This window comes from Pseudoalteromonas sp. Ld20 (assembly GCF_045064175.1).
GTDB classification, from domain to species: domain Bacteria; phylum Pseudomonadota; class Gammaproteobacteria; order Enterobacterales; family Alteromonadaceae; genus Pseudoalteromonas; species Pseudoalteromonas neustonica.
Genome location: NZ_JBISHB010000030.1, coordinates 230,685 through 461,370, shown reverse-complemented (window position 1 = coordinate 461,370; position 230,686 = coordinate 230,685). Strand labels below are relative to the sequence as shown.

General features: G+C 39.9%; 205 protein-coding genes and 1 tRNA gene (1 of these 206 running past the window's edge). 97 read left to right on the top strand and 109 right to left on the bottom strand.

The window, feature by feature from the left end:
* The 4 genes from ACJJVX_RS07835 to ACJJVX_RS07820 form a co-directional block, all read right to left on the bottom strand.
* A protein-coding gene (locus tag ACJJVX_RS07835; RefSeq protein WP_054206169.1) for a leucyl aminopeptidase family protein crosses the window boundary here: on the bottom strand, nt 1-692 show its beginning. Its footprint begins 832 nt before the window's first position; the window shows 692 of its 1,524 coding nt (coding positions 1-692); the start codon lies at nt 690-692; its stop codon lies beyond the left edge, outside the window.
* A 123-nt stretch (nt 693-815) separates the two neighbouring features.
* Complete coding sequence (locus tag ACJJVX_RS07830) at nt 816-2,498, bottom strand: carbon starvation protein A (RefSeq protein ID WP_054455249.1); 1,683 nt, start codon at nt 2,496-2,498, stop codon at nt 816-818.
* A gap of 127 nt (nt 2,499-2,625) precedes the next feature.
* Complete coding sequence (gene dinB / locus ACJJVX_RS07825) at nt 2,626-3,678, bottom strand: DNA polymerase IV (RefSeq protein WP_054206171.1); 1,053 nt, start codon at nt 3,676-3,678, stop codon at nt 2,626-2,628.
* 64 nt (nt 3,679-3,742) lie between these two features.
* A complete protein-coding gene (locus ACJJVX_RS07820; protein WP_054206172.1) occupies nt 3,743-3,949 on the bottom strand; it encodes a hypothetical protein in 207 nt (68 codons plus the stop codon).
* 143 nt (nt 3,950-4,092) lie between these two features.
* Here ACJJVX_RS07820 and ACJJVX_RS07815 point away from each other — a divergent pair, with 143 nt between their 5' ends.
* Together ACJJVX_RS07815 and ACJJVX_RS07810 are read left to right on the top strand one after the other, a co-directional pair.
* Nucleotides 4,093-4,521: a thioesterase family protein gene (locus ACJJVX_RS07815; RefSeq protein ID WP_054206173.1), complete on the top strand. Its 429-nt coding sequence runs from the start codon at nt 4,093-4,095 to the stop codon at nt 4,519-4,521.
* 20 nt (nt 4,522-4,541) lie between these two features.
* Nucleotides 4,542-5,594 carry an aldo/keto reductase gene (locus ACJJVX_RS07810; protein WP_054206174.1) on the top strand — a complete coding sequence of 351 codons (1,053 nt, stop codon included), beginning with the start codon at nt 4,542-4,544 and terminating at the stop codon, nt 5,592-5,594.
* Nucleotides 5,595-5,671: 77 nt separating this feature from the next.
* Here ACJJVX_RS07810 and ACJJVX_RS07805 read toward each other — a convergent pair whose 3' ends face one another.
* From ACJJVX_RS07805 to ACJJVX_RS07780, 6 genes are all read right to left on the bottom strand, one after another.
* Nucleotides 5,672-6,286: a fumarylacetoacetate hydrolase family protein gene (locus tag ACJJVX_RS07805; RefSeq protein WP_054206175.1), complete on the bottom strand. Its 615-nt coding sequence runs from the start codon at nt 6,284-6,286 to the stop codon at nt 5,672-5,674.
* Between the two features lie 18 nt (nt 6,287-6,304).
* Nucleotides 6,305-8,266 carry a response regulator gene (locus ACJJVX_RS07800; RefSeq protein WP_054206176.1) on the bottom strand — a complete coding sequence of 654 codons (1,962 nt, stop codon included), beginning with the start codon at nt 8,264-8,266 and terminating at the stop codon, nt 6,305-6,307.
* Between the two features lie 128 nt (nt 8,267-8,394).
* Entirely contained in the window at nt 8,395-8,856 is a 462-nt protein-coding gene (locus ACJJVX_RS07795) for a response regulator (protein ID WP_054206177.1), read from the bottom strand.
* Nucleotides 8,857-10,335, bottom strand: coding sequence for a sensor histidine kinase (locus ACJJVX_RS07790; protein WP_082379067.1), 1,479 nt, complete (start codon nt 10,333-10,335; stop codon nt 8,857-8,859). It abuts the gene before it with no gap.
* Nucleotides 10,336-10,357: 22 nt separating this feature from the next.
* Nucleotides 10,358-10,558: a hypothetical protein gene (locus tag ACJJVX_RS07785; RefSeq protein ID WP_054206179.1), complete on the bottom strand. Its 201-nt coding sequence runs from the start codon at nt 10,556-10,558 to the stop codon at nt 10,358-10,360.
* Between the two features lie 23 nt (nt 10,559-10,581).
* Entirely contained in the window at nt 10,582-11,922 is a 1,341-nt protein-coding gene (locus ACJJVX_RS07780; protein ID WP_169326791.1) for a sigma-54 dependent transcriptional regulator, read from the bottom strand.
* Nucleotides 11,923-12,089: 167 nt separating this feature from the next.
* On the opposite strand from ACJJVX_RS07780, the gene ACJJVX_RS07775 reads away from it, so the two are divergent.
* A complete protein-coding gene (locus tag ACJJVX_RS07775) occupies nt 12,090-12,602 on the top strand; it encodes an NUDIX hydrolase (protein ID WP_054206181.1) in 513 nt (170 codons plus the stop codon).
* A gap of 24 nt (nt 12,603-12,626) precedes the next feature.
* On the opposite strand, the gene ACJJVX_RS07770 is transcribed toward ACJJVX_RS07775, so the two are convergent.
* Genes ACJJVX_RS07770 through ACJJVX_RS07760 form a run of 3 tightly spaced genes read right to left on the bottom strand, consistent with a single transcriptional unit; the run spans nt 12,627 to nt 14,790 of the window.
* Complete coding sequence (locus ACJJVX_RS07770) at nt 12,627-13,133, bottom strand: YgjV family protein (protein WP_054206182.1); 507 nt, start codon at nt 13,131-13,133, stop codon at nt 12,627-12,629.
* Nucleotides 13,134-13,182: 49 nt separating this feature from the next.
* Nucleotides 13,183-13,749 carry a Crp/Fnr family transcriptional regulator gene (locus tag ACJJVX_RS07765; protein ID WP_054206183.1) on the bottom strand — a complete coding sequence of 189 codons (567 nt, stop codon included), beginning with the start codon at nt 13,747-13,749 and terminating at the stop codon, nt 13,183-13,185.
* The gene (locus ACJJVX_RS07760) at nt 13,750-14,790 is read right to left on the bottom strand and encodes an NAD(P)H-dependent flavin oxidoreductase (RefSeq protein WP_405630905.1); all 1,041 of its coding nucleotides are present in this window, start codon (nt 14,788-14,790) and stop codon (nt 13,750-13,752) included.
* Nucleotides 14,791-14,982: 192 nt separating this feature from the next.
* On the opposite strand from ACJJVX_RS07760, the gene ACJJVX_RS07755 reads away from it, so the two are divergent.
* Nucleotides 14,983-16,356 (top strand): NAD-dependent succinate-semialdehyde dehydrogenase, encoded by a 1,374-nt coding sequence (locus tag ACJJVX_RS07755; protein WP_405630903.1) that lies wholly within the window; start codon nt 14,983-14,985, stop codon nt 16,354-16,356.
* 150 nt (nt 16,357-16,506) lie between these two features.
* Here ACJJVX_RS07755 and ACJJVX_RS07750 read toward each other — a convergent pair whose 3' ends face one another.
* The 3 genes from ACJJVX_RS07750 to ACJJVX_RS07740 form a co-directional block, all read right to left on the bottom strand.
* Nucleotides 16,507-17,580 (bottom strand): endonuclease/exonuclease/phosphatase family protein, encoded by a 1,074-nt coding sequence (locus tag ACJJVX_RS07750; protein ID WP_405630900.1) that lies wholly within the window; start codon nt 17,578-17,580, stop codon nt 16,507-16,509.
* Nucleotides 17,581-18,000: 420 nt separating this feature from the next.
* Nucleotides 18,001-18,384, bottom strand: coding sequence for a hypothetical protein (locus tag ACJJVX_RS07745; protein WP_405630898.1), 384 nt, complete (start codon nt 18,382-18,384; stop codon nt 18,001-18,003).
* 43 nt (nt 18,385-18,427) lie between these two features.
* A complete protein-coding gene (locus ACJJVX_RS07740) occupies nt 18,428-18,952 on the bottom strand; it encodes a DUF2867 domain-containing protein (RefSeq protein ID WP_405630896.1) in 525 nt (174 codons plus the stop codon).
* A gap of 383 nt (nt 18,953-19,335) precedes the next feature.
* Between ACJJVX_RS07740 and ACJJVX_RS07735 the strand changes: the two genes are divergently transcribed.
* The 3 genes from ACJJVX_RS07735 (at nt 19,336) to ACJJVX_RS07725 (ending at nt 23,999) form a co-directional block, all read left to right on the top strand.
* Nucleotides 19,336-20,931, top strand: coding sequence for an ATP-binding cassette domain-containing protein (locus ACJJVX_RS07735; RefSeq protein WP_405630893.1), 1,596 nt, complete (start codon nt 19,336-19,338; stop codon nt 20,929-20,931).
* Nucleotides 20,932-21,042: 111 nt separating this feature from the next.
* A complete protein-coding gene (gene rhlP / locus ACJJVX_RS07730; protein WP_054455267.1) occupies nt 21,043-21,879 on the top strand; it encodes a rhombotarget lipoprotein in 837 nt (278 codons plus the stop codon).
* Between the two features lie 65 nt (nt 21,880-21,944).
* Nucleotides 21,945-23,999 (top strand): TonB-dependent receptor, encoded by a 2,055-nt coding sequence (locus tag ACJJVX_RS07725; RefSeq protein ID WP_405630890.1) that lies wholly within the window; start codon nt 21,945-21,947, stop codon nt 23,997-23,999.
* Between the two features lie 123 nt (nt 24,000-24,122).
* On the opposite strand, the gene ACJJVX_RS07720 is transcribed toward ACJJVX_RS07725, so the two are convergent.
* Nucleotides 24,123-25,262 (bottom strand): Na/Pi symporter, encoded by a 1,140-nt coding sequence (locus tag ACJJVX_RS07720; RefSeq protein ID WP_054206192.1) that lies wholly within the window; start codon nt 25,260-25,262, stop codon nt 24,123-24,125.
* 397 nt (nt 25,263-25,659) lie between these two features.
* Between ACJJVX_RS07720 and ACJJVX_RS07715 the strand changes: the two genes are divergently transcribed.
* Entirely contained in the window at nt 25,660-26,328 is a 669-nt protein-coding gene (locus ACJJVX_RS07715; protein ID WP_054206193.1) for a hypothetical protein, read from the top strand.
* 10 nt (nt 26,329-26,338) lie between these two features.
* Here the strand turns inward: ACJJVX_RS07715 and ACJJVX_RS07710 are convergent, their stop codons facing one another.
* The 7 genes from ACJJVX_RS07710 to ACJJVX_RS07680 form a co-directional block, all read right to left on the bottom strand.
* A complete protein-coding gene (locus ACJJVX_RS07710) occupies nt 26,339-27,298 on the bottom strand; it encodes a helix-turn-helix domain-containing protein (RefSeq protein WP_211841998.1) in 960 nt (319 codons plus the stop codon).
* Nucleotides 27,299-27,326: 28 nt separating this feature from the next.
* Nucleotides 27,327-27,902: a hypothetical protein gene (locus ACJJVX_RS07705; protein WP_054455276.1), complete on the bottom strand. Its 576-nt coding sequence runs from the start codon at nt 27,900-27,902 to the stop codon at nt 27,327-27,329.
* 11 nt (nt 27,903-27,913) lie between these two features.
* On the bottom strand, nt 27,914-28,636 hold the full coding sequence (locus ACJJVX_RS07700) for an SDR family NAD(P)-dependent oxidoreductase (protein ID WP_054206195.1): 723 nt from the start codon (nt 28,634-28,636) through the stop codon (nt 27,914-27,916).
* Entirely contained in the window at nt 28,629-29,255 is a 627-nt protein-coding gene (locus tag ACJJVX_RS07695; RefSeq protein ID WP_235575792.1) for a hypothetical protein, read from the bottom strand. The genes ACJJVX_RS07700 and ACJJVX_RS07695 overlap by 8 nt, the downstream gene beginning before the upstream one ends.
* Before the next feature lie 268 nt (nt 29,256-29,523).
* Nucleotides 29,524-30,099, bottom strand: a complete 576-nt coding sequence (locus ACJJVX_RS07690) for a hypothetical protein (RefSeq protein ID WP_054455279.1) — start codon at nt 30,097-30,099, stop codon at nt 29,524-29,526.
* Complete coding sequence (locus ACJJVX_RS07685) at nt 30,092-30,724, bottom strand: sigma-70 family RNA polymerase sigma factor (protein WP_405630887.1); 633 nt, start codon at nt 30,722-30,724, stop codon at nt 30,092-30,094. Before ACJJVX_RS07685 ends, ACJJVX_RS07690 begins: the two co-directional genes overlap by 8 nt.
* A gap of 327 nt (nt 30,725-31,051) precedes the next feature.
* Complete coding sequence (locus ACJJVX_RS07680) at nt 31,052-32,806, bottom strand: vWA domain-containing protein (protein WP_405630885.1); 1,755 nt, start codon at nt 32,804-32,806, stop codon at nt 31,052-31,054.
* Nucleotides 32,807-32,990: 184 nt separating this feature from the next.
* On the opposite strand from ACJJVX_RS07680, the gene ACJJVX_RS07675 reads away from it, so the two are divergent.
* Complete coding sequence (locus tag ACJJVX_RS07675) at nt 32,991-34,196, top strand: MFS transporter (RefSeq protein WP_405630943.1); 1,206 nt, start codon at nt 32,991-32,993, stop codon at nt 34,194-34,196.
* Here the strand turns inward: ACJJVX_RS07675 and ACJJVX_RS07670 are convergent.
* The 8 genes from ACJJVX_RS07670 to ACJJVX_RS07635 form a co-directional block, all read right to left on the bottom strand.
* Nucleotides 34,174-34,401 (bottom strand): hypothetical protein, encoded by a 228-nt coding sequence (locus tag ACJJVX_RS07670; protein ID WP_054455286.1) that lies wholly within the window; start codon nt 34,399-34,401, stop codon nt 34,174-34,176. The genes ACJJVX_RS07675 and ACJJVX_RS07670 overlap by 23 nt on opposite strands.
* Before the next feature lie 169 nt (nt 34,402-34,570).
* Entirely contained in the window at nt 34,571-34,822 is a 252-nt protein-coding gene (locus ACJJVX_RS07665) for a TIGR03643 family protein (protein WP_054206201.1), read from the bottom strand.
* 74 nt (nt 34,823-34,896) lie between these two features.
* Nucleotides 34,897-35,898 carry a fatty acid desaturase gene (locus ACJJVX_RS07660; protein ID WP_054206202.1) on the bottom strand — a complete coding sequence of 334 codons (1,002 nt, stop codon included), beginning with the start codon at nt 35,896-35,898 and terminating at the stop codon, nt 34,897-34,899.
* Between the two features lie 251 nt (nt 35,899-36,149).
* Nucleotides 36,150-36,809: an outer membrane beta-barrel protein gene (locus ACJJVX_RS07655; RefSeq protein WP_054206203.1), complete on the bottom strand. Its 660-nt coding sequence runs from the start codon at nt 36,807-36,809 to the stop codon at nt 36,150-36,152.
* Nucleotides 36,810-37,081: 272 nt separating this feature from the next.
* Complete coding sequence (locus ACJJVX_RS07650) at nt 37,082-37,549, bottom strand: GNAT family N-acetyltransferase (protein WP_054206204.1); 468 nt, start codon at nt 37,547-37,549, stop codon at nt 37,082-37,084.
* 199 nt (nt 37,550-37,748) lie between these two features.
* Nucleotides 37,749-38,000: a hypothetical protein gene (locus ACJJVX_RS07645; protein ID WP_054206205.1), complete on the bottom strand. Its 252-nt coding sequence runs from the start codon at nt 37,998-38,000 to the stop codon at nt 37,749-37,751.
* Nucleotides 38,001-38,362: 362 nt separating this feature from the next.
* Entirely contained in the window at nt 38,363-39,664 is a 1,302-nt protein-coding gene (locus ACJJVX_RS07640; protein ID WP_405630881.1) for a sensor histidine kinase, read from the bottom strand.
* Nucleotides 39,654-41,027, bottom strand: coding sequence for a sigma-54-dependent transcriptional regulator (locus ACJJVX_RS07635; RefSeq protein WP_405630879.1), 1,374 nt, complete (start codon nt 41,025-41,027; stop codon nt 39,654-39,656). Before ACJJVX_RS07635 ends, ACJJVX_RS07640 begins: the two co-directional genes overlap by 11 nt.
* A gap of 173 nt (nt 41,028-41,200) precedes the next feature.
* On the opposite strand from ACJJVX_RS07635, the gene ACJJVX_RS07630 reads away from it, so the two are divergent.
* Genes ACJJVX_RS07630 through ACJJVX_RS07620 form a run of 3 tightly spaced genes read left to right on the top strand, consistent with a single transcriptional unit; the run spans nt 41,201 to nt 45,568 of the window.
* Nucleotides 41,201-42,448 carry an efflux RND transporter periplasmic adaptor subunit gene (locus tag ACJJVX_RS07630; RefSeq protein ID WP_405630876.1) on the top strand — a complete coding sequence of 416 codons (1,248 nt, stop codon included), beginning with the start codon at nt 41,201-41,203 and terminating at the stop codon, nt 42,446-42,448.
* 11 nt (nt 42,449-42,459) lie between these two features.
* Nucleotides 42,460-43,149 (top strand): ABC transporter ATP-binding protein, encoded by a 690-nt coding sequence (locus ACJJVX_RS07625; RefSeq protein WP_054206209.1) that lies wholly within the window; start codon nt 42,460-42,462, stop codon nt 43,147-43,149.
* Nucleotides 43,142-45,568 (top strand): ABC transporter permease, encoded by a 2,427-nt coding sequence (locus ACJJVX_RS07620; protein ID WP_405630873.1) that lies wholly within the window; start codon nt 43,142-43,144, stop codon nt 45,566-45,568. The genes ACJJVX_RS07625 and ACJJVX_RS07620 overlap by 8 nt, the downstream gene beginning before the upstream one ends.
* 184 nt (nt 45,569-45,752) lie before the next feature.
* Here ACJJVX_RS07620 and ACJJVX_RS07615 read toward each other — a convergent pair whose 3' ends face one another.
* Entirely contained in the window at nt 45,753-46,982 is a 1,230-nt protein-coding gene (locus ACJJVX_RS07615; protein ID WP_342883916.1) for a DUF3667 domain-containing protein, read from the bottom strand.
* Between the two features lie 217 nt (nt 46,983-47,199).
* Here ACJJVX_RS07615 and ACJJVX_RS07610 point away from each other — a divergent pair, with 217 nt between their 5' ends.
* Nucleotides 47,200-47,751, top strand: coding sequence for a YkvA family protein (locus ACJJVX_RS07610; protein WP_054206212.1), 552 nt, complete (start codon nt 47,200-47,202; stop codon nt 47,749-47,751).
* A gap of 263 nt (nt 47,752-48,014) precedes the next feature.
* Here ACJJVX_RS07610 and ACJJVX_RS07605 read toward each other — a convergent pair whose 3' ends face one another.
* From ACJJVX_RS07605 to ACJJVX_RS07560, 10 genes are all read right to left on the bottom strand, one after another.
* The gene (locus ACJJVX_RS07605; RefSeq protein ID WP_054206213.1) at nt 48,015-48,383 is read right to left on the bottom strand and encodes a VOC family protein; all 369 of its coding nucleotides are present in this window, start codon (nt 48,381-48,383) and stop codon (nt 48,015-48,017) included.
* 155 nt (nt 48,384-48,538) lie between these two features.
* Nucleotides 48,539-49,351, bottom strand: a complete 813-nt coding sequence (locus tag ACJJVX_RS07600; protein WP_054206214.1) for a helix-turn-helix transcriptional regulator — start codon at nt 49,349-49,351, stop codon at nt 48,539-48,541.
* A 112-nt stretch (nt 49,352-49,463) separates the two neighbouring features.
* On the bottom strand, nt 49,464-49,937 hold the full coding sequence (locus tag ACJJVX_RS07595) for a DUF4410 domain-containing protein (RefSeq protein WP_054455302.1): 474 nt from the start codon (nt 49,935-49,937) through the stop codon (nt 49,464-49,466).
* Between the two features lie 231 nt (nt 49,938-50,168).
* The gene (locus ACJJVX_RS07590) at nt 50,169-51,143 is read right to left on the bottom strand and encodes a transposase (RefSeq protein ID WP_405630870.1); all 975 of its coding nucleotides are present in this window, start codon (nt 51,141-51,143) and stop codon (nt 50,169-50,171) included.
* A 315-nt stretch (nt 51,144-51,458) separates the two neighbouring features.
* Nucleotides 51,459-51,806 carry a hypothetical protein gene (locus ACJJVX_RS07585; protein WP_405630867.1) on the bottom strand — a complete coding sequence of 116 codons (348 nt, stop codon included), beginning with the start codon at nt 51,804-51,806 and terminating at the stop codon, nt 51,459-51,461.
* A gap of 136 nt (nt 51,807-51,942) precedes the next feature.
* The gene (locus ACJJVX_RS07580) at nt 51,943-52,746 is read right to left on the bottom strand and encodes a hypothetical protein (protein WP_405630865.1); all 804 of its coding nucleotides are present in this window, start codon (nt 52,744-52,746) and stop codon (nt 51,943-51,945) included.
* A 639-nt stretch (nt 52,747-53,385) separates the two neighbouring features.
* Nucleotides 53,386-55,821 carry an ABC transporter permease gene (locus ACJJVX_RS07575; protein WP_405630862.1) on the bottom strand — a complete coding sequence of 812 codons (2,436 nt, stop codon included), beginning with the start codon at nt 55,819-55,821 and terminating at the stop codon, nt 53,386-53,388.
* Nucleotides 55,821-58,286, bottom strand: coding sequence for an ABC transporter permease (locus ACJJVX_RS07570; protein WP_405630860.1), 2,466 nt, complete (start codon nt 58,284-58,286; stop codon nt 55,821-55,823). The genes ACJJVX_RS07575 and ACJJVX_RS07570 overlap by 1 nt, the downstream gene beginning before the upstream one ends.
* A 26-nt stretch (nt 58,287-58,312) precedes the next feature.
* Nucleotides 58,313-59,050, bottom strand: coding sequence for an ABC transporter ATP-binding protein (locus ACJJVX_RS07565; protein WP_054203175.1), 738 nt, complete (start codon nt 59,048-59,050; stop codon nt 58,313-58,315).
* A gap of 17 nt (nt 59,051-59,067) precedes the next feature.
* Nucleotides 59,068-60,318, bottom strand: a complete 1,251-nt coding sequence (locus tag ACJJVX_RS07560) for an HlyD family secretion protein (protein ID WP_405630857.1) — start codon at nt 60,316-60,318, stop codon at nt 59,068-59,070.
* 549 nt (nt 60,319-60,867) lie between these two features.
* Here ACJJVX_RS07560 and ACJJVX_RS07555 point away from each other — a divergent pair.
* The 3 genes from ACJJVX_RS07555 to ACJJVX_RS07545 all read left to right on the top strand — a co-directional run bounded on the left by ACJJVX_RS07555 (nt 60,868) and on the right by ACJJVX_RS07545 (nt 64,130).
* Nucleotides 60,868-62,217 carry a sigma-54 dependent transcriptional regulator gene (locus tag ACJJVX_RS07555; RefSeq protein WP_170173773.1) on the top strand — a complete coding sequence of 450 codons (1,350 nt, stop codon included), beginning with the start codon at nt 60,868-60,870 and terminating at the stop codon, nt 62,215-62,217.
* The gene (locus ACJJVX_RS07550) at nt 62,214-63,521 is read left to right on the top strand and encodes a sensor histidine kinase (RefSeq protein ID WP_405630854.1); all 1,308 of its coding nucleotides are present in this window, start codon (nt 62,214-62,216) and stop codon (nt 63,519-63,521) included. The genes ACJJVX_RS07555 and ACJJVX_RS07550 overlap by 4 nt, the downstream gene beginning before the upstream one ends.
* A 225-nt stretch (nt 63,522-63,746) precedes the next feature.
* Entirely contained in the window at nt 63,747-64,130 is a 384-nt protein-coding gene (locus tag ACJJVX_RS07545) for a DUF1842 domain-containing protein (protein ID WP_054203172.1), read from the top strand.
* A 577-nt stretch (nt 64,131-64,707) separates the two neighbouring features.
* On the opposite strand, the gene ACJJVX_RS07540 is transcribed toward ACJJVX_RS07545, so the two are convergent.
* A tRNA-Leu gene (locus tag ACJJVX_RS07540) sits at nt 64,708-64,792 on the bottom strand.
* A 272-nt stretch (nt 64,793-65,064) separates the two neighbouring features.
* Here ACJJVX_RS07540 and ACJJVX_RS07535 point away from each other — a divergent pair.
* Nucleotides 65,065-65,559, top strand: a complete 495-nt coding sequence (locus ACJJVX_RS07535; protein WP_405630852.1) for an RDD family protein — start codon at nt 65,065-65,067, stop codon at nt 65,557-65,559.
* Nucleotides 65,560-65,599: 40 nt separating this feature from the next.
* Here ACJJVX_RS07535 and lptG read toward each other — a convergent pair whose 3' ends face one another.
* The gene (gene lptG / locus ACJJVX_RS07530; protein ID WP_054203170.1) at nt 65,600-66,667 is read right to left on the bottom strand and encodes an LPS export ABC transporter permease LptG; all 1,068 of its coding nucleotides are present in this window, start codon (nt 66,665-66,667) and stop codon (nt 65,600-65,602) included.
* Nucleotides 66,664-67,776, bottom strand: a complete 1,113-nt coding sequence (lptF, locus tag ACJJVX_RS07525; RefSeq protein WP_054203169.1) for an LPS export ABC transporter permease LptF — start codon at nt 67,774-67,776, stop codon at nt 66,664-66,666. The genes lptG and lptF overlap by 4 nt, the downstream gene beginning before the upstream one ends.
* A gap of 272 nt (nt 67,777-68,048) precedes the next feature.
* On the opposite strand from lptF, the gene pepA reads away from it, so the two are divergent.
* The 4 genes from pepA (at nt 68,049) to ACJJVX_RS07505 (ending at nt 73,651) form a co-directional block, all read left to right on the top strand.
* The gene (gene pepA / locus ACJJVX_RS07520; RefSeq protein ID WP_054203168.1) at nt 68,049-69,560 is read left to right on the top strand and encodes a leucyl aminopeptidase; all 1,512 of its coding nucleotides are present in this window, start codon (nt 68,049-68,051) and stop codon (nt 69,558-69,560) included.
* A gap of 168 nt (nt 69,561-69,728) precedes the next feature.
* Nucleotides 69,729-70,175, top strand: a complete 447-nt coding sequence (locus ACJJVX_RS07515; RefSeq protein ID WP_054203167.1) for a DNA polymerase III subunit chi — start codon at nt 69,729-69,731, stop codon at nt 70,173-70,175.
* 59 nt (nt 70,176-70,234) lie between these two features.
* Nucleotides 70,235-73,090 (top strand): valine--tRNA ligase, encoded by a 2,856-nt coding sequence (locus tag ACJJVX_RS07510; RefSeq protein ID WP_054454509.1) that lies wholly within the window; start codon nt 70,235-70,237, stop codon nt 73,088-73,090.
* A gap of 117 nt (nt 73,091-73,207) precedes the next feature.
* Entirely contained in the window at nt 73,208-73,651 is a 444-nt protein-coding gene (locus ACJJVX_RS07505) for a hypothetical protein (RefSeq protein WP_054454511.1), read from the top strand.
* A gap of 120 nt (nt 73,652-73,771) precedes the next feature.
* On the opposite strand, the gene ACJJVX_RS07500 is transcribed toward ACJJVX_RS07505, so the two are convergent.
* Complete coding sequence (locus tag ACJJVX_RS07500; RefSeq protein WP_405630847.1) at nt 73,772-75,034, bottom strand: outer membrane protein transport protein; 1,263 nt, start codon at nt 75,032-75,034, stop codon at nt 73,772-73,774.
* A 285-nt stretch (nt 75,035-75,319) separates the two neighbouring features.
* Here ACJJVX_RS07500 and ACJJVX_RS07495 point away from each other — a divergent pair, with 285 nt between their 5' ends.
* The gene (locus tag ACJJVX_RS07495; protein ID WP_054454513.1) at nt 75,320-75,661 is read left to right on the top strand and encodes a hypothetical protein; all 342 of its coding nucleotides are present in this window, start codon (nt 75,320-75,322) and stop codon (nt 75,659-75,661) included.
* On the opposite strand, the gene ACJJVX_RS07490 is transcribed toward ACJJVX_RS07495, so the two are convergent.
* From ACJJVX_RS07490 to ACJJVX_RS07440, 11 genes are all read right to left on the bottom strand, one after another.
* Complete coding sequence (locus ACJJVX_RS07490) at nt 75,621-76,844, bottom strand: HD-GYP domain-containing protein (RefSeq protein ID WP_405630846.1); 1,224 nt, start codon at nt 76,842-76,844, stop codon at nt 75,621-75,623. The two genes, ACJJVX_RS07495 and ACJJVX_RS07490, sit on opposite strands and share 41 nt — an antisense overlap.
* Nucleotides 76,845-77,027: 183 nt before the next feature.
* Nucleotides 77,028-77,363, bottom strand: coding sequence for a ribonuclease E inhibitor RraB (rraB, locus tag ACJJVX_RS07485; RefSeq protein ID WP_054203162.1), 336 nt, complete (start codon nt 77,361-77,363; stop codon nt 77,028-77,030).
* Nucleotides 77,363-78,076, bottom strand: a complete 714-nt coding sequence (locus ACJJVX_RS07480) for a 1-acylglycerol-3-phosphate O-acyltransferase (RefSeq protein WP_054203161.1) — start codon at nt 78,074-78,076, stop codon at nt 77,363-77,365. Before ACJJVX_RS07480 ends, rraB begins: the two co-directional genes overlap by 1 nt.
* 243 nt (nt 78,077-78,319) lie before the next feature.
* The gene (gene parC, locus ACJJVX_RS07475) at nt 78,320-80,611 is read right to left on the bottom strand and encodes a DNA topoisomerase IV subunit A (protein ID WP_054203160.1); all 2,292 of its coding nucleotides are present in this window, start codon (nt 80,609-80,611) and stop codon (nt 78,320-78,322) included.
* Nucleotides 80,612-80,621: 10 nt separating this feature from the next.
* The gene (locus ACJJVX_RS07470) at nt 80,622-81,716 is read right to left on the bottom strand and encodes a sorbosone dehydrogenase family protein (protein ID WP_054454521.1); all 1,095 of its coding nucleotides are present in this window, start codon (nt 81,714-81,716) and stop codon (nt 80,622-80,624) included.
* A complete protein-coding gene (locus tag ACJJVX_RS07465; RefSeq protein WP_054454524.1) occupies nt 81,709-83,634 on the bottom strand; it encodes a tetratricopeptide repeat-containing diguanylate cyclase in 1,926 nt (641 codons plus the stop codon). Before ACJJVX_RS07465 ends, ACJJVX_RS07470 begins: the two co-directional genes overlap by 8 nt.
* 15 nt (nt 83,635-83,649) lie before the next feature.
* Nucleotides 83,650-85,539, bottom strand: coding sequence for a DNA topoisomerase IV subunit B (gene parE, locus ACJJVX_RS07460; protein WP_054203157.1), 1,890 nt, complete (start codon nt 85,537-85,539; stop codon nt 83,650-83,652).
* 5 nt (nt 85,540-85,544) lie between these two features.
* Nucleotides 85,545-86,129: a YqiA/YcfP family alpha/beta fold hydrolase gene (locus ACJJVX_RS07455; RefSeq protein WP_054203156.1), complete on the bottom strand. Its 585-nt coding sequence runs from the start codon at nt 86,127-86,129 to the stop codon at nt 85,545-85,547.
* Complete coding sequence (locus tag ACJJVX_RS07450) at nt 86,114-86,905, bottom strand: metallophosphoesterase (protein WP_064435782.1); 792 nt, start codon at nt 86,903-86,905, stop codon at nt 86,114-86,116. The genes ACJJVX_RS07455 and ACJJVX_RS07450 overlap by 16 nt, the downstream gene beginning before the upstream one ends.
* Nucleotides 86,892-87,350: a DUF1249 domain-containing protein gene (locus ACJJVX_RS07445; protein ID WP_054203154.1), complete on the bottom strand. Its 459-nt coding sequence runs from the start codon at nt 87,348-87,350 to the stop codon at nt 86,892-86,894. Before ACJJVX_RS07445 ends, ACJJVX_RS07450 begins: the two co-directional genes overlap by 14 nt.
* 74 nt (nt 87,351-87,424) lie before the next feature.
* Nucleotides 87,425-88,051: an NUDIX domain-containing protein gene (locus ACJJVX_RS07440; RefSeq protein ID WP_054203153.1), complete on the bottom strand. Its 627-nt coding sequence runs from the start codon at nt 88,049-88,051 to the stop codon at nt 87,425-87,427.
* A 174-nt stretch (nt 88,052-88,225) separates the two neighbouring features.
* Here ACJJVX_RS07440 and tolC point away from each other — a divergent pair, with 174 nt between their 5' ends.
* The 3 genes from tolC to ACJJVX_RS07425 all read left to right on the top strand — a co-directional run bounded on the left by tolC (nt 88,226) and on the right by ACJJVX_RS07425 (nt 91,235).
* A complete protein-coding gene (gene tolC / locus ACJJVX_RS07435; RefSeq protein ID WP_054203152.1) occupies nt 88,226-89,566 on the top strand; it encodes an outer membrane channel protein TolC in 1,341 nt (446 codons plus the stop codon).
* Nucleotides 89,567-89,681: 115 nt separating this feature from the next.
* Nucleotides 89,682-90,608: an LpxL/LpxP family Kdo(2)-lipid IV(A) lauroyl/palmitoleoyl acyltransferase gene (lpxL, locus tag ACJJVX_RS07430; protein ID WP_405630840.1), complete on the top strand. Its 927-nt coding sequence runs from the start codon at nt 89,682-89,684 to the stop codon at nt 90,606-90,608.
* A 54-nt stretch (nt 90,609-90,662) separates the two neighbouring features.
* Nucleotides 90,663-91,235: a TcpQ domain-containing protein gene (locus ACJJVX_RS07425; RefSeq protein WP_054203150.1), complete on the top strand. Its 573-nt coding sequence runs from the start codon at nt 90,663-90,665 to the stop codon at nt 91,233-91,235.
* Here ACJJVX_RS07425 and glnE read toward each other — a convergent pair.
* Nucleotides 91,224-94,022, bottom strand: a complete 2,799-nt coding sequence (gene glnE, locus ACJJVX_RS07420) for a bifunctional [glutamate--ammonia ligase]-adenylyl-L-tyrosine phosphorylase/[glutamate--ammonia-ligase] adenylyltransferase (RefSeq protein ID WP_054203149.1) — start codon at nt 94,020-94,022, stop codon at nt 91,224-91,226. The genes ACJJVX_RS07425 and glnE overlap by 12 nt on opposite strands.
* A 73-nt stretch (nt 94,023-94,095) precedes the next feature.
* Between glnE and ACJJVX_RS07415 the strand changes: the two genes are divergently transcribed.
* From ACJJVX_RS07415 to ruvX, 6 genes are all read left to right on the top strand, one after another.
* Nucleotides 94,096-94,989 carry a hypothetical protein gene (locus ACJJVX_RS07415; RefSeq protein ID WP_054203148.1) on the top strand — a complete coding sequence of 298 codons (894 nt, stop codon included), beginning with the start codon at nt 94,096-94,098 and terminating at the stop codon, nt 94,987-94,989.
* Between the two features lie 31 nt (nt 94,990-95,020).
* Nucleotides 95,021-95,494: a hypothetical protein gene (locus ACJJVX_RS07410; RefSeq protein WP_054203194.1), complete on the top strand. Its 474-nt coding sequence runs from the start codon at nt 95,021-95,023 to the stop codon at nt 95,492-95,494.
* Between the two features lie 85 nt (nt 95,495-95,579).
* Entirely contained in the window at nt 95,580-96,314 is a 735-nt protein-coding gene (gene rsmE / locus ACJJVX_RS07405) for a 16S rRNA (uracil(1498)-N(3))-methyltransferase (protein ID WP_054203147.1), read from the top strand.
* Between the two features lie 55 nt (nt 96,315-96,369).
* The gene (gene gshB, locus ACJJVX_RS07400; RefSeq protein ID WP_054203146.1) at nt 96,370-97,323 is read left to right on the top strand and encodes a glutathione synthase; all 954 of its coding nucleotides are present in this window, start codon (nt 96,370-96,372) and stop codon (nt 97,321-97,323) included.
* Nucleotides 97,324-97,350: 27 nt separating this feature from the next.
* On the top strand, nt 97,351-97,908 hold the full coding sequence (locus ACJJVX_RS07395; protein ID WP_054203145.1) for a YqgE/AlgH family protein: 558 nt from the start codon (nt 97,351-97,353) through the stop codon (nt 97,906-97,908).
* Nucleotides 97,909-97,945: 37 nt separating this feature from the next.
* A complete protein-coding gene (gene ruvX / locus ACJJVX_RS07390) occupies nt 97,946-98,392 on the top strand; it encodes a Holliday junction resolvase RuvX (protein WP_054203144.1) in 447 nt (148 codons plus the stop codon).
* Here ruvX and ACJJVX_RS07385 read toward each other — a convergent pair.
* From ACJJVX_RS07385 to ACJJVX_RS07375, 3 genes are read right to left on the bottom strand one after another with little or no spacing between them, the layout of a single operon-like run.
* Nucleotides 98,355-99,314: a hypothetical protein gene (locus ACJJVX_RS07385; RefSeq protein WP_082378983.1), complete on the bottom strand. Its 960-nt coding sequence runs from the start codon at nt 99,312-99,314 to the stop codon at nt 98,355-98,357. The genes ruvX and ACJJVX_RS07385 overlap by 38 nt on opposite strands.
* A 1-nt stretch (nt 99,315) precedes the next feature.
* Entirely contained in the window at nt 99,316-100,446 is a 1,131-nt protein-coding gene (locus ACJJVX_RS07380; RefSeq protein WP_054203143.1) for a PilT/PilU family type 4a pilus ATPase, read from the bottom strand.
* 21 nt (nt 100,447-100,467) lie between these two features.
* Nucleotides 100,468-101,508, bottom strand: a complete 1,041-nt coding sequence (locus ACJJVX_RS07375; RefSeq protein WP_054203142.1) for a type IV pilus twitching motility protein PilT — start codon at nt 101,506-101,508, stop codon at nt 100,468-100,470.
* 2 nt (nt 101,509-101,510) lie between these two features.
* On the opposite strand from ACJJVX_RS07375, the gene ACJJVX_RS07370 reads away from it, so the two are divergent.
* The 9 genes from ACJJVX_RS07370 (at nt 101,511) to ACJJVX_RS07330 (ending at nt 109,874) form a co-directional block, all read left to right on the top strand.
* The gene (locus ACJJVX_RS07370; protein ID WP_054203141.1) at nt 101,511-102,224 is read left to right on the top strand and encodes a YggS family pyridoxal phosphate-dependent enzyme; all 714 of its coding nucleotides are present in this window, start codon (nt 101,511-101,513) and stop codon (nt 102,222-102,224) included.
* A gap of 15 nt (nt 102,225-102,239) precedes the next feature.
* Nucleotides 102,240-103,061 (top strand): pyrroline-5-carboxylate reductase, encoded by an 822-nt coding sequence (gene proC / locus ACJJVX_RS07365; protein WP_054203140.1) that lies wholly within the window; start codon nt 102,240-102,242, stop codon nt 103,059-103,061.
* A 31-nt stretch (nt 103,062-103,092) separates the two neighbouring features.
* On the top strand, nt 103,093-103,626 hold the full coding sequence (locus tag ACJJVX_RS07360) for a YggT family protein (protein ID WP_054454534.1): 534 nt from the start codon (nt 103,093-103,095) through the stop codon (nt 103,624-103,626).
* Nucleotides 103,627-103,676: 50 nt separating this feature from the next.
* Entirely contained in the window at nt 103,677-104,120 is a 444-nt protein-coding gene (locus ACJJVX_RS07355; RefSeq protein ID WP_170173763.1) for a DUF4426 domain-containing protein, read from the top strand.
* Between the two features lie 3 nt (nt 104,121-104,123).
* The gene (gene rdgB / locus ACJJVX_RS07350) at nt 104,124-104,723 is read left to right on the top strand and encodes an RdgB/HAM1 family non-canonical purine NTP pyrophosphatase (protein WP_405630831.1); all 600 of its coding nucleotides are present in this window, start codon (nt 104,124-104,126) and stop codon (nt 104,721-104,723) included.
* Nucleotides 104,720-105,856 carry a radical SAM family heme chaperone HemW gene (gene hemW / locus ACJJVX_RS07345; protein WP_170173762.1) on the top strand — a complete coding sequence of 379 codons (1,137 nt, stop codon included), beginning with the start codon at nt 104,720-104,722 and terminating at the stop codon, nt 105,854-105,856. The genes rdgB and hemW overlap by 4 nt, the downstream gene beginning before the upstream one ends.
* An 82-nt stretch (nt 105,857-105,938) precedes the next feature.
* Entirely contained in the window at nt 105,939-107,771 is a 1,833-nt protein-coding gene (locus tag ACJJVX_RS07340) for a DUF885 family protein (RefSeq protein ID WP_054454535.1), read from the top strand.
* Between the two features lie 136 nt (nt 107,772-107,907).
* Nucleotides 107,908-108,603 (top strand): hypothetical protein, encoded by a 696-nt coding sequence (locus tag ACJJVX_RS07335; RefSeq protein ID WP_405630827.1) that lies wholly within the window; start codon nt 107,908-107,910, stop codon nt 108,601-108,603.
* 14 nt (nt 108,604-108,617) lie between these two features.
* Nucleotides 108,618-109,874 carry a lipopolysaccharide biosynthesis protein gene (locus tag ACJJVX_RS07330; protein WP_405630825.1) on the top strand — a complete coding sequence of 419 codons (1,257 nt, stop codon included), beginning with the start codon at nt 108,618-108,620 and terminating at the stop codon, nt 109,872-109,874.
* Here the strand turns inward: ACJJVX_RS07330 and ACJJVX_RS07325 are convergent.
* The gene (locus ACJJVX_RS07325) at nt 109,859-110,575 is read right to left on the bottom strand and encodes an SIMPL domain-containing protein (RefSeq protein WP_064435786.1); all 717 of its coding nucleotides are present in this window, start codon (nt 110,573-110,575) and stop codon (nt 109,859-109,861) included. The genes ACJJVX_RS07330 and ACJJVX_RS07325 overlap by 16 nt on opposite strands.
* A gap of 143 nt (nt 110,576-110,718) precedes the next feature.
* Between ACJJVX_RS07325 and ACJJVX_RS07320 the strand changes: the two genes are divergently transcribed.
* The 5 genes from ACJJVX_RS07320 to ACJJVX_RS07300 all read left to right on the top strand — a co-directional run bounded on the left by ACJJVX_RS07320 (nt 110,719) and on the right by ACJJVX_RS07300 (nt 116,974).
* Nucleotides 110,719-113,385 carry a bifunctional acetate--CoA ligase family protein/GNAT family N-acetyltransferase gene (locus ACJJVX_RS07320; protein WP_064435787.1) on the top strand — a complete coding sequence of 889 codons (2,667 nt, stop codon included), beginning with the start codon at nt 110,719-110,721 and terminating at the stop codon, nt 113,383-113,385.
* Between the two features lie 10 nt (nt 113,386-113,395).
* Nucleotides 113,396-114,328: a uroporphyrinogen decarboxylase family protein gene (locus ACJJVX_RS07315; RefSeq protein WP_405630822.1), complete on the top strand. Its 933-nt coding sequence runs from the start codon at nt 113,396-113,398 to the stop codon at nt 114,326-114,328.
* A gap of 30 nt (nt 114,329-114,358) precedes the next feature.
* Nucleotides 114,359-115,399 carry a lipopolysaccharide assembly protein LapB gene (locus ACJJVX_RS07310; protein WP_197279050.1) on the top strand — a complete coding sequence of 347 codons (1,041 nt, stop codon included), beginning with the start codon at nt 114,359-114,361 and terminating at the stop codon, nt 115,397-115,399.
* The gene (locus ACJJVX_RS07305; protein WP_054203128.1) at nt 115,396-115,869 is read left to right on the top strand and encodes an adenylyltransferase/cytidyltransferase family protein; all 474 of its coding nucleotides are present in this window, start codon (nt 115,396-115,398) and stop codon (nt 115,867-115,869) included. Before ACJJVX_RS07310 ends, ACJJVX_RS07305 begins: the two co-directional genes overlap by 4 nt.
* A 157-nt stretch (nt 115,870-116,026) precedes the next feature.
* The gene (locus ACJJVX_RS07300; RefSeq protein ID WP_054203127.1) at nt 116,027-116,974 is read left to right on the top strand and encodes an ion transporter; all 948 of its coding nucleotides are present in this window, start codon (nt 116,027-116,029) and stop codon (nt 116,972-116,974) included.
* 11 nt (nt 116,975-116,985) lie between these two features.
* On the opposite strand, the gene ACJJVX_RS07295 is transcribed toward ACJJVX_RS07300, so the two are convergent.
* Genes ACJJVX_RS07295 through ACJJVX_RS07285 form a run of 3 tightly spaced genes read right to left on the bottom strand, consistent with a single transcriptional unit; the run spans nt 116,986 to nt 122,132 of the window.
* Nucleotides 116,986-121,488 carry an EAL domain-containing protein gene (locus ACJJVX_RS07295; protein WP_405630817.1) on the bottom strand — a complete coding sequence of 1,501 codons (4,503 nt, stop codon included), beginning with the start codon at nt 121,486-121,488 and terminating at the stop codon, nt 116,986-116,988.
* Between the two features lie 15 nt (nt 121,489-121,503).
* On the bottom strand, nt 121,504-121,926 hold the full coding sequence (locus ACJJVX_RS07290) for a GNAT family N-acetyltransferase (protein ID WP_405630815.1): 423 nt from the start codon (nt 121,924-121,926) through the stop codon (nt 121,504-121,506).
* 2 nt (nt 121,927-121,928) lie between these two features.
* Nucleotides 121,929-122,132, bottom strand: a complete 204-nt coding sequence (locus ACJJVX_RS07285) for a DUF3283 family protein (protein WP_054203124.1) — start codon at nt 122,130-122,132, stop codon at nt 121,929-121,931.
* Nucleotides 122,133-122,340: 208 nt separating this feature from the next.
* Here ACJJVX_RS07285 and ACJJVX_RS07280 point away from each other — a divergent pair, with 208 nt between their 5' ends.
* Nucleotides 122,341-122,976 carry a transporter substrate-binding domain-containing protein gene (locus ACJJVX_RS07280; protein ID WP_342883756.1) on the top strand — a complete coding sequence of 212 codons (636 nt, stop codon included), beginning with the start codon at nt 122,341-122,343 and terminating at the stop codon, nt 122,974-122,976.
* Here the strand turns inward: ACJJVX_RS07280 and ACJJVX_RS07275 are convergent.
* From ACJJVX_RS07275 to zntR, 4 genes are all read right to left on the bottom strand, one after another.
* On the bottom strand, nt 122,973-123,218 hold the full coding sequence (locus tag ACJJVX_RS07275; protein ID WP_054454553.1) for a DUF1289 domain-containing protein: 246 nt from the start codon (nt 123,216-123,218) through the stop codon (nt 122,973-122,975). The two genes, ACJJVX_RS07280 and ACJJVX_RS07275, sit on opposite strands and share 4 nt — an antisense overlap.
* A 114-nt stretch (nt 123,219-123,332) precedes the next feature.
* Nucleotides 123,333-124,466: a 1-acyl-sn-glycerol-3-phosphate acyltransferase gene (locus tag ACJJVX_RS07270; protein ID WP_405630812.1), complete on the bottom strand. Its 1,134-nt coding sequence runs from the start codon at nt 124,464-124,466 to the stop codon at nt 123,333-123,335.
* 158 nt (nt 124,467-124,624) lie between these two features.
* Nucleotides 124,625-125,818 carry an SO_0444 family Cu/Zn efflux transporter gene (locus ACJJVX_RS07265; protein ID WP_405630809.1) on the bottom strand — a complete coding sequence of 398 codons (1,194 nt, stop codon included), beginning with the start codon at nt 125,816-125,818 and terminating at the stop codon, nt 124,625-124,627.
* Nucleotides 125,802-126,215: a Zn(2+)-responsive transcriptional regulator gene (zntR, locus tag ACJJVX_RS07260; RefSeq protein WP_170173809.1), complete on the bottom strand. Its 414-nt coding sequence runs from the start codon at nt 126,213-126,215 to the stop codon at nt 125,802-125,804. The genes ACJJVX_RS07265 and zntR overlap by 17 nt, the downstream gene beginning before the upstream one ends.
* A 99-nt stretch (nt 126,216-126,314) precedes the next feature.
* Here zntR and ACJJVX_RS07255 point away from each other — a divergent pair, with 99 nt between their 5' ends.
* Together ACJJVX_RS07255 and ACJJVX_RS07250 are read left to right on the top strand one after the other, a co-directional pair.
* Nucleotides 126,315-127,259 (top strand): D-2-hydroxyacid dehydrogenase, encoded by a 945-nt coding sequence (locus tag ACJJVX_RS07255; RefSeq protein ID WP_064435792.1) that lies wholly within the window; start codon nt 126,315-126,317, stop codon nt 127,257-127,259.
* 163 nt (nt 127,260-127,422) lie between these two features.
* On the top strand, nt 127,423-127,800 hold the full coding sequence (locus ACJJVX_RS07250) for a DUF3192 domain-containing protein (RefSeq protein WP_064435793.1): 378 nt from the start codon (nt 127,423-127,425) through the stop codon (nt 127,798-127,800).
* A gap of 729 nt (nt 127,801-128,529) precedes the next feature.
* On the opposite strand, the gene ACJJVX_RS07245 is transcribed toward ACJJVX_RS07250, so the two are convergent.
* From ACJJVX_RS07245 to ACJJVX_RS07235, 3 genes are all read right to left on the bottom strand, one after another.
* Nucleotides 128,530-129,444, bottom strand: coding sequence for a diguanylate cyclase (locus ACJJVX_RS07245; RefSeq protein WP_405630806.1), 915 nt, complete (start codon nt 129,442-129,444; stop codon nt 128,530-128,532).
* The gene (locus tag ACJJVX_RS07240) at nt 129,428-133,207 is read right to left on the bottom strand and encodes a response regulator (RefSeq protein WP_405630804.1); all 3,780 of its coding nucleotides are present in this window, start codon (nt 133,205-133,207) and stop codon (nt 129,428-129,430) included. The genes ACJJVX_RS07245 and ACJJVX_RS07240 overlap by 17 nt, the downstream gene beginning before the upstream one ends.
* A 66-nt stretch (nt 133,208-133,273) precedes the next feature.
* Nucleotides 133,274-134,671, bottom strand: coding sequence for a PhoH family protein (locus tag ACJJVX_RS07235; RefSeq protein ID WP_405630802.1), 1,398 nt, complete (start codon nt 134,669-134,671; stop codon nt 133,274-133,276).
* Between the two features lie 295 nt (nt 134,672-134,966).
* On the opposite strand from ACJJVX_RS07235, the gene rapA reads away from it, so the two are divergent.
* The 3 genes from rapA (at nt 134,967) to ACJJVX_RS07220 (ending at nt 139,769) form a co-directional block, all read left to right on the top strand.
* A complete protein-coding gene (gene rapA / locus ACJJVX_RS07230) occupies nt 134,967-137,861 on the top strand; it encodes an RNA polymerase-associated protein RapA (protein ID WP_170173747.1) in 2,895 nt (964 codons plus the stop codon).
* 217 nt (nt 137,862-138,078) lie between these two features.
* Complete coding sequence (rluA, locus tag ACJJVX_RS07225; RefSeq protein WP_054203113.1) at nt 138,079-138,732, top strand: bifunctional tRNA pseudouridine(32) synthase/23S rRNA pseudouridine(746) synthase RluA; 654 nt, start codon at nt 138,079-138,081, stop codon at nt 138,730-138,732.
* Between the two features lie 86 nt (nt 138,733-138,818).
* A complete protein-coding gene (locus ACJJVX_RS07220) occupies nt 138,819-139,769 on the top strand; it encodes a DUF3530 family protein (RefSeq protein WP_405630799.1) in 951 nt (316 codons plus the stop codon).
* Here the strand turns inward: ACJJVX_RS07220 and djlA are convergent.
* Genes djlA through ACJJVX_RS07205 form a run of 3 tightly spaced genes read right to left on the bottom strand, consistent with a single transcriptional unit; the run spans nt 139,752 to nt 142,296 of the window.
* Nucleotides 139,752-140,624 (bottom strand): co-chaperone DjlA, encoded by an 873-nt coding sequence (djlA, locus tag ACJJVX_RS07215; protein WP_054203111.1) that lies wholly within the window; start codon nt 140,622-140,624, stop codon nt 139,752-139,754. The genes ACJJVX_RS07220 and djlA overlap by 18 nt on opposite strands.
* Nucleotides 140,614-141,285 (bottom strand): N-acetylmuramate alpha-1-phosphate uridylyltransferase MurU, encoded by a 672-nt coding sequence (gene murU / locus ACJJVX_RS07210; RefSeq protein WP_054203110.1) that lies wholly within the window; start codon nt 141,283-141,285, stop codon nt 140,614-140,616. Before murU ends, djlA begins: the two co-directional genes overlap by 11 nt.
* A 3-nt stretch (nt 141,286-141,288) precedes the next feature.
* Nucleotides 141,289-142,296, bottom strand: a complete 1,008-nt coding sequence (locus ACJJVX_RS07205) for an aminoglycoside phosphotransferase family protein (protein WP_054203109.1) — start codon at nt 142,294-142,296, stop codon at nt 141,289-141,291.
* A gap of 103 nt (nt 142,297-142,399) precedes the next feature.
* Between ACJJVX_RS07205 and lptD the strand changes: the two genes are divergently transcribed.
* The 7 genes from lptD to ACJJVX_RS07170 all read left to right on the top strand — a co-directional run bounded on the left by lptD (nt 142,400) and on the right by ACJJVX_RS07170 (nt 151,104).
* Complete coding sequence (gene lptD / locus ACJJVX_RS07200) at nt 142,400-144,646, top strand: LPS assembly protein LptD (RefSeq protein WP_405630795.1); 2,247 nt, start codon at nt 142,400-142,402, stop codon at nt 144,644-144,646.
* Between the two features lie 25 nt (nt 144,647-144,671).
* Nucleotides 144,672-145,967, top strand: coding sequence for a peptidylprolyl isomerase SurA (gene surA / locus ACJJVX_RS07195; protein WP_054203107.1), 1,296 nt, complete (start codon nt 144,672-144,674; stop codon nt 145,965-145,967).
* Complete coding sequence (gene pdxA, locus ACJJVX_RS07190; protein ID WP_054454571.1) at nt 145,968-146,960, top strand: 4-hydroxythreonine-4-phosphate dehydrogenase PdxA; 993 nt, start codon at nt 145,968-145,970, stop codon at nt 146,958-146,960.
* Nucleotides 146,957-147,763 carry a 16S rRNA (adenine(1518)-N(6)/adenine(1519)-N(6))-dimethyltransferase RsmA gene (gene rsmA / locus ACJJVX_RS07185; protein WP_405630792.1) on the top strand — a complete coding sequence of 269 codons (807 nt, stop codon included), beginning with the start codon at nt 146,957-146,959 and terminating at the stop codon, nt 147,761-147,763. Before pdxA ends, rsmA begins: the two co-directional genes overlap by 4 nt.
* On the top strand, nt 147,747-148,136 hold the full coding sequence (gene apaG / locus ACJJVX_RS07180; protein WP_054203104.1) for a Co2+/Mg2+ efflux protein ApaG: 390 nt from the start codon (nt 147,747-147,749) through the stop codon (nt 148,134-148,136). Before rsmA ends, apaG begins: the two co-directional genes overlap by 17 nt.
* A 5-nt stretch (nt 148,137-148,141) precedes the next feature.
* Nucleotides 148,142-148,966 carry a symmetrical bis(5'-nucleosyl)-tetraphosphatase gene (locus ACJJVX_RS07175; RefSeq protein ID WP_064435799.1) on the top strand — a complete coding sequence of 275 codons (825 nt, stop codon included), beginning with the start codon at nt 148,142-148,144 and terminating at the stop codon, nt 148,964-148,966.
* Between the two features lie 122 nt (nt 148,967-149,088).
* Nucleotides 149,089-151,104, top strand: a complete 2,016-nt coding sequence (locus ACJJVX_RS07170; protein ID WP_054203102.1) for a methyl-accepting chemotaxis protein — start codon at nt 149,089-149,091, stop codon at nt 151,102-151,104.
* Between the two features lie 622 nt (nt 151,105-151,726).
* On the opposite strand, the gene ACJJVX_RS07165 is transcribed toward ACJJVX_RS07170, so the two are convergent.
* From ACJJVX_RS07165 to rplU, 5 genes are all read right to left on the bottom strand, one after another.
* On the bottom strand, nt 151,727-152,104 hold the full coding sequence (locus ACJJVX_RS07165) for a DUF3718 domain-containing protein (RefSeq protein ID WP_054203101.1): 378 nt from the start codon (nt 152,102-152,104) through the stop codon (nt 151,727-151,729).
* A 79-nt stretch (nt 152,105-152,183) separates the two neighbouring features.
* Nucleotides 152,184-152,675 carry a type 3 dihydrofolate reductase gene (folA, locus tag ACJJVX_RS07160; protein WP_054454612.1) on the bottom strand — a complete coding sequence of 164 codons (492 nt, stop codon included), beginning with the start codon at nt 152,673-152,675 and terminating at the stop codon, nt 152,184-152,186.
* Nucleotides 152,676-152,747: 72 nt separating this feature from the next.
* A complete protein-coding gene (cgtA, locus tag ACJJVX_RS07155; protein WP_054203100.1) occupies nt 152,748-153,908 on the bottom strand; it encodes an Obg family GTPase CgtA in 1,161 nt (386 codons plus the stop codon).
* A gap of 154 nt (nt 153,909-154,062) precedes the next feature.
* Nucleotides 154,063-154,320, bottom strand: a complete 258-nt coding sequence (gene rpmA, locus ACJJVX_RS07150) for a 50S ribosomal protein L27 (RefSeq protein ID WP_054203099.1) — start codon at nt 154,318-154,320, stop codon at nt 154,063-154,065.
* 16 nt (nt 154,321-154,336) lie between these two features.
* Nucleotides 154,337-154,648 carry a 50S ribosomal protein L21 gene (rplU, locus tag ACJJVX_RS07145; RefSeq protein WP_004587921.1) on the bottom strand — a complete coding sequence of 104 codons (312 nt, stop codon included), beginning with the start codon at nt 154,646-154,648 and terminating at the stop codon, nt 154,337-154,339.
* 421 nt (nt 154,649-155,069) lie between these two features.
* Between rplU and ispB the strand changes: the two genes are divergently transcribed.
* A complete protein-coding gene (gene ispB / locus ACJJVX_RS07140) occupies nt 155,070-156,041 on the top strand; it encodes an octaprenyl diphosphate synthase (RefSeq protein WP_054203098.1) in 972 nt (323 codons plus the stop codon).
* Nucleotides 156,042-156,125: 84 nt separating this feature from the next.
* Here ispB and mdh read toward each other — a convergent pair whose 3' ends face one another.
* Nucleotides 156,126-157,061: a malate dehydrogenase gene (gene mdh, locus ACJJVX_RS07135; RefSeq protein ID WP_054203097.1), complete on the bottom strand. Its 936-nt coding sequence runs from the start codon at nt 157,059-157,061 to the stop codon at nt 156,126-156,128.
* A 217-nt stretch (nt 157,062-157,278) separates the two neighbouring features.
* Here mdh and argR point away from each other — a divergent pair, with 217 nt between their 5' ends.
* The gene (gene argR / locus ACJJVX_RS07130; protein ID WP_054454574.1) at nt 157,279-157,746 is read left to right on the top strand and encodes a transcriptional regulator ArgR; all 468 of its coding nucleotides are present in this window, start codon (nt 157,279-157,281) and stop codon (nt 157,744-157,746) included.
* Here argR and ACJJVX_RS07125 read toward each other — a convergent pair.
* The 11 genes from ACJJVX_RS07125 to ampD form a co-directional block, all read right to left on the bottom strand.
* Entirely contained in the window at nt 157,743-158,642 is a 900-nt protein-coding gene (locus ACJJVX_RS07125) for a Dyp-type peroxidase (RefSeq protein ID WP_054203095.1), read from the bottom strand. The two genes, argR and ACJJVX_RS07125, sit on opposite strands and share 4 nt — an antisense overlap.
* 63 nt (nt 158,643-158,705) lie before the next feature.
* Complete coding sequence (locus tag ACJJVX_RS07120; protein WP_054454577.1) at nt 158,706-159,755, bottom strand: ABC transporter ATP-binding protein; 1,050 nt, start codon at nt 159,753-159,755, stop codon at nt 158,706-158,708.
* Nucleotides 159,756-161,387: an ABC transporter permease gene (locus ACJJVX_RS07115; RefSeq protein WP_405630784.1), complete on the bottom strand. Its 1,632-nt coding sequence runs from the start codon at nt 161,385-161,387 to the stop codon at nt 159,756-159,758.
* Complete coding sequence (locus ACJJVX_RS07110; protein WP_405630782.1) at nt 161,387-162,391, bottom strand: Fe(3+) ABC transporter substrate-binding protein; 1,005 nt, start codon at nt 162,389-162,391, stop codon at nt 161,387-161,389. Before ACJJVX_RS07110 ends, ACJJVX_RS07115 begins: the two co-directional genes overlap by 1 nt.
* 1,368 nt (nt 162,392-163,759) lie before the next feature.
* Nucleotides 163,760-164,449, bottom strand: a complete 690-nt coding sequence (locus ACJJVX_RS07105) for a tRNA-uridine aminocarboxypropyltransferase (RefSeq protein ID WP_054203091.1) — start codon at nt 164,447-164,449, stop codon at nt 163,760-163,762.
* A 262-nt stretch (nt 164,450-164,711) separates the two neighbouring features.
* Complete coding sequence (gene lpdA / locus ACJJVX_RS07100; protein ID WP_054203090.1) at nt 164,712-166,139, bottom strand: dihydrolipoyl dehydrogenase; 1,428 nt, start codon at nt 166,137-166,139, stop codon at nt 164,712-164,714.
* Nucleotides 166,140-166,320: 181 nt separating this feature from the next.
* Nucleotides 166,321-168,237: a pyruvate dehydrogenase complex dihydrolipoyllysine-residue acetyltransferase gene (gene aceF / locus ACJJVX_RS07095; RefSeq protein ID WP_405630780.1), complete on the bottom strand. Its 1,917-nt coding sequence runs from the start codon at nt 168,235-168,237 to the stop codon at nt 166,321-166,323.
* Between the two features lie 10 nt (nt 168,238-168,247).
* Complete coding sequence (gene aceE / locus ACJJVX_RS07090; RefSeq protein ID WP_054203088.1) at nt 168,248-170,914, bottom strand: pyruvate dehydrogenase (acetyl-transferring), homodimeric type; 2,667 nt, start codon at nt 170,912-170,914, stop codon at nt 168,248-168,250.
* Nucleotides 170,915-171,018: 104 nt separating this feature from the next.
* Nucleotides 171,019-171,768 carry a pyruvate dehydrogenase complex transcriptional repressor PdhR gene (gene pdhR, locus ACJJVX_RS07085; RefSeq protein ID WP_054203087.1) on the bottom strand — a complete coding sequence of 250 codons (750 nt, stop codon included), beginning with the start codon at nt 171,766-171,768 and terminating at the stop codon, nt 171,019-171,021.
* Nucleotides 171,769-172,220: 452 nt separating this feature from the next.
* On the bottom strand, nt 172,221-173,072 hold the full coding sequence (gene ampE / locus ACJJVX_RS07080) for a beta-lactamase regulator AmpE (protein WP_054203086.1): 852 nt from the start codon (nt 173,070-173,072) through the stop codon (nt 172,221-172,223).
* 24 nt (nt 173,073-173,096) lie between these two features.
* Nucleotides 173,097-173,642 (bottom strand): 1,6-anhydro-N-acetylmuramyl-L-alanine amidase AmpD, encoded by a 546-nt coding sequence (ampD, locus tag ACJJVX_RS07075; protein WP_054203190.1) that lies wholly within the window; start codon nt 173,640-173,642, stop codon nt 173,097-173,099.
* 480 nt (nt 173,643-174,122) lie between these two features.
* Here ampD and nadC point away from each other — a divergent pair, with 480 nt between their 5' ends.
* The 7 genes from nadC to yacG all read left to right on the top strand — a co-directional run bounded on the left by nadC (nt 174,123) and on the right by yacG (nt 181,567).
* Nucleotides 174,123-174,968, top strand: a complete 846-nt coding sequence (gene nadC, locus ACJJVX_RS07070; protein WP_405630777.1) for a carboxylating nicotinate-nucleotide diphosphorylase — start codon at nt 174,123-174,125, stop codon at nt 174,966-174,968.
* Between the two features lie 482 nt (nt 174,969-175,450).
* On the top strand, nt 175,451-175,888 hold the full coding sequence (locus tag ACJJVX_RS07065) for a pilin (protein WP_405630775.1): 438 nt from the start codon (nt 175,451-175,453) through the stop codon (nt 175,886-175,888).
* Between the two features lie 77 nt (nt 175,889-175,965).
* Complete coding sequence (locus ACJJVX_RS07060) at nt 175,966-177,192, top strand: type II secretion system F family protein (protein ID WP_405630773.1); 1,227 nt, start codon at nt 175,966-175,968, stop codon at nt 177,190-177,192.
* 576 nt (nt 177,193-177,768) lie between these two features.
* Nucleotides 177,769-178,680 carry a prepilin peptidase gene (locus tag ACJJVX_RS07055; RefSeq protein ID WP_405630770.1) on the top strand — a complete coding sequence of 304 codons (912 nt, stop codon included), beginning with the start codon at nt 177,769-177,771 and terminating at the stop codon, nt 178,678-178,680.
* Nucleotides 178,681-178,682: 2 nt separating this feature from the next.
* The gene (coaE, locus tag ACJJVX_RS07050; RefSeq protein WP_405630767.1) at nt 178,683-179,306 is read left to right on the top strand and encodes a dephospho-CoA kinase; all 624 of its coding nucleotides are present in this window, start codon (nt 178,683-178,685) and stop codon (nt 179,304-179,306) included.
* Nucleotides 179,307-179,603: 297 nt separating this feature from the next.
* Complete coding sequence (pilB, locus tag ACJJVX_RS07045; RefSeq protein WP_054203079.1) at nt 179,604-181,283, top strand: type IV-A pilus assembly ATPase PilB; 1,680 nt, start codon at nt 179,604-179,606, stop codon at nt 181,281-181,283.
* 53 nt (nt 181,284-181,336) lie between these two features.
* Nucleotides 181,337-181,567 carry a DNA gyrase inhibitor YacG gene (gene yacG / locus ACJJVX_RS07040; RefSeq protein ID WP_054454591.1) on the top strand — a complete coding sequence of 77 codons (231 nt, stop codon included), beginning with the start codon at nt 181,337-181,339 and terminating at the stop codon, nt 181,565-181,567.
* A 105-nt stretch (nt 181,568-181,672) separates the two neighbouring features.
* On the opposite strand, the gene ACJJVX_RS07035 is transcribed toward yacG, so the two are convergent.
* The gene (locus ACJJVX_RS07035) at nt 181,673-182,203 is read right to left on the bottom strand and encodes a Spy/CpxP family protein refolding chaperone (RefSeq protein WP_054454593.1); all 531 of its coding nucleotides are present in this window, start codon (nt 182,201-182,203) and stop codon (nt 181,673-181,675) included.
* Between the two features lie 170 nt (nt 182,204-182,373).
* Between ACJJVX_RS07035 and ACJJVX_RS07030 the strand changes: the two genes are divergently transcribed.
* Genes ACJJVX_RS07030 through ACJJVX_RS07020 form a run of 3 tightly spaced genes read left to right on the top strand, consistent with a single transcriptional unit; the run spans nt 182,374 to nt 185,405 of the window.
* The gene (locus ACJJVX_RS07030) at nt 182,374-183,063 is read left to right on the top strand and encodes a response regulator transcription factor (protein ID WP_054203189.1); all 690 of its coding nucleotides are present in this window, start codon (nt 182,374-182,376) and stop codon (nt 183,061-183,063) included.
* Nucleotides 183,041-184,453: an ATP-binding protein gene (locus ACJJVX_RS07025; protein ID WP_054203076.1), complete on the top strand. Its 1,413-nt coding sequence runs from the start codon at nt 183,041-183,043 to the stop codon at nt 184,451-184,453. The genes ACJJVX_RS07030 and ACJJVX_RS07025 overlap by 23 nt, the downstream gene beginning before the upstream one ends.
* 7 nt (nt 184,454-184,460) lie before the next feature.
* Entirely contained in the window at nt 184,461-185,405 is a 945-nt protein-coding gene (locus tag ACJJVX_RS07020) for an alpha/beta fold hydrolase (RefSeq protein ID WP_405630764.1), read from the top strand.
* Here the strand turns inward: ACJJVX_RS07020 and ACJJVX_RS07015 are convergent.
* A complete protein-coding gene (locus ACJJVX_RS07015; protein WP_082355676.1) occupies nt 185,381-186,292 on the bottom strand; it encodes a cation diffusion facilitator family transporter in 912 nt (303 codons plus the stop codon). The genes ACJJVX_RS07020 and ACJJVX_RS07015 overlap by 25 nt on opposite strands.
* 107 nt (nt 186,293-186,399) lie before the next feature.
* Between ACJJVX_RS07015 and trmL the strand changes: the two genes are divergently transcribed.
* Both trmL and ACJJVX_RS07005 read left to right on the top strand, forming a co-directional pair.
* Nucleotides 186,400-186,864: a tRNA (uridine(34)/cytosine(34)/5-carboxymethylaminomethyluridine(34)-2'-O)-methyltransferase TrmL gene (gene trmL, locus ACJJVX_RS07010; protein ID WP_054203074.1), complete on the top strand. Its 465-nt coding sequence runs from the start codon at nt 186,400-186,402 to the stop codon at nt 186,862-186,864.
* A gap of 145 nt (nt 186,865-187,009) precedes the next feature.
* Entirely contained in the window at nt 187,010-190,870 is a 3,861-nt protein-coding gene (locus tag ACJJVX_RS07005; RefSeq protein ID WP_054203073.1) for a GGDEF domain-containing phosphodiesterase, read from the top strand.
* Nucleotides 190,871-190,922: 52 nt separating this feature from the next.
* Here ACJJVX_RS07005 and gpsA read toward each other — a convergent pair whose 3' ends face one another.
* The 4 genes from gpsA to ACJJVX_RS06985 are packed head-to-tail and all read right to left on the bottom strand — an operon-like array spanning nt 190,923 to nt 193,181.
* The gene (gene gpsA, locus ACJJVX_RS07000) at nt 190,923-191,930 is read right to left on the bottom strand and encodes an NAD(P)H-dependent glycerol-3-phosphate dehydrogenase (RefSeq protein WP_064436064.1); all 1,008 of its coding nucleotides are present in this window, start codon (nt 191,928-191,930) and stop codon (nt 190,923-190,925) included.
* Nucleotides 191,931-191,933: 3 nt separating this feature from the next.
* Nucleotides 191,934-192,422, bottom strand: a complete 489-nt coding sequence (gene secB / locus ACJJVX_RS06995) for a protein-export chaperone SecB (RefSeq protein ID WP_054203071.1) — start codon at nt 192,420-192,422, stop codon at nt 191,934-191,936.
* 38 nt (nt 192,423-192,460) lie between these two features.
* A complete protein-coding gene (gene grxC, locus ACJJVX_RS06990) occupies nt 192,461-192,718 on the bottom strand; it encodes a glutaredoxin 3 (protein WP_405630762.1) in 258 nt (85 codons plus the stop codon).
* Between the two features lie 31 nt (nt 192,719-192,749).
* Nucleotides 192,750-193,181, bottom strand: coding sequence for a rhodanese-like domain-containing protein (locus ACJJVX_RS06985; RefSeq protein ID WP_054203069.1), 432 nt, complete (start codon nt 193,179-193,181; stop codon nt 192,750-192,752).
* Between the two features lie 200 nt (nt 193,182-193,381).
* Between ACJJVX_RS06985 and gpmM the strand changes: the two genes are divergently transcribed.
* From gpmM to ACJJVX_RS06930, 11 genes are all read left to right on the top strand, one after another.
* Nucleotides 193,382-194,926: a 2,3-bisphosphoglycerate-independent phosphoglycerate mutase gene (gene gpmM, locus ACJJVX_RS06980; RefSeq protein WP_405630759.1), complete on the top strand. Its 1,545-nt coding sequence runs from the start codon at nt 193,382-193,384 to the stop codon at nt 194,924-194,926.
* A 3-nt stretch (nt 194,927-194,929) separates the two neighbouring features.
* Nucleotides 194,930-196,084: a murein hydrolase activator EnvC gene (locus ACJJVX_RS06975; protein ID WP_064436063.1), complete on the top strand. Its 1,155-nt coding sequence runs from the start codon at nt 194,930-194,932 to the stop codon at nt 196,082-196,084.
* 36 nt (nt 196,085-196,120) lie between these two features.
* Nucleotides 196,121-197,380 (top strand): S41 family peptidase, encoded by a 1,260-nt coding sequence (locus ACJJVX_RS06970; protein WP_054454608.1) that lies wholly within the window; start codon nt 196,121-196,123, stop codon nt 197,378-197,380.
* Nucleotides 197,381-197,420: 40 nt separating this feature from the next.
* The gene (locus ACJJVX_RS06965; protein WP_099459006.1) at nt 197,421-198,185 is read left to right on the top strand and encodes a divergent polysaccharide deacetylase family protein; all 765 of its coding nucleotides are present in this window, start codon (nt 197,421-197,423) and stop codon (nt 198,183-198,185) included.
* Between the two features lie 424 nt (nt 198,186-198,609).
* A complete protein-coding gene (locus ACJJVX_RS06960; RefSeq protein ID WP_405630756.1) occupies nt 198,610-198,921 on the top strand; it encodes a hypothetical protein in 312 nt (103 codons plus the stop codon).
* A 333-nt stretch (nt 198,922-199,254) separates the two neighbouring features.
* Nucleotides 199,255-199,587, top strand: coding sequence for a type II toxin-antitoxin system RelE/ParE family toxin (locus ACJJVX_RS06955; RefSeq protein WP_405630753.1), 333 nt, complete (start codon nt 199,255-199,257; stop codon nt 199,585-199,587).
* Nucleotides 199,574-199,888 carry a helix-turn-helix domain-containing protein gene (locus tag ACJJVX_RS06950; RefSeq protein ID WP_405630752.1) on the top strand — a complete coding sequence of 105 codons (315 nt, stop codon included), beginning with the start codon at nt 199,574-199,576 and terminating at the stop codon, nt 199,886-199,888. Before ACJJVX_RS06955 ends, ACJJVX_RS06950 begins: the two co-directional genes overlap by 14 nt.
* 555 nt (nt 199,889-200,443) lie before the next feature.
* Nucleotides 200,444-200,545 carry a transposase gene (locus ACJJVX_RS06945; RefSeq protein ID WP_405630750.1) on the top strand — a complete coding sequence of 34 codons (102 nt, stop codon included), beginning with the start codon at nt 200,444-200,446 and terminating at the stop codon, nt 200,543-200,545.
* Between the two features lie 262 nt (nt 200,546-200,807).
* A complete protein-coding gene (locus ACJJVX_RS06940; RefSeq protein WP_405630942.1) occupies nt 200,808-201,035 on the top strand; it encodes an ATP-binding protein in 228 nt (75 codons plus the stop codon).
* 228 nt (nt 201,036-201,263) lie between these two features.
* A complete protein-coding gene (locus ACJJVX_RS06935) occupies nt 201,264-201,692 on the top strand; it encodes a hypothetical protein (RefSeq protein WP_405630748.1) in 429 nt (142 codons plus the stop codon).
* Between the two features lie 513 nt (nt 201,693-202,205).
* Nucleotides 202,206-202,607, top strand: coding sequence for a hypothetical protein (locus ACJJVX_RS06930; RefSeq protein ID WP_064435825.1), 402 nt, complete (start codon nt 202,206-202,208; stop codon nt 202,605-202,607).
* 297 nt (nt 202,608-202,904) lie between these two features.
* On the opposite strand, the gene ACJJVX_RS06925 is transcribed toward ACJJVX_RS06930, so the two are convergent.
* From ACJJVX_RS06925 to ftsY, 8 genes are all read right to left on the bottom strand, one after another.
* Nucleotides 202,905-203,054, bottom strand: coding sequence for a hypothetical protein (locus ACJJVX_RS06925; RefSeq protein WP_405630746.1), 150 nt, complete (start codon nt 203,052-203,054; stop codon nt 202,905-202,907).
* A 179-nt stretch (nt 203,055-203,233) separates the two neighbouring features.
* Nucleotides 203,234-204,598 (bottom strand): serine hydrolase domain-containing protein, encoded by a 1,365-nt coding sequence (locus ACJJVX_RS06920; protein WP_405630743.1) that lies wholly within the window; start codon nt 204,596-204,598, stop codon nt 203,234-203,236.
* A 320-nt stretch (nt 204,599-204,918) separates the two neighbouring features.
* Nucleotides 204,919-205,335 (bottom strand): hypothetical protein, encoded by a 417-nt coding sequence (locus ACJJVX_RS06915; RefSeq protein WP_064435822.1) that lies wholly within the window; start codon nt 205,333-205,335, stop codon nt 204,919-204,921.
* Nucleotides 205,328-205,609 (bottom strand): hypothetical protein, encoded by a 282-nt coding sequence (locus ACJJVX_RS06910; protein WP_054203061.1) that lies wholly within the window; start codon nt 205,607-205,609, stop codon nt 205,328-205,330. The genes ACJJVX_RS06915 and ACJJVX_RS06910 overlap by 8 nt, the downstream gene beginning before the upstream one ends.
* A 216-nt stretch (nt 205,610-205,825) precedes the next feature.
* The gene (gene rpoH / locus ACJJVX_RS06905) at nt 205,826-206,689 is read right to left on the bottom strand and encodes an RNA polymerase sigma factor RpoH (protein ID WP_054203060.1); all 864 of its coding nucleotides are present in this window, start codon (nt 206,687-206,689) and stop codon (nt 205,826-205,828) included.
* Nucleotides 206,690-206,913: 224 nt separating this feature from the next.
* Nucleotides 206,914-207,900: a permease-like cell division protein FtsX gene (gene ftsX, locus ACJJVX_RS06900; RefSeq protein ID WP_054203059.1), complete on the bottom strand. Its 987-nt coding sequence runs from the start codon at nt 207,898-207,900 to the stop codon at nt 206,914-206,916.
* On the bottom strand, nt 207,897-208,574 hold the full coding sequence (gene ftsE, locus ACJJVX_RS06895; RefSeq protein ID WP_054203058.1) for a cell division ATP-binding protein FtsE: 678 nt from the start codon (nt 208,572-208,574) through the stop codon (nt 207,897-207,899). The genes ftsX and ftsE overlap by 4 nt, the downstream gene beginning before the upstream one ends.
* A 66-nt stretch (nt 208,575-208,640) precedes the next feature.
* On the bottom strand, nt 208,641-210,989 hold the full coding sequence (gene ftsY / locus ACJJVX_RS06890) for a signal recognition particle-docking protein FtsY (RefSeq protein ID WP_405630740.1): 2,349 nt from the start codon (nt 210,987-210,989) through the stop codon (nt 208,641-208,643).
* Nucleotides 210,990-211,201: 212 nt separating this feature from the next.
* Between ftsY and rsmD the strand changes: the two genes are divergently transcribed.
* The 13 genes from rsmD (at nt 211,202) to ACJJVX_RS06825 (ending at nt 226,860) form a co-directional block, all read left to right on the top strand.
* The gene (gene rsmD / locus ACJJVX_RS06885; RefSeq protein WP_054203057.1) at nt 211,202-211,801 is read left to right on the top strand and encodes a 16S rRNA (guanine(966)-N(2))-methyltransferase RsmD; all 600 of its coding nucleotides are present in this window, start codon (nt 211,202-211,204) and stop codon (nt 211,799-211,801) included.
* Between the two features lie 163 nt (nt 211,802-211,964).
* Nucleotides 211,965-212,180, top strand: coding sequence for a 30S ribosomal protein S21 (gene rpsU / locus ACJJVX_RS06880; protein WP_002957797.1), 216 nt, complete (start codon nt 211,965-211,967; stop codon nt 212,178-212,180).
* 20 nt (nt 212,181-212,200) lie between these two features.
* Nucleotides 212,201-212,647, top strand: a complete 447-nt coding sequence (locus ACJJVX_RS06875; RefSeq protein ID WP_054203056.1) for a GatB/YqeY domain-containing protein — start codon at nt 212,201-212,203, stop codon at nt 212,645-212,647.
* Between the two features lie 162 nt (nt 212,648-212,809).
* Nucleotides 212,810-214,561 (top strand): DNA primase, encoded by a 1,752-nt coding sequence (dnaG, locus tag ACJJVX_RS06870; protein WP_054203055.1) that lies wholly within the window; start codon nt 212,810-212,812, stop codon nt 214,559-214,561.
* Nucleotides 214,562-214,685: 124 nt separating this feature from the next.
* Nucleotides 214,686-216,524, top strand: a complete 1,839-nt coding sequence (gene rpoD / locus ACJJVX_RS06865) for an RNA polymerase sigma factor RpoD (RefSeq protein ID WP_054203054.1) — start codon at nt 214,686-214,688, stop codon at nt 216,522-216,524.
* Between the two features lie 74 nt (nt 216,525-216,598).
* Nucleotides 216,599-217,480, top strand: a complete 882-nt coding sequence (gene prmA, locus ACJJVX_RS06860) for a 50S ribosomal protein L11 methyltransferase (RefSeq protein ID WP_054203053.1) — start codon at nt 216,599-216,601, stop codon at nt 217,478-217,480.
* 283 nt (nt 217,481-217,763) lie between these two features.
* Nucleotides 217,764-218,735 (top strand): tRNA dihydrouridine synthase DusB, encoded by a 972-nt coding sequence (gene dusB, locus ACJJVX_RS06855; RefSeq protein ID WP_170174191.1) that lies wholly within the window; start codon nt 217,764-217,766, stop codon nt 218,733-218,735.
* Nucleotides 218,736-218,755: 20 nt separating this feature from the next.
* Nucleotides 218,756-219,046 carry a DNA-binding transcriptional regulator Fis gene (fis, locus tag ACJJVX_RS06850; RefSeq protein ID WP_002957804.1) on the top strand — a complete coding sequence of 97 codons (291 nt, stop codon included), beginning with the start codon at nt 218,756-218,758 and terminating at the stop codon, nt 219,044-219,046.
* 191 nt (nt 219,047-219,237) lie between these two features.
* Entirely contained in the window at nt 219,238-220,824 is a 1,587-nt protein-coding gene (gene purH, locus ACJJVX_RS06845; RefSeq protein WP_405630735.1) for a bifunctional phosphoribosylaminoimidazolecarboxamide formyltransferase/IMP cyclohydrolase, read from the top strand.
* A 107-nt stretch (nt 220,825-220,931) separates the two neighbouring features.
* Nucleotides 220,932-221,750 (top strand): class I SAM-dependent methyltransferase, encoded by an 819-nt coding sequence (locus tag ACJJVX_RS06840; RefSeq protein ID WP_054203050.1) that lies wholly within the window; start codon nt 220,932-220,934, stop codon nt 221,748-221,750.
* A 14-nt stretch (nt 221,751-221,764) separates the two neighbouring features.
* A complete protein-coding gene (gene purD, locus ACJJVX_RS06835) occupies nt 221,765-223,054 on the top strand; it encodes a phosphoribosylamine--glycine ligase (RefSeq protein WP_054203049.1) in 1,290 nt (429 codons plus the stop codon).
* Between the two features lie 107 nt (nt 223,055-223,161).
* A complete protein-coding gene (locus ACJJVX_RS06830; protein WP_342884242.1) occupies nt 223,162-225,672 on the top strand; it encodes an EAL domain-containing protein in 2,511 nt (836 codons plus the stop codon).
* Nucleotides 225,673-226,050: 378 nt separating this feature from the next.
* Nucleotides 226,051-226,860 carry a DUF2797 domain-containing protein gene (locus ACJJVX_RS06825; RefSeq protein WP_054203047.1) on the top strand — a complete coding sequence of 270 codons (810 nt, stop codon included), beginning with the start codon at nt 226,051-226,053 and terminating at the stop codon, nt 226,858-226,860.
* Here the strand turns inward: ACJJVX_RS06825 and ACJJVX_RS06820 are convergent.
* Nucleotides 226,839-229,361, bottom strand: coding sequence for an EAL domain-containing protein (locus ACJJVX_RS06820; RefSeq protein ID WP_405630939.1), 2,523 nt, complete (start codon nt 229,359-229,361; stop codon nt 226,839-226,841). The genes ACJJVX_RS06825 and ACJJVX_RS06820 overlap by 22 nt on opposite strands.
* Nucleotides 229,362-229,441: 80 nt before the next feature.
* Between ACJJVX_RS06820 and ACJJVX_RS06815 the strand changes: the two genes are divergently transcribed.
* The gene (locus ACJJVX_RS06815; RefSeq protein WP_054203045.1) at nt 229,442-229,732 is read left to right on the top strand and encodes a DUF4144 family protein; all 291 of its coding nucleotides are present in this window, start codon (nt 229,442-229,444) and stop codon (nt 229,730-229,732) included.
* On the opposite strand, the gene ACJJVX_RS06810 is transcribed toward ACJJVX_RS06815, so the two are convergent.
* Nucleotides 229,715-230,635 (bottom strand): histone deacetylase family protein, encoded by a 921-nt coding sequence (locus ACJJVX_RS06810; protein ID WP_405630731.1) that lies wholly within the window; start codon nt 230,633-230,635, stop codon nt 229,715-229,717. The two genes, ACJJVX_RS06815 and ACJJVX_RS06810, sit on opposite strands and share 18 nt — an antisense overlap.
* Nucleotides 230,636-230,686: the final 51 nt, after the last annotated feature.

Here is a 230,686-nt window from a genome sequence, read left to right as displayed (position 1 = left end):
TGACGCTCAACGGCATAAGATGCACGCGCAACAGTACTTAACATTGGGTAATCTTTATCAATTTTTGCGATATCAGAAATCACTTCAACACTCACATTACTGCCTTTGAATAAATCAACGCAGTAGTCAGCAAAGCGCGGTGGCGCCATACGCTCAGGCTCGGTACCACATAGATCGCGAGCCGCATATTGGCCAGCGGCCATGGCATCAACAGCTTTCGCCGTTTTTTCATTTGCACCAATTAAAGTAATTTGAGTAATTGGTTCAATGTTTTGACCATGAAACTCACGCGCTTCAAGTGGTTGCCACAAGGCTTGGCAAGCACCTAAATAAGCAACTTCAAGGGCATATTGATAACGGCTTTCTTGACTTGCTTGCGGTAAATAAATAGCAGGCTGCGTGCAGCCTGATGCCTTAGCTTCATTAATCGCAAGTTTCGCTGCATCAAAATAACGGCGTACATCGTCGTAATCACGATTAAGCGGACCCGTAGGGGCTAAAATAACGCGCTTAGAATCGATTACTAATAAGGTAACTTGTTTGCCAATGCGTGCATCTACAGCCATCTGCGCTGCAATTGACTGGCTTAATGAGCTATCAGCTAAGTGTGAGAAGTCATTACCGATAATAATTAACGCATCATGTGCTGCGTCATCAAATGTTGCTGCTGCAACTGCGTGAGGATATGCCATAAAAAAGGTCCTGTTGTCAAAAAATAGGACCTTATTATCATTTATTTAAGTACCCATTGCCAGCAAAGCGAGACAAGCTAATACGCCGCTGGCAACTTGTGGTTACAGTGTAAAATAAATCATCTATTCACTACTTGCTGATTTACTCTCTGCTCGGTGCTTAGCAATTACAGACCATGCCTCAAGCATCACTAATACACTGATAACCAATACCACAACATCAAGCGTCACGAGCAACCAATTACCTTGTTGATAGTATTCGCCCAGCTTTATTACACCTGCAAAAAAGGCCATCACTAATACAAAACTCATAGGGATCAATGTGTACTTAGCTGGACGGTTTGCTTTAATAAGCATCACAGAAATGACTAATAACGTTAAGCTTGCAAGAATCTGATTAGTTGATCCAAATAATGGCCAAATAATCATACCGCCACTTCCATCAGCGCCACCAGCACCAAATGCTAATAACAAGCAGCAAACGACAGCTAACAGCGTTGCAATAACGCCATTTTTTATAATCTTAATATTATAAATATCACCCCACTCTTGGATAATATAGCGCTGTAAGCGAACCCCAGAATCCATGGTTGTACCAGCAAAAAGTACAACCATAACGGCTAGTAAAGTAGACGCTATTTCGTGTGAGATACCCCAGCCACTTTCAATTAAGTTTGCGCCACCATTAACAAATGCACCTACACTGCCAGCTCCTAAGTGACTATATATTTCATGCCACTCTTCAGGGGATACAGCCAGTGCAACACCACTTACAGCGACTAACGTAATAAGTGCAAGCATACCTTCGCCAACAGCCCCTAAGTAACCCACAAAGCGGGCATCTTTGTCTTTATTAAGCTGTTTAGAGCTAGTACCCGATGACACAATGCCGTGAAAGCCTGATACCGCGCCACACGCGATTGTTACAAATAACAGTGGGATTATACTGGGTGTGTCCATCGCAACTTGGGTATTAAATGCCGGCGCTGTAATGTCTGGCATAGAGATAAATACGGCTCCATATAACAGCACTAAACCTACAAGCAGTTGCATACCATTAATAAAGTCACGAGGCTGTAATAGCATCCATACAGGTAACAATGACGCAATTGCAGCATAGGCAAATAAAATTATAATCCAGTTAGCATTTGCGCTTAAACCAAATAATTCATCAGGTAATGAAATTGGCATGCTGCTGCCCAGGTAAATGGTGTAATACAAAATTCCAACACCAATAAAGCAAAGCGGTATTAGCGATACTTTTTTACGCAATAACTGACCAATAACCAATGCCACTACAATTGCGGCCCAAGCAGGAAAAACAGCATTAGGACTACTGATAAATGATTTAGCAATCACCACCCCAAATACCGCGTTAACCATTAGTAGCACTAAAAAAACCACAATCATGAATAATGCACGCGTACGCTTACCAATCACGCTTTCAGACAATGCGCCCATTGATTTACCTTTGTTACGCGCACTTGCCCAAAGTGCGCCCATATCGTGCACACCCGCAAAGAATATTGTTCCAAAAACAACCCATAAAACCGCAGGCACCCAGCCCCAGTAAACAGCAATAGCAGGACCAACAATAGGTGCAGCACCTGCAACAGAGGTAAAGTGATGTCCCCAAAGGACGACTTTATTAGTGGGCACATAGTCCACACCATCTTCAAGTTCATGGGCTGGCGTGACAAAGCTGTCATCCATTTTGAAAATCTTCTCGGCGATAAATTTAGAATAAACAAACCAGCCAAAAAGCATCCCAACCATACCCAGCAGTACAATAACAACCGATTGCATAGCCTTCTCTCTTATAGTTAAAATTATTATTAATTAGGAAGCAACCAAACTATTGCGTATTTAAAAACAATGTTTTATCTCCCATCATCTACACTAACAATATTTAAACAACGCTGACTGTAAACCTTTAGTCTAATATGCTCAATTGCACATGCTGTTGAGGCTCACTTTTCACTCCAACACCAATGCCTAGTAACCTAACGGGTTGTTGTACACCACGTTGATAAGCTTTACTCAATAGCTCGGTAAAAATGCTGCTATCTAATTGATGGTAGGCTTGATCGGCAGAAGTTACGACAAAATTGGCAAACTTTACTTTAACACTCAGTTTACTAATTCGCTGATCTAAACCTTGCTTAGTTAAGCGCCGCGTTAACTCTTCTAACAATAACGGTAACTGCTCAAGACATTCTTGTAGATTAGTTTTGTTATATTCATATGTATGTTCCACACTTAATGATTTACGCACACGATTTGTAGATACACAGCCAATGTGAAGCCCTGCGCATTTTTGATAAAGTGAAACGCCAAAGTTCCCCACATGTTGCTGCATCCAATTAACGCCTTTAGCGCATACATCGGCGCCTGTATATAGCCCTTTTAAATTAAGCTTTTCCAGCGTAACTTTTCCCACGCCCGGTATTTTACCCAGTGGTAACTGAGCTAAAAACGCATCAACTTGATCTGGTAATACAACAAATTGGCCGTTTGGTTTATTTTCATCACTGGCAATTTTAGCAATAAATTTAATAGGAGCGATCCCAGCCGATGCAGTTAAACCCGTGGCGGCATAAATATCAGCGCGTATTTGTTGCGCCATTAAAGTCGCACTGCCATGACATGGCGTGCTGTCGGTAACATCAAGGTAAGCTTCATCTAAAGAGAGAGGTTCTATAAGGTTTGTATAACGCTGAAACACGGCACGTATTTGCTCTGAAGCATGTTTATAAACGTGCATTCGTCCTGGTACAATCACTAAATCTGGACATAATTGTTTGGCTCGGTAGTTTGACATAGCTGAACGTACACCATACTCACGCGCTATATAGTTTGCTGTAGAAAGCACGCCACGGCGGCTATTACCACCAATCGCTAATGGCACGTTAGCAAGCGCAGGATTGTCTCGCATTTCAACGGCAGCATAAAAGCAATCCATGTCGATATGAATAAACTTTTTCATTTCCCCAACCAAACAACTGTATAAATAAACAGTCATTATTGATTAACTTTGATCTATTAGCAAGTCATGAGGGAGATGATTCTTCTTGTGACGATTTCTTACGATTAAATAAACGGCTGCCAAACAACCAAAACGCACCTTCAAGTACAAAACCAAGGATCACCAATGCAATTGCGCCTGAGGCATTCCCCATTGCATAACACACGAAGGCTAAACAAATTACCGCCAATAGCGCTAACCATTTTATAGCTTTGTTGGTAGGTATATTCATTATTATCTCCTTTAAATTCAGCTAGACTCTTTATGTCAACGTTAGTCATTAAACTTAGCACATTTCCCTCATTATTCTAATTATCTTGAGCTACCGCCACGCAATTGCTAACCTAGGTTTTTAGTTTTTACGGGTCATAGTCAATGCAATCATTTATAAAACAATACCCTATTCATACTCAAATTAATGTCGCCTGGGGTGAAATGGATGCCTTACAACATGTTAATAACGTCGTTTATTTTCGGTACTTCGAAACTGCCCGCATTGATTTTTTTAATCAAATAAATTTATTAGAAGATTTGCAAACCACAGGGATTGGACCTGTAATAAGTGAAAACAATGCACGGTATAAACGCCCAGTAACATTTCCTGATACAGTACTGGTTGGCGTAACCATTAGTGACATACAGGCTGATCGTTTTATGATGCATTACAGCGTATTTAGCCAACAGCAAAATGCAGTCACCACGTTAGGTTCTTCACAAGTTGTCATGTTTAACTTTAAAACGGGTAAAAAAGCGCTATTGAGTGAACCATTATTGGCCGCACTTCATACTTATTCACGAGATTAAATTAAAAATAAGGATTTATTATGCGTTATAGCCCACTAGGTCGCAGTGGTATCAATGTGTCACGGGTATGCTTAGGAAGCATGACCTGGGGCGTACAAAACACCCAAGCGGATGCGGATGAGCAGATTGCTTATGCTCTAGAGCAAGGCGTTAACTTTATCGATACGGCTGAAATGTATGCCGTACCGCCGACTCCTGATACATACGGTAAAACAGAGCAAATAATTGGCGACTGGTTATCACGTAATAAAAGTAAACGTGATGACATTGTACTGGCAACTAAAATTGCAGGTAACGGTCTTTCTTGGGTCCGTGATGGCGGCGACATTACGCGCCAAGCAATCATTAATGCGGTTGATAATTCGTTACAACGCTTACAAACCGACGTAATTGACTTATACCAACTACATTGGCCAAACAGACAATCCCCCCATTTTAGTAAACAATGGCCCGGTATGATCCGCTTTAGTGACGCCAATACAGAGCAGCACACTGCCGGTATGCTCGATATTTTAGAAGGGCTCAATGACTGTGTAAAAGCAGGTAAAATCAAGCATTGTGGGCTTTCTGACGACACACCGTGGGGCATTAGTCAGTTTTTACGTTTAAGCGAAGAGCATAACCTACCGCGCATGGCCTCTATTCAAAATGAATTTAGCCTACTCCACGCAAAAGATTGGCCCTATCTAATAGAGCAATGTATTCATGAAGATATTGCATACCTACCATGGTCACCGCTGGCTGGCGGCATGCTTAGCGGTAAATACCTTAATGGCGCACGCCCAGAGGGAAGCCGCTGGACGCTAATGCAACGCAATGGCTTATTTCGTGATACCCCACAATCACAACAGGCAATAAGCCAATATGTTGAAATCGCTAAAACATATAAAATGTCAGCGGCACAATTGGCGCTAGCATGGTGCGACCAAGTGGATGGTGTATCGTCATCAATTATTGGCGCAACAACTATGGCCCAGCTAAAAGATAACATTGCTGCATTTAATATCGAACTAAGCGAACAAGCGCTTACCGATATAGGCACTGTTTTTAGACAATACCCAATGCCATTTTAAACAGCCACTAAAAAGCCCAATAAATCATTGGGCTTTTGTTATGCTAAAACCATCTCAGTCCTATACTCAAGGTAAATTTAAACGGCTAACCAGCGCTGCTCTAATAATAACTGCTGCGATAAATACAGTTGAGCTACAAACTCAGATCCCGCATTTACCACTGCGACACCTGCAGGCGTACCAGTCATTATAATATCGCCATCTTGCAAAGTCATAAACTCACTAATTTGCGCAAAAATAGCATCTGGTTTTGTGATCATCAGCTCACAATCACCTTGTTGTTGTACCTGACCATTGATGTTCAAGCTAAAACTAAATGCGGCTTTACTGTCATCTATTAGCACAAACTCACTAAATACAGCAGAACCATCAAATGCTTTAGCTCTCTCCCATGGCAGCCCTTTACTCTTTAAATGTGTTTGCACATCGCGCTTTGTTAAATCAAGTCCAATTCCAACTGCCGCAAGGCGATTATTTTGTACTAAAAAACACAGTTCGGTCTCAAAATGCAATTCATCATCGTTATGGTGGCTTTTTAAATTAGTACTAATTGCGCTATTTGGTTTTATAAAAAGTAACAGTTCAGTGGGCGTTTCATTGCCAAGCTCTGCGATATGAGCTGCAAAGTTACGTCCTACACAAACAACTTTATTCGGACTAATTGACTCAGTAGCACACAATATTGTATTCATTAAAGATATTCCTTTATGTCAAACATTAATCAGGTCTGTTAACAACGATAAATTAATCGGCTTTAACAGTACTTGTTCTATTTCCAACTGCTTAATTTTCACAGGATCTGGCTCCATACCACTGACAATTACCCGCTGTATTTTTGGATAATGTTGTTTTATATAGCTGGCCAGCTCCAAACCGCTGCCATCTGGTAAATGCATATCAAGCAGTACTTTATCAAACTGGCTATCACTTTTTAAAACCGCAAGACAATGAGCATAGCTTGATGCGATCAGCGTTTCGACTCCTAAGCTTTCCAGTAATAGTTGAGTTATTTGCGCAGCATCAGCATCATCTTCAACTAATAAAAAGCGTGCACTACTTTCACTTACTTTATGCTTTATCGCTGTTTCTTCGGGTTGATTATTATTTATAAGCTTATCTTGCAAACACTGATACAATAAAGTTGAATCTACTGGCTTACCGATCACATCATTAAAGCCTAATGCGGATAACTCACTGTGTATTCCTTTCATTGTAGCGGCAGTCAGAGCAATAATAGCTCCCTTAAAACCCATTTTCCTGAGCTCTATTGTTGCCTCTTTTCCACCCATAACTGGCATATGAATATCTAAAAATATAATGTCGAAAGGGGTGCCATTTTGTTGCGCCTTACTAACCTTATCAAGCGCTTGTTTTCCATGTTCCGCATAGTCTACTTTAGCCCCTGCGGAGGAGATCATATGGCCAACTAAAACCCGTAAATCTCTTAAATCATCAACCACTAATACTCGACCAGTAACCTGACATGGCGCGGTTTTATGCTGCATATTTGGCGTTAAATCAAGTTTAAGAAGCTCACGTTCAACTCCCTCAATATTGCCAGGATAGAGAGAAATAGTGAATTTAGAGCCATTACCAATAGCGGACTCCAAAGATATGCTTCCTTGCATTCTACTTAATAACTCAGAGCATATCGCCAAGCCCAAGCCTGCACCACCAACAGATCTAGACTCTACATCCGCAATTTGTTCAAATGGTTTAAATATTAAGGCTTGTTTTTCAGATGCTATACCAACTCCTGAATCTTTTATACTAAAAAATAGCATTTCCCGATTATTAACCACCTCGGTCCAGGCTCTAACAACAATTTCACCCTCATCAGTGAATTTAATAGCATTATTGACAATATTAATCAGAATTTGTCTAAACCGTGTCGCATCAATATTAATAATCAACGGCAGAGGTTGCAGTGACTCAAATCGAAGAGACAACCCTTTATCCAACGCCGATACGCGCATCAAGGTAAATACATCAGCCATTAAGCTATCTAAGTTTACATTACTGCAGCTGAGTTCAAGTTTATCTGCAGCTATTTTTGATAAATCAAGCACATCATTTAACAAACTAAGTAAGTGCTTACCGTTACGATAAATCACCCCCAATTCGTTATTCGCATGCTCACTAAAGTCACTTTGCATAAGTAACTCAGTGTACCCCAAAATAGACGATAATGGCGTACGTAATTCATGGCTTAAGTGCGCTAAAAAGCGATCTTTCGAGCGGTTTTCTGCCTCTGCTTTTAATCGTTCTAAACGTTCATCTTCAACATCACGTCGAGCTAACGCGTAACGAATTGAACGTGCAAACCGGCTACTACTCATCTCATTTTTTACAAGGTAGTCAACGGCTCCGGCATCAAGTGCAGCTGAATCTAGCGCATCATCTGATTGCCCCGTTAACATGATTATTGGGCCAGCAAACCCATTTTCTACCGCTTGTTTTAATACTGTTAACCCATCTGATGCACCTAACCGGTAGTCAAGGAGGCAAATATCATGTTCGTTTTTGCTTAGTACTTCAACAGCACTCAGAGGATCACTGATCCACTCTATGTCAAACGTATGCGCACTTAACTGCTCTAGATAATCACAAGTGAGTATATAATCATCTTCATCATCTTCAACAAGCAGCAATTTGGTTGCTTTAGTTAACATAATATCTCCCTATGCTAAAAAGCCCACTTAAACATATCTAAGTAGGCTCAAACCTAAACACCTCAAAACAACATTTACGACTCTTAATCAAAGCGGTTATTTTTTAAGGCGTTTGGGTGTGTCTATTATTAATCGTTAAAAGTACTCGGCAGCTCAACAAACTCTACCCAATATTTTCCTAACGTTTTCATTAATTCAACCAACCCCTCAAATGTGACAGGCTTAGTAATGTATGAAGCAGCACCTAGATCATAACCTTTTACCATATCCTCTTCTTGCTTAGATGTGGTCAAAATAACAACTGGGATCCCTTTTAAATTAGGGTTAGCCTTAATTGCTTGTAAAGCTTCTCTACCATCCATACGAGGCATATTCAGGTCTAATAAAATTAAGCCCGGTCGTGGTGACGACTCTTTGCTTTCAAACTTTCCTCTGCGCTCAAGGTACTCTAAAAGCTCAACGCCATCTTCAACAAAGTATAGCTCGTTAAGTACGCGGCTTTCGGCTAATGCATCCTGTGCTAGTAAACGATCATCTTCATCGTCATCAGCCATTAATATCGTAATTGGTTTTACTTTAGTGAATGGCATTTACGCCTCTCCTTGCAGTGTGAAAAGCTCACTTTCCACAGGTAATTTTATGACGAAGGTTGCACCCTCGCCGCTTTCGCTTTTTGCAGTTATTGTGCCACCATGGCGCTCAACTATACGTCGACACACAGATAAACCAATACCAGTGCCTTTGTATTGCGATCGCCCGTGAAGACGCTGAAACGGCACAAAAATCTTATCTGTATATTCGGGTTCAAAGCCAATGCCGTTATCTGAAACCCTAATAATTTGCCACGATAACTCAGTATTATGGTCATCGCTAAATTCACTATAATGCTCATGTTCAATAGTGATTACAGGCGCTTCATTTGGCCGCCTAAATTTAACTGCATTAGATATTAAATTTAAAAACAACTGCTGCATTTGACTTGGATCAGCCTTAATAATGGGCATTTCAGCTACGCTAACTTGTGCATCACTTTCTTTTATCGCAATTTCTAAATCACTTAATATCTCAGTCATCACAATGTTTAAGTCAGTGTCTGTAAAGTCCTTACCACGTGTTGTTACACGTGAAAACTCTAGCAAATCGTTGATTAGATTTGACATACGCTGCGCCGCATTTTTCATTCTGCCAATGTAATCAATGCCTTTTTCACCTAACTCGTCTTTATACATTGTTTCCAAGCGGTCGCTGAATGCCTGAATTTTTCGCAGGGGTTCTTGCAAATCATGACTTGCCACAAATGCAAAGTCTTCAAGCTCTCGATTACTGCGACTCAACTCATCTGAGTACAACGTAAGCTCTTGCGTGCGCTCGTTAACTTTGTTTGCGAGCGTTTCATTTTGATGTTCAAGTTTTAAGCGATACCTAGCTTCATTTCGCAAATTTAACCGCGTCAAAATAAACATGCCGATAATTAACAAAGCACTCGTAATCGCTGTAATCGCAAACGTTATTTTTGCTTCATTTTTAATTTGCCTTAACTTTGCAAATAAATGCGCTTTAAAAATAATTTCACGATCTTGAATTTTTGTTACAAGCGCTCTAATTTCTTTATAAAGTTCTCGGCCCCTATCAGTATTAAGTATACCTAATGCACGGCGCTCCTTATCATCTTGAGCCAAGTTAACAGTAAGCTTTAGCTCCTTAATTTTAGCGTCAACCAATAAAAATAATTCAGCTATATGCTGAGCTTGCTCATCAATTTCTGATCGCAATGACTTCAAATGCTCAGTTTGTGACTCTAACTGAGTGATCGCATCAAAATAAGGAAGCAAGTAATCTTCTTTCTCTGTCAGTAAGTAACCCCTCTGACCGGATTCAGCTTGCACAACGGATAAATGAAGCTGTTCTATTGCAGCTGTCAATGAGTTTGTGTTATCTAAACTGCCTTGTGTTTTAGTTAAACTTTGAATTGTGTTCAATGCTAAAAAAGCATTACCTACAATAATACAAAGCACAACAGCGATAAAACTTGCCCATACTATGTTTGTTTTTCCTTGCTGTTTCTTCACGCGTATTTATTTCCTATATGCTTTATTGCGTATCACTAATTTTTTGCAAGCTATCACTGCATTGCTGACAATTACTGATGATTTTATCTAGTGCAGCAATTGCCTTATCTTTAGGCATGTCATTTTCTAGCACAAGCTTTATCAGTTCTGCATTCATTGATATACGATTAAGTGGTGCACGCGCATCATGAACTAATTTATTTAAAGGTTCTTTATCACTCATATTGCCCTCTATGATTACCTTGTTTACTTGTATTCACCTATGCCGCCGTAAGCATTTAGCCGGTTATAAAGTGTTTTAGTACTGATCCCTAGCATTTGAGCCGCCAAAGTCTTATTGCCTTGTACTTTATCTAAAGTCGCGTGGATCAGTTCTTTCTCAACTTCCTCAATAGTTTGACCGGCACTAACCTGATTAGCTTGGGTTTGCTTATTTGCACGTGAAAAAGGCGATTCTAAATTACCTGGTAACGTAATTACTTTCCCTTTTGGATCGCTCATTATAAAGGCACGATGGATTGCATGGCGTAATTCTCGTACATTACCCGGCCAATCATAGCTTTCAAGCTCTTTTAACTGGCTTGCTTGCCAGTTGAAATCAGTACCATTTTCATCATTTAACTGATCTAAAAAAGCTTTAGCAAGTAGCTCTATATCTTCCTTGCGCTCGCGCAATGCAGGAATATCGATAGGGAACACAGCCAACCTGAAGTAAATATCCTCACGAATAACATTGTTTTGCGCCAAATCAGTTAACGAACGGTTGGTAGCTGATATAACACGACAATCAACAGGTAGCTCACGGTTTCCACCTACTCGTGTAACCTTTCTACTTTCTAGAACACGCAGTAAATTTGGCTGCATATCAATAGGCATTTCAGTTACTTCATCTAAAAATAAGGTTCCTGTTGCTGCTTGCTCAAACACCCCCTCTTTACGGGCGATAGCCCCTGTAAATGCCCCTTTTTCATGGCCAAACAGTTCGCTGCCTATTAGTTCTTTTGATAAAGCACCACAGTTGGTTGCCACAAGCGGCCCCTCACATTGGCTGGCATTATGGATAGCCTGAGCGACTACCTCTTTACCTGCACCACTTTCTCCCATTAACATCACATTTGCACTTGTATTCGCAACGCGTTCAATCATGGTATACAAACTCTTCATCACTTCAGATTCGCCGATTAGCGTACCAAAGTGCTTTTCAATGCTCGGCTTTGCTTTTTTCTTATTTGCTTTCTTTTTAGGGTTAAGTACTCGCTCAATATCTTCGCGCTGCAAAGGCTTAACCAAATGCCCTACGTTAGGTTCACACATCTCAGCTAATTTACCTTTAACTGAAGGATGACCAGAAATTAACGTGATCTTTGGAGTTTGCCCAATACTTTTTAAGTGCTCAACCAAATGCAAACCGCTGCCATCTGGCAGCATAAAATCTAAAAAAACATGGTCAAAGGTATTATTAACAAACCATTGTTCTGCTTCTGCCAAATTGGCTGCGGTATCAATGTTATGACCTAAAAATTCAACTATATGGCATACAACATCACTAAACTCGGCGTCATCATCGACTAAAAGTATGTTTAACATTTTAAATCCCTATGATTTTTTTCCTATTCTACGCACCCTAATAAATAAATAAAAGGTTCTGACTTTCTCTTATGACATAGAATACGCACTTAACTATATATGTACGCTTAACTGATACAATTGGTTTACTTAATAAGGTATTTTTTTAAATTTAAACAAGGAACTCTATGCGCTTATTAAAAACAGCAATCCACCCGAGTATAAGTAATGCAACTTCAACGCAGTTTACTCGCTTAACGGGTCGCGCAATTGTCCTACGTGATAATACTATTTTGCTTATGTTTACTAAACGCTATGAAGATTACAGCCTACCCGGCGGCGGCATTGACGAAGGTGAAACTATTGAGCAAGGGCTTATCCGCGAGCTACAAGAAGAAACCGGCGCCCAAAATATTAAAGTACTTGGTGAGTTTGGTTTATACGAAGAATTTAGGCCTTGGTACAAAGATGACTTTGACGTTATAAACATTAAATCTTACTGTTATTTTTGCAGTATTGATGCGCAGTTAGGACAATCGCAGCTTGAGCATTACGAGCAGCAAAATGGCATGGTTGCTAAGTGGGTTGATATTCATGAGGCCATAGCCCACAACGAGCGCACACTGGCCAACAGCGATAAACAAGGGCTATCAATTATCCGCGAAACTTACTTACTAAAAGAAATTGTAAAAAAACTTTAATGCTCTGAATAAAAATTAAACCTGCTAACTTGCAGGTTTAATATCCTTAGGCAGCACATAAAAACGAAACAACCCAATCAGGTTACTCATTAAAAATAAACACTCCATTAATACCGCAACAGGTGAACCCACCAATATGTTGTGACTTATCCAAAAAGCAGTACCGAGCACCATAAATAGTCGCAACAATACATCCCGCTGTCGAAATGAAGCAAATGTTTGTATCAAGGTTGCGATTAACGCCAAACCGCTCAGCCAATCTTGCCAACTTAGAGCCACGGCAACACAGCTTAATAACATAAACCCTAACATCGCCCATTGGCTACGGTTAAAAATACAGTAAAAGTATCGTGTAGCGGCAATCAGCATCAATAAAGCGGCACTCATTTTATTCAATAAGAAAAAATGAGTGGCAGTTAAAAGCACCGAACTAAACAAGCACAGTAATATAAGTTTTCGGGACTTAAATTGAAACGATGCTAAATCTAAAAGTGTGGCAACTGCAACCAAACATTGTGAAAGTATGAACATAGCGACTCCTGTAAAAACAGCAGTCTAACTAGCTTTATGTCGTTTCCCCTTAACTTAAGTTAAGGCGCTTACGAATTCTTGATAATGATATAGCCGATATCCCAATATACAGTGCGACTTCAGTTAAATTCAGTTGAGCAAGCCAATGAGGTTTTTCGTTCACTAAATAACAATACCGCTGCTCAGGTGTATTGAGCAGTAAAAATGCTTCTTTTGCTTCTTTAAAAATAAGCTGTTGAGTAATTAATTGCTGCTTTAAACATTGCCATGCAGGCTGAGTAAAAAGGCTAAGTGGCACAACAATTACTTTTGCAGATTTAATAACTTTCAATTGATAAAAAGCATCTGTATCCGTTAGCCAATTAGTAAATAGCAATGCAAACTCGTCTTTAAAATAAAACTCTTTACACTTCTGGCCGCCATCAGCAGTTGCATGTAATGCCCCAAGCACACCATCAAGTAACAAATACCCATAATATTGTTTTTGCCCTTGCTGCACTAACACGTCATCACGCTCAAATTGCTTTGTCGGATAACGCCCCGCTAATTTATCAGCCAAAGCATGCGCTAATTCACGGTTACTATCGCCCAGTGGTAATATGTGTGATTGTGGCATCTATACAGACCACTTACTCATTAATACCAACGACACTTCAGCTGCGCTCACATTCACTCGAGGAATATACTTTTGCCCACACCAAAGCGGTGAAAAACCACTTTCCTTACGCTCCTCGGCTTTAGATCTAAGCGCCGTGATTGCAATACTTGCATAAGGAAATGGCGGAACATGCTCAGGTATTGAGCCGAGTTCATTCATTACACGATTACAAATGCCTCTGGCTACACGCCCTGAAAACAACGTTGTTAATGATGTAGAACCATCGCCTTGCTTTAATATTGCATCACGATGAAGTGCAGATGTTGTTGCCTCATTACACAGTAAATAAGCACTACCAACCTGCACACCACTGGCGCCTAGTAGCTTCATATTCAGTACGTCATCCGCATCAGCAATACCGCCAGCAGCAATAATAGGAACACTCACGTTAGCCACACATTCTTTAACAAGCTCTGTGGTTGTTTTATGTAAATTAAAATCCATTGATAAAAAATGCCCACGATGCCCTCCGGCTTCTAAACCTTGCGCAATAATTGCATCCACACCATTGTTATTAAGCCAAATAGCCTCGTCGAGAGTCGTCGCGGTTGAGATTACTTTGCCCCCCCAACTCTTGATTTGTTGCACTATATTATTTGCAGGTAAACCAAAATGAAAACTCACTACTGGCGGCTTAAATGGGGCTATAACATCGACTATTTTTTGAGTTATGGGCTGTCGGGATGCCTCACTACTTAGTGCTCTTTCATCAACACCATACTCTGCAAAATAGGGAGCTAAAAGACAATGCCACTGCTGTGTTTGGATTGGCGTATAATCTGATTGCGCATGACAGAAAAAGTTAAGGTTATAAGGTTTATTAGTAATTTGTGTAAGTTGAGTTAATTGAGCTATAAGTTGCTGCTCACTTAACATCGCACATGGTAATGAGCCAAGCCCACCGGCTTCACACACGCTTGCTGCAAGCTTTGCATCTTGCACGCCGGCCATAGGCGCTTGAATAAGCGCAAGGGGAATATTAAAAAGTGACCTTATCATTAGACTCTCCTTGTAACATTTTCTGTTACGTGCATTTTTTACAGAATACAGCTACTTAATAATTTATATAAATAAAACCAAACAAAACACAAACCCCATTATTAACAAGTGGTTAAAAAGCTTATTTAGCTAAAAAACAAAGTGGCGTTAGCTTTGCAATATCTTCTGCACATGATTTGTAAGGAGATAAGTATGACTAACACAGTAACCACTATCAATCCGGCAACTGAAGAAACCATTGCTCAGTATACATTACTAACATTGGAGCAAGCACAGCAAGCAGTGGATAAAACCCACGATACCTTTTTAAAATGGCGCCAAACATCATTTTCTGAACGCGCTGATTTACTCAATAATCTTGCCAGTATATTTGAAAAAAATAAACAACAACTGGCCGAGTTAATGACTTTAGAAATGGGTAAACTCTATTCACAAGGCTTACAAGAAGTCGAGCTATGCGCTGCAATTTGTCGTTATACCGCTGAAAATGGCGCGTCGCAGTTAGCGGATGAAACACGTCAAATGCAAAATGGTAAAGCAATTATTACTTACCAACCGACCGGGGTTTTATTGGGCATTCAACCGTGGAACTTCCCACTATATCAAGTGATCCGCTACGCTGTAACTAACATAATGGCAGGTAATACTACCGTACTTAAACATGCCGGTAATGTATTTGGCATGGCTGAAAAAATCGAATCTCTCTTTATTGAAGCGGGCTTTGAAAAATACTGCTTCACTAATTTATTAATTGACGGTAAAACTGCCAGCGAGTTGATTAGCCACCCAGCGATTCGTGGCGTGACCTTTACTGGCAGTGACGGTACAGGTAAAAAAGTAGCTGAACGTGCAGGTAAATACGTTAAAAAAACGGTATTAGAACTGGGAAGTAACGATGCCTACTTAGTCCTTAATGATGCAGACTTAGCGCTTGCTGTAAAAACCTGCTTACAAGGGCGAATGGTAAATAATGGCCAAACATGTGTGGCGGCTAAGCGCTTTGTCGTTGTTGATGCCCTTTATGATGACTTTAAAAATGCCCTCAGCGAGCAACTTAAAAGCATGAAAATGGGCGACCCGATGGATAAGGAGACTAACCTTGGGCCAATGGCGCGCGAGGATTTACGCGATCAAATTCATCAGCAAGTGCAAGAATCAGTTGCAAAAGGGGCTACTGTCGTCGCAGGTGGCAACATTCCAGAGCAAACGGGTTTTTACTATCCGCCCACGCTACTTGAAAACTTATCGCCAGGTATGCCCGCATACGATGATGAACTTTTTGGCCCTGTAGCATCGTTAATTAAAGCTAAAGATAACCAAGACGCTATGCGTATCGCTAACGACTCACGTTATGGTTTAGGTGGTGGTATCTTCTCAAAAGATGAAAACAAAGCTATTGAGCTTGCCAAAAATCATTTTGAAACCGGTATGATCAATATAAACGGCTATGGTTTAGCGCAACCAAATTTACCATTTGGCGGAGTAAAAGACAGTGGTCACGGCCGTGAACACGGCGGTTTTGGCATACGAGAATTTGTAAATATTAAAACAATTATGATTAGCTAATTGATTACATCATTGCAAAGGGCCTTTATTGGCCCTTTTTTTATGCATCCATCACCTTAATGTATATACCCAAGCCACCTCACAATGCAAAATGCAGCGTTCCACAGGTGTTTAATATCAAGGCATTACTTTGCTACAATGACACACCCTTTAAAATGTAGGCACTTGGCCTTTATCTAAATGCTCCATCATTAATGCATCAACATCCTCTTCTAACTCGGTATTCTCATCAAGATTTGAATGCTGCTCAATATCTTCATAAACCAACTCAGTTAGTAACGCAAAGTGATCAGAGCCATACTTGGCCAAACGCTTAATGCGCTTGACGGTAAACCCTGTACTATGAAAAAGATGGTCCAGCGGCCAGCGCATAAAAAAGTAACTCGCATGAAATGTATTAAAAAAGCCACGCCCTTTACGTGGATCTAATAGGCCACTTACTTGCATAAATAAACGAGTACTGCGAGACCAAGCCACATCGTTTAAATCTCCAGCGACAATCACAGGGCGCGTAGCATCTTTAAGCGCTTTGGCCACCATTATCAACTCACTATCTCGCGGGCGAGAGGAATCTTCTTCTGTTGGGCTCGGCGGTGCTGGATGAATGAAGTGACCTTGTATCTCTAAACCATCATCATTAACAAACAAAATGTGAATTGAAGGCACATCACTTTCAACAAGCTCACAAATTTGCGCCTGTTTAATTTTGTATTTACTAAATAGATGCATGCCATAGCGATTATCTTTTGGACAATCAATTGTATAAGGGTAGTCTTTTTTGAGCACACTGAGCTTTTGCTGCCACCAATCATCTGACTCAAGCGTGATCAGTAAATCGGGCTGATGCTTATCAACTAACTTTAGCAATGCATCACTATTATGGTTCGACATTAATACATTGGCTGACATAATACGAATACTATGCTGCGCGTTACTTTGGGCACTTTTAACCTCATGCGCAGCGCACCATGTGTAAGGAAATATCCACCAACCTTGAACACTAACAATAATACTGTTAGCCACCGCTACTGCTGCCCACCACAAATAATCTCCACCAAAAATAAGGAGCATCGACATGACTATAACAAGGTTAAACAACGCCAAATAAAAAACCTGCAGGCGAACAAAATCACAACTTCTCACTAAGTAATGCTGGCTATAAGACATAGGTAATACAGTAAAAATAAATAAAATAGTGGTTATTATTATCTCTGCTATTAACACGTTAGTTCCTTAATTAGGTTAAATATATACCCAAGCTACCTCAAGATGTGAGCGTCGTTGGAATTAAAAGCGATTTAGGTAAGGCATTGATTGCAAGTAATAGTGGTTCTATTTTTAAAATCAATCCCTTATAAAAATAACGCAGTATAAATCGTTTTTAAACCAACCCATTGGGCGTTTCACAGTCACTTACTCTCATCGTTGTTCCTTCTTAAAAGGGATTGCCATTGTTGCAAAGCAACGCCTTGATATTAAGCCCCTGTGAAACGCTGAATTCTGCATTTTGAGGTGGCTTGGGTATAAAGCCATTTTAACTAATAATATACAGTACAGGCTGTTCATTAAATTTATTAGCCTAGCAAGATCATCTGAATTAAAGATGAAGAAATATAAGAGTTTCTCTATCTATTAACATTATTTTTATCGTTTTATTTGCTGTTTTTCATCATCGGTTAACGGCTGATACCAGCGTGGATAGGACCAGCCATATCCCCACCTAAATGATGTTGGTAAATAAGGACTCCCTCCCACTCGAACACCCGCTAACATAAGCTGTGCTATTGCAGGTTCGCCAACTTGAGCCACACATTGTTGTAACTGCTGATCAGCTGTTAAACGCTGCTCATACGTGCCCCCCTGCCAATAAGCATAATCATGCTCTGTACAACAATTTAGCCATAGCTCTTTTTGCTCAAACGTACCATCAGGAAAAGCGCTGCACCCATCTGACGTAAAAGGCTTAATCTCTTCACTATGCGCGCTGTATGAGATTATAAAAAATAATAAAGTAAAAATATAACGCATAAATATTCCGTATCTTGAAAATATAAACCACCTGTTTACAAACCTAACTATCCGACGTGGGCTCGGCTCTTTTAATCGATGCCGGTACTATCATTTTATGCATTGGTTTTACAAACAACATATAAAGCTTACCTAAAAAATTATGCACATGAACCACTGTCGAAATTGAAATGAAATTACCTTGTATCTCATCCCTAAAAATAGAAACTTGCACGTCTAAATGTTTATCTGAATCACCTAAAACAACTTCTTCATCACTTAAATAAAGTAAGGTAAATATACCAACCCTATCACCAACTTTATAATCACTCTTTGGTTTACTTGAATCGAAACCACCTAAAGTACCCAGGTTTTTCAGACCAAAAAGGCCAACAACTCTATTGCGAGTTGCCATTAAAAAATTAACCCAAGCAGGTGTGGTAGCTGCATGATCTAACCACACTTGCAGTGAGCTTCTATTTTTAATATGTGAGTGAAATGAATACACATCAAAAAAATAAGCGTCATGCAATACTTTTGATATTTGACTATTATCTGGCACCTGCGTTTTCACAATATCTACGGACACGACTTAACACTCCTTTACTATTAAACCTTAATCGCCAAGTAATCAAAACAATTGAATATACCTCACGAATCCCTGCATCTCTAGCTGCCACTTTCAATAATCATACCCTATAGTCTCAATATAAACAGTTGATTATCTAAACTATTAATATGCTAAAACCACCTCTAAAAAATAAAAGCGTGACAACCTTATCCTTTATTGTTTAAGATAATCGCACTTTCCTAATGGAGTTTGCGCATTAATGAATAACTAACACCTGTTGAAATTCGTTTTATTTATTTGAATTTACAGGGTTAGTGGGCGCAAAATTCGTCATATTTCGACCTATCACAGTATAAAAATACTATTTTTGCGCGCCATGCCCTGCACTATCCAGAGGCATTATGCATACATTACACGTTCACAATTTGGGTTTTCAATACCCTGATGGTCACAACCAATTCAAGCAGCTTAATTTTTCAGTCACTGAAAAGCTCACTGCAATCATCGGCGCTAATGGCAGCGGTAAATCATTATTGGCAAACATACTAGCTAATAAGATCCAACCAACAGCTGGGAGTGTTGAATTTAGCGCCAATGTGTTACTCATTTCACAGCAACAGGTAAATGAGCAGCCCAAAAGCGCAGCTTCGCAAACAATTGCACAATTACTCGCTATAGATACAAAACTGGCTGCACTTACGCGTATTGCACAAGGCAGCAGCTGTGAAGCTGACTTTAACGCTGTTAATGATGATTGGTTGTGCGAGCAACGCTACCAACAAGAACTTTTAACCCTCGGTATTGATGCACCACTAAAGCACAAGCTGACTGAATTAAGCGGCGGCCAACAAAGGCGCTTACTGCTATATTGCGCATTACAAGCTGCGCCAGATTTACTTATTTTAGATGAACCAAGTAATCACCTCGATATCCCAGCAAAGCGCTGGCTAATAGCACAATTACACACATTTAAAGGGCTGGTAATTATAGTAAGCCATGATCGGCAACTGCTTAATGAATGTGATGCAATTATTGAGCTAAATTCACAAGGTGCTCATTATATGACGGGTAATTACCAACATTTTAGCGAGCAAAAAGCGCTGCAACAAACCGCGTTAATAAAACAGATTAATCACCTTGAAAAAGATCAAAAAAAGCACCAACAGCAAACACAGCTAAATCACGAAAAAGCCCAACAGCGCGCAGCACAAGGTAATAAAATCCGTAACAATGCTAGTCAGCCAAAAATGATGTTGGATTTTAAAAAAAATAATGCACAAGCCAGTAAAGGTAATAGCGAACGTTTAGCAACAGCAAAACACCAAGCCATAATAGATAAACGCCAAGCGTTGAAAGAGCAACTGCCCACAAGTAGCACCATGAAGCTGCAATTTAACCTACAAACAACACATAAACGGCTGCTATTTGTTGAACAGTTAGTGCTTCCTTTTAAATCTGCATCGCCGATAACATTTAGCGTATTTAACAATGATAAGCTGCATATTAAAGGCCCAAATGGCTGTGGAAAATCAACCTTATTACATCTTATAAGTAACTCAGCTAACCCCCCGTCACGTTCGTTTTCAGGCGCAGTACAATTAAATAGCAAGATACTTTATATTGATCAACACTGCGCATTTTTAACATCATCACAAAATTTAGTTAATGCATTAGAGGTATATTGTAGTAACCTCGACATGCAGCACATGCGTCATTTACTGGCAAATATTGGTTTTAAGGGCGATGATATTTACCGCCCTATAAGTCAATTAAGCGGCGGTGAAAAAATGCAACTAGCAATGTTAATAGCAGCCCACAACGCACAAGCGTATTTACTGTTACTTGATGAGCCCGACAACCATTTAGACCTTGATAATAAGCAGTTACTCGCCAACTGCTTATCCGAGTTTAAAGGCAGCTTTATGCTGGTAAGCCACGATGAGGAGTTTATTTTGCAATGTAATGTCACGGCTGAAATCGACTTAAGCCTAGACTAACAGAACTTTTTAGGTATTTTACGTTCAAACTTATCGGATCGCTTATCACACCAATGTGGGGTTAAATTACCTCGCATTAGTTCATTATAATAATGAATAATAAGGAATAATATGAAAGTTCAGCAATTAATATTGGTGATTATCATCACCTCTTTAGCAGGCTGTAGCACTTTTTTCAGCCAAAATACGAATCAAAAAACTCGCTCTAGCAGTTTAGTCGATTTTTTATACCCAGATGAGCAAAGCCGTCAGGCACATCTACCCAGTATGCCAACGCTGAATCTTCCTGCAACAGTAGGTATTGCGTTTATTCCAAACAAATATGATTCTGGTATACGCAGCAATGATGAAATAGCCTTACTTGAAAAAGTTAAAAACCAATTTATGCAGTATGACTATATTGACCGGATTGAAATTATTCCAAGTAGCTATTTAAAGGGAGGTCAAGGATTCACAACCCTTGAGCAAGTATCTCGCTTGTATGATGTCGACATTATGGCGCTTGTGTCGTACGACCAGGTGGCTCAAACGCTGGAAAATAATGCCGCTTTTTTATATCTCACCATCGTCGGTTTATACGTCATTCCGGGTAATGAAAATACGGTACAAACCTTTGTTGATACAGCCGTGTTTGATGTAAAAAGTAAAAAAATGCTATTTCGCGCCCCTGGTATTAATAAAGTTGACAAGCGAAGCACTGCCGTTGGTATTGATGATACTTTAAATACGCAATCTCAGCACAGTTTTAACTTAGCGGTTGATGATATGGCAGCTAATTTAGACGCAGAGCTTGGCCGTTTTAAAACACGCGTTAAAGAAGAAAAAATTGCCAAAGTAACCCACAAAAATGGCAGTAGTGGCGGAAGCATTTTTTGGCTACTCGCTTTGCTCAGTGGCGTATTTCTAATCAAGCAACGCAAATGGTTTATTTCAAATATTAAAGACTAAAGCTTTGTAACAACTAAAAAGTTATATACCCTTTAGCTTTAGAATTAATTAGGTAAAGGGTTTTCATGTTATATCGCTTACTGAGCATGGTAATAATTACACCACTGGCTTTTAATTCATTTGCCACACAAAGCCCAATTGAACGCATAACAACCACCGCATCGCGCACAGAAACATTAGCTGATCCGCTGCCTGTCGTAGTAAGCACTATCAGTGAGCAACAACTGGCCCTCATTGCCCCGACCCATATTGAGCAAGTATTAAAGCAAATAGCAGGTGCGAATATTCAGCACGGCAATGGCCAAGAATATTTACCCGCGTTACGCTCTGCGGTTTTAACTGGTGCTGGTGCCTGCGCCAGCTTACTTAGTGCTGAGGATGGCATTCCTTTACGCGCTGCTGGGTTTTGTAATATCAACGAGCTATTTGAAGCGCACACCGAAATGGCAGAGCGTATTGAGGTTTTAAAAGGCCCAGGCTCTGCGCTATATGGCTCAAACGCTGTGCATGGTGTCATTAATGTCATCACCCCTGATACCACTTACGGCGATAGTTTACTGGGTATTGATACCGGTTCGTACGGCTATAAACGCCTAAAATTACGCAGCGGTAAAGACTTTGGCACACAAGGAATAGGCTTTAATGCCAGCATCACTCGCGATAGTGGTTACCGAGATGATGAAAGTGTATATCAAGAAAAAATCAACCTTCGTTATCGCTTTGAGAGTAACGATCTGCTACTCACCTCTGGGCTTACTTACACTCATTTAGACCAGCAAACTGCTGGGTTTATTACTGGCTTTGAAAGCTACAAAGATCAAAACCTTGCACAAGCTAACCTCAACCCAGACGCATTTCGTAAAGCGCGTTCATTTCGTGCTTGGTCAAAAGCACAGTGGCAATCAAGTAATAATATCGTCACTATTACGCCCTATTTTCGTAATCAAAGTATGGACTTTTTAAAACATTTTTTACCCGGCACACCGCTTGAAAAAAATGCACAAACAGGCTTTGGTATTCAGTCTTTATGGCAGCATAACTACAATAACGACATTCGTATTCACCTTGGTTTTGATACTGAATACACCGCGGCTGATTTTTTACAAAACCAGAACGAGCCAACACAAGGATCTGCGTTCTTAGTCGCAACAGTCCCCCAAGGCAAGCATTATGATTACGATGTAAATAGCACGCTTTACGCGCCTTTTATTAGTGTTAATTGGCACGTTAAGGCGCTTACCATAAGCGCAGGCGCTCGCTTTGAACATATACGTTATGATTACGACAATAACATGCTAGCTGGCCGCACTCGTGATGATGGCACAGTATGCGAAAAAGGTGGCTGTCGTTACTCCCGTCCTGCGAGCAGCAAAAATAGCTTTAGCAATTTATCGCCTAAACTGGGGCTAAGTTATCAATTAAATAACAATCACTATATCTACGCGAACGTGTCACAAGGTTACCGCGCACCGCAAGCCGCAGAGTTATATCAATTACAACGAGATCAAGAAATAGCTGAACTAAAATCAGAAACCGCTGATAACTTAGAGCTTGGGCTAAAAGGCCACTATCAACAGTTGCATTATGTGCTTTCAGCATATGCGATGAACAAACAACACAGTATATTTCGTGACAGTGATTTTTTTACTGTGAATGACGGCAAGTCACACCATAGGGGAGTCGAGGTCGAACTTAATTACGCACTCAGTAAATCGATACAATTGGCTCTTGCTGCCACACATGCTAAACACAGTTACAGCTATAACCAAATTTTAAACGACATTAATATTAACGGGAATGATATAGACACCGCACCGCGTACCCTCGCTAACATGCAAATAAACTACCAGCCAACGGATACAACACAACTCGCTTTAGAATGGCATCATGTCAGCCGTTATTTTACTGATCCTGAAAATCGTCATGAATATACGGGTCATCATCTATTCAATTTGCGAAGTGCTTGGCAGCTAACACCACAACTAACTCTCGCAGCACGCATTACTAACCTTACCAACAAAGCTTACGCAGAACGAGCTGACTACACGAGCTTTAGTGGTGAGCGTTATTTTCCAGGAAAACCTCGCAGCTTTATGCTCTCAGCTAGTTATACGTGGTAATAACGCCATTGATGCTGCTTTTAATTCCAACGACGCTCGCATATTGTTTGGGTATTAAAAAGCGCTATTTTGAAAATTCAAAATAGCGCTTTTTAATTATTATATTCGCTCAAATGATATTGACTAACGTACCGCTAACATGATTAATCCTGGTACTATAAAGAAAGATCCTAATACATAACCCAGCGCCGCAGACTTATTATTTGCACCCACTTTAGCTAATTTTTCAGCAAGCGTAATTGGAATTTCTCTTAATACGGGTGTGCCGTAAATTAATGCCACTGCAAATACGTTAAACATGACATGCACCAAAGCAATTGTTAGCGCCACTTCAGCCATTGGACCTGTAATTGAGGTTGCAGCAAGTAATGCTGTTATTGTTGTACCAATGTTAGCACCTAGCGTAAATGGATAAATTTGACGTGTCGTGAATACACCGCTGCCGGCCAGTGGAATCATTAAACTGGTTGTTGTTGACGATGATTGCACCATGACTGTCACTGCCGCACCAGAGGTAATACCCGCGATAGGACCGCGACCAATAGCGCCATGTAATATGTTTTTAGCTTTACCAACAAGTGCTTTTTTCAGTAACTTACCCAATGCTGTTACTGCAAATAAAATCAAACCGATACCAGCCAGTACCATGGCTACACCAAGCATTTTAGTGTCTAAAAAACTAAACGCATCTTTAATCAAGCCCACTGCAGGCTTTACAAGTGGCTTGATAAAGTTATAGCTCTTTAATGACAAATCAGCATCGCCAACAAATAAGTGCGATAGACTCGCCGACATCTTTTGTAATAAACCAAACATGATTTCTAACGGTAAAAATATAGCAACCGCGAGTAAGTTAAAAAAATCATGTACTGTAGACGCTGCAAATGCACGCTGAAACTCTTCTTTAGAGCGAATATGACCAATCGATACGAGAGTGTTGGTAATCGTGGTACCAATATTTGCACCCATTACCATTGGAATTGCAATACTAAGCGGTAAACCACCTGCGACCAAACCCACAATAACCGACGTAACCGTTGAAGATGATTGCACTAATGCGGTTGCTAGTGCGCCAAGTAACAGCGCCACAAATGGGTTAGTTGCAAAAGCAAAAATTTCTTGTGCGCCCTGTGTACCGCCCGACGCTAGTTTAAAACCACCACTTACACTACCCACTGCAACAAGTACTAAATAAACTAAAAAGGCAATGGCAGCCCAATTAAGCGTTTTCATTAATAGCGTGTTCTGGTTCGATTCACTCATGTTTAAATCTCGGTTTTTGTCTTACCAATTATGGCATTTTGATGACGTTTTTGTTTCACGACGCATTAGAACACTCAAATATTACAGAAATATTTCAGTCAGATTAACACGCAGATTAATCACGTTTAATAAACAATGAAAATACTGGATGAAAATTTTACATCATCAAAAAAGCAATCAAATTCAATGAATTAAAAAACACTAAAGATAAATAGATCATACAGAGTGTTTTACATTCGTTTACAGTCAAAATAGACGCTATAACGATTATCTCAACCTCATTACAGCAATATGATTTAGCTAATCAAAATAAATATTAAATGGCGTGAATCTACAATTTTTGTTCATTACAAAACATTATGCTTATATCCAAATCCAATACACGAAAAGCAGCACTATGAATCCACAATTAAAATCGCTCAGTTTGTTTGCACTATTCAGTATTAGCTTTGTTACAACAGCAAGTAATAGCGTGACCATAAATACATTAGTTAAACCTAATAGCCACCAGCTTAAAATTATAAAAAACGACCATTTACTTTATCATGCTAATACACAGTGGAGTGCATCCGATGTTGTACTTAACGTTAGCGTTGGACATCAAACTCAGCGCGGTAAAATAGTTATAAATCGCAATTCGGTCAGTGCTTTTAATGAGTTAGGTGAGCCGCTTTGGCAAGATGATAGGTTAGATAATAAAGTGTGTTTACCTGAGCTTTTTGCTGAGTTTATTCGCGCTAATTTAACCGAACTTAAAAAAGAGCAATCCATTACCTGTGTAGGTCCTGTTTTAAAAGCTAAAAAACTAGCGCCTTTCAAAGTAACTTTGTTATCACAAACCCCAGAACAACTAATTGTTAATATTGGTCCAGGGTCTTTTGGTATGTGGTTTTTTATGGATAATATTGAATTGATTTTAAATAACGATGCTACTTATGTATTAGCTCACAAAGGCATTACACCAGCCCCCTCATCCCTATCGGGTAAAATGAGCTACTTAAATATGACAGCCTCTTCTAAAGTAAATTACCCGATAGCAAAAATTGAAAACACTATTTTATGGTAAAGGCTTAATGTTATTTTTGCATAGAAAGTTGGGCATACTGCTTTGGTGTCATGCCCGTCCATAACTTAAATATTCTCGAAAAATGCGCCTGATCAGCAAAACCACAAATAAAGCCAATTTCAGCTGCGCACGATGACTGTTCTAGTAAATAGTGGCTAGCGCTATTTACCCTAACTTCTTGCAATAACTTAGCAAAGCTATGGCCTTGAGCACTTAAATGTCGCTGTAACGAGCGCTGTGAGAGTGCTAAATAACGTGCCACTTTATCTAACTCAATATCTAACAGACCCAGTGCGATGATTGCCTGTTTAGTGTTATCAACAATAGCCTGAGATGATGCCTGCTTTCCCTGTGCAACATGGCTCGTAACACTCGTATTTATTGATGTACTCCAGTGAATATACCAAGGCTCATCTGAATTTAATTCAGCTTGGTCACATGCTAATGCAGGATAGCTAAACATTCCTGTATTTACTGACTCGCTGCGACTTAAGTAAACAGTGTGCGCCGAGGTTTCATGCAACAATGCACATAACACACCTAAAACAACTAAGTCTTCCTCAAGGCTAGGTTGCTCTATTGCTGTGGATTTGTGCTTTACCTGTACACAGTTTTCAAAAAATTCGAATTCAACAAAATGCTGGCTATGAACATAACGCTCCAGCCGCTGCCACTTCTTTAAAAGCAGCAACGGGTCCTTATCATGCAGTAGCGCTTGCCCTATGGGCGAATCTACAAATTTAGTCACCCCTGCGCCTATCTTTAATAACGCAGCAAGCCCATATTGCTCACTCACTGCATTTATAAACGCCCGCTTAGTCGCTAAGGGGATATGTGCATTGGATTGTAGTGGTGGGTGCTCATTCACTTTTTCCAATAATATATCCAACCCAGCACATAAAATATTAAGCATGGCTTTGCTAGCAAACGCGTTTGAATTACTTTTTTCATTAATGAGCATCGCCACCATACTTAATCGTTCCCTATTTTATATAAACTTAATCGCTCTGTAATTTGGGGCTAATCAGCTTTTCTATTTTCTTTCCTATTATAGGAAGTTTCATTAACCAATTTGGTGCTATTTTTATGACGCTTACAACACTGAAAAACCAAACCAACTTACCAATAAAAACAGTGCTTATAATGGTAGGTACACCTAAACCACTTAAAAAACTCAGTACCACCATCAATCGTGGCGGAGTGGGCAATAACGACATAGCTGCCAATGCAATAAAGCCATACTCTTTTATATAACCTTGCAATTCCACCCACCGTGAATACATTTTGCTATCTTGCGTTGGAACAATTAATTGTAAGTAACTATCTAAAACCGTTACTAAAAACAGTAAAATGCACGCCCCAACTGCAGCAGCACTGGCAAACGCCAGTGCTGTCAACGCCGCCTTTTTAGGTTGTAGCCATGCCAGTAATATAACGGATGTTTGCGTCGGTAATGCAGGTATAAAAAAATCACCTACGGAGACAAATGCCAATGTAGGGATCGCATTAGGCTTAGCACCATTTTTACCTATCCATGCTATAACTCGTCTTGAAACGGACTGCTGCTTTTTCATGTTCGTCCCTTTTATAGCTTAATCATAACGTTTTCGATCAAATTAGGAAATAAAGCCCGTACTTTCATTAATATACGCACCTTACCAACATGAATCTCTTTTTGGCCCTTTGCTGCACCTTTTATGATTTCGCGCGCTGCTTGTGCAGGACTTATTTTTCCTCGGCCATAGCCATTTGTCATGTCAGTTTCAACCATAGGCAATATTGCTTCACACACGGTTATACCGCTTTTATGGCGTGTAACCTGACCATTAAATGATTTACAAAACGCTCGAATACCGGCTTTGTTCGCACAATATATTGGCGAACTTTGCTTAGGCGATACAGCCAAGCCAGTTGTAATAAATACCCACGTACCCGCCACTTTCTGCACGTTTGAAAATAATAAACGAGTTAATAAAATGGGCGCGGTAAAATTAATCATGGTTTCGTTTTCAATACTAATAAGTTCGTTATTAGCCGTAAATAAATCTCTTTTTTGCTGCACTGCGGCATTATGGATCACAACATCAAACGACCTATTAATAATAGAAGACGCTAAGTTTTCTATGCTTTTAACACTCATTAGATTACATACTAGCCACTGCACATCAGGAAGTTCTAGGTTACTTTTAGCCACACTGTTTTCATTACTACCCGTTGCATAAACGCTGTAACCCGCCGCTAAATACTGCTTAACTAAAGCTCGACCAATGCCTCTCGTTCCGCCGGTGATCAATACGGTTTTATTCATTGCCGTACTCCTTAAAAATAGAAAGGTCGACGGGATTATCAAAAATTGATCGGCCTAAATACTCCACATATTTACCGCGCAAATTACGATCCCTAGGCTCAAGCAAGCCCTCTATTTTAACAAGTGCAGGGACATCGCCTTGAAAATAATAGTTGGTTGAGCCAAATAACATACGCCAAAACCAGTTATTGGGAGTCACACTCACTACACGGTAAGCTCCTTGTTTTTGCATACGAAGGCTAACCCCCGTATGTGCTTGAACTTTTAGTACAGCATAATCAAATGACACAACCTCCCCCGCTAAAAGCGGCGTCCAATGATGTGTAATTTCAAATAATATACTCAGTAAAGTGCATGGTCGGCGTGTAAAAGTTAGTTGCTTGATGTTTTGTTGATAGTTCGTTTTTTTGCTGTTTAGCACACTGGTGCTGCTATCGTGATTAATGTCTAAACTAGCCGATTCATCAAGGTGTGGTTGATGCATTGTAGCCTGTAGCAGTCCTGCTTCAGGGCTCCAAAGTGCTGTTTCCATGGCAATATAAGGTGACTTTTCACATGGTAACGTATTCCCCTGCCACACTCGTTTAGCTTCAAATAAGCCATCTTTGCGCAACTGCATTGAGATCTCATATTCAAATGTAACTCGTGTACTTTGGTGTTTAAGATTAAACACCTTTGCCGTGGTAGAAAGAGCTTGGGGCTGATTTGCTAAATTCAAAATAACGTCTCACTTTATCAATAGGTAAATACATAAAATATATGCAGTCACATTACCTGTTGAGCTAACGTTATTATTGAATATTTACGCCACATTTATCACAATTGTGAAGCTATACCCAAACTGAGGTGGTTTGGGTATAAGTAGCCTTTAAGTTATCTGCTATTTATTATTTTAAACCCATATTATTGCCAAGCAGTTCTTTATATTTAGGCGCTAACTGTACTTTTTGTTCGGGGTATTTTTCCAATAACTCAATTAGCAATAACTTGGCCTCTTCAGGCTGGCCTTTAGCAAGAAACATATCAACCTGCTTTAACGTAACAGCAAAGTCATTCGCAGGTGCTTGCTTTTTCATGCTACGACTACGCAGTAACTCTGTTTGCACTTCAAGCTTTAGCTCATCAGCCATTGGTTCTGCGAGTAACGAGGCTGGGGCTGCACGCTCACTTCGCTTAATGAATGGCGTTGAATTAATGTTCGCGTCAGGTTCGAGAGCTGGCAAGTCATTTACAGAGGTAAATTGATCTGTATTTTGCCAATACAGCAAACTAACTAACATTAACGATGCTGCTGTTGATAGCCGCCCATACCACGTTTGATAAAAACGTTTTGATTTTACTTTGGGCTGCACTGCATTCACTGCGTTTTGCAATATTTGTTGATCCAGCGCTGAACTTGGTTGCTCTGTTGCACCATCACGATAAAGCGAAGCAATCTTATTACTAGTGAATTTATCAGTCATCTATTCCCACCATTTTATGCATGATGCACTGTTTTAGTTTGGCCAATCCATAACGTATCCTACTTTTAATATTATGAGCGGACTCCCCTACCAACTCAGCAATTTCATCTAATGTAAAACTTGCTTCATGCTTTAATAAAAAGGCCTCTTTTTGCTGGCGTGGTAATTGAGCTAAGCATGCTTTTAAGTAATGTGCTTGTTGCGATAAATAAAGCGCTTCATCATGCTCACGCTGAATACTTGCATGCTCACTCGACACACATTCACTTGGGGTATACTCCAAACTACTCCCTGATTTATCATCAATATTGTGGTCATCATTCGCAGCTATTACTTTATTGTAGGTGGCACTACGGCGGTAATAATCGACAAGCTCATTATGGGCGATCCGATACAACCAAGTCGTAAACTTTGCGCTGACTTGATAATTTGAACGCGCTTTAATCAGTTTATTCCACACCTCTTGAAAGAGCTCTTCGGCTAGCGCTACCGATGAGCACTGACGAACAAAATAGCGATAAAGGCTGCTTTTGTGCCGTGTGTACAAAAGTGTAAATGCTTGCACATCACCTTGGCCATATTTAAGCATTAGCGTTTCATCTGCTACGTTTTTCTCGTCTTTCATGGCGCCCCTTTATGAATGGCTGATTTTTATATATTAGCCTCTTACATTAGGGCGTGTTGACCTTTCGTGATTAATTTTGCAGCAGTATGTTTGGTATTTAGACAAGGCAGCGCCTATGCTGTGTGGTTGTTCCCCAGAAATAGGCGATAACGCAGTATAAATGCCAAACATGCGCTGCCCAAAGGGTTCTTCCTAGGGGCGATTGACTCTTTGTTGCTCGGTTTTTACTTAGCCCGCTAGGTTACAAACCTCGCGCCGCGATTAAATCACCCCTAGGTTGAACAAATTTCAATCCACAAAGGTCAACACGCCCTAGTACTTTATATTTTAGTGAAGGACATCAGCAGTTTTTACCAGCTGAATAAACTCACTACGATAGCCAAACGGGTCATTCCCCTTATTTTTTATCGCTAATTTAGTGCAATCTTCATAGTGCCAGTCGCTGGTGTATTTTGCACCTTTAAGTAACTGAGCAAACCCAGCAACCGCAGTCGCAAATTTAAAATCTGTACTTGTATCTAACCAGTCACTATCGTTTTTTGGCATAAATACTGGAGTGCTGATTAATTCACTGCGCTCACTATTTGGTTGTTTATAACGCACTTTAACAAACGCAAGCTCTTGGCTATCGTTGCTTTTGTGCTGTGTGGTTTTATAACGTAAGTCATCAATACGTTTATTAGGCGAGTTTGCTAGTGTAATTTCATAAAGGGCTGTTACCGTGTGCCCCGCGCCAAGCTCTGCTGCATCAACTTTATCGTTATTAAAGTCTTGCGTAGCAAGCAGTCTATTTTGGTAGCCAATCAAGCGATATTCAGCCACCTGCTGCGGGTTAAATTCCACCTGAATTTTTACGTCTTTGGCAATAATTTGCATCGTACTACTTAGCTCATCAACCAGTACTTTACGTGCCTCGTTGATGTTATCAATGTAAGCATGTTGTCCATTGCCAATGTTGGCTAATTGTTCCATCAAACCATCGTTATAGTTGCCTTGACCAAAACCCAGCGTAGTTAACGCAATCCCTGTTTTACGTTTGTCGGCCACCAGCGTTTTAAGCGCCTCGGTCGATTGTAAGCCGACGTTAAAATCGCCATCGGTGGCTAAAATCACTCGGTTCACACCTTCTTTTTTAAAGTTTTGCTGTGCTATTTGATACGCAAGCTCAATGCCTTGCTCACCATTGGTTGAGCCTCCCGCAGCTAATTGTTTTAGCGCGGTGGTTATTGCCTGATGATCATTACCTTTAGTGGCAGGCAACACAACACCAGCTGCGCCGGCATATACAACGATTGCCACGGAGTCATTTTCATCGAGTTGTTTAGTCAACATGGCTAAACTGGTTTTTAATAAAGGCAGTTTGTCTGGCGTATTCATTGAACCCGATACATCCAATAAAAAAACCAAATTTGCAGCTTTTAAATCTGCTTTTTCAATTTCAAATCCTTTAATACCAATTTTTACAAGCTGCCTACGTTCATCCCACGGTGCAATACCCAGTTCAGTATGCACGTTAAAGGGCGTGTCTATACTTGTAGGCGCGCTGTAATCGTAGCTAAAATAATTAATAAACGCTTCTTCTCGCACTGCATCAACTGGTGGTAACTTACCTGCATTTAGTATACGACGAACGTTACTGTAACTGCCTGTATCCACATCCACCGAAAAAGTAGAAACAGGCTCAATAGCAGCCTGTTTAACGGGGTTTTGTTGTGACTTTATGTATTTTTCACGATCTTGCTCTGTCGAAAATACAATATGATTACTTGGATCAGGGCGTTTTTCTATCATAACGTTTGAAAGCATTAACCCTTGTGGCTGCGCGGCATAACTAACAGGAGCCAGACGTCGTCTTGTTTGCACATCTGTTTGTATTGCATCATTGACTCGTGCATTAGTTTCTTGTTTGCTTTGAATTATTACAATTGCCTCAGACTGCTGTTTTTTCTCATCATTTGCCTTTTCGCTCATTTTATTTGAGCTTTGGTTACAGGCCGTTAGCCCTAACAAAACACTAAAGCTAATTGTTGCTAAACGATAGTTACATTTTATACCATTAATTTTTTTTGAAGAGTTGTTCATAGAGTCACCTTGTTTAATACACTGCTACTAATGCTATTAACGGATGACCTTTAGAAGTGGGGTTAAATTTTTAACTAATAAATTAAATAATATTTTATTCCTCCAAATTTATTACTTTCACCTCATTTATTACCAAGTTCTCTGACGATTAGTTACCATAGGGCTACGTTTTTCATAATTGATGATGTTAGTTTTGTATTCCACTCCAGCTAATCGCACTTTATTTTCTTCTGCTATTTTAATTCTCGGTATTTTTTTTATTGCCGCCAATTTACGCGCACCTGTCACAGGAATTGCACCGGTACTTGATCAAATCATTTTGGCGTTTAGCTTAACGCCAACACAAGCCGGTATGCTCACCACGTTACCTTTAATTGCATTCGCTTTAGCCAGCCCAATGGCAGCAAGCTTAGCCAAAAAGCAAGGGCTTGAAACCTCTCTTTTTATTGCGCTTTTACTTATTGGTGCAGGCCTTAGCTCTCGATTAATTGACTCTGCTTCCGCTCTTTACTTCGGCACAGCGATTATTGGAGTGGGTATAGCCATTGGCAATGTACTCTTACCAAGCTTAATTAAACGTGATTTTCCTCATAAAGTCGCTGTGATGACCTCTTCTTACGTGCTTGCCATGGGTATTTTTGGTGGCAGTTATTCAGCATTAATTATCCCTTTGGCCGACTACAAAAATATGGGCTGGCAACTGGCGCTAGCCTGCTATGGCTTACTCACGATTGTAAGTCTTGTCATTTGGTTGCCGCAATTAAAGCTACATACAAAACCTGATAAAGCACTACTCAATAATACCAACAGCATAAAAGTATGGCGTCAGCCGCTGGCGTGGCAAATTACTTTACTACTCGGGTTAAATTCGTTTTTTACTTACATAATGATTGGTTGGTTACCCAGTATTTTAATTGAAGGTGGCCACTGTGCACAGCAAGCTGGGGCACTGCAAGGGAGCTTTCAGGTAGCATCAGCGATACCAGGTATCATACTAATTCCTTTATTGGCAAAATTAAAAGATCAACGTTTACTTACTTGTATATTGGCATTATTAGCAGCTTGCTGCTCACTGGGGCTACTATACTTGCCTGAGTTTGCATCTATTTGGTCAATTACATTAGGGTTTTGCTCTGGGGCATGCTTTATTTTGGGGCTGTCGTTTATAAGTTTACGCACGCATGATTCTTGCCAAGCGACTTCGCTCTCAGGTATGGCGCAATGTTTTGGTTACTTACTTGCCGCATCAGGGCCTATTTTAGCTGGCTCGTTACATAGCCACTTTGGTAGCTGGTCAACCACGTTGTGGTTATGCGCGCTCGCCAGCGGCTTATGTGCCATATTTGGCTACCTCGGTGGACGTAATGTCACCATGCCAAATAACGTTTAAACCATTGTAGTACACTAAAATGAGTGGGCGATTTTACAGCATGCTTTTGCGCCCACTTTTTATTAATAGCCTCACGCTGCTCACGGCGCACTTGCGCCAAGTTAGCTTTAGCGGCAAAGCTTAGTCGCTGCTGATCACTTAATTCGTTATCAAAGTTTATCTGCGATTTTTTTACTGCTCGGCTACTTTTCACTGATGAACACATATTATTATCTCCAAATAACTCGCATTACTTATATAGAAGACATGGCGTGATGTGTTTTTATTTCAAGCATCATTAAAATAACGATTTGATAATGAGCAAAACAGTCTCAGCTCTTTTAGCGCTGTGTGATTTAGTGTTACTTAATACTTGAATTCAAGCAACAAAAGCTTTAACGATTTTTATATTGTGTTTTGCAATGGCTTCGCATAATGGCGGGATCGCGTAACTTAAGATGCTTTGTTGTTCGCCCTGCATGGCGTTTACGCCATACTTTAAACGAACCCGCAGATACATTGCTGCGCATAAAGCCAACTAACTGGGAGTGATTTAAACTATATAGGTTTTCTATCGCTTCAAATGGCGTGCGATCTTCCCACGCCATTTCAATAATTCGAGATTTTTGACTATCACTGAACTGCATATTGCACCTAAATTGATTTTATACGCAGTAGCATCAATTTCGGTGCAATAAAGTGCTAAAGAAATACGAACGCCTTACGTATTATTTGCTTGGTACAGATTAGCTTGTTTTATACTAGCAAAATCATTGAATCGCACACCGTGATGCTTCATTACTTCAAGGATTTTTTTGCTGATCATTTGGCGTAAATAAAACGGCTGATTAGGCACAAAGTGATGAATAGTATGGGTATGACCAAAGTTAAAACAAAACAGGTTAAATGGCATAAACACACGACTAGTTAACACATGTGTTTGTTCAAGCATGTTATTCACTCCCCCGTAGTAATGCATTGATGAGGTAACAAAGTTAAGTGAGCTTGAGCGAATAATGTTAGGCACGATTAATACCACCATTAAAAACTCAAACACAGCCATAATATCCAAAAGCCACGCCGGTGAACTTTGTTCAAGCGGCATAAATACGTTAACCCCATGAAACACAATCACACTGTATAAAATAGCAAAATACACCGTTGTGACAGGAAAACCTGCATTAAATACGTTTAAGAAACTAAAGCCTTTGATTTCTTTACTAAAGCGCTTAGCGTTAATTAATAATCCAAGTAACCCATCAACAATTACTAATACGCGTAAGAATGGGTTTTTAATACCATTACCGACTAACCGCTCTTCGAGGTCTTGCTCTGTGCCGGACACCTTATGATGATGTAAGTGCATTTTACGGCGATACCACGGGTTAACCGTATTAGGTCGCATAAGCCATACTGTCAGCATCATAAAATTATGCATAAATGGCTGATTACTAAAATATTGCTTATGAATAAGGTCGTGTTCTAGCTCATGCGAAATCGACGCGGCAATAGCAGCTAAAATAATACACAACCACGCAGGGATGATTGCAAAGTAATATAAAGTCCCCACACCAATAAATGCACTAAGCGATAAGAGCAAAATAATTAACCCTAAGGTATTTTGGTGGGTTAACAGTGGGTGTTTTTGACGAAGCCGTGCTTCTTCACTTTTAATAGCCTTAACAATGGCTTGAATGTTTTCCTTGGCACTTAACGTGGTCATAAATAGCAACTGAGAATCAAAGTTGCACAGATGATACCCGAATCAAGATAAACCTTCCATAGTGATCAGCGGATACGTCCCCCCGCCCCTGATGAAATAAGCACTGCACTTAAAAGTATTAATAGCTCAGCAAAATATGAAGAGCAGCTATTTAATCCGATGTATTAATGCCTAAAAGCAAAAAGTAAGAAACAACCCATTTTGCGCTTCAAATGGGTTGTTTTTGAAATCAAGTTATCTTGCTTTAGTAATTAAAACTTCCAACCAACAACTAATAACAAGTCTTTTACTTTATGTTCATATGAATGAGTGGCAACACCAAGATCAGTTACCTCTGCTTTGTCTTTCGCTTTAAATAGTGAATACTCTAAACCTACATACAAATTTTTTGTTAATTTGTAATCAAACCCAAGTGAAGCATATGGAGCGTTACCACTTTTGCCAATATCATAATGCGATGAAGGATGAGAAAGTTTTAAAGGGGTGCTCCCAGTATAATTCCAATGAGCAAGGCCAAACCGCCCGTTAACTGAAAAATCATCAAATAATTCAAGCTCGCCTTTGACACCAAATCGTATCGATTCTATATCTATTGGAATCTCAGCCTCGAAACGGTGCTCTAAAAAACCATGTTGCTCAGGCATAATTACTGTAGCGATATTATCACTACTACCATGTTTATGTTTCGATAATTCAACGGTTAAGTAATCTGTAAAATTTAAACCTACCCTAAAGCCGGTAGAATTCGTATTTTGCTTGGATGAGTAATGCTTTTTAGCGCTTTCTGATTCCGTTAAAGAGTAAATATCGTTACTCGATTTACCAATTAAAACTTCTGTTATTATTTTTGTTTCTGCGTGAGAGAATAAAGGAAGTACACAAAGAGCTCCTCCTATTATAATTTTTTTCATTTAAGTCTCAAAGTTAATGTAATTGTTAAATATAATAAACACTTAACATAAAATAAACCAGACTACCGGACAATTTAGTTCCGATTAATAAAACAGCATTACTTTACTTGTGACATAATTCAATTACCTAGTACAGCCCCGCGTCAAGATTGAATTCTGGTTTTTGTAACTAAAAAAACGTTACACTTTAAATAAAAAGTAATATTTAAATTCAAGTACTTGAATAATGAAATAACTATTTTTAGTAAACTTATTATTGAGGTTTCAGGTTATTAATTCAGGTTTTCTGCCAGCATTGCTAACTTTTCTATACCGTGATCTGGCATCCACCTTTTAAACTCAACAAAGCCATGTTTTTTATACAGCTTAATAGCAGGCCCATTCAGCACGGCAGTTTCAACGACTGCGGTTGTTATGTTGGTTGGGGCTACAAAGCTGTTTAACACATAGTCTATTAATTTATCTGCGATACCCTTTCTAAAATGATCGGGGCCTACCGTTAAACTATTTATTTCTAACTGCTTACTCGTTATCGCTAGTTCAATTACACCTGCAAGGCACTCTTCTGCAAAATAACCATAAAAAACTGTTGTCGAATTTTTTATATTATTAACGGTGCGAGATAATGGAGGAAAGTTAAGCGACCCGATTAGCTGCGCTTCAATTGTATAAGAACGTTGAAAAATAGTATAAATTTGCTTTGCCACTGCATCATTGGCGCTATCTAACTTTGCAATCATTTACTTAAATCCCTATTGCCACTTACTTTAGTTAAATACAACAATCCATTCAGGTGTTTTAAATTCTTAACTGTGGTTGTGCCTATGTACAATCCATTCAAACTTGAATTCTAGCGCTTAGATGACTGTTTATCATAAATAAAGCAACATTTATAACATTAGGTTCAAGACGCTTCAATACTAGATACACCACCTATAACTATTTACTACATGACTCTTCGGTTTTTAATTTTGCAATAATACCGAAATAAACACATACCAAAACCATAACGAAACACCAAACTATACCAAAGTAAAATTTGACGGGGTTGCTACTTGCTGTGATTGTAATTTCACGCCCCATAGAGTTGTAAGAAAGCGCACCAACAACTAATAAATTATATAAAAGAAAACTAAAAGCTAAACCAAAAATGCGCGCTATAAGACGTGACTTTTTATCGACCGTTTTCATTTAATGTACCAATAACGAGCCAATGAAGTTGCTCGTTTTTAAATTTATTTTTATTGATGCATCAACCATAGCCAAGTTCCTATTTTGGTTCAATCGTTTAGTCGTTTTCTACTTTTATAGTCATTATCGCCGTTGAGAATTGCCTTATTGCCTTATTGCCTTATTGCACTATAAGCGTTAGTTTTTGAGGTTAAAAAAGCTGTCGCTTGAATGTTTTAGGTAAGCTTTTTATTTGAAGAGTGCAGATTCAATACTTATCACTATTACAGCATCTGAGATGGTTACTATCTCAATGATCGTCATCTAAATGATCGACCTATATACCAAGCCACCTCAAGATGCGTTTTGGGTATAATCCCCCATTATAAAACCAACGTAAAACTAGCCCCCAAACCAACTTCAGACTCGACCTTTATCCGTCCTTTATGACGATGGATTATTTGTTGGCTCAACGCCAACCCAATTCCTGAGCCTTTTGTTTTGGTGGTGAAAAAGGGGATAAAAATTTTCTCTAATGCACTTGATTCTATGCCATCGCCATTATCGTTAATTTTAATCTCACTTTTGCCATAGCGATTAATTTTTGCCGAAATCGATATTGTTTTTTCAGGCTTACAACTCAGCTTTAGGGCCTCTACTGCGTTACTTAGCAGGTTAATAAGCACTTGCTCTAACATTTTTTTATCAACCGAAATACTAAGCTGCTTAGGTTCAATTTCAAAGTTGCATGTAATATCACAGTCGAATAACTGAGCATTAATCAAAGGCTGCAAATCGTCAAAAAGGTCCTGAACCAATATTGGCTGTAAATCTAAATGCGGTACATGAGTCAACTTCCGGTAGTCTTCCACAAAACCCAACAAAGATTGGCTACGAATACCAATCGCATTAAGGCTTTGTAGATAGTCATCTACTAAATCTTTATCTGCCAATTCATGGACGAGCTGCTGCTCAGTGATAGTGACAAGCGTGTTTGCTAATGAATGTATTGGTGCAACTGAATTACCTATTTCATGAATAAGAACGCGAATCAGCTTTTGCCAAGCGTCTATTTGGGTGCTTTCTATTTGTTGAGAAATGGCCGTAAACAGCCATAATTCATATTGGTTATTATGATAGGTAAAGGCAAGGTATTTAAACAACATATCATTTGCAACACTCTCTCCCTGCTTTGCCAGCTCGAGGACAGGCAGTGATGCCATAAGTTCGTTGACCGTGTTGGTATTACGAATGTCCAATGCTTGCTTTGCACTATTATTACACACCACTATATCGCGCTGATTTTTAGTGAGGATAACACCTGCATCAACGTGTTGCAGCATGGTCTCAAAAAGCGCGACTTGTTCGGCTTGTTGGAATTTATCGGCTTGAACACGCTGAATGAGATCGTTGCAAATTGCTTGCTCTTTGGCGCCCAGTGTATGCTCTGCACTCAGTCTAAAACTGCTATCTTGATACTTAAGCGCATTGATAACTTCATTAAATTGCGCCTGTTGTTTATAAAATATTTTTAAGGTCAAGCCCACACAAATTAACGCAGCCATAAAGGAGATGGTACTGAGTAATATTGCATGACTAAAAAACACACCATACAAACCTAAGCAACTGAATATTAATGCAACAATAAATAGTGTTAATACATGATAGCTGGTTTTATTCAACACCGTACTTCTCCATTTTTCGATATAAAGAAGGACGGGTGATCCCCAGTGCTTTAGCTGTATGACTGATGTTGCCTTTAAAATCAGCAAGCGCCTGCTCGATAGTTATTTGTTCAATCTCCGCTAAATTATAAGTAATCGGTTTAAGTGCTATTGCTTCGCAGTGTTGTGCATTTGCAAGCTGAAAATGTAATTGCTTACCATCTGATAAAATAACCGCCCGCTCAACTAAATGTTGCAACTCTCGAATGTTACCAGGCCATGCATAGGTAAATAATTCATCTAAGGTGTTATCACTAATACTCTTTACAGGAAGCTTATATTTTTCACTGTATAAGTGAGTATAAAACTCAACCAGCAATGGAATGTCTTGTGGCCTATCTCTGAGTGGCGGAAGTGTGATCTCAACGGTATTGATTCGATAGAGCAAATCTTGTCGAAAGCTACCTTCGCGCACCCTATCGTAAAGGTTCACGTTAGTGGCAGTAATAAGCCTAATATCTATCTCTATTTGTTTACTGCCACCAACGGGAGTGATCACTCTATTTTGAATGGCTGTTAACAGTTTGCCTTGTAATTCTAAGGGAGTGTTAGCTATTTCATCTAAAAACAAAGTCCCCATATCAGCCAATTCAAATCGCCCTTGTTTGTTCTCTTTGGCGTCAGTGAAAGCCCCCTTGGTATGCCCAAACAACTCACTCTCAAAAAGCGAGCTTGCGATAGTCCCCATATCAACTGATAAAAATGTGTCTTTTGCTCTCAATGAATGTTTATGAAACTCCCGTGCAATCACCTCTTTACCTGTGCCGCTTTCGCCTAAAATCAATACGTTAGCATCTGTTTTTGCTGCTTTTTCGATGGTTGTAAAAACCAGCTCCATAGCGGGACTTGCTGCAATCAGGTTTTCAAATGGGCGATTCTGTGCTGCAAGCGACAATTGGGCTATTTGATTAAGCTTTTTAGTTTTTTGTCGTTGTGTACTTAAGTCAATACAATTGGCCACCGTCGCCAGTAACTTTTCATTTTGCCAAGGCTTAAGTACAAAGTCACTAGCGCCTAGCTTAATAGCCTCAACTGCCATCGACATATCTCCAAAGGCGGTAAACAGCACAACCACGGCATCTTCATCAAGCGCTTTAATTTGTTTCAACCAGTAAAAGCCTTCTGCGCCTGAGGTTGAGTCACGGGTGAAGTTCATATCAAGCAGAACCAAAGAAAAAGACTGTTTGGCAAAAGCTTGCGCAATATCGTGAGGGTTATCCAGCGTCATTACTTTTTTATAGTGCTGTTTTAATAGCATTTTAGTGGCTATTAAAATTTCGGCATTATCGTCTACCACTAAAATTGCTTTATCTGAGAGGCTCATGGGTTATTCCTTCAATCGAACTGTACGATATCGTACATCAAGTGTTTAATTTTTTTACACCTTTATTTTTTAAATTAGTAAAATAAATAGTAACAACATGTTTTATAAGAGTTATATTTTTTGGCACACAACTTGTTATATCTATACCAACGTTGAGTTTTAGATGGATAGTTATGGATAAGTTGATTACAAAAAAGCGCACTTTTAAACTCTGGTGGTTAGCCTTACCAGCAGTGGCAATTAGCTACTTCCTGTTAAGCAATACAGTCAGTGGCAGTGGTAGTCGGTATAACATTGCAAGCGACAAGGTAAAAGTTAGCACTGTGATAAAAGGCGAATTTAGCGATATGATCCCATTACGGGGTAATATCACCCCCAGTAAATCAGTTTTTCTTGATGCCATTGAAGGCGGCCGTGTAGAGCAACGCTTTGTTGAAGAAGGAGCAATCGTTAAAAAAGGCGATAAGCTCCTCGCTTTGAGTAACACAGGTTTACAGCTAGATGTAATTTCCCGTGAAGCACAAATCTCAGAGCAGCTAAACAACTTGCACAATACCCGATTAGCCATTGACCAAAATAGGCTAAACCTAAAGCGTAATTTGTTAGAACTAGACTTTGAAATTAAGCAAAGCGAGCGAAAAATGGCGCAACACAAAAAACTGGTAGCAAACAACCTTGTTTCACAAGATGAGCTAAAAACAGTCATTGATAGAACACTGTATTTAAAAGATCGCCGTACGCTTGTGGTAGAACAACAAGATCAGGATGAAATAATAAGAACGACGCAAATAGCACAACTTGAAGACAGTGTGAGCCAGCTAAATAAAAATCTACGCTTTGCACGTAAAAACCTTGAAAACTTGATAATCAAAGCCCCAATTGATGGCCAACTGACCTCGTTTAATGCCGAATTAGGAGAATCTAAAGCACGCGGCTCACGCCTTGGCCAAGTCGACATTATGAATGAATATAAAGTCACCGCTTTTATTGATGAATTCTACCTTGGCCGAGTTTTTGCGGGGCAAACAGCCACGCTTACTCATCTTGGACAAGCCTATACCTTAACCCTGAGCAAGGTTTACGCTGAAGTATCAAATGGTCGCTTTGAAGTTGATTTAACTTTTAATGACTTATTACCACAGCGTATTCGTCGAGGGCAAAGCTTGCAAATGGAGTTATTACTCGCTGATGCAAAGCCTGCCACAATGCTTTCAAATGGTAGTTTTTACCAAGATACCGCGGGCAAGTGGGTATTTGTCATTGAAGAAGGTGGCCAAGTGGCTGTTAAAAAACAGGTAAAATTTGGCCAAATAAATAATAAATTCATTGAAGTGCTGTCGGGCTTAAATGTAGGAGATCGCGTGATCACCTCAAGCTACAGCAATTATAAAAACATAGAATCAATCAAATTAATAAATTAAGGGCAATTGCCATGATCAACCTTAACAACATCAGCAAAATATTTAGAACTGAATCGGTCGAAACCTACGCTCTTGACAGTGTATCTTTAACCGTTGAACGCGGTGAGTTTGTAGCTATTATGGGCCAGTCTGGTTCGGGTAAATCAACCTTACTGAACATTGTCGGTATGTTAGACCACATAGACCAAGGTGAGTATATTTTTGACGACAAGGACATCAGTGGGTTTACCGAAAACAAATTAGCTGATATTCGCAAAGACAACATTGGCTTTATCTTCCAAAGTTTTAACTTAATTGACGAACTTACCGTATTTGAAAATGTTGAACTCCCTTTGGTCTACCAAAGAATTAGCAAAAAAGAACGCGAACAACGCGTATTAGCTATTTTAGAAAAAGTAAACATTGCCCATCGTAAAGATCATTACCCGCAGCAGTTATCAGGGGGACAACAACAAAGAGTTGCAGTAGGACGAGCGATAGTTGCTGAGCAAAAAATGCTGCTTGCCGATGAGCCAACTGGCAATTTAGACTCTAAAAACGGCGAAGAAGTGATGCAACTTTTAGCGCAATTAAACCGTGAAGGAGTCACCATCGTCATGGTCACTCACTCTGATCATCATGCTAATTATGCACACCGCGTGATCAACGTATTAGACGGCCATATTGTATCTCAGAATATGCAGGAGGCGCGTAGTGCTTAGTAATTACTTAACCATCGCTTATCGAAGCCTTTTAAAACAAAAGCTATATTCAAGTATTAATATTTTAGGTTTAGCAATCGGCCTTGCTATTTGTATTAGCATGGCTATTTTTGTGGAGTCGGAGCTTGGCTACGACACCTTTATTGAAGATCATAACAACATTTACCGTACTTCGTTAAAATTAACTGTACCGGGCTCCCCAGAGCAAAATTTTGCTCCGGGCTCTGTGTATAACGCTGAGCGTTTTAGCGCTTATTTTGATGAGATAGTTGAAGCTGCTCGCCTTCGTGAAATAGGTGCAACCTTAGGTTACGGCACCCAGCACTTTAGCGATGACGGCATACTACTGGCTGATAGTAATACCCTTGATTTTTTCTCATTAGAATTACTCCAAGGGGACAGTGCTACAGCATTAAGCGCACCTAATTCAATTGTTCTAACTGAATCTGCCGCCCAGAAACATTTTTCAAATCAAAATGCGGTAGGTGAGACATTAATATTAGCAAACCGTATTTCACTTAAAGTAACGGGTGTTATCAAGGATTTACCTAAACGTACCCACTTAGATGTATTTGCACTCATTAGTATGAGCACAGCGCCTGCATTTTTGAATAATCCAAACTGGGATCAAAACCCAAGCTTTAACTATTCGACCTATTTTAAGTTAGCGCCACTTACTGATGTAGCAGCACTTGAAGCAAAAATCCCTGATTTTTTAGACAATCACATTCGGGCTAACACCAGTGACTCTTTGCATTACACCTTAATACCTGTGACTGATATTTACCTAAAATCAAATTTGTATTCTGAACTTAAAAACAATGGTGATATAAATATCGTCTATTCGTTCAGTATTATCGCGGCGCTGATCCTATTAATTGCCTGCGTTAATTTTATGAACCTATCTACTGCAACCGCAACCAAACGAGCCAAAGAAGTCGGGGTTCGTAAAACCTTAGGCGCTAAAAAATATAGCCTGGTTGCGCAGTTTATGATTGAAGCAATCATGCTTTGTTATATTGCGCTATTTATTGCAATGGCGTTAGTTGAAGCAAGCTTACCCATGTTTGCGAGCTTTATTGGCAAAACACTGAGCTTTAATTATTTAGATGGCACACTCCTACTCACTTTATTATTATTGGGTCTTGTGATTGGAGTTATTTCTGGCGCCTACCCCGCATTTTATTTAAGTGCGTTTAAACCTGCAAAGGTACTCAAAGGCGAAGTAACTCAAGGTAAAGCTGGGGCACTCCTTCGCCAAGGGCTAGTAGTATTTCAGTTTAGTGTGGCAATTATTTTAATTGTTGCGACCACAGTTGCCAGTTCACAGCTAAACTACGCACGTAACATCGAGCTTGGCTATGATAAGTCGAACACCTTTGTAATAAGAGGTTTATATACTAACGAAGCGAGCAGTAAACGTGATGCATTAAAAACTCAGCTGCAATCACACCCCAACATTATTAATGTAACTGCCAGCTCACGTTTTCCTACAGGCACATTAACCGACTCTTTTGGTCTTATAAACCCAATCACAAATGTATTTCAGATGATGCCAGTATTATCGGTAGATGAAGATTACTTTACTGGTTACAACATCAATATTATAAGCGGTCGCAGCTTTAGTCTTGATTTTCCTGCAGATAAATACCAGCAACCAAGTGACGAAAATCCAACCCCCGCCTTTTCTGTAGTAGTAAACCAAATGGCGGCAAAAAGTTTAGGATTTAGTGCGCAAGAAGCGGTAGGTAAGCAATTTAAAGTACTCGCCGGACGCCACGGCAAAGAAAGCATTGCAACGATTGTGGGTGTATCAACTGATTATTACTTCTCATCGCTAAAAACTGAGATTAGCCCCACTTATCATTTATTAAATAGCGACGCGGGCTATTCAATGTCAATTAAGTACGACACAAATGCAACTCAAGTTCGCGACTTTATTGAGCAAACGTGGGCAACTTTAATCCCTGAGCAACCTATATCACTTGCTTATTTAGAAGAGACATTCGAACAAATGTACCAACAAGAAGACAAAGAATTTATTGTATTTAACCTGTTCTCATTACTCGCCATATTTATTGCGTGTTTAGGGTTGTTTGGTCTGGCGTCTTTTACAACCCAGCGTAGGACTAAAGAAATTGGCATTCGTAAAGTATTAGGCGCCTCGGTATTTGATATTGTAATGCTGATTAATAAAGAGTTTTCAAAGCAGGTATTAATCGCCAACGTTATAGCTTGGCCTATCGCTTACCTCATCATGCAGCAATGGTTAAATAATTTTGTATACCGTGTTGATTTGTCGATATTCCCGTTTGTGTTAGCAGCATTATTAGCATTCGTGATTGCATGGGTAACAGTTGGCTCGCTATCAGCCATTGCAGCTAAGGAAAGACCAATTAACGCACTGCGATATGAGTAATATAAGGTTATAAAAATTAGCCATATTTCGAGGCTACAAGTTACTTTCTAAGATAGCTAAAGCTTGTGTATTTACCTCTACCACTGATTGCTCGTCTAAAACACGCGCAATTAAGTGGTATTAGGGTTAATAATACTAAGTGCACAAAGATTACACCGGTTCTTTTTATTATTTATTTTAAAGTCTAAATTTCGGTTAAACCCCAAACAATTGCCACAACCGTCGTTAATGCCATTAATATAAAGTAGATAATACCGACAAAACCATAAGTGAAAAAAGCGAATATATAACCTTGTTTGTAAATACGTTTTTGCATTATGAACAAGTAAATAGGTATCCATATCAGCAAAGCAAATCCAATGAATCCTAAAATACTCGCCGCAACAGTAGCAAACCCACCACCCAGCGCTTCAAGATGATCATGTGCGACATCTAACAGATCAATTGATAATGAACTGACAAAAATAAAGCTATGACTATGCAGTGCCACAGTTAAGTGCTCCATATAAAGACGCTTTGAGAAGATAAAAATCACCTTAAGTAACAGCGCAAATATAGGCAAAAGTACAAACATTAATTGTGGTAGTTTTCCTAATACTTCATTGATTAAACGATTAGTATCCGTGGTAAACGTTTTCTTCGCTTTTTCTGCTAGTTTTTTAGCAGAATCATCAAGCTTCTTATTACTTTCATCTGATAAAAAATCAAATGACAAACTACCATCAGCACTATTTGAAATAGTAATACTATTGCTTTTGTCATCTGTGCCTAACTTAACGCGCTCAAGTTCTATGGTAGCAAGCTGTCGAGTCGTACTCACCAGTTTGGCATTTTCAGCAATAGAAATATCAAGCTTTAAATCATCAAGGTAGCGATTAAACCTCGCTAAATCGGCATCAATGCTCGCTATATTTTTATTATCTGGTGTCGGCTGAGCTTGTAATTTTTTTTCATTAAGCGTTTTAATATGCTCTGTAACTTGAGTAATAGCAGCTTTATTATTATTCATTTCAATCGTTTGTTGGTCTTCTCCAGAAACAGTTAATTTTAGAGTTAAAAAAAACACAATACTAATGAATAAATATAAGCGCAGTGGCGGCACGTAATGCACTCGCCTACCTGCAAAATACTCATTAGTTAAAAAACCGGGGCGAAATATTAACGGCCATAAAGTACGACTGGCACGGGAGTCAAAGCTAAAAATATCATCGAGTAAATGTAAAATAACCACCCAAAAATACTTTAACGTGGAGTCGAGCGACTGCCCGCAGTTAGAGCAAAATGCCCCTTCAACTGATTGGTGGCAATTATCACAAAGCGTTTGAGCCACCGCCTCACTATCATTAATAACGGAGACTTCTTCTTGTGAAGAAAGTGAACTATTTATATTCACTACCTGATTTTCTTGAGACATAAGCTCACTATGACTATTTAAACTATCAATTAAGTAATACATAAAACAATAGCACGATGTAACATGTAAATTACAAATATTTTATAAAAAACCAACTATTAAACGTGCTGCCTGCCAAAGGATCTGCTAAATTCAACAATGACAATAAGCTAATGTTAATGTTGTCTGTCATAGCGATTATTTACTGTGACCATATAGCCAATACAGGAGAATTATAATGGCGTTTGAAGTTAAGTTTGAATTATCAGATACCGATTTAGAGCACTTTCGCGATGTAATGCGTAAAGCACAACAGGGCGCTAAATTACTAAGTGAGCAGGTAATAATTAATAATGCTAAAAAAATCAGCTCAAATATAATAGACAATGTGCCTGAGTTTGTTCGCCTTCGCATCCAAAAATTAGAAACATTTGTCGCAATGATTGAAGATACTGAATGGCAAATCCCTGAAGAAGAACGCGTAGAAATATTAAGTGCCTTGGCTTACTTTAGTGATCCTGAAGATTTAGTGCCTGATCATATTCCCGTACTAGGCTTTTTAGATGACGCGATTATGATTGAACTGGTTGCTGGCGAGTTTAGTGACGATGTTGAAGCATTTGAAGAGTTTTGCGCCTATCGTAGCCGTGAAGAAAGCCGCAATGGTAACGCAACCGTTACTCGTGATGAATGGCTAGACGCAAAACGTCGCGAACTACACAGCCGCATGCGTAGTCGTCGCAATGAGCGTCGCTCATCTGGACGCTCTTCATTTCGCTCAGTGTTTTAAGCACGACCAACTACAAGGCAATAAAAGCTGATTTAAGCTCTTTTATTGCCTTTAATTCCAATTATAGATTCCAATTATAGTAACGCATCCAGCCCTAATATTTATTGATAATAGATACGCTTTGTACACACAACATAAAGCCATTCCCCGAATTAAATATCTAAATTTACAGTATTAAAAGTGGGTGGCTTTTTAGCTCCACTTTCTTAACGTCATCTTCTTAATACCCTTATCAAATTTAAACAGTCTAAAATATGAGCTACTTAGTTAGGTGAATGTAAACCAAGTCTATTTCCTTCGGTATCTATAAACAATGCGAAAAAGCCACTTTCGTCCGCATGGGATGTTTTGGATACAAGTACTTTCCCGCCATACACTTCAACCTTAGATAGAACGACTTGTAGGTCTTCACCTGCATTTAAATACAATGTAAGGCCAGCAGTAGAGGGTAAATAACCTTCTCCTTGAATAATGATACCAACCGTAGATTGATCCTTATATGGAAATAACCCCATCTTCATTCCTGGAATATCCATAGTTTCGATGGTTAAAGTAAAAATGTTGCTATAAAATTTTACAGCGCGATCTAAATCGGTCGCAGGGATCTCAAAAATCGATGCCAAACTTTGCATTTCACTCTCCTTATTATTTACGTTTTACAGTCAGTAAACCGAGTCACTAACACTATTATTGATGGGAACGTTCTCACTCGTATTTCTTCGAACGACCACATTTTCAATATAGGCATAGGAAAGCATAATAAATTGTAAAAAAACGACAGGGCCGTTTATTTATAGAAAAGCAAAGAAAGAGCCATACTTTTGTCACCAAGAAAGTTACGCGGCTTTACCCCTGTAAACTCTTTAAAGTCTTTAATAAAATGAGATTGATCATAGTAATTGCATTTGTACGCTATATTAGTAAGGCTTTCGTCATGATTAATTAATAACTTCAAAGCAGTTTGTAAGCGAATAAGCTTACTCAACTTCTTAGGGCTAACTCCAACTATATCTAAAAATTTTCTTTCTAATTGTCGTTTTTGATTGGGATCTGAATTTATAATTTTGTTAATGGGTATATTGCCATTGTTCGAAAAGAGAATCTCAACGGTTGCTTTTACAACATTTTCAATAGTTCGCGGATTACTAAGTTTTGAAAAAAGAAATGCTTCAAGTATTTCAATTCTTTCACTTGTGTTTAGAGCTTTAATAATACTTTTTTCTAGCTCCTCTGATTCATTGCTTTCAAACAATTCATAAATTGATGTTTCTTTATTTTTTAGATTATTGATGGGTTCAGAAACGAAATTAGAAAAAGCATAAGGTAAAAAGCTGGCAGCAAAGGTATGAACATAACCTGTCGGTTGAATATAAAAAGGGGAAACGGTTTGCCCAAGTACCATTGCACGTGGTTGAATTATATAATGATTACCTGAAGTGTACCTTTTAATGTCATCACCTAAAATGAAAGCCAATTCAATACTTCCATCAGGTACAATTCTCTGCTTTTCTGAATTTTCTTCTGGAGAGACCTCGAGTGTCCAGAAAAAATTAACAAAAGAGGCTATATCTTTACTTGGTAAAAATGTTTTGTAATCCATAAGCCATCCAAATCAGTACGAAATTCACACTGAGTATACTAACATGCCATATGTATCAGATCTTTCTGGTGACTTTTAATGTTTCTACACAACATATAAAAAGACCTCCGACTTAATACTTCCCTGTTTTAATATATGTTACGATTTTATCTGCATGATCCTCAATAAGTCCCTTTGATGTCCCTACTGCAGCTTTATTTCTTGACGTAACCTTTAACCTAGCGATAGTTTCATCGCTTTTTACATCCTTAATAACAACTATCGTTGAAATATTATCTGTGCCAGCCATGAAACCGCCTAACGCTCTGGCTGCGCCATGCCTCATTTTATAATCAATGAAGGTAATTTCAATTTTCTTATTAGCATCATTACTAGTGCTTAGTCCAAATTGACTCATTTGTGCTTCTAGCCTTGCTTTGAATAGAGACATCCCTTTTTCTGGAACGCTCGCTTCATCAATAACCTCTTGAGTAAATACATCTGACAATTGGTAGGTGTAACTACGTTCAACTATTAATTTTGTACTTGAACAACCTGTTAATACAACAAAGCTTAATATAGTCACTAAAAATCTAACGTTTTTCATAATTTCTCATGGTAAACAGAACTTAAGTTGACACCCATCTTAATTATTTATTGGAAGCAAAACAATAAACACATCGCTTGAAGTCATTAGTAAGTGAACATTTTCGACATAATCACGATTTAAACACAGTTTCAATGAATTTGACTAAATTCAAAAATGCAGGAGTCTACATTGCGGGCACATACGCTTTTCCCTTGAAGAGCAATTTTAAGTTTTAAATGAGTGTGAACACTACGCCAGAAGTTTTTCGCAGTTGCTGAGGTTGCTGCGTCGTTTTCTGTTTAAATTTTCACAGTAACTTGTGTGTGATGACGGTCTACCAACTGCACCATGAAATACGCGGGTAAAGTGTGTAGTGAGTTTTAACCAGTTTTCTGGGGAGATATTGATGCGATCTAAAAGTGGTAAGTTTGCCTCTTCAATGTGGCCGCGCTTATCTTCACGCAAGCATCGCCCTGTGAGCTCTACTAATTCAAGATAAGATTTTAACTCAAACGGTAATCCTTTTGCCATTTGTTGTCTGGGCATGCCTGCAAAGCGCAGTAGTTGTTTGGATTGTTTGCCTTCCTTTGCACTTTCAATGCGTTTTTGTACGCTGGTGCGGGCTGACTCTTCAGGGATATTCGCCATTTTGGCTCTGATGGGGTTTAGATCGACATAAGCCATGCAAGCAGCTATGGCGGCTTCATCTAATAATGCGTGTGATTTGAATCTTCCCTCCCAGAATCGGCCTGTACAACCATCTTCTTTATTAGCTTTACGCGCAATGTCTTCATTTAATAGTCGCATAAACCAACTGATGCTTGCTAAGCGCTCTCGATATTGCTCAACCGTTTGGTTAAAAAACATGCGCTCTGTTTTACTTAGCTTTTCACCTTGCATGTATTTTTGAGTAAGCAAAGTGCCCTTACAGAGTTTATGCCAGCGGATAATAATGGCTTTATCATTCAGCCTCTTTGCTTTTTTATCATCAACATAGAGCACTAAGTGCGTGTGGTTACTCATTACTGCATAAGCACACACATCAATACAAAATACCTTGGCTAGACTCAGTAGCTTCTCTTCAACCCACCCTCTGCGGTGCTCATAAGACTTCCCTGTAAAACAGTCTTCACCGCATAAAAATGCTTGGCGTACACAGCGAGAAATACAATGATAGTATTTTGTATCAACCAAACTTATTTGACGCTTTCTTGCGATTGCCATAGGACACCCTGTTTGTTTTTTGCACTAATTAAAAGTTAGTGCAAAATATAGAAAATACAAACTTTAGGATGGGTGTCATCTTTGTTGGATCTTTGTTGCCAGCAAAGGCCCTTGTAGAAGCTCAAAAACAAAAGGAATTAACATTGCGCTAGGCAATGACTACTTAGCGTCACAAGGTTTAGTATCATTGAAAGATATTTGGATCAATATTCATTACGGGAGATGAACCGCCCATTGCGCTTCCTGTTAATAAAAAGCGCATGATGGGTGGTGTGGGGGCTGGAGGTTAGAGACCTCCGGCTACCCGATTAGCATTTAGCCCGCATACTTTTCATATAACGATTTAGCTTGTAAATTGAATTCTTCTTTTGAAATGGCTTCTTCATCAAGCATGCGTTTCAATTTATTCATTTCCTCATCAAAACTAGACTTGTTTTCTTTTGTCATATTGTTATAGCTTTCCCACATTCGCTTGGCAGTATCATATGTAACAGTCCCACCAAAAACCCAATACACAAGAGTCCATCCAGCTGCGCCAACAACGCCAATAGGAGCAAACGCTGTTGTTAAAGCAATTAATCCTGCAGTTCCTCCTGCAGCCATTAAACCTTTCGTAATTGGGTTATCTACTCCTTTCAATAAATCGACAAAATTATACATCATTATTCCTATAGTTATTATTGATTAAAATGCTAACGCCCGGCTCAACTGCCGGAGGCTACTGACGCCTTTTGAGCGGGTTTTATGCACAAAAGGTGACAGTGGCCGGAGGTCAGATTGCAGCCGCTTGTTAGGCGACTCACTTGCTAGCCTCATAAATTACTGTTGCTAAATATGAACCGATAGCCCCTAACACAATTGCAGAAACTGCCGAAATTGCAATTGACCATAATGGATGAGACTTCACAAACGCAGCCATTCGATAAAATAAGGGTTTCTTGATTCGTTTAATTTCTTCTTGAGCTAATGACAGCATACTATTTGATACTTGCTCTTTTCTCATGCGTTCACAACAATCAGAGCAAATGATTGGATCAGCACAAGAATGAATGATATCAGTTTTAATACCATTCATATCAAATAAGCAGCCCCTTGTTTCATCATGCGTATAATTTGTAAATTCGGAATTTAGGGGAATGCGTTGTCCACTTCTTGTAAATAGAAGTGATCCTGAATAAAGAAGCCTTAGAATTAAGTTTTCAAGTGGAATATTATCCCACATCAAAATATTCTTCATTTCATGGAATGTGATCGCGACTCGGTTATCACTTAATCTTCTAGCATAATAATTATGCTGAATTGGGACATTTAAAATTACCACAAGAAAGTCACCATCATGTTTTTTAGGTAAAACTATCTCTAAGCTCGAGTCTGTAAACTCCCAGTTTTCACCGTCTGAGTCTTCAGTTAATGAGAAATTTTCAACATCTCCTACAACAGTGAATAACTTTGATTTCCATGAAGTTAATTTCTTAGAATCAAACTCTGCTGGCATGTGACCAACTGTAACAATTTTTATTTTAATTGAACTATCCTCGATTCCATTTGCGCCTAACAGCGTTTTACCAAGAATACCGATAAACACTTTGCTAAAAGTGGCCATACTCACGTAAATACGCATTAAAATTTATAATAATATTATTAACTTACTAATTTATGATGACGATGACAACAAAAATTAGCACTACCATACCGAGAATTTACTTAATCAAGAACTGACATTTTTGTTAACCGAGAATAAATAGCGTACATTAAAATAAAATCAATAAGTTACGACCAGCGCAAAATACAAAGCGAGAATTAAAACTAATTACATACCGAGAATTTTAGTATCGAAATCGCCCCCCCTATTAAGGGTACGATTTACCCTTGTTTTAGTGATACAAAAAATGCACAGTACTCTTCACATTCAAAATGTCTGTTAAGCTTTATTTAATTCGAAAAGCGGTAAAACATTCTGGGAGAGTATGGTTTGAGGTATGAAGTTAAGTCGCTCATTTCAAGAAAAAAGAGGGGCAGATCACTTGCCCCTTTGTTTAGTTACTTTGATAGTTTGTTGTGAATTTCGTTGGGTTTAGTGGTACTCAACTCAACCTATGCGGATGCTTTGAATAGTAATATTTTAGGGTGCTACGTATTTTAAAAAACAAAAAAGGCAGGTTCACTTTACCTGCCTTTTTATGACTACCCTTTTATTTGTTACTCTTTTATTTGTTACTCTTTTATTTGTTGAGCAGCTACATTACTCAGCTCGCCCTTGCACACCGTAAATTGCAGGGCGTTTTAGCTGGGCATTTAAAGGTAAGTAACACGCTAGTGCACCGAGGCTAATTACAAACAATAACGTCATAAATAACATACCAAACTGTATAATTTGTGGTATGCCACCAGCAATGAATTGCAATGGTTGCTGTAAGGTCAGCAGTAACGTAATACTCAGTATTATGCCCGCTATTATTGCGCTGCCATTTTGCTTAAATACCAACAAAAACAATGCCAGTGGCTTTGCGCCAATACAAAAATGAATGCCTATTTCAGCGCGGCGTAACAATACCGAGTAACGCATAATGCCTATCAAACCAATGCTGGTTAGGGCAATGGTTGCTGCGATAATCATCAACGTTGTCGCCGATACCACATAATGGCGAAACAGTGCCGTGTCGCGCTGTGCATTTAACGGCTCTAACTGATGCACCGACAACCCTGAGTTGCTATTTTGCAATAACGTATTAAGCGTATTTTTTGTTAATTGCTGGCCCTGCTTAAGCGCTACAATAAATGAACGATAGCCTTTACGTGCTAAAAACGCTTTTGGTTGTGCCTTACTTTGCCCTGGAATGGGCATTGCTTTGACTATGCCTATAATTGTCAGGTCATTCTCGCGCCCTGAGGTCATATCAAAACTTAGCCGCTTGCCTAACGCATTGCCATCTGGCGATAACTGCTTTGCAAACACATCGTTAATAATAATGACCTTTGTATTGCTTTTAGTATCCTCGTTTGTAAAACCTCGCCCCTGTAACACGGGTTGTTTAAGTAATGAAAAATACTGTGCATCAACTGATTTACCATAGGGTAGTACGCTTTGATTGCTTGCCACCTCAACCAATGACCAAGTAATTAAATTATCGTTAATCGGTGATGATGAACGACTTACTTGCCTAACCTCGGGCAATAAAGCAATCTCGTTAGCTACTTGATTTAATAATTGATTTGCTTGTTCTCTATCTGCCGCTACATGGCTTGCTAAATTAACCTCTAGACTGATTAGTTGATCAAGTGGCACTGTAAAAGCATTGTCAATATTGGTTTTATTCACGTTAAAGACTAAAAAATTAATAAATAATAATGTACACGCTACCGCTACTTGAAAGGCGACCAAGCCTTGCCATACGCGCTTACCTACCTGTACTGCTGTACCTTTACCTGCTGATTTTAAACCGCCAATTAATTGTTGATAATTTATAATTCGCGTACATAAAAAGGCGAACAACGTGGTTAATATTAAGCCGCTAAACAATGTGATAAGAAATGATACTGCGTTGATAGAAAGCTCATTAGCGCGCGGTAATATTGCCATGGCAAAATCGCTTAAGGTTGCTAAAAAAGCCGCCGCGAGTGCAAGCCCAATGCTACTTGCCAAAGCAATGAGTAAGGCAACCTCTAGCCAAAATTGCTTAAACAAAGTAAGCCGTGTTGCACCCAGTGCCGCACTCAGTGCTAATGTATGTTTGCGCGCTGCTGTTCGTACTATAAACACGTTACTAATATTTACGCAGGCAATAATAACCAAACCCGCAACGGCTAAAATAAGCCAATAAATATTTTGTGGCGTTTCTTTTAAAATCACTGTTTGCAAGGTGTTTAGCTCAAGCTCGATATGCCAACCTGCAAAAAATGCTTCTGTATCAATATGCTGCTGCCATACGTTATCCACATACTGCGATAACGTTTTACTTGCCTGCTCAAGGCTTATATTACTTGGTAATTTGGCTACAAAATGACTGCGCGAATAACGGTTCCACCAAAACGGCTTAGCTTCTGCTGAGGTTAAATTGTAATCCCACGGGAGCCACACAGCGGTCGTTTGCCCCGTTTTGATAAGTGCAGGCGATTTAAAATCAGCCGCTGCCACACCTATAATTTTAAACTGCTGAGCACCTACGCTCAGTTTTTGGCCTATTATATTATCTTTGCCGGCAAAGTCATTTTGCCAAGTTTGATAACTTATAACTGCAACGGGGTTAAAGCTATCAAGGGCTTCAGTTTGCGTAAAACCACGCCCTAAATGCAGCTTAATGGCGAACATATCAAACCACTGCGGGGTAACAAATGAGGTGTTTACTATGGGTAAGCCCGCTACATCATCTAAGCGTTGTTCACCGTAATACACCAATGCCACTTGCTCAAATAAATTATGGTTTTTATATAAATCAATTAGTGCTGGGTAATTAAAAGCGCGGGTATTGAGCGTGCCTGTTTGGTCAATTTGAGCGTACTCAGCTTTAACTAAACGCGCTTGGTCAGGATACGGTAGCGGTTTTAACAGCATAATATACGCCAGTGTGAGTACGGTAATTAGTGCAGCTAACACTACACTTAATGTTGTAATGACACTTAGGCTATAAACCCGATGATTTATTAAATTAGCAACGGCACTTTTAAGGTTGTAGCTCATTATTGTGCCCCCGTTAGTAATTGATTAACCGGCTTAGTGACGTATTTTTGCATTACCAACACAATAGTCATAAAAGTTAGTAAGGTAATAACCAGTAAAGTAAACCCGCCTAAAGCAGCGCTTAATGGGTTTGCTAACGAGACTGTGGTTAAGTTAAAAATTCCTATTTTTGTAAACACAATAGCTAACACAATGGTAAAGGCACTCACAAAGCCAAACAGCAGGTACTTGGCATGATCAAACAGCATTAATAGCACAACCTGATAAGGCTTAGCACCTATAGCCATTCGTGTGGCAATTTCAGTAAGCCGTATTTGTAAGCTAATACTTAGCACACCATACAAACCAATTGCGGCAATAAACAGTGCGCTTACGGCGGTGCTAATTGCACCATAGAGCGCAAGTTTGCTATGACTAAGCTGCTGCGCATGTTGCTGTTCAAGGCTTATAAATTCACTAATTGCTAAGCGGCTATCAATGTTATTAAGCACACTTAATAGCTGTTGCCTTGTTATTGTTTGTTCGGTGTTTGTTTGTTCGGTATTAGTTTGTCCTGCTTTCGTTTTAATTAAAAAATTAAGTGCCCCAGGGTTTGAGGCTTGATACATTACAAATCGCTCGCCATCAATGTTAGGTAAGTGTTTGTCTGCAACCACGCCAATCACTGTAAACTCACGCTGTGTTGGTGTAATGCGCGTGCCTACGGCGTTGCCTTCTGGACTTAGATAATGAGCAAACGATTGGTTTATAACAATGCCTGAATCGCCGTCTACTAGCTCTTGGTAATTAAAGTTACGCCCAGAAAGCAGTGGTAAATCAAGTAATGAAAAGCTGTGTTCGTCGGCTAGATTTATAAAGCTGGTGTATCGCTCCTGGCGTTTTACATCGTTTATTGGCCAGCCCCAATGATTTGCAAATGGCGAGCGCGCCCGCGATACGGCCTCTACACCCGCTAGGCTATTGAGTGCTTTAACTGTTGCTTGTACAAACTCTTTACTTTGCTCGCGGCTTATTGGCTGCGCGCCTACGGCTTCTACCGATAAGCTATAACGATCAGCCACAGCAAAACCCAGTGGTTGATTTACTTTTTTAAGCGCGTCGTTTATTACCAGTGTTGATGCAAACATCAGCACGCTGGCAAAAGTGATCTGTAAAACAATAAATACTTGGCGTTTGACGTTGTTAATTTGACTACTTTGCCCTTTTCCTGAGCCACTCAATTGTGATTGTAGCTGCCCATAATTTAAATGTGGCGTACTCACCCTTGCTAAAATAACACAGGTAAACACCACAAATAATACAACTGTAAAATAAGAAACCCAGCCGAGCGCAAGCTCATTCACTCTTGGTAAAAACTCGCCAAACTGTGCTTTTATCAGCATTAACGCTAATTGTGCAAGTACTAACGCCAAGCAACTAGCAATGATCAACAAAGTCACAATATCCACTAAGTTACGCATATAAATGTGCTGTGTTTTTGCCCCAACAACATGATGAATAGCAATAGTGTGACTTTGCAGCTGATATTTAGCTAACAATAAATTAGCTACGTTTGTTAAGGCAATCAGTAGTAAACCCACAGATGCTGCAATAAGCACCTGTAAAATAGTTTTACTGTCGCCTAAAATAACTGTGTGTAATGGCGTTACTTGCATATTAAGCTGCCAACCTTTTAAAAAGGCACGCTCGGTCACTTGTGGCAGCCATAGTTGATTAGCGCGCTGTGCAAGCTTTAAAGCAAGTTGTGCAGGGTCAATATTAGTGTTTAATTTAGCTAACATAGCTATCATTGGGCTGATACCAGCCCAGCTCTGCGTTTGATCTTTACGTGGGTTATAACTAAACGGCAGCCATACCTCTCGTGTTTGTGAAGGTCTGTGCATTTGCGGTTCATGAGCAAACTCGTCAAGTACACCGCTGACACTAAAATGGCTCCCTCCAACGCTTAAGGTTTTGCCTATCACGTCGGTATTTGCAGCAAAATGTTGCTGCCAAAACTGATAACTAATCACCGCTTGAGGCCGTTGTTGATCTAAAGCGGTCGTGTCATTTATTACGCTTAAAGGGCTCCCTAGGTGCATTTTCCAATCGAGTAAGTCAAACCACTGCGGGGTAACATAACTCACAAAAACTTTAGGCTGGTTTGGCAACGAGCTAATAATAGCCTCGTCATAATAATTAAGGGCTGCCACACCAAACTCACTTTGATTATTATAAACATCAAGTACACCTGGGTAAGTGAATGCACTATTATCAATTGCGCCATTTTGCTTTATTTGTTGTTGTTCTATTTTATAAAGTGACGACTGATCTGGGTACGGCAATGGCTTTAAAATAACGTTATACGCCAAAGTAATAACACAAATAAGTACCGCAAGTGTTAAACCTACCGTTAATACAAAACTGGTATTTAACAGTGGTTTTTGTTTTAGGTTTTGCCACGCTGTTTGCAAAAAGTATTGCATAATGTTCTCACTAAATTAGCTGTTTATTATGCGCTTAACGCCTCATTGGTATTTACTGCACCGAGCATTTCGCCATCTAATAACTTTAATTGCCTAGTGGCCATATCGCCGTAACGCGGGTCATGTGTGACCATACAAATAGTGGTACCTGCAGCGTTTAGCTCACTGAGAACTTGCATTACTTGGTCGCCCGATTTTGAATCTAAATTACCCGTTGGCTCATCCACTAACAGGATTGCGGGTTGAGCCACCAACGCCCGCGCAATCGCCACGCGTTGTTGCTGACCGCCCGATAACTGGTTCGGTTTATGGCTCATACGATGCCCCAGCCCTACTTTTTCAAGGCACGCTTTTACTTTTTCAGCAATTACTTGCTTGTTTGGTTTAGAGTGATGATAACGCAGTGGTAACGCCACATTGTCAAACACGCTTAGCTCGTCAATTAAATTAAATGATTGAAAAATAAACCCTATTTTTGCATTACGAATTTCAGCCGCTTGATTAAGCGAAAGCGCCGACACGTTTTTCCCTTCAATTAAATACTCGCCGCTGGTTGGCATATCAAGTAGGCCCAATAGTGAAAGTAATGTTGATTTACCACAGCCAGATGGTCCCGATATCGACAAATATTCACCACGATAAATACACAAATCAATACTGCGCAGTGCGTAGGTTTGTAGCTCTTGGGTTTCAAATACCTTACTAATGCCCTTCATTGCTAATACGACATCGGCTTGGGGGTGCGTTATTTTTTGCTCTGTCATTATTTTCATCCTGTTCATTAGTTAATTAAGATTTCGCTATTGCTGCGAGTAAGGTTGGTTAAATCTGAAATAATTAGTTGTTGTTCTAACTTTGCGCCATTAAGTATCTCGATAAAGCGCCCAGCTTCGCGGCCAAATTTTATATTAACCAAGCGTGCGCTTTGCTGCTGTGTGTTTACCTGATACAGCGCTGTTTCAGTGTGCGGTTTTACATTTGCTGGGCGCTCAATATAAGTCACGTTTTTTAGCTGCGCGACATTAATATTGGCATCAACTGTTAATTGCGGCCTGACATTTTCAGGAAGTTCTTTAGGCAGAGATAATTCTACCTCTACTGTATTGTTGATCACCACAGGGCTTATACGTGCTACCTTTGCCGTTACTATACCGCGGCGTGTATCTACTTCTGCTAGCTGCCCTAATCGAATATCATCCACTTGATTTTGTGGTACTTGAATAATCGCAATGAGTGAATCAACCGAGCCGATAAGCGCAATTTCTTGCCCTGCGTTTACACTTTGCCCAAGCTCTACTGGTAAGCGCTGTAATACGCCATTCATCCCAGCCACCACAGATAAGTTAGCCAATTGTGTTTGTGCCATACCCACTAAACCTTGTTGCTGCTTTATTTGCTCAAGCTGAATTTTTTCAGACTCTATATGCACGGCTTTTAGTTGCTCAGCACGCTGCTTGGCGATCGCTAATTGCTGACTCAGTTGTTGCTCGTCTAGCACGCTACGTTGATAATTAAGCGTTGAAACAATACCCTGCTCAACTAAACTTGTTTCAGCTTTTAATTGTAATTTAGCATTTTCGTAAGCGGCATGGCTTTGTGCTACATGAGAGCGTTCATTTAAAAGTTCGCGGGTATTATTTAACCTTAACTGGCGTAAATTAGCGTTGAGTTTATTAAGCTCTTGTTGGGCGCTTTCAAGTTGCTGCTCAAGTGTTGGATTGGCTAATTGCACTATTACCGAGTCACTGGTCACAATTGCACCGGGCTTTAATAAAATAGCCTGTACTGTGGCGGGTGTTTTTGCCGTTAGCAATTGCTGCTGCGCTGATTTAAGCTCGCCATAACCTGTAACTGTAACCGCAAGCGCGCCTTGACGTACATTAGCGACAATTATATTACTGCGCGCCACAGACACCCCTACTTGGCTACTGCGCTGATAAATCACTCCTGCAATTAAAATAATAGCCAGTAGTAAAATTAACTTATGCCAAAGCGATAACTGCTTTACTACTTTTGTTTTTGCTATGTCCATATTTCACCGCGTTATGCTTTGTATGTTTAAGCTATTGCGAAACACATGCCAACATTAAAATCTAATAAATACATAGCATTATAAATTTACATTATTTAAAAACCCTTATAGAGCTGCGATACCGGACTACCCAGTACCAGTTTGAAACTGGCTATGATCTAGCGCTTTCAATATGCTCAAAACAGCAACCCCAAAACCGGACTCAAATAGTCCATAACCGGACTAAAACACCTTATATACCCAAGCCACCTCAAGATACAGTTTCAGTTGGAGTTAAAAGCGATTCAGGCAAGGCATTGATTGCAAATAATGGTTGTTCCCTTGTTAAAATCATTCCCTTATAAAAGTAACGCAGTATAAATCGCTTTTAAACCAACCCGCAGGGCGTTTCACAGGCGCTTACTCTCATCGTTGTTACTTCTTAAAAGGGACTGATCATCTTTAAATAACTAACAAGCTGAAATACAAAAATAAAATCACTGGCATAGAAATCGCTATACGCTACAATCATCCTGCGCTTATTCACCTATTTCACCTATTTGGAAGTTTATGTCTGCCACTATTTTGATCATCGAAGATAGCCCTGAAATCCGCCTAAGCGCGCGCTTTATATTAGAAGATAACGGCTATCAGGTGCTCGAATGCGATTCGCCTTTTACAGCACACACACTAATTGAAGACAGCCAAGCGATTGACCTTATTTTGCTTGATATGAATTTTACCCGCGACACCACCTCAGGTGACGAAGGCATGGCGTTTTTACAGCACTTACATAAACAGCAATTAGACATTCCCGTCATTGCAATGACTGCGTGGTCGAGCGTCGATCTGGCGGTGCGCGCTATGCAACTAGGTGCATGTGACTTTATTGAAAAACCATGGCAAAACCAGCGTTTATTAAAATTGCTCGATCAGCAACTCACGCTTAAAAAGTTAAATAAACAAAACCAAAAATTGCAGCAACAGCTTAACGATCATACCTCGCCTACATTTGTGTATCAGTCACACGCGATGCAACAGCTGATAAGTCAGTTAGCTAAAGTATCTAAAACCGATGCCAACATTTTACTAACCGGTGAAAATGGCACGGGTAAAAGCCAATTAGCACAATGGCTTCATCAGCAATCTACGCGCCATACACAACCGTTTATTGCGGTGAATATGGGGGCTATAGTTGAATCGTTATTTGAAAGCGAAATGTTTGGTCATAAAAAAGGTGCGTTTACTGATGCTAAAAATGAACGCATTGGCCGCTTTGAACTGGCCGATAACGGCAGTTTATTTTTAGACGAAATAGCCAATATACCGCTACCACAGCAAGCGAAATTACTGCGGGTACTCGAAAGCCAAGAGTTTGAGATGGTTGGCGCGAGTCAAACTAAAAAAACCAATGTACGTTTAATAAGCGCCACCAATGGCGATATTGCCACACTGATAAAACAAGGTCAGTTTAGAGAAGATTTATACTACCGGGTAAACACGTTGGAGTTTGTTATACCGCCACTGCGTGAACGAATGGAAGATATAGTGCCTTTGTGCGAGCACTTTATAAATTTACATGCTAAAAAATACTCAAGCGCTATGCTTACCCTAAGCGAATGCGCTAAACAGGCATTAAACCACTATCCTTGGCCAGGTAATGTACGCGAGTTAAGCCATGTAATTGAACGGGCAATATTACTAGCAGCAACCGATACATTGACCGCCAATGACTTAAATTTACAAAGCAATCAAAGCAGTAACACATTACCATTAATGACACTAGAGCACGCTGAGCGCCAACTAATTAATTTAGCGCTAAAACAAACTCAGGGGCATATTCCTAACGCCGCAAAATTATTAGGTTTAGGCAAATCATCTATGTATCGTCGCCTTGAGAAATACGGTATCACTGTATGAAAAACTGGATAACAAACGGTATAAAAATAAATAGCCTTTATCACTCATCGCTTGAACGCAGCTTAATTGGCTTTGCACTGTTAAGTGGCACTTTAGCGGCGTTGGGTTGCTATTTTATTGGCCAATATTTTGCTTTATCAGTTGTTACTTCTACCGTTATTTCAAGTCTATTTTTAGCTATTTACCTTAAACTGTTTACTCGTACCTACAAAAAAGTGATCAACAGCTTTAACCGCAATCACGCCCACTTAGATGCCATTTTAAACGAAGATTACAACCAACTCGTTAAGCCCAGCTATCAGGCAGGGAGTATTCACCAATTACAACAAAGCTTGATCGAGTTAAGTGAAGAGTTATTTAAAAAGAAGTCGCGCTACGATCAGCATGTGTTTTTGGTGTATCAATTAATTGAGCATTTTAATGTGCCGATCATGGTGCTCGATCAACACAATAAACTCAGCTATGCCAATAATGCGTTTAGTGAATTTAAACAGACACAATGGCAAACCTTACGCTACACCAGCGCAGAACAATTAGGGCTTACAAAACAAGGCGCACATTGGCAATTTAGCGATGTTATTACAGCCCAGCAATGGCAAATACGTCACAGTGAATTTATAGAGCAAGGCAGCTGTCATCAGCTTATTGTTATGATTGACATCACCTCAGCCCTTCGCGAAAACCAACTGCAAGCATGGCAGCAAATTATTCGCGTACTTGGTCACGAAATTCGCAACTCACTCACCCCTGTTACTGCTATGGCTGAAAATCTCGCCGTGAAGCTCACCGAGCCACGCCAGGTACAAGCGCTTAATGTAATAAGTGAGCGCTGTAATTATCTTAATGAGTTTGTCACCCGCTATGGCGATATAAATAAACCACTGACGCTCAATATAGTTGAAATAGACACGGCTGCATTTTTAAAACAAGTATGTGCTATTTATCCTGATGTTAAATTTAGCTGCGTGACTAACGCCACAACCTTTAAGGCCGACCGCACGTTTATTCACCAAGTGATGATCAACCTAGTAAAAAATGCCATCGAAGCAAGCATCCCGCCCATAAAAATAGCACTGAGCGTGCATAATCAAGGCAAAGTAAACTGCATCACCATTGATGATAACGGCCATGGGCTCGCCAACCCCGACAACATATTCGTGCCATTTTACACTACTAAACAACAGGGCCAAGGCATCGGCCTCAGCTTTTGCCGTAACGTAATAGAGCAACATCACGGTAGCTTGAGTTTAATAAACAAGAACAAAACCCAAGGCGTGATCGCAACCGTCTTGCTGCCTAATTAGTTAATATCGAAAATAAATAATAAAAGATATTTAGCGCAATCTGTGAATACTTTTTTGCACAAACGTTTCGTTTTTTAAATATAACAGCGAAAATGCCCAGCCTCACTCACATTTAACTTAGTGTAATGTGCTGTAATATACTTTTTTTTGAGCCCCTCCTACACTTTTCCTCGATAAATGAATGACCGCACAATAATGTGCAGCACATATAAAAGGAAGAAGAAAATGTCTAATGAAAGCTTATACCTAGTTAAACTACAATTTAAATCTTCTGTAGTTGGTGGGGGTTCTATGGAGATCCAACTTGCCGTAGATCCAGTAACAGGCTCATTAAATGGTCGAGCGAATGGGAGCATTCAAGAAGGGACGCAGCATTCACCTCATTTCACATCCAGTGCATCAGGACATATGCATGCAACTGGCTTTAATGGTGTCACTAAAGTGGGTGCTGTAACAGGCCAAGCCGTTGTATCTTTCCCACCACCGGCAATTGGTAGTTACCAGTCTCCATTTACCGCAAGCTTTGGCGTTGACAATGAATACAATGGTAAAGGTAGTTTCTCTGTTGGTGATAACACCTATCAATGTGAAGTAAGCCTAATAGACTAATCGATTGAAGTTAGTTTTTATATTAAATGGCATTCAATTTTGTTGAATGCCAAATACCAATCGGGATAGATATGGGGTCTATTTAATGATAAAAAAATTGCGCTATAACTAGGGCGTGTTGACCTTTCGTGATTGATTTTGCAGCAGTATGTTTGGTATTTAGGCAAGGCAGAGCCTATGTCGTGTGGTTGTTCCCCATAAATAGGCGATAACGCAGTATAAATGCCAAACATGCGCTGCCCAAAGGGTTCTTCCTAGGGGCGATTGACTCTTTGTTGCTCGGTTTTTACTTAGCCCGCTAGGTTACAAACCTCGCGCCGCGATTAAATCGCCCCTAGATTGAACAAATTTCAATCCACAAAGGTCAACACGCCCTAGGCAAAAACTTTTATATCTAGTTGTTCTAAATAAAAAATTTTTAACGACATTATAGCGTGATTTAATTCGTTAAATTGTTCAAATATTTATGCAGATTGGTATAAGTCCCCACCAAAACCAAATACTCTAAACCTTATACCAATCGACTTTATTTCAGACATAAAAAAACCCCGACCAATTTGGTCAGGGCTATTAAAAGTGGTACCAGCGGCCGGACTTGAACCGGCACGCCTTTCGGCAGGGGATTTTGAATCCCCCATGTATACCAATTTCATCACGCTGGCATCATTTTTCTTTAACCTTCTAACATGAGAAGATAAAGAAAAACCACTTTAGAGCTAGGACTTATCGAGCCGTCTTCGTCTCTATGCCAAGCATTATACAAACAATAAACACTGCGGCAAGCGTTTTTTACAAAACAACGATCAACCGCTTAACAATTAAGCAACCATTAACATTCAATAAGGCTTGTAACTGTGTTGAGTGTTTGTGTGAGCCTAGTATTTATCAGCCTATTTGCTAAACTAGCGCGCATATTAACTTTGTGAGTGTATTTATGTCTGGTGAGTTTCCTCGTGCGGGGTTTTGGCGCCGCTTTGCTTCATTGATTTACGACTCTTTAGTCGTCATTTCATTATCAATGCTTACAGCGATACTCTATTTTGCGGCTATTCAGGCTTTAATTGCATTGGGTGTTATTGCAAAAACTGACGATCCTGCTGCGTTTATACAAGAGTCACCGCTTTTGTATGGTATTAGAAGTGCGTTATTTATTGGCGTTAACGTGGTGTTCTTTGCTTATTTTTGGACTAAAAGTGGTCAAACAATTGGGATGCGTGCATGGCGTTTAAAAGTTCAAACACGTGATGGCGCGTTAATAAGTTGGCCACAAGCCGTTATTCGTAGTTTAAGTGCATTACTTGGGCTTGGCACGTTAGTGGTATTAATTGATTTTAAAAATAAACGTGCTCTGCAAGATTACATATCAAAAACAGACATGGTATCGCTAACTAAAGAAGAGAATAAGCGTATTTATCAATCTTTAGATTAAAACTAAGTTACTCAGGAGCTAGGGTTCTAGCTCCTAGCTATCAGTTTCGCTTGTTAAGTAAATACGTCGCAAAGCCAATAAAAATAACGCTTGGTAAGGTGGCGCCAACCACCGCAGGAATTTGATACACCATTACCACGGGGCCAAATATTTCATTTGTTAAGTGAAATACAATACCCGTGACAACGCCCATAACAATTCGTGCGCCCATTGTTACTGTTCTAAGCGGGCCAAATATAAATGACAGTGCAACTAATAACATCACCGCAATAGAAACCGGCTGCATGATTTTACGCCATAACGCTAATTCATATGTGCTGGTGTCTTGCTCATTTTGCTCTAAATAACTCAAATAAGACCACAAACCAGTAAACGATAACGACTCAGGTTTTACTGATACTACACCGAGTTTTTCAGCGGTTAATTGTGATTCGTAAAACTCTTCTTTTAGCTGTAGTGTCGTTATTTGCTGCTCGCCAAGCTGCACTTTATTTACATCACGCAGTAGCCAACCATCTTTGCGCCCTACGGCCTGATTAGCTTTTGTTATTTGGGTTAATTGCAATGATTTATCAAAGTGATACATGTTCACGCCATGTAATACGCCATTTTGATCAACATCTTCTATATTAATAAAATTATTGCCATCTTTGGCCCAGACGCCTTGCTGCGCATTAAATACATCTCCACCATAAATCGCTTGGTTACGCATTTCTTTAGCTTTAAGTTGTGCAGCCGGTGCGCCCCACTCACCCAATGCCATCATGCACAGTGCCATAAATATTGCCGTTTTCATCACCGAGACAATAATCTGCAAGCGTGACATACCAGCTGCTTGCATAACCACCAGCTCACTATTCGATGCCAGTGCACCTAAGCCAGTTAAACCACCTATTAATGCGGCCATAGGGAAAAATACCACTAAGTCACCAGGCATGCTGTATAAGGTATATAACAACGCATTGGAAATATCGTAACTACCGCGCCCTACAGACTTAAGCTGCTCAATGAATTTGATGAGCGTGCTAATACCAACCAGTACCATTAAAGCAAAGCCCGTGGTTTGCAAAATGCTACGGCCTAAGTACCAATCAAGCATTTTCATCATGCGCCTAACTCCCGCTTAGTAACAATTGCTTTGAGCCAAGCACCTAAAGGCCGCCCTTTTATAATCAAAAAGCCACCGATAAATAATGCGGTAAAGTGGATCCACCACAGGCCAATTGATGGCGGTATTTTGCCATCCTCTACTGCAAATTTAGCCGCATTAAGTAAAATAAAATACCCTAAATACAAACTGATTGCTGGCACTAACTTAGCAAACTTTCCTTGGCGAGGGTTTACTACACTTAAAGGAACTGCAAGTAAGGTTAATAACGGAATAGAAAGCGGGATAGCCATGCGCCATTGCCATTGTGCTATTGCTTCTGTGGTATTCATAGCCATCAAATCAATAGTTGGTATGGCTTCTAGTTTGCGGCGTTGGTGTTCGATCTCTTGCCCGCGTATTTGTACGCTATAGCCATCGAATTCAGTTAGGTTGAGAGCCGGCGTTTTTCCATCGGTTTCGTAACGTTTACCATCACTGAGCACCAATTGTTGCTCCCCATTTTCTTGTTCAACCACCACACCGCGCTCTGCATACACTAAACGCGCTAAATTATCTTTTTTACTGTCTGGTAGTTGCGCTACAAATACTTTATTTAATTCTTTGCCACCGTTATCAATGTTGTGAATGAATACAACCGCTTTTTCATTACCCGTTTGCTGAAAACGCCCAGCCCGCAGTGCCGATAAACCCGCATCTGCTTTAGCTTGCTCTTTTAGTTGATATTCTTGCTCACTCGCCCATGGCGCGACATACAATGTGAGTACCCCCGCTAATAACGCTAAGACAAAGCTTGAAATTAGCGTAACGCGCACCACATACCATTCGCTTACACCGCACGCTTTAAGTACAGTCATTTCGCTGTCGGCATAAATACGGCTATACGCGAGAATGATCCCTAAAAAGATACTCAAAGGTAAGATTAAAGATGCAAGTTGCGGTAGTTTTAATGCAATCATCGACAACACTAACTTGGCAGGAATTCCACCTTCAGAGGCGTCACTTAAAATACCTACAAACTTTTGCGATAAAAAGATAGTCATTAAGGTTAGGAATACGGCGACCTGTGACTTTAAAACTTCAGTGGTCAAATAACGGAAAATTAGCAATGCTCGCCCCTGTTAAACATCGTGTTTCACTTCAATAGTAAGAAAATGTGAGTAAACTTAGCGTTTTACTTCGTTATTATATGTCATCAACATTAAATATCATACCTAGCAGCTCGATATATTGTTGCTTTAGTGGTATTGATAGCGACAAAAGTATAAAGTTCAAATACACATAATGAGTCAGGCTTTATAAGCTAGTATTAAACCAATAACTAGATTTTTATTTTATTGCCCTTATTAAAGGGAGCTATGACTCAAAATTAGGAGTGACAATGGAATTTAGCGTAAAAAGTGGTAGTCCTGAGAAGCAACGTAGCGCATGTATTGTAGTTGGCGTTTATGAGCCACGTCGCTTATCCCCCATTGGTGAGCAACTCGATAAAATCAGCGATGGTTATATCTCTAATTTATTACGTCGTGGTGACCTTGAAGGTAAACCGGGACAAGTATTGTTATTACATCATGTACCTAACGTATTAAGTGAGCGCATACTACTAGTAGGCTGTGGTAAAGAGCGTGAACTTGATGATAAACAATATAAACAAATTATTTCTAAAACCATTAATACCCTTAACGAAACAGGGTCGATGGAAGCAGTTTGCTTTTTAACAGAGCAACACGTTAAAAGTCGTGATACTTATTGGAAAGTACGCCAAGCCGTAGAAACAACGCAAGATTGCCTGTATACGTTTAATCAATTAAAAAGTAAAAAAAGCGACCCTCGTCGCCCACTGCGTAAAATTGTATTTAATGTACCAACCCGTCGTGAGCTCACAATTGGCGAAAGCGCAATTGAACATGGTTTAGCGATTGCAGCAGGTAGTAAGCTTTGTAAAGATGTAGCAAACATGCCACCAAATATCTGTAACCCAGCTTATTTAGGTGAACAAGCACAAGAGCTTGCGACTAACTTTGACAATATCACTGTTGATATTATCGGTGAAGAAAAAATGGCTGAGCTAGGTATGAACTCTTACTTAGCCGTTGGCCGTGGTAGCGATAACGAATCGGTCATGTCGATTATTAATTACCAAGGCGGCGCAAAAGAACAAGCCCCTATTGTACTGGTAGGTAAAGGCTTAACCTTTGACTCTGGTGGTATTTCGCTTAAACCAGGCGAAGGCATGGATGAAATGAAATACGACATGGGTGGCGCTGCTGGTGTTATTGGTGCAATGCGCGCATTAGCACAAATGCAGTTACCGATTAACGTTATTGGTGTTTTAGCTGGCTGTGAAAATATGCCAAGTTCAAATGCTTATCGCCCGGGTGATATTTTAACAACTATGTCAGGGCAAACGGTTGAAGTACTTAATACCGATGCTGAAGGGCGTTTAGTGTTATGTGACGCACTGACGTATGTTGAACGCTTTGAACCTGAAACGGTAATTGATGTTGCGACCTTAACCGGTGCCTGTATTGTTGCACTTGGGGCACATGCAACGGGTTTGCTATCAAACCATAACCCGCTTGCTCATGACTTACTTAAAGCATCTGAGCAAAGTGGCGACCGTGCTTGGCAACTACCGCTGTGGGATGACTATCAAGATCAACTTGAAAGCCCATTTGCTGACTTTACCAATTTGGGCGGACGCGCAGCCGGCACAATTACTGCGGCGTGTTTCTTATCTAAATTTACTAAAAAGTATAACTGGGCGCATTTAGATGTAGCCGGTACAGCATGGCGCAGCGGTAAAAATAAAGGGGCGACAGGCCGTCCGGTCCCTATGCTAACGCAATACTTATTAAATCGTGCTGGTGTAAGCGAAGCCGCACAAGATTAATGAGTTAGTTTAATACCAACATTAAAAAAGGCGCTTTTTAGCGCCTTTTTTATTAAGACCTAACGCAGTGTATTAATTGAAGCAAACCCCGTTCTATGGCAAAATCCCTGCTCTGATTTATGTGTACTAACTCGTATAACATGCAATGCAATGGGAAGTCCCGATACTATGAACATGAACGCCCAGTTTTTCGTTCTAAAGCAACAAGATGAATCGCAAGCGAAGGCTGATGATCACTTTAGCTTAGCTGCTGATATTGCAGCTGAACAGTATCGTCTTGGCCAGCGTGTTTTTATTTTTGTAGATAACGCCGATACTGCCCACGCCATTGATGAAACGATTTGGTCATTTGACCCCGACAGTTTTGTGCCACATAACCTTCAAGGTGAAGGCCCAAAAGGTGGTGCGCCAGTTGAAATAGGCACAACCCCACCGGTTGGAAATCGTAAAGTTTTAATAAACTTGGCTGCACACCTTCCGGATTTTATTCGGCGGTTTAACCAAGTTTTTGATTTTGTACCCGTAGAATCTGTAGCTAAACAAGCCGCCCGTGAGCGCTTTAAAAAGCTACGCCAACTCGGTGCAAACATCACCACGCAAGATATAAATCGCTAAGATGCCCAAGGTAAAATAGCAAACCAACTCATTTAAGTACTTATTTAAGGTTCTGTGTAATGGATAAAACCTACAATCCGCAAGATATTGAACAGTCACTCTATCAAGACTGGGAAGAAAAAGGCTACTTTAAGCCATCAGGCAAAGGTGACGCATATTCAATTATGATCCCACCGCCAAATGTCACCGGTAGCTTACACATGGGCCACGCATTCCAAGACACTATAATGGACACCTTAACACGCTATAAGCGCATGCAAGGTAACAACACATTATGGCAAGTAGGTACTGACCACGCCGGTATTGCTACACAAATGCTGGTTGAGCGAAAGCTTGCTGCCGAAGAAGGTAAAACACGCCACGATTTAGGTCGCGAAGCCTTCATCGATAAAATTTGGCAATGGAAAGAGCAATCTGGCGGTACGATCACTAAACAGCTTCGTCGTCTTGGCGCATCGGTTGATTGGGATCGCGAGCGCTTTACAATGGACGATGGTTTATCAGACGCGGTTAAAGAAGTTTTCGTACGTCTTCACAAAGAAAATTTAATCTATCGTGGTAAGCGCCTAGTAAACTGGGATCCAAAGCTTCATACGGCAATTTCTGATCTTGAAGTTGAAAACAAAGACAAAAAAGGCCACATGTGGAACTTACGTTACCCATTGGCTGATGGCGTAAAAACACCAGACGGTAAAGACTACATTGTTGTAGCAACAACACGTCCAGAAACCATGCTAGGTGACTCAGGTGTTGCGGTAAACCCTGATGACGAACGCTACCAAGATTTGATCGGCAAAGATATTTTATTACCGATTGTAAATCGCCGTATTAAAATTGTGGCTGACGAACATGCCGATAAAGACAAAGGCACGGGTTGTGTAAAAATCACACCAGCTCATGACTTTAACGATAATGAAGTAGGTAAGCGTCATCAAATGCCGATGATTAATATCTTCGACAAAGATGCAGCAATTTTAAGCCAAGGTGAAACTTACACCTTTGACGGTAAAGAGCTTGAATTTGATGCACCAATTCCTGAGCGCTTACATGGGCTTGATCGTTTCGATGCGCGTAAAGCGATTGTGGCTGAATTTGAAGAACTTGGTCTTCTTGAAAAAATTGAAGATCACGCTTTAACTGTACCTTATGGCGACCGCTCTGGCGTGGTGATTGAGCCATTGCTTACCGATCAATGGTATGTACGTGTTGCACCACTGGCAGAACCTGCAAAAGACGCGGTTAAAAATGGCGACATTAAATTTGTACCACAGCAATATGAGAACATGTATTTCTCATGGATGAACGACGTACAAGATTGGTGTATTTCACGTCAACTTTGGTGGGGCCACCGTATTCCAGCTTGGTATGATAACGAAGGCAATGTATTTGTTGGCCGTGATGAAGCAGAAGTTCGCCGTGAAAATAACATCGCGGATGGCGTTGCACTTCGCCAAGACGACGACGTACTTGATACCTGGTTCTCATCTGCACTGTGGACATTCTCAACCCAAGGCTGGCCTGAAAATACCGATGACTTAAAAACCTTCCATCCGTCTGACGTGTTGGTTACTGGTTTTGACATCATCTTTTTCTGGGTTGCTCGCATGATCATGATGACGATGCACTTTGTTAAAGATGAAAATGGCAAACCACAAGTCCCCTTTAAGACGGTGTATGTAACTGGCCTTATTCGCGATGAAAATGGCGATAAAATGTCAAAATCAAAAGGTAACGTACTAGATCCAATCGATATGATTGACGGCATCGACCTTGAGAGTTTAGTGACTAAACGTACCAGTAACTTGATGCAAGAAAAGGTCGCTGCAAAAATAGAAAAAAACACCCGTAAAACGTTCGATAATGGCATTGAAGCACATGGTACTGATGCCCTGCGCTTTACATTAGCGGCAATGGCTTCAACTGGTCGTGATATCAACTGGGATATGAACCGCCTTGAAGGTTACCGCAACTTCTGTAATAAGTTATGGAACGCCAGCCGTTATGTACTTATGAATACAGAAGAGCAAGACTGTGGTTTTGCAAACGACGCAGCGAAAGAATACTCACTCGCTGATCGTTGGATCTTAGGTCAATTTGAGTCAACGATTAAAACGTATACTGAGCACTTAGATAACTACCGTTTTGACTTAGCGGCTAATACGCTTTATGAGTTCACTTGGAACCAATTCTGCGATTGGTATTTAGAACTGACTAAACCGGTATTGTTTAAAGGTAACGAGGCGCAACAACGTGGCACGCGCCATACGCTTATTACCGTGCTTGAAAGCTTGCTACGTTTGATGCACCCAATGATGCCATACATCACTGAAACTATCTGGCAACGTGTTGCACCATTAGCGGGTCTTGAAACAGCTAATACCAGCATAATGGTACAAGCCTTCCCATTATTTAATGACGCAAACGTTGACGCTAAAGCAATGGATGATTTGGAGTGGGTTAAACAATTCATTCTAGCCATTCGTAACATTCGTGGTGAAATGGATATCAGCCCAAGTAAGCCGTTATCAATATTACTAGCTAATGCATCGAATGATGATGTACGTCGTATTGAAGACAATAAATCATTTTTAGCATCACTTGCTAAAATTGAAGAGTTTACTTTGCTTGATAACAAAGACACAGCCCCTGCGTGTGCAACTTCATATGTTGGCAACCTTGAGATCATGATCCCAATGGCCGGCCTAATCGATGTTGAAGCCGAACTTGCACGTATTGCTAAGCAACTTGAAAAAGCTGAAAAAGGCCTAGCCCAAGTGCAAAATAAACTAGCTAACGAAAAGTTTGTTAACAACGCACCAGAAGCTGTTTTAGCTAAAGAAAACGAGAAGCTTGCTGAGTTCTCTGATGCAAAAGCAAAACTGTTGGAGCAAAAAGCTAAAATTGAAAGTTTATAAAACTTCAATTAGCTACTTGAAAACGCGAGCTTTTTAGCTCGCGTTTTTGTTTCTGTTTTAAGTCCAGCCATCTATACTGCCTGATAAATAATTATAAATCACAGGAACCATCCCAAAATGAAAAAAATCTCTCTCGCTTTAGCCCTACTAGCTATAACCTCAATGTCACAATCAGCACTTGCACAAGGTAAGTTTTCCACTGGAGTCGGGCTCTATGAGTTTGGTGGTCATACCGGTGTTAAATATAGATACTCAATTGATGACACACATAAGTTATCTGCTTCAGCAGGTCTTATAGGTTACTCGTTAGGCTATGAATACACGCTCTCTGAGCATGTTACTGCCGGGCTTGCATTAGGCCAGCAAGTTGTTGTTGCTGAAGATGGTTATCTAGTTGCCAAGTTTAATTATTACTTTCAAGGTGTTGATAGTGCTAGCTGGGTAATAGGTTTAAGCGCAGGCGTAAAAGAAGATGACGGTGATTGCTTTGTTTTTTGTGAAAAAAAAGACACAGATAAAATAGAAGGAACAATGGGCATACACTTAGGTTATCAATTTTAAAAAGGCAGCTAAAACTGCCCTTTCATTTATTTTAACTAAATAGTTAACCGAGCTTCGGATAATACATCCACCTCCAGCTGGAGCTTGGTAAGTACCTTAACCTAAGTTCGGTTATTTAAGTTAAAACGTGTAGTTATACTGCGCACCAAATAAATATGCGTGGCCATTTGATTCAAATGACCATTGCTGAGCAATATTGTCATTCTCAGTAAATTTTTGTGTTTTACCACGTAAGATACTCATACCAATATCTAAGTTTGATTGCTCACTCATCGTGTAATTCACACCAAACGAGTACCAAAAACGATCCGTATCTGGGATTGAAATAGACATATGATTTTTATCGGCTGGTGATTCATCGTAGGCTATACCTGCGCGTAATAATACTGACTTGTTAAACTGGTAATCACCACCAATTGAGTAACGCATCGCATTTGAGAAGTTTTCATCTTTAGAAAAACCTGGCTGATCACGACCTTCAACATCTGCTTCTAATTTGTCAAAGCTACTCCAACCTGTCCACATAACGCTATAATGTAAACCTGTTTTATCATCTAATTGATGAGAACCTGAAAACTCTGCAATCGCAGGAAGCGTTATTGCTACGCTGCCTGGAAGACTAGCCCCACTCGTGCCACCCATTGTTGGCGGCAACTCACTTGAAAACTCACCATCAAAGGTGATATCGGTTTCACTGCGATAGTTAAAACCAAAACGGCTATTTTCATCTAACTGATACATAGCACCAACATTCCAACCAAAGCCAGCATCATCACCTTCTAAGTGAGTTGCCTCAGTCTCTGCAGGTAAACCAAATGGGTTAGCACCAAAGTTTCGGACAATTTTCGCATCAGCATAAATGTAGTTTAAGCCAAGACCAACACTAAATTGATCATTGATCTTATATGAACCACTTACATTCATGTTTACAGTCACGATCTCAGTTTCACCCGCAAGCTGACCCGCAGGGTAATTCTCATCAAACTCAGTCGCTAAACCAAAGTTTGAGAATGCGCCAAAACCAACCGCGAACTTATCATTAATTGGCATTAAAAAATAACCAGCAGGCACAAACGCACTAGGAGCAATACTACTATCATTCAGTGCATTTGGATTTACAGCAGCATTACTTGCCCCTGTACCCTCTAGGCTTACATCTGGAACGACTGCAATACCAGCTATACTCAGCTGCTTTTCTTTAAATACTGACATTAAGGCAGGGTTACGTGCAATTACAGACGCATCTTCAGCTATAGCCGCTTCACCTGCATATGCCCGACCAAGGCCTGACGCACTATGTTCTGCAAGTTGAAAAGCTGCCGCAAAGCTATCAGCCGACATTACAGCAAGTGATGCCGCGATAAGTGTTTTTGTAAGTTTCATTATGTGTCCTTAACCAAGCACGACGCTTGGGTTCTCATGTATGTTGTTATTATGAGTAATTACTCTATTCAAAACTTTTATACACTACATCAATTTTTTACGAAAAACTGTAACAAAGCGTTAAAAACACACATTTAAGCGAATATTTAACAGCTAAGTAACAACTTTTTAAAACACATCGGATGAGAGCAAGGCAAAACCATTTGCAATTAATTATCATTTAGATTGACTTGATAATTAAGCGCATTTAGACTGGCAAACATATCAAGTGAGGGGATGATCGCTATGGAGATTGGATTAATTATTGCTGCATTAGCATTTTGTGGTGCTAGCGTTTACTGTTTTTGCAAAGCTAACTTCTGCGCCTGCACTAAAGCGGGTGAATGTGATAATCCAGTAAACCACTATTGGCTAGGAGCAATATTAACGGCGATGGTCGCATTACTTTGCTGCTGTGCTGCACTGCATTCAGAAAACGGTACATTATTATGGTTATTGCTGATGTGTAGTTGCTTTAGCGGTGCATTACTATCAGCCAAGCAATCAGCCAAAAGACGTTGTGATAAATCCATCACTAAAAAAGGTGTTAAACCACCAGATGCTCTTTTAACAAACGAGCCAAGTTAAGTTGATAATCTAGCGGTTTGATACTCGCGAGTATCTTTAGCCCTTGCTCTGACGTATTTAAATCAATGTCTTTTGATGTGACATGGTGGTTATGCTTAGCGTTATAAAATACTTTTACTTTAGGTTGAATTGGATTCTTATGGTTTCCTTCTGTGACCAAAGCAAGGCGTTCATTGGTTAATTTAACAATAGTACCGACTGGATAGACACCTAAACACTTGATGAATCGCTGCACTAACTCATTATCAAACAACAAATTATTACTTAACAAATGACGTAATGCATTTATTGGCTCATCACCAATTTGGTGCGGCCGATCGGATGTCATTGCATCGTATACATCCACAATTGCCATGATCCTAGCAGGTCGACTAAGTTTCTCTCCTTCTATACCACGCGGATAGCCGCTACCATCCAAACGCTCATGATGATTTACTATCATATCTAGCATCAATGGAGTAATACCCTTCTCCCCCTTAACAAGCCCTAAGCTTTGTGCTACATGCTTTTTAATTGCCTGCATTTCAAGCTTATTAACATCTTCGGACTTTGAGAATATCCCTTGTGGTAGCTTTGCTTGACCTAAGTCATGCAGTAAAGCCCCCATAGCCAGCTCATGTACTACTGATTCTTTGTACCCTAGGTATTTTGCAAACACAGTGACAAAAATGGCGCAATTAATCATGTGCTGCCAGTTATACATATGCTTATCTTTAATGCGCGTTAAAATTGTCATCGCATTGTAATTACGAAATACTGACGCAACAATGTCTTTTGCTATGTCATCAAGCAGCGAAATATTCATTTTTAAACCCGACGTTATATCGCCATATAACCCTTGTAGTTTACGATTATGCTGCTCATAACTCGTGCTAGCTTTTGCAAACTCTTGCTCTAGTGTAATTATCTTTTTTATTTTGCCTGTTTGAGTTTTGGAGGTGGGCTTTATAACGGGTGTTGCTTTTGGCTTTTCTTGATATTTACTCGGAACCCCGACATTACTTTGCGTAAAATCAATGAGTAACTCCTGTACTCCTTCCGATACTAAACGTTTAATAATCGATTTATCGCGAACTAAACCCCGGGTTTTAATTTTAATGCTATCAATACCCTCAAATTGCTTGCTAACACTGTCAACAAACATACCAGGAATAAGTTCTGAAATAGGAAGGGTAATGAGCATATAAGAATTAATTTATTTCGCTAAATGATGATTTTAATTATCAACTATTCAATACAAATGTCTATAACAAAGATAAAGAATACGAAATAGGTATTAATAAGCTGGTGAGGTCAAGAATCGTTATTAACTAAACAATAGGAAATTGTTCTAGGCCCTAGTGGCTAGGACCTAGCGATTAACACATTACTCTTGAAAGTAAGTGCCCCAACCATCGTACTCAACGTCGGTATCTACAGCTAATTTAGCTAGTTTATCAACGTCTTCCATAATAACTTCAACATCTAGCTCTGCTTCCACAACAATATCAAAGCTCCAAATTTTGCTGCCGTCTTCAAGCTCAAGTTCCGCAGGCTCTTCAACGTCATAGCCAAGTTTAAATGCGGCTAATGCTGCTTGCTCAAGCTTTACAAAATCTTCGCATACAAAGTGATGCTCAACTTCATAAAGGATCTCTGGATCTGATCCGTCTTCTAGTAACGAAGTTACAATGTCTTCACTAATTTCACGCCAATTTTCCATTACTTTTCTCTCACTTGAGCATCTAATTCAGTTATTCTAGCAGCCATTATAGAGTGAATACGTGTTGCGTGTTCACGTGCCCCAATAGTTTTATCGAGGTGCACCGGCGCTAGCATGTCTATATAGATTGTACCATTGTCCCAACGATTTAGCTTAATGGTTTTATCAGTTGTACTCATACAGACAGGCACAATCGGCACTTCGGCGTTTAATGCAGTATGAAATGCACCTGTTTTAAATGGTAATAAGCCACGCCCATAGCTACGCGTTCCTTCAGGAAACATCCATACAGATAGACGTTGCTGCTTTATTTTGTCAGCTGATTTAGAGATAGTACCGGCAGCCTTTGAGCGATTACTTCTATCGATTAAAATATTGCCAGAAAGCCAATAAAGCTGCCCAAAAAACGGGATCCACTTCAGGCTTTTTTTACCTAAACTTACACAGCTTTTTGGTACCGCCGCGGGTAACGTAAAGATATCATAGTTATTTTGGTGATTAGCCACATACACCGCCGGTCCGCTATTTAATAGGTCTGGGTGGCGAGTGATCACTAAATTCACCCCAAGCATTCTGGCCATCGAACCAAACCAACCAGAAATAATGTGTACATTATTACTATGAAATGGCTTTACAAGGCACAATAACAAACCTAAAACACAGCTAAAAACAATAAATAAAGCCATGATTATTATACGAAAAAAAGCTAACAAAGAGACTCTCCTCAAAAATTCAGAGCACATTATATCGTTATTTTAGTCGCTAAACGAGAGTTAAGCGCACACTTGTAAGCTTAAATTAATTTTCATATTTCATTTCAACGAACTAGCGAGCCAATCGGTTTCAATTTTAATGCCCTCACTTAATAAAACTTTAGCCTGTATCCTAAATTATTCCAATCACCTCAAGCAAAAACGGCCTGCAAATGCAGGCCGTTTTATTAAGTAGTTACGCGATTATTCATCGCTCGTATCTACATCTATCTCTTCAACAGGGTTAAGCTCAACAACGGCTTCATCAACACGCTGTAATCCACGAGGTAATTTATTACCCCTGCGTCCACGTTCGCCATGATAATGCTCTAAATCGCTCGGCTTAAGCGTCAATTTACGCTTACCAGCATGTAAAGTAACACTTGTGCCATTTGGCACCACCGCAAGCACTTTTACAAACTCTTCACGTGCTTGAACCTTGGCACTTGGGATGGAGATAATCTTGTTACCTTTACCTTTACCTAGTTTTGGTAAGTCACGTAATGGGAATAACAACATACGCCCTTCATTTGATATCGCCATGCAGTAATCGCTGGCTACATCATTAACGCGAATCGGCTCAAGCAACTGCCCGCCTTTTGGTACACTCACTAACGCTTTACCATTTTTGTTCTTACTGACTAAGTCAGCAAAATCGGTGATAAATCCATAGCCAGCATCAGAGGCCATAAGCAGTACTTGCTTATCCTCCCCCATAACCACATGTTCAAACGTTGCGCCGGCTGATAAATTAAAGCGCCCTGTCATAGGCTCACCTTGGCTTCGTGCTGATGGTAAGCTATGTGCGTCAGTTGCAAAGGCTCGTCCGGCAGAATCTAAAAAGACTGATGGTTGGTTACTCTTACCCCGTGCTGAGGCTTTGTATTCATCACCTGCACGATAACTGAGCCCTGCTACATCCAGATCATGACCTTTACCAACACGTGCCCAGCCTTTTTCAGACAATACAACGGTTACCGACTCTGATGGTATTAAATCTTTTTCACTTAATGCTTTCGCTTCTAAACGCTCGACTACTGGTGAACGACGATCATCACCATACAACTCAGCCGCTTCTTGAATTTCTTTTTTCAGCAATGTCGACATACGACGATCAGAACCAAGCGTTAGCTCTAGCTTATCACGTTCTTTAGCGAGCTCATCTTGCTCACCGCGAATTTTAAACTCTTCTAATTTAGCTAAATGGCGAAGTTTTAATTCTAATATTGCCTCAGCCTGTATATCTGAAATACCAAAGCGTTCCATTAATACTGGCTTTGGTTTATCTTCAGCACGTATGATTTCAATTACTTCATCAATATTTAAAAAGGCAGCTAATAAACCTTCTAAAATATGTAGTCGCGCTAACACTTTATCCAAACGATACTGTAAACGTCTACGCACTGTTTCGCGGCGAAACACTAACCACTCAGTCAAAATGGTACGCAAGTCTTTGACTTGCGGACGACCATCAAGGCCAAGCATATTTAAGTTTACGCGGTAGTTTTTTTCCAGATCGGTTGTGGCGAATAAGTGAGCCATTAATGGTTCTGCTTTAATGCGATTTGAGCGAGGAATAATCACAATACGCGTTGGATTTTCGTGATCAGATTCGTCACGTAAATCAGCTACCATAGGCAGTTTTTTAGCATTCATTTGCGCTGCGATTTGCTCTAAAACTTTACCGCCTGAGCATTGATGCGGAAGCGCGGTGATAACAATATCGCCATGCTCTTCGGTATACACCGCACGCATTTTAATCGAGCCGCGACCTGTTTGATAAATTTTTTGAATATCAGCTTTGGGGGTGATTATTTCCGCTTCAGTTGGGTAATCCGGTGCGTGAACTAACTCTAGTATTTCGTTAAGTTCTGCTTTTGGTTTATCTAGTAATAAACAACATGCACTGGCGACTTCACGCACATTGTGCGGCGGGATATCCGTCGCCATACCAACTGCAATACCTGTAATGCCATTGAGTAAAATATGCGGTAAACGCGCTGGCAATACTTGTGGCTCATCCATGGTGCCATCAAAGTTTGGCGTCCAATCGACGGTGCCTTGACCAAGCTCTTTAAGTAATACTTCTGCAAATTTAGATAATCGTGCTTCTGTGTAACGCATCGCGGCAAAAGACTTAGGGTCATCTGCTGCACCCCAGTTGCCTTGCCCATCCACTAGTGGATAACGATAAGAGAACGGCTGCGCCATTAACACCATGGCTTCGTAACAAGCACTATCACCATGTGGATGGTATTTACCTAGCACATCACCGACTGTACGCGCTGATTTTTTATACTTAGCCGCAGACGAAAGACCAAGTTCGCTCATCGCATAAATAATACGACGCTGTACTGGTTTTAAGCCATCACCAATATGTGGCAACGCTCTATCCATGATCACATACATGGAATAATTCAAATAGGCGTCTTCGGTAAAACGTCCCATTGTTTGTTGTTCAATTCCTTGCATTAGCAAGGTATCTGTATCACTCATCAAAGCCTACCTAATTTTTTTTATAGCTTACACGGTAGATCACATTGGCATAATCATCGGAGATCAATAAGCTGCCATCGGCAAGTTCTGCAAAAGCAACCGGACGACCCAATGTTTCTTCGTTTTTCATAAAGCCCGTAATAAACGGCGTGTATTTTACCACACGTCCTTGCTCAATGGTGGCAAGCGCCACTTTATATCCAGATTTTTTACTTCGGTTCCACGATCCATGCTCAGCCACGAAAAGCTGTTGCTTATAATCAGCAGGAAATTGCTTGCCTTTATAAAAGTGAATCCCTAAAGGAGCTACATGCGCCCCCAATGCTAATGCTGGCGGGCTATAGTCAGTAATACTCTTATCTCTGCCAAATTCAGGATCTAAGATGGCACCAGCATGTACGTAAGGAAAACCAAAATGCTCCCCTTCGTTTGTTAACCGATTTAGCTCATCAGGTGGTATGTCATCGCCCATCATATCTCGGCCATTATCACTAAACCACAATGCTTGTGTACTGGGATGAAAATCAAACCCCACAGAATTACGAACACCTTGCGCTAATGTTGTCATTTGTTTGGTGTTGATATCTAAAGAAAATATACGCCCATAACGTTCATCTTCAGCACACACATTACAAGGGACTCCCACAGGTATTATTAACTCACCCGATGGCGAAAACCGTAAAAACTTCCAGCCATGATGGCGCTCAGTTGGTAATGCGTCGTACACTACATCGTATTTAGGTGCTTTAAGTTGTGTGTCAACATTCTTAAAGCGAATAATACGGTGCACTTCTGCTACATATAAATCATTATCTTTAATTGCTAAACCTGATGGCATTGTTAAGCCACTGGCCACCAGTATTTGTTTATCAGCAACACCATCGCTATTGTGATCAATCAGCGCATACACATTGCCAGCTTTACGTGAGCCAACATACACGATGCCTTTTTTGGAGACTGCTAGCTGACGTGCATTTTCGACGTCGCGGGCAAAAATATTAATTTTAAAGCCGTCAGCAACACTTAGCTCTTTTAGCATATTTTTTGCTGCTAATGGTGTACTTAACATACTCAATGCGAGTAATGATGTTAGTAATTTATTCATTGATTTCTACCCTGTTTCGGCCATGCTCTTTTGCAGTATATAAGGCTTTGTCTGCTTTTTTCAGTAAATCTTTAAATGAAGTTAATTCAGAACTTTTTTGTGCAACGCCAAAACTTGCCGTTATTTTAATGATCTGACCATCACTAATTATATGCTCTTTCTCTATATCACTTTTAATGCGGAAAGCTATTTCAGTGGCTTCAACTGATGTTGTATTATTCAATACAACTAGAAATTCTTCACCGCCTATACGCCCTAAAAAATCACTTTCTCGAATAGCTCGCTGCGATATTTGAGTTACAGCCTTTAAAACTAGGTCGCCTGCCGGGTGACCATAGTTATCATTAATTTTCTTAAAGTGATCTAAATCAAAACAGATAAGTGTAAATTTTTGATTATCTAATTTAAGCTGTAACCACTGTAATTCAGCTAAATCCATAATCTTACGTCTATTAGCTACACCGGTTAAAAAATCAGTGTTTGCAAGCAAGCTAAATTTTCGTCGTAAACGATACTGTCGCCACGTAAATATTAATAACACCAAAAAGAGTAATAGCACACTTAACATTGCTGTTTTTTGAAGTGTTTGTTGTTGCTTTATTTCTTGTAAAGCAAACTCATTTAATTCTTTGTTTTTTTCAAGAAGTTGCTTTTCAAGCTCGACCTTTTTTATATCAAATTGCACTTTATGACGTGATCGAGATAATTCTCGTACTTGATTATAGTATTGTGCACTGAGCTCTATATGAGCTTGCTGATAAGAAACTGCTTGTTGGTAATTACCTTGCTGTATCGCTAATTGCGCTTGCAGTGCAACTAATTTCAACTCTAATGTCACACTATTTTCAACAGGGATATTTGCAAGTAGCTGTCGCGCCTTTTCAAGTGTACTACTTGCGTTAGTTAAGTTATTTTTTTTGAGTTCAATCTCGGCTTGAATATACAGATGCTTAATAATATTGTGCACATCTTCAAGTTCATGAAAATATACATTGCTCAAATTTAGGTAATCGATTGCTTTGTCTAAATTATCAAGTTGTAAGTTAGCTTCTGCAATAATGATGTAAGCGTAATAGTCAAAGCTAGGATTTGCCACTTCATAGTTTATTTTTAGCATTTTATTTGCATTATCAATGGCATCTTGACTACGTGATAACTTTAAATAAATTTTTGCTAAATGAAAATATGACACCATGATATCAAACGATAGGTCATTTTTTAAAAAGTAAGCGAGCGCTTTATTTTGCAGCTCAATGGCTTTTTCAAAATCAAACAAGAACTCATATGATTTTGCCATAGTTGACTCTATATAAGCTAACTTCAGTTGATTGCCACCACGACTGATTAGTTCATACGCTTTATAAAAATAGTCAATCGCGCGAATTTCGTCATGATTGTAAACATAATAACTTGCTAACGAGCTGTACACATTACCTTTCAAATCATCATCGCCAAATAGCTCAGCTTTATTCTTTGCCTCTAATAATGCGGTTAACGCATTTTTAGGATCGCCTATAGAATTATAAATATTCGCTTGTACAAGTAAGTAATCTATGTGGGTAAAATTATCTAATAAGTCTAAATGAACGGAAACTTGCTTTTCGAGCTCAATTGCGGGTGTCATTTCACCATTTAACAGATAGTTTTCTGCTAGATATATTTGTAATTTTGAACGTTGTAACGCCGTTACATTATTTTCATGTTTAGATAATAGTTGCGTAAGATAGGTAATTGCTTGAGTTGGGTCTTGAATACTTTTTTTCTCTGCAGTGGCTAATTGCGTGGTTAACCACTGTTCATCAAAGGTAGTTTTTGCACTTACGGTATTTAAAAACAAATACCCACATACAACAAAGCTCACTATTAAACTTTGCAAAACAGCTAATATAGCGTTTTTCCTTTGCTGTATGTGCATCATAAATCTTCCTGATTTTTATACTTGGGCACGATTACCGTGATCTTCTAACCATTGGCGACGATCTGATGAGCGCTTTTTAGCCAGTAGCATGTCCATCATTTCTAAGGTCGCTTGCTCATCTTCAAGCGTTAATTGCACTAATCGGCGGGTATTCGGATCCATGGTCGTTTCACGTAATTGCAAAGGGTTCATTTCACCCAATCCTTTGAAGCGTTGTACGTTAACTTTACCACGTTTTTTCTCGGCTTCTATGCGCGCTAAAATACCTGATTTTTCATCTTCATCAAGCGCGTAGTAAACGTCTTTGCCTATATCAATTCTAAACAAGGGTGGCATAGCAACGTACACATGGCCTTCTTTTACCAATGTCGTAAAATGACGTACGAATAGCGCACATAATAAAGTTGCGATGTGCAAACCATCCGAATCGGCATCCGCTAGAATACAAATTTTATTATAGCGTAAAGTTGATAAATCACTTGAGTCTGGATCAATGCCCAGTGCGACAGAAATATCATGCACTTCTTGTGATGCTAAAATTTGTCCTGACTCAACTTCCCACGTATTTAAAATCTTACCTCGTAGCGGCATAATAGCCTGAAACTCACGATCACGTGCTTGTTTAGCCGAGCCGCCAGCAGAGTCACCTTCCACTAAAAACAATTCAGTTCGGTCATTATCTGCAGCGCTACAATCAGTTAATTTCCCTGGTAATGCGGGGCCTGCGGTAACACGTTTACGTACTACTTTTTTAGCTGCTCGTAGGCGTTTTTGGGCATTAGAAATACACAGCTCTGACAACAGCTCTGCTGTATCCGTGTGTTCATTCAGCCATAAACTAAACGAGTCTTTAACTACGCCAGATACAAACGCTGAACATGAACGCGATGAGAGCTTCTCTTTAGTTTGACCTGCAAATTGTGGATCTTGCATCTTTACTGATAAAACGTAACTACAGCGTTCCCAAATGTCATCAGGTGTCAGCTTTACTCCGCGCGGTAGTAAGTTTCTGAATTCGCAGAACTCACGCATGGCTTCAAGTAAACCTTGGCGCAGACCATTAACATGCGTACCACCTTGAGCTGTTGGTATTAGGTTTACGTAACTTTCAGCAATTGATTCGCCACCATCCGGCAGCCAAACTACAGCCCAGTCTGCTCCTTCGGTTGAACTTGAAAATACACCTGTGAATGGGTCTTTAGGTAAAACGTCATAGCCTTTTACTGCTTCATTTAAGTAATCTTTTAAGCCAGTTTCGTAATACCACTCTTGGGTTTCTTTAGTTTGTTTATTAACAAATTTAATACGCAAACCTGGGCAAAGTACGGCTTTGGCTTTTAATAGGTGATGCAATTTAGTCAGTGAAAAGTTAGCCGAGTCAAAATAGCTAGCATCTGGCCAAAATCGGACTGTGGTTCCCGTATTACGTTTACCAACAGTACCAATAATATTTAAGTCTTCAACTTTATCGCCATGTTCAAATGCCATCATGTACTGCTGCGCATCACGTCGAACAACAACTTCTACGCGAGTAGAGAGTGCATTTACTACCGAAATACCTACACCATGTAAACCACCCGAAAACTGGTAATTTTTATTTGAAAACTTACCACCCGCATGCAGTTTAGTGAAAATCAACTCAACCCCAGGAATACCTTCTTCTGGGTGAATATCAATTGGCATACCACGACCATCATCACTGACTTCTAAAGAATTATCTTCATGCAGAATGACGTCAATTTTTGTGGCGTGTCCGGCCATTGCTTCATCGACACTGTTATCAATTACTTCCTGCCCTAAATGGTTAGGACGAGTAGTATCGGTATACATGCCCGGACGGCGTTTTACTGGTTCTAAGCCATTTAAAACTTCAATGGCTTCGGCGTTATAATTTTGCTGACTCATAGTTTTTATCTTTTATATGCTTGGCTATTTTTCGTGATTTTAAGAAAATCGACAATGCTCGCAAAGGTGCTCTCAAAGTTAACAAAACTGTGATCGCCTCCAAACTCTATATGCTGCTTACATTGTGAATAATATTTAACTGCCTGTTGAAACGCCAATACTTCATCGCCTGTCTGCTGTAATAAGTACAGTAGCGATGGCTGTTGTAAATCTGAAATAGACAGTGACTTTAGCGCACTAATATGACTTTTATTTAGTTCGTAGTGGGTATCCTGATATGGATTATAATTTGACCCTAAGAATGAACTCAACAATAAAAAAGGCGTAACTGCAGGATTGATCACTACAGCTGGCAGCTGATATTTTTGCGATAAATAAGTGGCATAAAAACCACCTAAAGAGCTACCTAACAACACTGTATTTGGCGTGAGTAGTTGCTCGATTTGAATAATTGCGTGAAACGGTTCATGACTCAACCGCGGTACGCAGTATTCAACACCATAGTGTGCCATATACTCACCAAAGCGCACAGCTTTAAATGACTTTTCACTGCTATTAAAACCGTGAATATAAATTACTCGTTGAGCCATATCAACTCCGATTTCACACACAGTGGTTCAGCTGTATTTAGCCTTTCAAGTGTTATTAAACGGTAGCTAGCACCCATATTTTGCTGCTGCCAATCAATACTATGCTTAGTAAATTGCACCGAGCTGGCTGGTGTAGATAAAATATCAACACTTCTAAATTTAAACTGATAATCGTTATGTACATGACCATGAAACAAATGGTTAACTAGGCCACTGTTATGCAATACATTGAGTAATTGAGGGCCATTTTCTAGCATGTGTTTATCTAAATAACCATTTATAGGCAATGGATTATGATGACAAAAAACCACTGCAGGCTGTTGCGATGTTGCCAATACCTCTGAGAGTTCATTGATATGTTGCTCACTCACCCAACCTGCAGGCGTTGGCCCTTTAGAGTTAACCAACAAAATATCGAAGCCACTAGCAATAAGGCGTTTAGCACTTTTTATTTGGCCACCAGAAATACGCTGCATTAAACTTATTTCATCATGATTACCTGGCACCCAAAATACGGGGCATGTTAAAGGGGAATCAGCGATTAACTGGGCAAATAATAAATAGGATTCAAAGCTGTGGTCTTGCGTTAAGTCGCCACCAAAAATTACAGCATCTAGAGGCTGCTGCGCCATATGTGTCAGCGCGCTAGAAAAATGCTTTGCGGTATTCACGGCAAAATACTCACCGTCAATATCACAAAATAAATGGCAGTCGGTGATATGGGCTAAACGTAACTGGGGAGTATTAAACTTTGCAACCTCATCAAACCAAGCCATTATCTACATCCCAGTTGAGAACTGCGCGGCCACTTTCAACACACGCAACTAACCAATCATACAAAAATGCATTAAGTTGGTACTTTTCATCTTTTTGGTGCATTTGTGGATTAGGGTAACCATAAGATGGCTTTATTCTTTGATGGTAATCATGGTGAACTATTTCTGCGACCTTAGCATCATGATACAAGCGCACAGTTAAAAAGAGTGGATTAAACCCCTTTAGCATTCCTGTTAATTGCCTGATTGAAATATCCATTGTGTACTTTGCGCAACCATCCACTTTAATCGTAAATTGGTTATTGCCCAACTGAACGTCCCGAGCACTCCCGACTTCCCTATCACTAGGTAATAGTTTTAAAGCGCGTAAGTAATTGTGCTCACATAACGTAAGGTATTTAGGTAGATTTTGAATATATCGTTGTTTCACTGCAAATGCTGTCAAGTTGCCGCCATTAAATTAGAAATTAAACGTAATCAATTTTAAATGTACTTTAGATTATTCAACACTATGAACTGTTATTTTACGCATTCAGCTATTATACGCTCGCGATTTAGTGCAAGCCATTGTAATGAAATAACCGTAGCAGCATTATCTATCTCACCGCTTTTTAAACGCGCCATCGCATCTGTAAAACTCACTATGTGGGTTTTAATGTCCTCACCTTCGGTCTCAAGTCCATAAATCCCACTGTTAAGCTGGCTCAAATCGGTTTTAGCTAAATATAGATACAAACGTTCAGTGGAACCTCCGGGACTTGAAAGGTAGGACAACATAAACTCTAATTCAGTAAGCTCTAACCCTGCCTCTTCAAACGCTTCACGCTTAGCGACATTCTCGTAATCAGTGCTGCCATCCGTCATTCCTGCTATACACTCTAACAACCAAGGCGATGGCTTACTTTTAATTGCACCGATTCGAATTTGTTCTATTAATAAAATACTATCTAAAGCAATATCATAAGGTAGCACAGCCACGGCGTCGCCACGCTCTAGTATTTCACGACGAATCGTGTCCGATTGACCACCGGCAAAGAGAGCATGTTCAAACTGATACAAGTTAATATTAAAAAAACCTTTATACAGTGACTCTATTGGTGCGACTTTAACATCGTGTTTGCTAAATTTTGCAAGTTGCTTGCCCATATTCTACTTTCCTTAAATTAGTAAGCACAACAAAATAAATCATTATACTGTGCATACAAATAATTATATTCTGTTACATTTGATCACGGTGTTTTATGCAATTTTTTTTTTGTTATTTGCTAAAACAGGTTACCATGCTTTTAGTATGCAAATTGTCTAAGGACTGAACGAATAATGAAAAAGAACATTCTTGCTGCGCTGATCGGTTTATCATGCGCATTAACTGCTACAGCGTCAAATGCTGAAAATTTAATTCAAGTTTACGAGATTGCCACGGTTAACGATCCAACTGTATTAAAGGCAAAAGCCCAAGCGGACGCGCAATCTTATAACAGTGACCGTGCTATGAGCGCTTTATTACCTCAAATCGGCTTTAGCATGGGTTATAGCAAAAGCGATAGTACTTCTTATGATGGTTCTGACTTGACTGGCTATGAAAAATTAAAAGGTGATTCAGACTCATTCACCCGCGGCTTAAGCTTAAACCAAACGCTGTTCGATTTAGGTGCTTGGAACTCTTTAGGCATTGCAGATAAGCAAGCATTACAAGCAAATGCACAATACGATTTTGCTCAGCAAGACCTGATTGTCCGTGTTGCTGATGGCTACTTTAATGTATTAAGTGCTATTGATAACCTAGAGTTCGTAAAATCTGAAAAGCGTGCAATTGAACGTCAACTTGAGCAAACAAAACAACGCTACGCTGTTGGTTTAACAGCTATTACTGAAGTTCATGAAGCCCAAGCACAATTTGATAATTCAGTTGCTCGTGAAATTGTTGCTCAAAACGGTGTTGAAACAGCCCGAGAATTACTACGTGAAATCACAGGTAAATACCACGCTAAACTTGATACTTTGAACACTGAAACTTTTTCGACGGTTACCCCAAGCAAGAAATCGGTTGATTTTATTGAAGTCGCAAAAGAAAACAACTTGAACCTTCAAGTTGCAAAAGTAACCGTTGATATTGCAAAGGATCAAATTGATTTAGCGCAAGCTGGTCATTATCCAACGCTGACTTTAAAAGCCAGCTATGGTGATACGCTTAGTGATTCAAACCGTAACCATATGAAACCACGTGGCGATAGCACAACTGTTGGTTTGAACTTTAACGTTCCGATTTACTCAGGCGGTGCTACATTGGCGGCAACTGAGCAAGCCCGTGCTTTTTATGTATCAGCGAGCCAAGATTTAGAATCTAGCTTACGCGGCGTAACTCGTTCAGTAATCACATCCTATAACCAAGTGGTTTCTGATATTGCGACGTTTAAAGCCCTTGAACAAGCCGTTGTATCAGCAGAAAGTGCATTAAAAGCCACTGAAGCTGGTTTTGAAGTAGGCACGCGTACCATTGTTGATGTATTAAACAGTACGCAAAACCTGTTCAACGCTAAACGTAATCTTGCTGATGTACGCTATCGTTATGTCGTATCAACACTGCGCTTAAAACAAGCCGCTGGTACGTTAACAAGCAACGATTTACAAGCGATCAACAAAGGTTTAAAAGCAATCTAATCCCTTCGTTTAGGTAATGATTGATAAATACTTCAAAAGCCAGCAACTTGCTGGCTTTTTTGTATTTTTACATTCATACAGTTAAACTAGCTTCTTTTCGATTTGAGATACTTTCGTGGTCAACACATCTGCATTTAAATTATCTTTTTTAAGCCCGCGTTATTGGCTGACTTGGATTGGCGTGTTTTTTTTATACGCTATATCTTGGTTACCTTTTAAATTTCAGCTTTGGTTAGGGAAACAACTTGGCCGTTTAGTATATCGGACGATGAAAAGACGCCGCCATATTGCAGAGGTCAATATTAAGCTATGTTTTCCTGACATGCCCGATACAGAGCAACAAGCTCTGGTTAAAAAGAATATGGAAAACACTGGCATTGCAACACTTGAAACAGGCATGGCGTGGTGGTGGCCAAATTGGCGTATTAAGCGTGTTTATGGCTCAGTAAAAGGCCTTGAACATTTTGACCAAATTCAACAATCCGGGAAAGGTGTATTATTACTGGTACCACACATTTTGCATCTTGAAATGGCGAGTCGTGTAATGGGAATTCATCATCAAGGCGTTGGCTTTTATCGCCCTCACAATAATCCGTTGATGGAATTTTTTATGACCCGTGGCCGATTACGTTCAAACGAATATTTAATCGGCAAACGTGATGTGAAAGGTCTTTTAAAAGCACTCAAAAACAAAAAGGTTTGTTACTATTTACCCGATCAAGACTATGGTCGAAATCGCTGTGAGTTCGCTCCTTTTTTTGCAGTCTCAAAAGCCGCCACTACCACGGGTACACTCCTATTTGCTGCAAGCAAAAATTGTGAAACAGTCAGTTTAATCAGTCGTCGTGATAAACATGGTAAATATCACTTAGAAGTACTTCCTGCTTTAGATAATTTTCCCAGTAGTGATGATAAAACAGATGTAACGCGTGTTAACCAACGCATTGAACAAGCTGTAAATGCCGCTCCAGAACAATATATGTGGTTACACCGACGATTTAAAACACGCCCAGATATTAACGCGCCCTCTTATTACAAGTGACAATTTCTCGTTAATATGCTTTTATAAACAAATATCAATACAAGGGTATTAGCCATGTGGTTTTGGGTTAAGCATTTATCATTAGCTGTTATTTTAATAGCTGCAGCTATCTATTTTTTATTTGGTCATGGTCCAGTTGTCGATATAAAAGAGACACAAAATGCTGCAGCTCAAGGTTTATCACGCTTTTATGCATCTTTACGTAATCAGGTAAATAAAAGTAATGAACGTGACAAATACGTACTTACTTTGCCAACGCCTGAAATGGGGATTGATGAAGTATTAACTGATCGTGCAAAAGTGGTTGATCCCTCTTCACCTAGCTGGTCAGGAGCTGTAACTGCACGTCGCTTTGAAAACGGCTCAACATTAAGAAAAGTGCTTTCTGACTATGCTCGCAGCGAAGATATCGTGCTGTATTGGTATTTAAGCAAAGATTATGTTGTTAAAGATCATTTTCGTGTTGATAGTAATTTCAACTCGACGTTATATCAGGTTGGTCGCGCCATTAACGATGATTTTGAAAACGAAGTGTATACTTTTTTTTGTTATAGACAGCGAGCAGCGGTGATCACCGAACTGCCCTCTGAATATGTACGTCAAAACTGTAGGCGCCTAAAGAGCTAGTTGAAATATCTGCTGCCACGTACGAGTAACAAACGAAATATGTGTGGCAAACTCATCTCTTGTGACACATCGGCCTCGTTGATCTAAGCTTAATACGTGGTAGCACGAACGATAGTCAATATAGGCTGCAATAAGCCCTTCTTTTGTGTCATTGCTAATACACCCAAGGCGTGCGGCATCCGTTAAAATTCTTACATTGTCCGAATAAGTAGTCAGTTGTTCAAATGTATGGGCATTACTGAGCACCAAATATTGAGTGATAAACTCAATATCAGCCATCCCCCCAGCATCTTGCTTTAAATCAAACAGCTCACTATCACCTTTAGCCAAATGCGTGCGCATCTTTTCTCGCATGTTGATTACATCATCTTTTAGCTTTTGTGGTTCTCTTTGATCGCATAAAATACCTAATCTAATCTGTGCAAAACGTTGTTGTAACTCACTTTGCCCTAAAATCATGCGAGAACGCACCAAGGCCTGATGCTCCCACGTCCACGCTTGAGTTTGCTGGTAATGATTAAAACTCTCTAGATTGATTGCCATTAACCCTGAAGCACCCTCAGGGCGCAATCGGGTATCTAGTTCATATAAAATCCCCGATGCTGTACGTGTATTAAATAAGTGTAATAAGCGCTGTGCTAGTTTTAAATAAAATTGACGAGAATCGATAGCTTTGGTTCCGCTTGTTTGATCTGTCCCGTCATGATTATGCACAAAGACTAAATCCAAGTCTGAATCATAGCCCACTTCAAAACCACCCGTTTTACCATACGCGATTACCGCAAAGCCTTTATTTTCGTCATCTGTATTTGGTGGTATACCAAAGCGCTGTGCCATTTGATGCCATGCAATATTTACTGCTTGCTCAACAATCGCTTCTGCAAGTGCTGTTAAATGATCGCTGACTTTCATCACATCTAAGACACCCGTTGCATCAGCTGCAGCAATTCGTAATTGGTGAGTTTGTTTGAATTGTCGCAATGCTTCCATCTGTAATTCTAAATCAGCACTGTCTATACGTAAAAAGTACTGTCGAATTTCATCCTTGTAAGCAGATAAAGGCGTTGGCTTATACAACACTGCTGGGTCAATTAACTCATCAAGCAAAATTGGATAACGTGAAATATGCTCGCCAATCCATTTACTATGACAACATAGTAAAACGAGTTGTTTTAGTGCACCTGGATTTTCATACAACAGCTCTAAATAAGCGGTTCGAGAAATCACCTTATTTAATACTTGGCAAATCATACCAAATACAGCGCCACTGGCTTTTTCGTTAGTAAGCTGCTTAAGTAAAAGTGGCATTAATTTATCTAAAATATCACGCCCACGCGTACCTATCTTTGTTTTGGTTAATCGTGATTTAAAATCATCAAGCGCACTTTGCCAATCTTCATTAGGTTCGCTAAGCACACTAATATCTGTATGCTCCCACGCGCTAACAAATGCCCCTTCACAAGGATCAACAGGCTCACTCTCATAACCAATGACATATTCAAATTCACTGTGAATGCCCGCCATTATTTTTTCAATAAAGACTAAGCAATGGCTAAAATCAACTTGATTAAGTAGATAATTTAAACGCGATTGATTAAGCTCGTCATCGGGCAGTGTTTGCGTTTGTTGATCACTGAATATCTGCAAGTACTGCTCAATACGCCTAAGTATTAAATAGTTACGCTCTAATAATTTAGCCTCAGCTTCGCCGATAACTTTTATTTGATTCAGTTGCTTTAGTGCTTTTAACAATGATTGGGTTTGTAAATTTGCATCACGACCACCACGCACCATTTGTAGTGCCTGCACTACAAATTCAACCTCGCGTATACCACCCGCTCCTAATTTAATATTATTAGTTAATCGTTTGCGGCGTACCTCTTGCGCTATCATTTGCTTCATTTTTCTTAGTGATTCAATCACTGAAAAATCAATATAGCGACGATACACGAACGGCTTGAGTAGTTGATAAAACTCATCGCTATAACGAGTTTGAGGGCCAATCAAGCGACCTTTTAGCATCGCATAGCGCTCCCATTCACGCCCTTGTTCTTGGTAGTAGTCTTCTATGGCATTAAAACTCATTACCAAAGGACCACTTTCACCAAACGGGCGTAAGCGCATATCCACTCTAAATACTTGCCCATCTAACGTTGTTTGATTAAGTGCTGCAATCAGTTTTTGTGCAACTTTATTATAAAAAACCTGCGCCTCTAAAGAACGTCGCCCACCTTGGGTTTTAACACTGCGTGGATAAGAGAATATTAAGTCAATATCTGATGAATAATTAAGCTCTTGTCCACCTAGTTTGCCCATTCCCAAGACCATCATGGCCAGCGGCTGCTGCTGTTCATCTAAGGGTTTACCATTGACTTGAGATACTTGCGTAAACGCCCAATTATTAGCACTGTTGATGAGTTCATCGGCTAACTTAGAAATATAACCTATACTATCGGCAATCTCATTTTTATAACATAAATCTAAGCAGGCTACTTTTAACCAATAGCGCTCACGGTAATGGCGTAATATTCGATGACACTGCGCCTCATCAACGTCGCTTAGTATTAAATCTTGAAATGGATTTGGTGCATCACGCAAAGCCATTTCTGCGTCGTTAATTAACATATCACTTAACGCTGGTTGTGACTGTAGAGCACGCCAGGCAAAGTCACTCAATCCCAGTAAGTTAATAATTAACTCATTCGGTGCCTGTTCTGGATATAGCTCAAAAAAGCGCTCGCTACCGAGGGTGTAAAGTGGTGTTGGGAGTTGCTTGCCAAGTGTCATCAAATACTCTCTTTTATCTAAGCCATAACCGTACTAAAATGAATCACATAATAATAACCAACTAAGGTTTTACATGTCATATTTGTCTTTATCTAACACTAGTTTACTCGCGATTGCTATTAGTTTTATCGTTATTTGTTTAACCGTTATTTTCCTGCGCATCGTAAGTCAGCTCAAAGCGAAACAAGCGCTCAAAGAAGAGCTTGCCCAACATGACAACTTTGCAATGGGGATCAGCTTTGCATCTGAAATTACGGTCGTAATTACAACCATTGCTTTTTTATTCGATGAAATTAGCCTCAGTGCAGCACAATCCAACCCATTAAAAGTTGTCTTTTTAGTAGTATTATTATTTGCGTTTATTAAATTAGGGCACTTAATTCACCGAAAATGGATTCTCCATAGATTTAATGAAGAAGCAGCCATATTAAAACAAAACGTCTGCGCTGCTTTGGTTGATTCAGGTATGTTATTGGCTAATTGTATTATCACATTAGGCTTATACAGTTGGTCACATACTCAAGGGTATAGCAGTTTACTTATTGTGTTTGTTAGCTTCTTTTTATTACAGGGCATTTTTGCGTTAGATAGCAAAATACGTGAATATCGTTTTGCTCACGCAAATCAAGGCGCATCGCTGCAAAGTAACTTTAATTTAGAAAACACATCAATTGGGATTCGTTATGCGGGTAAATCTATTGGTCTTGCTTTAGCCGTCTATGCAGGTTTAGCAAGTGCAACGTTTCATAGCGGTAAAATGGTAGAGAATTTATTCACATTAGCTTTACATTGCGGCACTATGTGGTTATTACTGTATCTACTAACTAGTATCATTAAATTTATTTCATTGCCAAATATTGATACGGCACTTGAAATTGATCATCAAGATAACATTGGAATTGCTTGTATTGAATTTGCTGTTTTCAGCGCTATAGGCTATTTACTAATAAGTATGTTTTCAATTTAGCCATGAAAAGTTCCAAAATATGTGGGGCCCTATGCCGTTTGAAGTAAAGAATTATCTACTGATAGATAACGATAGTGAATTCAGTCGGCAATTTACTGAGTCTTATTTTGCCAAACCAAACGCAAAGGTCCCAAGCACATTAGTTATCGCAGGTGCTAATACTCGTCACTTAGTAAAGCTGATGTTTGATGAACTAATCAAAGACTATTGCTATTGCGATTTTAATAATGAAATTAGCGTATCAGAACTTGCCAGTTATCTGCATGAGCATCACGATATTGCAGGGGTATTATTTAACCAAACTGACTATTTGCTCGCCGATGAAAAGCAACGCTTTATATTTAACTCGTTACACTCAATTCGTTTTTTAGTCTCAGAAAAAGAAGGAGGTTACCACTTTGAGCCCGTCACTGACGAAGCACAAAACAACCACCTTTCTTGCCAAACTGAAATAGCGGAAACCCCTCAAGATTTAGCCAAATTATACGAAAAGCTAAATAACTAATTACAGTCACGCCGCAATAAATATTTGCACCTAAGAGGTGACTTACATACCATAACGCCATTAACCCATTCTGTTAAAGGTCATCATGCGAGTTCCTCATATTTATCAAGCAAGCGACATAGTTATTTCAACTCCTCTTACTTTAGACGACGATGCCGCAGGCCACATTGGTCGAGTATTACGCATGAAAGTAGGTGAGCGTATATCGCTGTTTAATGGCTTAGGTGGTGAATACCTTTGTGAGCTTATTGAAGTGGGTAAAAAAACAGTGGTTGCAATGCCGCTAGAGTTTCATGACAAAGATGTAGAGTCACCATTGAGCATCCATTTAGGCCAAGGAATTTCTCGAGGCGATAAAATGGACTTTACCATTCAAAAATCTGTAGAGTTAGGGATCACTGAAATCACCCCTATTTTTAGCCAGCGCTGTGGTGTTAAATTAAGCCCTGAACGACTAGCAAAAAAACACTTACAATGGCAAAAAATAGCCATTGCTGCTGCAGAGCAATCTGGCCGTAACCGTATTACCACTATCCACCCACCTATTGATATTAGCGATTGGCTTGTGCAAAGTAGCAACGAAATAAAACTTACTTTACACCCTCGCGCAGAGCACAGCATTAAAACAATTACAGTGCCTAGTAGCGGCGTACGCTTTTTAGTAGGCCCTGAAGGTGGCTTTACTGATGATGAAATAGCCCAAACCAAACAACAAGAATTTGTTGATATTCGGATTGGTCCTCGCGTATTACGAACAGAAACTGCCGCTTTAACGGTCTTAAGTGCATTACAGCTACAATTTGGCGATTTAGCTAATTGAAATTAGTAGAACTACCCTCATATCAATAGCAACATATTCAGTAAGGCAAGCGAACATGGCAATTAAGTTAGGTATAATTTCAGATCCGATCAGCGGATTTAACATCAAAAAAGACACCGGATTTGCAATGATGATGCAAGCCCAAAGCCGTGGTTATGACATTTATTACATGGAAATGAACGATCTTTCATTACGTAAAGGCAAAGCCTATGCAACCGCAGCTAAAGCAACCGTATTTGATGATGAAAACCATTGGTATGAGCTTGAAGAAAAGGCCACTATTGCCCTAGCTGATTTAGATGTTATTTTAATGCGTAAAGATCCACCATTTGATACTGAATACATTTACGCAACTTATATCTTAGAACGTGCTGAACTTGAAGGTACACTTATTATTAATAAGCCACAAAGCCTACGTGATGCAAACGAAAAGTTATTCACCGCCTGGTTTAGTGAGCATACCCCTGACACTTTAGTTACACGTTGCAAGCACCAAATTCGTGCATTTTTGACTGAGCATAAAGACATTATTCTAAAGCCTTTAGATGGTATGGGTGGCGCATCTATTTTCCGCGTGACTGAAAATGATGCCAACATTGGCGTAATTTGCGAAACACTTACAGAACACGGTAGCCGCTTTGCAATGGCGCAAAATTATATCCCTGAAATTAAGCAAGGTGATAAACGTGTACTTGTAGTCGATGGTGAAGTTATTCCATATTGCCTTGCTCGTATCCCACAAAATGGTGAAACACGTGGTAACTTAGCTGTTGGTGGCCGCGGTGAAGCTCGCCCAATTAGTGACTCAGATCGCAAAATTGCCGAAGCAGTTGCGCCAACATTAAAAGCGAAAGGACTTATTTTTGTTGGTTTAGATATTATTGGCGATAAGTTAACTGAAATAAACGTTACTGCTCCTACGTGCGTAAAAGAAATTGAAGCAGCCTATGATATTTCAATCACAGGGCGCTTATTTGATGCGATAGAGAGAAAACTGAGCCATACTTAATTTTCAACATACTAAAGGGGTATCGTTATGCAATCATTAGAAAATCATTTTTTAATCGCTATGCCATCAATGCAAGACCCTTTTTTTAAACGTGCTGTTGCGTACATTTGTGAGCACAATGAAGACGGGGCGATGGGGCTGGTGATCAACCAGCCTATTAATATAACGGTTGGGGACTTACTCGATAAAATTGAAATTGATAACGATAAGTCTACACACGCTGCAAGCGTTGCTGTTTTTGCTGGCGGACCTGTAAAAACCGATCGTGGTTTTGTATTGCACTCACCCACACCTGGGTATGCTGCAAGCCAAGAGCTTAGCAGCGATATAATGATCACAACATCAAAAGACGTGCTCGCAAGCCTGACAACTCCTGACGCACCAGAGCAGTTTATTATTACGTTAGGTTACTCCGGCTGGGAACAAGGACAACTTGAAAAAGAATTGCTTGAGAACTCATGGCTAATTATAAAAGCTGACCCTGATATTATTTTTAATACTCCCATAGAACAACGCTGGGAAAAAGCTGTTGCAACGCTCGGCTTTGATATTAGCCAACTAAGCTCTGAAGCAGGCCACGCATAACAAGCCCTTATTTGGGCTTTAATTTCATAGAGACAACATGAGTAAAAAACAACTCAAACCCAAAGGCGAACGTACCGTTATGGGTTTTGATTTTGGCACCACCAGCATTGGTGTTGCTATCGGCCAAGAACTAACCGGTACTGCAACGAGCCTGACAGCAATTAAAGCCAAAGATGGTATTCCAAATTGGGACTTTATTAAAAAGCATGTAGATGAGTGGCAACCTGATTTACTTGTCGTTGGTTTACCGTTAAATATGGACGGAACCAATCAAGAAGTCACTTTTAAAGCCAAAAAGTTCGCTAACCGTTTGCATAACCATTATGGACTACCTGTAGAGACTCAGGATGAGCGTTTAACGACCGCTGATGCAAAAGCACGCCTATTTGAACAAGGCGGCTACCGCAGCTTAGGTAAAGGTAACGTGGATAATATGTCTGCGGTTATTATTTTAGAGAGCTACTTTGAGCAGGCTTATGGCTAACGGGTAAATTTATAATAAGCTTATCAGTCAAATCTGGAATAAAACCAGCTTGACGATAAGCTTTTTCAATTAGCCCTTGTTTACGTAATAATTGCAAGCCTTGTTGAAGTGATTTATAAGCCCGCTTGCCATCAGGATGAAGTTTTGAAACTACATAATGGCGACTATCATCTAGTAACATCAGCACCTTGGGGACGGCTTTTAAATTAATATTTTCAAGTATGTAGTGATTATTTATTTCAGGCATTAGTGGCATTAGCATAAAATCAATCCATTGCATTGACACCATTCTAACTTGGCTTAACCATTCATCCTCACGCGTTAAACTTTTTAAAGGCAAAGCGGATAAAGTATCCCAATCAGTACGCCAACGCGGTGTTGATACACTTGTTAATTGACTAAAATCAGATAGGTGTTTTATTTCAAATACTTTACGATTACTTGGTGATGTAAACACCCCCGAAAAATACTCTCCTTTACGTATCACTGGATCGCTAATAAACACTTTATCACTCAGTGCATTAGCATCCTGACTCCAGTAACTATCAAAACTAAGTAATAATTCACCTTGCTCCAATAATTTAGTGTTTCTAAAGTTGACTTTGCCAATTTGATAACTAAATTGTTTATTAAATCCACCAAGTAACAGAGCTTGTTGAGCAAGAATCATATCAACAACGTCTCGACGAATAAATTGCCCACTAAAATCATTGATATCTTGGACTTTTCGACCATTTAAAAAGCGCATGTAATCATGATAGACATCATCGCGAATATAAATTACAACGTTATTATCCGTAGTTTTAAAGTTCTTTATTGCCTCAGAAATCGCTACATCATCGCGCAATGCACTAACACTAAATGGCATACTCAATAAAAATATAAGTACCGTAAAGAATAACCATTTAATGTTATTGATCATACTATGAACCTTTTTGATCTAACCCGTCGATTGTCACACCTTGTAGAAAACCAGCTCCTTGCTGTTCGTTATTTCTAAGTTTAATCATCAAGCGTAAATCATTTGGTGAATCGGCGTGATGCAAGGCATCAGCGTAATTGATACGCTGTTGCTTATAAAGTTCAAACAAGGCTTGGTCAAAGGTTTGCATGCCCATATCCTTGGCTTTTGCCATCGCCTCTTTAATACCGCCTATATCACCTTTTTTAATTAACTCGCCGATGATTGGCGTATTTAATAAGATTTCAATTGCAGCTACACGCGAGTTACCATCAGCTGTTGGCACTAGCTGCTGAGCAATAATGGCGCGTAAATTTAACGACAGATCATATTTTAACTTATCGTGTTTTTCTTTAGGCACTAAGTGCATAATACGGTCAATTGCTTGGTTAGCATTGTTTGCGTGCAATGTAGCAACACACAAATGACCTGTTTCAGCAAAGCTTAATGCGTATTCCATTGTTTCTTGCGAACGTATTTCACCAATTAAAATAACGTCAGGTGCTTGGCGTAAAGAGCTTTTTAAAGCTGATTCAAAGCTTTCTGTATCAAGACCCACTTCTCGCTGAGTGATAATGCTTTTACGATGCTCATGCACAAATTCAATCGGATCTTCTATTGTAAGAATGTGCCCACGTTGATTACGATTACGATAACCAAGTAATGCAGCGAGTGAGGTAGACTTACCCGTGCCTGTGCCACCTACAAACAACACTAAGCCACGTTTAGCCATTATCACATCAGTAAGTGTTGAAGGTAGCCCTAAATCAGCTACGTCAGGGATTTGAGTAACGATTCGGCGAATAACCATACCAGCGCGATCCCGCTGCCAAAAAGCAGATACCCTGAAGCGACCTTCTTCTGTCGCGATTGCAAAATTACATTCTTTCGAGCTATGAAATTCTGCTTTTTGCTTGTCACTCATCGCTGATTCAACGAACGCAAGCGATTCTTCGTCAGATATTTTTTCATCGCCTAACGCAATGAGTTCACCATTAATTTTAGCACTGACAGGAAGCTGGCTTGAAACAAATAAATCGGATCCTTGTTTATCGATCATCAGCTGCAAAAAGTAATTAAGAGAATGTGTCATTATAGTTCCTTATCGCTTTGCCTAACTGCCAAAGTTTGTTTTATCTTGTGCTTTAACACGCGCTTCAGCATTAGTAACAACACCATGATTAACTAAATTAATTAAACACTGATCCATGGTTTGCATTCCGTGCGATGCACCTGTTTGAATTGATGAATACATCTGCGCAATCTTGTCTTCTCTAATTAAATTACGAATGGCTGGAACACCTATCATAATCTCGTGCGCAGCAACACGCCCCCCTCCTACTTTTTTAAGCAGTGTTTGCGAGATTACCGCACGCAATGATTCCGAGAGCATCGAACGTACCATGTCTTTTTCATCACCAGGAAATACATCGATAATACGGTCAATGGTTTTTGGCGCTGATGTGGTATGCAACGTACCAAACACTAAATGGCCAGTTTCTGCTGCGGTCATTGCCAAGCGAATTGTTTCCAAGTCTCGAAGCTCACCAACCAAAATTACATCAGGGTCTTCACGCAGCGCACTACGTAGAGCTGCCGAAAAGCTATGCGTATCGCGGTGAACTTCACGCTGATTTATTAAGCATAACTTATTATCATGCACAAATTCGATCGGATCTTCGATCGTAAGAATATGGTGATGCTTATTACGATTAATATAATCAACCATCGCCGCTAATGTGGTTGATTTACCCGACCCCGTAGGACCAGTTACCAACACTAAGCCACGTGGGTTATCCGAAATAGTTTTAAAAATATCTGGCGCGCCTAAGTCATCAAGCGTTAATACTTCACTTGGAATAGTACGAAACACAGCAGCAGGGCCACGATTAGAATTAAATGCGTTAACACGAAAACGAGCAAGATTGGGGACTTCAAAAGAAAAATCCACTTCGAGGTTTTGCTCATAGTCCTTGCGTTGATTATCGTTCATAATGTCGTAAACTAGGCTGTTTACATCTTTGTCTTCCAGTGCTGGTATATTAATACGTCGCACATCACCATCGACACGGATCATTGGCGCAACCCCTGATGATAAGTGTAAATCCGATGCTTTATGCTGCACACTAAAGGCCAACAATTCGGTAATATCCATTTATGACTCCACAACTAACTGATAATTATATGGTTACAATAGCAGAACGACTTAAATCCGCCTATGCTAGAATTGCCATAGCGACAAAAAAATATCATCGTAATGAGCATGATGTCTGCTTACTAGCAGTATCCAAAACAAAACCTGCTGATTTCATTCTAGCGGCTTATCAACAAGGTCACCGAGAGTTTGGTGAGTCCTATGTTCAAGAAGCTGTCGATAAAATAACCCAATTAGCAAATTATAGCGATATTGTTTGGCACTTCATCGGTCCTATTCAATCAAATAAAACGGCCGCTGTTGCCGAAAACTTTGACTGGGTGCAAAGTGTTGATCGTGAAAAAATAGCCAAACGTTTAAATGATCAAAGGCCGATAAATAAGGCCCCTCTTAAAGTATTAATTCAAGTAAATATAAGCTTGGAAGACTCCAAATCAGGTTGCCACCCAGATGATCTAGCCGCATTAGCGCAGTTCGTTAACGACAGCCCCAATTTAGTTCTGCGTGGGCTAATGGCAATCCCAGCAAAAACTGACGACCCACAGCAACAAATACAATATTTTGAGCAATTACGTGCTTGCTTTGATAGACTTAAGGCCCAATATCCCCATATAGACACCTTGTCGATGGGGATGAGTGGCGATGTAGAAGCTGCAATAGCTGCAGGCTCAACCATGGTACGCATCGGCACGGATATTTTTGGCCAACGAAGCTAAGGTGATAACTAAGATATGTCAGATAAAACAATCGCATTCATAGGCACAGGTAACATGAGCTATGCCATCATTGGTGGCATGGTAAAAAAAGGATTTGCTGCCTCCAATATTATTGCAACAAATCGTAACCAAGAAAAACTCGCTAAGGTAGCAGCGGATTTCGGGGTGAACACCACCTCAGATAATAACGCAGCGCTTCGTGATGCCGACGTGATTGTCCTATCTGTTAAACCACAAATGATGGGGGATTTATGCAAATCATTCCAAGATTCAGGTGTAGACTTAAGCGATAAGCTATTTATTTCTGTTGCCGCAGGCTTAACAGTTAAACGCTTACGTGAAATGTTAGGTCAGGACGTTAAAATGATCCGCTGTATGCCTAACACACCATCATTGCTTGGTCGTGGTGTGTCTGGCTTATTTGGCGACGGTGAAACGGCCGATGAGCATGCTTTTGTACAACAAGTATTTGAATGTACAGGTATTGCGGTTTGGGTTGAAAAAGAGTCTCAAATTAACGATATCATTGCGGTTACCGGTTCATCACCAGCGTACTTTTTCTTATTTATGGAAGCCATAGAAGAAAAAGCCAAAGCACTTGGCTTTAGCGATGAAGATGCACGCCGCTTAGTGCAGCAAACCGCGCTAGGGGCTGCTGAAATGGCAGTATCACAACCTGATATCAGTATTTCTCAGCTGCGCGCTAACGTCACATCTAAAGGTGGTACCACACATGCTGCTGTTGAACATTTAAAAGCACAAGGTTTAACAGGTACCGTCGCTGATGCCATGGATGCTTGTATTGCCCGCGCAGAGCAAATGGAACAAGAACTTTAAAATTTCTCAGTTTTATATTTAAGGTAATATTATGAATGCCATGCAATTTTTAATCGGAATTGTTTTTGATCTATTTTTAATGGTCGTGTTGCTGCGCTTTTGGCTGCAAACGGCTAAAGCTGATTTTTATAACCCTTTGAGCCAATTCGTTGTCAAAGCAACCTCTTTTGCTGTTAATCCTCTACGTAAGATTATTCCTGGTTTTGGAGGGTTAGATTTAGCCTCTCTATTATTGGCATTCATCGTTGCAGTCGCAAAGGTTTCAACATTGCTATTGATCATTTATGGCGGTTGGTCTGCACAGACGGTATTTATTACTGCATTAGTAACGGTTGTCAAAGAAGGCTTAAACTTAATGTTTTGGGTGTTAATTATTCGCGCTCTATTAAGCTGGGTAAGCCAAGGTTATAACCCTATTGAAGCGGTATTCCATCAACTAACAGAACCTATGCTTAAGCCAATCCGTAGGGTACTGCCGCCTTTAGGTGGTTTTGACCTATCAATTGTAGTGCTTATTATCAGCCTACAATTCATACAAATTCTATTTATGGATTTCATTGGCTAATAACCTCATTTCCCAGAGGCCATTGTGGCCTCTTTTTTTAAGAGTCATTTATGAAAAAACTAGCCAGTATTTTATTCTTCGCACTTGCGGGGATTACCTTTAGTGCTCACAGCGAACAAATACAAGGTGCTCAATATAAAGAACTTGGCCCTTGGCAAGTACACTACATTGCATTCCCATCCACGTTTATTCAACCACAAATTGCAAAAGCGTATGATCTCGAACGCAGTAACTACAAAGGCATTGTTAATATCTCAATTTTAAAAAACAATGCAGATAAAACAGCGCAAATTGCGACTCTTAGTGGCACAGCTAAAAATTTACTTGGCAATAAACAAACCCTCACATTTAAAGAAGTGATTGAAGGTGAGTCTGTTTACTACCTTGCACAAGTGAAATTTACCAACGAAGAAATTTTGCGTTTTGATATTGAAATTAAACAAAGCAATCAATTTCAAAAGCTGCAGTTTCAACAAAAATTCTATGTAGATTAAATCATGACAAAAACCTTAGTTTTAGCCACAGGTAACCATGGAAAGGTTAAAGAATTAGCACAAATGCTAAGCCCACTAGAAATAAACGTTGTGCCGCAAAGTGACTTTCACGTCAGTGATGTTGCAGAGACTGGCACTACCTTCGTTGAAAACGCGATAATTAAAGCGCGTCATGCGGCTAAAGAAACTGGCCTGCCCGCGATTGCTGATGATTCAGGGCTGGAAGTTGATGGCCTAAACGGCGCACCTGGCGTGTATTCCGCTCGCTTCGCGGGTGTCGGTGCCAGCGATCAAGATAATATCAACAAACTTTTAAAAGAGCTTGGCGATAACCCTATTCGTACTGCACGTTTTTGGTGTGTTTTAGTATTAATGCGCCACGCTGATGACCCAACGCCACTCATTTGCAGTGCAAGCTGGGAAGGTCAAATTACATTAACGCAAGATGGCCAAGGTGGCTTTGGCTACGACCCTGTGTTTTATGTACCAGCGCTTCATTGCACCAGCGCTCAATTGACTAAAGAGCAAAAAAACGCGGTAAGTCATCGTGGTCAAGCGCTCCAAAATTTACTTATCGAGCTTAAGCTCAAAGGCGGCCTGTGAATTTGCCACCACTAAGCTTATATGTGCACGTGCCTTGGTGCGTCCAAAAGTGCCCATACTGTGATTTTAATAGCCATGGTCAAAAAGGCGAAATCCCCGAAAAAGAGTATGTACAGCATTTAATCGATGATTTAAAAGCTGATTTACACTTGGTACAAGGGCGTAAAATTCACTCCATATTTATTGGCGGCGGCACACCTAGCTTATTAACAGGTGAGGCATACGTTAACTTATTGCAGGCCGTTGATTCTTTAATAGGCTTGAGTGATAACTGCGAAATAACCCTCGAAGCCAATCCGGGTACAGTTGAAACTGGTCGCTTTAAAGAATATGTAGCCGCTGGCATTAATCGTATTTCGATTGGCGTGCAAAGCATGCAAGATGATAAGTTAAAAGCACTGGGTCGTATTCACGGTGCTGACGAAGCTATCTATGCAGCAACACAAGCACACGAAGCGGGATTAAACAGTTTTAACCTTGATTTAATGCATGGCTTACCGGGGCAATCACTTGACGATGCACTCGATGATTTGAAAAAAATCATTGCGCTTAACCCGCCGCATATCTCTTGGTATCAGTTAACCATTGAAGCAAATACAGCATTTGCATCAAAGCCGCCAACTTTACCGCCTGATGACACTTTATGGGATATTCAAGAGCAAGGCCAAGCGCTACTCAGTGCGGCAGGTTATCAACAATATGAAATATCAGGCTATGCCAAAGCCGGCTTTCAATGCCAACATAACTTGAATTATTGGCGTTTTGGCGACTATTTAGGAATTGGCTGCGGCGCACATGGTAAAATTACTGATGCAACCTCCGGCCTTATTACACGAACCATGAAGGTAAAACATCCGCGTGGTTATATGGATTTATCTAAACCTTATTTATTTAAGCAATGGCCGGTTGAACAAGACGACTTACCATTTGAGTTTTTTATGAATCGTTTTAGGCTTTTTGAAGCCTGCCCAAAAAATGATTTACATGCGCTTACAAAGTTATCACTACAAAGCCAGTCAGATGCCTTGAATCAAGCAATAAATAAAGGCCTACTGGTGGATATGGACACACATTGGCAGGTAAGCCAAAAAGGTCATCGTTTTTTAAATGACCTGCTAGAATTGTTTGTGTAATTACTTGTTCAAATTTAATGAACAATTACACACTAATAATAACGAACAACCTTTAATGGTTTCTAACAACAAAAGGGAAAACATGCGTAAACTTACCTTTATCGCCGCTGCAGTGAGTATTGCACTGCTAGGTGGTTGCCAGCAAACACCTGAGCAACAAAGTACACCAAGCGTACAAGCACAGCCTGTACAAAGCGAAATAGAAAAAGCCAATGCGTTTTTCGAAGATACCTTTAACCGCGATGTAATGAGCAGCCCGGTTTACCAAACTTATATGGGTATCAAACAAGATTACGACAAATGGGATGATGGCAGCGAAGAACGTGCCCTAAAAGACCTACAACAAACCAAAGACGATCTTGTCGCGTTAAACGCAATTAATCGTGATTTGTTAGATGACAGCACCAAAGTTAGCTATGATCTTAAAAAACAAGATCTTGAAAATAACATTGCTGATTTTAAATGGCGCTATCATAACTACCCAGTAAACCAAATGTTTGGTGTTCACTCGATGATCCCAGCATTTATGATCAACCAACACCAAATTGGTGATGTGTCTGATGCAAAAGCGTATATATCTCGCTTAAATGGCGTAACAACGGTTATCGATCAGTTAATTAAAGATTTAGAAACACGTGCTAGCAAAGGCATTATTGCACCTAAGTTTGTGTTTCCACACGTGATTGATTCAAGCAAAAACATCATTCTCGGTGCGCCATTTGAAAAAGGCGAAGATTCAACATTACTTGCTGACTTTAAACGTAAAGTAACGGCATTGGAAATTGATCAAGCACAGAAAGACAGCCTAATCAATGACGCTGAAAAAGCGCTTAAGTCAGCTATAAAACCGTCTTACTCTAAGCTAATTAATTATTTAGCGCAGCTTGAAAAGCGTGCTGACGATCGCGATGGTGCGTGGAAATTTCCTGATGGTGAAGCGTTCTACAACAACGCATTAGCACGTACAACAACGACCGACTTAACAGCAAAAGAAATCCACACTATTGGTCTTGCTGAAGTGTCTCGCATTCATGATGAAATGCGCGAAATTAAAGATAAAGTGGGCTTCAAAGGTGATTTAAAAGCGTTTATGCAGTTTATGAAAACTGACAAGCAATTTTATTATCCAAATACAGCTGAAGGTAAGCAGCGTTATCTTGATGAAGCAACAGCAATGATCGATAACATGAAGACGCGTTTAGACGAGCTTTTCATTGTTAAGCCAAAAGCTGATTTAAAAGTAAAAGCAGTAGAAGCATTCCGTGAAAAAGCAGCTGGTAAAGCGTTTTACCAACAACCAGCACCAGATGGCTCACGCCCTGGTATTTACTACGCAAACCTTTATGACATGGAAGCGATGCCAACTTACCAAATGGAAGCATTAGCCTACCATGAGGGTATTCCAGGTCATCACATGCAAATAGCAATTTCGCAAGAACTTGAAGGTGTCCCTAAATTCCGTAAATTCGGTGGCTACACAGCGTACATTGAAGGCTGGGGTTTATACTCTGAATTAGTACCAAAAGAAATGGGCCTGTATGAAGACCCATATTCAGATTTCGGCCGTCTTGCTATGGAACTATGGCGTGCATGTCGATTAGTTGTAGATACCGGTATCCACGAAATGAAGTGGACTCGCCAACAAGGTATCGACTATTACGTGAATAACACACCAAACGCGACCTCAGATGGCGTAAAAATGGTTGAACGTCACGTTGTAATGCCTTCACAAGCAACAGCCTACAAAGTAGGTATGCTTAAGATTTTAGAGCTACGTGAAGCTGCGAAAGTGAAACTTGGTGACAAGTTTGATATTCGTGAATTCCATGACGTTGTACTAAAAAATGGTGCAGTACCATTAAACGTACTAGAAACATTTGTTGACCAATGGGTTGCAAGTAAATCAGCTGCTTAACAACACCTATATAAGTATATTAAAGGCCGCAATTGCGGCCTTTTTGTTGTTCATAAACCTAAATTTTAGCTCGTTAACAGCTTGACCAGTAAGTGATTTCAGCTAGGATAGAATAAACGATAATGAGGGACTACCAATGGACAAATGCATAAAGCAGCTCACCCAACAGTTACAGCACCACCAACTCCAAGCCGTTGTCGATGACTTCCCAACACTATCGTCACAGCAACAAAGCATGCAACTGGTACATTTATACCAAAGTGCACAACGGATGGATGTTAAATACAGCTATTTGCAAAATGTAGCGACTCGCATACTCACAGAACACCCATTTCCTAAAGATTTAATTAGTGAATTTAAAAGCACTGATTTATTAAGTTTTTTCACCCCGGGGCTTAAATTTAACAATGGCTTTGCACTGCAAAATGAGCAAAAAAACAATGTGATTCACACATTATTTAGCCACTGCGCAGCTAATAAACTTCCCTTTAATTATGTTCGATCATTAATGCTATTTGAAAGTAACGAAAGCCTCTTACAAGCTCTTACCCAGGCAAATAGTGCCGGACTAACACCTGTTGCATGTTACATTACGTGTAATATTGAGCAAACTAGTTTGCCAAAACACGAATTCTCCGCACTGCTCGCGCTGATGGAAGCGCAGTTTAAGCAACATGAAAATATCAATACGGCTGCATTTTTAAATGCGCTGATCAACCTAAAAAACACTCTTTCGAGCCACACACTTAATGAATACACGGTATTGTTAGCAAGCGCTTACCTGCGTTGTAAGACAGAAAAAATTGAAAGCTACTTACAACAACACGCTTAATGGCTAACTGTGTAATGTATAAACATTTCTTCTCGTTGAGTGCCTTTACTGCTCTGAATCATTTTAGCCGCATTATACTCACTTTATTTTTAGCGCGATTAATATCAACAGAACAATTTGGTACTTTTGCGGCATTGCTGGCCTTATGTGAAATTTTACTATTACCAGCAAGTATGGGGTTTTCATCATCTTTAATGCGTTTGAGCCACCCTCTTTTTAAAAATCAGCAACATGATTTACTTCAAGGTTTAAAGCATACTTACCTAGCTGCATCGTGCTTATTCGGCGTATTATTTGTTGCCTGCGTAGTGACTATTTTTACGCATATATCACCCCATCAAAGTGCCAAAGAGCATGTATTCTATTTGTTATTAATTGTTCCAATTGGTGCTGTAATGCAAAGCCAAGCAGCATTTTTAATTGCCTTAAATAAAACTAAACTTGGGTTGTTAACTCAGCAATGCCTTTTTGAATTGCTCACTACGGCTTTTTGTTTACTTGTTGTATTGTTTTTTAAAGAACTGTCACTTGAAGTGATATGCCAACTACTTTTTGCCGCTTTACTCTGTGTTGTTGTTTATCAATACTGGTTAATAAAACCGCTTCTTTTAGCTACACCTGCAAGCTATAAAGCTAAAAGCTGGTGTAAATATTCGCTAATTATGCTTGCAAGTGGGGCCGGCACTGTAATAGCAGCAAAATTAGACGTGCTTTTAGTGCATCATTGGTTTGGTGCCACTGGAGTGAGCGTATTTTTTCCTGCAATTGTGATCGTAGGCTTATTAACCATTCTTGCCAATGCTGCAAGCCAATACTTAAAACCTATTTTACTTAGTGAACAAGCTAACGATCAGCAGATAGTTGAACTTATGAGGTTATTATGGCGAGTAAATACTATTGCAATAATTTTCTTATTACTGCTGGCTCACCCTCTACTTTATTTGTACGGTGAAAAGCAGCTTGAAGAAGGCCATCATTTATTAATTATTTTACTCATTGGTCAATTGCTATTACCCGCCAGAGTATTGGCAAGTAATATTATAAAGCTCAGGGGCAACCCTCTACATAACCTATATATTTTATTAGCAGCAACCAGTATCACACTGCTCTTGGCGAGCTGGCTTAAAAACGATTACGGTATTACCGGTGTTGCTGTTGCATTTAGTATCGGTTTTGCATTAGGCGCACTAAGTAGAATCAGCTTAGTGCTGTTTAAAATGAATACGCCTGTTGCCCTTTTACTCGGTAACAATATTCAATCTGACAAGTAGTACTCTACACTCGTCACGACACGCACTTTTTTAAGTTGTGGCGTATTTGAATCTCTGTTCGAAATACTAAACTGACCTTGGCGTGCTGTTTTAATTTTACCTAACTTTGATTGCGAATCTTTGGCAAATTTAATCGCAACTTCACGCGCTTTTTCAGTCGCCTCTTGCACCATGGCAGGTTTAACATCGTTTAACCCCGTAAATAAATATTCAATACGTGTGTCATAACTATCTTGCACAATGGCAATCCCTTGCTTAGCCAATTGCCCTACTTTCGCTAAAGCATTTTTAACTTTATCTGGCTGTGATGAATAAACGGTTACACTCGCGCGTGCTATATATCTAAATTGCTGGTTTTCAGCGCCATATTCTCTTGCTTGTTTATCTACAATTGATTGCGCGCCTCGACTAATTTCGTCATCATCAAAGCCATGTAGCTTTAAAAAAGCAATAACGGCATCATTTTTTTGCTCAATGCGCGCTACTAACTTTTCAAGGTCGTTGTCAGCATCACTAAATTGCAATGGCCAAATTACCGTATCCGCTGCCACTTCTATTTCTGCAAGCCCTTTCACTGTGACAGTACGCTCCATATTTTTTACATCAATTGCAGCACTTTTTAAGATCAAGCCCAAACCTAATAACCCAACGGCTAATACTGCAGCAGCCACAGTCAAACTGTTGCTTTGTGATTTATTCATTTATAACTCCTTGATATAGATCTAGCTAAGACTCATTGCCACTCGAAACTTCGTGATAAACAGGTTACATTAATGAGTATAGATTGGGATATTAGAGTGTAAGTATCTAAACTTAACTCGTCCTGTACAGCAAAGGAAAAGCAATGAGTGTAAAGCGCATTAGTCAGTTTTTTAATCCAACCTCCGTAGCCGTTATTGGTGCTTCAAACAATCAAACCCGTGCTGGGTTTGTTGTAATGCGAAATTTATTACAAGGTGGCTTTAAAGGGCCGATAATGCCCGTTAGCCCGTCACACTCTGCAGTGCATGGTGTGCTTGCTTATCCATCCATAACTGACTTACCAAAAATACCTGACCTTGCGGTTATTTGTACCAACAAGAACACTTTAATAAATATTATTAATGAGTTAGGTGAGCTAGGATGTAAAAATGCCATTGTTATTGCTGCGGGCTTAAATAAAGAACAAAAAGAGTCTCTGCAACAAGCGGCACTTACCGCTGGCGTTTCTTTACTTGGCCCTAATTGCCTCGGTTTGCTTATTCCTCACTTGGGGCTTAACGCGAGTTTCTCACACACAGTAGCAAGCCCAGGTAAACTGGCGTTTATTTCTCAATCAGCCGCTGTATGCTCAACTATTTTAGATTGGGCTAAGCATAAAGAAATTGGATTTTCATATTTTGTATCCGTAGGTGACTGCCTTGATATTGATTTTGCAGAGCTGCTGGATTTTTTAGGACGGGACGCCAAAACCAAAGCTATTTTACTTTATATTGATAACATTGAGAATATCCGCAGCTTTATTTCCGCTGCGCGGGCTGCGGCATTTAGCAAACCCGTTATAGCGATTAAAACGGGAAAAACAGCCGCAGGTGCACTCGCGGCTGAAATACACACCGGCGGACAACAAAGTTCTGATGCCGTGTATGATGCACTATTTCAACGTGCCGGCATGTTAAGAGTTAATGATTTAACCGAGTTATTTGCAGCAACACAAACTCTCGCCATGCACCCTAAATTATTAAAAGTTGAACAGCTGACCATTTTAACTAATGGCGGCGGCCCTGGTGTAATGGCTGTTGATAGCCTATTACAAAGCTCAGGAAAGCTCACACAACTGAGCGAGGAGACACGCGCCGCGCTTAATAAAGTCATTCCACAATCAGATATGACTTCAAATCCAGTTGATATTTTTGGTGACTCAGCCCCCGCACGCTATCAACAAGCATTAGAAATATTACTACACGCTAAAGAAGTGAAAAACCTATTAATCATTCATACACCATCGGCACTGGCACCCAGTGAAGACTATGCGCATATCATTGCGCAGACTCTTAACAAACTCCCGCCAATGGCTCGCCCTTATGTGATCACCAACTTTATGGGTGAAGATGCTGCTTATGCTGCTAGGCGTTTATGTAGTAACAATAGCATTCCAACCTATCGTACCCCAGAGGGCGCTGTCAGAGCCTTTATGCATTTAGTGAGCTATCGTCGTAACCAAAAGCATTTAACGCAAACGCCTGAGTCAAATACGGACGATGCGAAAATAAATAAGCAAGCAGCTAAAGAAACCGTCAATGAGTTTTTAGAAGAGCAGCAAAGCTATTTATCAACTCATCAGGCAAGTCAAATATTGACTCATTATGGCGTTGAATGTATTCAAACTGAAGTGGCTTACACCCCCACAGAAGCCAAAGAGCAAGCAATTGAATTAGGTTTTCCTGTCGCCCTTAAATTAATTAGTCCAAGCATTCCCTCTAAATCAGAAGTCGGTGGTGTGGTGCTGAATTTAAATGATGCTCAAGAGGTAGAGCAAACCGCATTTGCGATGTTATTAAGAATACGAAACACCTACCCCGATGCAATTATTGAAGGTTTCTCGTTACAAAAAATGGCACCGAGAGCTGGCGCGAATGAACTGCGAATTGCCGTAAAAACTGAACCTAACTTTGGTCCTGTTATACTTCTTGGTGAAGCAGGCACAGGCTTAGAATTTGCTCAAGCAGCGGTCGCCCTGCCACCATTAAATATGAACTTAGCAAAATATTTAATTGCTGCGGCACATGATAAAGGTGTGCTTAAAGATCGCATTCTGCCAGAGAAGGTTGACAAATATCGCTTATGCGCACTTTTAACGCGTATTTCTCAGTTAGTTATTGATCAACCTGACATCACTTCTGTTGAGTTAAACCCTATTTTAGCCAGTAACGGGCAATTTTTAGTCCTTGATGCAACCATGACCTTGAATCGTTATAAAATACAGTCGCACCGTAAACGACTCTCTATCCGCCCTTACCCTATTGAACTAGTTGAACATGTCACATTAAAAAATGGTAGCACCGCCATATTACGACCTATCAAACCTGAAGATGAGCAAGCCCATCAGGCATTTGATCAATCATTGAGTAAAGAAGATCGTTATAAACGCTTTTTTGGAGAACTGCCACAATTTAATCATGACCAACTCGCTAAAATGACGCAGATTGATTATGACCGTGAAATGGCCTTTATCGTCACTCAAGAGCAATCGGGCGAACACCTTACTTTAGGTGTATCTCGTGTTTTAATGGATCCTGATAAAGTTCATGCTGAGTTTGCTATTGTAGTGCGATCTAATTGCCAAGGACTCGGATTAGGAGGAATGCTTATGCGTGCTGCGATTGGTTATTGCCAAAGCCAAGGGGTGCAATTTATTGAAGGGATCACGCTGCCTGAAAATACCGGCATGATCGAGCTTGCTCGTAAACTTGGTTTTAAGATAACCCGTGATTTTGAAGAAGGCAGTATAAACATGGTACTGACACTATAAGGCGCTTTAGTTGAAAGTAACGACTTGGAGACACTGGCCAAATATCGACTTAGATGCTGACTTACTCGCTGAGTCAGTTATTGCCTATCAAGATATTCATGATCATTGCTTTATTAAACTAAGCTGTAATAGTAATAGTGTATGCAGTGCATTTGGCATTAAACGACACTTTCAACACAACCCTTTGGGGTCAGTTGAAAAAAACAGCTATGTTTATAATTTATCAGCTTTATTAAATGATGAAAAAAGCCCTAAAAAATTAAACGATTGCCCGCAGTTACTCATAAATATTGAAGCACACAAACGTGTTAGCGAACACCCTAGCAGTATCAATAAAGCATGTTTTGCAACGGTTTACTCTCCGCTTTATCACTTAAATTCAATGTTGGGGGGAGCATTAACAGCAGCCCAATTAGAGCACACATCTTATAAAAAAATGTTATCTTTATTAACTGATATTACAGCGCAATATATTGACGCTTTACTGTTAATCAAAAATGTTAGAATTTACTACTGCAGCTTTCATGCGAGCGCTGCATTTTGCAATTATGAGCAATTTAAAACTCTCGTAGCCCCATATGATGAACAATGTATAACGCAATTAACCCACCAGCACCACCTTATTCATTATCATTGCAGTGCACCTATTTATTTTGATTTCCTTGATAGTAAGAAGTTCTCATTACTATCAATTGATGATTGTGATGATGTTATAGCTATAAAGGCTTTACTGACTCGCTTTCCTGATATTACATTTGTAGGGCTATTGGATAAATTATTATTACCTCGCCCACTTAAAGCAAAAGAAATTGAACGAATTTTTTCATCTTGCAGCCGCCATTTGGATTTTAATAGAGTCATTATCGCCCCAAGCTGCACTCTACCTTTAAGCATTAAAAACAATACATTATTAAAAACATGTTCTATTGTAAAAGGACTGTGAATTAAGTTTATGCCTACGGAAGATAAACAATTGAGTACTATACATGCCGAGTTAATAAAGGCCGTTGAGTTATACCAACAAAACCAATATCAATTAGCGCGGGGGCAGTTTGAGTATGTACTGAGCCAAGATAACTCATGTTTGATTGCACATCGTTATTTGGCCGAAATCGCACTGATAGAAGGCACAGCAAAAAATCACATAGAATCATTGATAGCTTCCTTAGCGGCACACCCAACATCAAGCGAGATTAGCCATACGCTAGGCATGTGCTACCAACAAGCACGCGAGCTGCCCCAAGCAGTTGAGCAATATCGCCATGCACTAGAGGTGCTGTTAAACACGCCACCTAATCATAGTTATAAACCAAAACCAAACGTTGAATTCGATACCGAAATACATGAAAGCTTACTATGGCAAACCCTTGCTCTTTTTCGTCAAGCAAATATTAAATCCTTTGCCACCGCCGGTAGCCTACTAGGCATAATACGCGAAGGCGCAATCCTGCCTTTTGATAAAGACATTGATATTGGGGTTGATTGGGGGCAAATGGAGCAAGCCATTACACTTTTAAAAAGCCAAGGTTGGCATGAGCATATGCGATCCTATGATTTAATTAACCCTCGCTGCTTTGCCCACCCCGATGGGGTGACCATGGATCTTTGTGGCTTTGGCGTTGATACCGTCAGTCAGCGTACTATTTGCGGGCTTTGGATGAGTGATATTCCCTTTGAGTGGAATAGAATTACAGAGTATCCAACTATAAATTTAGTCGAAAAAATAACTCCCCATGGCAATGTATGGCATCTAGCCCAACCTGAACTAACGCTAAATGCACTTTATGGAGATTGGCAAACACCCGACCCACTTTTTGATACAATTTTATGTGCAAAAAACATTCGATCATTTTCGTTATTAACCCAGTGCTTTGTGTATTCAAGACTTTATAAATTATGCCTAATGAGCGAATGGGGAAAATTAGAGCACACATTAAACCAACTTTCTTTTTTTGATAAACACGACATATTAATAAATAAACTCACCGATAAAGCCAAAAGTATGCAGACATGACCCTAAACTCAGAAAATAAAAGTAACTATAATACACGCTGCTTAGCCCTGGGTGTGTTTGACTTATTTCATATTGGTCATTTAAATTACTTAAAGTTTGCTAAAGCTCAAGGCAGTGAACTATTTGTTGCTGTTGCGCCAGATGACTTGTGCTTTGAAAATAAAAAAACATTTCCCATCATCAGCCAGCATGAAAGAATGTCCATAGTAAGCGCATTGGCGATCGTGGATCATGTGGCCTTAGTACCAAGTCCAATTATAAAGACCCAGAGCGCTTGTAGGTGGATAAAAGCATGGGGAATTAATAAAGTAGTTGTTGGTGGGCAATGGCAAAACAGTGAGCGCTGGAATGAAGCTGCGAATGCATTACAAGCGCATAATATTGACGTTATGTTTGCACCACAAACCCCTGATATTTCGAGTACTGATATTAAGCAAAAAATAATCACATACTGCTCAGAGGTTTTATAATGTGTATACCCAAACCACCTCAAGATGCGAGGTTCTGTTGGAATTAAAAGGGGCTGCCATTATTACAACGTATCATTATTACAACGTATAGTCGTATATTTTTTGCATATAATAACTAAAACTGAAACAACAATATTTTTGAACACACGGATTTAATTTGAATAATTTACGTAAACGCACAGCTCTATTTTTCGAAGGCAACGGTGAATACCGTAAAGTGGGTCATTACATTGATGTATTTCTAATATCATTGATCATGATAAATGTGGTTGCGATTGTGCTTGAGTCTGTAATCAGTCTAGCGCAGCAATATAAACATGAGTTTTTATTACTAGAACTGATCTCTGTGAGTATTTTTAGCATTGAGTATTTATTAAGAGTGTGGTCGTGTGTTGAGCGTATCGAATACACGAGTATGAAATGCAGTAATTTAAAGCGCCGTATTAAATATGTATTTTCACCATTGGCATTAATTGATCTTATAGCGATTCTACCCACCTTATTAATGTTTTTTATTACTTTCGATTTACGCTTCTTGCGGGTATTTAGACTATTACGTGTTTTTAAGCTCACTCGTTACTCAAGAGCAATGCAGCTGCTTTTACAATCATTTCGTGATGAAAGCAGCTCACTTATGGCTGCATTTTTTATTATGGCGGTGGTGCTTATTTTAGCTTCATGTGGGATTTACTTAATTGAACATGATATTCAACCTGATAAATTTGGCTCTATTCCCGCTGCTATGTGGTGGGCAATGGCTACTCTGACAACCGTTGGCTATGGCGATGTGGTGCCCGTTACTCCACTAGGGCGTTTTTTTGGTGGTCTAATCACATTGCTAAGCATGGGCATGGTAGCAATACCTACTGGCTTATTAGCGTCAAGCTTTTCTGAACAACTACGAAAACGTAGGATCATGTTTAGCGATGCAGTACATGAGCGCCTACATGACGGTCAAATTGATGACGACCAAGCAGAGTACCTAGAAAATCTACGCTGTAAATTAGGTTTAAGTAAACAAGAAGCAAATAAAGCAATTAAAGTTCAACTTAGCTCTCGCTCAAAACACTTATACTGTCGCCATTGTGGTGAGCGCCAAGATTAAAGTACGTTATTTTAACCCAGTAGCGCTCGCCAATCATGCTCTAATAACATCGCAACTTCATCGCCAGGGACTGGCTTGCTAAATAAATAACCTTGGAATAAATTACATCCCAGCTGTCGTAAAAAAGCTAATTGCTCTGGTGTTTCAACCCCTTCAGCAACACATTCTTTTCCTAAACTTTTAGCCAGTGCAAGCGTTGACTCTATGATTGCTTCGTCATCACTATCCACCCCTATATCATTAACAAAGCTACGATCGATTTTTAGTACATCAATTGGAAAGCGCTTTAAATAAGTTAATGAGGCATAGCCAGTACCAAAGTCATCCATATATAACTTACAGCCTAACTGCTTAAGCTTAAGCATGCTTTCTTGTGCATACGATGAATCATGCATTAACACAGATTCAGTGATCTCAAATACAACGGATTGAGGTTGTACACCTGCGGTGATCAAGGCTTGACGAATTTCGCTCACCAAGTTTTTATACTCAAAATCCAACGCAGATAAATTAATAGATATATATAGCTGCGGTGAAATTCGTCGCCATTGCTTTAGTTCAATTAAAGCCCGCGCAAGAGTTTGTAACATAATTTTAGTGATTAACCCTATCCCTTCAGCGGCTAAAGCAAACTCTTGAGTCTTATATTCATCATTCTCAGGCCAACGAAGCAATACTTCAAATCCCTCAACCTGCTGGGTATGTGCATTTACAATAGCTTGGTAGTGATTACAAAATTCATGTTCTTGATATGCTTTGGTCAACTGAGACTCTAAATGTAAGGCTTTTTGAACATGAACATTCATTTCTTGCTTGTAGAATTGGTAACATCCTTCTACGCTTTTTTTAGCGTGGTAAAGAGCGATGTCAGCCGCTTTAATTAAGCTTTTATCACTGCTGGCATCATCTGGGTAAATAGCAACTCCAATACTAAGGCTAACATTAAGTGCTTGTTCGTTGGCGACAATATTTTCACTCACGCACTGCATCAGTTTAGCGCAAACTAACAATACCTCTTCTACTTGATTGATATCTTCAACTAGCAGCATAAATTCATCACCACTAAAGCGTGCAATACTGTCTTGAGGACGTATTGTGGCTTTTAATCGTAAGGCTACTGATTTTATAATTTCATCGGCTACGCCATGCCCTAATGAGTCATTAAAGTACTTAAAACGTTTAATATTTATATTTAGTAATGCAACTTTGCAATCATGAGATTTAGCCTGTTCAAGCGCATGCTCAACACGGTCGTTAAATAATGTGCGATTAGGCAAACCTGTTAAAGCATCATAATTAGCCAACAAAAACAATTCATTTTCAGCTAATTTCTGCGCATTAATATCTGTCAAAATAATTACATAGCTTTCTAAACGCTGATCACTTCCTGCAACAGCGCTTATTTTTATGAGTACTTGGCGTGCTTCACCACTTGCTAAATATACTGTTTCTTCTGCAGAATAATGCTCACCAACCAATTGTTTTTTCATGATACGTAAGTAATTCACGCGCACAGTTCGTGCTAGCCCTAAGTTAAGCGAACGACTAGAACGGTACTCTGACGGAAAGTTAAATGCATTTTGCAGTGCTTTATTCGTTGCTAAAATTCGTAAGTTTTTATCTAAAATAAACACCCAATCTCGTGTTTGCTCAAATGCAGCACCAAATAGTCGCGCGTGCTCCTCAAAAACTAATTCGCGTGTCATATTTGTATAAGTGCCCGCAACCTTTATTGGTGTACTGCCTTGCCAAGCAACGACTTTGCCAAAATCTTTATACCAACGCCAATCGCCATTTTTGTGGCGTAAACGGTAAGTGCAATTAAAATAGCCTTTATCCGTAGAAAGAAATTCTAGCCACTCTAACCGAAATGTTTGTTTATCCTGCGGATGTATTTTTGCTAAATAATCGTCTAAATTAACAGCGTCCATATCATAATCGAGTTCATTTTTAAGCCGTGGTTGATAGATAATAGGGCTCGTAGACTGCCAATCCCAAACACCAGAATGACTTCCCTCCAACGCTAGTTTTAAGCGCGCTTCACTCTCTTGGCTTTCTCTATGTGCAGCAAGTAATAATTGTTGTATACGATTACGGCGCATATTCCAAGCACCGGCTAAAGCAAACAAAATTATCGCGTAAAAAACCATAAAGTGAGGCGCTCGCCACAGTGGATACTTCACAATAATATCTAATACTGCGGGCGTAGTATAATCTCCAGTTAAAGGGTCTTTAGCCCAGATTTTTAGTTGATACTCACCAGGATTAAGTTTTGGAAAAAGTACACGATTATTATTTCGTGTATATGATTTTTGACCATCAGAAAGCTGATACTCATAAACAATACGCTCTTGGTAATTAAACGCCATGGCTGAAAAAGCGACTTCAAGACCGATATCATCATGATTTAAAATAACCTGATTAATTGGCTGTTTTAGATCTTCAGATAGCTCTCGCGACATTAGATCGATATTAGTAATATTGACCTTATCAATTAGCCCATGCTGTGGATAATTTTCATTCGGGTAGAAGTAAGTAAAGCCTTTTAATGTTCCATAAACAATTTCACCGCTTTTTAGACGTGTAAATGCACCACTGTTAAATTCAGTTGAAACGAGTCCTTCTGATGTTGTGAACTGCTGAAAATGTTGATTCTGTGGATTCAATCGCCAAATACCTTTGTGGCTACTCATCCAAATCATTCCCGCCTCATCCAACACCATGTCATAGAGCAAGGTACCTAATTTATTTTTATCAAGATCTATCGTATAAAGCAGCTTATAGTTACTGGCATCTAATCCAATAAGGCCGTAATTTGAAAATGAAATCCACAATATATTATTGTTATCAACAATATATGACATCACATTGATAGCAACATTTTCATGCTGTTTTGGCACTGAGTAAATTTTTGATAACGCAAAGGTTTGCGGGTCAACGTGGTATAAAATACCTGCATTATAAAATAAAGGCGCGTCTGGCTTTGTTGGTAATGGTGGTAAAAATCCATAAACTAAGAAAGGTTCAAAACTATTAAAATCACCTTCTAATGGCGTAATAATCTGACTATCTAAATTGAAGGTAAACATACCATGATCTGAGTGCACGTAAAAAAGATCACCATTGGGCATTAGTGTTGTTCCGTGAACCCAACCATCAATTAAATGTTGTTTACTAGGTTGCGCACTTTTTGCTGGTGTTACTTCATATGTTTTTGGGTCAAAGCTAAATACCCCTCGATTACTGTGTAGCCACAACTTACCTTTATAAGGCATAACCTTGTAGATGCTAAACTCTGTTGTAAACAAATCAACCTGATAGTCCTTCAAAAACACCTGCCCTTGCAAGGTTTCTAAATCGACCGCAGTTAAACCATTATTAGTTGCTAACCATACTTTATTTTCAAACTCAGCAACTCCCCAAATAGAGGGGTGTGATAAGCCATCTCCTTTCAAAATATTGCTGTTAACATTCTTAAAATGGTAATGATCTGATGGCAAATAAAATGCACCATCACTTTTTGTTGCCACCCACATAGCACCATTACTATCTTTAACTATATCGATAATACTTGCGTCAGAAAGTGAGTAATCGCTATCATTTATTCTCTTGCTTTTAAATAACTCACCGCTCGCTAAGTCATACTTAAATAAGCCTTTGTCTGTACCTAGCTCTACTGATGAATTCTCATTAATAATTTTCCATATATTTAAATCAGCCAGTAGTGTTTTATTTTTAAAAGGGATATCCGGACGTTCAAACATGGTTGGTAAATCACTAATATCTACTTCATATAGACCGCGAACAGCCCCAACCAATAAACGGCCACTCTCGCCTAACGCAAAGGACTTAACATAGTTTTGATATACATGATCGGGGTCACCGCTTAGGTGCTCTAGTGGGCGGTATTCACCACTTGGAATATGATACACATACGCACCAATACTCGTGGCGATAAAAATATAATCTTGGTAATGGAGTAACTCTCGGATGACAGTGCTACGAGTGCGCTCTGGTAGTTCAAAAATCGTTTCTATTTGTCCACTCGCAATATCTAACCTAGCAAAATCCCACCCTCGCCCCATCCACAGTGATTTATCATCAACCGCAATCATGCTAAAAACAGATTGACTAAGTATCTCTTGTGCAGTGATGGGTTTTGATAAAAACTGTTGATAACTGTCGGTACTCGGATCATAGCGAAACAAACCAGCTAGAATGGATGAAATCCAAATATAACCATTTGAATCTTGATAAATACTATCAATGACAGCTTCATCCAATTCCCCATTAGGACCTGCAATGTGCAGTACTTGATAACCATCATAACGATTGAGCCCACCTTCGGTTGCCAGCCAAAGGTATCCATTGTTATCAATCAACATGTTACTGACGTAACTTTGTGATAGCCCTTCACTTGGTGATAATCGTTTTACTTGTGCAACAGCTAAGTGACTAATAGCGATATTGATGGCTAAGAAAAAAAAAGTCATAACCTTAAACCATTTGCTCATTCATAACCCCAAGTTTTATTTTAAATAATTACTCGACCTAATGCTCATTGCTACTATTTTTCGTTGCTGGTAAAAACAAAATAGTGTCGCTAAAGGCTCTGGTAATGTTAACACAAAGTTAAACCCAATTGACCGATAAAAATCAATTAAACTTTGGTATGCAAATGTATAAACTTCTTGCTGTTGACTTTTTATGACCTGGCTAAGTAACTGTCTTGCAATCCCTTTACCACGCCAAGATGGTGTAACTAATAAGGTAGATAAAAATAAGTGATCACCGCGATTTTGAATTCTACATGCTGCGATTATGTCAAAGTCTGCATAGGCAACCCACACAGCATCTTGTTTGTTTGCTCGTCCTCGCGCGCCATTTGAATCATAAAATTTATTTACTAAAGGCGTTTTTACAGGATCTAAACATTCAAACCTAAATGCCATGGTTAACTCAGCATAACTGCTAAATATTGCTCAAATTGTTGCTTAAGAAACACTTGGTCAGCAACAGGGCGGCTATGTATGGTGTTATATATTTGTTCGCGAGTGCTTTTTCCACGTTTTATTTGATACGCCCAAAACGATGCTTCATAGTCTAATTGAATTTGATATTTTTGCTCTCTAGGGAGTAAACATAAGTTAAATGACATCAATTACCCGTTATTATTACAAACCATATAAGTGAGCTTAGTATATCAAATAATAATTTAAAACGAGCAAAAAGTAGTAGCTAACCTTGCTCTTTGAGGGATTTAAACGTAAATTAGTGGCGTTTTTTCGTCCTCACCTGGAGACATGTTGATTAAATATATCTTGCAGATTTTCATATTCATTCTATTACTTTCCCCTTGCCGTAGTATGGCTGAAACTAAATATATGACTTTCAATCGACCCGCCGATACACAGCAAGCACGCTATGTTATTGAGTTAATGACGATGGCATATAAAGAGCTTGGCTACGAACTGCATATTATAGACTTCAACCATCAGAGCTCGCTTGCAGCTGCAAATAACGGTACGCTCGATGGCCAACTAGGTCGAGTTGCAAGTATCAATAAAAAATATAAAAACTTACGATTAGTCAATGTCCCATTATTTGAATTTGATTTGATTTTATTGAAAAATTGTCAACAATGTAACTTTGAGCAAATAGCTAATATCGCGATTCAATCTGGTTACCCTGCAGCGCAAAACTACCTTGACCAACACCCATATATTGGCGATGTTATACGTGTAAAAAGTGTCACTGCGCAGCTTAACTTACTTACCCAAAAGAAAGTTCAAGGGGCTATTTTACTCGATTTCCTATTAGATACTGCCCACCCAAGTTTTGATGCAAATCAGTTCCACAAAGAAGTATTAATCCCAATTAAAAGCTTTCATTTTTTACATTCACGTCATCAAGCATTAATTCCAAAATTAGAAACCCAATTAAATAAACTAAATAAAAATGGCACAGTGCACTTGCTAAAAAATAAGTACAACCTTAATTAAAAATCAAAATCAGTTTGCTGATTAGGTATTATCGAATCATTCGTCATTGGCACTTTTTGCTGATAACGTTTATATCGCTGCTGGCAGAGGCTTATCACTTTTCTCTTCTGCGCATTCGTGAATGTATTCCATGTAAACCGTTCATCCCGGCTACGATAACACCCTTTGCAATAGCCTCGGTTATTCACCTCGCATATACCTTTACAAGGACTTGGAATATCAAATATTTCAATTTGTTGCATGGTTAACAGTTAATAAAAAACACTAAATTAAGTATAGCCCGTTTTTTAAACGAAAAAAAAGCCGTCTACTAAAAACGGCTTTAATCTATCTAAACGACTTGATAGAGACTTAATTTATTTATAACTTTCGCTACTGTTTAACTCAGCTTTACGTTCAAAAGGCTTTGCGTACATTGCCAACACTAATGACTTTAATTCTTCAGGAACTAACGCCATACGCTGCTCAAACTCTGCGGCATCTTTTTTATCTATAACGGCTTGTTTACACCCACCAGCAATATAATTTCCTGGGTGTAAAAAGAATGAATCAATGATTTGCTCATCGATTGTCTTTGCTAGCTGCTCAGGTGAGTCGCAACCATCTTCAACCGGCTGTCCAAATGCTAGATGCACATGCCCTTTGGCCGCACTAAACCCTTCAACGATACTCGCTATGTCTTCACCTGCTGATTTGGTGTATTTACCATGATGTAGCTTATGATAAAGCTCTTTAGCCTTGGCTATTGCGCACGGCTCATATTGGTAAGAGATAGACACAGGTACAATTTTTAATTCGCGAATATATTCAGAGAATTCTTTTTTCTGCTTCCGCCCCTGTAATTGCAACATTTTCAGCAATGCAGGGTCTGTTTGATCAAATCCATCTTTTGCACGCCCTTCTTTTTGTGCAATCCAAATTGAATTACCACCGATTAATGAATCATAAATATAAGCAGAAAGGTGTGACAAAGCACGAAACATCTCTTTTGGAGCTTTAATAGAACGCTTTACAATAAAACTCTTATTTAAGCGCATTAGCTCTGTAATATAAGGGATTTGCAGTAGGTTATCGCCAATAGCAATACGCACTGTTTTCATCTTATAGCTAAATAACCCCCAATTAACTAACGCTGGGTCCAATACAATATCGCGATGATTTGAAATAAATAAATAAGCTTGTTTTGGATCTAGTTTATCAAGTCCAGAAAATGTTACCTCTGACGTTGTCCGCTTAACTAACATTGCTAAATATCTAGATACTTCTTGTTGAACTTCCTCAACAGTGGATATAGCGCCCCACTTTTTACGTAATTGACGCCTAACAAGCGCACGAGAAACAATCGAGAATGTAGATAAAAATCGCGGCAGATTATATTTAGCTAACACATCAACAAACGCATTATCATCAATTAAGCGTGCCACTGATGCGGCCACTTCATCATCATTGTAGGGTCTTATATCGGCGTACTTATCCACGAACTCACTCATTTGTGCATCTTTAAAGTTAAAAAAACGGCACGCAATCGCGTACCGTTTATATTCTGTTGACGATTATAACTCAGGCAATTGAAAATGCGAACTAAGTCATTAATTTAGTCATCTATTGATGTTAAACAAAATCATCAAAACCCTTTAATAACAATTAGCTATGTAATGCTCTTACCAGTAGTTCCATATTTATCAATAGCAAGTTTGACTACTAAACGTACCATTAATGTCAGTAAAATGACCCCACTGAGCAAAGTTAACCAATGCGGCAATACCTGGTGCTCCTCACCTAGCAATGGCGTAACTACAAAACCAAATTCAGCAACAAGGTAATCAGTTAAAAAGCCAAACAGTAATGCAACGCCTATTACCCCTGTTAAATAGGCTGCAACCGCTCGCCTACCAAGTTCGTTTGCTACAACGCCAAGAGTAGCTATGTTTGTTGCAGGGCCCGCCAACATAAAGACCAAAACAGCCCCTGGTGCAACACCACTTAATAATAATCCAGCCGCAATAGGGGTTGAGGCAGTGGCACAAATATACATTGGAATACTAATCAATATCACCACTAGCATTGCCAAAATACCACTCCCCCACTGAGTTAAAAATGACTCAGGTACGAAAGTTTGAACCAATGCCGCAAAAAATAAACCAATCATGAGCCATTTCATTGTATCTGATAGCAACTTATTACAACTAAAGCTTACTGCTTGTTTAAACTTCTCCCATTGCGTATCAGTCACCGTGTCTGTCGTATCACAACAACTTGGTTCATTAATTTGTTTGGCTGTCTCTGTGCTTGGTGCGCAACATGTCTCACTTTCTACCTTTATTGAACCTGTACTTGATGAACAACAGCTAGGTTTTACTGTCGGTTCAGGTTGTTTCTTTGAGCAGCAACTTGGTTTCCCCGCTAAGCCCTCATCACTTTTTAGATCAATTGGTTGCTCATCCTTTGTATCTCGCCCAACTAAAACACCTGCAACGATTGCGCTACAAATTGCTGCGATTGGACGAATAACGGCCATAAATGGACCCAATAAAACGTATGATACAGATACCGAGTCAACCCCAGTTTCTGGCGTTGAGACTAAAAATGCAGTTGTTGCGCTTTTTGACGCGCCCGCACGTCTTAACCCTATGGCAGCAGGGATAACACCACATGAACATAAAGGCATTGGCGCACCAATCAGTGCGGCTTTAACCGTGGTCCAGAAACCTTCTTTCCCCAAATGCTTGTTAAGAAAGTTAACGGGTAAATAAACATTAAGCATGCCAGCGATCAGCAAACCAAGCATTAACCAAGGCGCAGATAATAAAAATAGCTGCCAAAAATTATTGAGTAAGTCCATCGATATCCTCCAAAGTAGTTAATATAGAGCAGTTATCTGCGGGCTCTTCACCGCCACAGCATTTGTCAGCTAAAACAGATAATGACTGATGAAAGCGCGTTAATTCAGCAATGCGCTCTGCAACAAGATCTCGCTTTTGTAAGGTTAAATTTTTAACTTCGTGGCATGAATGCTGCTGTTTATGAAATTTAATTTGCAGTAACTCTTTAATTTCTGACAAACTAAAACCGACATTCTTTGCGCGTAAAATAAACTTCATTTGTTTTAAGTCTGACTGGCTATAATCACGATACCCAGATTGTGTCCGCGATGTAGCCGTTAACAAAGCATGCTTTTCGTAGTACCTTAATGTATCTGTTGAGACACCTAACTGGCTTGCAAATTCGCCTATTTTCATCATCGTCTCCAATGAATTTTTATCAACTTTTACTTACTATAAACCTTAGAGCACACACTAAGGTCAAGTATTTATAATTTTTATTTTAAAGGAAAGAGTATGAATATCACTCTACTCGATAGCGATACTTTAGCAGGCACTTCACTTAAGCCTTTTCAAGAGCTTGGTAAGTTTAAAAGCTACCCTCTAACGAGCACTGAGCAAGTTATTACTCATAGCCTAGGTGCCGATGTGTTGATCACTAATAAAGTTGTACTTAATCGCGAGACGCTCGCACAACTCCCCGCAGTTAAACTTATTTGCGTTGCAGCAACTGGCACAAATAATGTCGACTTAATCGCAGCGAAAGAGCTTGGCATTGCAGTCGCCAATGTAGCTGGATATTCTACACCTAGCGTTGTTCAACACACTTTTGCATTAATTACTAACTTGCTCGGTAATACACATCGCTATATTAATGATTGCCAACAGGGGCAGTGGCAGCAAAGCCAAATGTTTTGCCGTCTTGATTATAGTTTTAACGAAATTGCGGGTAAAACATTAGCGATTATTGGTTATGGTTCATTAGGTAAAGCCGTTGCAACTGTAGCCAATGCATTTGGCGCACACGTCATTCTTGCTGAGCGTAAAAACCATCCCGTTAGGCAAGGCCGCACTGAATTTTATCAAGCAATAAAAAGCGCTGATATTATTAGCGTACATTGCCCTTTAACTGATGAAAGCCGAGATCTAATTAGCGCAGAAGAGCTAAGTATGATGAAGCCCTGTGCTATTTTAATTAATACAGCCAGAGGCGGTATTGTAAATGAAGCTGACTTAGCCCATGCACTCGCTGAGAATCAAATTGCTGCAGCTGGGGTTGATGTGTTAACGAAGGAGCCTGCCACTGACACTAACCCGCTAGCAGGTTATCAAGGCCACAACTTAATTTTAACCCCTCACATTGCATGGGCCAGTGAAGAGTCAATCATTCGCCTAGTTAAACAGATAAGCTTGAATATCAGTGCATTTAGCCAAGGTGAGAGCCGTAATAGACTGGTCTAATAGACTAATTATTAGTTATAAATACCATATACGATATGCTATTCACACATGGTATATGGTTTCAAAAAACCTAACTCACTGATTTTAAACAAGCTAAAAACTTGGCCAGCTATTTGCTAAATATTCAATAATAAATACCGTACTTAGCATCAGGGCAAATATAATGAAAAAAACACTTTTAATCGCAGCACTTACAATACCATTTTTAACTGGATGCGTTATTGCAGTATCAGATGGTGAAGCAGAAACACATTGGGCAGGCGGTGATACATCTAGCTGGGAAAAGCACCACAAATATAATCGAGAGGCTATTGCAAATATTGATTTAGATAGCAGTTATCAATCTGTTTTAAGTAAACTTAAAACGCCTAACTTCTCTGAGCTGTTAAAAAAGAATGATGATGTGTATCAGGTGTTATTTTACGCCACTCACAGCATTCACTCTGACGGTAAAATGACCAAAGATGAGTGCACTGCGCTTGTATTTAAAAATGAGAAACTCATTGGGGTGGGCGATACCATCTATAAATCACTTAACTAACATTTATACCAATCTGCGTAGATATGGGGTCTATTTAACGACAAGAAAATTGCGCTATACCTAGGCAGAAATTTTTATATCTAGGGCGTGTTGACCTTTCGTGATTAATTTTGCAGCAGTATGTTTGGTATTTAGGCAAGACAGCGCCTATGCAGTGTGGTTGTTCCCCATAAATAGGCGATAACGCAGTATAAATGCCAAACATGCGCTGCCCAAAGGGTTCTTCCTAGGGGCGATTGACTCTTTGTTGCTCGGTTTTGACTTAGCCCGCTAGGTTACAAACCTCGCGCCGCGATTAAATCGCCCCTAGATTGAACAAATTTCAATCCACAAAGGTCAACACGCCCTAGTTGTTCTAAATAAAAAATTTTTAACGACGTTATAGCGTGATTTAATTCGTTAAATTGTTCAAATATTTATGCAGATTGGTATTATCTGCCTAAACCACCTCAAGATGCGAGGGTCGTTGGAATTAAAAGCGATTTAGACAAGACATTAGTTGCAAGTAATAGTGGTTCTATTTTTAAAATCAACCCCTTATAAAAGTAACGCAGTATAAATCGCTTTTAAACTAACCCATTGGGCGGTTCACAGGCACCTGTGAAACGCTGAACTCTGCATCTTGAGGTGCCTTGGGTATATTGCGCTGGGTAGATAACAATCTACCCATGATTTTATTTTAACTAACTACAACATTGAAAGCTTTTAAAAACCTAACTCGCTCTTTTATTATTGCGTTCGAATGACACGCGCAACAATGATATCTCGACCAGCATCTTTCGCTTGATATAACCCTAAATCAGCCTCTTCTAACAGTGTATGTTCGCCATATACTTGGCCGCACTCTGTTGTCGCAACACCAATACTTATTGTTATATGATCAGCATTTAATGATGCCTTATGCGGAATATTCAATCCGTTGACTGCATCTCTTAACTTATTTGCAAACTGCAACGCTTCATTTTTTCCCATATCGGGTAAAACTGCAGCAAACTCTTCTCCCCCATAACGCGCAACAAAATCACTTACACGCTCACATTCGCCCACTAATGCATGCGCAATACGTTTCAAGCAGTCATCTCCAGCACGGTGGCCATAACAATCGTTGTAACGTTTAAAGTGATCTATATCCATAAGTAAAACTGATAATGGGGTTCCAGCTCGGCGGCTTCGTCGCCACTCCCGAGATAAGCTTTCATCCAAATAACGTCTATTGGGGATTTCCGTCAAACCATCAATGGATGCTAGCATTTCAAGTAAGTCATTTTTCTGTTTTATAAGTAATTGGTTTCTGATACGAGCTTTTACAATTGTAGGGCTAAAAGGTTTTGCAATATAATCCATAGCACCTAGTTCAAACCCTTTAGCTTCATCATCATGACTTGTATTGGCCGAAATAAAAATAACGGGGAGAGCTTGAGTTGATGGATTTTCTTTTAACTGAATTAATACCTCATAGCCACTAATACCAGGCATCACTATATCAAGTATAATTAAATCAACCGCTGTCGATTTTAAAAAAGTGAGTGCTTTTTCACCATTTTCAACCAAGAAAGTATCATGCTCACTTGCAAGTGTTTTCTCCAATACCAATCGATTTAGAGGATCATCATCAACAATAAGTATTTTAGCTCTTTTTAACATCTGCTAGTCCTTGTATCTGGATATAAGCCATGGCTTGTTTTAACTCCTGTATAAGTTGATCCTGTAATAATGGATCGGCTTCTTTCAAGGCGCGTAACTTATGCTCTAGTTGCTTAGCCAACTCTGAGAGCCTGCAAAATCCTAGGTTTCCTGATACGCCTTTAATGCTATGCACTAACCGTTCCAGTTCTCTTGGTTGATTATATGTTATTAATTTATTTAGGTGATCATTACATAATTTAGCAAACTTCCCCAGCATAACCAGTAATAAATCACTATCACCGGAGAATTGTTCCAATGCAAAAGATTCATCATAAAAATTGGGGATTTCAATTTCAAGATCATTAATTGCTTGCAATAAAGTAGGGGCTATTACGGGCTTTGTTAGGTGTTTATTCATTCCTGCAGCTAATGAACGATCTTCGTCTGCTTGTTCACAATGGGCCGTTAGCGCAAAAATCGGCAACTGCTGTTGATCATATTGCTTACGCAGCAATTGCGCTGCCTGTAAGCCATCCATTTCTGGCATTTGTATATCCATTAGAATGAGATCTGGCATTATTTTCTTGACTAACTCCAAGCCTAACAAAGCACTTGTCGCCGTAAGTACATTAATATTAGCTTGAGTTAAAACATTACTAATAATATCGATATTAAGCTGATTATCATCAATCACAAGCACTAACATCCCTTTAATATTTAGGGGGGGAGCTTGTATCGGCGCTTTTATTCCGGCATTACTAAATAATGCCACTGGTTGCATAAGACGCTGTACTAATGCACTACTTTTAATAATGTAAATAGGAATATTAGCAATAGAGGACAGTGTTATCGTTTGGCTAGTTTGAATAACGTAAAGGGATATATTATGTGTGATTATTGCAGTTTTTTGGTATTCGCAGCTCAGTAACGTTGATACGTCAACATCGCTGATTATAACTTTCTGGTAATCAGTGAGCATTACATTTTTACCTACGTCCGCGATACGGCTAAAATGTAAGTCTGTCATTGGTGCAAGCGCATTCGATAAATTCGTTTCAGCCAGATCGTAAACAACTAAGGTGTTACGCCACAGAGTTGGCACCTCTGTATCAGGAGCATTGAATGCAATGCTGAAATAAAACTCGCTCCCCACTCCTTTTGCACTTTTTAGCGCAATTTCAGAACCCATTAATGCAATTTCGTGCTTTACGATGGCTAACCCTAAGCCTACACCTTGGTGGGTACGTGTCAGAGATTCATCACCTTGGGTAAATGCGTCAAATAACCGACTTTGGTCAGCTTTACCAATACCTATTCCGGTGTCAATCACCCTAAAGCAAATACGCTGTAGTGCAGAGCCAGTCTCTCTACTTTGCAACTTGAGAGTGACGCATCCTTGCTCTGTAAATTTAACTGCATTTGTCAGCAGATTACCCAGAACTTGCTCTAAACGAATATAATCACCAATCAATTGCGCTGATATATCTGGGTCAACCTCGATCTTAAATGTCAATCCTTTTTGCTGGCATAGCCCGGTCAATAAGCTTTCGCAGCTATCAATTAATGTTACGAGATCAAACGTGACCATTTCTAGGCGGACTGAGCTATTTTCTACACGAGCAAAATCGAGCATTCGATTTAACATCGTTAATAAGCTTTGTGCTGAATTTTTTGCTTGCACTGCATATTGCTGTTGTTGGTTTGTGATCCCCTGCTGAGTGATCATGTCAATCAACCCAGTAACTGCGTTTAGAGGCGTACGTATTTCATGGCTCAAATTAGCGATAAAGCGACTTTTAGCTTCGGTTGCCCGCTCAGCATCCTGTTTGGCTTGTGTCAAAGCGCTAATATCTTGAATATGAATAACATAATAATAAGGAGCTTGCTGAGCATCCCACACTAACGACACACTGAGTTGCCACCAGCTTTGCAGCTCTTGTTGCGCAAGAGTAAGATGGTAAACCTTCTTTTTTTCACTCAATAATAATGCAAGCAGTGACTCAATTTCCTGCCATTGGCCTGCCCCAAATAAATCAGCTAAAGGCATTGCCTCCTCAGCTTGCTCAATCTTAAAAAGCTTACGGGCAGTTTTATTCAATTGTAATACGGTATGCTCAAGTGAAAGCAAAATAACACCGTTTGCAGCATATTCAATAGCGCTTCTAAACTTTGATTCAGAAGCCCTTAATGCTAATAAAGCCTGTTGCTGCGCTGTAATATCACGGCCAATACCCATGGTCCCCAATAAATGGTTTTGATCATTATAAAAAGGCGCGATTGTTAATTGAAACGTTTGCTGCGGTGTTTTTATTCGTTGTTCTGCTTTACTTCTCGTTTTTAAAACATGCTGCTCTAACTCATTAATATGATGGCTATCATCGCTGATATCACAAAGCTGCTGGCCCACCAGCTGACCTTGCTCAATGCCTATGTATTTTTCATATGCACGATTACACCCTAAAAATGAACCGTCGATATTTTTAAAGTAAATTAAGTCAGGTACGCTATTTAGCATAGTATTAAGTAATGCTAAATGGCGTTCTTTTGCTTCATAACTACGTGCCAACTCTCTCGTTTTTATTTTTACTTGAGCATCTAGTTCAGTATTTGCTAGCTGTAAGGATTCTACTAATTGCTGATTTTCATTAAGCACTCGTTTTATTCTGCTAAACCAAGGCTGCCAATTTATGGGTATACGATAATCTAAATTGTCACTATAGCGCTCATCATTTTGCTCAAGGAAAGCCATTAAATACGTCATTGGCTTAACAAAAATACGACGACTTAGCCAAAACACCACACTGAACATCATCACTAAAAAAACACTTAAAAAAACAAACTCTATAATGACCTCATAGCGAATAGGCGGCACCAACTGGTAATGAGATTCAAAATATGCGGCATAAACGGGTTGCCGTTTTTTATCTTGAAAAACAACTAAATTATCACGACTGTCCCACTCTCCTTGCATTGGTTTTACCGGTCTTGAAGATGACCAATACTGATCAAGCTCAGAGACATTTCCAATCTCATTCACAGAGCTGGCAATAACCGTATTCGCCTCAGTTAAAAATATATACTCACCGTTTTTTGATGATATTTTTCTTAACCAATCAGAAACAGCCCCCAGATCATAGATTAAAATTATATAGTCTTGACTACCTTGCTCTCGCTGCTTACCTATCGCAAAATACTTTTTATCATCAAGCTTAATAATGCGGCTTGAGGAAAGCATGTTTTCTCTAAAATCAGGACGCAAACCACCATCAAGTATCTGTGTTAATAAGATACTGCTATCGTCATCCCGACGCTTAACATACGCAAAACCTTGCTCATTTACATAAGCAACAGCCGCCAATGACTGAATTAATGACAGTGCTGTATTAAAAGCAGGCCCTAGCGCAATTACATGCTGCCATTTTGCGAGCGCATTAGGTGTTGAGGAAAATTGTTCTTGGCCTACAATCTCCCCTCCACCAGAGGGAATTTTGCGATAATAATAGTTTTCTAATTGATTAACGTCTTCTAACCACTGGCCGTCAAATTGATAAGATAAGGGTTGTTCATATTGTAAAAATAAAGTGCTGACTAAGTCTTCCGCAGCTTCCATGCGATATTCAAGTTGTGCTGCCAGTGTAATAAAGTCTGCTTCACGTTTAGCAACCGTTCGATCTAATTTAATAGAATATAAATGTAAGCAGAGTAAAAAAGCCACTAGCAGTGGCACTATAAGCGCAACGGCTAATGAGCGGTAATAGTGTTTTAATGGTAAAAAGTCCAACAGACTGCCTATTTCTTGACCCAATAATCAGAGTTTAGATTATCGAGCCAAGTACATTCGCGCAAGTTATAAATTTTCTTCCGCAAATGAAGCTAAGCGACTTCGAACAACACCATTGAGGTTCACGGTAGCACTGCCTTCAAAGTCTTTAAAGCGTTCAACAATGTACGTTAAACCAGATGTGACAGGGGTTAAGTAGTTACTATCTATTTGTGCCAGATTGCCTGAACAAATTAACTTTGTCCCTTCACCACAACGGGTGATAATCGTCTTTAGCTGTGACGCAGTCAGGTTTTGACTTTCATCTAAAATAACCACTGCATTTTGAATGCTACGACCACGCATAAAGTTAACTGATTTAAACTGTACATTCGCTTTTTCCATAATGTAATTACGACTTGATATTGGGTTTTCATCCCCTTTATGGAGCACTTCTAACGTATCTGTAATTGCAGCTAACCATGGCGCCATTTTCTCCTCTTCTGTACCTGGTAAAAAGCCAATTGATTCTGCGATTTCAGGGGTGTTGCGAGTAACGATTACTTTATCGTAAATACCTTTTTCAATAATCATTTCAAGAGCGCTGGCCAGTGCTAATAAGGTTTTACCGCATCCTGCTGGGCCAGTTAAAATGACTAACTCAATATTAGGGTCTAGCAACGCATCAAGGGCCATACCTTGGTAAATGTTTTTTGGTTTAACACCCCACGCAGATTGATGCATCAAACGTTCAACACCAATATCTTTGAGCATTATGTGTTGATCATCATACGATTTAACTCGCGCTGCAAAATGGCCGTTGTCATCAAATAAATACTCATTACAAAACACACCTGGAATGAGGCTTTTTGCTACTTTATGAAAAGTATCTCTACCATGTTGCTGCGTTTCACACTCACCAACATGTTGCCAAAAATCACCGGTGATTTTTTGATAGCCACTGCTTAAGAGTGCAATATCATCAATGAGTTGGTCGGTGCGGTAATCTTCAACGTATTTAAGCCCTGCCCCCTTGGCTTTCAAGCGCATATTGATATCTTTAGTGACCAATACAACTTTGACATGTGGGTGCTGCTTTTGTAAATGCACGGCACAATTAATAATACGATGATCATTTTCATTTCCCGGTAAACCAGAGATCGAATCAACAAATAAATGGTCGTTCACAATAATCAACGTGCCATTAGAACTTACTTTGGCCTTTTTATTGCTGGGTAACGCAACGCCTTTGAGCATTTGTTCTGGCGTGGCGTCTTTGAGTACTTCATCTAAACCGCGAATGGCCACACGTGCATCGCGGCTAACATCATGCTTACGGTCTTTAATATGATCCAGTTCTTCTAGAACGGTCATTGGAATAACGACGTCGTGTTCTTGGAATGATAAATACGCGAGGGGTTCGTGAAGCAATACATTGGTATCTAGCACATACATTTTACTATCAAGGTTCGAAGCTTTTTCCATAGCACTTTCCTTACGTTTTATGATTTTTATGCTATACCCAACTAACTAAGTAAAACGAGTTAACGCTAAGCTCATAACACTTAATTGCTAAGGTATATTGTAAGTTTAGCTTAGTTGTCATAAAAGACCCTTTTATGACAAAGCTTTTTTAGTTTGAAATTAGTCAATTAAACATGTGCGTTAATAGGAATAATGCGCAGTTACTAAATTAATTAAAAGTGAGCTAGTTAGCGCCTTGCAGTGGTGTTAGGTTACAGGTAACATAGCCGCCTTTTTCTTCATAGACGAGACATACATGAATTTTTCCTTAGGTCAGCGTTGGATCAGTGATACAGAGTCAGATTTAGGATTAGGCACGGTCGTTGCCCTTGAAGGCCGACAGGTCAGCATTTTATTCCCAGCCAGTGGCGAAAACCGTGTTTATTCAATGCAAGAAGCACCGGTTACTCGCGTGGCATTTAATCCTGGTGATGTGATCAAAAGCGTTGAAGAATGGGAACTTGAAGTCGAGTCAATTGAACCTATCGGTGATCTACTTTGTTATCATGGCACTCGTGTCGATAACGGTGAAAAAGCACAATTAAAAGAAACTTTTTTAGATCACTTTATAAAATTTAATAAACCACAAGACCGCCTATTTGCCGGCCAAGTTGACCGTTTTGATCGTTACACATTGCGCTACCAAACCTGGCAACATCAATTTGAACGCCAACAATCCCCCATTAAAGGACTGATTGGCCAAAGAGCAAGCTTAATACCGCATCAGCTTTACATTGCTCAAGAAGTCGGTAAACGATTTGCACCACGCGTATTATTGTCTGACGAAGTGGGCCTTGGTAAAACTATTGAAGCAGGTATGATTTTACATCAACAAATCATCAGTGGCCGTGCCAGCCGTGTATTAATCATAGTACCTGAAAATTTACAGCATCAATGGTTAGTCGAAATGTTGCGCCGCTTTAACTTACACTTCTCTATTTTTGATGAAGAACGTTGCGACGAAGCATTTGCTGATTCACCCAATGTATTTGATACCGAACAATTAGTGCTTACCAGCCTTGAATTTATAACCAAGAAAAAACGCTGGTTTGAACAAGCAACCATGGCAGATTGGGATTTACTTATTGTTGATGAAGCGCATCATTTAAGTATTGCCAATGGCAAGCAAAGTACTGAATATCAACGTATCGCTGAATTAAGCCAAGACATTCCTGGGTTAATATTATTAACCGCAACTCCTGATCAATTAGGTCACCGTAGCCATTTTGCGCGTTTACAGTTACTCGACCCTGATCGTTTTTATGATTACGATGCCTTTGTAGAAGAAGAAAGTAATTACAAGCACATTGCAGAGGCAGCCAATCAATTACTTCAAGACAAAGCGCTTGATGATAGCGCCAAAGCCACATTGATTGAGCTGTTAAAAGAAACCGATATCACAGGTATCCTTGAACAAGCACAAAGTGGTGATGAAGCGGCTCGTAAAGAAATTTTAGCCATGCTATTAGATCGCCACGGCACAGGCCGTATCTTATTTAGAAATAGTCGCAGTGGCATTGATGGTTACCCTAGTCGTAAGCTCCATGCTTACCCAATGGAAATACCAAAACAATATAAAACAGCAATGTCTGTACTTGGCAATATGAGCGGCATTCAAAATGCTCAGTTAAGTGCACAACGCGCACTCTTTCCTGAAAAAATATTTCAAGAGTTTGAAGGCGAAAGCGCAAGCTGGGGGATGTTTGATCCTCGCGTAGATTGGCTGATCAACACCCTTAAAACTCTCAAACACGAAAAAGTATTACTGATTTGTGCTAAAGCAGAAACGGCGATTAGCTTAGAGCAAATATTGCGTGAACGTGAAGCGATTAAAGCCTCAGTATTCCATGAAGGTATGTCGATTATTGAACGCGACCGCGCTGCTGCATTTTTTGCTGACGAGTACGACAACGCACAAATATTGTTATGCTCTGAAATTGGCTCTGAAGGCCGTAACTTCCAATTTTCACATCATTTAGTCTTATTTGATTTACCGCTAAACCCTGATTTATTAGAACAACGCATTGGCCGTTTAGACCGTATTGGTCAAACGCAAGACGTCAATATCCATGTGCCGTATTTTGAAAACACTGCACAAGAAGTGCTACTGCGCTGGTATAACGAAGGCCTAGATGCCTTTGAGACCACGTCAACCACAGGCCAAATGCTCTATAAAGAATTTAGTGAAGATCTGCTTGAATTTATTTCAGCGCACAACTGCGATGAAGATGAACTTGACCCATTACTTGAGCAAGTTGCCAGCCAAAATGCTAAATTGCGTAAGCAAATGGAAAGCGGCCGTGACCGTTTACTTGAGCTACATTCATCAGGTCAAGGTGCCGCTGATTCATTAGTAGCTGATATTGAAAAGCTTGATAACCAGTTTGAATTGCCAAGTTATATGATCAATGTATTTGATACCTTTGGCGTCAGCCAAGAAGATAAAGGTGAGAATACCATAATCCTAAAGCCAACAGAACACATGCTAAATCCATCGTTCCCAAGCTTAAAAGATGACGGTATAACCGTAACATTCGACCGTGATACCGCGTTATCACAAGAAGATGTTCACTTTATCAGTTGGGATCACCCTATGGTGCAAGGCACCTTAGACATGATTTGTGATGATGACTTTGGCACCGCCTCTGTTGCGCTTCTTAAAAACAAAAAGTTACCACCGGGAACTTTCTTTGTTGAGCTAATTTTCTTAGGCGAAGCGATGGCACCAAAAGCTCTACAAGTAGGTCGTTTTTTACCACCAACACCGATTCGTATTTTGCTTGATAAAGCGAGTAATAATTTAGGTGAAAATGTTGGGTTTGATGGATTTAATCAGCAGCTCTCTGCTGTTGGCCGTCAAACAGCAAGTAAATTAGCCGGAGCATTACAAAGCGCAATTCATCCAATGATCAAAACCGCGCAAGCAATGGCGCAAACAAAACTTGAAGTGATCCGTGCAGCTGCCCTTGAGAAAATGCAACATTCACTCGCTGAAGAGCAAGCTCGCTTAGCGGCGCTGAAACAAATTAATCCAAACATTCGTGAAGAAGAGCTGACTTTTTACGACAAGCAACGCACTGAACTAACCACGCATATTGAAAAAGCGCAGTTAAAACTTGATGCTATTCGCTTAATCGTGGTTTCTCACTGATCATAGCTTTAGCTCAAAGTTATAAGCTATAAGCTATAAGCTATAAGCTATAAGCTTTAGAAAAGCGCGGTGTATTAATTTATACCACGCTTTTTTAACCTTCAAACAAATATTGTAGCCAACATAAACGCTTACTTGAAAAGGAATCAAGCCTAGTGATTGTGAAATAAGGACGACTACACTAAAATGCAACGCTTGTGAATCGCTGAGGTCTATCGTGTTACTTAATTACAACCCCCCGCTCGATCCGTATTTAACCATTGTTTATCAGGATGATGATTTACTGATTGTAAATAAGCCCAGTGAGCTATTAACAGTACCCGGCAAAGATCCTAAACACGCAGACTGTTTAATTGCCCGTGTTAATCGTGTATTCCCCACCGCTAAAATTGTTCATCGTTTGGATATGGCAACCTCTGGGATTATTTGTTTAGCGATGAATAAAGCCGCTCATCGCCATGTAAGTATGCAATTTCAAGAACGTCAAACAGCTAAGCGCTATATTGCTCGTGTGTACGGCAAGCTTAAACCTGAAACTGGATCTGTAGATTTACCCCTTATTTGTGACTGGCCTAACCGCCCAAAACAAATGGTTGATCATGATAATGGTAAGCCTTCCTTGACGCATTACAACGTACTGGAATATGAAGCACACGCAACGCGCGTAGAGTTAACGCCAATTACAGGCCGCTCTCATCAATTACGCGTCCATATGCTATCGTTGGGTCACCCTATTTTAGGTGATAGGTTGTACGCTCATCCTGATGCCTTAAGTGCAGCACCACGCTTGCAGTTACATGCGCAAATGTTGCAACTCACCCACCCTATCACTGAACAAACTATGATCTTTGAAGCTGAACCTGATTTTTAATTACATCGTTTGATTGATAGAAATTACGCTAAACTTTTTACAATTAAAGCCGATAACCATATATTGATTCATTGCACGTGGTTACTATGATTATTGGCAAAAAATTAAAAAACCATCAATTAATCAGCTTTGTCGGCTGTTTAATGTTGGCAGCGCCCCTCCTTGCGGCTGATTTCATTGCGCCAACACCATGGTCAACTATTGCTAGCAGTGATTTAGCACGCTTAATGCCTGATGATGAAGTAAAACCCCTACTCGCTGGCGAAACAGAGTTTACAACGTTATACCGTCAACATATGAGTGCTCAACAACGTGGTGTGGTTTTAATTATTCCTGATTGGCAGCATTTACCAACGAATAATGACGGTGTTAATTTTTTGCGTACTGAGCTAAATGATTTAGGCTACGCAACTATTGCAATGACAGTCCCTGATATAGATTGGTACGCCAACGATAGCACCGTCAACGAAACAGAAGCCACAACACCCGATCCCCAAGAAAATACCGAAGCACCAACTAATACTCCTGCAAATGATGCGCTAGAACAAGCCCCTGCACCAATGGCTTCACCCAAGCATGTAGATGCAATTCCTATGATCAGCAACGCGATTATTGATAACTATAAGCTTAACCTTATTTCGCGATTTAACGCCTTGTATGAAAGTGCTTTAAATGAAGATGGGAAAATAGTCGTAGTGGCTCAAGGTGCCAGTGCTGGGGTTTTATTAGAGCATTATGCAAGCTTTCCAAGCACAAATATTGATGCATTTATTAGCCTTAGCAGCTACTTGCCAAACACTGAGCGAAATAAAAAGCTCAATGCAACAATATCAACGATTAGCCCACCACTGCTGGATGTTTATTACAGCGTTGATAATTCCAACTTGCTGTTAAGCATTGCCCAAAGAAAGCGTTGGGTAAAACGTCATAGTAAATATGATTACCGCCAACGTGAGTTATTTGGTTTACGCTCAGCGCCGGAGCAACATGAGCGATTAACCAAAGAGGTGGACGGTTTTTTACGCCGCCTTTTTTAAGTACTCATAAGCCGATTGAATATCTTGGCTTTTTTTCACAGCCAGTTCCATCATATGCTTAGGTAAGCCTTGAGATACTAATTTATCAGGATGATGTTGCGCCATTAATTTACGATACGCTACTTTTACATCACGCTCACTCGCTTCATTATTTAAACCCAACAACGCCAAGGCTTGAGTGCGGCTCATGCCATTATTGGGTGGAACATGATGACCTGAGCCTTCTCGATAGCTACTGCTTTGACCTTGCTGACGATTTTGCTGTTGTTGATAGCGCTGTTGCTGCTGGCGGAATGAAAACTCAGCCTGATACCGCTTAAGTACAAACGCAAAATGTGTTTTTGAAATACCCAAATGCTTGCTGACTTCTTGTAATAGCTCTTTTTCTTGAGCGGCAAGCACACCGTCAGAAAATGCCATTTGGATTTGAATTTCTAAAAAAAGCTGCAGTAAATCATGACGACGAGCAAAGCGCTCTTTAAAATCATAAACCGTTTCTTTTAATGAAAAGTCAGCTTCTTTACCTGCTTTAAATGCACCTTGTGCTTCTTTGCGATCATCGCCTTTTAAACCCATCTCATCCATAAATAGGCTGGCAGCACGAATATGAGTTTCACTGACTCTCCCATTTGATTTCGCTATATGCCCCATAACAGCAAAACAGCTTGAAAAGAACAATGCTTGGCGTTGATTTATATCATCATCACCTTTAAATAAGTTTGAAAAGCCACCCGCTTTATCAAAATTTTTCTTGAGGCTTTTATCAAACATATGCCCTAAATATAGGCCTATAAACAAACCAACAATACGCCCAAACATAAAACCAAAACAGGCACCTAAAATTTTACCCCACATGAGGTGCTCCTCTTACATGTTCATTTAATTGTGCTAACCGTTGCGGGGTACCGACATCATTCCACATACCAATGTACAACTGTGTCGATACATCACATTCGTTCAAACGCATGCGTAATAATGGCCCTAAAGGCAATACGCCGCCTTGTAAACCATCAAAAAAATGACGCTGAAACCGACTAATACCCGAAAAAGTATACTTTTGACTTTCAGGGCCCAAGTGACGCAAAGTAAAATCCCCATCAGGGTTATGCGCAGGGTTTTCAACAAGTACGATATGCCCTTCACCAATATCTAAATGTAATTGCGCTAATGAGCTTATATCGTAATCGGTAAATATATCCCCGTTAATAACGATAAAGTCATCACCAAGCAAAGGTAATGCATGGATGATCCCGCCGGCAGTTTCAAGCCCCCCTTCAGGCTCGTGGCTGTAAATAATTTTTACATCAAATGCGCTGCCGTCACCAAAGTAATCACTAATTTTATCACCTTGCCATGCAAGATTAATTACAATTTCTGTAATTCCCGCGCTTTTCAGACGCTCGATATGGTGTTCTATAAGCGGCATACCTGCGACCTGTAACATCGGCTTGGGCAATTTCGCTGTCAGTGGCATCATTCTTTGACCACGCCCCGCGGCTAAAATCATCGCTTTCATTTATTAATTACCTAATTTTTCTTTTATCGCGACACGCGTAGCAGGAATGATGGTATTGGCAATCCATAACCCTAATGGTTGCAGCGTTTTATGTTCTTGTGCCACATCCGCAATATAGCGTAATGTCGGAAGTACGTTTTCCATATAGCCCAGCTTGCCATCACGTAAATTTAAACGACAAAAGATACCTGCGGCTTTTAAATGCCGTTGAATACCGGTCAAATCAAACCACTGCTTAAATTGTGCAAAACTTACGTTAGCACTGATCAGACCTTGCTCCTTAAACTCTTTATAGGCGTGCTCAAGTAAATATTCGAGTTCATCATGGGGCAGTTTAAAATAGCAATCGCGCAATAATGAAACAAGGTCATAACACACAGGGCCTTGAACCGCGTCTTGGTAATCAATAATCGCCCATTGCTGGTTACTCCGCATAATGTTACGACTATGAAAATCTCGATGTACTGTAACACTTGGCTGGGCAAGTACATTTTCAATAAGCAATTCCGCGCTGCGTTTCCACAGGGCATCAATTGCGGGTGTCACTGTCAGCCCTAAAAATCCTTCCACTAGCCACTGTAAGAAAATACCGAGTTCAAGCTCTAAAAATTCACGGTCAAAATCTTTCATGTATGCTACAGGCGGCATTTTAGCCCATTGTGCACTGAGTTTTATGAGGTGCTTATAGTGGCTGGTCCGTTCTTTGTCCTCTAGCATATCAGCGAGGTGTATATTGCCTAGATCACTTAATAAGAAAAATCCTTGTTTTTCATCGGCATGTAATATTTTTGGTAGTTTGAAGCCATGCTCGGAAAAAACTTTATTAAGTTCAATATAGGGGGTGTTATCGAGTTTAGTTGGATCAGAGTCCATAACAATGTAACTATCTTGACCGCGATTTAAACGGAAATAACGGCGAAAACTCGCATCCCCCGTGATAGCAGCTAACTGGTATTCTTCATCACTAAAGTGGGGATTTAAAAACTGCTGTAAACTTTTATAACGGTTCATTTTACAAGATATCTATTTTTCACTAAGTCAATTACTGTATTTGCCATTGTTTTCCTTTATTATGTGAGGTCTATATTCAACGACACCATATTAAGGTTAATAAATGAGCAAAACCTGGGGCATAATGATGCTAAGTGTGATCAGCGCACCATCGCTTGCCGAAACTGAACTGGCACACAATCTTTGTGGCAATTCAATGCAAACCAGAGCTTGGCAACCGCTTGCTGGCCTTGACTTTGGCATGGTCGATATCAAATCAGATGATATTGAATTGCTTGGTACTCAAAGCGCAGAATTTACCGGTAACGTTGATATTAACACCCTTACTATGAGTTTGTCCGCACAAAGTGCACTTATTGATAAACAGCGCGGGCTCCTTAATGCTACAGGCCCAATTACTTATCGCGATCCAATTAGTGAAGTAAAAAGCTCAGGTTTAAATGCTGATTTAAATAACTCTCAAATTAGTTTATTGGGTGCTGATTACAAGCTTACTGACCAACAAGGCCATGGCGGTGCTGAAAAACTCACTGTTAACAAGTCTGGCTTAAACCTGCTGAACGCAAGCTTTACTACCTGCCCAGGCGAAACGCCATTGTGGGCAATTCAAGCTGAGGAAATTGCTCTTTCTCGTGAAGAAGGCTGGGGAGAAACACATGACATGGTATTGCGTATTATGGATACCCCTGTGTTGTACTTGCCCTATTTTACCTTCCCTATTGATGAGCGCAGAAAGTCAGGGTTATTAACACCAAACATTTCGAGTTCTGATCGTTATGGTGTTGAAACAGTCACGCCATACTACTGGAATATTGCCCCAAACTACGATGCCACCATCACACCTCGCTATATGTCTAATAAAGGCTTACAACTGCAGGCTGAATTTAGATATTTAAGCGAAACAAGCCAAGGATTACTTGGTCTAGAGTATTTAAATAAAGATGAGTCTGAACCTGAACTAAACGATCGCTTCCTATTTCACTGGCAACAACAAAGCTATTTCGGTGAAAATTGGCGCGCAAATATCGACATTACAAATGTCAGCGATGATAACTACTTAACTGATTTAAATTCAGGCTATGCTGCAAGTACCGACACACAACTATATCGCACCGGTTCTTTATCTTATTTAGGAGAACTGTGGCGAACAGATATTCAAGTACAAAACTTTGAAGTGCTTGGTGATCACGTAGAATCTTACGCAGCACTGCCGCAAATTACGTTTACACAAACAACACCATTTCAATTTAAAGCCGTTGATTTAACCTTAGATGGTGAATTAAGCCACTTTACTAACGACACTGAGGTAATTGAAAAGGCTACTCGCTTACACATTGAACCTAAAGCCAGCTTTGGTTATCAAGAACATGCATGGTCATTTTTGTCTGAACTTAGCCTTCTACATACTAACTATAGGCAAGAAGGTGACTTAAACGGTACTGACTACGCTAAGTCAGTCTCTCGTACGCTTCCTAAAGTTCGTTTACACAGCCAATTAAATTTTGAACGTGACACAACAACGTTTACTGATAACGGCATTCAAACCTTAGAACCACAAATACAATATTTATACACACCAAATAAAGATCAATCAGATATTGGCTTATACGATACAACTAAGCTACAAGATGACTTTTTTGGTCTGTTTCGCGATAGCCGCTTTTCAAGCGTTGACCGTATTGCTGCAGCGAACCAATTTACACTCGGTGCAACAACCCGGTTATTTAATAATAAAAGCGAGGAATTGTTTAATTTCAGTGCAGGACAAATCTTCTACCTGAGCGATTCAGCTAAGCCAACATCGCAAGGGTTAAACTCCGATACAAACTATAATGCCTTGTTTGCCGCGCAAACCATGTTACATTGGCACCGTCGTTGGTATTTATCCGGTGGCATACAATATGACACTGATGGCAAGCAGATTATCCAATCAAATGTTACTTTAGACTATAAAGGTGACGATAATCAGCTGATACAATTGAACCATCGCTATGCAAACGATGTCTCAGGCAATACAATCGAGCAAGTTGGCTTGTTTACTAGCATACCGCTAAGTGATCAATGGCAGTTTGTAAGTAGCTACCACCGTGATTTAGAAAGCGGTCGTAGTATTGAGGCATTCAGTGGATTGCAGTATGAATCCTGCTGTTGGGCCTTTCAAATTACCGGTCGTCGTCAAATCGAAACTGATTTAAATCAGGCGATAGGCCTAGAACAAGCCACCTTTGACTCAAGCATTGGTTTTAACATTGTCTTGAAAGGATTAGGTAGTAAAAGCCGTTATGATGCACAAAAATTATTACAACAAGGTATTTTTGGCTATCGTAGACCGTATTTTCTTAATAACTAGTATTAGCAAGAGTATTAGAAAAAGTATGAATTTAAATAAATTATTAGCATCAGCATTATTAGGCTTAAGCCTATCTCACAGCGTTTTCGCAGCCCCTGTTGAAATCGATAAAGTTGTCGGTATTGTCAATCAAGGCGTTATTTTAAAAAGCGAAGTTGACACCATCGTTAACCGCGTAAAACTGCAAGCAAAAGAACAAAAACAAGAGCTTCCTTCTGACGAAACTTTACGTATCCAAGCGATGGAGCGTTTAGTTAACCAAGCACTTATGATGCAGCTTGCTGGGCGTATGGGTTTAGAGATTTCAGATAGTCAACTTGATCAAACATTGGTTGGTATGGCAAAAGAGCAAGGCGGGTCGATTGCAGATTTACGCCGAACTATCGAGGCATCAGGTGAAAGCTTTCAAGTGTATCGTGAAGAAATTCGTAAAGAAATCACAACGCAACAAGTTATGCGCGCCAATGTTGATCGCCGTATTTATATAAGCCCACAGGAAGTGGACAACTTATTAAAAATAATGGAAAGCCAAGGTCAAAATACTGAAGAGTATGATATTGGTCATATTCTTGTTGATATTCCAAACAACGCTACAGCAGATGAAATAGCCAGTGCAAAAACTCGTGCAGATAAAGTCATTGAGTTTTTACAAGAGGGTAAAGAATTTAAGCGTATTGCTATTTCATCTTCAAGCGGCTCTAAAGCACTTGAAGGTGGCCAGCTTGGATGGATGAGCATCAATGAAATGCCATCGCTATTTGCTGAAGCAGTTAAAGGCGCGAAGAAAGAAGCCATTGTTGGCCCACTTCGCTCAGGCGCAGGTTTCCATATTATTAAAGTTCAAGATATTCGTGGTCGTCAAGTAGTGGAAACCACCGAAGTACGCTCTCGCCATATTTTGATCAACCCATCTATAATTTTAAGTGAAGAAAAAGCCCGTAACATGCTTAATGGTTTTGCCAAAGACTTACGTGCTGGTAAAGCAGACTTTGGCGAACTTGCGAAAGAATATTCAGAAGATCCAGGCTCTGCGCTAAAAGGCGGCGAGTATGATTGGACAGATCCAACAACGTATGTACCTGCATTTAGAGATACACTTTTATCATTGGATAAAAATGAAATTAGTGACCCTTTTAGAACAAAATTTGGTTGGCACATTATACAGTTGCTAGATACGCGAGTGGCTGATAAAACTGAGCTAGCTAAACGTAATCGTGCTCATGGCATGCTGTTTAATCGTAAATTTAAAGAAGAAAGTTTTAACTGGCAGCAAGAAATGCGTGAACAAGCCCATGTTGAAATCTTTCCATTGGATCAGTAAATGACCCTACGTATAGCAATAACTCCCGGTGAACCTGCCGGGATTGGCCCTGATTTACTTTTAAAGCTAATCCAGCATGACTGGCCGGCTCAATTAATCGCAATTGCTGACGCTAAATTATTACAGCAGCGTGCAGAACAGTTAGGTTTAAATATCAACTTAATTCCATTTGATGAATCAGCAGCGCCTGCTATTGCACCTGCTGGCAGTATTTATATTCATCAAGTCGATTTAGGGGCTGATGTTGAGCTTGGTGTTTTAAATGATGCAAATGGCCAATATGTGTTAGATACCCTGCGTATTGCTTCTGAAAAAAATATGGATGGTACATTTGATGCTGTCGTTACAGGTCCTGTTCATAAAGGGATCATTAACCAAGCAGGTATTTCATTCAGTGGTCACACAGAGTATTTCGCTCAACAATCAAATACTGCCGATGTAGTCATGATGCTTGCAACCGAGGGACTACGTGTTGCACTGGTAACCACACATATTCCGCTTGCTTATGTATCACGCGCAATTACTGCCGAACGTTTGACAAAAGTTGCGGGGATACTAAACCATGACTTACAAACTAAGTTTGGTATTGAAAAACCACGAATTTTAGTGTGTGGGCTCAACCCGCATGCAGGTGAAGATGGCCATTTAGGCCGTGAAGAAATCGACACGATAACCCCAACAATTGAACAGTTAAATACCGATGGTATGAACCTAATTGGCCCATTACCTGCTGATACATTATTTCAGGATAAATACCTATCACAAGCGGATGCGGTACTGGCAATGTATCACGATCAAGGCTTACCTGTGCTAAAATACAAAGGGTTTGGCAAATCAGTGAATATAACTCTTGGTTTGCCGTTTATACGCACTTCAGTAGATCACGGTACGGCACTCGATTTAGCCGGTACAGGTGATGCTGAGGTTGGCAGTTTTGAATTAGCGATCCGCGAAGCAATTAAGCTCGCCCATGAAAAAGCACAAAATCAATGACAGATAAAGTACATTTAGGACACCGCGCCCGTAAACGTTTTGGGCAAAACTTTTTATTTGATGAAATGATCATCGATAAAATCGTCACCGCGATTGATCCTAAACCTGAAGATAATTTAGTTGAAATCGGTCCTGGTCTTGGTGCAATCACTGAGCCTGTAAGCGAGTTAAGTGGTCACTTAACCGTTGTTGAGCTAGATAAAGACTTGGCTTTACGCCTAACCGAACATCCATTTTTAGGTCCAAAGCTCACCGTACACCAAAGTGATGCGATGAAGTTTGATTTTTCTACTCTCATTAATGATGAGCGAAAATTAAAAGTTTTTGGTAATTTGCCATACAACATTTCAACACCTTTATTGTTTCACTTATTTGAATTTGCTGACAACATTGAGCACATGCACTTCATGCTTCAAAAAGAAGTTGTAAAGCGTATGGTTGCAGGTCCAGGTAGTAAAACATTTGGCCGTTTAAGTGTCATGACGCAATATTATTGCCACGCAATGCCAGTGGTAGAAGTACCACCTGAGTGCTTTAAACCTGCACCAAAAGTAGATTCTGCGGTTATTCGGTTAATTCCAAAAAAACCAGAACAACGTACAGCTAAAAGTACTAAAATTCTTAACACAGTGTGTTTAGAAGCTTTTAATCAACGCCGTAAAACGCTGCGTAATAGCCTAGCTAATTTACTCACGGCTGATGAATTAACAAGTATTGGTATTGATATTAAGCTGCGTGCAGAATGTCTTTCGTTACAACAATTTATTGATATAGCTAATTGGATTTATGACAACAAGCAGTAATTTGGGCTCACCCATCAAGGTTTCAGTAGAGACATTTTATGTTGAAGGGCAATCACAGCCAGAACAAGATAAATATGTATTCGCGTACTCTGTAACAATTAAAAACCATAGTTTATGCAGCGCTAAATTGGTAAGTCGATATTGGTTAATTACCGATGCCAATGGCAAAGAAATCGAAGTGCAAGGAGAAGGTGTCGTTGGTGAAAAGCCAACAATTGGTCCTGGTGAAAGCTATAAGTACACAAGCGGCGCAGTACTAGACACCCCTGTTGGCACCATGCAAGGATACTATACCTTGAAGAATGAATTTGGCACTGAATTTGACGCGCCAATTAATGTTTTTCGTTTAGCACAGCCAAATATTTTACATTAACAACTATGGCTAACTATGCAATTGGTGATCTACAAGGCTGCTTTAATGAATTTCACGCCTTACTGCAACAGGTTGACTTTAACCCTAGCAAAGATCACCTTTACTTAGTTGGCGATATTGTTGCTCGTGGACCTGACTCGCTCGCTTGTTTAGATTATCTATATACATACCAAGATAGTATTACCGTTACGTTAGGTAATCACGATCTACACCTCATTGCTAACTACTTTTTAAATAAAGCGGCCAACCCTAAAGATAAGTTAGGCCCCTTACTGCGCAGTGAAAAATTCCCAGCTTACATAAAGATGTTACAACAGCAACCCCTTGCATTATGGCTTGAAGAACAGCAAGTATTTATAAGCCATGCTGGTCTTAACCCCGCATGGACGATTAAAGAAGCTCTCAAACATGCTCAATTTGCCACAGACTGCTATCAAAGTGCTCACGCTCATGATTTCTTCAATCATATGTACTTGGCTCACCCTGGTACCTGGAGCAAACAACTTACTAAATTTGAAAAATTTCGCTATATCGTTAATTACTTTACTCGAATGCGCTTTCTAACCCCCGATGAACAACTAGATCTTAGTTATAAAGGTGCTATTACTGACTCTAATGCAATGATCCCTTGGTTCAATCACCCTCGATTTAAAACATTGAAAAAAGATATTGTCTTTGGGCATTGGGCTGCACTTGAAGGGAAAACGTCGCACTCACATATACATGCTTTAGACACTGGCTGTGTTTGGGGAGGAAAAATGACCCTCTTAGAGCTAAGTAATAAGCAACGCTTTAGTGTTAATTCTACTAATTTTGTCTCATTTAACTGAAAAATTATTCATCTTCTGTTAAATTTATAGTAATCAATGTTAAAAGTAATTAGATTTAATTACTTAACTTATTTGCAATAAAGCCGATAAGCACTTGTCGCTACTCTTTTATGGAAATTCATATGAACTTAACTGTTAGTCAACGTATATGGGGTGGATTTATTTGTATCACCTTATTGCTTCTATTAATTGGGGTGAATTCACTGCTAAGAATAGCCAATATCAATAATTCAGCGCAGCAAGTAAATCAACTATCGCTTCCAGCATTACAAAAAAGCTCTGATTTACAAGTTGAATTTATATTAATGAGCAAAGCAGCTCAAGGTAGTTTTTATACATCATCTGCTGCAGAGTTAGCTCCAATTAAAAAAGCAGTTTTTGCTCAAAAACAACGCTTTGATAAATATTATTTACAATTACAAGATGTTGTAAGAAACAACCCAGAGCTGAATCAAAGTAGCCTCGATGTAGAACAAACATACAAGGGGTTTATCAAATCGGTTGAAGATTTGTTAAAAGACAAAAGCAGCCAACTAGAATTAAACAAAAAACTTCACGCTCAATTAGAAAATATTGAACTGGCAGCAGAAGATGCTAACTCTGTGGTATTAGATATTATTGACATAGATGGGTTAGAAGAAAAAGATGCTCGTGCTTTTCAAGCCGCAAATATGTTAGAAAATAATTTCTTGTCATTAGTTACTACAAGTACGGATATGCTAACAGTAAAAACACAAAATACGTTAGATATCGTCAAAAACGAACAAGTCTATTATTTAGAAGAAATTGAACGCAGCTTAAAACTTTTAAAACCTGCGGTAGAAGCAGATAACCCTGATTTATTTAACGATCTAAATACCTATTTTGTTTCGTTGAATGACAACGTTATGGGCAGAAATAGCATTTCAATTAACAAGAAAAAGCTAATTGATGTGATCGCAATGACCCAAGCTGAGCTTGCACAAGCTGAGGTTGCCACTTCCACAGCATTAAAGCAGCTTAACAAATTGGTTAATCAAGCAAGTAATCTCGCTTTTGAGTTGCAAAAAGATGTAAGCACCGACGTTAAATCTGCTAACCTTTGGACTTGGATTGGTATGATCAGTGCAACACTGATAGCAATTATAGTTGCCTACATTACTGTTAGCCGCATTACTAAACCTTTAGCTGAAGTAAACCGCATCCTTGACATTGTTGCCAGTGGCGATATGACACAACGCTTAGATGATACTGCCAAAGATGAATTTGGCGAGTTATCTCGTAGCTGTAATACATTAATTGAAAGCTTAAGAAACTTGATCCAAGGTATTATTTCTCGTTCGACACAGCTTGCTGCTGCATCTGAAGAAACGTCGGCGATTACAGGTGAATCTAGTCAAGCTATTCGTAACCAACAAGCACAAGTTGAACAAGCTGCTACTGCGACTACTGAAATGAGCAGCACCTCGCAAACCGTTAGCAACAGTGCACAACAAGCATTAAAAGAAATTAAAAATGCAGACAAAGAAGCTGACCGTGTTAAGGGTATTTCAAGCCATAATAAAGCGACCATTGAGCAACTAGCGCGTGAAGTTGACGCTGCTTCACAAGTGATCAATAAGCTTCACCAAGATAGTGCTTCTATTGGCAGTATCCTTGATGTTATCCGTGGTATTGCTGACCAAACAAACTTACTCGCGCTTAATGCCGCAATTGAAGCAGCTCGCGCTGGAGAACAAGGCCGAGGCTTTGCTGTTGTTGCTGATGAAGTTCGCTCGCTCGCAAGTAAGACACAAGAGTCAACGCAAGAGATTCAAGCAATGATCGAATCACTACAAAGCGGTGCTGAAGCTGCGGTTGCTGCTATGTCAAAAGGAAAACAGCAAGCTGAATCATGCGTTGAGCAATCTGACTTAGCAAACACAGCCTTAGATTCAATCACAGCAGCCGTAGCACAAGCACACGATGTAAGTGAAGAGATTTCAACCGCAGCACAAGAGCAGCAACAAGTATCTCAAGAGATCAGCGAACGCCTAGAGTCAATAGTCGCAATCGCTGAACAAACTGCTGAGGGAGCTAACCAGACCAATATATCAAGCTCGGAAGTAGCTAAACTTGCCGAAGAATTACGCTTATCGGTAGATGCATTTAAAGTATAATATAAAGAGTAAAAAAGATAAAAAGCCGCGCTTGAAATCACAGGCGCGGCTTTTTTAATCTAAGTTCAAGAGTAAAGTTATTCGATTAAGAATCACACCAACCACATTAGATTTTCACCTAAATTTGGTATGAATGAAGCTCAACCCAATCCTAAATATCTTTTTACTTAACGCTAGGGCGTGTTGACCTTTCGTGATTGATTTTGCAGCAGTATGTTTGGTATCTAGGCAAGGCAGAGCCTATGGTGTGTGGTTGTTCCCCATGAATAGGCGATAACGCAGTATAAATGCCAAACATGCGCTGCCCAAAGGGTTCTGCCTCGGGGTGATTTACTCTTTGTTTGTTGCTTGGTTTTTACTCAGCCCACTCGACTCCAAACCTCGCGGAGCGATTAAACCTCCCCGCGTTTGAGCAAATTTCAATCCACAAAGGTCAACACGCCCTAGGCAAAAATTTTTATATCTAGTTGTTCTAAATAAAAAATTTTTAACGACGTTATAGCGTGATTTAATTCGTTAAATTGTTCAAATATTTATGCAGATTGGTATAAGGTAACGCCATATTCGAATCGCCATAAAAAAACCGCGGCAGCCGCGGTTTTTTTAATAATTAAATCAGCGGTTATAAACCCGCACGATCTTTAATTACTGCAATTAGTGCAGAGCCGCCATGGCCGTTTGCCTCAGCCCATGCTATGTCTGCACCGTCAGATAATGAACTTTTAGATAGGTTTTTCACAACATACTCACCTGCATCTGCCGCATTGCTGGCAATCGCATGACGAAGAAGGTTATTACCATTACATTGTACAGCATCGTAAATATTACGAATCTTTACACGCGAGCTCTTAAGCTTACTACGCAAGCGGTTTTTATCATCCGCAGCAATGTATTCGCAGATTGAAACTGCTAATTGATCATCTGCTTTAGCTGGTGCACTGAAAACCATAGAACCAGAAACTACTGTTGCAGCAATAAGTAACGTCGATAATTTAATCATTTTGTACCCTTGTGTAATACTTTTAACCTACCCTAATTGTCTAATATTGTACCAACGTATAAGAATAAGCGCAATAATGTTACGTAATTTTATCTAATGTAACGAATTTATAGGCATGTAAATTCTTTTCATCAGCTTGGTTAAATTGTTCTTCAACAACGTGCCAATTAGCCATTTTTTCATAATCAGGAAATTGCGTATCCCCGTCAACATCAAGCTCAATAAAAGTAAGATAGAGTGAATCTGCGCGTTCTAAAAATTGCTGATAAATATTTCCACCACCAATAATCATTACTTCATCACTCTCATAAGCCAATGAAAGCGCGGCTTCTGGCGATGCTACAACCTCAATACCTGGTGCACTATATTCAGTGTTACGACTAATGATTATATTTTTTCGTCCAGGTAAAGGACGACCGATTGACTCAAATGTTTTACGTCCCATGATCACAGGTTTACTCATTGTTACCGCTTTAAAATGCTGTAAATCAGCAGGTAAATGCCATGGCATTTTATTATCTTGGCCTATAACTCGGTTGTTAGCCATCGCGGCAATCATTGAAATTTTCACATTAACATCCAATACTTTTTCATTAAACAAGAAAAAAGGAGCACAGGCTCCTTTTATATAATCTATCTCTGATTAACGTTCGTAGACAACTTCAACGTCATAATCATCGTCATCCCAGTTGTCCCAATCATCGTCGTCATCATTCTTCTTCTTAGTCGCATCTTTATGGTAAGTATCCCATTTAAACTCAACATCTTCATCTTCGATTGGCACAAACTTCTCTTTCGGCATACTATCAAGCAGTGTCATGATGTTATGAATAAGAGGCTGTGTATGTAATTTATTAATTGCTGAAATACTATAAATATTTTCAGTCTCGCCAAGCTCTTCAGCAATTTGCTCACACAACGCCTTAGCTTCATCCTCTGGCAATAAATCAATCTTATTGAACACTAACCAACGCGGTTTTTCAGCAAGCTTAGGGCTGTACTGATGTAGCTCATTAATAATCGCGAATGCATTATCAACTGGGTTTGAACCATCCACAGGCATTACATCAATAATATGCAGCAATACACGGCAACGCTCAAGGTGCTTCAAAAAGCGAATACCAAGACCTGCACCATCAGATGCGCCTTCTATTAAGCCTGGGATATCGGCAATAACAAATGATTTATTTGCTTCTGGACGCACAACACCCAAATTAGGAACAAGCGTGGTGAACGGGTAGTCTGCCACTTTAGGTCTAGCTGCTGATACACTGCGTATGAAGGTAGATTTCCCTGCATTAGGTAAACCTAATAAACCTACATCAGCTAATAATAATAGCTCTAATTTAAGGTTACGAACTTCACCTGGTGTGCCCAGTGTTTTTTGACGAGGCGCTCGGTTAGTACTTGATTTAAAACGCGCATTCCCCAAGCCGTGGAAACCGCCTTTTGCAACCAAAATTCTTTGACCATTTTGCGTTAAATCGCCAAGACCTTCTTGAGTATCAACATCCATTATACGAGTACCCACTGGCACCATCACATATAAGTCGTCAGCCTTTTTACCCGTACAGTTACGGCTGCGACCATTTGTACCACGCTCAGCTCGATGAAAACGCTCAAACTGATAATCGATCAGGGTATTTAAGTTTTCATCAGCTTGTAGATAAACACTACCACCATCTCCACCGTCACCGCCGTCTGGTCCACCATCTGGGACATATTTTTCACGACGGAAAGACACGATACCACTGCCACCGTCGCCAGCTTCTGCGCGAATTTCTACTTCATCTACAAACTTCATGATTACTCACTTTAGGATTGGCTTGTTAATAACTCTATTATATACCCAAGTGGCCTATAGAGCACACTATGTGATAAAAACACTTGGGGATATATTCTTAAGACTTAAAACAAAAAACCCCGCAAAGGCGGGGTTTTTTAAGAACCGATTCTGATTACTCAGATACGATGCTTATGTATTTACGGTTTAAAGGACCTTTTTGTTCAAACTGAACTTTACCATCTGCTTTTGCGAAGATAGTGTGGTCTTTACCGATACCTGCGTTTGTGCCAGCATGGAATTTAGTTCCACGTTGACGAACAATGATGCTACCCGCTAGAACTGATTCGCCACCAAAACGCTTAACGCCAAGGCGTTTGCTTTCTGAATCGCGACCGTTACGAGTACTACCAGCTGCTTTTTTATGTGCCATTTCTAAGTACCTCTAATTAAGCGCTAATGCCAGTGATTTTAACTTCTGTGAACCATTGACGATGGCCCATTTGCTTACGAGAATGCTTACGGCGTCTAAATTTAACAACCTTAATCTTCTCACCGCGACCATGTGAAACAACCTCAGCTGTTACTTTACCACCGTTTACGAACGGTACACCGATCTCGATTTTCTCACCATCAGCAACTAAAAGTACTGAATCAAATTCAACTGCTGCACCAGTCTCAACGTCTAATTTCTCAAGACGAATTGTTTGACCTTCAGTCACACGGTGCTGTTTACCACCACTTTGGAAAACCGCGTACATAATTAACTCCGTCTGTGCGCCCTCAAATCGACGCAACTAAAATATTCTTCAATAGGGCGCGAAGTTTACGCTAATGTGCAAAAACTAGCAAGCCCGTTTATTAATTAAATGAATAAAAAATAGCTGCATTGAGAGCAATTCAATATTTTCCCCTATTTTATATTAAATTGACGTTATGCCAAGCGCTTTTTAACACCGAATGACAAATAAGTTACAGAGTAGGCAAACAGACGTCATGAATAAAAAACATCCACGATGAATTAAGCCAACTTAAAAAAAATAAAAAGTTAAGTTGGCTAATTAAGGCTAAATTAAGCTGCTTAAACGTGTTTTTTCAGGGAATTGTCACAAAATATCGAGCAAGCGCGTTTTTTGTTGTACAATCGGCTGCGTATACCCATTAAATTTGGCTCGGAGATCAATGGATATAAAAGCTATCCAGGCGTTAATCGAAAACGATATGAATAACGTCAATCAACTTATATATGCGCAAATGCGCTCAGATGTGGCACTTGTCAATCAGCTTGGCTTATATATTGTTAACAGTGGCGGCAAACGCGTTCGTCCTATGTTAGCTATTTTAGCGGCCAAAGCACTTGGCTATGAAGGCAAAGACCATATCACCTTAGCAACCATTGTTGAATTTATTCACACTGCAACACTGCTTCATGACGATGTTGTTGATGAGTCAAACCTACGTCGCGGCACACCAACAGCAAATGCTGAATTTGGTAATGCTGCAAGCGTATTGGTCGGCGACTTTATCTACACTCGCTCATTTCAGCTTATGGTCGGGATTGGTAAAATGCAGGTAATGCAAATACTTGCCGATGCAACGAACGTGATTGCTGAAGGTGAAGTGCTGCAATTAATGAACTGCAATGACCCTGACACCACTGAAGACAGTTATATGCAGGTTATTTACTCTAAGACAGCTAAGTTATTCGAAGCTGCTACAGGGCTTGCTGCAGTCATTACTGAACAAAATGAAAAAACACTTAAAGCACTCAATTTATACGGGATGCATTTAGGTACTGCTTTTCAATTGGTTGATGATGTACTTGATTACAATGCAGATGCAGATCAGTTAGGTAAAAACATTGGTGATGATTTAGCTGAAGGTAAACCAACCCTGCCACTTATCTATGCTATGCAACAAGGTAATGCTGAACAGGTTCAGCTAATTCGTGATGCAATTGAGCACAGTAATGGTATGGAGCACTTAGACGCAATACTCAATACGCTAAATGAAACAAATGCACTCGAGTTCACCATGAATAAAGCAAACGAAGAAGCAGATAAAGCCATTGCTTGTTTATCTGTGTTAGCTGATTCGCCTTATAAAGAAGCCTTAGTTAGCCTAGCCCGTATTGCTGTTGATCGTAGTCACTAAAATTAACGATTTGATTTCGAGCACAAAAAAGCCTGCAATTGCAGGCTTTTTTATTACCGCCAACAGCTGGCGATATAAGCAAGGTTAAGCGTTGATGAAATCAACACCTTCTTGGATGTCTTTTTTCAGCGTATCAAGCATATCGTTTTTAGCTTGTAGCTCAAACGCGCTTAGTTCGCCGTAAGAAAGAATCTCTTCTACGCCATTTTTACCTAAACGTACTGGATGAGCGAAGTATTCTGCATCGCCATTTTCAACTGCAACGTATGCATAATCTACAACGTCTTCACCTTGTAGGCCTTTAACTAAAGACATACAAAAACGTGCTGCAGCAGCACCCATTGATAATGTAGCAGAACCACCGCCAGCTTTAGCATTTACTACTTCAGTACCTGCATTTTGGATACGTGGAGTAAGTGCTGCAACTTCTTCATCAGTAAAGCTAACACCTTCAACTTGAGATAAAAGAGGAAGAATAGTTGTGCCTGAGTGACCACCAATTACTGGTACTTTCACAGTTGCAACATCAACACCTTTAAGCTCAGCTACGAACGCTTCAGAACGGATCACATCTAAAGTAGTGATACCGAAAACACGCTTAGCATCGTAAGTACCTGCTTTTTTGAAAACTTCAGCAACAATTGGCACAGTGCCATTTACTGGGTTTGTAATAATACCCACAAGTGCGGTAGGACAATTAGCAACAATGCCTTCTGCTAATGTTTTGATGATACCCGCATTTACGTTGAATAAATCAGCACGGTCCATACCAGGCTTACGTGGCATACCCGCAGGGATAAGCACGATATCACAACCCGTTAACGCTTGGTCAAGTGCGTCAGCACCAAAACCAGCAACTTTAACATCTGTTGGGATGTGAGAAAGGTCAACAGCAACACCAGGAACAACTGGAGCAACATCATAAAGTGATAATTCAGAACCAGCTGGTAAACCTGTTTTTAATAATAAAGACAACGCTTGGCCGATACCGCCTGCAGCACCTAATACAGCAACTTTCATTGGAATTCTCCGTAATTTGAGATAGGGAAATATTTGTGGCTCTAAAGATAATGAAATTAATGCCTAAAGACAAATTTATCCTGCTTATTTTGCATATAATTTCGACCATAGTTGTAAACTTTCTTGTTTACAAAGCGCATACGACAAACAACTACTGCATAAATATTCATTTTTGTGTAGAATTTAGCTCATCAAATAACAAGAGCAGAACAGCAACATGCAACCACATGATAAACAAGAAGCACTGGTGAAAGCCTTTAAATCACTTTTAAAAGAAGAGAATTTTGGTTCTCAAGGCGAAATCGTAGACGCTCTAAAAGAGCAAGGTTTTGATAATATCAGCCAGAGTAAAGTATCGCGCATGTTGAGTAAATTTGGCGCCGTACGCACACGCAATGCAAAACAAGAGATGGTATATTGCCTACCAGCTGAAATGGGTGTACCTACAGCAAAAAGCCCATTGCGCCAATTAGTGATTGATATTATGCATAATGAGATGATGATCATTATTCGCACCAGCCCAGGTGCTGCACAATTAATTGCTCGCTTACTCGATTCATTAGGTAAAGCAGATGGTGTTTTGGGTACAATTGCCGGAGACGACACTATTTTTATTGCCCCAGCTAAAATTTCAGAAATTGATGTAACCCTTGAGCGTGTTCGTCTTTTATTTGATACGGTTTAAAGCTGCTTTAAAAAGTTAATTGACGGGGCAAAGAATGCCGACCCCATATCAGCTTGTGTAAAATCAAGCCAATGGTCATAGCATTCGCCCTGCCCTAAACGGCTACGTAACACCTGCTCGAACACCGAGCCAAATGCGCCGCAGCTTATTGCTAATACACCTTGCTCATTTACATCACCGTAAGGCATGCTTTGATTGAGAAGCAACGCTTGACCTTGCTCATCTTTAAGTTCAGTTCGTACTGCATGACTGGTTTCTAACGGTGGTATGATCAGCGTGTTATCTAATCGCGTACGCCCCATTATTTGCTCTTGTTCATGTAATGATAGATGCTGCCATACACTCAAATCATGCTTATAACGCTGCACATGGATATAACTACCTTGATCTTCAAAGTGCCCCGGCCTGCTAACTAAAGCCGTGATTCGCTTTTGACGACCATGGGGGGTATCCCCCCCGAGTATAAAACCATTAAAGTCGCGCCCATCTAAAAAGCGAAAATTACGTACTTGCTCAACAAGCTCAACATCAGGGGCAAACAATTTAAGTATTTGTAATGCGAACAAATGGTTTACGTCTTCTCTATCTGAACGAATTTGTACAAATAAATCGAACGGCTGTGCCCCCATAACATGATCATTATGCGTAATATTAGGAAAGCTTTGTAGTTGGCTTGGAATGAACTCAGGTAAAACATGTGGCCAATACTGCGCGCCTACAGCCACAAGGCTTGAGAGCATAGATTCTGAAAATTGATCAGCGAACTCGTCTTGAATCACACTGACTCGCTTTAATTTTTTACGCAATGACTCGTCATGACCATCAAATACATTAAAAAATAAATGCAAACCGTGTAGGTTTGCCTCAGCACAAATCCCCGATTGCGCTTGCGCCATGGTATTTCCTTAACTCAAAGTCTCATACACGGCGCTTTTGCTTTAAAATAAAAAGTCACTACTCTAACTAGCGAAAAAGTTTACCGTGTGCGGTTTTATTTTTATTGTAACCTGATCATTCTCTTTAAATGACTGGTCTAATTGAGCTGCAACTTCTATTTCTTGCTGTGCAATCATTACTTTATAAACATAATGGGAGCCAATAAAGCGACTATTGATAATAGTTACTGTATTAATACCCTCCTCACCTATTGAAACCGCGGTTAATAAAAGGTGATGTGGGCGAATATATATCTGACCTAGTTGAGCCTGAGAACCTCGTGCAGCAAATGATTCAACACGCCCGTATGCAGTATTATATTCAGTTGCCGTTAATGCTTCTGCGTCCAAGTATATGCCTTGACCTAGAAACTCTGCAACCACCTTTGAACTCGGAGAGCTAAAAAGTTGCTCAGCGGTGCCCTGTTGAGCAATTTTTCCGCGATGCATCACCGCCAAAGTGTCAGAGAATGCAAATGCTTCCTCTTTTGAGTGTGTAACAAATACTGCAGACACGCGCTGCGCTTTAATAATACGACGGATATCAGCAATTAATTCAAATCGTACTTGGGTATCAATATTTGAAAATGGTTCATCTAATAATAATAAACTAGGTTTATAAGCGAGTGCCCTCGCAATCGCGACTCGCTGCTGCTGGCCGCCAGACAATTGGTGTGGAAAACGTTTAGCACAACCAATTAAATGCACCAATTCAAGCATTTCATCAACACGTTGCTGCTTTTGTGCTTTTGGCATTTTAGCTAACCCAAATGCAATATTATCAGCCACTGTTAAATGTGGGAACAATGCATAATCTTGAAACATCATACCGATATTACGATACTCTGGCGCCAAAAATAACTGCTCATCACTTACCAACTTACCATCAATAAAGACTTTACCTTGCTTGGCTTCTATTAACCCTGCTATTGCTTTTAATGTCGTGGTCTTTCCACAACCACTTGCACCAAGCAAACAAACGATCTCATCTTTGGCGACAGTTAAATCTAGATTTTCAATCACTGCGGTGCCGTTATACTGATACGATAAATTATCTAAGACTAAACTGCTCATTTAACTACGTTGCTCCATTGAGCGATTAACAAAATACAAAGGAATTAACCCTACTACGACTATCGATAACGCTGAAATAGAAGCCAACTCTAATTGCTCATCACTAACGTATTGGAATACATGTGTTGCTAATGTTTCAAAATTAAAAGGCCTTAATAATAAAGCGGCTGGTAACTCTTTCATGCATTCAATAAATACTAGTAACCCTGCGGTTAAAATACCACGACGTAACAACGGTATATGTACCTTGCGCAGAGTTTTACCTTGGCTTTGCCCCATGGATTGACTCGCCATATCAAGCGATGGGCTAATGCGCATAAAACTGGATTCTATTGCACCATGGGCAATGGCATAAAAGCGTACAACGTATGCAAATATAATTGCAAACAAAGTGCCACTTAATAACAGTCCTGGCACAACCCCAAGCGGCTCTAACCACGCATTTAATTTATCATCTAATAAAGTTAGGGGTAATAGTACTGCAATTGCAAGTACGGTACCTGGTAAAGCATACCCGGTACTCGCTAAGCGCCCAGGTATTAACGGGTACTGTTGCTTCGCTATTCGCTGATAAAAAACCACTAACAAACTCAAGCCGATGGTAATGATGCTAACAATAGCTGCCACCTTAAAGCTCTGCCATGCATAAAGGAAAAACTGATCACTCCATGCTTGTTCAGCATACGAAATGGCATAACCTACCAACACTGCCACAGGCAGTAAAAACGCAAAAAACAAAACCACACAACAAAATGTAGTTGCACACCAGGCATGCTTCCCTTTAAGGCTATATAGTGCATCACTATTAACCCCTGATTGGCGCTCAAATACGGCTTGATTGCGACGGCTAAAGCGCTCCATCATCAGAGCAATAAATAAAATAAGCAGCATAATGCCTGAAATTTTTGCAGCCGCAGTTAGTGAGTAATACCCTAGCCATGTGTCATACACAGCCGTTGTTAAAGTGCTCACAGCAAAGTAGTTAACAGTAGCAAAATCAGCCATTGTCTCCATACTTATAAGTGCAAGAGCGGCGACAATAGCACCACGAGCAAGCGGCAAGCTCACTTTAAAAAAACTTTGCCTAGGTGATAGACCCATCAATTGACTTGCTTGCACTAATTTAAATGACTGCTCACGCAACGCTGTTTTAAAAATCAAATAAAGGTAAGGATAAAGCACTAAAGCAATCATCATAATCGCGCCGGGTAAGGTACGAATATCAAAAAACCAGTAGTCGTCTGGGGACTGCCAATTAAACCAATCACGCAGCGCTATTTGCACAGGTCCGGCATAATCAAACAAATCAGTATATACATAAGCAATAATGTACGTTGGCATCGCAAGAGGGAGCATTAGTGCCCATTCAAACTGCTTTCGTCCGGGGAAATCACAATAAGCCGTTAACCAACCAAGCGGGAGTGCAATCGCACAGCTGACAACAGCCACTCCAAAAATAAGCACCAAAGTATTGCGGATGTAATCCCATAACACGGTTTCCCAGAGGTGACTAAACACCTCTGAATCCCCCTGTAGAGATTCAAAAAGAAGAAAACACAGCGGGGTTACTAGCACGGTGCCAATAACCCACGCGAAAGATTGCCATCGCGACAACGAAAATTTAAAACTCATTAAAGATCGAACTTCACCTCATCTATTAGCTTAAGCGCTAACGGACGATATTTGCTAATTTCATCAAGTGGCAAGCTATCTTCCTTAAAGCTTCCCCAAGACGCAACTAAACTTGATAATTCAACGCCAGGTTTAACCGGATATTCCATATTAACCGACGCATATGTATTCTGTGCCTTATTGTCGGTCATAAACTCTATAAGTTTCAAGGCATTTTCAGAGTTTTTAGCGTACTTAGTCATAACTACACCAGAAACATTGATATGTGAGCCTCTATTATCTTGATTTGGGAAGTTTATATGTACAGCATCTGCCCATGGTTTTTGTGCTGGGTCTTCAATCATCTTACCAAAGTAGTAACTGTTACCTAACGCGATATCACACAATCCCTCTTTAACGGCCTTAACTTGCCCACGATCATTACCTTGTGGCTTACGCGCTAAGTTTGCTTTAACACCTTCAAGCCATGTTTTTGCTTGTGCTTCACCATGATGCGCAATCATTGATGCAACTAAACCTAGGTTATAAGGGTGTTTACCAGAGCGTGTGCATAACTTACCTTTGTATTTAGGTAAAGCCAACTCTTCGTAACTTAAATGCGGTAGTGCACCAACACGCTCTTTTGATGAATATACATTACGTACGCGTTTGGTTAATGCAACCCATTGGCCTTCAACATCACGAAATTTAGCAGGCACGTTGCGGTTGACTGTTTCGCTATTGATTGTTTGAGTTAAATTTAGCTCATCTAATTGTACTAAATCACTAAAATTAGAAGTTAGAACTAAATCAGCTTGGCTATGCTTCCCTTCGCGTTTAACACGTTCAATTAAGCCTTTTTTAGCAAATACCACATTGGTTTTAATACCGGTTTGCTTAGTAAAATCATCTAAGATTGATTGAATTAAGAATGGTTGACGAAAAGAATAAATATTTACCGCATCATCTGCAAATGCAGGTGCTGCCACGGTTAACCCAACCAAAATTGCTAACGTCTTTTTCATATATCGCTTCCACTTAAATAATAACTATTATCATGAAATAATACCTTTTCTCCATTTAAAGTGCACTCATTAAATGTGCCTGACAACCATAATGGAAATTGCGTGTGAGATATCTCTTACGATCGTGCCAGTCATTGAGTATAAAACCTCAGAAAAGTCATCAAAAAACAAACTAAAGCATTGAAATTTAAGGGTTATATTTATTTGTTGTTTCAATAGCCATATTTTACATCCGATTTGACCACTATTTTGTTTGCTAAAAGGCTCTATACTTACTTCATCGGTTAAGCAGTTAGGCTTAAATGAGTAAACGGACAAGGAATGATTACTCATAAACCTCGGATTTTAGGTTACGTTAGGAAAAAATGGAATTATGGACAGGCTCAGGATGAGCAACACTATGGATAGTAAATATATGGACAGCATCAAGATGATGCGAAAAGGATTAACAACAGGGCTCGTAAGAGGGTTGTTATACAGGATGTTATAAAAGCGGACGAATGGACAGGCCTTAAGGGTAACGCAATGGAACTGTTAATAAATGGATAGCATCAGGATGATGTGTAATGGATTAACAACAGGGTTCGTAAAAAGGTTGTTTACAGGATGTTGTAAAACGGATAGACGGACAGGCCTTAAAGGCAACGCAATGGAACTGTTTAATAAATGGATAGCATTAAGATTGATGCATAAAGGACGGGTAATAGATTTTACCGATATGGATGAATGGATACTACTTGGATATAGGCCCGGATAGCCTAAATCACGCAGAACGAATAAGTAACAGCGTGATCACATGGAATTGTAAAGTTTAGGAGTTGATTAAGTTCAATTGCAGGATGCAGAAAATTAGAAGATTCCGCAAGCGCGACTAGAGATAGTTCGCGCTTTTCTTTTGCCTGAATAAAGCTATCAGCTATCAGCTATCAGCTATCAGCTATCAGCTATCAGCTATCAGCTATCAGCTATCAGCTATCAGCTATCAGCTATCAGCTATCAGCTATCAGCTATCAAAAAATACTAAACTATTTTGCTATTGTTATGCATAGCATTTTAATACGGGTTTACTTCTTATTACCCAAGCCACCTCAAAATGCAGTTTCAGTTGGAATTAAAAGCGATTAAGGCAGGCATTGATTGCAAGTCATAATGGTTCTATTATTAAAATCAATCCCTTATAAAAGTAACGCAGTATAAATCGCTTTTAAACCAACTCGTTGGGCATTTCACAGACGCTTACTCTCATCGTTGTTACTTCTTAAAAGGGACTACCATTGTTACAAAATAACGCCTTGATATTAAACACCTGTGAAACGCTGAAGTCTGCATCTCGAGGTGGTTTGGGTATACAGCGTTTAAATTTACTCGTTATTGTGGTCGGCCTTTGTTGCGCTTACCTAATAAGTACGCGTCGCGAAACTTCATAAAATGCTGCTCGAGTTTATTAGATGCATCTAATTCACCTGCCAATGCTAATACCATAATAGCCACTTCAGCGGTACCAAGTTGATGAGCGTGAGGGGCAACACGCAGGCGATAATCAGATAGCTTGTCAGCAGTGATCGACAGCACAGGTAAATTATCTAAGTAAGGGCTTTTACGAATCATTTTTTTTGCTTCGCGCCATGTGCCATCTAAAAAGATAAACAAAGGACGTTTATTTGGTTGATGCTCCACCTCGGTAACAACTCGTGCAGGGTTTTCAATATCTGAAGCTGGAAATATCACCATAGGTTGATATTGTGGATCATTTAACAGCGCTAAAAGTTTAAGATCGGGCTCGGTTCTATCCCAACGAAAAGCATAATTGTCAGGAACTATTTCAGCAATCAAACGACCGGTATTAGAAGGTTTAAAACTTTCATTGTGGTACATCAGCATACATACAGCGGCCTCACAGTTTGCCTGCTCTACACCGTCACAAATGCAATAATGCTTTGCAATTAAACATTGCTCACAGCGATCCATTTTGCCGCCACGGGCATTAAACTCCCGACGAGATTCGCTAATTTGCTGCGCGCGCAAGGCAAGTACTGAATTAGAAGAGCGGTTAATCACAAGCTTTATACCTAAAAATTGATCGGCGCGTATTATAGCTAAAGTCAGTGGGAATTGATATCAGCTATCAGCTATCAGCTATCAGCTATCAGCTATCAGCTATCAGCTATCAGCTATCAGCTATCAAAGTTTTGCCCAGTTCAGCTTACGTGTCAAGAAGGCCTATCTTTAGCTGACGGCTGACGGCTGACGGCTGACGGGTATAATCAAAACAAAAAACCCAAGCCGAGGCTTGGGTTTTTAAACAATTAACTAAAAGAACTTACTTCTTCTTTTTAACTGCTTTTTTGTTTGGTAAATCAGTGATTGAACCTTCAAAAATCTCAGCTGCTAGGCCGATTGATTCGTTCAATGTTGGGTGAGCGTGAATAGTAAGCGCTAAGTCTTCGCCATCTGCGCCCATTTCAACTGCTAAGCCGATTTCGCCAAGCATTTCGCCTGCGTTAATACCAATCATAGCACCACCGATAACACGGCCACTTTCTTTATCAAAGATCAGCTTAGTTGAACCTTCAGTACGAGCAGATGCAATTGCACGACCTGATGCAGCCCACGGGAATACCGCAGTTTCAATGCTTAGGCCTTGCTCTTTTGCTTCTTTCTCAGTTACACCAACCCACGCGATTTCTGGATCAGTATAGGCAATTGAAGGTATGCATTTAGGATCAAAGAAGTGTTTTTGACCTGAGATAACTTCAGCAGCAACATGACCTTCATGAACCGCTTTATGTGCAAGCATTGGTTGACCAACAATGTCACCAATTGCAAATATGTTGCTAACGTTTGTTTTAAGCTGCTTATCAACATTAATAAAGCCACGCTCATCAACATTAACGCCCGCTTTGTCAGCATCAAGTAATTTACCGTTTGGTGTACGACCAACTGCTACAAGCACTTTGTCATAACGTACTGGCTCTGCTGGTGCATTTTTACCTTCAAACGTTACATAAAGACCATCGTCTTTCGCTTCAACGCCAACAACTTTAGTTGATAACATTACGTTGAACTTTTTGCTCACGTATTTTTGGTAAATCTTAATGATGTCTTTGTCGGCAGCAGGCACTAATTGATCAGCAAACTCTACAACATCGATTGCAGAACCTAATGCACGATACACAGTACCCATTTCAAGACCAATAATACCACCACCTAATACAAGTAGTTTCTCTGGTACATCTTTAAGTTCTAATGCGCCAGTTGAATCAATTACACGGTCATCTTGTGGAATGAAAGGCAAGTTAACAGGCTGAGAACCCGCTGCAATAATAGCATTATCGAACGTGATAGTTGTTGCGCCATCAGCACCTTCAACAGCGATAGTGTTGCTACCAGTGAATTTACCGTAACCGTAAACCACTTTTACTTTACGCATTTTAGCCATGCCGTCTAGGCCACCAGTCAACTGACCGATTACAGAATCTTTCCAAGAACGTACTTGGTCTAAGTCAATTTTTGGTGCGCCAAAAGTAACACCATGAGATTCCATTGCTGCTGCATCATCAATTACTTTAGCTACGTGTAAAAGTGCTTTTGAAGGGATACAACCAACATTAAGACATACGCCGCCTAATGTATCGCGAGATTCTACTAATGTAACTTCTAAGCCCAAGTCAGCAGCACGGAAAGCTGCAGAGTAACCACCAGGACCACCGCCTAGTACAACAACTTGAGTTTTTAATTCGTTGCTCATGCTATTACCTTAATTGTTTGAACGGGACACTGCCCTAAAGTTTAACTGCCAAGTTTCTGCAAGGCAGAAAATCAGAGCAGATCTTTGTGCAAAGATTGTATCATTGCAAATGGTAAAAATCCCAGCAAAAAACAACTGGCTGGGATTTGATTCTATTTATTTAGCTACATGCACCAATTGCTTACATTACTAATTGGCGAATATCGCTCATGTAACTTGCAAGAGTGACAGTAAAGCGTGCAGCTAATGCTCCGTCAATCACCCTATGGTCGTATGACATTGAAAGTGGAACCATTAATTTTGGTTCAAACTCTTTGCCATTCCATTTCGGTTTCATTTCAGACTTAGATACACCTAAAATAGCAACTTCTGGCGCGTTTACGATTGGCGTAAAGGCTGTACCACCAATCCCGCCTAAGCTTGAAATTGTAAAACAACCACCTTGCATATCAGACGAAGTTAGTTTGCCGTCACGTGCTTTAACCGATACTTCCATCAGCTCACGCGATAATTCAATGATGCCTTTTTTATCAACATCTTTAAATACTGGCACAACTAAACCGTTAGGTGTATCAACCGCAACACCGATGTTGATGTACTTTTTAAGGATTAAGCTTTCGCCATCATTAGAAAGTGAAGAGTTAAATGTAGGGAACTCAGCAAGTGCTTTTGCTGCTGCTTTCATTACAAATACCAGCGGGGTGATTTTAACACCTAGCTTTTTCTTCTCTGCAAGCGCATTTTGTTCTTTACGGAAGACTTCAAGACTGGTGATATCAGCTTCATCAAACTGAGTAACATGAGGAATTTGCACCCAGTTACGGTGTAAGTTTTTACCCGATAGCTTTTGAATACGAGAAAGTTTCTTCTCTTCAATCTCACCAAATTTAGCAAAATCAACTTTTGGCCATGGAATTAAACCAAGCTCACCGCCGTCAGCATTACCTTTACTTGCAGATAATTGACCTGACTCAACTTGCTTAACTAGATTTTTCACATAGTTTTGCACGTCTTCTTTAACAACACGACCTTTACGGCCAGAGCCTTTCACGTTTGCAAGGTTGATACCAAACTCACGCGCTAAACGACGTACAACTGGCGATGCATGTGCATACGCACTGTTGTTTTCAAAGCTTTCATTGCTGGCTTTTGCCGGTGCTGCTTGTGGCGCGGGTGCTGACTCTGCTTTTGCAGGTGCTGGAGCGGCTTTTTCTGCTGGTGCAGATGCAGCAGGTGCAGCAGGTGCACTACCGGCAACTTCAAATACAAAGATAAGTGAACCGGTCGATACTTTATCGCCTGCGGCTACTTTAATCTCTTTAACAGTACCTGCAAACGGGGCTGGTACTTCCATTGCCGCTTTGTCGCCTTCAACGTTTAAGATTGATTGATCTTCAGTAACGCTGTCGCCAACAGCAACCAAAATTTCAGTTACTTCAACTTCATCACCACCAATATCAGGTACGTTTACTTCTTTGCTGCTTGGTGCTGAGCTTTGTACAGGCGCAGACTCTTGTGCTGGCGCTGCTTTTTCTGCTTGCGTAGGTGCAGGTTCACTACCGACTACTTCAAAAACAAACACAAGTGAGCCTGTTTTTACTTTGTCGCCAGCAGCCACTTTAATTTCTTTAACTGTCCCAGCAAACGGCGCTGGAACTTCCATCGCTGCTTTGTCGCCTTCAACATTTAAGATTGATTGCTCTTCAGTAACAGTGTCACCAACGGCAACCAGGATCTCAGTCACTTCAACTTCATCATCGCCGATATCTGGTACGGTAACTTCTTTAGTCGTTGAGCCTGAAGATGCAGCAGGTGCTGCGTCTTCAGTTTTTGCTTGTTCAGCGGGAGCAGCACTTGATGCTTTCTCTTCGCCTTCAAACAAGAATACCAAAGTCCCCGTAGTGACCGTATCACCAACATTTACTTTAATTTCTTTTACAGTACCGGCTTGTGCAGCGGGTACTTCCATTGAGGCTTTATCACCCTCAACCGTTAGTAATGATTGGTCAACTTCAACTTTGTCACCAACGCTCACTAGAATTTCGGTTACTTCGACTTCATCGCCACCGATATCTGGTACATTAATTTCAATACTCATTGCAAACCTCTTATGCGTACAGTGGATTAAGTTTGTTAGTGTCGATGTTGAACTTTTTAAGTGCCTCAACAACAACTGACTTTTCAACTTCACCACGTTTAGCAAGTTCAGATAACGTAGCAACCACTACGTAGCTGGCGTTAACTTCAAAGTGACGACGTAAATTCTCACGGCTATCAGAACGACCGTAACCATCCGTACCTAACACTTTATAGTTGCTGCTTGGAATAAACGAACGCGCTTGCTCTGCGTAGTTTTTCATGTAATCCGTTGCGGCAACAGTCACTGAATCATTTAAGACGCTCGTGATGTACGCAGTTTTTTGTTCGCCTTCAGGGTTAAGCATGTTGAAACGTTCAACATCTTGACCTTCGCGCGTTAATTCATTGAATGACGTTACAGAGAATACATCAGATGCAATACCGTAATCTTCACTTAAGATAGCTGCGGCTTTACGTACTTCGGTCATGATAGTACCTGAGCTTAATAACTGTACGTTGGCTTTTTTACCCGCGTAGCTTTCAAGCTTGTAGATACCTTTACGAATACCATCTTCAGCACCTTCTGGCATAGCAGGTTGTGCATAGTTTTCGTTCATTAGCGTTAAGTAGTAGTAAATATTTTCTTGATCTTCACCGTACATACGACGAATACCATCTTGGATGATAACCGCAACTTCATACGCATAGGTTGGATCGTAAGAGATACAGTTAGGCACAGTGTTAGCAAGAATATGGCTGTGACCATCTTCGTGCTGTAAACCTTCGCCATTTAGCGTTGTTCGACCGGCTGTAGCACCTAATAAGAAACCACGTGCTTGTTGGTCACCTGCCATCCATGCCATGTCGCCAACACGTTGGAAACCAAACATTGAATAGTAGATGTAGAATGGGATCATTGGTAAATCGTTAGTGCTGTATGATGTTGCAGCAGCAACCCATGACGACATTGCACCTAACTCATTGATACCTTCTTGCAGTACTTGACCTGATGTAGCTTCTTTATAGTAAGAAACGATATCACGATCTTGTGGTGTATAGTTTTGGCCATGCGGGTTATAAATACCGATTTGACGGAATAAACCTTCCATACCAAACGTACGCGCTTCGTCAGCAATAATTGGTACGATATTTTTACCAATGCCCTTATCTTTTAATAAGATATTAAGTGCACGCACAAAGCCCATCGTGGTAGAAATATCACGTTTTTGCTCATCAAGTAATGGCTTAAATGCTTCTACTTCTGGTAGCTGTAACTTTTCAGTAAAGTTAGGAATACGTTTTGGCGTGTAACCTTTCAATGCATCACGGCGAGCATGTAGGTATTTGTACTCTGGCGAACCTTCTTCAAGTTCTAAATAAGGTAGCTCTGCAAGTTGCTCTTCAGACACTAAATCATCTAAACCTAAGCGTGAACGTAAATGTGCCACATGTGACATGTCCATTTTTTTCACTTGGTGCGCAATATTCTTACCTTCAGCCGCTTCACCCATGCCGTAACCTTTTACAGTTTTAGCAAGGATAACCGTTGGACGATCATTTGTTTGCTCTGCTTTTTTAAATGCAGCGTATAATTTTGATGGTTCATGACCACCACGCTTAAGAGCAAAAATCTCGTCGTCTGTCATGTCAGCAACAAGTGCCGCTGTTTCAGGGTAACGACCAAAGAAATGTTCACGTACGTACGCGCCATTTTTAGCTTTGTATGTTTGATAATCACCATCGATGGTTTCGTTCATCAATTGTAGTAACTTACCGGTAGTATCTTTAGCAAGTAAGATATCCCAACCGCTGCCCCATACTACTTTAATGACGTTCCAGCCAGCGCCTTTAAATAAGCCTTCAAGCTCTTGGATGATTTTACCGTTACCCATTACTGGGCCATCTAAACGCTGTAAATTACAGTTAATTAGGTAACACAGATTATCTAGCTTTTCACGCGCAGCGAAAGAAATAGCACCACGTGATTCTGGCTCGTCCATTTCGCCATCACCTAAAAACGCATATACACGTTGATTTTTAGTGTCTTTCAAGCCACGACCATCTAAGTACTTTAAGAATCGCGCTTGATAAATAGACGCGATTGGACCTAGGCCCATTGATACTGTAGGGAATTGCCAAAATTCAGGCATTAATTTAGGGTGTGGGTAAGACGGTATGCCTTCACCATCAACTTCTTGACGGAAGTTATCAAGCTGTGCAGCTGATAAACGCCCTTCAACAAATGCACGCGCATAAATACCTGGAGAAATGTGACCTTGATAATAAACTAAGTCACCGCCATCAACATCATTAGGGGCTTTAAAGAAGTGGTTAAAACACACTTCATAAAACGCAGCCGATGACTGATAAGACGCCATATGGCCGCCTAAGTCGAGGTCTTTTTTCGAAGCACGCAATACAATCATGATTGCGTTCCAACGAATAATAGAACGAATACGGCGCTCAAGGTTTACATCCCCTGGGTAAGCAGGTTCTTGATCAACCGGGATCGTATTAACGTAGTTTGTGTTAATGCCTGTTGGCATATCAACACCGTCTAAACGGGCTTGCTCTAATACTTGCTCAAGTAAAAACTGAGCACGTTCAACACCTTCTTCGCGCACAACTGATTCAAGAGCTTGTAACCACTCTTGTGTTTCTAGCGCGTCTACGTCAATTTTATTGACTTCAGACATATGGAGGTTTCCTTATGTTTAAAATACGAATGTTCTTAATAAGCACTGTGGTATAAAGCGTTGCTATATTACAGTCAGTGCTTGCTTAAATTATTAATCTTTACTTAATTTTGTTTGGTGCGTCTTAAACTACGTTCAATCCGCGAATGCTCTTTGCCCGCTTCCAATAATGCTTCTTCAATGAAAGCTAAGTGAGCATTACTGGCAAGGCGTGCTTGCTCAGGATTCCCTTCAATCACTGCATCCATTAATAAACGACGATGCTGAGCCAACTGCTTACTAATATGCGGTTTTTCTAACAACACCGTTAAATTTTGTAATACATTTTGCTCTAATAGCGCTTGCATGCCACGTACTAAGTGCAATAGCACAACATTATGTGACGCTTCAGCAACACTAAAATGAAACGCATTAATTGCTTTGGCTTTTTGCTGTAAATCAACATCAGCTAAAGCGATATAATCAAAGCTTTGCTTCACTTTCTCAAAGTCGGTGCCAGTACCACGAAGTGCGGCATAATATGCGGCAATTCCTTCTAAGGCATGGCGAAACTCAAGTAAATCAAACTGCGATTCCGGGTGCTTGCTGATCAAATCAAATAATGGATCCGTCAACCCTTCTTCTAGCTGATTTTTTACAAACGTCCCGCCACCTTGGCGACGTGTTACTAAGCCTTTAGCCTCTAGCTTTTGAATTGCTTCACGTAATGAAGGTCGAGATACTTCAAATTGCTTTGCTAATTCACGCTCTGGCGGCAGTTTTTCACCTGGTGCTAATGAGCCCTCAAGAATCATGTTCTCAAGCTGCTCTAAAATAACATCCGATAGTTTTGCTGCTTTAATCTTTAAAGACATTAATGGACGTCCGTAATAGTGATAGGAATGACTTAAAAAATAGTTTTCTACCTGCAACTGGAGCAAAAGGTAAATTGGTCATACCAAATTTGTGCCATACGTTATCAAAAAGCGTGTTTGCTGTCAATTTCACTACGACAGAGCCCTGTAAAGCAGACTAACGCATTTAGCATAAAGATTAAACAGTATGAGGTAAAGCGAGTGTTTGGAAAGGTTTTTTATATCAAATCGAAATGGTCTGACCAGACAATTAAACACTGAGAAGCCGATTATTTACTATCAATAAATACCTAAAAAACTTTTATACATAGAGAATAAATGAGAAGAAGCTGCCAGCTATATACCATCGTAGGAGAGCGCTTTAGCGCCGATTGGCTTTAACACAAAACCTAGAACAATCACGGCTAAAGCCTGTTCCCACAAAACAAATACAACACCTAGCAGCTGTTTCTTTACGCTAAGCCACCAAACAAAGTAAGCAATGCAATTAGCACCAAATAAAACAATACATTTCGTTTTACTAATTTCACCATACACGTAGCTTCATAGGTACAACCAAAGTGCTGCTGCTCAATTTGCTCAGCCGCTAATGCCGTATTGGTTACAACTTTACGATTACTCACAGAAAAGTCGAGTACATAGCGTAACCAACAACTCGTTCCTTTATTGAAGTTACCTATTACTAAATAACCAAAGCTTGCAATTCTCGCAGGTAGCCAATCAAGCCAAAATAATAAAGTATGAATAAGCTTAAACCGTTTTGCATACGCCACGCTATGATCTTCGCGTACTATATCGCCGTAAGTACGCACTAATGCATAGAGTACTGCACCGGGGACACCTAACACTACAAACCAAAAAATCACAGCGCAATAGAAGCGAAAATTGATCCACGCAAGTGTTTGCCCAAAGCTCTCTCCCCCAACTTCATCTTCAGTGCGCTTTTGTCCCATTTGATACGCATACAAAGTAGCAGCCTCACTATCACCACGAGTAAGAGCATTCAAATAAGATTTATATAAAACTCGATGCTTAGCACAGCCAAAACACACAAGCAGTACCACAACATTAACGACTAACTGCCATAATACAAAATCAGAAAAGGTATACACCAACGCACTCGCAATAACTGGCAGTACAAGCCAAATTAAAAACCCATGAGCAGAATTAAACATTCCTTTATCACTGAGTTGCTTTTTAGAACGAGATAAATACCCCTGTGCATAATGACTAATTTGCCAATAATTTGATCGCGCACCAAGGCGCTCTAAAATTAATGCGATAATAATAGAAATTAAAATCATAACGGTCTCTTAGCTTGTCGCTTTTTAAAATAGTCCGGCAAAATAAAACTGCCAATCAAAACTCTCACCAGGATCACTTTTTCGTCCAGGCGCAATATCACAATGTCCAACAATTCGCTCCTGAGTAATCGCTGAATATTTATTAGTCAATGCGTTAGTTAAGGATTGTAATGCATTATATTGGTTTTGGGTATATGGCGTTGTATCAGTCCCTTCAAGCTCAATACCAATACTAAAATCATTACACTGGCTGCGCCCTAAAAATTCAGACCGCCCAGCGTGCCAAGCGCGCTTACTAAAAGGTACGTATTGTACTATCTCACCGCAGCGCTTAATAAAGCAATGTGCAGAGACTCTCAAACCTTGTAAATCACTAAAGCTAGGGTGAGCTTGATGATCAATACACCCCATAAATAAATCATCTACATATGGCGTAGCAAACTGCCCTGCCGGTAAAGAAATATTATGGATGACCAATAAAGAAATACCTTCATCATTCGGGCGCTCATCAAAATATGTGCATGGTCGCTGAATCGCCGTATCAACGACGCCAAAAGAGTTTATTTTCATAATGTATCTGTAAATAAGTACATAGTAAGATGCTAATAGATTTTTAAGCACAATGACAGCAAAGTAATAAAACGTAGCTGCAGGTTTATACCGCGACTGCCCTAACATTTAAGCAGAGTAAACCCACGCCTACATATTGCTAGCACCGCGATCCTGTAGGTCGTCATTTATGGCGACAATGGCTATTTTACCACCGAGAAAACCCAAGTAAAACATCACTTATTTCTTCCCTGTGAACTCAGTGTCCTCTGTGGTGAATTAGGCACTTAAAGAACTTTAATTGCGCAAGATAAACCCACGCCTACATATTACTAGAAAACGATCCTGTAGGTCGCGTTTTAGCGCGCCAACATTAAAATAACAAACACTGTCGCCATAAATGACGACCTACAATATATGCTGGGCGGCTGATAGCTCTTCTATTCACTCATCAAACCATGTAAAATTTGTGCAATTTCCTAATTATAATGAGCTTTTATAATGTCTATCCCACACAGCCTATTAAGCCAACTCGTTAAACTTGCCCTTGATGAAGATTTAAATTATCAAACTGCTGAGCAAGGCGATATCACTGCGCAATTAATTCCAGCATCACAACAAGCCAATGCAAAAGTGATCACCCGTGAAGACTGCGTTTTTTGTGGTAAAGACATTATTATAGAAGTATTCAGCCAAGTTGACCCTAGCATCACAGTCAATGTACTGGTAAACGATGGTGATACGGTAAAAGCTAACGACACCCTATTTACAGCATCAGGTTCAGCACGCGCGATTTTAACCGCCGAGCGTACATCACTTAATTTTGTGCAAACACTCTCTGGCACTGCTACAACAACCGCGCATTACGTAAAAGAGCTCTATGGCACCAATACCCAATTACTTGATACTCGTAAAACAATTCCAGGTATGCGTGCCCTACAAAAATACGCAGTTAAATGTGGTGGCGGGGAAAATCACCGTATAGGCTTATTTGATGCGTTTTTAATTAAAGAAAACCATATAGCCGCCTGTGGTGGTATTGATAAAGCCGTAGCTCAAGCAAAACTAAATCACCCAACTAAACCTGTAGAGGTAGAAGTTGAATCACTTCATGAGCTAGATCAAGCCATTAATGCCGGTGCTGATATTATAATGCTTGATAACTTTAGCGTTGAGCAGATTCAACAAGCGGTTGTACTTACCAATAAACGCGCCAAATTAGAAGTCTCTGGTAATATGACCTTAGAAACACTACGAACCTACTCACAAGCAGGGGTTGATTTTATCTCCAGTGGCGCACTTACAAAAAACTTACAATCTATCGACTTATCTATGCGTTTCGAGTAAAAATTCTACAAATAAATTATTTAATTTTTACCTAATCCGTTGACAAATTGACCAAAAAAGCATTAAATACGACGAAAGGATTATTTTGTAACAAACTGTTAATTTCAGTATCACTTTTACATTAAAATAGTGATAAAGTAAGCCGCAAGGATGAGCGAAACTCTCCCTAAGCAATACAAAAGCTTTATACGGATGTGTTTTTTATATTCAAAAATCATCTGATAAAAATAATCACTTGTTTTTTGAATTTAGTCGCGCATTAAACTCTCAGAAAGTTCCTAAAATTCTATGAGTTCAGTGCAAAACAGCTTTCAAAAAGCTATTTTAGTGCTAAAGTAATTCTAAACGCCTATTTCCAATCAATTTTGGGTAGGTATAAGAATTAAAATAATCTTTTTTAAAAAACCGTAAGATAAACATGTTTTATTTACTCATAAAACTACTTAGCTTACAAAAAAATCACTATCCTTTAGGAGAGGAACATGGAAAAAATGACACAACAGAAACAAAAGGGTTTTACCCTAATTGAATTAATGATTGTAGTAGCAATCATCGGTATTCTTGCTGCAGTAGCACTTCCTGCATATCAGGATTACACCAAAAGAGCACATGTTAGCGAAGGCATGAACTTAGGTGCCTCAGCTAAATCAGCTGTAACAGAATTCTATACATCTCAAGCAACTTTACCTGGAACTAATGCTGCGGCAGGTTTACCAGCTAACACTGAAATTGTTGGTAACGCTGTTAAATCAGTTGCAATTGGCGCTGGTGGTTCAATCACTGTAACTTTCAATGCAAAAGTTGTTGATGATGCAACTCTAATCTTGGTGCCAGACGTAGCTACAAACCCTGGCAGCATTGTTTGGTCATGTAATACAGGTACTGTTGCAGATAAGTACTTACCTGCAAACTGTCGTTAATAAACCTTTTATGTCTAAGCTGAGCAAACATTTTGTTTGCTCAGCTTTTTTATGTAAATAAAAATAACTGAGTTAATATGGCAAATAAAAATGAAAATGCTGGATTAGATACTTTTCAATGGATCGGTGTAAGTGCTCGTGGCAAACGCCTTGAAGGTGAAATAACTGGAGCGAGTATTTCATTAGTAAAAGCTCAGTTACGTAAGCAAGGTATAACTCCCTCTAAAGTAAAACGCAAGGCCAAACCTTTGTTTGGTACGCGTATGCAAAAAATAACCCCCAAAGACATTGCCTTGGTTACACGGCAAATCGCTACCATGCTAATGGCTGGGGTGCCCTTAATTCAATCAATCGAAATGATAGGTTCCGGTTCTACCAATAAAAGTGTGGGTAAGTTAATGGAAACCATTGGTGGCGAGGTAAAAGCTGGTGGTACATTATCTGATGCTCTTCGCAGGCATCCGCGTTATTTTGATGATTTATACTGTGACTTAGTCGCCTCTGGCGAACAATCAGGTGCTCTTGATAAAATATTTGATCGTGTCGCTCTTTATAAAGAAAAGTCCGAAGCACTAAAATCAAAAATTAAAAAAGCCATGTTTTATCCTATTGCCGTACTCGTTGTGGCACTTATTGTTACCTCTATCTTGCTTATTTTTGTGGTACCGCAATTTCAGGATATTTTTGCCGGCTTTGGCGCAGAGCTTCCAGCATTCACTTTAATGGTTATTGGCATATCTGAATTTATGCAAGAGTATTGGTGGGTCATTCTTATAATTATGGTGGTGGCTGGTTACGCTTACAAAGAGGCTTTATTAAAAAGTAAAAAACTGCGTGATGCCAACGACCGTGCAATATTAAAGCTCCCTGTAATTGGTATGATATTAAATAAAGCCGCCGTTGCCCGCTATGCGCGTACTCTTTCGACCACTTTTGCGGCGGGTGTACCGCTAGTTGATGCGCTTGATTCTGCTGCAGGTGCTTCGGGTAATGCTGTTTACCGTTATGCTATTTTAGATATTAAGGCCGAGGTAAGCTCAGGCAATCAAATGAACTGGGCAATGCGCAACTCAAAAATATTCCCTGATATGGTTATTCAAATGGTCGCTATTGGTGAAGAATCCGGCTCTTTAGATGGCATGCTTGCAAAAGTTGCCACTATTTATGAGCAAGAAGTTGATGATGCAGTTGATGGCTTATCTAGCCTGCTAGAACCACTCATTATGGCGGTGCTTGGTGTATTAGTCGGTGGTTTAATTATTGCGATGTACTTACCGATTTTCCAACTAGGTTCGGTTATATAAAAGCTGTAAGCTGTAAGCTGTAAGCTGTAAGCTGTAAGCTGTAAGCTGTAAGCTGTAAGCTGTAAGCTGTAAGAAAAAATATTCCGAATTTATATTCAGCAATGCAAGCTCTTTTTATTTATTGTAGGGACATTGCTGTGAGTTTGGGTAAAGCTATGCCTGTAGCCGTTTTCTATGGAAATACATTCACGTAGGAGCCAGCTTTAGCTGCGAATTATTTATATTTTTATCACCCGGACTTTCTCGATGTAGCGCGCTGCGCTTCTGTGCACTCGGTGGTGAAATAATCATTGTCGCCATGAATGACGACCTACATGGGTTTTCTAGATGTAGCGCGCTGCGCTTATGTGCGATCGGTGGTGAAAATAATCATTGTCGCCATGAATGACGGCCTACATGGGTTTTCTAGATGTAGCGCGCTGCGCTTCTGTGCAATCGGTGGTAAAAATAGTCATTGTCGTCATAAATGACGACCTACATTGGCGCGGTGTTTGAATGTGCGTAGACTCGGGATTTTTCATTTAATTTTCAGGACTGTTTTAGGTTGATTTATTAAATCATTTTTTAGGTAATATAATGCAAAATTTTTTTCTCGATATAATTACAGTGATGCAAGACCAGCTGTGGTTTTATTTACTTACAGTAGGCCTTGTTAGCCTTTGTATTGGCAGTTTTTTAAACGTCGTTATTTATCGCTTACCCGTTATGATGCAACGAGAGTGGCAAACTGAGTGTCGCTTGCTGCTCGATGATGAACTCACTCACGCTAAAAACAAACGCACTGATGACGTAATTACTGAGCCTTTTAATTTAGTAAAACCAAACTCGACTTGTCCAAAATGTAAAACTGCAATTAAAGCATGGCAAAATATTCCTGTAATTAGCTGGCTATTTTTAAAAGGCCGTTGCGGTAGTTGCAGTAACCCTATTTCGATACGTTACCCTATCATTGAAATGCTCACAGCCGTGATGAGTTTAATCGTCGCTTACACCTTTGGTGTTACTGAACAAGCTGCGCTATATATTTTTATCACTTGGGTATTAGTGGCACTCACCTTTATTGATATTGATCATATGCTCCTGCCAGATCAACTAACCCTGCCTTTGGTGTGGTTGGCACTTATTGCAGCTGTAATGGGAATTACTATTTCTCCTGCCGATGCAATTATCGGGGCGGCCTGTGGCTATTTAAGCTTATGGAGCGTTTTTTGGCTATTTAAGCTGATCACAGGTAAAGAAGGAATGGGTTATGGTGATTTTAAATTACTAGCCGTATTTGGCGCACTTTTAGGATGGCAAGCACTGCTCACTATCATTTTGCTTTCAAGTGTTGTGGGGGCTGTGATTGGTATTACACTTTTAAGTATACAAGGTAAAGATAAAGCCACTCCTATTCCATTTGGCCCCTATTTAGCCATTGCCGGCTGGGTTGCATTATTGTGGGGTACGCAAATTCAACAGATGTACTATAACTGGCTTGGCTACTAGTTATGGCACGCTCTAAAAACAATTGGATTCTAGGTTTAACGGGGGGCATAGGCTGTGGAAAAAGTGCTGTCAGTGAGCTATTTGAACAGCATGGCATCACAGTAGTTGATGCTGATATCATTGCTCGTCAAGTAGTCGCCCTTGATAGCATTGGCTTACATGAAATAGGTAAGCATTTTGGCGCTGATATTCTCAATCATGATGGTACGTTAAACCGTACAAAGCTTAGAGAAATTATTTTCGCTGATAGTGAACAGAAATATTGGCTTAATGCCCTTTTACACCCGTTAATTCGTGAAAAAACCATCTCGGATCTAAATGCTGCATCTAGCCCTTATGTAATACTAACTGCGCCTTTATTATTTGAAAACCAGCTAGATAAATACTGTAATCGTACTTTGGTGATTGATGTGCCAATCGAAGTACAAGTTGCACGAACAATAGCAAGAGACAATATAAGCCTAGCACAAGCCAACAGTATAATTGCAGCGCAAATGAGCCGAGAAGATAAACAGGCTAAAGCAACTGATATCCTAGATAATAATCGCGCATTAAGCTTAGTAGCCCAAGACGTAACGCTATTACATCAACGTTACATGGCATTGGCCAATGAATCTAAAATTTAAGCTACATATTCCTAATAAATTATAAATTTTTAATATTTTAGTTGGCAAATCATACTAAATTAGAAAGACTAATGTTATACCAATTGCATTAAATTAGTGATCTATTATTGCGACAAGAAAATGGCTCAATAACAAGGCAAAAATTATGATATATAGTTGTTCTATATAAGTAATTTTCAACGCAGTTAGTGAGTTATTTAATTCGCTAGAATGATCACGTTTTTAATAAAATTGGTATTATACCCTGCTCTTTTCTGATAAATTGCTGACTATGAGAGGTGTTTACAAAGGTGCGCAATGAATATTAACTCACCATTACTTAGAAAGTTTATCACGCTTGGCCGAATTGACGCCGAAACTGTTAAGTTAAAACAGCGTGAATTTAGCTCAACTGCAGAACTAATAGCGAAATGCGGTGGCATTGACGGCCATGAACTTGCAGAACAATGCATTGATCTATTCCGCGTTCCTTATTTTGATATTAAAGACTTTAATGTAGAGCTAATACCTAAAGAGCTGGTTAAAGATAAACTCATTCGTGAGCATCATATTCTACCTCTAGTTAAAAAAGGCCGTAAACTTTATATTGCAGCCTCTGATCCTACTGATTATGGTGCCTTTGAAAACTTTGAGTTTAGTACGGGGTTATCTTGTGAAGTACTCGTTGTTGATTACCGCCAACTAGAAGCTAAAATAGAACAACTTCTTGATGCAGCAGGCAGTTTACACCTTAGCGATGAAGAATTTAAAGAGTTTAGTGACTTAGATACTGACTCACCAAAAGAGCCTCAAAATCAAGGTGATGATGAAAAAGACGACGCACCCATTATCGTCTATATCAATAAAATATTGATGGATGCCATTAAAAAAGGCGCCTCCGATTTACACTTTGAACCCTACGAACATAAGTACCGTGTGCGTTTTCGTATTGATGGTATTTTGCATGAAATGGCCAGTCCGCCGAATAGTCTAGCAACGCGTTTATCAGCACGTATAAAAGTAATGGCACGATTAGATATTGCCGAGAAACGTAAACCGCAAGATGGTCGTATTAAATTAAAAATCACTGAGCGTAAGAGTATCGATTTCCGGGTAAGTACCCTACCCACCCTTTGGGGTGAAAAAATCGTAATGCGTATCCTTGATTCGTCCAGCGCTATGCTTGGTATTGATGTGCTCGGTTACGAAGTAGAGCAGAAAAAACTTTACATGGATGCACTGCAGCAACCTCAAGGTATGATTTTAGTTACAGGTCCTACGGGTTCTGGTAAAACGGTGTCTTTATATACGGGTTTAAATATTTTAAATCAACCTGAGCGTAATATCAGCACCGCCGAAGATCCTGTCGAAATCAACCTCGAAGGTATTAACCAAGTACAGATCAACCCGAGAGCTGATATGACCTTTGCCAATGCCCTTAAAGCATTCTTGCGTCAAGATCCTGATGTCGTCATGGTGGGTGAGATCCGTGACCTTGAAACCGCTGAAATATCAATAAAAGCGGCACAAACAGGTCACTTGGTAATGTCCACGTTGCATACTAACTCAGCGCCTGAAACACTAACTCGTTTGTTAAATATGGGCGTACCAGCGTATAACGTTGCAAGTTCAATTAGCTTGATCATTGCGCAGCGTTTAGCACGTCGCTTATGTCCAAAATGTAAAACACCTGAAACATTGCCAAGTGAAGAATTACAGCGCCAAGGTTTTAGCCCTGAACAAATAAGCGAGCTTACCCTATTTGCACCTAAAGGATGTGATAGTTGTACTGATGGCTATAAAGGCCGTGTCGGTATTTATGAGGTTATGCAAATTACCCCTGAGATCGCACAAATTATTATGCGCGGTGGTAACTCTTTAGAAATTGCTGAAGTATCATTACGATCAGGGTTTAATAACCTGCGTTTGTCGGGCCTAAGAAAAGCTGCAGCAGGCATGACATCATTAGCTGAAATAAACCGTGTAACGAGTTTTTAAAAGCCTAAAACCTAGGCTTTTAAAATCATAAACAATATGTATGAGAATATGCTATGCCAACCGTTGTAAACTGCCCAACTTGTAAAGCACAAGTTGAATGGTCAGATGAAAGCCCTTACCGCCCATTTTGTTCAAAGCGCTGTCAATTAATTGATTTAGGTGAGTGGTCGCTTGAAAACAATAAAATATCAGCCCCCATTACCAGCGCCAATGACCTTAGCCAAGATATGATTGAGGACATAGAGGAAATGCTAGCTAAAAATGATGACGATTTTTTTAAATAGCCGTTATTAATTACAGGGCTGTATATTAACGCGGGGTAAACCCGCTGCTACACAAAAAAGCGTGGATTATTAAACCCACGCTTTTACTTTTAATACCGCTAATTATTAACCTTCTTTTTTCTCACCACGGTCGCCTTTTTTACCGCCTTTACCTTTTTTACCCATGCGTTTTTTCATTGCAGAGTACTTTTCACGTTGCTCGGCATTTAATACTTGCCATACTTGGTGCTGAGTTCTTAAGTTAATTAAAGCAAACTGTTCGCCCTTAGTTTGACGTTCAGTAAGTAATTCTTTGGCTGCTGCTTCATCAAACGTTGGCATTTCAAGTAATGTTTTCATTTTTTCTTTGTGAGCCATACGCGCTTTTTTCATCGCTTCTTTGTCATCACCGCGTAACACTTTAAACTGCGCTTTTTGCGCATCAAAAATAGTTTGTAGCTGAGTTTGCTGTGCTTGCGTTAAGCTAAGTTTATCAGCGCCACGTTCAGACAATAAAAAACGTGCTTGATGCTTTTGCTGCGAGTGACCTTGTTTATGGTGTCCACCCTCTTTAGCCATTACGGCTGTAGTGCCTAGAGAGGCGGTTGCCAAACCACAAATTAATACTAGTTTAGAAATTTTAGCTGACATAGTCATAATAATTACCTTTGGGTTGGTTGCGAACTTATTGTGTGTTTCGTTGATGGATTAACTATAACAACTGCAATGCAAAGCAACGCAAAGCAATGTAAAGGTTGTGTAAAGGTTCACTTTTAAGCACTTTAAAGCGTAAAATGAAGTTATTCCCGCACGGTAAAGGCAAGCAAATGAAACTGCTAATGATTGATGATGACACTGGCTTATGCGAACTACTTAGTGAATATTTAACAGCACAAGGCTATCAAGTCGAATGTGTTCACGATGGTGAGCAAGGTTTAAAACAAGCACTCAGCCAAGAATACGCTTTGATTTTGCTGGATGTAATGCTGCCTAAACTAGATGGCTTTGAAGTTTTAAAACAGTTACGCCAAACAAAATTAACGCCTGTTATTATGCTAACAGCCAAAGGCGAGGACTTTGATCGTATTTTTGGCCTTGAGCTTGGCGCAGACGACTACATTCCAAAACCATTTAATCATCGTGAGTTACTAGCTCGCGTAAAAGCAATAACACGCCGTATAGAACACATAACCAGCTTAGGTAACAGCACGGCAAACAAGTTATCAGTGAACAACATAGTTATTAATCTCGCTGCTCGTGAAGCTTATGTAGATGAGCACCCATTAAGCCTAACAGGCACTGAATATGAAGTACTTGCGTTATTAGTTAAAAGCGCAGGCGAAGTTGTTAGTAAAGAGCAAATAAGTGAACAAGTACTTGGCCGACGCCTCGCTTCATTTGACCGCTCTATTGATATGCATGTAAGCAATATCCGTAAAAAAATAGCTGAGTTCAATATTACTGAACGGATAAAAACGATGCGGGGAACGGGTTATGTCTTTATCCAAGGCGAGTAATAAAGCGAATTTAAAGTGGTTAATTCATCCTAAAAAGTTTTTATTTTTTAAAATTTTTGTGTGGTTTTGGTTAACTGTTATAGGCACAATTGCCTCATTAGTGTTTTTAAGCAACATTGCAACCAATCAAGTTAGTAACGAAAAACTACGCGGGCCGATGCAAAAAAACCTTGAGTACACAGCTAAAAGCATTGAGCGCAGCGTCACTAGGCACAAAAAATCAGTTCGTGACATACTCTCTCACCCGCGTTTAGCTAAGCGTAAGTTATTATATTTAAACTCAGATCAACCTGAGCTATCGCTCAGTAGCCAAGTACCACCAAATGAAGTTGACTTAAGCCTTCTTAACTTTACCAAGAGCATGGAACCCCAAGTTATTTTCACTGAGCACTATCAAGCCTTTGGCCCTATTAAAGTCAATGTGCCTGAAGGGTTATTTTACTTATACGAAATTAATGTAAATCACCAAACTCCATTCTTTATACGCTTAAAGTTAATGCCAATTTGGTTAAAAATATTGATCGCACTCCTCGCTTCGCTTGCGCTTAGTTTTGTGTTCAGCCGTAGTTTAATTGCACCTATAAATAGCTTAAAACAAGCGGCTATCGCGCTTGCTAATGGTGACTTGTCTGCAAGAGCAAAAATCGATCCTCAAAGAGAAGATGAACTTGGCGTACTTGGCCGCGACTTTAATAGCATGGCAATTCAATTAGAGCGATTACTTTCAGCACAAAAACGTTTACTTGCTGATATATCCCATGAATTACGCTCACCACTAACTCGGCTAAAGATGGCAACTGGCCTTGCTCAAATGCAAACTCCAGAAGAAAACCAAACCTACTTACTACGTATAGAAAAAGAAGCTAATCAACTAGACAAAATGATTGCTGATGTATTACAAGTATCGCGCTTAGAGGCAAAAAGCCAAGCGCTATCATTGCATAAACAGTCCATCGAAGTCATTGTTGAACATGTACTCAATGACGCTCAATTTGAAGCAAACCAAAGCGCTAAACAGCTCATCGTAAATGGGCAACTAAACGCCGAACTTAACTGTGATGAAGCGCTTATAGCCAGTGCGCTAGAGAATGTACTGCGTAACGCAATTAAATATGCTGAGCATACTATTCACTTAACTCTACAGCAAAGCGATGCTATTTATATTGAAATCAGTGATGATGGCCCCGGCGTAGCACCTGAAAACTTAACAAAGCTATGCGAGCCATTTTTTCGCCAATCAGATGCACGTGATAGGACTTCCGGTGGGACGGGCTTAGGTTTAGCTATCGCAAAAAATGCAATCATCGCTCATAATGGCAGCTTAACATTACATAATCACCAGCAAGGCGGTTTATGCGTGCAAATTGTATTACCTTTGGATAAACATTAAGAGCCCTATGTTTTATAGCACAGAGTCAGAACTATTAGCACAACAGTGCACTATCAAACGCTTTTTTGCACAGCAGTTCACTACACAGTATTTAAGCACACCACATGGTAATTTATACTATGGTTTTGCCATACCCAAACACGCTAAAACAGCCATTGTTATTAGCACAGGAAGAATTGAAGGACTTGATAAATACCAAGAGTTAATATGGGAGCTTTATAATAATGGGTATGCCGTTTTTATTATTGATCATCAAGGCCAAGGGCGCTCATATCGCACATTAGCAAACCCACATAAAGGATACGTTAATAAATTTAATGACTATGCGGATGATTTAGCCTTATTTGATAAAACTGTCATCGCACAACATTGGCAAGGTAAAAAAATATTATTGGGTCACTCTATGGGTGGCGCAATAGCTTATAATTTTTTAGCTCGGCATAAACATAACTATCAAGGTGTATTTTTGTCGGCCCCAATGTTTGATATTTACACTAAAGGTACACCTAGACCAATTGCAAAATTAGCCGCATCTATTGCCTGCTTATTAGGGTGTCAACAATATTACGCACTTGGCCAAAAAGATTATCACCCTGATGAGTTTTCAGTTAACACACTCACTAGCAGCCCATTACGTTATCAATTTTTTAGACAAACTTATGAAAGTGAAAAAAGCTTACAGCTTGGTGGCGTTACTTATGGGTGGCTCAATGCTGTTTTTAAATTTATTGACCAATTAGCACAGCAAAATGTCACTATTCCACTGTTTGTTGCCAGTGCTCAGTGCGATGTTATCGTCGACAACCAAGCACAACAACAATTAGTAAAACGCCTACCAAACGCAAAAATACACACTTTTCCAAGCGCAAAACACGAATTACTATTTGAACAAGATCACATTCGCCAAGCCGTACTCACCCGCTTTTATCAATTTTGTAACTCATTAACTTGAGCTGCCTTATAGCACACAGAAATAGGGTCTTGGTGAATCAAAATATCCATTTCACAATTAAACTCTTGTTGAATCATCGCGACAACTTCATCTGCAACATGGTGCGCACGAATAAGCGGTAATGTATCTTCAAGCTCTAAATGCATTTGAATAAATTTAATTTTACCACCTTGGCGAGTGCGTACATCATGTACTCCAAAAACATCTTCGTGGCTATTTGCAATTAAAACGATCTCGGCTTTTTCTTCATCAGGAAGCTCTTTATCCATTAAATGATCGGCACTTTGCCTTGCAATATCCCAACTGTTATAAAGTAAGTAACCCGCAACCCCTATCGCAAAAATCGGATCAGCATATAGCATACCGTTTTGCGCAAGTAATATTGCCACCAGCACAGCAGCATTTAAAATCAAATCACCCTTGTAATGAACTGAATCAGCTTTAATAGCAATAGACTCGGTATGCTTAATAACTTTAGTTTGCACATAAACCACGACCAAAGTGCATGCAATAGCGAATATGCTTACCCAAACCCCCAGCATAGAGTGGTTGAGCTCCACAGGGTTAAACAGTCTTTCAATGCCATGAAATGCCAGCAAACACCCTGAGCCCGCAATAAATGCAGCTTGCCCTAGTCCCGCCAACGCTTCAGCCTTACCATGACCAAAACGATGGTCATCGTCAGCGGGGCGTAGCGCATAACCAAGCACTAAAAAGCTCATAGCAGAGGCGGTTATATCCATTAATGAATCAGTTAATGATCCAAGCATTGAAGCAGAGCCAGATGCCAACCAGGCCCAGCATTTAGCTGCAATCATTAAGCTCACCATTACCATGGTTACTATACTTGCGGTTTTAACCCAAAACTCATAACTACGCTGATGCACGTCTTACCTTCGTATTAAACGACTTAGTTATAATCAGTATATCATTTTTTTTATTTAGTTCGTGTATACTCAGCGCCGATCAATACTGTTTTTAATAAGGCACACACATGCTCGATATCGTTTTATACCAACCAGAAATCCCACCTAACACAGGAAATATTATTCGCCTTTGTGCAAACACTGGCTTTGCACTGCATTTAATTGAACCACTTGGATTTGAATGGGATGATAAACGCGTAAAACGAGCGGGCCTTGATTATCATGAATTTAGCCACGTACAACGCCACGCATCATTTGAAGCATACTTAGAAAAGTGTAAACCTAAAAAAGTATATGCGTGTACAACCAAAGGCAGTCAATTTCACCACCAAGCTAGTTACGAAGCAGGTGATTGTTTAGTGTTTGGCCCTGAAACACGCGGCCTACCAGACGAACTAATTCAATCATTACCAAATGAACAACGTGTACGCATTCCAATGCAAGCGAACAGTCGCAGCATGAACTTATCTAATGCCGTAGCTGTTTTCGTATATGAATCATGGCGTCAATTAGGATTTCCTAACGCGCAATAAATTTATATTTAGCGCCATAAATTACTGGCGCGCTCCCTCCGCCACAATTTAAGCTACCCATCAAAAATATTTCACGCCCACAAACTCGCAATAAAACTTTTCCTAAACTAATATTTATTAGTTATTCAAATTAAGAGTTGGTGGGATGCAATTGCACTATTTATTAAAGGTATGCTGCTTTATAAGCTTATTTATTTCCCCGCCTGCTATTTCTTATGTTACCGATTTGGATTCTAATCAACTTGCCATACCAACTATTAATGATTTTACTCATGACATAAACAATACAATGTGGCTTGCCACAGAAAATGGTGTATTCAATTATGACGGTCATTCACTTTTCAGTAATCAAACAGCGCCTTTTTCTAACCTGCCATCGCAGTCTATTTTGCAAATATCAGCTTATAAATCGTGGTTATTAATTAATACCACACAGGGCTTAAGTTTAATCAACTTGATAAACAATCAATTGGTTCAACTCACTAATACGCCTATTACACATCCAATATTAAATTCAGAACAGGGTTTTTTATTCCTGTTAAAAGGCCAGCTTTACACAATCAAAGAAGAAAAATTACATCAATTACTCTCACTACAAAACCCTATTTCGAACATTGCGTTAGGGTATAAAAATCACATATGGATCCACAGTCAAAATAACCGTATTAGTCACTTTGATTTAGCAACAAATCGAACCACTACTGAATTCACTGCACCACAGAAAATAAACCAGCTAGCACCGAGTACAGCGTCACCAAAACTAATTTATAAAACAGAGCAAGGAAATCTATATTTAATCGATAACAACGGCTCCACACAAAAACTGCCAAATGTTCACAAAAACCCTCAGCAACTGCAATTATTAAATGGGCAACTTTATTACCTGCACAAGCAGCAAGCTTTTGTCTTTAACTTAAAAACAAACAAAGCTAAACCTCTGTTTTACAATTCATCCAATCGATTCATAGCAACAAAACAAAGCAATGATCAGTTATGGTTGCAATTACTTAATAAAAATTGGCTAACCCCACCTCAGTTACGCCTAGTTAGTACACCTATAACCAATAGCCCAGTCCCACGTATTCAGCAATACTATAAAACATTTACACAAATACACTCTTTTTCACTCAATAAAACAATAACTAAAATACATTATTTACGTGACGAAAAGTGGGCAATAGCAACAAACCAAGAGCTCTATCTATACGATGCTTCATTACAAACATTTGATTTAATTTTAAATAATGAAGTGTCGGCCTTAAACTTTACCTTACCAGCGAGTTTACTGGTGGCAACAAAAGGCCAACTACTTGAGTATAACCTTGCACAAAAGCGTACCATTGAACGCTACCCAGTTAACGAAATCATTGCCTTAACTTCACTTTCGAAAACTCATCACATAGCAGCCACTAATCAACACTTATTTTATGTAGCAAATGGGCAAATAACCCCATTAACCTTATTAACTAAGCCAGAAGGTCAAATTAATAACCTGCACTACCAAGCAAGTTCTTCAACATTTTTACTGGCTACAACACACGGTTTATGGAAAGGAGAATTACAGCTACAAAATGAAAACATACTTAAAGATATTACTCTTAACTTAAATAAGATAAGCGCAATTCCAACATTCGCAACTTATGAAGCCCCTAAAAATGCTTTATGGATAAGCGACACTCAAGGCATAAAGCTCTATCACCCTGTAGATAACCAAGAGAATGAAATTGCCAATAACAACATCAGCGCCAACATAGTTGGCATTGCGAGTAATGATCACATTGCCAACTCACCCTTAACTATCAGTTACCGAGACAAAATAATTTTATACAGCAACACAAACAGTGTTTTACTTGAAGCGCAATCAAATAAAACGCCGCCACTGACTGATTCATTATCTATCAGTAAACTTACATTGCACTACCAACACACTAACCAAAGCTTTTATCATTTAGCGACAAATGCTGTACAGGCGGATCAACCACTCAAAGGGGCTACAATTTGGTTTGGTAACTTAAACAATATGCCCGCAAAGCTCAGTTATAGATTAACCTCTTATGGTGAATGGCAAACGCTGCCTATTTCACAAAATATGCTGAGCCTATCCAACCTATTACACGATACCTATTTAGAAGTAAAAAACCTCAATCAAGAAAATAGTCCCCCGCTCGTTTTACACATTAAGCAAACAGCCTTTTTAATACCTAACTGGTTCACTTATGCAGCTATTATATTTGGTATCAGCTTAATCTTAATATTGTTTTTTATTATTCTTAAGCAAAAAAATAGCGCTAAGCATAACCTTTCAAATGCACTGATGGCGCAATCAAAAGATGCCATTTGGATTGCCGATGAACATTTGCAAATCACTCAAATTAATCCGGCGTTTACTCATATTTGTGGCTATAAACCTGAAGATGTAATAGGCAAAAAACCTAAATTACTCACCATAAATGGCCGCGATCATAAGTTAGAAAACCTTATTAATAATGAGCTAGAAGCTGATGGCTATTGGTCTGGTGAAATTTGGAATTTACGAAAAGATGGTCAACCGTATGCGCTCGATCTCTCTATTACCAAAGTGCAAACTCCAAACTTGCGAACTAGCCATGCACATTACATTGGTCTATTTTCCGATGTTACGGCGCGTAAGAACAATGAACGAGCAATGTTACGCTTAACCATTAGAGACACTGTAACAGGCCTTTCAAATAGAGTTATTTTTATTGAATCCGTTAACAAAGCAATCGCCAGTTGCAATAATAATTTTCCAAATTTATTGATCATCTTTATCGATTTAGACAATTTTAAAAAAATTAACGACTCATTAGGTCACTCTCTTGGCGATGAGTTATTAAAAGAAGTCGCAGGTCGATTAACCCAAATGCTTGATTCCGGTTTTACATTAGCGCGATTAGGTGGTGATGAATTTGCCGTACTGGTACCCCCTTACTTATATTCAGGCATGACCATTTTCTTTGCAAAAAAATTGGCCGACAATATCCTCAAACAATTTCAAGCACCTTTTTTACTCAATGGTATAGAAAGCTCAATATCAGCCTGCTGCGGCATTGCCACTTACCCTGACAATGGCTACACCAGTGATGCATTAATGCGCAGTGCCAATAGCGCGCTTAACCACGCAAAAAAAATGGGACACAATAATTACCAATTTTTTGATAAATCAAAACACACCATCGACCCAAATACACTCAGTAAAGAAAGTGCGCTATTTAGAGCAATTGAAAATGATGATTTTCAATTATTTTACCAACCTAAATATGATGTAAATAAAGATCAAATTCACGGTTTTGAAGCGCTTGTTCGCTGGCCCCAAGAAGGGAGTAATATTATTAGTCCTGCAGAGTTTATTCCTATTGCAGAACAAAATGGTGCCATCATTCCACTTACTTTATTACTAATGAAACAGTTGTTTAAACAACTCGAGATTTGGCGTAGTCAAGACGTTAACTTTGGAAAGGTTGCCATTAATATTTCAGCCCTGCATTTTCAACAATCCAGCTTAGTTGAAACCCTCACCGAATGCCTAACCAATTATGATGTACCTGCACGATGTGTAGAGCTTGAAATAACCGAAAGTGCGATGATGGATAATCCTGAATTCGCACAACAACAAATGAACCGCTTGAAAGCACTGGGCTTTACAATTGCATTAGACGACTTTGGTACAGGGCACTCATCCCTTGGGTACTTAAAACGCTTTCCGATTGATACACTAAAAATAGATCGCTCATTTATTAAAGACATCGTCGACAATGAACAAGATCGTAATATCACGGCCACAATTATTCGTCTGGCTAAATACTTAAATATTGATGTTATCGCTGAGGGCGTTGAAACAAAAGCACAAGCCTATATGCTGCATGTAATGGGATGTAGTTATATGCAAGGCTACTATTACAGTCGGCCATTACATGTAGATAAGGTAGCGGAGTTCGTAAACAAAAGTAACGCCCCAAAAGACACAGACTTTACTGATGAGTTATAAACGAAGATAAAAAACGCGATAATATCGCGCTTTTTATCTTATTTATCAGTCATTACTCAGATTTTTGCTCTCGACCCAATAAGGCCATTGCAGCTTCTTTCACGTCTTTATTTTGATAAAGAACCTGATAAATTTGCTCAGTGATAGGCATTTCAATACCTGTTCGCTGGGCGAGTAAATAAACCTCTTTGGTGTTGCGATAGCCTTCAACAACTTGGCCAATTGATTCCATGGCCGAGTCGACCGTTTCACCTTTTCCAAGCGCAATACCAAATCGACGATTACGAGACTGGTTATCTGTACAAGTTAGTATAAGGTCACCAAGACCAGCCATTCCCATAAAGGTCTCGGGCTTTGCACCCAGCGCGCAGCCTAAGCGACATAGCTCGGCTAAACCGCGAGTGATCAAAGCAGTACGTGCATTTGCACCAAAGCCAAAACCATCCGACATACCGGCACCAATTGCAATCACGTTTTTAACCGCGCCACCGAGCTGAATTCCAATAAAGTCATCATTGTTATACACCCTAAACGAGCGGCCACAATGCAATAAATCAGCGAGTTGTTTAGCAAAGCTTGGAGACGTTGATGAAACAGATACAGCAGTAACCAAACCCATTGCCATTTCTTTTGCAAAGGTAGGACCCGATATAACCGCTAACGGTATTTCATCACCTAACTCTTGCTGAGCAACTTCTTGTAATAATCGCCCAGTATCAGGCTCAAGCCCTTTGGTCGCCCACGCAACTTCAGCACCATCAAGCAACGAAGGTTTTATTTGCTGCAGCGTATCGCCAAATGCATGGCTCGGCACAACAACTAGTACAATTTTGCTAGCAGTAACGGCTGTGTGTAAATCGGCTTCGAGTAATAGGGTGTCCGGAAATGCGACATCAGGAAGGTAACGTTGATTTTTCCGCTCAGCTGCAAGCGTGGCAACGTCGTCGCTATTGCGTCCCCAAAGAGTCACTTGGTGACCATTTCGGGCTAAGCAAATAGCAAGGGCGGTGCCATAAGACCCCGCCCCTAATACAGTAACAGCTGAATTGGCTGTACTCATAAATTATGCGTCTGCAGTTGCCTGATCAGCTTGTGCTGCACGTTGCTGCATGTATTGCGCGAACAACGCGTCAAAGTTTACAGGTGCAAGATTAAGCTGTGGGAACGTACCACGGTTTACTAGGTTAGATACCGCTTCACGTGCATATGGGAACAACACGTTAGGGCAAAATGCACCAAGCATGTGCGCAAGTTGCACTTCTTCAACTTCAGCAATGGTAAAAATACCCGCTTGTTGAATTTCACATAAAAACGCAGTTTCTTCACCGATAGAAGCCGTTACAGTTAGCGCTAATACAACTTCAAAAACACCTTCGTCTAATTTGTTTGAACGTGTATCAAGATCAAGTTTAACTTCCGGTGTCCACTCTTTTTGAAAGATAGCAGGCGAATTTGGCGTTTCAAAAGACACATCTTTTGTGTAAATACGTTGAATAGTAAATTGTGCGCCAGTTTCTTCTTGTGCTGCTACGTTTTGGTTTTCTTCGTTCATGATAAATCCTAACTTTTAATCGTTTTTATAATAAGTGCTTAAGCGTTTAACTTAGCGTCAAGTTTGCCTTGGGCTTCTATAGCCATCATGTCGTCACAACCGCCGATATGCTCATCATTAATAAAAATTTGCGGTACTGTGCTTCCGCCACCAGCTTTGGCAATCATTTCATCGCGTAATTGCGGTTGTACACCAATATCTATATTTGTAAATTGCACACCTTTGCTTGTTAGCAATGCCAATGCACGCTGGCAAAAAGGACAATACGCTTTGGTGTAAAGAACAACATTACTCATAACAATTCCTCTATCGGCCTAACTAAATAAATTAGCGACCCGTTGTCGTTGGAAGGCCCGCATTTTGCCACGCACCCATACCACCAGATAATACATAAACCGATTCAAAACCCGCTTTATGCATAGCGGTTGCGATACCTGAGGCTGTCATGCCTGTGGTACATACCAATATAATGGGTTTACTCTTAGACTTTTCAAGGCTTGAGAAGTCAGATTGTTTCGCTTTTTCAGGGCTTAAGTGTTCAGCACCTGCAATCCGGCCATTATTAAATTCTTTTTGAGCGCGAATATCGACAACAAGACCGTCTTCACGGTTAATTAATAACGTTAATTGCTGTGGATTTATTTGGCGAATTGCTGAAAATTTACTTTTAAACCAGCCGCCCACAATCAGCGCAACCAAACCTACCCAAGCAGCACTTAATATTGGGTGATTACTAACAAACTCTATATATTGATCCATGCGTCTTCCACTATGAAAATTGTCCCGCGCCTTTAGCGCTGGGGTTAAACGTAAGGGCACTGCCCTAGCCACGCAAGTATACGTGCTTGATTAAAAATTACCAGAGAGTGAAATATTTTAATATCACCCATTGATTGCTGATCATAAATACAAAACACGGTATGCTAAGGCTAGGCAGGAGCTAATTTTCAGGAGCAAAAATGACACAACATAAAAAACCTTTGGTATTAATGATTTTAGATGGTTGGGGATACCGTGAAGATGAACAAAGTAATGCAATCTTAGCGGCAAATACGCCCGTTTTAGACGAACTTTGGGCAACTCGCCCGCACACTCTAATTTCAGGTTCTGGTTTAGATGTTGGTCTTCCTGATGGTCAAATGGGCAACTCAGAAGTTGGCCATGTAAACCTTGGCGCAGGGCGCGTGGTTTATCAAGACTTCACCCGTATTACTAAATCGATAGATGATGGTGAATTTGAACACAACCCAACGCTAGTTGAGAATATCGACAAAGCGGTAAATGCAGGTAAAGCAGTGCACTTAATGGGTTTATTAAGCCCAGGTGGTGTTCATAGTCATGAAGACCACATTGTTGCCGCAATCAAGATGGCCGCTGCACGTGGTGCTAAAGAAGTATACTTTCATGCGTTTTTAGATGGCCGAGACACCCCGCCGCGCAGCGCAAAAACATCGATTGAGCGTATAGAGGCTCTATTTAGTGAATTAAACTGTGGGCGCTTAGCATCAGTTATCGGTCGTTATTACGCGATGGACCGCGATAATCGCTGGAACCGCGTAGAGCAAGCCTACGACCTAATGGTAAGTGGTATTGCACAATACAGCTACGAAAACGCTATTGATGCATTAGCCGCAGCTTACGAACGTGATGAAAACGATGAGTTTGTTGCTGCAACGACCATTGCACCACAAAACCAAGACGCCGTACAAATTAATGATGGCGACACCGTTATATTCTTAAACTTTAGAGCCGATCGCGCCCGTGAAATGACCCGCGCATTTGTCGATAAAGATTTCGCCGGTTTTACCAAGAAAAAAGCACCACAGTTAAGTGCCTTTGTGATGTTAACCGAATACGCAGCTGACATCGACGCACCAGCAGCATTCGCGCCCGTGCCTTTAACAAATGTACTGGGTGAATGGTTTGAAAAACACGGTAAAACCCAACTGCGTATCTCTGAAACAGAAAAATACGCACACGTTACGTTTTTCTTTAGTGGCGGACGTGAAAATGAATTTGAAGGCGAAACACGCGAGCTGATCCCGTCACCGCAAGTTGCAACTTACGACCTACAACCTGAAATGAACTCAGAAATGCTCACCGATAAGCTAGTAGACGCAATTAAAAGCGGCAAATACGACGCAATTATTTGTAACTATCCAAACGGTGATATGGTCGGTCATTCAGGTGTATTTGAAGCTGCTGTTAAAGCCTGTGAAGCGGTTGATCACTGTATTGGCCGTGTTGTTGCAGCGCTCAACGAGTTTGGCGGAGAAGCACTTATTACAGCCGATCATGGTAATGCAGAGCAAATGGCTAACCTTGAAACTGGCCAAGCTCATACCGCACACACCAGCGAACCGGTGCCGTTTATTTATGTAGGTCGCGATGCCACGCCAAGTGAAGGTAAAGCATTAAGTGATGTAGCACCAACCATGTTGCACTTAATGGGCATGGAACAGCCAGTTGAAATGACTGGCACACCAATCATGACACTGAAATAAACCATGATAAAAAGTATTAGCCCGTTAACGTTTAGTGCACTCGCTTTTACTGCGTTAATATTCACTTCATTAGTGGTGGCTCCTGCCACTGCTAATGAAGATCGTACTAAAAAAGATTTATCTGAAATTCAAACGGCAATCAAACAAACCGAAGCGCAACTACAAGCGCAGCGCAGCGACATTGCAAAACTACAAAAAAACCTACAACAGCACGAACTCGATATAGCTAAAAGTGCCAAAGCACTCAACATTGCCGAACAATCCATTAGTGAAACCAAAAAACAACAAAAACAGCAACAGCAGCAAGCTAATACCTTAGAAAAAAAGCGTAAATTACAGCAACAAGCTCTCGCCGCACAAATTAAAAGCGCCTATATGTCTGGCGGTCATGACTATTCTAAAATGCTTTTAAATCAAGAAAACACCGCACAAATGGAGCGAACATTAAGTTATTACAATTACTTAAATAAAGCCCGCATTAAACAAATCGATGAGTTAAAAGAACTCCTCATTGAAATTGAAAAAGTACAAACCGAGCTTGAAAAAACCACCCAGCACTTAGTTACCTTACACAAAGAGCAAGCAAGCCGGCAACAAGCGCTTATTACCGCGCAACAACAACGTAAAAAAAATATTCGTGATTTAAAAAATAAACTTAGCTCCACTAAAAGTTCGATCAATTATTTAAAAGAAAACGAAAAAACGCTACTCAGTACCCTACAAACACTCGAACAAGAAAAAACTCAAAAAGTAGAGCTGCTTGGCTTAAGCACTAGCAAAGGTAAATTAAATTGGCCAACAAAGGGCAAGCTTAAGCATAGTTTTGGGCAAAAGAAACATGGCGGTATTGACTGGAAAGGCGTACTTATTGGCGCTAACGAAGGCAACAATGTACACAGTGTACATAACGGCCAAGTAGTATTTGCTGATTGGTTGAAAGGTTATGGCTGGGTTATTGTAATCGACCACGGCGAAGGCTTTATGAGTTTATATGGCCATACCCAAACCTTATTAAAAGACGTAGGCGATATGGTTCGCCAAGGCGATACCATTGCATTAGTAGGACAAAGCGGCGGACAAGCCAGTTCTGGTCTATACTTTGAAATACGCCACAAAGGACGCGCAGTAAATCCTGTAAAATGGTGCAGACGCATTTAATTGATTAAACAGCTGCACCCTCTCTGGAGGCAGCTGATGCTTAATACAAAAATACACTCTATCTCACAACAGTTACAACATTATGCTATTAACTGTTCAATAAGTTACTTTTTACTTATCTGTATACTGTGCATCAGCTTTAGTAGTGCTGCCGTCACCTCTGTTAATGATTTAAAAAGCCAGCAAAAAAACGAAATCCTTTTTAATATTCACGCATACTACGTTGAAGATCTCGCTTTGCAGCAAAGCTTTGAAACAACGCAACCGTTTGAAGCCCTGTTAGCCAAATTAGATCCTTACTCAAAGTACCTTGACGAAAAAGAACTCGAAGCCCTTTTTAGCAGTACCAATGGTCGTTACACAGGGCTCGGTATTGAAGTAAAAGAGCAAGAAAAGCAAATAATCATTTTAAATGCCATAAAAAACTCCCCTGCGGCCATTGCTGGCGTTCAAAAAAACGATATTGTTCTGGCTGTTAATCAGCAGTCAGTCGTGAATAAAGATATTAATCAAGTCACTAGCATGATTAGAAATAGCGACACAGCCACAGTAATATTAACCATTAAACGCAACGATGCTATACAACCCATTGACTTTGCACTCACTCGTACAGAGATCAGTTTAGAGAGCGTCACCAGCTCACTGTCTGAATTTGGCATCGGTTACTTAGCAATTAATAACTTTAGCAACAACACTTTACATGAGGTAGCACGTCAAATTACCAAACTACAAAGTAATTACGGCAACTCACTTACAGGCTTAGTACTTGATTTACGCGATAACCCAGGCGGGACATTACAAAGTGCAGTAGCCGTTTCAGATCTATTTTTGCAAAGTGGCACAATAGTCACTACGCGTGGTCGATTTTACGATGCTAACCAAAGCTTTAGCGCAAAAAAAGGTGATATCTTAAATGGCGCACCAATCGTTGTGCTGATTAATGAAAACTCCGCGTCAGCGGCAGAGATTTTGGCCGCCGCATTAAAAGATAATCATAGAGCGACCCTGATCGGGAGCCAATCATTCGGCAAAGGCTCAGTGCAGTCATTAATCCCGCTGGGTAACGGCAATACCGCCCTCAAATTAACAACGGCAAAGTACTTCACCCCTTCAGGACAATCTATTGACGGGATAGGTATCACTCCAGATTGGGCGATAAATCAAACAGCACTTTCACAAATAGATAAAGTCGTTATAATAAAAAACGAACAAGGAAACGGCAATCGCATGTGGCCTGATCTCAGCCCAGGCGATCCTTTACTATTAAAAGCGCAGCAGCTACTCACGATGAAATAAGTGTTTTAGCTCACATAAAAAGATAATAAAAATTATAAACGTGAAAAAACTGACTTGGTTATTACTGGTTATTTGTACCTTACCCTCGCTTGCCTTAGGTAAGCAAATAGCCATAGTGATTGATGATATTGGTAATCATCAGCGCGACTTAAATACCCTAAATTTACCCGGTAAAATATCGTACTCGATTTTGCCTCATACCCCTTATTCACAAATTTTTGCTCGCCTAGCAAGCAAAGCAAATAAAGAATTATTACTGCACATTCCAATGCAAGCGCTCGATACTAGTAAAGCTCTCGGCCCAGGTGCACTCACCAGCGATATGAGCAAAGAACAACTGCAATATACTTTAGGGAATGCACTTGCCAGCTTACCGCAAGTGAAAGGGGTTAATAACCATATGGGCTCCGCACTTACGCAAGAGAGCTTACCCATGAAGTGGACCATGGAAGTGCTTAAAAAACGTAACCTCTATTTTTTAGACAGCCGCACCACCGGCTTAAGCCAAGCGCAAAACGTGGCTAATTTATATGGCGTAGAAAATGTTGGCCGCCATGTATTTTTAGACAACATCCTCAACGAACAGCAGTTACAATTTCGCTTTAACGAACTTAAGTATAAGGCAGATCGTTATAACTTCGCCATTGCCATCGCCCACCCTCACCCTGAAACCATAGAATTTTTACAGCGCATGCTACCCGAGCTTGAACAACAAGGCTTTGAGCTTGTACCGCTATCACAACTAGTAGAGCGTAAGTATATACAGCTCGCACAGGCGGAGCATAAAGAGGTTAGTGCAAGATAAAGCGGTCAGCGGTCAGCGGTCAGCGGTCAAATTGCAAGTTAAAAGCCACAAGTTGCAAGAGAAAAGGAGCTAGGAAAACAGCATAGGCCGTCGTTAAATTTATCACGTAGGTTGTGGTTGAGAGCAACGAAACCCAACGATGTAAGAATAAAACCCAGTGGCGGTTTAGAGCGTTCACCGGATATTGACTCAATAAAATAGCTAATTGAGTGGTCGAACTGTAGTTCGCACACAGATTCAGGAAAATCAGCGACGCGCGCATCTTTATCTACTTTATTTTGTATTAAAACTATAAAAAATTAACAGATAGTAATATCTTAGGTAATTTGTTAAAACTATATAAAGCATACACATGAGTGTGGCCAGAGCAGAAATATCCGCGATGCGCGCACTATAGAATTGTTAGGTTAACAAGGAGAGTTCAGTGGGTAATTTACTATTTAAAGAAAAATTAGTTGTAGCTTTTTGTTGGGGGGCTAGTTTTTTGTTTCTTGTGGCTGGTTGTTATGACTTTTTCAATTCTCAAACCAACATAAGTAATCTAGCTATTTCAACAGGCGTAGCAATAACTTTATTTGCTACAGGTTTAATTCCCCAAATGTTTTTTATGCCTTTCAAATCTGCTTTAAAAGAGATTCAATCGCCTATATTAGTCAAAGCCGAAATACAGCAATATTTAACATTAAGCGGTATAGTGGTTAGTTCTATTGGCTTGGGAGTGCAACTGTTAACCTAATCGGGTTTTCAAGACGGACAAATTACAGTTGGCTTTTTATTCGTGCCTAACTTATTTTAGCCAATTGCAATTTACCGCTTAAAACGGCGTTGAGGTTGTAGAATTACTCTTTTTTAAGAAAAACAGCCAGTTTTGTGGGTCCTAAATGCATTGCCTAGTGCTTTAAAAACGCTTAGAGTTAATTATAGGAGCTCGTTTTTTAATTGAATTTGGCTGTTAGAGTTATTCTACAGCCTCGTTATAGCTCAGGTCAGCCTCGTCTTCTTAAAAATCAAAACTACGTTGATCACGTATAGTTTTGCTGCCTGTACGTTACTTGCGTATACTTTGTATATGAAAAGTATATTTGTCGAATCGACCATATTTGAAAAGTACCGCAATGAGTGTCTCAGCGATGAAGATTTTAGATTTTTCCAAGCTGAGTTAATGTCTAACCCAAAACAGGGTGATGTGATTCAAGGTACAGGTGATTTGCGAAAAATTCGAGTTACAAGTAAAGGTAAGGGTAAGCGTGGTGGCTCTCGTGTTATCTATTACTTCCTCGATGAAAAGCGTCGTTTCTACTTGCTGACAATTTATGGCAAGAATGAAATGTCCGACTTAACCGCAGACCAAAAGAAACAATTAAAGGCTTTTATGGAGGCGTGGCGTAATGAGCAATCGTGATCTATTTACAGAGTTAAGTTCATCTCTTATTGAGGCTAAAGAACATTTAAACGGCAAGTTAACCCTTAAAAATCAAAAGCTTAATGATGTAAGTGAGTTGGATATTTCACCTAATGAAATCGTGAGTATTCGTGAACAATTTAATATGTCTCGTGGTGTGTTTGCGCGTTTACTGCATACATCATCTCGTACATTAGAAAATTGGGAACAAGGGCGTAGCGCACCAAATGGACAAGCGGTAACCCTTCTAAAATTGGTTCAGCGTCATCCTGAAACCTTGTCGCACATCGCTGAGCTATAATCGGGTAGCCGGAGGTCTCTAACCTCCAGCCCCCACACTACCCATCATACGCTTTTTATTAGCAGGAAGTGCGATGGGCGACTCATCTCCCGTAATGAATATTGATCCAAATATCTCTCAATGACACTAACCCTTGTGACGCTAAGTAATCATTGCCTAATACAATGTTAATTCCTTTTGTTTTTGAGCTTCTACAAGGGCCTTCGCTTCCAAGCGCCTACTTTTGGTACTGGTGATACCACAGGCTATGGCCAGTCGTTCGTTAACACCCAATTTCATTAAACTGCGTACTTTAGTGCGTGCTATTCCTTTTATAAAGAGCGCCATTGCCGCCAGTAGCGCATTCTTATCCTATGTTGAATCTAATGTTCTAAATCCACCGTTAGTAGATAAGTATTGGTAGGTTGAAAATGAACTACATTGACAAAATGAAGGTCCAAATAGACAGCCCACAGGGGCGACGACAACTTTTTATTGAAGGAATGGTAAAAGGTTAGGCTGTATAGAGCGTGCTTTCCTTATGGTAAAAAGCGATATATTACAGTCAATAAAGGAATGAACAAATTGACCTTACGGGGTCAAACGAAAGTGAATACCCAATGGCAACTGTATTGTTTAGTTCATAATCTAGAAAAGCTGCAAAACACGATACATTAATAATGGGTAACCCCTTACCACCTCAAATAAGCCACTTAAACACCTGTCATACTTTCCAAAACACCAATTAAAGCAACAGCAAATCCTCTTTTTATATTTTTACGTGAAAGTCAGTTGTCGATTGAATCGAAATAGGAACTCGGCTATGGTTAATACATCAATAAAAATAAATTAAAAACGAGTTATTCTACAGGCTCGTTAAATTTTCCATCAAGTATATGAGTTTATTCATAAAGGATTAAAATGAGCAAAGCAGAAGTTAATACTAAAGGGATTAAGAATAGGCTTAAAAGCATCAGCAATTGCAGAGTATATTTGGAACGGTTTCGATGCTGGTGCTAATACAATAGAAATTGATTATCTTGCTACAGAGGTTGGAGATATTTATGATTTTTCAATTTCTGATAATGACAAAGGTATGCCACTCAAAGAAGTTTACAATAAATTGAAACCAGTTTTATCTTCAGAAAAACGAGATAGTGAGGTTTAGCACACTTTAGTTCATGGAAAGAATGGCTTAGGAAAACTTACATTTTATCACTTTTCTCAAACTGCTCTCTGGAGAACTTGCTACAAAAAAGACGGTAAGTTTTTCGAATATACAATTACAGCTGATGAGTCACAAACGGTCTGATCAATGTCTGTTTAAGATGGATGTTTTCTGTTCTGATAATTGTGTAAATATTCACATTGATAATAAAACTCCTAGGAGAATTACATGTTAAAAATAATATCATTCTTTTTCTTCTTGCCGGTATTTGCTACTCAAGCTGAAGAGTTAATTGCTTTCAAAAATAAGAGTAGTATATATTTTGTTTTTGATAATGGTGAATATATGCCGGAAAAATATTATCCATATGTATTTATTGTTGGTTCATGTAAACAAAAATCCAATATATGCCCAATTGTGATAGATAAGAATGGTAATGTAGTCGATACACTCCTATCTTTGGCGAATTTCGATATGTCACATAGTAAAATTGTAAAAACCCCTAGATTCAATGTATATGGTTCTAAGGTAGATTTGGATTGGATTAAGGAATGGCATAAACTTAAAAAAGGTGAATATAAAATAAAATTTAGGTATATGGATTGGAAAAAGAATAAATATTTAGATAGTAATTTTGTTAGTTTTAAAATTGATTAATAGTAAGCGCTCAATTCTCCGCGTATATTGACACGCACAAGCTGGTTAATTTCTGTTGATATTCCATGGTGCAGTGCTTCGATCTGCTCGACTGTTTCAGCATAGAGTAATCGGATCAGATCTTGTCTTCAGACATCAAAATCACTAACTCGCGCTAACGGGCACAAAGCAATCTAATTTTTACCTCTATTATTTATATATTTTATGCTTTATTAATCACTTAGTCTCTTTGTGAATAATTCACCTAATTTTTTTCACCAAGGTTATTTCTTAAAAAATGTACCAACCGAAGCGCGAGATAAACTCCCGCCTACAACATAACACGCGTCTTAGCTTCTGTTACCAAGCTCTTAGCATTAAAACAACACCAAGTCCTCTTTTTATATTTTACGTAAAATCAAAGTAACCGATTGAACCAAAATAGGAACCCAGCTATGGTTGAACCATCAATATAAAATAGCTTAAAAACGAGTTATCGTACAAGCTCGTTAGGCTTTTAGAGGGTTGCTAGTTATGGATCACACTAAGTTGTTAGCTCTGGGGTCAATCATTGCTGTATTTCACATTTTGGTCAACGCCCATATATCGAAAGAAATTCATCAATGGGTACCTTCATTGCAAAAGCGTTTAGTCTTGTTTCTTTGTGTTTGGTTTATACCTGTTATTGGAATTGCTGTTGCGTACAAAACTCTTAATTTGGATTGGTTCAAAAAGAAAAATAAAAGCACTGTTTCAGGCCAGAGTTCCGTCAGCGGAGCTTTCTTAGAAGTAGATGCTATTTTCAACCCAGGAAAAAAACACGTGGTAGAAGCGCAACAAAAAGAAGTCATCGAAAAGAAAGAAGACGGTGAAATGTTTAATAACAAACCCGATATAAGTGAATTAAAATCAACTAAGAAAACAGCCGTCCTATGACTTGTTTTATTAAGAGGAAGTGCAATGGGCAGCCCATCTTCCGTAATAAATATCTCTCAATGACGCTAAACCTTGTGAAGCTTAATAGTCATTACGCACTGTAAGCTGTAAGTTTCAATCAAGCTCGTGACGTGTTTAGTTTTGTGTGCCAACAAAGAGCTAGGGCGTGTTGACCTTTCGTGATTGGTTTTGCAGCAGACTGTGTGGTATTTAGGCAAGGCAGAGCCTATGTCGTGTGGTTGCTCCCCATAAATATTAGAGTTCCTCCACAAGCCAGTGCATAACATTGATCAAAAATTATTCATTGTGTTGCGCACCAGCTGATGTTAATCCATACTTTTTACCTGTTGTGCTGTCTACCTGTGATGAGAACATCATACCTTCAGAAAATACGACTATTCGGCCCTTCCCTAGCTCCAAAACAGCCCCTTGGCTCCACCCATCCATAGAAACTCTTGGTGTATTCGAATTAACCTGAAATGGTACTTCAGGTTCCGTTGAGATTACACCTGCAGCTAAATTTAAAAGGGAAATTGCACTTTTTGGAGGCTTTAATGCCTATTCATATTTTAAATTCAACAAGAAAATAAAATTACTTATAAAAATTAAAGGTTAAAATAAAGTATTTATAGTTTTATTAAAGGGGATTGTTCGCCATGATATAATGACACTGGCACTATTTCGTTTGTGCCATTATTATCTCTAAGCTGAAAATAGTTTTCAGTGCATTCGTAAGAGTAGGCATTATTCTCTCGTGGAATAATCTTTCGTTTTTCTTCTCCCTCATAATGAGAATAAAGAACATTATTTTCATATGATATAGTCAACATTTTCATGTCAGCTGATTGATAGCGTCCAATTAAAGATCTAGCTGTACGGGCTGCTTTTTCCCCTTTTACAGGCTGAGGCGATAAATTCAATTGCAAAGCGATCATATCTAATAAAGCTGGACCAGGGTGCTTACTATCAATATTGGCAAATGCTGTAGCTGTTAAATCTACAGTTGGAAAATAAACATGCCATGTAAAAAAACCAGGCACCATTCCTTGATGACTAAAGCTATTTAATCCACTTATGGGATATACATCTACACCATACCCGTAGTTTATTCTGTCTTTATTTATCAATGCTGCTTGGGTCGTCATTAATTGGAAGTTGTGCGCTGAAATAACTTGCCCCGATTTTAATGCGTTTTGCCATAAGCTCATATCTGCAAGCGTAGAGGCAATTGCTCCAGCTGAAGCAATCCAACTACGGTCTACATTCCATTTTCTCTGTATGGATTGCTCAGGTGATAGGTATTGATCGGGTTTATTTGGTTCGCTTGTATAACCCTTGACCTCACCTGTCGTTGTTCCTTTAGTAATAACAAACGTGTTATTCATTTTTAGTGGTGTAAAAAAGGTTTGAGATAAAAACTGCTCATAAGAAACACCCGAAGAGGCTTCAATCACTTTACCTAAAAGCACATAGCCCAAATTTGAATAGCTATATTCCATTCCCGGTTTCGAAAGCACTGATTGCTTGCTGATACTCTTTATAACTTGATCTAATGGTGCATATTGATCATAAAGTGCAGTAACGTGAGGGTCACCTAAGTAATCGGGTAGGCCTGATGTATGACTTAAAATTCGTTCAATACTTAAATATTTATATTCTGGATTAATATCGGGAATATACTTTACCAATGAATCCTGTAGTGACAATTTCTTTTGCTCAGAAAGCTTTAAAATAGCCGCTGCGGTGAATGTTTTTGTCACTGAGCCGATTTGAAATACGTCATCTACATGAAGCTCTCTCAATGTAGTCATATTTGCCAAACCAATAGCACCACTATAAGCAAGTGAACCCGATTGCTCTAGTCTAATCGCCATACCCGGCGCGTCAGCTGAATTATGACACGCGAGTACAGCCTCGAACTTTGACTCTTGTGCTTGTGCACTTAAGGTATATATGGCCAAAAAGAAACCTAGGATAATATGCTTTTTCACAAGCTTTGCCCTCTCATTATTAGCCTGTAAATTGTTAAATACAGACTTGATTACAGATGTAATCAAAAGTATTACACTTGTAATCAATTTGGGCAAGTGTTTGTTTTTTATAACGCGCCTGTTGTAAAAAAATAATGAGATTGCGTTTTACTTTTTGCTTATCACATTTTAAATATTCATTTATGACGCGTTCAGAACAGTCGACAACTCAACGATCAGATATCATGCTTGGAGATTTTTCATTGGGTTTCGCTTCACGCTAAATAACCAACCTGCATTAGTTATTTAGCGTGAAGCGTTAGTGCGAATGTAGAGGGGCGTTATTTTTTGGCGTTATGGTTCGCTTGAGATTGGTAGTATTTTATAACACTTTCACCATCAGCTTCTGATAGCGCATTTAACGGGATCTTTCTGGTGAGTTGCTTATCCTCATCGTTAATTTTTAGCAGCAAGTTTTTACCGTCCACTTCAGCGCTTTCTACACTGGCATCTAAAATAAGCCAACGAGGGCGAATAATTGCCAATTTTATTTCTGAGTATTTTGGGTAAATTCTTACCACCTCGATACTACTATTTACGAAATAAAAAATAATCAGCATGAAACCTAGGCCAATTATATTAGGGATCAGCACAAAACCTGCAATAACGATAAGAATACCGATGATTAATTGTGGTGTTAATTTTTCAGTGGCTACTTTAATTATTGTGGTTGGTTTTTCGATTACCATATCAGTCATTATTTAACTTCCTTATAAATTCAAGTTTCATTTTTTTATCCATTGCCTCTCTGATAGACAAAATGCCTAAAGCGCCAATGGGTAAAAAAACGGCAAATCCTGCCATTGCGATATAACCAAAAATATTTTTTTGCGTGTACTGGTAAATTAACCCAAATAAACATAATACCGATGCAGGTATGGTGACATAGTTAATAACGTAATAGGTGGGATCAAGCTGGATAAACAAAATTATCACAGCAATAATTACAAGTGAAAAATGGTAGAGTCGCACATTAATTCCTTTTAACAGTGGCTGACAATCAGAATATATAAATTAGGCTGTTTTTTCAACTAAAGGACCATATGTTCCCAAATCTTCTAAATATGCCCTGCTTTACTGACTGAATGGCTGGCAGTAATAACACCGCTAAAGAATTGATGCTTACTCTTAAAACCAAAAAGCCCCGCATTTTCATGCGGGGCTTTTAATATTCTTACTAAGCTGTGATTAACTCATTGCAGCTTGTAGCTTTTTCATCGCTGTTTTTTCAAGCTGACGAACACGCTCTGCAGATACGCTGTACTTTTGCGCAAGCTCTTGCAGTGTTGCTTTGTCGTCTGATAGCCAACGTGCGCTAACAATGTCTTGTGAACGCTCATCAAGCGTTTTTAAAGCACTGAACAAACGTGTGTGCGATTGCTCTTGCCATTGCTGCTGTTCAACCTCGTCAGCTAAATCGTTGCTGCCGTCTGTTAAGTACTGCACTGGTGAGTATGTGCTTGTTGGCGCGTCATCACTGTCGTCACCGGTTAAATCAAAGCCCATGTCTTGGCCGCTCATGCGCGATTCCATTTCACGAACTTCTTTTTCACTTACACCTAGCTCGCTCGCGACGGTTGCTACTTCAGCTTGGTTAAACCAACCTAAACGCTTTTTGTTCTTACGAAGGTTAAAGAACAATTTACGCTGTGCTTTTGTTGTCGCAACTTTTACGATGCGCCAATTTTTAAGTACAAATTCGTGTATTTCAGCTTTAATCCAATGCACTGCAAATGAAACCAAACGTACACCCACGGTAGGGTCAAAACGTTTTACTGCTTTCATTAGGCCTATGTTGCCTTCTTGGATTAAATCGGCTTGTGGTAAACCATAACCTGAATAACCTTTAGCAATGTGTGCAACAAAGCGAAGATGAGACATGATGAGTTGCTTTGCAGCACTAAGATCGCCATCTTCCTGGAGACGAGTCGCCAACTCTTTTTCTTGCTCAGCACCTAGCATTGGTATTGTACTTACCGCTTGAAGGTAACCATCAATACTTGCGCTTTGCTGTCCAACTGTGAGTGCCATTGCGTATATATCTTTACTCATTTTTCACCTCAGTGATAAACATTTGAAACTATCTTAGCACTCTTTAACTTAGAGTGCTAACTTCAATGTAAAACTTTTTTTCGATTGAAGCAAGTGGTTTTTTTGATGTTTTTTATTGTACTTTAAACGCCTGAATAAGCGATGAATTCTAGCTTTGCGGTACGTTGGTAGCATTAGCTGTATTACCTACCACCAACGTAACTGGTGATTATAAACAACAATTGTTACACTTTATCGGGCTCTATTTCTTTAATGTAGCGATTAACTGATAAATATGAGCCAACAAAGCCTAAACTAGTTGCAAGCATTACCAGTGCGGCAAATTCGCCAACACTTAGCCCAACTAAATTAAAACTTGTTTGGTAAACGCCTGCGACCTGCGTAACCGCGGCCCCAAGCCACCACATCATTAAAGCTACGCATATAAAGGCAAACAAACCACCTATAATGCCATACCAAATACCTGTCCATAGGAAAGGTGCGTGGATAAACGTATTTGTTGCACCCACGAGCTTCATTACTTGGATCTCTTCTTTCTTATCCATAATAGATAATCGAATAGTATTGCCAATAATCAAGGTTACTGAGGTAAGTAAAAGCAGTGTAATGGTGAGCACACTTTCCTTTAATAAGCTAAGTAATGCATTTAAGCGCTCTAACCATGCGATATCTAGCTTACCAAAATCCACTTCTCGTTCAGCTTCTAGTTTTTTTAATAGTGCTTGTGCTGCGTTTGGTTGGCGATGTTTTGATGTTGGTGTAACTATTACAACATCTGGCAATGGGTTCGAATCTAAGTATTCAAGTGCTTGGCCAAACCCTGATACCTCTTTAAATTCAGTTAATGCGTGTTGCTTTGAAATAAAAGTGACCGTATCTATTTCTGAATACAAGGCTAAACGTTTTACTAAGGTCTGCGTTTCCTGCTCACTCATGGATTCTTTTACAAATAATGAGATCTCTGCAGCTTCTTCAAATCCACTGCTAACTTGCTGGACGTTTTTAACAACCAAATAAAGAGTTGCTGGTAGGGTTAAGCTTAAACCCAATACGGCAATTGTCATCATTGAAGCCATTGGCGTGCGCCACATTTCACCTAAGCTATGAATTCCTTGGCGAAAAATATTTAAAACAAAAAAGTAACTATTCGAAAAAATAGATTTTTTCACTCGTTCATTTTGGCTTTTTCTGCCTTTAAATAACAAACTCATAATGATGCCTCAGCCAATGGGTCTTGACTCATTCGGCCATCTTTTAACGTTAAGCTGCGATATTTCATTCTCGAGATGAGACCAAGATCATGAGTGGCAATTAAGACCGTAGTCCCATGGTTATTAAACTCTTCAAACAAACGTAAAATATCCATTGAAAGTTCAGGATCTAAATTACCGGTTGGCTCATCAGCAAGTAACAATGGAGGTGAATTGACAATGGCGCGTGCAATGCCGACTCGCTGTTGTTCGCCACCAGAAAGCGTTGATGGGTGGCACTTTACTTTATCAAGCAAGCCTACTTTATCAAGTGCACCATGAACTCGTTTTTCAATTTGCTTATGGTGTGTGCCTTCTATTATTAAGGGTAAAGCAACATTATCAAAAATTGTATGACGCTCTAATAGACGATGATTTTGAAAGATAATCCCGATATCTCGGCGTACATAAGGGATTTGTCTTGGTTTCACTGTATTTAAATCAACACCATTTATAAATACGTGACCCGCTGATGGACGTTCCATTAAACTAATTAGTTTAAGTAAGGTACTTTTACCTGCACCACTATGACCAGTTAAAAAAGCCAGTTCTCCGGGCTTAATATGAAAGCTCACTTTTTCCAGTGCACGATGGCCGCCGGGATATGTTTTACTCACTTGCTGAAAATTTATCATTTTAATTATCAATCATCTGCAGCTGAAAAGGGAGCTTGCTCCCTTTTATTAATACCAATGGGTATATTAAGCGTTGTCCTCATCTTGGCTAAATAGCGCATCAATGAAGTCATTGCTATTAAATGCACGTAAATCTTCAATGCCTTCGCCAACACCAATATAACGGATCGGAATATTAAACTTATCAGCCACGGCGAAGATAACCCCACCTTTAGCCGTACCATCTAACTTAGATAAAGTTATCCCTGTAAGACCAACACACTGATTAAATAAGTTTACTTGGCTAATTGCATTTTGCCCTGTGCCCGCATCAATTGTTAGCATGACTTCATGTGGCGCATCTGGGTCAATCTTTTTCATCACACGCGCAATCTTTTCAAGCTCTTGCATTAGATTATCTTTATTTTGCAAGCGTCCTGCTGTATCGGCAATTAACACATCAACATTACGCGCTTTTGCTGCTTGAAATGCATCAAATACCACTGAGGCACTATCGGCACCGGTGTGCTGTGCTATTACTGGGATTTTATTACGCTCACCCCATACTTGTAGTTGCTCAACGGCTGCTGCACGGAACGTATCCCCTGCCGCTAACATGACTGATTTGCCTTCATCTTGAAACTGCTTAGCTAATTTACCAATGGTGGTTGTTTTACCAACACCATTTACGCCCACCATTAAAATAACAAATGGTTTTTTATCTGCAGGTATAACTAAAGGTTGCTCTGCGGTTTTAAGCATAGCAGCCATTTCTTGCTTCATTAATTCATACAGTGCATCGCCATCTTTTAACTGTTTACGGTTAGCCGCATCAGTAAGGCTGTCGATCAGTTTCATGGTGGTATCAACACCCAAATCCGCTGTTAATAACTGCGTTTCAAGATCTTCAAACAGCTCATCATCAATCTTTTTACCTGTAAAAATTGACGCAAAACCTGAGCCTATATTTACACGCGTTTTTAATAAACCTTTTTTAAGACGAGCAAAGAAACCTTCTTTTTTCGGCTTTTCTGCTGCTTTAGCTTCTTCTGCTGCAATACGTTCTTGCTCTAAATGCTCAGCTTCAGCCTGCTCTGCTGCAATACGTTGTTGCTCTAAACGCTCAGCTTCGGCCTGCTCTGCTGCAATACGTTGTTGCTCTAAACGCTCAGCTTCAGCCTGCTCTGCTGAAATTCGCTGTTGCTCTACACGCTCAGCTTCAGCCTGCTCTGCTGCAATACGTTCTTGCTCTAAACGCTCAGCCTCGAGACGCTCTGCTGCAATACGCTTTTGTTCTAAACGCTCAGCTTCAGCCTGCTCTGCTGCAATACGTTGTTGTTCTAAACGCTCAGCTTCAGCATGTTCTGCTGCAATACGTTGTTGTTCTAAACGCTCAGCTTCAGCCTGCTCTGCTGCAATACGTTGTTGCTCTAAACGCTCAGCCTCGAGACGCTCTGCTGCAATACGCTCTTGTTCTAAACGCTCAGCCTCGAGACGCTCTGCTGCAATACGTTCTTGCTCTAAACGCTCAGCCTTAAGACGTTCTGCTGCAATACGTTGTTGTTCTACATGCTCAGCTTCTGCCTTTTCCGCTGCAATACGCTCCGCTTCACGTTGCGCTTGCTCGGTAGCCTGTTGTTCTTGTTGTAACAACATAGCTTCTTGTTGTTCAGCTAAACGAGCGGCTTCGTCGCGACGTTGCTGCTCGGCTTTTTCAGCTGCGGCTTTTTCAGCTGCGGCTTTTTCAGCTGCGGCTTTTTCAGCTGCGGCTTTTTCAGCTGCGGCTTTTTCAGCTGCGGCTTTTTCAGCTGCGGCTTTTTCAGCTGCGGCTTTTTCAGCTGCGGCTAATTCAGCATCTGCAATAGCTAAACGCTCAGCATCGCGAGCTTCTGCTGCGATACGCTCTTGTTCTACATGCTCAGCTTCTGCCTTTTCCGCTGCAATACGCTCCGCTTCACGTTGCGCTTGCTCGGTAGCCTGTTGTTCTTGTTGTAACAACATAGCTTCTTGTTGTTCAGCTAAACGAGCGGCTGCGTCGCGACGTTGCTGCTCTGCTTTTTCAGCTGCGGCTAATTCAGCATCTGCAATCGCTAAACGCTCAGCATCGCGAGCTTCTGCTGCAATACGCTCTTGCTCTACACGTTCAGCCTCGAGACGCTCTGCTGCAATACGTTCTTGATCTACACGTTCAGCCTCAAGACGCTCTACTTCAATACGTTCTTGCTCTACACGTTCGGCTTCTGCCTGCTGCTCTGCTGCAATACGCTCTTGTTCTACACGCTCAGCCTCTAGGCGCTCTGCTGTAATACGTTCTTGCTCTAAACGCTCAGCTTCTGCTTGTTGGTTATTAGCCTCTTCGGCTGCTTGTTCTACTTGCTGGTTTTTATCTGACTTACCAAAACCTAACCAAGACAGGAATTTATTTTTTTTTGCCATACTTGCTAATAACCACTTATAAAAATCTGATAAACTAACGGAAATAATTTGCGTACTGACGGTATTGTATTAATACCAAACTGCCAATAACCACAATATATTGTCTAAGATGCTCATAGTAACACTTTTAGCGCAGTTGAAAAATGACACGCTACTATATGATTACAATATTATCTGAGCTAAGTTCTAGATACCATTTTTTAGTGAGCTAAATGAGAAATAAATCATCACAAAAACAGATAAATAACAAAGTAAATGATGGTGTCATCAGAATCATCAGTGGGCAATTTCGTGGCCGTAAGCTACCAGTAAAAGATGTACAAGGGCTTCGTCCAACCACAGATCGCATAAAAGAAACTGTATTTAACTGGTTAATGCAAGATATTCACGGTGCAAATGTGCTTGATTGTTTTGCCGGTTCTGGTGGGTTAGGGTTCGAAGCATTGTCGCGTTTTGCCAACTCAGCTGTATTTTTAGAGAGGGATAAACTTGCTTCAGCACAATTAAAAGCCAATACTGAGACATTAAAGCTCACAAATGCGCAGATAAATTGTACTGATAGTTTAGTGTATTTGAGCCAAAATACGTTACAACAGCAGTTCGATTTAGTCTTTGTTGACCCGCCGTTTCGTCAGAATCTGGCAAAAAAATGCTGTGATTTACTGAGTGAAAATGAGTGGCTAAGTAAAAATGCACTCATTTATGTTGAAGTCGAAAACGAACTTAGCCCTTTACAAACACCAAGCAATTGGCTGTTATTAAAAGAGAAAGTTGCTGGGCAAGTATTATGTAGGCTCTATCAATTACAGTAAAATTAATAACATAGAAATATTTTCAGTTTCCTGTCGGGACAGTCAATATTTATCCTTTACATGTGGTGTGGCTTCGGATTACAATACCGCACCATTTTTGAACCACTTGATCATTGTCTGATCAACTTGAGCAACGCTCATTATTTAGGTAGGTGAATTTTTAATGCCAGTAATTAAAGTAAGAGAGAACGAACCGTTTGACGTAGCACTTCGTCGCTTCAAGCGTTCATGTGAAAAAGCAGGTATCCTTTCAGAAGTTCGTCGTCGCGAGCACTATGAAAAGCCAACAGCTGAGCGTAAGCGTAAAAAAGCTGCTGCAGTTAAGCGTCACATGAAGAAGCTTTCTCGCGATAACGCACGTCGCGTTAAATTATATTGATCCGTATTGGTCTTGTATAAATGAGCCTTTTAATAAAGCTAAAAGATGCACAAAAAGATGCGATGCGAGCGAAAGACAAACAACGTCTTAACCCAATTCGTATGGTACTTGCTGCTATCAAACAGCGTGAAATTGACGAGCAAATAACACTTGATGATGACGGTATTACCGCAGTCTTAGTGAAGCTTGTTAAACAGCGCCGTGATTCTTATACCCAGTACACTGATGCTGGTCGAGAAGATTTAGCCGAAATTGAAGCCAATGAGATTACGGCACTTGAAGAATTCTTACCTCAACAATTGAGTGAAGATGAAATCATTGCCCTCATTGATGCGGCTATTGCTGATACTAACGCAGCAGGTATGCAAGATATGGGTAAAGTAATGGGTATAATCAAAAGCAAAGCTGAAGGTCGCGCCGATTTAGGTAAGATTTCTGGTTTAATTAAGCAACGATTAACTGCCTAATACACCCACATACAGACGTATGATTTAAGCAAACCGAGCCATGTGCTCGGTTTCTTCGTTTTTAGCTTTTATAAAAATAGCGTTTGTGTTCAAATCTAAATTTGTCGAACGAAAGTTAATTCGTTCACCTTTTTCTATTTATTTCAGGACTACACTTTACTAATGGCCGGAAAGATCCCACGAAATTTTATTGACGATTTACTCGCTAGAACCGATATCGTTGAGCTAATTGACTCTAAAGTAGGTCTTAAAAAAGCCGGTAAAGATTACCAAGCCTGTTGCCCTTTCCATAATGAAAAGTCACCTTCATTTACAGTGTCGCAAGATAAACAGTTTTATCATTGCTTTGGCTGTGGCGCAAATGGCAACGCTATTTCATTTGTAATGGAATACGACAAACTTGAATTTGTTGATGCTATTGAAGAGCTCGCTAGCCTGATGAATCTTGATGTTCCTCGCGAACAAGGCACAAGCAGTGGTCCTGAACGTACGGCGGAACAAAAACGCTCAGACTATGATTTAATGCTTCATGCCGCACGTTTTTATCAACATCAATTAAAACACCATAGTAACTCAGCAACAGTCATTGATTACGTAAAAGGCCGAGGCTTAACTGGCGAAACAGTTAAAAAGTTTATGATTGGCTATGCCCCCAGTGAATGGGAAGGCTTGTGCCAACAACTTGGTCGTAATAAAGAACAAAAAGAGCAACTCGTTGAGCTAAAGCTGGCCTCTGAGAAAACACCAGGTCGTCAATTTGATTTTTTCCGTGACCGCTTAATGTTTCCTATCCGCGATAAACGTGGTCGGGTTATCGCGTTTGGTGGACGTGTCATGCAAGCAGATCAAGGGCCAAAATATTTAAATTCACCAGAGACTCGTATTTTCCATAAAGGCTTTGAACTATATGGTTTATATGAGGCAAAACAAGCCCATAAAAAACTCGACCATGTACTCATTGTTGAAGGTTATATGGATGTAGTGGCATTGAGTGAGCAAGGTATTGAGTATGCAGTCGCAGCCCTAGGTACTGCGACTACAGCTGAGCACATGCATACTTTATTTAGAACCACAGACAAAGTAATTTGTTGTTACGATGGTGACCGTGCAGGACGTGACGCGGCGTGGCGTGCGTTAGAAAATGCTCTCCCCTACCTAAGTGATGGTAAAGCATTACAGTTTGTATTTTTACCCGATGGCGAAGATCCTGATTCCTTAGTCCAACAAGAGGGCAAAGAAGCCTTTGAAGTTCGATTAGCTCAAGCTGATGATTTTACTAAAGTACTGTTTAATAAGCTAAGCCTAGAAATTGACTTAACCACTGACGCTGGTAAAGCAAAACTACTCAGTGCAGTGCTGCCATTGGTCGAAAAAATACCCAGTGAGTTTTATCAAGAGAACCTATTAGAGCACTTAGGCCGATTAATTGGCCGCACCAAAGAGCAATTAAATAACCGTTTAAAAACACCAAAGCAACAGCATTCAATTGAACGTAAGTTTAAAATTACGCCTATGCGCCGCGCTATTGGCTTATTAGTCCAGCACCCGCAACTTGCATCTACAGTGCCTTATTTACCTGATTTGGCACAGATGAATATTGCCGGAATTGCGCTACTAATTCGTTTGCAGCATGACGCATTACAAAAGGCCCCCCTTACTACGGCACAATTGCTTGAATCATTTCGTGAAGCTCCAGAGTATGAAGCATTAATCAAGCTCGCAACGTGGCAACATGAGATAAATGAAGATCGTTTAGAAGATGAATTTAAAAATACTTTCAAATTTATTGAAGATCAGTGTTTAAATTATCGTCTCGAAACCCTATTAATAAAGGACAAGACTCAAGGCTTAAATAGCGATGAGCGGCTTGAATGTCACTTATTGACTCAAGCATTAAAAGGGACTAACAACTAGTCAAAAACGATTTTTGCTGTTATACTGTGCTATTCACTGCGTCAAATTATACTTAGCTTGGCTTATTAAATAAGCAAGCTGGCGCCTGTTGTATCAACTTATCAGAGTGGAAGAAAAAATCTCTATGGATCCAACTCCTCAGTCACAATTAAAACTTCTGATTCAAAAAGGTAAAGAGCAAGGTTATTTAACTTTTGCAGAAGTTAATGATCACCTTCCACAAGATATTATCGATTCAGATCAAGTAGAAGATATCATTAGTATGATCAATGATATGGGTATTAAGGTTAGTGAAAACGCACCTGATGCCGATGAATTGATGATGCAAGAAACGACAACAGATGAAGACGCTGCTGAAGCGGCTGCTGCTGCGCTTGCCACTGTAGATAAAGAGATCGGCCGTACAACGGATCCGGTACGTATGTACATGCGTGAAATGGGAACAGTTGAACTGTTAACCCGTGAAGGCGAAATCGTTATTGCCAAGCGTATTGAAGAAGGGATCAACCAGGTTCAAATCTCGGTTGCAGAATACCCTGAAGCAATTACTTATCTTCTTGAACAGTGGGACAAGTTTGAAGCCGAAGAAATGCGCCTAAGCGACATTATCTCTGGTTTCTTTGACCCAAATGAAGATGAAGCGCCTATATCTGCGACTCATATCGGTTCTGAATTAAGCGAAAAAGAGCTTGATGATGAAGACGATGATGATAAAGACGATGATGAAGACGAAGAAGAAGTCGATACCGGCCCAGATCCTGAAGAGGCCCGCGTTCACTTTGAAAATCTTCGCGATCTTTACAATAAAGCACGTGAAACCTTCGATAAGAAAGGCCGTTCACATCCTGATTCTCAGGCTGCTATTTTTGAAATCGGCGAATTATTCCGAACGTTCAAATTAATACCTAAACAGTTTGATCGCATGGTAAATAACATGCGTGAAATGATGGATCGCGTTCGTATTCAAGAACGTATCGTCATGAAGCAAGCTGTACAAATTGCCAAATTACCAAAGAAAACATTCGTTAAGCATTTTGCTAATAACGAAACAGATGCATCGTGGATTGATTTAGAAATCGCTGCCAACGAAAAGCACTCTGCAAAACTTGAAGAAGTGAAGCCTGAGATAATTCGCTGTATCAATAAACTACGTGTGATCGAAGAAAGCACGGGGTTAAATATCGAGCGAATTAAAGACATCAACCGTCGTATGAGTATTGGTGAAGCGAAAGCCCGCCGTGCGAAAAAAGAAATGGTTGAAGCGAATTTACGTCTTGTAATCTCAATTGCAAAAAAATACACCAACCGTGGTTTACAATTCTTGGATTTAATCCAAGAAGGTAACATTGGTTTGATGAAGGCTGTTGATAAGTTTGAATATCGCCGTGGTTATAAGTTCTCAACTTATGCTACGTGGTGGATCCGTCAAGCAATCACCCGCTCTATTGCTGACCAAGCACGTACAATCCGTATTCCTGTGCATATGATCGAAACGATTAATAAACTTAATCGTATTTCACGTCAAATGTTACAAGAAATGGGTCGTGAGCCAAATCCAGAAGAATTAGCTGAACGCATGATGATGCCTGAGGATAAAATCCGTAAGGTACTTAAAATTGCAAAAGAGCCAATTTCAATGGAAACGCCAATTGGTGATGATGAAGATTCGCACTTAGGTGACTTTATCGAAGATACTACTATTGATTCGCCTATCGACTCAGCGACAATGGAAAGCCTTCGTGGCGCAACGAACGATGTACTAGCCGGCCTTACCGCCCGCGAAGCAAAAGTATTACGTATGCGTTTTGGTATTGATATGAACACCGACCATACTCTAGAAGAAGTAGGCAAGCAATTTGACGTTACCCGTGAGCGTATTCGTCAAATCGAAGCGAAGGCACTGCGTAAATTACGCCATCCTTCTCGCTCTGACTTACTGAAAAGCTTCTTAGATGCTAAATAATTAGTAGCTAAAAATACAGATTAAAATTTAAAAGGCCGCTGTAGCGGCCTTTTTTCTATTTACAGGAAAGAATCATGGCTTGGATCCAAATCCGTATCAATGCCAATGCTGCAACAGCTGATGCAGTAAGTGACTTATTAATGGAAGCAGGCAGTGCGTCTGTTACCTTTATTGATGCTAAAGACACCCCTATTTACGAACCAAAAATCGGCACTGTTGTATTCTGGGCCGATACCACTGTAATTGGTTTATTCGAAGCGACTCACGATATGAATGCGGTGATTGCATTATTAAAACGCCATGACGAAATAAACGACTCGTTAGTTTATAAAATTGAGCAGCTTGAAGACAAAGACTGGGAACGTGAATGGATGGATAACTTCCACCCAATCCAATTTGGTGAAAAGTTATGGATCTGCCCAAGCTGGCGTGATATTCCTGATCCAGACGCTGTAAACGTTCTATTAGACCCAGGTCTTGCATTTGGTACTGGCACCCATGCTACAACCGCTTTATGCTTAAAATGGCTTGAAAGCCAAGACTTAACAGGTAAAACCGTCGTCGACTTTGGTTGTGGCTCAGGCATTTTAGGTATTGCAGCGATAAAGCTGGGTGCAGAGCGCATGATTGGTATTGATATCGACCCACAAGCGCTCGAAGCAAGCCTTGATAATGCACAGCGCAATGGCGTTGCTGACAAACTCGAAGTTTACCTACCAGAAAATCAGCCTGAATTTACAGCAGATATAGTAGTAGCAAATATTTTAGCCGCACCACTGCGTGAACTACACAGTGTGATTTTAGGCTTGTTAAAACCAGGCGGTAAAATTGCGATGTCAGGTATCTTAGAAGAACAGGCACAGTCAGTTGCTGATGTTTATGCACCTTTTTTAGCGCTTGATGAAATAGCCGTTGAAGGTGAGTGGACTCGTGTAAGTGGTATTAAAAAAGCTTAATTTGAAGCAATCACTCCATTTAGAGCATTAACCCAAAACCACCATCTAAAGCCTGTAATTAACAGGCTTTACCTATTATTTACACAACCCTGAACAGAATGATTTTCTTGCAGTAAATTAGTTTTGTATGAAATTCAGACAAATAAAGCCGTTCGTCAAACTGTTATCAAATGTCAATACACAAAAGTCAAAAAAAAGTCACTTTTGTTCAATTTATAGCCTTTGATTTTTGCTAAAAAAACCGTAAACTTAGCGCCCCTTGAAAAGAGGCCTATTGAATACAGTGCGTATCGGATCATATCAGTTAGAGAACAATGTAATTGTAGCGCCAATGGCGGGAATTACAGACAGACCATTTAGACAACTTTGTCGCCGCTTAGGTGCGGGACTAGCTGTGTCTGAAATGCTATCGTCAAATCCTTTGGTATGGAAAACCGAAAAATCGATGAACCGTATGGATCATAGCGGTGAATCGGGAATACGTGCAGTGCAAATCGCAGGAGCTGATCCTGAGCTAATGGCTCAGGCTGCACAATTCAATGTAAGTAATGGTGCACAGATCATAGATATTAATATGGGGTGCCCAGCTAAGAAAGTGAACAAGAAACTCGCAGGCTCAGCGCTATTACAGTTTCCTGATTTAGTGGAAGAGATTATTGATGCGGTGGTTAGCGCTGTTGATGTACCTGTAACACTGAAAATCCGTACAGGATGGGATCAGAGCAACCGTAACGGTGTAGAGATTGCGAGAATAGCTGAACGTTATGGCATAGCTTCATTGGCCGTACATGGGCGTACACGCGCATGTATGTACAAAGGTGAAGCTGAATACGCTACTATTAGGGATATAAAACGTTCAGTGTCGATACCTGTGGTTGCTAATGGTGATATTACATCACCTGAAAAGGCAAAGCAGGTTTTAGACTATACGGGTGCAGATGCCATTATGATTGGTCGAGCCGCCCAAGGTCGCCCTTGGATATTTAGGGAGATAGACCACTATTTGCGAACTGGTAAACACTTACCAGTACCTCCAATTGAGGAAGTACGCGGTATTTTGATGGAACACTTAGTGAACCTTCATGCGTTTTACGGGGAACCAATGGGAGCGCGTATCGCTCGAAAACATGTATCTTGGTATTTGCAAACCCATGACAGTGATGGTCAGTTTAGGCGAGTATTTAATGTCCTCGAGAATCCACAGGCACAAATCGAGGCTTTAGAGCAATACTTTATAACACTAGCAGCTAACTAAGAAAGAAAGAGATATAAACAATGTTCGAACAAAACGTGACTTCTCCATTTATCACTAACCCTCATGTTCAGTCACACGAGAAACCGCAGCCATTGCGTGATGCAGTGAAAAAAGCTGTTCATCATTATTTAAAACAGCTTAACGGTCAAGATGTGCAAGACGTTTACGACCTTGTTCTTTCAGAGCTAGAAGCGCCATTACTTGAAGAAGTAATGACTTACACACGTGGTAACCAAACACGTGCGGCAATCTTATTAGGTATCAACCGCGGTACTTTACGTAAGAAACTAAAGAAATACGGCATGAACTAATACATATGCTGTGATATATCACAGCATATGTTCAAAAAAGCACCTTAGGGTGCTTTTTTTATATCTTTAAAAATCCTCAAAAAAGCACCTAATTGCATAATCCTCATTCTTTAAACATCGTTTTTTAAGCGGTATTCAGTTAAAATAGTGCCTTTCTAAGCTAGCTCAAACACTGAGGTAATCAAACTACAATGGATACACATCGTCCAATTCGTCGCGCACTACTAAGTGTGTCAGATAAAACCGGTATTGTTGAATTTGCTCGCGCTCTTGAATCACAAGGCGTAGACATCTTATCAACTGGCGGTACTTGTAAATTACTTGCTGATAATGGCATTAAAGTCACTGAAGTATCTGACCACACAGGTCACCCTGAGATCATGGATGGTCGCGTTAAAACTCTTCATCCAAAAATTCATGGCGGCATCTTAGCGCGTCGTGGTCAAGATGAAAGCGTAATGACTGAGAACAATATCTCAGCTATCGATATCGTTGTAGTTAACTTATACCCCTTTGCGAATACTGTCGCTCAAGAAAACTGCAGCCTTGAAGATGCCATTGAGAACATTGATATCGGTGGACCAACAATGGTTCGTGCCGCGGCTAAAAACCATAAAGACGTGACTATCGTAGTAAACGCGAAAGATTACGACCGTGTGATCAATGAAATGCAAAGCAATAATGGTTCAACAACGTATAAAACACGCTTTGATCTTGCCATTGCCGCTTACGAGCACACTGCACAGTACGATGGTATGATCGCTAACTACTTTGGTAAAATGGTTGCTGATTATACTGAGGAAGCAGCAGAGGAAACTAAATTCCCACGCACTATCAATATGCAGTTCACTAAAAAACAAGATATGCGCTACGGTGAAAACTCACACCAAGACGCCGCTTTTTATGTTGAAAACGATGTGCAAGAAGCATCAGTAGCAACGGCGATTCAACTACAAGGTAAAGCGCTTTCGTTCAACAACATCGCCGATACAGACTCTGCGCTTGAATGTGTGAAAGAATTTGATGTGCCAGCCTGTGTTATCGTAAAACATGCAAACCCGTGTGGCGTATCAATCGGTGAAAACATCCTTGAAGCTTACGATCGTGCGTTTAAAACAGATCCTACTTCAGCATTTGGTGGCATTATTGCCTTTAACCAAGAGCTTGATGCAGACACCGCAGAAGCGATTGTTTCACGTCAGTTTGTTGAAGTAATTATTGCACCTAAAGTGTCTGAAGCCGCAGCGCAAATTATTTCAGCTAAACAAAATGTACGCTTACTTGAGTGCGGTCAATGGTCGGGTAAAGCAACCGGTCACGATATTAAACGTGTTAACGGCGGCGTACTAATTCAAGACCGTGATTTAGGTATGGTTACGCAAGGCGACTTAAAAGTTGTGTCAAAGCGCCAGCCTACTGAGCAAGAGCTCAAAGACTTATTATTTTGCTGGAAAGTGGCTAAGTTTGTTAAATCAAACGCGATTGTTTATGCCCGCGACGGCATGACTATTGGTGTAGGTGCAGGTCAAATGAGCCGCGTTTACTCAGCTAAAATTGCCGGCATTAAAGCCGCTGATGAAAACCTTGAAGTAAAAGGTTCTGTTATGGCATCAGATGCATTCTTCCCATTTCGTGATGGTATTGATGCTGCAGCAGAGGCTGGTATTACAGCTGTTATCCAACCAGGTGGTTCAATGCGCGATGAAGAAGTTATCGCTGCAGCTGACGAAGCTGGTATGGCAATGGTGTTTACTGGCATGCGTCACTTCCGCCATTAATCACACAAAGAGCTAACTGCATAAGTTAGCTCTTTTTGTTTGCACCAAATTCACGTATTCTGCCTATTCTATAACCTCTATAAAATTATAATATGAAGGAACAGACGATGAAACTTGCACTAAAAACGCTACTTGTTGCCACCCTTACGATCAGCTCAACAATGGCCTTGGCTCATAACCATGCCAGTGAATCAGCATTAAGTCATGCTGTTAAATCAAGTGAGCGCAGCTCTGAGCGTGATCAATATCGCCATCCTGTAGAAACACTGGAGTTTTTTGGTTTCAAACCAACAATGACAGTCGTTGAGATTGCACCTGGCGGCGGCTGGTACAGTGAAATTTTAGCGCCAGCACTGAAAGAGCAAGGTACCTATTACGCTGCACATTTCCCTGCTGATTCATCGGTTGGTTACTACCAACGTTCACTCGCGGGCTTTAAAAAGAAAGTAGCCGAAGATGAGCGATTCAGTAAAGTAAAAATCACTGAGTTTGCCCCTACTACTCACTTAGACATTGCCCCGGCAGATAGTGCCGATATGGTATTAACTTTTCGTAATGTTCATAACTGGTATATGGGTAAAGATAAAGACGGCGCAGTAAGTGCATTTCAATCTTTCTATAAAGCTCTAAAACCAGGTGGTACATTAGGCGTAGTTGAACACCGCTTACCTGAAGACCGCGCTGATGAAATGCAAAAATCATCAGGTTATATGAAGCAAAGTTATGTTATTGAAATCGCTAAAAAAGCCGGTTTTGAACTGGTAGCAGACAGTGATATTAATGCAAACCCTCTTGATACAGCTGATCACCCTAAAGGTGTATGGACACTACCACCAAGCTTACGTCTAGGCGAGCAAGATGCCGCCAAGTATAAAGCCATTGGTGAAAGTGACCGCATGACGCTGAAATTTAAAAAACCGCTTTAAATAGGATATTCGCCATGAATGTATTAGTCATTGGCAGCGGCGGCCGCGAACACGCACTTGCGTTTAAGGCTGCTCAAAACACCAAAGTAAACACTGTATTTGTTGCCCCTGGTAACGCTGGTACTGCTCTTGAGCCAAAGCTTGAGAATGTAGCTATTAAAGTAGAAGATTTAGATGGCCTACTCGCCTTTGCACAACAAAATAACGTTGAGCTTACGATTGTTGGCCCTGAAATTCCTCTAGTACTGGGTGTTGTTGATAAATTTAGAGAGCACGGCTTAGCTATTTTTGGCCCAACGGCAGGCGCTGCACAGCTTGAAGGCTCTAAATCATTCACAAAAGACTTTTTAGCACGTCACAAGATCCCAACGGGTGATTATCAAACCTTCGAACAAATAGACCCTGCTCTTGCATACTTAAGAGAAAAAGGCGCGCCAATTGTAATTAAAGCTGACGGCCTTGCTGCAGGTAAGGGCGTAATTGTTGCCATGACTGAAGTTGAAGCTGAAGATGCAATCCGCGACATGCTTGCGGGGAATGCTTTTGGCGAGGCTGGCAGTCGCGTAGTGATTGAAGAGTTCTTAGACGGCGAAGAAGCGTCATTTATTGTTATGGTTGATGGCAAAAACGTATTACCGTTTGCTACCAGCCAAGATCATAAACGTGCTTACAATGGCGATGCTGGTCCTAATACCGGCGGTATGGGTGCATATTCACCTGCACCTGTCGTTACTGACGAAATCCACCAGCGCATTATGAACGAAGTGATCACCCCAACGGTAGAAGGAATGGCAAGCGAAGGCCATCCGTACACTGGCTTTTTATATGCAGGATTGATGATCGACAGCTCTGGTACGCCTAAAGTTATCGAGTATAACTGCCGCTTTGGTGACCCTGAAACACAACCAATGATGTTACGTTTACAATCAGATCTCGTTGAGTTGATTGAAGCTGCGAACCGTGTTGAGCTTGATAAAACCACCATTGAGTTTGACCCTCGCGCTGCTGTAGGTGTTGTTCTTGCTGCCAAAGGTTACCCTGATAACTACCCGAAAGGTGATGTAATCAATGGTCTTAAAGTTAGCTACCCTGCTGATGAAAAAGTATTTCATGCTGGGACTAAACAAGACGGTGACAACGTAGTGACTGCCGGTGGCCGTGTGCTGTGTGCAACGGCACTTGGAAATACAGTTACACAAGCACAACAACGTGCATATCAACTGATTGATGAAATCAGCTGGGAAGGCATGGAATATCGTACTGACATTGCTTATCGTGCAATTGCCCGCGAAACTCAAAGCTAGGGAGATCTAAAATAGGTCTAACCAGTTTGTTTAAAAAAAAAGCGCGGTTTACTGCGCTTTTTTTAATGCTACACTAAAAATACAAAAACCTTCTAAGAACCGAACAATTGAAACATCATTCTCTTAGCTATCACTTTATTGCCATTTTTATATTGTTCGTGCTACTTTTTGTTATAGGTAATTACGCATCCCATCTAGCAACTCCCACTAAATACACAATAGATAAAACCACTGCCATTTATTTAAAATATGCTTACTTCATTGATCCCACTAAAAAACATTCTTTAGAGCAAGTAATAACTCAGCCTGATGCGATGATTTATAAACCTTTTAATGAGATCGATTGGAACTTCGAAAGCCGTAATTACTGGTTAATTATCGAGTTAGATAATCGTAGTACCAGCAAAGAGAAAATTGTTGCTCACTTTGATAACCCCATGGTTGATCAGCTAAACGTTTACCATTTAGATAAACACAATAATATTATTCACCAAACTACATTAGGTGATACCGAGCTTGGACTGAGTTTACTTCAATACAGCGTACCCCATATTCGCCTATCACTACCGGCGCAAAGCAAGCAAAAGCTAGTTTTAAAAATTGATACGACGGGAATAAGTAAAACCCCCGTAAATTTATATGGTGAAGCAGAGTTTCAGGAGTTAACTCGCTCACAAACCGCGATATGGGGAATTTTTGTTGGTGTTTTGATTATGGCAGCACTGTACAACCTTGTTTTATTTTTTGGTATTCGTGATCGCGTTTACCTTGTCTATATTGGTTACATTATTAGCGCAATAATCTTAATGGGTGCCGTACTAGGTTTTGGCTTTTATTTATGGCCACTTTCTTGGCAGTTGTTTTTTCACAAATATATTGTTGTTAGCAACTACGCCATTGCTTTTTTCACACTTTCATTTTGTACCATGTTTTTACGCTACCACAAAGAGCAATGCTGGCGTTATAAGCTAAGTTTACTCCTGCTGGGCTTGATGGCTATTTTAGCTGTAAGCTGCTTTTTTATTATTGAAAGCATTGCAGCCCCTGTGTTCTTTGGTATTTTAGTCTTACTGTATATCGTATGTATTATTTTGATTTATAAAAAGCTACGCAGTGGTTTTCGTTGGGCTAAATTTTATGTTATTTCTTGGATCCCACTAATTATTGGTGCAGCAATCCAACCATTAGAGTTAACAGGTGTATTGCCCTATAGCTTTGCAACGCGCCATGCTTTTTTAGCGGCTATTTTATGTGAAGTAATACTCATGGCAATGGCGTTAGCAGATCGTGTCCGCTATCAACGTGAGCGAGCGCTGTATCATGCAACCCATACTCAACAAACAAAACTACTTAATAGTGCAATGTTAAAGCAAGCTTATATGAACCTTGAGCAAGAACAACGACCAAACACGATCTGTTTAATTAAACTGCGCTATTTTAATTCTCTTAATACTATTTTAAGCCCATCTCAAGCGAACGGGCTAATTATCCACGTTGCAAAAGCACTCGAGCTTCAGTTAAGTAATGAGCGTCAGTTTATTAACCTAGATTTTAATTTAGATAGCAGCTCTAAAATTGTCGATCTTGGCACGGGTATATTTGCGTGTATCTCAACAAAAACACAAAGTGGAGAAAGCCTCTCTCTTTGTTTAAATAAAACCGTAAAAAGCTTACCAAAGCAATATGAGGTTCAAGGATTAAATTTACAACTTAAATACGCTGTAGGGATCAGTTTTTCAAAAACGAACGGCAATTTTGAAGCTAGTTTACAACGCGGCTACCTGACTTTAAAACAAGCTAAAAATAGCACCAGCAATATCAGCAACTCACAACAAAATACACACATCACGATGGATATAGGGCTTGCTGCAAAGCTACAACAAGCAATTAAAAGCAATCAATTAGCAATGTACCATCAACCACAAATAAACGTGCGTACCAATCAAGTTATTGGTAGTGAAGTACTGCTGCGCTGGCCAACGCCTGAGCATCAACATATTAATATAGAAGAACTCATTTTATTAGCTGAACGAACCGGACTTATTAATGAGCTTACTTTATGGGTGATAGAACAAGCGTGTCAGGATATTGTAGAACTAAATAAGCATGGCTTTAATGAGCACACTGTTAGTGTAAACTTAAGCGCTAAAAACTTAAGTATTAACAAACTCGCCGAAAAAATTGAAAACGCTTTATTAACGTATAACATACCTGCTAAACAGCTTAAATTTGAGTTGACCGAAACGGCACTCGTTGAGAATCAACAACAAATGAAAAGTTTTATGGAGCAGCTACAAAAGCTCGGTGTTCACGTCATCCTTGATGATTTTGGTACTGGATACTCTTCACTAAATTATTTAGTTAATTACACCTTTTCAAACTTAAAAATTGATAAATCATTTGTATTGGATCTCACAACGAATCAATCCCATCAAGTGATTGTCAAAACCGCAATTGATATGGCGCACAATCTAGGGCTAAGTGTTACGGTAGAAGGCGTTGAAGATAAAGGAACCCATCAATTACTAATTGAAATGGGTGCTAATAATACCCAAGGTTACTATTATTCCAAAGCCATACCCATCACAGATTATTTACAGTGGCTTAGGGCATGTTGACCTTTCGTGATTAATTTTGCAGCAGTCTATTTGGTATTTAGGCAAGGCTGCGCCTATGCAGTGTGGTTGTTCCCCATAAATAGGCGATAACGCAGTATAAATGCCAAACATGCGCTGCCCAAAGGGTTCTTCCTAGGGGCGATTAACTCTTTGTTACTCGGTTTTTACTTATTCTCACATGGATGTGAGCCAGTAGAATAACGCAGGAGCAGTTATCGAGCCCACTCTATTCCAAACCTCGCGCCGCGATTAAATCGGCCCTGAATTGAACAAATTTCAATCCACAAAGATCAACACGCCCTTGTCATTCACATTAAATAATCAGTCAGTGCAATTACATGTTAAAATCCCCTTTTTCACATCTTTAGGGGCGTAAAGATGCAAGGCACAATTAAAAAATTAAAATCATCGCTAACTCAGCCGATCCAATATCATCTGCCAATTGGTGATGAGTTAGTTGATCTCAATGCTTATATTGGCAAACAATTAACACTGACTTTTAACGGTTCAATTTTATGTTCGAGTTGTGGTAAAAAAACTAAAAAAAGTTACTCTCAAGGACACTGTTTCGTGTGTATGCGCAAGCTTGCTAGCTGCGATATGTGCATTATGAAACCTGAAACCTGTCATTTTGATCAAGGCACCTGTCGTGAGCCACAGTGGGGTGAAGAAAATTGCATGATCCCCCACTATGTTTACCTCGCGAATACATCGGGTTTAAAAGTCGGCATAACCCGCCACACGCAAATTCCAACCCGCTGGATTGATCAAGGGGCAACCCAAGCACTGCCTATTTTTAAAGTGCAAACACGCTTACAATCTGGTTTAGTCGAAGTCGCGTTAGCACAGTTTATTGCTGATAAAACAAATTGGCGCAACATGCTCAAAGGGCAAAATGATGTACTCGACTTAAAAGCAGCCGCCGCTGAGCTTATTCCGCAAATTGCAGATAAACTCAATGAACTGGCTGAGCTATTTGGCGCAACAGCCATTGAGCAACTCAATGAGGACGTTGTTGATTTACAATTCCCTGTTACAGAGTACCCAACCAAGATTAGCTCCTTTAATTTCGATAAAGAGCCCGTTGTCAGTGGTATTTTAAATGGCATCAAAGGGCAGTATTTAATCTTTGATACAGGCGTAATAAACATCCGTAAGTTCACCTCTTACGATGTTACGCTGGGGTAAGCTGGGGTAAGCTGGGCATAAAACTCAAACCATTGCCGCTGTGCTAAAGGGCGGCAATAATAATAACCTTGTATTACATCACAACCTAAACTTTGCAAATAATTATACTGCGTTTGCTTTTCTACTCCTTCCGCTACAACGCATAGATTTAAGCTCGTAGCCATCGCTATAATAGCAGCCACGACTTCACTGTTGCCATACTCATCAGGTATTTTGGCAATAAAACTGGCATCTATTTTTAAGGTATCTATTGGAAGTTTAGTTAAGTAACTCAGTGCCGAATACCCTGTACCAAAATCATCAAGCGCAATGTGCACGTCCATTTTTTTTAGCTGCTGCAATTGTTTTTTCGCCTGACTAAAGGAACTTATAAAACTACTTTCAGTTAACTCTATTTCAAGACAGTCCCCTGACAAATTATAACGCTTTAGCATCTGCTCAACACTTTTTGATAACTTGCCTTGGCTCAAATGACACGCAGAAACGTTGACTGCAAGCCGCCCTGCTTTTATACCTTTTTGCTGCCACAATGCCAGTTGCATGCCGGCACTATTTAGCACCCACAAATCAAGTTTTACAATTAAGCCTAACTCTTCCGCTAATGGGATAAATTGTGCGGGAGAAATCATCCCTAATGTAGGATCATACCAACGAAGTAATGCTTCAACGCCTTTTATTGTTTGTGTTTTTAAACATTGCTTAGGTTGAAAGTATAACTCAAATTCATCATTCTCTAGCGCATGCTGAAAACGACTCATCATGGCTAAACGCTCTAAAGAACGCGCATTCATTGATGACTTAAACAGCTGAAAAGAGTTACGCCCTATTTCTTTAGAGCGATACATTGCGATGTCTGCATGTTTTAAAAGGGTCTCACTATCGAGTCCATCCTCCGGATAAATTGCTGCGCCAATTGAAGCGGTTGCGCCCACCTCCAATCCTTCCAGCTGAAAAGGGATATTCAAATGGTTAAGTATCTGATCAGCCAAACTAATCACCGATGCGATATTATCAACCTCGCATAACACCACAAATTCATCGCCTCCTAATCGTGCTAGCGTATCCCCTTCACATAGCAATGCTTGTAAACGTTTAGCCACCATTTTTAATAATTCATCACCGGCGCTGTGCCCTAAGCTGTCGTTAATTTCTTTAAAACGATCCAAATCAATAAACATTACGGCAAGCATGTCGTTATTTCTATGTGCAGCTGCCAATGCCATGCTTAACCTATCATTAAATAAGCGTCTATTGGGTAAACCCGTTAGCTCATCAAAGTAAGCGAGTTGAACTATCTTCTCCTCTGCATTTTTTCGCTCTGTAATATCACTAAAAATTGCTGCATACACAACCTCACTGCAATTTGGCTCTCTTATTTGAATAATGCTGAGCCATTCAGTATATAAATCACCGTTTTTTTTACGGTTACATATCTCCCCTTGCCAAACACCTTTATCCGCAATAGATTGCCACATTTTTATATAAAAACTTTTACCGTGCTTACCTGAACTGAGGATTTTTGGCTGTTTACCTATTACCTCATATTCTTGGTAACCTGTTAACGTCGTAAAGGCCGGATTAACTTGAATGATTACGCCATCTTGTTGAGTGATCATTATGCCATCAAGCGAAGCGTCGATTATTTTATTAGCAAGATATAGGTTACGCTGTGAATGCTGTAGAGCGATGTCTCGTTGTGCGAGTACTTTTTCAAGTTCGCTACAATATGCACTTTCGATTTCATTAATTAAGTGCTCAAGCGATAAAACCCCTTTAATTTCTTGAGTGTCAGTCACCACTAAATGACGCACATTGTTATCTGACATTAATCTATAAGCATCAAACAAACTATTTTTTGGGCTAATTTGATAAAGTGGCCAACTCGCAAAATCCCAACAAAAATGCTTACTTTCATGCTCAATAATTAAATGCAGTAAATCACGCTGGGTAATAATGCCATGTTCGTTTTGCTGCTTATTGAATACCAAAATAACTTTTTCGTTGCGCTCATACATTAGCTTTATAGCTTCACTCACCCCCATATTTGCAGGCACTATTGATATATTTTTACTGTATTGCTCATTCACAGGGCGAAATTGTAAATAGTGATCCAAACCTTGATTGCGGACAATATCCGTGATGCTAATCACGCCACATGGTAGAGCGCTTTCATCTGTCACTAAAAGGTGTCGTACACTGTATTGATGAAAAACTAAAGCGGCATCGCTAAGCAATCGCTGGCTCGAAATACTAATAACGGGGCTCGACATTACTGATGCTATTTCCACGCTTTTTATTTGTGGATTATTAAAATCAAGCTTCATACAATCAGCTTCTGTCCATATTCCACAAATAGAGCGATGCTCTTGAACAAAAATAGCACTGACATTATGTGCTCGCATTAACCTCACAGCTTCGATAAGATGCGTGTGCTTAAGACACGAAATAACCTTATTTGTAAACACATCACATACTTTTTGGTAACGGCTACTTTTTGGCATCATAGCTTCCTTGTTTGGCACGAACCGAAAAGTATAATAAAGCTTATTACCAACCATTTGATTTAGGACAATAAACCAGCATGTCATACCCAAAAATCATCATTTATAATGAGGAAATAGAAATTGCGCATCAGCAAAGTGACGTAGATTGCTTTTTATATGGGATCAGCGAGCATGAACAAAAAAATGTGAGAGTACTAGAGGAAAGTGGTACCTACCACACGCTTTTAGGAAAAGCATGCCAGCCATTAAGTGCTGATGAGTTAGGTGTATATGTAAAGCATTATTTAGCAAATGAAGGGCAATGTTGCTTGAGTAAAATTCAACAATTAAGCCCACAACAAGCGTTTGATTTACTCGCTATCAACTAACGCTTTTACATGAGAAATTGCACTGCGTCCAAGTGCTGAAAGTGAATACCCTCCTTCTAAATAAGAGATAATCCCTTTACAACCGAGCTCTTTGCTTAACTTTGCCAATTGATCAGTCAGCCATGCGTAGTCATCTTCAACAAATTTTAAGCTTGCCATATCATCTTCAAGGTGAGCATCAAAACCGGCGCTAATAAAAATAAGTTCAGGCTTAAACTGCGTTAATTTAGGCAGCCACTGTTGGTTATACAGCGCTTTTAAATCATTGCCATCACTGGCAATCGGTAAAGGCGAATTGATGAGTGTTGCGTTATTTTCTATTGCCGTATTAGGGTAAAACGGATACTGAAATAACGAGCAAAATAATACATTGTCATCATCAATAAAAATATCCTGTGTACCATTTCCATGATGCACATCAAAATCGACTATCGCAATGCGCTTTACGCCTTTGCTTTGTGCGTATTTAACGCCAATGGCTAAATTATTAAACACACAAAAACCAGCTGAGGTGGTTCTATTCGCATGATGCCCTGGCGGACGTACTGAGCAAAAAGCAGCATCGAGCTTATCTGCTAATATTTCATCTACCGCCAATATGCCAGCCCCTACTGCGCGCTCAATCGCCATAAGTGATTCTGGACATAACCAGGTGTCACCATCAAGTGATGCAAGCCCTTGAACTGGAATAGTGCTTTCAACTTGTTTTACCAGTGCTTCATCATGTGCTAACAAATAATGCGCTCTAAGTGCTTTTGGGGCCTGTTTTTGCTGTACTGCAATATCCAACCCGCTGGCTAATAAGCGATCTGATATCGCATCTAAACGCTCAGGGCATTCAGGGTGATCTTCAATCATTTTATGTTTGCGGCAAAAAGGATGTGAAATAATCGCGGTACGCATAAAAGCTCCATCTGTATCAGCAAGTGGCAACTATAACAAAGCCACCGATTG

What these genes read in the sequence shown, in the direction of transcription:
- ACJJVX_RS07830 (WP_054455249.1), bottom strand. Translation starts at nt 2,498, where the DNA reads ATGCAATCGGTTGTTATTGTACTGCTGGGTATGGTTGGGATGCTTTTT.
- dinB (WP_054206171.1), bottom strand. Translation starts at nt 3,678, where the DNA reads ATGAAAAAGTTTATTCATATCGACATGGATTGCTTTTATGCTGCCGTT.
- ACJJVX_RS07820 (WP_054206172.1), bottom strand. Translation starts at nt 3,949, where the DNA reads ATGAATATACCTACCAACAAAGCTATAAAATGGTTAGCGCTATTGGCG.
- ACJJVX_RS07815 (WP_054206173.1), top strand. Translation starts at nt 4,093, where the DNA reads ATGCAATCATTTATAAAACAATACCCTATTCATACTCAAATTAATGTC.
- ACJJVX_RS07810 (WP_054206174.1), top strand. Translation starts at nt 4,542, where the DNA reads ATGCGTTATAGCCCACTAGGTCGCAGTGGTATCAATGTGTCACGGGTA.
- ACJJVX_RS07805 (WP_054206175.1), bottom strand. Translation starts at nt 6,286, where the DNA reads ATGAATACAATATTGTGTGCTACTGAGTCAATTAGTCCGAATAAAGTT.
- ACJJVX_RS07800 (WP_054206176.1), bottom strand. Translation starts at nt 8,266, where the DNA reads ATGTTAACTAAAGCAACCAAATTGCTGCTTGTTGAAGATGATGAAGAT.
- ACJJVX_RS07795 (WP_054206177.1), bottom strand. Translation starts at nt 8,856, where the DNA reads ATGCCATTCACTAAAGTAAAACCAATTACGATATTAATGGCTGATGAC.
- ACJJVX_RS07785 (WP_054206179.1), bottom strand. Translation starts at nt 10,558, where the DNA reads ATGAGTGATAAAGAACCTTTAAATAAATTAGTTCATGATGCGCGTGCA.
- ACJJVX_RS07780 (WP_169326791.1), bottom strand. Translation starts at nt 11,922, where the DNA reads ATGTTAAACATACTTTTAGTCGATGATGACGCCGAGTTTAGTGATGTT.
- ACJJVX_RS07775 (WP_054206181.1), top strand. Translation starts at nt 12,090, where the DNA reads ATGCGCTTATTAAAAACAGCAATCCACCCGAGTATAAGTAATGCAACT.
- ACJJVX_RS07770 (WP_054206182.1), bottom strand. Translation starts at nt 13,133, where the DNA reads ATGTTCATACTTTCACAATGTTTGGTTGCAGTTGCCACACTTTTAGAT.
- ACJJVX_RS07765 (WP_054206183.1), bottom strand. Translation starts at nt 13,749, where the DNA reads ATGCCACAATCACACATATTACCACTGGGCGATAGTAACCGTGAATTA.
- ACJJVX_RS07760 (WP_405630905.1), bottom strand. Translation starts at nt 14,790, where the DNA reads ATGATAAGGTCACTTTTTAATATTCCCCTTGCGCTTATTCAAGCGCCT.
- ACJJVX_RS07755 (WP_405630903.1), top strand. Translation starts at nt 14,983, where the DNA reads ATGACTAACACAGTAACCACTATCAATCCGGCAACTGAAGAAACCATT.
- ACJJVX_RS07745 (WP_405630898.1), bottom strand. Translation starts at nt 18,384, where the DNA reads ATGCGTTATATTTTTACTTTATTATTTTTTATAATCTCATACAGCGCG.
- ACJJVX_RS07735 (WP_405630893.1), top strand. Translation starts at nt 19,336, where the DNA reads ATGCATACATTACACGTTCACAATTTGGGTTTTCAATACCCTGATGGT.
- rhlP (WP_054455267.1), top strand. Translation starts at nt 21,043, where the DNA reads ATGAAAGTTCAGCAATTAATATTGGTGATTATCATCACCTCTTTAGCA.
- ACJJVX_RS07725 (WP_405630890.1), top strand. Translation starts at nt 21,945, where the DNA reads ATGTTATATCGCTTACTGAGCATGGTAATAATTACACCACTGGCTTTT.
- ACJJVX_RS07720 (WP_054206192.1), bottom strand. Translation starts at nt 25,262, where the DNA reads ATGAGTGAATCGAACCAGAACACGCTATTAATGAAAACGCTTAATTGG.
- ACJJVX_RS07715 (WP_054206193.1), top strand. Translation starts at nt 25,660, where the DNA reads ATGAATCCACAATTAAAATCGCTCAGTTTGTTTGCACTATTCAGTATT.
- ACJJVX_RS07710 (WP_211841998.1), bottom strand. Translation starts at nt 27,298, where the DNA reads ATGGTGGCGATGCTCATTAATGAAAAAAGTAATTCAAACGCGTTTGCT.
- ACJJVX_RS07705 (WP_054455276.1), bottom strand. Translation starts at nt 27,902, where the DNA reads ATGAAAAAGCAGCAGTCCGTTTCAAGACGAGTTATAGCATGGATAGGT.
- ACJJVX_RS07700 (WP_054206195.1), bottom strand. Translation starts at nt 28,636, where the DNA reads ATGAATAAAACCGTATTGATCACCGGCGGAACGAGAGGCATTGGTCGA.
- ACJJVX_RS07695 (WP_235575792.1), bottom strand. Translation starts at nt 29,255, where the DNA reads ATGCAGTTGCGCAAAGATGGCTTATTTGAAGCTAAACGAGTGTGGCAG.
- ACJJVX_RS07690 (WP_054455279.1), bottom strand. Translation starts at nt 30,099, where the DNA reads ATGACTGATAAATTCACTAGTAATAAGATTGCTTCGCTTTATCGTGAT.
- ACJJVX_RS07685 (WP_405630887.1), bottom strand. Translation starts at nt 30,724, where the DNA reads ATGAAAGACGAGAAAAACGTAGCAGATGAAACGCTAATGCTTAAATAT.
- ACJJVX_RS07680 (WP_405630885.1), bottom strand. Translation starts at nt 32,806, where the DNA reads ATGAACAACTCTTCAAAAAAAATTAATGGTATAAAATGTAACTATCGT.
- ACJJVX_RS07675 (WP_405630943.1), top strand. Translation starts at nt 32,991, where the DNA reads ATGTTAGTTTTGTATTCCACTCCAGCTAATCGCACTTTATTTTCTTCT.
- ACJJVX_RS07670 (WP_054455286.1), bottom strand. Translation starts at nt 34,401, where the DNA reads ATGTGTTCATCAGTGAAAAGTAGCCGAGCAGTAAAAAAATCGCAGATA.
- ACJJVX_RS07665 (WP_054206201.1), bottom strand. Translation starts at nt 34,822, where the DNA reads ATGCAGTTCAGTGATAGTCAAAAATCTCGAATTATTGAAATGGCGTGG.
- ACJJVX_RS07660 (WP_054206202.1), bottom strand. Translation starts at nt 35,898, where the DNA reads ATGACCACGTTAAGTGCCAAGGAAAACATTCAAGCCATTGTTAAGGCT.
- ACJJVX_RS07655 (WP_054206203.1), bottom strand. Translation starts at nt 36,809, where the DNA reads ATGAAAAAAATTATAATAGGAGGAGCTCTTTGTGTACTTCCTTTATTC.
- ACJJVX_RS07650 (WP_054206204.1), bottom strand. Translation starts at nt 37,549, where the DNA reads ATGATTGCAAAGTTAGATAGCGCCAATGATGCAGTGGCAAAGCAAATT.
- ACJJVX_RS07645 (WP_054206205.1), bottom strand. Translation starts at nt 38,000, where the DNA reads ATGAAAACGGTCGATAAAAAGTCACGTCTTATAGCGCGCATTTTTGGT.
- ACJJVX_RS07635 (WP_405630879.1), bottom strand. Translation starts at nt 41,027, where the DNA reads ATGAGCCTCTCAGATAAAGCAATTTTAGTGGTAGACGATAATGCCGAA.
- ACJJVX_RS07630 (WP_405630876.1), top strand. Translation starts at nt 41,201, where the DNA reads ATGGATAAGTTGATTACAAAAAAGCGCACTTTTAAACTCTGGTGGTTA.
- ACJJVX_RS07625 (WP_054206209.1), top strand. Translation starts at nt 42,460, where the DNA reads ATGATCAACCTTAACAACATCAGCAAAATATTTAGAACTGAATCGGTC.
- ACJJVX_RS07615 (WP_342883916.1), bottom strand. Translation starts at nt 46,982, where the DNA reads ATGTCTCAAGAAAATCAGGTAGTGAATATAAATAGTTCACTTTCTTCA.
- ACJJVX_RS07610 (WP_054206212.1), top strand. Translation starts at nt 47,200, where the DNA reads ATGGCGTTTGAAGTTAAGTTTGAATTATCAGATACCGATTTAGAGCAC.
- ACJJVX_RS07605 (WP_054206213.1), bottom strand. Translation starts at nt 48,383, where the DNA reads ATGCAAAGTTTGGCATCGATTTTTGAGATCCCTGCGACCGATTTAGAT.
- ACJJVX_RS07600 (WP_054206214.1), bottom strand. Translation starts at nt 49,351, where the DNA reads ATGGATTACAAAACATTTTTACCAAGTAAAGATATAGCCTCTTTTGTT.
- ACJJVX_RS07595 (WP_054455302.1), bottom strand. Translation starts at nt 49,937, where the DNA reads ATGAAAAACGTTAGATTTTTAGTGACTATATTAAGCTTTGTTGTATTA.
- ACJJVX_RS07590 (WP_405630870.1), bottom strand. Translation starts at nt 51,143, where the DNA reads ATGGCAATCGCAAGAAAGCGTCAAATAAGTTTGGTTGATACAAAATAC.
- ACJJVX_RS07585 (WP_405630867.1), bottom strand. Translation starts at nt 51,806, where the DNA reads ATGATGTATAATTTTGTCGATTTATTGAAAGGAGTAGATAACCCAATT.
- ACJJVX_RS07580 (WP_405630865.1), bottom strand. Translation starts at nt 52,746, where the DNA reads ATGGCCACTTTTAGCAAAGTGTTTATCGGTATTCTTGGTAAAACGCTG.
- ACJJVX_RS07575 (WP_405630862.1), bottom strand. Translation starts at nt 55,821, where the DNA reads ATGAGCTACAACCTTAAAAGTGCCGTTGCTAATTTAATAAATCATCGG.
- ACJJVX_RS07570 (WP_405630860.1), bottom strand. Translation starts at nt 58,286, where the DNA reads ATGCAATACTTTTTGCAAACAGCGTGGCAAAACCTAAAACAAAAACCA.
- ACJJVX_RS07565 (WP_054203175.1), bottom strand. Translation starts at nt 59,050, where the DNA reads ATGACAGAGCAAAAAATAACGCACCCCCAAGCCGATGTCGTATTAGCA.
- ACJJVX_RS07560 (WP_405630857.1), bottom strand. Translation starts at nt 60,318, where the DNA reads ATGGACATAGCAAAAACAAAAGTAGTAAAGCAGTTATCGCTTTGGCAT.
- ACJJVX_RS07555 (WP_170173773.1), top strand. Translation starts at nt 60,868, where the DNA reads ATGTCTGCCACTATTTTGATCATCGAAGATAGCCCTGAAATCCGCCTA.
- ACJJVX_RS07550 (WP_405630854.1), top strand. Translation starts at nt 62,214, where the DNA reads ATGAAAAACTGGATAACAAACGGTATAAAAATAAATAGCCTTTATCAC.
- ACJJVX_RS07545 (WP_054203172.1), top strand. Translation starts at nt 63,747, where the DNA reads ATGTCTAATGAAAGCTTATACCTAGTTAAACTACAATTTAAATCTTCT.
- ACJJVX_RS07535 (WP_405630852.1), top strand. Translation starts at nt 65,065, where the DNA reads ATGTCTGGTGAGTTTCCTCGTGCGGGGTTTTGGCGCCGCTTTGCTTCA.
- lptG (WP_054203170.1), bottom strand. Translation starts at nt 66,667, where the DNA reads ATGATGAAAATGCTTGATTGGTACTTAGGCCGTAGCATTTTGCAAACC.
- pepA (WP_054203168.1), top strand. Translation starts at nt 68,049, where the DNA reads ATGGAATTTAGCGTAAAAAGTGGTAGTCCTGAGAAGCAACGTAGCGCA.
- ACJJVX_RS07515 (WP_054203167.1), top strand. Translation starts at nt 69,729, where the DNA reads ATGAACATGAACGCCCAGTTTTTCGTTCTAAAGCAACAAGATGAATCG.
- ACJJVX_RS07510 (WP_054454509.1), top strand. Translation starts at nt 70,235, where the DNA reads ATGGATAAAACCTACAATCCGCAAGATATTGAACAGTCACTCTATCAA.
- ACJJVX_RS07505 (WP_054454511.1), top strand. Translation starts at nt 73,208, where the DNA reads ATGAAAAAAATCTCTCTCGCTTTAGCCCTACTAGCTATAACCTCAATG.
- ACJJVX_RS07500 (WP_405630847.1), bottom strand. Translation starts at nt 75,034, where the DNA reads ATGAAACTTACAAAAACACTTATCGCGGCATCACTTGCTGTAATGTCG.
- ACJJVX_RS07495 (WP_054454513.1), top strand. Translation starts at nt 75,320, where the DNA reads ATGGAGATTGGATTAATTATTGCTGCATTAGCATTTTGTGGTGCTAGC.
- ACJJVX_RS07490 (WP_405630846.1), bottom strand. Translation starts at nt 76,844, where the DNA reads ATGCTCATTACCCTTCCTATTTCAGAACTTATTCCTGGTATGTTTGTT.
- rraB (WP_054203162.1), bottom strand. Translation starts at nt 77,363, where the DNA reads ATGGAAAATTGGCGTGAAATTAGTGAAGACATTGTAACTTCGTTACTA.
- parC (WP_054203160.1), bottom strand. Translation starts at nt 80,611, where the DNA reads ATGAGTGATACAGATACCTTGCTAATGCAAGGAATTGAACAACAAACA.
- ACJJVX_RS07470 (WP_054454521.1), bottom strand. Translation starts at nt 81,716, where the DNA reads ATGAATAAATTACTAACATCATTACTCGCATTGAGTATGTTAAGTACA.
- ACJJVX_RS07465 (WP_054454524.1), bottom strand. Translation starts at nt 83,634, where the DNA reads ATGATGCACATACAGCAAAGGAAAAACGCTATATTAGCTGTTTTGCAA.
- parE (WP_054203157.1), bottom strand. Translation starts at nt 85,539, where the DNA reads ATGAGTCAGCAAAATTATAACGCCGAAGCCATTGAAGTTTTAAATGGC.
- ACJJVX_RS07455 (WP_054203156.1), bottom strand. Translation starts at nt 86,129, where the DNA reads ATGGCTCAACGAGTAATTTATATTCACGGTTTTAATAGCAGTGAAAAG.
- ACJJVX_RS07450 (WP_064435782.1), bottom strand. Translation starts at nt 86,905, where the DNA reads ATGGCTTGGTTTGATGAGGTTGCAAAGTTTAATACTCCCCAGTTACGT.
- ACJJVX_RS07440 (WP_054203153.1), bottom strand. Translation starts at nt 88,051, where the DNA reads ATGGGCAAGCAACTTGCAAAATTTAGCAAACACGATGTTAAAGTCGCA.
- tolC (WP_054203152.1), top strand. Translation starts at nt 88,226, where the DNA reads ATGAAAAAGAACATTCTTGCTGCGCTGATCGGTTTATCATGCGCATTA.
- ACJJVX_RS07425 (WP_054203150.1), top strand. Translation starts at nt 90,663, where the DNA reads ATGTGGTTTTGGGTTAAGCATTTATCATTAGCTGTTATTTTAATAGCT.
- glnE (WP_054203149.1), bottom strand. Translation starts at nt 94,022, where the DNA reads ATGACACTTGGCAAGCAACTCCCAACACCACTTTACACCCTCGGTAGC.
- ACJJVX_RS07415 (WP_054203148.1), top strand. Translation starts at nt 94,096, where the DNA reads ATGTCATATTTGTCTTTATCTAACACTAGTTTACTCGCGATTGCTATT.
- ACJJVX_RS07410 (WP_054203194.1), top strand. Translation starts at nt 95,021, where the DNA reads ATGCCGTTTGAAGTAAAGAATTATCTACTGATAGATAACGATAGTGAA.
- rsmE (WP_054203147.1), top strand. Translation starts at nt 95,580, where the DNA reads ATGCGAGTTCCTCATATTTATCAAGCAAGCGACATAGTTATTTCAACT.
- gshB (WP_054203146.1), top strand. Translation starts at nt 96,370, where the DNA reads ATGGCAATTAAGTTAGGTATAATTTCAGATCCGATCAGCGGATTTAAC.
- ACJJVX_RS07395 (WP_054203145.1), top strand. Translation starts at nt 97,351, where the DNA reads ATGCAATCATTAGAAAATCATTTTTTAATCGCTATGCCATCAATGCAA.
- ruvX (WP_054203144.1), top strand. Translation starts at nt 97,946, where the DNA reads ATGAGTAAAAAACAACTCAAACCCAAAGGCGAACGTACCGTTATGGGT.
- ACJJVX_RS07385 (WP_082378983.1), bottom strand. Translation starts at nt 99,314, where the DNA reads ATGATCAATAACATTAAATGGTTATTCTTTACGGTACTTATATTTTTA.
- ACJJVX_RS07380 (WP_054203143.1), bottom strand. Translation starts at nt 100,446, where the DNA reads ATGACACATTCTCTTAATTACTTTTTGCAGCTGATGATCGATAAACAA.
- ACJJVX_RS07375 (WP_054203142.1), bottom strand. Translation starts at nt 101,508, where the DNA reads ATGGATATTACCGAATTGTTGGCCTTTAGTGTGCAGCATAAAGCATCG.
- ACJJVX_RS07370 (WP_054203141.1), top strand. Translation starts at nt 101,511, where the DNA reads ATGACTCCACAACTAACTGATAATTATATGGTTACAATAGCAGAACGA.
- proC (WP_054203140.1), top strand. Translation starts at nt 102,240, where the DNA reads ATGTCAGATAAAACAATCGCATTCATAGGCACAGGTAACATGAGCTAT.
- ACJJVX_RS07360 (WP_054454534.1), top strand. Translation starts at nt 103,093, where the DNA reads ATGAATGCCATGCAATTTTTAATCGGAATTGTTTTTGATCTATTTTTA.
- ACJJVX_RS07355 (WP_170173763.1), top strand. Translation starts at nt 103,677, where the DNA reads ATGAAAAAACTAGCCAGTATTTTATTCTTCGCACTTGCGGGGATTACC.
- rdgB (WP_405630831.1), top strand. Translation starts at nt 104,124, where the DNA reads ATGACAAAAACCTTAGTTTTAGCCACAGGTAACCATGGAAAGGTTAAA.
- ACJJVX_RS07340 (WP_054454535.1), top strand. Translation starts at nt 105,939, where the DNA reads ATGCGTAAACTTACCTTTATCGCCGCTGCAGTGAGTATTGCACTGCTA.
- ACJJVX_RS07335 (WP_405630827.1), top strand. Translation starts at nt 107,908, where the DNA reads ATGGACAAATGCATAAAGCAGCTCACCCAACAGTTACAGCACCACCAA.
- ACJJVX_RS07330 (WP_405630825.1), top strand. Translation starts at nt 108,618, where the DNA reads ATGTATAAACATTTCTTCTCGTTGAGTGCCTTTACTGCTCTGAATCAT.
- ACJJVX_RS07325 (WP_064435786.1), bottom strand. Translation starts at nt 110,575, where the DNA reads ATGAATAAATCACAAAGCAACAGTTTGACTGTGGCTGCTGCAGTATTA.
- ACJJVX_RS07320 (WP_064435787.1), top strand. Translation starts at nt 110,719, where the DNA reads ATGAGTGTAAAGCGCATTAGTCAGTTTTTTAATCCAACCTCCGTAGCC.
- ACJJVX_RS07305 (WP_054203128.1), top strand. Translation starts at nt 115,396, where the DNA reads ATGACCCTAAACTCAGAAAATAAAAGTAACTATAATACACGCTGCTTA.
- ACJJVX_RS07295 (WP_405630817.1), bottom strand. Translation starts at nt 121,488, where the DNA reads ATGAGCAAATGGTTTAAGGTTATGACTTTTTTTTTCTTAGCCATCAAT.
- ACJJVX_RS07290 (WP_405630815.1), bottom strand. Translation starts at nt 121,926, where the DNA reads ATGGCATTTAGGTTTGAATGTTTAGATCCTGTAAAAACGCCTTTAGTA.
- ACJJVX_RS07285 (WP_054203124.1), bottom strand. Translation starts at nt 122,132, where the DNA reads ATGTCATTTAACTTATGTTTACTCCCTAGAGAGCAAAAATATCAAATT.
- ACJJVX_RS07280 (WP_342883756.1), top strand. Translation starts at nt 122,341, where the DNA reads ATGGCTGAAACTAAATATATGACTTTCAATCGACCCGCCGATACACAG.
- ACJJVX_RS07275 (WP_054454553.1), bottom strand. Translation starts at nt 123,218, where the DNA reads ATGCAACAAATTGAAATATTTGATATTCCAAGTCCTTGTAAAGGTATA.
- ACJJVX_RS07270 (WP_405630812.1), bottom strand. Translation starts at nt 124,466, where the DNA reads ATGAGTGAGTTCGTGGATAAGTACGCCGATATAAGACCCTACAATGAT.
- ACJJVX_RS07265 (WP_405630809.1), bottom strand. Translation starts at nt 125,818, where the DNA reads ATGGACTTACTCAATAATTTTTGGCAGCTATTTTTATTATCTGCGCCT.
- zntR (WP_170173809.1), bottom strand. Translation starts at nt 126,215, where the DNA reads ATGAAAATAGGCGAATTTGCAAGCCAGTTAGGTGTCTCAACAGATACA.
- ACJJVX_RS07255 (WP_064435792.1), top strand. Translation starts at nt 126,315, where the DNA reads ATGAATATCACTCTACTCGATAGCGATACTTTAGCAGGCACTTCACTT.
- ACJJVX_RS07250 (WP_064435793.1), top strand. Translation starts at nt 127,423, where the DNA reads ATGAAAAAAACACTTTTAATCGCAGCACTTACAATACCATTTTTAACT.
- ACJJVX_RS07245 (WP_405630806.1), bottom strand. Translation starts at nt 129,444, where the DNA reads ATGTTAAAAAGAGCTAAAATACTTATTGTTGATGATGATCCTCTAAAT.
- ACJJVX_RS07235 (WP_405630802.1), bottom strand. Translation starts at nt 134,671, where the DNA reads ATGGAAAAAGCTTCGAACCTTGATAGTAAAATGTATGTGCTAGATACC.
- rapA (WP_170173747.1), top strand. Translation starts at nt 134,967, where the DNA reads ATGAATTTTTCCTTAGGTCAGCGTTGGATCAGTGATACAGAGTCAGAT.
- ACJJVX_RS07220 (WP_405630799.1), top strand. Translation starts at nt 138,819, where the DNA reads ATGATTATTGGCAAAAAATTAAAAAACCATCAATTAATCAGCTTTGTC.
- djlA (WP_054203111.1), bottom strand. Translation starts at nt 140,624, where the DNA reads ATGTGGGGTAAAATTTTAGGTGCCTGTTTTGGTTTTATGTTTGGGCGT.
- murU (WP_054203110.1), bottom strand. Translation starts at nt 141,285, where the DNA reads ATGAAAGCGATGATTTTAGCCGCGGGGCGTGGTCAAAGAATGATGCCA.
- ACJJVX_RS07205 (WP_054203109.1), bottom strand. Translation starts at nt 142,296, where the DNA reads ATGAACCGTTATAAAAGTTTACAGCAGTTTTTAAATCCCCACTTTAGT.
- lptD (WP_405630795.1), top strand. Translation starts at nt 142,400, where the DNA reads ATGAGCAAAACCTGGGGCATAATGATGCTAAGTGTGATCAGCGCACCA.
- surA (WP_054203107.1), top strand. Translation starts at nt 144,672, where the DNA reads ATGAATTTAAATAAATTATTAGCATCAGCATTATTAGGCTTAAGCCTA.
- pdxA (WP_054454571.1), top strand. Translation starts at nt 145,968, where the DNA reads ATGACCCTACGTATAGCAATAACTCCCGGTGAACCTGCCGGGATTGGC.
- rsmA (WP_405630792.1), top strand. Translation starts at nt 146,957, where the DNA reads ATGACAGATAAAGTACATTTAGGACACCGCGCCCGTAAACGTTTTGGG.
- apaG (WP_054203104.1), top strand. Translation starts at nt 147,747, where the DNA reads ATGACAACAAGCAGTAATTTGGGCTCACCCATCAAGGTTTCAGTAGAG.
- ACJJVX_RS07175 (WP_064435799.1), top strand. Translation starts at nt 148,142, where the DNA reads ATGGCTAACTATGCAATTGGTGATCTACAAGGCTGCTTTAATGAATTT.
- ACJJVX_RS07170 (WP_054203102.1), top strand. Translation starts at nt 149,089, where the DNA reads ATGAACTTAACTGTTAGTCAACGTATATGGGGTGGATTTATTTGTATC.
- ACJJVX_RS07165 (WP_054203101.1), bottom strand. Translation starts at nt 152,104, where the DNA reads ATGATTAAATTATCGACGTTACTTATTGCTGCAACAGTAGTTTCTGGT.
- cgtA (WP_054203100.1), bottom strand. Translation starts at nt 153,908, where the DNA reads ATGAAGTTTGTAGATGAAGTAGAAATTCGCGCAGAAGCTGGCGACGGT.
- rpmA (WP_054203099.1), bottom strand. Translation starts at nt 154,320, where the DNA reads ATGGCACATAAAAAAGCAGCTGGTAGTACTCGTAACGGTCGCGATTCA.
- rplU (WP_004587921.1), bottom strand. Translation starts at nt 154,648, where the DNA reads ATGTACGCGGTTTTCCAAAGTGGTGGTAAACAGCACCGTGTGACTGAA.
- ispB (WP_054203098.1), top strand. Translation starts at nt 155,070, where the DNA reads ATGGATATAAAAGCTATCCAGGCGTTAATCGAAAACGATATGAATAAC.
- mdh (WP_054203097.1), bottom strand. Translation starts at nt 157,061, where the DNA reads ATGAAAGTTGCTGTATTAGGTGCTGCAGGCGGTATCGGCCAAGCGTTG.
- argR (WP_054454574.1), top strand. Translation starts at nt 157,279, where the DNA reads ATGCAACCACATGATAAACAAGAAGCACTGGTGAAAGCCTTTAAATCA.
- ACJJVX_RS07125 (WP_054203095.1), bottom strand. Translation starts at nt 158,642, where the DNA reads ATGGCGCAAGCGCAATCGGGGATTTGTGCTGAGGCAAACCTACACGGT.
- ACJJVX_RS07120 (WP_054454577.1), bottom strand. Translation starts at nt 159,755, where the DNA reads ATGAGCAGTTTAGTCTTAGATAATTTATCGTATCAGTATAACGGCACC.
- ACJJVX_RS07115 (WP_405630784.1), bottom strand. Translation starts at nt 161,387, where the DNA reads ATGAGTTTTAAATTTTCGTTGTCGCGATGGCAATCTTTCGCGTGGGTT.
- ACJJVX_RS07110 (WP_405630782.1), bottom strand. Translation starts at nt 162,391, where the DNA reads ATGAAAAAGACGTTAGCAATTTTGGTTGGGTTAACCGTGGCAGCACCT.
- lpdA (WP_054203090.1), bottom strand. Translation starts at nt 166,139, where the DNA reads ATGAGCAACGAATTAAAAACTCAAGTTGTTGTACTAGGCGGTGGTCCT.
- aceF (WP_405630780.1), bottom strand. Translation starts at nt 168,237, where the DNA reads ATGAGTATTGAAATTAATGTACCAGATATCGGTGGCGATGAAGTCGAA.
- aceE (WP_054203088.1), bottom strand. Translation starts at nt 170,914, where the DNA reads ATGTCTGAAGTCAATAAAATTGACGTAGACGCGCTAGAAACACAAGAG.
- pdhR (WP_054203087.1), bottom strand. Translation starts at nt 171,768, where the DNA reads ATGTCTTTAAAGATTAAAGCAGCAAAACTATCGGATGTTATTTTAGAG.
- ampE (WP_054203086.1), bottom strand. Translation starts at nt 173,072, where the DNA reads ATGATTTTAATTTCTATTATTATCGCATTAATTTTAGAGCGCCTTGGT.
- ampD (WP_054203190.1), bottom strand. Translation starts at nt 173,642, where the DNA reads ATGAAAATAAACTCTTTTGGCGTCGTTGATACGGCGATTCAGCGACCA.
- nadC (WP_405630777.1), top strand. Translation starts at nt 174,123, where the DNA reads ATGTCTATCCCACACAGCCTATTAAGCCAACTCGTTAAACTTGCCCTT.
- ACJJVX_RS07065 (WP_405630775.1), top strand. Translation starts at nt 175,451, where the DNA reads ATGGAAAAAATGACACAACAGAAACAAAAGGGTTTTACCCTAATTGAA.
- ACJJVX_RS07060 (WP_405630773.1), top strand. Translation starts at nt 175,966, where the DNA reads ATGGCAAATAAAAATGAAAATGCTGGATTAGATACTTTTCAATGGATC.
- ACJJVX_RS07055 (WP_405630770.1), top strand. Translation starts at nt 177,769, where the DNA reads ATGCAAAATTTTTTTCTCGATATAATTACAGTGATGCAAGACCAGCTG.
- coaE (WP_405630767.1), top strand. Translation starts at nt 178,683, where the DNA reads ATGGCACGCTCTAAAAACAATTGGATTCTAGGTTTAACGGGGGGCATA.
- pilB (WP_054203079.1), top strand. Translation starts at nt 179,604, where the DNA reads ATGAATATTAACTCACCATTACTTAGAAAGTTTATCACGCTTGGCCGA.
- yacG (WP_054454591.1), top strand. Translation starts at nt 181,337, where the DNA reads ATGCCAACCGTTGTAAACTGCCCAACTTGTAAAGCACAAGTTGAATGG.
- ACJJVX_RS07035 (WP_054454593.1), bottom strand. Translation starts at nt 182,203, where the DNA reads ATGACTATGTCAGCTAAAATTTCTAAACTAGTATTAATTTGTGGTTTG.
- ACJJVX_RS07030 (WP_054203189.1), top strand. Translation starts at nt 182,374, where the DNA reads ATGAAACTGCTAATGATTGATGATGACACTGGCTTATGCGAACTACTT.
- ACJJVX_RS07025 (WP_054203076.1), top strand. Translation starts at nt 183,041, where the DNA reads ATGTCTTTATCCAAGGCGAGTAATAAAGCGAATTTAAAGTGGTTAATT.
- ACJJVX_RS07020 (WP_405630764.1), top strand. Translation starts at nt 184,461, where the DNA reads ATGTTTTATAGCACAGAGTCAGAACTATTAGCACAACAGTGCACTATC.
- trmL (WP_054203074.1), top strand. Translation starts at nt 186,400, where the DNA reads ATGCTCGATATCGTTTTATACCAACCAGAAATCCCACCTAACACAGGA.
- ACJJVX_RS07005 (WP_054203073.1), top strand. Translation starts at nt 187,010, where the DNA reads ATGCAATTGCACTATTTATTAAAGGTATGCTGCTTTATAAGCTTATTT.
- gpsA (WP_064436064.1), bottom strand. Translation starts at nt 191,930, where the DNA reads ATGAGTACAGCCAATTCAGCTGTTACTGTATTAGGGGCGGGGTCTTAT.
- secB (WP_054203071.1), bottom strand. Translation starts at nt 192,422, where the DNA reads ATGAACGAAGAAAACCAAAACGTAGCAGCACAAGAAGAAACTGGCGCA.
- grxC (WP_405630762.1), bottom strand. Translation starts at nt 192,718, where the DNA reads ATGAGTAATGTTGTTCTTTACACCAAAGCGTATTGTCCTTTTTGCCAG.
- ACJJVX_RS06985 (WP_054203069.1), bottom strand. Translation starts at nt 193,181, where the DNA reads ATGGATCAATATATAGAGTTTGTTAGTAATCACCCAATATTAAGTGCT.
- gpmM (WP_405630759.1), top strand. Translation starts at nt 193,382, where the DNA reads ATGACACAACATAAAAAACCTTTGGTATTAATGATTTTAGATGGTTGG.
- ACJJVX_RS06975 (WP_064436063.1), top strand. Translation starts at nt 194,930, where the DNA reads ATGATAAAAAGTATTAGCCCGTTAACGTTTAGTGCACTCGCTTTTACT.
- ACJJVX_RS06970 (WP_054454608.1), top strand. Translation starts at nt 196,121, where the DNA reads ATGCTTAATACAAAAATACACTCTATCTCACAACAGTTACAACATTAT.
- ACJJVX_RS06955 (WP_405630753.1), top strand. Translation starts at nt 199,255, where the DNA reads ATGAAAAGTATATTTGTCGAATCGACCATATTTGAAAAGTACCGCAAT.
- ACJJVX_RS06950 (WP_405630752.1), top strand. Translation starts at nt 199,574, where the DNA reads ATGAGCAATCGTGATCTATTTACAGAGTTAAGTTCATCTCTTATTGAG.
- ACJJVX_RS06945 (WP_405630750.1), top strand. Translation starts at nt 200,444, where the DNA reads ATGAACAAATTGACCTTACGGGGTCAAACGAAAGTGAATACCCAATGG.
- ACJJVX_RS06935 (WP_405630748.1), top strand. Translation starts at nt 201,264, where the DNA reads ATGTTAAAAATAATATCATTCTTTTTCTTCTTGCCGGTATTTGCTACT.
- ACJJVX_RS06930 (WP_064435825.1), top strand. Translation starts at nt 202,206, where the DNA reads ATGGATCACACTAAGTTGTTAGCTCTGGGGTCAATCATTGCTGTATTT.
- ACJJVX_RS06925 (WP_405630746.1), bottom strand. Translation starts at nt 203,054, where the DNA reads ATGGATGGGTGGAGCCAAGGGGCTGTTTTGGAGCTAGGGAAGGGCCGA.
- ACJJVX_RS06915 (WP_064435822.1), bottom strand. Translation starts at nt 205,335, where the DNA reads ATGACTGATATGGTAATCGAAAAACCAACCACAATAATTAAAGTAGCC.
- rpoH (WP_054203060.1), bottom strand. Translation starts at nt 206,689, where the DNA reads ATGAGTAAAGATATATACGCAATGGCACTCACAGTTGGACAGCAAAGC.
- ftsX (WP_054203059.1), bottom strand. Translation starts at nt 207,900, where the DNA reads ATGAGTTTGTTATTTAAAGGCAGAAAAAGCCAAAATGAACGAGTGAAA.
- ftsE (WP_054203058.1), bottom strand. Translation starts at nt 208,574, where the DNA reads ATGATAAATTTTCAGCAAGTGAGTAAAACATATCCCGGCGGCCATCGT.
- ftsY (WP_405630740.1), bottom strand. Translation starts at nt 210,989, where the DNA reads ATGGCAAAAAAAAATAAATTCCTGTCTTGGTTAGGTTTTGGTAAGTCA.
- rsmD (WP_054203057.1), top strand. Translation starts at nt 211,202, where the DNA reads ATGAGAAATAAATCATCACAAAAACAGATAAATAACAAAGTAAATGAT.
- rpsU (WP_002957797.1), top strand. Translation starts at nt 211,965, where the DNA reads ATGCCAGTAATTAAAGTAAGAGAGAACGAACCGTTTGACGTAGCACTT.
- ACJJVX_RS06875 (WP_054203056.1), top strand. Translation starts at nt 212,201, where the DNA reads ATGAGCCTTTTAATAAAGCTAAAAGATGCACAAAAAGATGCGATGCGA.
- dnaG (WP_054203055.1), top strand. Translation starts at nt 212,810, where the DNA reads ATGGCCGGAAAGATCCCACGAAATTTTATTGACGATTTACTCGCTAGA.
- rpoD (WP_054203054.1), top strand. Translation starts at nt 214,686, where the DNA reads ATGGATCCAACTCCTCAGTCACAATTAAAACTTCTGATTCAAAAAGGT.
- prmA (WP_054203053.1), top strand. Translation starts at nt 216,599, where the DNA reads ATGGCTTGGATCCAAATCCGTATCAATGCCAATGCTGCAACAGCTGAT.
- fis (WP_002957804.1), top strand. Translation starts at nt 218,756, where the DNA reads ATGTTCGAACAAAACGTGACTTCTCCATTTATCACTAACCCTCATGTT.
- purH (WP_405630735.1), top strand. Translation starts at nt 219,238, where the DNA reads ATGGATACACATCGTCCAATTCGTCGCGCACTACTAAGTGTGTCAGAT.
- ACJJVX_RS06840 (WP_054203050.1), top strand. Translation starts at nt 220,932, where the DNA reads ATGAAACTTGCACTAAAAACGCTACTTGTTGCCACCCTTACGATCAGC.
- purD (WP_054203049.1), top strand. Translation starts at nt 221,765, where the DNA reads ATGAATGTATTAGTCATTGGCAGCGGCGGCCGCGAACACGCACTTGCG.
- ACJJVX_RS06825 (WP_054203047.1), top strand. Translation starts at nt 226,051, where the DNA reads ATGCAAGGCACAATTAAAAAATTAAAATCATCGCTAACTCAGCCGATC.
- ACJJVX_RS06820 (WP_405630939.1), bottom strand. Translation starts at nt 229,361, where the DNA reads ATGCCAAAAAGTAGCCGTTACCAAAAAGTATGTGATGTGTTTACAAAT.
- ACJJVX_RS06815 (WP_054203045.1), top strand. Translation starts at nt 229,442, where the DNA reads ATGTCATACCCAAAAATCATCATTTATAATGAGGAAATAGAAATTGCG.
- ACJJVX_RS06810 (WP_405630731.1), bottom strand. Translation starts at nt 230,635, where the DNA reads ATGCGTACCGCGATTATTTCACATCCTTTTTGCCGCAAACATAAAATG.